Raw genomic sequence first — 230,686 nt, 5'->3', positions numbered from 1 at the left:
AAGTAGCTCTACTAGTAGAATTTGTTGTACTTTCAGGCATATATAAGGGAGAATCATATTGTAATTGTCCATATCCTATTATATTATCATCCAGTAAAGTTTCGGCTTTAAACCCAAAATTAGCACGACTTTTGTCTAATCCTGTGTTATTTTCTCGCGGAACATTAAAAATAAAATAGTTTTGACGGTAATCAAAAGGAATATTTTTATTTAAAGAAGCATTCGGATATAAATAATGAAAACCATCTATTTCACCGTATATATCTAATTTAGTGTTGTTTTTATTATAAACCTCTACTGCATTGGTTACATTACTAATTAAAACAGTCAGCATAGTTACAGCTGCCATAAAAATTTTTTTTTGACGAACCATTATTTATTAACCTCATTAAGGGTCATTCAGCATAACTATTATATGATTTTTTATTAATATTAATGATCAAATAAAAATTAATAATTGTAAAAAAATCATTTAATTGTAATCAAGCACTAATTGTTTAAAGAAATTAAAATGCTATTTAAAATAAGAAAAAATAAATCAAATTCGTTTTTTCTTATTTATGTGCTTTTAAAAATTCACATTACGTGGTGTACGTGGAAATGGTACTACATCTCTAATATTCTGTACTCCAGTAATAAAAGAAATCAACCGTTCAAATCCTAATCCAAAACCAGAATGAGGAACAGTTCCATAACGCCGAAGATCGCAATACCACCAATAATCTTCAATATTTAATCCTGACTCCTTGAGACGCATGTTTAATATATCAATTCGTTCTTCTCTTTGTGATCCACCAATTAACTCACCAATCCCCGGTACTAAAATATCCATTGAAGCAACTGTTTTATCATCATCATTTAAACGCATATAAAATGCCTTTATTTCTTTAGGATAATTTTTAATTATTACTGGTATTTTAAAATATTCTTCTACCAAGAATCTTTCATGTTCAGATGATAGATCAATTCCCCAGTAAACACTATTTTCAAATGACTTTTTAGAATTTATTAAAATATCAATAGAATCATCGTAATTTATATGAACAAAATTAATAGATAGTAAGTGTTCTAAACGTTTTATTATATTTTGATCAATACGTTTAGCAAAAAACTCCATATCATCTTTACGTTTTTCAATAACCAAATTAAATACATATTTAAGCATTAGTTCAGCTAATTTAGCAATATCCTCCAAAGATGCAAATGCATATTCTGGTTCTAACATCCAAAATTCAGCTAAATGGCGAGCAGTATTTGAATTTTCAGCACGAAATGTAGGGCCAAAAGTATATACTTTTGATAAAGCACTAGCATATGTTTCAGCATTTAATTGGCCTGAAACAGTTAAAAAAGCTTCTTTCCCAAAAAAGTCTTTATTAAAATCGATTTTTCCTTGATCATTATAAGGTAATTCATCTAAATCTAAAGTAGAGACGCGGAACATCTTACCTGCACCTTCAGCATCAGATGATGTGATAATTGGAGTTGGTATCCAAAAAAAACCGTGATTATCAAGAAAAAGGTGTAAAGCTTGAGCTATTGTATGACGTATACGAGTTATAGCACCTATTATATTTGTCCTAGGACGCAAATGTGCCATTTCTCGTAGATGCTCCATACTATGGCTTTTTGCTGCCATAGGATAGCAATTAGAATTTGTTACCCAACCAACCACCTCTAATTTAGTTACTTGAATTTCAAGATCTTGGCAATATCCAGGAGAAGAAATAATCATCCCTGTCACTATAACTGAACAACCTGTAGTTAGATGAGTTATTGTATCTTTGTAATTTTCTAAAGAATTATTAACAACAGCTTGTACACTGTGAAAACAGGAACCATCATAAATTGAAATAAAGGAGCACCCAATTTTTGAATCTCTTCTAGTGCGTACCCAACCACGAACAGTAATCATATCATTCACTACAACATGATTGTATAATATATCTGATACAGATACTAATCTCATAAAAATATCTCTTTAACAAAAATATCTCTTTAACATAAATAAATGCGTTTACTTGATTTTGTATATTTATATATAACATTATATTTTCATAATATACAATAATTACAAACAATTTAAATATAAATATTACGTTTAACGTAACGATTTATTATCTTATAATGATTTATTATCTTATAAACATACGAGTATATCACATAACTTAACCACTAAGATGTTTAACTTAACCATAAGATGTTTACGAAACACATAGATATTAACCAGCATTATAAGTAAATCGAATTAAACTAATAATTAAATTTAGCAACATCTAACACTCAATAACCACATTTTATATGTAATATAAAAACTAGATAATTCATAATTATACACTATATATTTGAAATAAATTTCAATGCAAATACAACTTATCCTAATATATTATAGTTGATCTTAATAAAGATATTGAAATAATTTTTATTAAAATTATCCTTATAAATTATTATATATAATAAATATTGGAGACAATATGATTTATCATATCATTAAATCTATATTGTTTAAATTTGATCCTGAATTAACACAAAAAATTGTAATTAAACAATTAAGTATAATTAGTGGGACATCACTACAAAAAATTTTCAAGTTTAAACTAGTATCTCGTCCAGTAAAGTGTATGGGAATTACTTTTAAAAATTCATTAGGTCTTGCAGCTGGACTAGATAAAAATGCAGAATGCATTGACTTATTTGGGGCTATGGGTTTTGGATTTATTGAGGTAGGGACTGTAACACCAGTAGCTCAAATTGGGAATATACAACCAAGATTATTTCGTTTAGTCGAATCAGAAGGTATTATCAATAGGATGGGATTAAATAATCTAGGTGTAGATAATTTGGTTAATAATGTAAAAAAATCTAATTTTAAAGGTATAATTGGTATCAATATTGGCAAAAACGCAACTACTCCAATTGAAAAAAGCAAAGATGATTATCTCATTTGTATGGAAAAAGTTTATTCTTATGCTGATTATATTGCTATTAATATTTCATCCCCAAATACACCGTTTTTAAGAATGTTACAATATGGCGAAGCACTTGATGATCTTCTTGCTTCTATTAAAATAAAACAAAAAGAACTAGAAAAATTTACATTAAAATATGTTCCAATAGCTATAAAAATTTCTCCAGATCTTTCAGAAACAGAAATAATTAAAATTGCAGATAGCTTAATTAGATATCGTATTGATGGTGTTATTGCCACTAATACTACTACTACACGTTCTTTAGTTAGGAGATTAAAGCATTGTGAAGAAATTGGCGGATTAAGCGGACGTCCCTTGCAGTCAATAAGTACTTTAGTGATTAAATCTTTAGCAAAAGAACTAAAAGGCCGTATTCCAATTATTGGAGTAGGTGGGATTGATTCGTTAATTGCTGCCAGAGAAAAAATTGCTATTGGTACATCATTGATCCAAATTTATTCTGGTCTTATCTATAAAGGTCCACAATTAATAAAAGATATTGTTAATTATATTTAAATTTTTAGACTTAATTATTACCTTTTAATTAAAGATTATATATTAATATATTACTATTATCATGGATAATGGATTGTTTTTATAAACTTTTAATACGACGATCTTTAACTTTAATATGAATCAATAAAAATTATACAGTAATATATATTATATAAGTTAGATAATTTATTTTATAAATTAATTAAAGCAATGGCAATTCTGATTAATTGTATTATAAATATATTGATGAATTAAGATTTAATCATGTTATCTGGATTTATATATTTGACTATAATATTAAAGTATTAGTGCTTTTATTACACATGCAAATTACAATAATTAATTGTTTATGATTGATAATCAAAACAAAAATTTTAAGGTAACATAGATATGTTAGCAAGAAAAAATGTTGATTATATACTATGTCCCAAATGTGATTTACTAATGGAATTGTCTTGTTTACTTGCTGGTAAACAAGCATCTTGTCCTCGTTGTTGTTCCATATTAGTATCAAATTGGTGTGAACCATATAAAAGACATAATATCTATGCTTTATCTACACTTTTTCTGTTAATTTTATCTAATATTTTTCCTTTTATAAACATCAATTTTGCTGGTATAAATAATCAACTTATATTAAATCAAATTCCTAATGCCATCATTAGTGATGGTTATAATATATTAGCTGCATTTTTCATACTAGTTGTTCAGTTTATTCCTATATGTTGCATATTAATCATTTTTTTATTAGTTAATCCTATTAAAATACCCATAAATGTAAAGTTAATATTAGGTAGAACTTTATTTCAAATTAATCAGTGGATGATGGTCGAAATTTTTATGGGAGCTATGTTAATAAGCTTAATAAAACTAACCAATTACGGTGTTATAGATTTACAACCTAGCTTTTGGCCTTGGTGTTTATTCTGTTTTTTACAAATAAGATTTTTTCAATGTATTGACCGTCAATGGTTATGGCAATGTATAAAACCTAAGCCTGATTTACCCCAAAAACCTATAATTGGTAAAAGTGGCTTAAGTCAAGGTTTACGCTCTTGTCCATGTTGTAATGCTATTTTACCATTAATTAAACACAAATGCACACGTTGTAAAATTGTAGCTGAAGCACGTTATAAATATAGTCTGCAATGCACATATGCTTTATTGCTTACTTCATTTATATTTTATATTCCTGCTAATATTATGCCTGTGATGATTACAGAAATATTTGGTTTAGAATATCCATCCAGTATTCTAGAAGGAATAATTTTATTATGGAATGAAAGTTATTATTTAATTGCTATATTAATATTTATCTTTAGCATCATTGTACCAATATTAAAAATATTATCGATTGGATGGTTATGTTGGAGTTCAAGCAAAAAAACAAAAAATGTTCAAGCAATGTATATCGTTTATAAAATTATTAAATTTGTAGGCCGGTGGTCAATGATTGATGTATTCGTAATATTAATACTTTCTTCATTATTAAGGATTAAAAAATTAATACAAATTTATCCTACATCTGGTTTATTGTTCTTTGCTTTAGTTGTAATTTTTACTATGATGGCCGAAATGAATTTCGATCCAAGATTAATATGGGATCGAACTAATAAAACACAAAGGAATCAGTAATTAATGGAAAAAAACTATAAATATGCCAAGTTAAGTCAAATAAAAAACTGGTCTCCAATATGGATTTTCCCATTTGTTACTTTATTTATTGCTACATGGATCATGGTATATCAATTAATTCACTTAGGACCTGAAGTAATATTAGTTGCAAATGATGCTCAAGGAATTGAAGAAGAAAGGACTGTTATTAAAAGTAATCACGTTACTGTTGGGCTAGTAAAAAAAATATCGATATCAAAAGATCTAAATAATATACAAATAAAAGTCAGATTAAAATCAGATATGAAATATCTCTTGCATGAAGATACTATGTTTTGGATAGTAAAACCACATTTTAAAAAAGAAGGCATTAATGGATTAAGTAATTTATTATCAGGAACTTATATCGAATTATATCCTGGCAACAAGAATAATGCTGCTAAAAATTATAAACTTATAAGTGATGCACCTGCTGTTTTACCTAATGCTAAAGGCACTCGTGTTCTTTTAGAAAGTAAAAAATTTGAAACATTGTTTAAAGGTGATCCTGTTTTTTTTCGTGGTTATCGTGTTGGAACAGTGGAAAACAGTATGTTCAATGCAGATAGTCATAAAATGATATATCAGTTATTTATTAAAGAACCTTATATTAGTTTAATAAATGATAAAATTTGTTTTTGGAAAAACAGTAGTATTAGTGCAAATTTATCTACTTCTAGCATGAGCATCGAAATCGGATCATTGAATACCATATTTAATAGTAGCGTAAATTTTGATACTACGGTTGGTTGTTTTTCAGGTAAATATATTGAAAACAAAAAACTATATTATTTATTTGATGACAAAGATAGAATGCAAGAAATTCTGTTTAATAACATTACAAATTATGTTTTGCTTTTTTCAAGTTCTATTCGTGGTTTAAGAATTGGTGCTCCTGTAGAATTTCGGGGTATTCGTATTGGCTCAGTATCACAAGTACCCTTCCTAAAAGCTATCAGAAAACAGAAATTAAATTACAATTATACTATACCGGTATTGATTCAACTTGAACCAAAACGTTTCTTAAAATTTTTAGGTAACAATTTTAACATAGACAAGTATTTATATAATAATAATAAAAACAATAAGATCTATGCAATGTTAAAAACTAACAATGTTTTATCAGGTTCGACTTATATTGATCTAGATTTTTATAATAATATAAATAAAAATTCAGCTAAAACAGTTTTAGGTTATAAAACAATTCCTACTATTAATCTTAATTTAAACAATATACAAGAAAAATTATTATTAGCAATTGATAAAATTAGCAAAATGCCAATTAATGACACAATTAAAGAATCCAATATTACTTTAAAAAAAGGAGCAGAAACAATAAAAGAATTTAAAATATTGGTTCAAACAGCCAATGATATTTTAAAAAATCCAATAATAAATAATTTGCCAAAGGATATACACAGAGCCATAGATAATATTAATATTATTATTCAAGATCTGCATCCTGGTTCAAGTACTTATAATAGATTAAGAAGTAACATGCAAATGTTAAATCAAGTTTTAAATGAACTGAATTTGATACTTAAAAACATTAACATTAATAGTAATGCACTTATATATAAATCTTCACCAGAACAAGATCCTCAACCAAAAAGGGTACAAAGGTGAAAAAAGAAGCGATAATATTAGTTATAGCACTTCTTACTGCTTGCAGTGGTTCAAGCAAAAAAACTTATTATCATTTACCATTAGAAACTAATCATATACACACTATATCAAACAAATACCATAATAATCAACCTGTTCTTTGGATACAACAAATTTTATTACCAGATCATTTAGCAGGTAATGGATTAGTATATCAAACTAATGATGTAGAATATGTTATTACCAATCATAATTTATGGATAAATCCTCTTGTTCAACAATTAAAACAAACTATGATTAGTAATTTAAGCGATAATCTTCCTGAATGGTTCATATCTGCTGATATACCAATGATAAAAGATAAAATAAGTAAACTAAATATCATAATGAAGAAATTTCAAGGCAGATATGATGGAAAAGTAATTATTAGTGGTGAATGGCTATTAGAACATGGAAAATATTTTATTAAACGTGATTTCAGTTTCATTATACCACAAAAAAAAGATGGTTATGATGAACTTGTTTATACTTTATCATTAGGATGGCATAAGGTATCGGATCAAATCTCTAAAGAGATAATCAATCTTAATCCAATGAAGCAATAATGTAAGATAACCAAACCATTATATGATTCTATAAATAGAATATAAATAAAATTATTTAAACCATTTAAACCACCTAAATATGCTTGAGTTTGATTGTGTGCTTTGTTGATCTATTCTTTTTTGAATACTATAATAAAGACAATTGTCTTTATCTTCTTTGTTTTTCCAAAATTTTCCAGTTAATAAATAAACAGCCTCATTAACGTTTTGTACTGTCCATATATGAAATTCATTATCTTGCACAGCTTTTATTAACTTTGCATTAAGACCCAAATTTCTTTCATTTTGATATGGAATAATTACACCTTGTTTTCCAGTCAATCCACGTCTATAGCAAATTTCAAAAAAAGATTCAATTTTTTCATTTAATGCGCCGACAGGTTGTATTTTACCCAATTGATCTATAGAACCAGTTACTGCTATTTGTTGATTAATAGGATATTTTGATAATGAACTAATTAATGCACAGAGTATCGCTAGTGAAGCACTATCGCCATTAATTTCATCGTAAGATTGCTCAAATACCAATGAAGCAACAAACGGCACTTGTATATCAAATTCAGACATTAGATAAGATTGTATAATCATCATGCTCTTTATGTATATACTACTACCTAATTTAGCATTACCTTCTACATCAATGAATTCATTATGTCCAGGATAGACTACACATGTTATCCTACAAGGATAACCTATAATACGAGGATGAGTAGGATCATCAATAACTGACAATCCGTTAATTTGACCCACTACCTCACCTTGAGTTTCAAGTATATTTTGTTTTAAATAAAAATCATCAATTACGGTTTCCTGAAAGTGATTTTCCCGCCATAAACGTACCTGTAAAGCATTATATAGTGCTTCATCATTTAATGATTTATCCATGATTAACACTGACTCTCGAATTTGACGAACTAACCATACTGGGCATAAAGGTAATTTTTCTTTATCCTGACTAATACGAATACCTTCTTTTATTAATACTGGCCAAAAATTTTCCTTTGGTATAGGTAAAAATTTTTGTTCCGCTAAATAAACGACCCATCTACACCATGACAACATATCATCTTCACTAAATATTTTAATATATTTTTCAAATTCGGTATAAATTGCTATATCATATAATTCTGAATCAATTTTTTGAAGATCATATAATGCTTCTATATCACCACATAGAACTAAATTTAATTTTAAAGGCATTACAGGAATTGATATTGGCAAAGGACGTCGTTTATCTTGAGAAAATAATTCGCTATATCCCTGTTTGATAAATTTCTTTAAATATAACCAAATTTCTGGTTGAAGCAAAATAGATTTCAGAGAAAGTATTAAAGTACCACCATTAGCTTTATGTATGAGACCAGGTTCAAGATGAATGCGATTTTTATATACACATGCATATCCAAACAATAAATGTTTTTCTATCCAGTCAGCAAAACAAACTTCTCCTACACTAGTAAATGGATGTTGTACATCTGAAGCAGGTTTTAATATAATTGTATCATTAATAACTTGATAATCTCCTCCAAATAGTTCTTCAGATGCAGGAAGAATAAAGTTTTTAGATATTTGAGAAATAATCTTGAGATAATCTATATCTTCTTTACCACAAATCAATAATACAGGAAAACCTTGTTTTTGATGATGAATATGTGCTAATCCATTTATTAGCCTGGGCTGTATTTTTTCTATTGGATTTACAGAATTTTCTCTGATTTTAGAGAAAACAGATCTATATCGTAAGATATCTGGTTGAAGATCTTTCCATGTTAGTTTTTTATAGTTCAAAGTATTATGCACTTTTAAGTTCAAAATTAATTTTTATATACGTCTATTTTATTTACAATAATAAATTTTGGTTTTTAATACATAATAAAAAAATATCGTTTTATTAATAGCACTAAAAATAATTACCCCCTTACTTTCAAGGAAGGGGGGTTCTATTGTTTTTAATACTATTATGATTCTATTTGATTATTAATAATATTTTTTGTTGATGTAATCTTAATTTCTACTCTGCGATCGGGAGCTAAACAATTTATTAAAACTTTACGATCTTTAATATTATTGCAACTATTTTCAGTAATATGATTGGATTTACCCTTGCCATCTATAACAATGTTGCTCGATGGGATACCCTTCATAACTAAGTAATTTAAAACAGATTGAGCTCTTTTTGTAGAAAGTTTTTGATTATAACTGTTAGAACCTATTTTATCTGTGAAACCTATAACAATAATTTCATGTTTTTGATCAGGACATTTTAACTTATCGTATAATAAATCTAGAGTATTTTTACCTTCTTTTTTCAATGTAAATTTATCAAAATCAAACAAAACATCAGCCTTTAGATTAAAAATGTCAACACTATCATCATCTGATGGATGTTTGTTTATATGTACTTTTTCAACATATGGTGCTTGACCAAATTTATATGATAAACCAACAGTCAAAAAACTGTTTGCAGGCTGCGTACCAACAGTGTTCTTATCACCCACTGTATTAATAAACTGATAATCTACTCTTATTCCCATATTGTCATTTGCAGTATATTCAACACCTGCTGCTATAAATGCAGCAATACCTGCATCATAATCATACATACGATTAAAATTTTCTACTGTAAATTGCTTTACTCGAGAATACCAAATCAATCCACCTAGTCTTGTATATAAATCTAATTTGTCAGTTAATGGATAACTAAGTTTAGCTCCTAACTGTAGATCATATGCTCTATATTTACCATAAATCTTGTCACCATTATATTTTATTTTACCTAATACATCAAAACCGAGTTCAGTAGCTAATTTCGAATTTATTTGGTAACCTACAAACATATCCTTACCAAATGAATTTGTACGAGTAGGACCATCATTGCTGGCATAGGTATAATCATGATCATTAGCTCTGTAATACTTGGACCATCCGATTTTTCCACCAACATACCAAGTGTTTTTCTGAGAGGCTGCTTGTACTATACTTGAAAAGCCAGCGAGAAATACTGCAAAAATAGTAACTATCTTTTTCATTTTATACCTCGTTACCTCGTTGTTATTCAAAACAAGAAATAATGAAGAAGTCAACATATGATTTCAATTTAAATATTAAAATTAACATATTCTGAGGTACTATTAGTAAAAAGTGTATAAATCAAATAATTTAATCTAGCATTTCTAAATGATTATCTCAAAGCATTTCTAAATGATTATCTCAATAAGATCAAACATGATCTTGCTATAAATATATTATGATAACTTAAAATAATAAAACTTTAATCCACATTGAATATTATAATAAAATCCTAAATCCCTTTAGATACTACCGAAATTATTTTAATAAATATAAATTGAACTCTAGCACATTTTGTTATTATAGATAAATGTCTTAAAACATTATAAATGTGCAAACTAAATTCTTGTTAAGAATATTGTAAGATTTGTATCTGTTTTATAATTTTATTTGATTATTTTAATAGTAATCAATAAATTTCATATACTTCTTAATTAATAGACACCAATGATATAATATGATATTATATTTATCTTCAATAATCAAAAATTATTTATTAAAAAATAAGTATATCTCAGGATAGAAAAATTTTTCTATTATATTAATGTTTTTATCCTAAATTTAGTTGTTTTAAATAGGTACTTTATTATTTTTTAATTATAAATAACTAGAATAAAAACATTAGATATTTAATCAAAAAACAATTTCTTAAAGGCATTGGCTGGGTTTTGGTATTCCTGCTATTCTAGTAGCTTGTTTCAAAACGCCTTGTGGAAATAATCTAAACAAATAACTACTATTTGATTTTGATTTTTGATCTTGGCTATTAATATAAGCAATTAACATACGCATTGTAGGTGAAATATTGTACTTTAAATAAAAAGAACGAACTAAATATATTATATTCCAATGTTCGATAGTCATAATAATATTTTCACATTCTGCGATTTTTATTGCAATATTTTCATTCCATTCATCAATATTTTCTAAATATCCATCATTATCTAATGCAATAATTTTATCATCTATAATCACATTTAATTCCTTTATCTAAAATTTTATATTGAGTATTAATACAAAATATAATATATTCGCTCACTATTTAATACTATCCAAAATAGGATGACAATGTATTGTCAAATAAAAATCACCCTTTAAATTATTTTAATATCACTAATAATTATATAAATATCAATATATAATTAATATATTTGCTTTACATTTTTCATAAAAATAACATATAATATCTTTTGTTTGACAAATGATATTTTGGAGGAGTGGCCGAGTGGTTTAAGGCAACGGTCTTGAAAACCGTCGATGGGCAACTATCCGTGAGTTCGAATCTCTCCTCCTCCGTGAATAATTTATCATTAACATTGATAATAGATATATAATTTTAAATATATGGATTTTAATATACCTAATATTTTGACATTATTACGATTTTTTCTTATACCATGTTTTTTAATATCATTTTACCTGCCTTTTATTTATTCACCAGTTATAACTGTATTAATATTCTCTATAGCTGCTATCACTGATTGGCTCGATGGATTTTTAGCCCGACGATGGAATCAAACATCAAATTTCGGTGGTTTTTTAGATCCAATAGCAGATAAAGTAATGGTATCAACAGCTTTAATTTTGATATGTGAATACTTTCACGTTTATTGGATTACTATACCTACAATAATAATCATTTCTAGAGAAATTATTATTTCTGCTTTACGTCAATGGATTTATAATACCTATAATACTGTTATTCCTGTATTATGGATAGGTAAATTGAAAACCACTATACAAATGTTTTCTTTATTTTTACTTATATGGCATCCTAATATTTTATTAATAAAAATTGGAATAGTAATACTATATATAGCATTAATTTTGACATTATGGGCAATGTTTTTATACATTAGGATATGTCAACATTATTTATTAAAAAAAAATAATTATTTTAATTACTAAACTGAAGCATACAATTTATTAATTGCTCTATTGACTACTTCTATTAAAGTAGTATTATGATATGCAATTACTATTGAATAAACCTAAATAATTATTTACAATTATATTAAATTAAGATATACACATATAAAGTATGTGGCGCGTTAGCAGAATGGTCATGCAGCGGATTGCAAATCCGCCTATCCCGGTTCGATTCCGAGACGCGCCTTAATAGCCCAGGTGGTGAAATCGGTATACACAAGGGACTTAAAATCCCTCGGCTTAATTGCTATGCGGGTTCAAGTCCCGCTCTGGGCACCAAAGTAATTTTATATAGAAAGCACATTATATGAATTATTAAAGAAATTAGTTTGTCTATAAGTATTAATTATTGGAAATGATTATTTATGCTAATTTATTATTAACTAATAATATGCAAGCAGTTAAATTGATTAATCATTAATTATGTTCAAAAATATTTTGTATATCTAACTAAAATTGAATTTTAAGATTTAGGAAATTTAATTTTACCTTTTCGGTTATCGAAGCAGAAACTTACTATATTTATCTAGTATAGACTACTTATTAACGATTTTCGCAGTAATTTAACTAGCAGCAAGAAGTAATATACTTTAAGTAGTTGTAAAATAACTGACGATTTTATCGTCTCTCTACTATTAAATTTATAACAAAAAATAATTTTTATTATACTGATTATTATTATTAATAAACAGCTAATAAACAAAACTATATGGATTATTTATGATAATTAGAATAATAAATATGTATCTGTAATAATTTTAAGAAAGATTTTTTATATGTATAATTAACATGATTAAACAAGATATTTTTGATTTCATATAGGATTATCAATACTATGGTAGTACTTTATAATCGTATTTCAAATAAAGAACTAAAAGCTCGTTTGATTTTAGAAGATATCCCTCGCACAACAGTTTCTTTTTATAAGTACTTTAAAATTGATAACCCAAAATTTTTTCGCGATAAATTATATTATTATCTTAATAAGTTGAAAGTGTTTGGTCGTGTTTATGTTGCTGATGAAGGTATAAATGCTCAAATTAGCGTGCCTGATTTTTTGTACGCAGACATGAAAAGTTTTATTTATAATTTAGATGCTGCCTTGAACAATTTACATATAAACATAGCTCTAGATAATAAAGGTAAATCATTTTGGGTTCTTTCCATAAAGGTTAGAAATCGTATTATATCTGATGGTATAAGAGAAAATATTCTTAATATTAGTACAACAGGAAAATATATAGAAGCAACAGAAGTTAACAATATGATAAATGATCCTGAAACTATATTTGTAGATATGCGTAACAGTTATGAATATAAGATTGGACATTTTGAAAGAGCTGTAGAAATACCCGCTAATACTTTCCGTGAACAATTACCTAAAGTTATAGATATATTAAAAAATTATAAAAATAAAAAAATTATTTTATACTGTACTGGAGGTATTAGATGTGAAAAAGCCAGTGCATGGATGATTTATAACGGATTTAAAAAAGTTTATCAAATTAAAGGAGGAATTATTGAATACGTTAATTATGCTCGTAAGAAAGGTTTACCAATTATGTTTAAAGGGAAAAATTTTGTTTTTGATAGACGTATGAGTGAAATAATTTCTAAAGATATTTTATCATTTTGTCATCAATGTGGTGAATCTTGTGATTCTTACGTAAACTGTGCGAATAGTAATTGTCATTTATTATTTGTACAATGCATAAATTGTATAAAAAAATTTAATAACTGTTGTAGCTTAGCTTGCAAAGATCATATATTACATGGAGTTTTTTAAATTAAAAATCAGAGTATACTAACTCATTATTATGTTATGGAAGTAATCTTTTTTAAAGATGATTATAAAATAATAAAAATAAGATAATTTAGCAAGATAACTCATTGTTAATTAAATAAATAATTTTTTATTATATGGACTAGTTTTCAACGAACCAATTTAATGTATTTCCTACAAGGAAGGTGACCAAAGAATATGGAGATAAATTGACTGTGTTTTTTATTTTCCATGGTTTGCGTATTAAAGTAATTGTGTCTTGATTTAGAGGTAAATTGTAGAAACGAGGACCATTTTCTGAACAGAAAGATTCAAAATATCGTAAAGCATTTAATTCTTCAAATACTGTTGCGTACACTGATAAAGCCGTTGGCGCATTAAATATGCCTGCTTGTACTTGACTGTTTTCTTTGTGATTAATAATATGTGGTGCACTATCTGTGCCTAAGAAAAATTTTGAATTACCATTAGATATTGCTTTACGCAAAGCTTCTTGATGTACCTTGCTTTTAAGAATTGGAAAACAATAAAAATGAGGATTAATCCTATGAACTAGCAAATCGTTTCGATTTAAAATCAAATGATGAGGTGTAATGGTAGCTCCAACTTTATTATCAGAAGATTCTACATATTCTACTGCTTCCTTGGTTGATATATGTTCCATAACTATTTTTAATTCAGGGAATTGTTTACGTAATGGGTGCATTATATCATCTATAAAACGTGCTTCCCTATCGAAAATATCAATATTAAAATCTGTTACTTCACAATGAACCAACAAAGGCATTTGTATCTTCTGAAGACGTTCTAGTATCTTAGTGATATTGTTGATTTTATTAACACCATAAGAAGAATTTGTAGTAGAATATAAAGGATACATTTTAACCGCTGTAAATATCCCTGAAAAAAAAGCTTGTTCTAACTCATCAGGATCTAATACTTCAGTTAGGTAGCAGGTCATTAAAGGCGAAAAAATATGACCATTTGGTACATTTGATAAAATCAATTTTCGATAATCTATTCCAGACTTAATATCTACTATGGGTGATATTAAATTTGGCATTATTATAGCTCTACTGTATGTTGAACTGCTATAAGGTAAAACTAACTTAAGTAAATCACCATCACGTAAATGTAAATGCCAATCGTCTGGACGTCTTATAACTATCTTGTTTGATTGTAAAATCATTTAATTTTATATATATCCTAATATTGAAACAATTATAATTAATTAAAAATTAAACATATTAAGCAATTATATTTAAGTAAATAATTCAGCTAAATCATTTATTATTTGTATTAATTATTTTCTTTCATAAAAATTTATTGTGATTAACATATTGCTTAATTACTATTTAAATTAATTTTTATATTATTAAGTGATAATATATGTCTTCATATTAAATATTATAATCAATTAAAATATTAATTATAAATTAATAACTCATTATATAATGATTCGTTTATATAAACAATTATAATTACTTTCAATAAAATTAATATAATCACTTTCAATACAATTAATTCTATTGTTAGATGTTATATATGCATATTTATATTTTATTTATAAAACATAAAAACCTTTTAATAAAATACTTTTTAAGTATATCAATCTTTGGATACTTGATATAAGTATATTCCTTTCAGGATTCATTGTCTAATTATGAATTTATTAAAATCTCTATCAACAGTTAGTATCTTAACATTAATTTCTCGAATATTAGGTTTTATAAGAGATGTTCTTATTGCACAATATTTTGGTGCAGGAATGTTCACAGATGCTTTTTTTATGGCTTTTAAATTACCTAATCTTTTAAGACGTATCTTCGCTGAAGGTGCTTTTTCTCAAGCTTTTATTCCTGTATTTATAGAACAAATATCACAATCAAAAAAAGAAAACAAAAACAATGAAAGTGTAAGACAATTTGTGTCTTGTGTATCTGGACTATTAATAACATCAATAACCTGTATTATAGTTTTTTGTATGATATTAGCTCCTAAATTAACTTTCATTGCAGCACCAGGATTTACAAGAGACAGTTATCTATTCAATATTGCAACGAAATTATTACGTATTATGCTTCCTTATATTTTATTAATTTCACTTGCATCTTTAGTAGGTATTATACTAAACACTTATAATTATTTTTTGGTACCTGCATGTACCCCTATTTTATTTAATATTAGTATTATAATATCTATATTATTTTTTCATGGTTATTTTTATCCACCTATAATAGTATTAGGTTGGGGAGTGTTTTTTGGTGGAATAATACAACTGTTTTTTCAGTTATACTATGTACGAAAAATTAATTTGCTAGTTATACCTAAATTTGTGTTCAATCATCCTTCTGTTTTGTTAGTAATGAGAAGAATGGGCCCTGCCATTATTGGTATGTCAGTTAGTCAAATTGCTTCCATTATTAATAATATTTTTTCTTCTTTTTTAGCTTTTGGATCTTTATCTTGGTTATATTATTCTAATAGATTAGTAGAATTTCCTATAGGGGTGCTAAGTGTAGCATTGGGTACAATTATTTTACCTTCACTATCGAAAAGTTTAACTAACAATGATTATGATGAATATTCACGTTTGATAAATTGGGGTTTAAAAATTTGCTTATTATTATCTATTCCTAGTACTGCAGGTTTAATAATTTTATCTAAACCTATAATAATTACATTATTTCAGTACGGCAAATTTAATATCAGTGATGCTATTATGACACAATATGCCCTTATTGCATATTCGATTGGTTTAGTTGGCTTAATGAGTGCTAAAATTTTAGTTCTTGCTTTCTATTCTAGTAATGATATTAAAACTCCAGTTAGAATTGCTATTATCACTTTAATTGTAACACAACTAACTAATTTACTATTTTTTCATTCATTAAAACATGTCTGTTTATCATTATCTATAAGTATATCAGGCATTTTGAATGCATATTTGCTTTTCCATGAATTAATTAAAAAACAAATTTTTAGGTTAGAACATGGATTGATGAAGTTTTTATTTCAAATTATTATATCAACGTTAGTAATGGCAATAGTATTATTAATGATTTTAAAATATGTTAATAAATGGGAAGATGCATTAATACTAGATCGTATATTAAGACTTTCAATTATTTGTACCATAGGTATAGCCGTATACTTATTTATGCTCAAGGTTTTTGGTTTTAAAGTAAAAAATTTTTCTTATCAATATAAATAAAATCTTTTGATAAAGGAAAAAACAAACCATCGTTATGTTTGCTAAATATTATGACAACAGCAAAAATTGTTTAAACACAAACTGATAAATATCATAGCTTGTGTCTAAAAGTTATTAATTAAATTAATCATTAATCTATAAAGGTTTGGTAGCAGGTGCTGCAACGTGATGAGTTGCACTATGGCCACCTGCTGAACCTTTTCCATTAAAATTAAATTTAGGTCTTACCCAATCACTAAATCTAATTGGATCTGGTTTCCAAACTGGTATTGGTACCTTTGTCATTGGTGCGGAAGCAAAATATTTCCAACGTGTTCTGTTTTTTGAAATTGATTTAAATGCAATATTAATATTGTTAGAAGATAAAATCTTATTATCTACATAATAATTTGATATTAATATATTATTTTTTTTATTATTATGCGACCTATCTTGATTTTTATTTAATAATAAAGGTTCTAAAGAAGATCTGTTTACTATAAAATGGTTTATATGCTTAGTGTTTTTATCGTTAACTTTAATTTTATCATTATTTAATTTAATATTTTTATGGTTTATTTTTTTTAATATATTGTAATTACTACGTATTATTTTATAATCTGATAATATAACAATAGATTTATTAGGTTTATAATTTAAATTTTTTTTTGATATATTTTGTATTGTTTTTATCTGTTTTAACTGATAATTATTTTTAGTAGAATGAGAAAAATAAAATTTACTAGATGTTAATTCTATTTTTTTAGAAAAAATAATAGGAATTATATTGTTATAACAATCAGTGAAATTATGATATCTAATAACCAACTGACTTTTTATAAGGCTTGGATGTTTTATTAAATTAATATTTTTATTTTTTTCTTTGTTTTTTCTATTATGTATATTAAATATATTATTAATACCTGGTTGTTTTGTTTTTTGACTATTATGTTTCTGTTGTCTAATTGAAGTTATTATTTTTAATTTTGTATCTAAGGTCATATTTAGTATTATATTTTCAATTATAGAAATATGATTAACTTCTTGTTTATCATACTTTACGGGCATTGATCTATTATTACTATAAATTATTTCAGGATTTTTGTGTTTTATAATATTAGTAATTATATTATCTCTAAAATATTGGACATTATATTCATTAATTTGGATATCAATATATTGTTTTATAAATATATTATTTTTTGATGCAATTGAATATGGTATTCCATTAACAAATAATTGTTTTAAATTCAATACAACTCGACTAAAAAAACTATAGTTATTTATGTTTAGTTCTATATCATCTATTAATGGTTTGGCTTTGAATTTGGTTATTGATTTATTTGCTATTATTTCTCTAGATGAGAATTCATTATTAGAAATAAAAACATGTTCTAAGCTAGATTGTTTTATTCTAGGATGATTAATAACATTTTCTTTATTTGATGTAAATATTGTTGTTTCTTGTAATTTAGATAAGTTATAGCCCAATATTTTAGTTTCTTCACCTTTACCAACACGCAGAACAGAATAGTTTGGATTTTCTAATCTAATACTAGGAACTATAGCTGTTCTAACACCATTTTGACGTTTTTCAATGGCATTAATAGCATCTCTCTGTTCATTAAGTAAATATGAAGCAACTTGTACTGGGACTATAGCATGTACTTCTTTCGTGTTAGATTTTATAGCTTCTTCTTCTATTATTCGTAATATAGAAAGTGAAAGTGATTTATTATCACGAATTGTGCCTGTACCATTACAGCGAGAGCATTCATGCTGATACGATTCACATAATGATAAGTTTAATCTTTGTCTAGACATTTCTAATAAACCAAAACAAGAAATATTACCGATCTGTAAACGTGCTCTATCTATATCTACTTCTTCTCGAAAACGATCCTCTACTATTCGCTGATTTCCTCTGGCAATCATATCAATAAAATCAATTACAATTAAACCACTTAAATCACGCAAACGAATCTGTCTAGCAATTTCTCCTGCCGCTTCAAGATTAGTAGAAAGAGCTGTAGTTTCAATATCTTTCCCTTTAGTAGAACGAGCAGAGTTGATATCAATAGCAGTCAAAGCTTCAGTAGTATCTATAACTATAGAACCACCAGAAGGTAGAGATACTGCACGTTGAAAAGCTGATTCTATTTGTGATTCAATCTGATAATGACTAAATAATGGAATATTACTATCATAAGATTTAATTTTATCAAAAAAATCATATCTACCAATTTCATTGATTTGCTTACGTGCGAATGCCAAAACTTTTGGATTATCAATTAATACTTCGCTAATATCATGACGCAAGTAATCTCGCAGAGCTCTTATTATGATATTACTTTCCTGATAAATTAAGAATGGTGCTGATTTACTATTTGATATTTTTTTAATTTTTATCCAACGTTTGAAACGTAAATTTAAATCCCATTGTAATAATTCTATTGATTTTCCTAAACCAGCTGTGCGAATAATTATACCCATATTTTCAGGAATTTTTAATAATGATAGTATTTCTTTTATCTTAATGCGCTTCTCTCCTACAATACGACGAGAAATACCAATAACTGGATTATTAGGCATTAAAATTAAGTAACATCCTGTCAATGATACAAAAGTTGTCAAAGCAGCTCCTTTATTACCTCGCTCTTCTTTTTCAACTTGAACTATTAATTCTTGACCTTCTTTAAATATGTCTTTAATATTGTAGTTATTTTTACAGTAATTTTCTGAAAAGTATTCTTGAGAAATTTCTTTAATAGGAAGAAAACCGTGGCGTTTGGGACCATAATCAACAAATACAGCTTCTAAGCTAGGTTCAATACGTATAATTTTCCCTTTATAAATGTTAGATTTTGTTTGTTCATGACTAGATTTTTTAATATCAAGATCATAAAGATGCTGACCATTAACTAAAGCAATACGTAACTCTTCCTCTTGAGTTGCATTGATTAACATTCTTTTCATTATTAAATTGCTCGTTATTTTATAAATAATTGTATCTAAAACATAGTTATACTTAGTAATATATTTGATAATAACTTATGTCATTTAAGATTGGTTTTAGATTTAAAATATTATGATGAATATTATAATTTTTAAATTAAGTGATAAATTATAGGTTTTTTATCTTAGTCTTATATTGTGTTATATATGTATTAAACAATGCGAAAATAATAAATTTTAAATTTTTTCTTGTATTGGGTAATATTTAATGTTTTATAGTAAAAATAATCTTCAATAATATAAAAAATATTACAAATTGATTTGTTAAAATAAAATACTGTTAATAATTACAATAATTATTCCAATTAATGTATTATTATCTAAATAAAATAAATTATATAAACTAATATTAATATATTTTATTGTGTAAAAAAGTAATTAATATGATAATGAAGTATTCAAATCTACATAATATCATTGTAAGTAATGAAAATATAAATCAAAGAATTGATAATTTTTTACACTCAAAATTTAAAAACATTCCAAAAAGTTTTATATATAAAAATCTAAGAAAAGGTAATATTAAAGTAAATAAAAAAAGTATTAAACCTTTATATAAATTGAAATTATGTGATGAAATAAGCATTCCACATAATTATTTATACAATGAACATAAAGAAAAACTTACTACAAAAATAGAGAATGTATCTTTTTTAAATAATATTATTTTACATGAAGATGATTCTATAATAGTACTTAATAAGCCTTCAGGAATAGCAGTTCACGGGGGAAGTGGATTGAGATTTGGTATAATAGAAGGGTTAAGAATATTACGTTCCAATTACTCATTTCTTGAATTAGTACATAGACTAGACAGAAGTACATCTGGATTATTATTGATTGCTAAAAAACGTTCTGCATTAAGGTGTTTGCATGAACAATTACGTAATAAACTAATAAAAAAAGATTATTTAGCATTAGTATACGGTATATGGCCAGAAAATTTACGGATCATTAATGCCCCTCTGAAAAAAAAAATCGCATTGTATGGTGGTACATCTATGGTATGCGTTGATAGGAGTGGAAAACCTTCTGAAACACGCTTCCAAGTAAAGGAGTATTTTAGATATACTTCTTTAATTAAAGCTTATCCAATAACAGGTCATACCCATCAAATTCGTGTGCATACACTACATGCCGGTCATCCTATTTTATTTGATAAACGTTATGGAAATCATAAATTTGATAATCGAATTATTAATACAGGATTAAACAGATTATTTTTGCATGCACATGCATTAACGTTCCTTCATCCTAAAACTGGAAAAACAATTTATTTAGAAGCACCGATAGATAAAATTTTAATAGATTGTTTAAGTAAATTGCGTGTTCAATAAAAAATTGATCACATAAAATTAATAATTATCAAACACTAAATTGCATGAATGATCTACACAATATAAAAACACAATAAAATTCGTTTTGATTTATATAAATTTATTATTTAATAATTGTTATTATATAATTATTTAGTGTTAATATAGTCTTTCTAATTTTTTTACTATTTGTTAAAATTGCATTTTTATATAAATGATATCATAATGTGAAAACATTTATTGAATCTACTTATATAATTGAATTTTAATTAATTTTTATATACTTTGATTACAGTAGTTGCAGGAGTATTATTCTATGGCAGTTCAAAAAAACAAACCATCTCGTTCTAAAAGAGGCATGCGTCGTTCACATGATTTTCTTAAGACTAAAACCATATCAATAGACAACAATTCAGGTGAAACTCATTTGCGTCATCATGTTACTAGTGATGGATACTATAGAGGATTTAAGCGTATCTCAAAATAAATAATACTTATAGATTTCTTATTTTATTTGATATATTACAGTCTATGGTGTGCTAAAATTATGTAGTTACTAGTTAAATGAAAATAATTAACAATAAAATATATTACTATACTTTAGTATAGATGGGATATTTTTTATTTATTTAAATAAGTTAAATTAAAATTATTTAATTAAATATTATATATAAACAACTAGCAAATTGATCAATCATTTAATTTTTTTGAGGTAATTGATATAGATAATATAAAAACAATCAGAATAAATTTTCTAAGTAAACAATTATTTATGATATTCTGATATGTTTAATTAGGAGTGATGAACTTTCGATGTTCACCAGGATTATTGGCACGGGTAGTTATTTACCTTTACAAATTCGTACAAATGTTGATTTGGAGCGGATGTTAAACACGTCAGATGAATGGATTATTTCCAGAACTGGCATAAAGAAGCGTCATATTGCTGAATCAGATGAAACAGTGGCAAGTATGGGGTTTAATGCTGCAAAAAACGCTTTGAAAATGGCAAATATAAAGTATAGTCAAATTGAACTAATTATTCTAGCAACTACATCTTCTAGTCATGCATTTCCGAGTTCTGCATGTATGATTCAAAAAATGTTAGGAATAAGGGATTGTATTGCTTTTGATGTGGCAGCAGCATGTACTGGTTTTGTTTACGCTTTGAGTATAGCCGACCAATTTATAAAAAATGAAAAGATAAAATATGCTTTAATCATCGGTTCTGATGTTTTATCTCGAACAGTGGATCCTAGTGATCGTAATAGTCTTATTTTATTTGGTGATGGTGCTGGTGCAGTTGTTTTATCAAAAAGTAATAAACCTGGAATTATATCTACCCATTTACATTCTAATGCTACTTACGCACATCTATTAACTTTACCTTATCAATATAGTAATGTGAATAATAAACAGCCAGTTTATATTCAGATGTCAGGAAATGAAGTTTTTAAAATAGCAATAGAAGAGCTAACTCATATAGTTCATGAAACCTTGGAAGCTAATCATTTTAATATAGATATGATAGACTGGTTCATTCCACATCAAGCGAATTTAAGAATCATTCTTGCTATTGTAAAAAAACTTGGAATAAACCTTGATAAGGTAGCTATCACAATTGATCGTCATGGTAATACATCTGCAGCTTCAGTACCAAGCGCATTAGATGAAATAGTTCGTAATGGTTGTGTTAAGTTGGGACAAATCATTTTACTAAAAGCTTTTGGTAGTGGGTTTACTTGGGGTTCAGCTCTGATACGTTTTTAAAAACTATAGGAGTTTAAAATGACTCAACTAGCATTTGTTTTCCCTGGGCAAGGATCACAATATGTTGGAATGTTAAATGATTTTCTAGAAAAATATTCTATAGCTAGACAAACGTTTCAAGAAGCATCTCATATCTTAGGCTACGACTTATTAAGATTAGTGAACCAAGGACCGTGCAAACATTTACATTATACCTGGAAAACACAACCAGCTATTTTAACATCTTCGATAGCAATATATCGTATATGGCAACATGAAGGTGGTAGAGCTCCAATATTAATGGCAGGACATAGTTTAGGAGAATATTCTGCATTAGTTTGTGCTGGAGCAATAGAATTTACTGATGCTATTAAATTAGTCGAATTTCGTGGTAGAATAATGCAAGAGTTAACCAAAACAAGAATAGGAGCAATGCATGCTATCATAGGTTTAGATAGAACAACAATTGAAAAAATTTGTAAAAAAACTAAAGAGAATCAGATTGTCTCTATAGCAAATTTCAACTCACAGGATCAATTTGTAATTGCAGGTGATAAGGAGGCAGTATATCGTGCTAGTAATGCTTGTAAATCATTGGGTGCTTATGTTAAGCACTTAATGGTAGGAGTACCTTCTCATTGCATGTTAATGAAATCCGCAGCAAAACAATTAGAAAACAGATTACAAAAAATAAAATTTATGAAACCATCTATATCAATAATTAATAATGTAGATGTTAAAATAGAAGATGATGAATATGCAATTCGTAGAGCTTTGACTCGTCAAATGTATAGTTCAGTACGCTGGCTAGAAATAATTGAATATATTTCTAAACAGGGTATAACAATATTATTAGAAATTGGTCCAGGTAAAATATTAAGTCGTTTAAATAAACGTATTTCAAAAAATCTAACATCTATATCTATAAATGATACTAATTCATTAATGATGGCATTAGATAAACATAAATGATAGGAATCATATGGATTTAAAAAATAAAGTTGCATTAGTAACTGGAGCAAGCAGAGGTATTGGTCTTGCAATTGCAGAAAAGTTATTATTTAGTGGAGCTATTGTCATTGGAACTTCAACAAATCAATCTGGAGTTTCAATTATTGATTATCATTTAAGAAATAAGGGTAAAGGTATAATACTAAATGTTAATGATTCGAAATGCGTTTCTAGTGTTGTCAAAGAAATTAAATCTGAATTTGGTTACATTGATATTTTGATCAATAATGCAGGTATAATTCGTGATAATTTATTGATAAGAATGAGTGAAAATGATTGGGAAGAAGTCATCGATACAAATCTCACTTCTGTATTTAAAATCTCTAAAGCATTTTTACCTTTCATGATAAAGAGACGTAAGGGGAGAATTATCACTATTAGTTCTATTGTTGGAATTTGTGGCAATATTGGTCAAACAAATTATTCATCATCTAAAGCAGGTTTGATTGGATTTAGTAAATCTTTAGCACTTGAAATTGCTTCACGTGGAATCACTGTTAATGTAGTATCACCTGGATTTATTGAAACAGATATGACAAGAGCATTACATCAAGATCAAAAGGCTAGCATAATAGCCAAAGTTCCTATGAAACGTTTAGGTAAAGCTCAAGAAGTAGCTAATGTGGTTGCATTTTTAGCTTCTGAAGAAGCATCATATATAACTGGTGAGATAATTAATGTTAATGGTGGTATGTATATGATTTAATTTATTAAATACATTGAAATTATTTTCTACTAAAACCACAGCATTGTAATTTAATTAGTCTATGTTTTGTTGCATCTTTTTCAATATTTTATAAACTATGAAAATTATCGCATAAGCGAGTTTTGACAGGAAATCAAATAGTATGAGTGATATTGAACAACGAGTTAAGAAAATCATCAGTGAACAACTAGGTGTAAAAGAAGATGAAGTCACTAATTCTGCATCTTTTGTAGATGACCTAGGAGCTGATTCTCTTGATACCGTTGAGCTGGTAATGGCTTTGGAAGAAGAATTTGATACCGAAATTCCAGATGAAGAAGCTGAAAAAATCACTACCGTTCAGGCAGCGATAGATTATATTAATGAACATAAAAGCTAAGTAAGATAATTAATGCATCCAGATAGTATTATTGTGCTATCTGGATTTTTAAGCAATAACAACCAATATCATTTCCATTATCATTTTAATTGATAAGCAATTTTGCTTAAAAAATTATTGGATATTATCTCTTTGTTTTATTAATCATGATATAACAATTTAAATATTAACTTTGTTATCAGTGATTTATTACGAAATTATTTATTAATAATTGGGTATATAAAATGTTTTAATAAGATATTTTATAATTTTAATTTATAAAACAACAAAATGAAAAATAAATTTATTACTATTGAAGGATTAGAAAGTTCTGGAAAAACTACAGCATGTGATATTATTGTAAAAACATTAAATGAATATGGCATTCATAATGAAAATATTATTATTACTAGAGAACCTGGTGGTACTCCTGTAGGAGAAAGCTTACGTAATATAATAAAGGATAGAAATAATGAGCATATATCATACAAGACAGAACTGTTAATTATGTATGCCGCTAGAGTTGAGTTAATAGAAAATGTCATAAAACCAGCATTAAATATAGGACAATGGGTAATTAGTGATCGTCATGATCTTTCTTCGCAAGCTTATCAGGGAGGTGGTAGATGTTTAGGACTCAAAATGATAAATAAACTGCGCGGTATGATACTAGGTAGTTTTTATCCAGATCTAACATTTTATTTAGATATAACTGCTGATATTTGTTTAAAAAGATTACAAATCAAGGGTAAGTTAGATCGTATCGAACAAGAATCACTACATTTTTTTGAACGCACTCGTAATTATTATTTAAAAATAATAAAACAAGATAATAGTATTGTTTTGATTGATGCAACTCAATCTTTAGATAAAGTCCGTGAAAATTTAAAAAACTTTTTATTTGATTGGTTAAAAAAACAATAATATGGAATGGTATTCTTGGCTTGATCAACCTTATTTAAAAATTGTAAATCAATATAGGCAAGGTTTCAGACATCCTGTAATGTTAATTCAAGGAATTCATGGTATTGCTGAAGATATTCTTATATGGAAGTTAAGTTATTGGCTTTTATGTCATAAACCTATCGATTCAAATTTTTGTGGTATATGTAATAGCTGTCGTTTAATGAAAATTAATAGTCATCCGGATTATTACATTTTTGAAGCAAGACCAAAAGTAAATACTGTAGGTATAGAAATAGTTAAAAAGATAATATCTAATTTATATAATTACGCACATACAGGAAACAAAAAGATCGTCAGTATACTTAATATTGAGTATCTAACTCAATATGCAAGTAATGCTCTACTTAAAATAATAGAAGAACCTCCATCTGATAGTTGGTTTTTTTTCAGTACACAAAATTTTTCAAAAGTACCATCAACAATACGTAGTCGTTGCATAATGTTTCGCCTATGTCCTCCTAGTGAAGCAGAAGCTATGCTGTGGGTAAAAACAAGATCTGAGCATAATGAGTTAGTTGTTTTATCTGCTTTGCGATTAAGCGATGGGATACCAATTAAAGCTCTAGATCTTATTACAATGCATTGGAATCTTAGAAAAAAATTATACGATGCTTTATTTGTTTCACTTAAACATGATATCTTACAATTGTTGCCTATTATGCGTGAAAATGACATCATGTGCATTCATTGGTTAATATGTTTGATACTAGATGCCATGAAATTACAAAACAATATACAAGAGTCATTAATCAATATAGATCGCAAAGATGTTGTTATATTATTATCCAATTATTTTTCTTTTAGTTCTTTAACTAATAGTATATATAATTGGAATAAATGTAGAAATACATTAATAAATACAATAGGAGTTAATCGAGAATTATTATTAACTAATTCATTAATTACTTGGGTAGAAGTTAGTATATTTAATTAAATATTATTTAGTCAATTGTAAATTTGAGAAATAGAACATGTTTATTATTGATTCACACTGTCATCTTAATTTGCTAAATTATAAAAAAAATCACCGCAATATTGATGATGTCATAAAAAAAGCATTTGAACGTGATATAAAATTTATGTTAGCAGTGTCCACTGATTTATCAGATTTTTATAACTTAAAAAAGTTGGTGGGCCAACGCAAAAATATTTCATTATCCTGTGGAGTACATCCACTTAATAAACCAGAATTGTATAAAGTAGATGATATATCTTCCGCGGCTTCAGATCCTAAAGTAATTGCATTAGGAGAAACTGGTTTAGATTATCATTATAAAAAATACAATAAAATACATCAACAAACTTCTTTTCGTAATCATATCAGAATAGGAATATCTTTAAATAAACCACTCATAGTGCATATGAGAGATGCTGTTGTAGATACATTAAGTATTTTAAAAGAAGAAAAAAGTGAAATTTGTGGTGGTGTATTACATTGCTTTAGTGAAAATGAAATAACAGCAAGTAAGTTATTAGATTTAGGATTTTATATTTCTTTTTCAGGTATAGTAACATTTAACAAGATAAAAAATTTAGATAATGTCATACGTTATGTTCCAATTGATAGAATTTTAGTTGAAACTGATTCACCTTATCTTTCTCCGGTACCATATCGCGGTCAAGAAAATCAACCTGCTTATACTAGAGTTATTGCTGAATATATTGCTATGCTGAAAAACATAGATGTAGGAATCCTTTCAGAAGAAACTACAAATAACTTTTCAAAATTATTTCGCATTCCTATTAGTTATTTAAGTAATTTATCCTAATTAATAATAGGAGTTATACACTATGTTAAAAAATGTTTTTGCTAACTTACAAAAAGTTGGCAAATCACTTATGTTACCTATATCTGTATTACCAATTGCAGGAATTTTATTAGGTTTAGGATCAGCTGACTTTAGCTTAGTACCCGATACAGTATCACATGTAATGGCAGAGGCAGGGGAATCCGTATTTTCTAATATGCCGTTAATTTTTGCAATAGGTATAGCGCTAGGTTTTACTAATAATGACGGTGTATCAGCTTTAGCAGCAGTTTTATCCTACAGTGTAATGGTTAAAACAATGTTAACAATATCATCATTAATGTTATGTGATAATATTAAACACGTTGAAATAAAACATATTGCTGATACTGGAGTTTTAGGAGGAATTATTATAGGTTTTTTAGTATCATATATGTTTAATACATTTTATCGTATTAAGCTACCAGAATATTTAGGTTTTTTTGCTGGCAAAAGATTTGTACCAATTATATCTGGCATGGCAGCAATTATTATAGGTATATGTTTTTCTGTTATTTGGCCTCCTATAGGATTTATAATTGAAAATTTTTCAGAATGGGCAGCTTACCAGAATCCTATGATAGCTTTTAGTATTTATGGGTTAATTGAACGTATTTTAATGCCATTAGGTTTACATCATATCTGGAATGTTCCTTTTCAAATGCAAGTTGGTGAATTTATTGCTAATTCTGGTCAGATATTTCATGGTGATATTCCTAGATATATGGCTGGAGATCCAACTGCAGGTAAACTTGCAGGAGGATTTCTCTTTAAAATGTATGGGTTACCTGCAGCAGCACTTGCGATTTGGCATACAGCAAATCGTAAAAATCGTCTTAAAATAGGTGGTATTATGGCTACTGCAATGTTAACTTCATTTTTAACGGGTATTACTGAGCCAATTGAATTTTCTTTTATGTTTGTTAGTCCTTTTCTATATATTATACATTCGATATTAGCTGGTTTAGCTTTTCCTGTTTGTATTCTGCTTGATATGAAAAATGGAATTAGTTTTTCACACGGTTTAATTGATTTTATTATTTTGAGTGGTCATGGTAATAAAGTTTGGTTGTTTCCAATAATTGGAATTTTATATTTTTTAATTTATTATGTGTTATTTCGTTTTTTAATTGTAAAATTTGACTTAAAAACACCTGGACGTGAAGAGTCAATCAAAAATCAATTATCTTTAACTACTCAAGAAATAGCTCAAAAGTTAATAATAGCTTTTGGAGGTAAAAAAAATATCATAAATATTGATGCTTGTATTACTCGTCTGAGAGTAACAGTTACTGATATAAAAAAAGTTAATAGAGAAGAATTAGAACATCTTGGTGCAAGAGGTGTCATTATATCTGGATCTGGTGTACAAGTTGTTTTTGGCACACTGTCTGGTAATCTTAAAACTGATATGGATGATTATATTAAGCTATATTATAATGAGATATAATTTAGTTAAAAATAAAATTTATTTTTAACTAAATTAATTAAAATAAAATTGATTAATCTGTATTATATAGATAGAAGGAAAGATGTATGGTTAAAGAAACTATTTTTAGTAGTATTATTAAACATGTAATTCCAGCAGATATTTTATACCAAGATGAATTAGTAACAGCTTTTCGTGATATTTTACCTAAAGCACCTATTCATATATTAATTGTACCTAATATATTAATTCCAAATGTAAATGAAATTAAATATAAACATGAAAAAACATTTGGCAGAATGTTTACTGTAGCAGCTAAAATTGCAAAACAGGAAAACATCCATGAACAAGGTTATCGTCTTATTATCAATTGTAATAAACATGGAGGGCAAGAAATTCCTCATGTTCATATGCATTTATTAGGTGGTATACAATTAGGTCCTATATTATAGGTTACTAGATACTGAATAAAATTTAAATTAAATTTTAATATGTTAGACAATTATATTGTGTTTTTGGTTAAACTATTAAGAAAAATTTTTACCCATTTTATGCGCAAATTATGTTCTTGTATTGTATCATTACAATACAATCGCAATAGTTTATGTTCTGCTAATTTCCATTTATTAGGTTCTTTTTGGATTAGATTAACTAGTTTTAAAGAATCAATATTATTTTTTTGAGAAAAGTCAAAATATCCTCCTTTATCGCTGATTTTTATTTTACATACGCCTAATTTATGAGCTTGTAGACGTAATAATGCTATATCAAATAAATTATTAGTTTGATTAGGGAGAGAACCAAAATTATTAATCATTTCTCTTTTTAATTTTTGTAAATAACATTCTTCTTTGGCACTGGCAATTTTCTTGTACAATGATAAACGTAAATTAACATTTTCTATGAAATCATTTGGAATGAGAGATGGGATTTGCAGTTCTATTTCAATATTGTTATGTAGTAAATCTTCCAAAGAGTGAGATTGTTCAACATTTTTAAGATCTTTAACAGCATTTTCTAATAATTCCATATACAGTGAAAAACCTAGCGATTCTATTTGACCACTTTGTTTTTCACCAAGCAACTCACCTGCACCTCTAATTTCTAAATCATTAATAGCTAATGTAAAACCAGCACCTAGTTCTTTAAATGAAGAAATAACTTCAAATCGTTTAACTGCTTCACTATTTATAACATTTTGGTTAGGAGTTAATAACCAAGCATATGCTTGATAATGTGAACGTCCTACTCTTCCACGTAATTGATGTAATTCTGCTAAACCAAAATTATCAGCACGTTCTATAATAATCGTATTTACATTAGGAATGTCAATACCAGTTTCAATTATAGTAGTACATACTAATACGTTAAATTGTTGATGATAAAAATTATTCATTACTCTTTCTAAATCTCGTTCATTCATCTGTCCATGAGCAACAGTGATACAAGCTTCTGGGACTAATTTACGTATATAATTGGCAGTTTGTTCAATATCGCTAACTTTATTATGTAAATAATATACTTGGCCACCTCTTAAAACTTCACGCAAAATTACTTCCCTTATTATTGAACAGCTAAATTCGCTTATAAAAGTTTTAATAGGTAAACGGTGTTCAGGAGGAGTATTAATAATAGAAACATCTCGTATTCCAGTCATTGCCATATGTAATGTACGTGGAATTGGTGTTGCTGTTAACGTCAATATATCAATATTATGTGTGTTAGCTCTAATAATCTCTTTTTGATGAACTCCAAAACGATGTTCTTCATCAATAATTAGCAAACCTAAATCTTTCCATTTAATATTTTTATTCAATAATTTATGAGTACCTATGACGATATTAACTTTCCCTTCTTGTGTTTTTTTTAATACACATTTTTGTTCTTTAATATTTCTAAAATTAGATAACAAATCAATATTTACAGACCAATTCCTAAATCTATTTTTAAAATTTTCATAATGTTGTTGAGCTAAAAGATTTGTGGGTACGAGAATGGCAACTTGTTTATTATTTTCAATTGCAATAAATGCCGCATGCATTGCTACTTCAGTTTTCCCAAAACCCACATCACCACATACTAATCGATCCATTGCAATGGGTTGAGACATATCATTTAATATTTCATTGATGGCTTTTTGTTGATCTAATGTAATATTATACTGAAAGTGACTACAGAACGATTTATATCTATTTTTATTATATTTAAAAGAATAACCGATTTTTAATTTACGTTGACAATAAACATCTAAAAGTTCAGCTGCAACATCACGAATTTTGTCCACAGATTTTTGACGTGATCTTAGCCAAACATCACTGCCTAGTTTATGAATTGGTACTTTATCATTAGAATGACTAATGTAATAACTAATCAAGTGCAATGATGATACAGGTACATAAAGTTTAGTATCATCAGCATAAGATAGTATTAGATATTCTGAATTAATACCATTTGTTTCAATAGTTATCAACCCCATATAACGACCAATACCATGTTCTAAATGAACTACTGGTTGACCATAACTTATTTCGTCAATATTAAAAATAAGTTTGTTGAAATTATTCCATCTTGTTGTATTTTGATAATAATCATTAATATTATCTTGAATAATATCATTATCACAAATTAAAGCTCTGTTATTCTTTGTATCTATAAATCCATTGTTAATATTAATAATCATTAAATTTAATTTTTTGTCATTCGATTCATTGAAATTATTAATTAAAGTTGGATTGACATGAAATCTTTCAAGGAATTTTTGAAATTTTTTTTGTTGTGTCTTGTTTTTAACACAAAATATTATATTACCACTAAACTGATTAATAAATTGTTCTAATTTTTTCAGAGAAAATTTCTTATCTTCTTGTGAGTGTAAGATAGGAAGTGATATGTAACCTAAATTCACATTATTGGAATGTTTCATTACTTGTTTATCGGTTACTTTTATTTGAGGCCAATTATTCAATTGATTTATAACATCATCTGGTGTAATCCATAAACATTCAGGTCTTAATAATCTACTATTATTACTATTGATATTTTTATAACATCTGTTTATAGTACTCCAAAAATCTATTGTAACACCTTCTATATCAGAATGATTAATAATTGTGGTGTTTAATGGAAGATAACTAAATATAGTGGATAATGGTTTGTTAAAAAAAAATGGGTACCAATTTTCAATGCCAGCAGGTATAATACCTACATTCATATTTTGATAAATATAATTTTTTTCATTAGCATTGTTAAAAAAATTTTTCCATCGCCTACAAAACAGCTTCGCTGAAGCTTTATCAGTAGGAAATTCACGTGTAGGTAATAAGTTAATATTTGTAGTTTTATTAATAACTTTTTGTGCTTCTAAATTTATTTCAATGAGATTATTGACAACATCTTCAAATAGATTTATTCGATAGATTTGATTATATCCTACAGGAAATAAATCAAAAAAAACATTTTTTTTTATATTATATTCGCCTTGTTCTAATATCTGATGAACACATCTATAACCAATTTTTTCTATTTTATCTTGAAAACAATTAACAGATAACTTCTGTCCTTGGTTTACTAATAAAGTATTACTGCATATATAAATTTGCGGACAAATACGTTGCATTAATGTTTTTACAGATAATATCAATATTCCGTGGTTTATATTTAATAATCGATAAAGGATAGAAATCCTATCTGATATCGTTTTTTGATTAGGAGATGCTTTGGTATAAGGAGCAATTCCCCAATCAGGAAAATAATAGACCGGTCCCTTAGTAAATTCATTGATTTCATTAAAAAGCTGAATGGCATTTTGTGTATTTGATGTAATTATTAATATAAAACCAACATGCTTTTCAAGTATGTTAGCATACTCTATTGCATGTGAAGCACCAACTAATTCACCAAAATTATAAATATCTCCTGCTTTTTTGGTTTTAAAAAAGTTCTTTTTTATATACATACAAATTCAAAATCTTCCGTGTTTAATACATATCTAATAATGATTTTTATTCAATAAGTTAATATAAACATTAAGAATGTTATTCAATTAATAACAACTTCTTAAATGATATTTAATAGATGATCTATTGTGCTTTAGAATATAAATACCTTTATTAGTTAATATTTTATAATGGTCAATGTATATTTATTATTAATAACTGTAAGAAACAACTTCAACAACGCAAATAAATTATTATTTAATAAGCAATTAGTTATTTCAAAATTTTAATGATTAGCTTTAAGTTTCTGAAACAATGTTTCGTATTCTTTACTAGCATTTCCTATATCATTTTGCCATTCACCTTTTTTTAAAAGTTGATCTGAAGGATACAATAATTGATCATTAATCATTTGTTTTGGCAAAAATTTTTTTGCTTCCCTGTTTGCTGTTGGATATCCAATTGTTGTGGCAACTTTTGCGGCTATTTCTGGACGCAGTAAAAAATTTATAAGTTTTAAAGCACCTTTTTTATTTTTTGCGTTAGTTGGAATTGCAAGATTATCCATCCAAAATATCCCCCCTTCCTTAGGCCAAACTGTTTGCAATGGAGCACCAGATTTACGAGCAACATAAGCAGAACCATTCCAAACCATTCCTAAAACTACATCACCTTCCATATAAGGATTACCCGGATTATCAGAATTAAATGCTACTACATTAGGCATTAATTTTTTTAATTCATTATATGCAGCTTGAATTTCTTTTGAATTTCTAGTATTACCAGACATTCCAAGCTTACGTAATGCTATCTGGAATACTTCACGAGCATCATCAATTAATAATAAACTTTTCTTGAATTGAGGTTTCCATAAATCCGCCCAACTAGTTATGGTTTTAGGATCAATTTCAGCAGAATTAACACCGATAATAGTTGCTCCCCAAATATATGGAATAGAGTAATCATTATTAGGATCAAAAGGTTTATTTAATAATTTAACATCTAAATTTTTAAAATTAGTTAATGCTGCTTTATCAATTTTTTGCAACATTTTTTCTTTACGCATTTTATCTACAAAATAACTTGATGGAACTATTAAATCATAAGATCCGCTTTTCAAAGTTTTTAATTTAGAATACATTACTTCATTAGATTCATAGGTAGATAAAACAACCTTAATACCTGTTTCTTTAGTAAATTGCTCTAATAATCCTGTTGGAACGTATTCAGTCCAATTATAAAAATATAAGGTATTATTATTGTTAATACGACTCTTTGCATTTGCAACATTTAAAACTAAAATTAATAAACCAATAAATAGTTTCTTACATAAATTTACCAATTACTCCTCCTTTATTTTTTCTTGTTAAGAAGTAACAACTGACTACTAGATACTAACAATAAAGATATTAATATTAAAATTACTGTAATTGCATTTACTTCAGGTGAAACTCCTACCTTAACCATCGAATATATTTTTAATGGTAAAATTTCGAAGTTAGGACTTGCAACGAAAGATGATACTATAACGTCATCTATAGATAAAGTAAAACTAAGCAACCACCCTGCTGTTAGCGCTGGAATTGCTAAGGGTAAAATTATTTTTCTTAAAACAGTAATTTCATTTGCGCCTAAATCTTTTGCAGCTTCAAACATACGCATATCAAAATCTTTTAACCATGAATATATAGTAACTACTACAAACGGAAGGCAAAAAGTAATATGAGCAATTAGTAAAGACCAAAATCCAAGTGGTATGCCTAATAAAATAAATAATACTAATAATGAAATTGCCATAACAATATCAGGTGACATAATTACTGTAAATAACATACTATTGATAAATTGCTTACCATGAAAATTATATCGATATAATGATATAGCTGTTAAAGAACCTATAATAGTAGCTATAGTAGCAGAACATACTCCTATAATTAATGAGTTTTGAGAAGCTTCAATTAAACTATCGTTATTTATTAATGTTTTATACCAATACAAACTAAATCCTTGCCAATGTATACCGAATTTAGATATATTAAATGAATTGATAATTAAAATTAAAATAGGAACATACAGCCAACTATAAATAATAGTCATAAAACCACTACGTAAACAAGGCTTCACCATCGTAAATATTCACCTTAACCTTTTAATAAACGCATAGTACGCCAATAAATAAATAACATTATCCACATTAAAAATGTTATTACAATACTTATAGAAGCACCGAATGGCCAATCTCTAATATTTAAAAATTGATTTCTGATTATATTGCCGATGAGTAGATTTTTTGCTCCTCCCATAAGATCGGATACATAGAACATACCCGTTGCAGGAATCATCACTAATAAACATCCAGCAATAATGCCAGGCATACTAAGCGGTAAAATAACATAAAAAAATGTTTGAATTTTATTTGCACCTAAATCGTAAGCTGCTTCTAAGAAAGTTTTATCTAATTTTTCTAAATTAGAATAAATTGGTAAAACCATAAATGGTAATAGAATATATATTAATCCAAATACCACTGCCTGTGGTTTATATATAATATGGAAAGGTTTATGAATTAAGCCAGTCCATATTAAAAAATTGTTCAACCATCCTCTAGTACTTAATAATATTTTTAAACAATAAATTCTAACTAAAGAATTAGTCCAAAATGGTACTATTAGTAAAAACAACATGATTGTTTTTATGTTTTTAGGTAATGTTGTTAAACACCAAGCAAATGGATATCCTAGTAACAAACACAATAAAGTGGCTAAAATTGATATATTCAAAGAATGTAATAAAACATTTGCGTATAAAGGATCAAGTAATCTTATATAATTATTCAATGTAAATGTTAACTTAATTAAATTAGCATCATCCTGTGTTAAAAAACTAGTTATAAAAACAAGCAAATTTGGTAAAAATACAAATAAAATCAACCAAGTAACTATTAATAAAATGACTATTTTTTGAAATTTATTATTCATTAACTTCATATGGTAAAACTACCTCCCAGCTCTTTACCCAATTCACAGCCATTTTTTGATTTAAAACATGATCAACATCTGGATCATCTTCATTGAAAAATTCACTTACAGTAACTAATTTACCGTTTTCTAGTTCTATAGTAGATTCCAATGTCATACCTTTATAATTTAATTCACGAACATAACCAATCAAACCATCTATATTATTATCATATGCTTCTTTAACACGTAAATCTTCTGGACGCAACATTACGTATAATCTGTCCCCTGATGTTACAGGAAATGGACAATAAATATCACATTCATAACCTTCAACCAATGCACGAACATATGAATTTTGTAAACTATTTATTACTTTTGTTTCTAAAATATTAATTTCTCCAATAAATCTTGCTACAAATAAATTTTTAGGCTTTTCATATATTTCGCGTGGTGTACCATCTTGTTCTATTTTTCCATTGCGCATTACGACAATTCTATCTGACATTACAAGAGCTTCTTCTTGATCATGAGTAACAAAAATGAAAGTAATCCCAAGTTTACGTTGTAAAGCTTTTAGTTCATTTTGCATTTGTTTTCGTAATTTGTAATCTAATGCAGATAAGGGTTCATCTAATAACAATACTTTTGGACGATTTATTACAGCTCTAGCAATAGCTACACGTTGTTGCTGTCCGCCTGAGAGCTGCTGAGGATGACGTTGACTGAAATTTTTCAATTGAACCATAGTTAGTGCATCTTTTACACGGTTATTAATTTCATTAATTGGCCTTTTCTGCATACGCAAACCAAAAGCAACATTTTCAAATACAGACATATGTGGAAAAAGAGCATAGCTTTGAAATACTGTGTTGACATGTCGTTTTTCGGCTGATGTATGGGTAATATCATTGTCATTAAGTAAAATACAACCTTTATCAGCTTTTTCTAATCCAGCAATTAGACGTAAAATAGTGGTTTTACCACAACCCGAAGGACCGAGGATAGTAAGAAATTCACCATCGTAAATAGTCAAATTAAAATTATCAATGATCACTTTATTATCATAAGATTTACTAATATTAGATAGTTTAACTAACGACTTTTTTATGTTTTCACCTGTCATTTTAGTCTCATTCTATTAAAAATTAATAAATTAAACATCTGAAATATATAATTTAAATCAATAATGTTATTTTTATTTATAATACATTTTACATTTATTAATCTTTATTATGTTATTATTGATATTAGTTTTAATAATCAAATTTTCTTAATTTATTAATCACTTAGAAAGTTTTAACAAACTTAATAGTAAAAATTATTGATATTTTATTAATTCTACACGACAATAATATTAAATAAATATGGAGCTTTATATTTATAATAATAATCATATAAACATACTTTTATTCATAAATGATGAATAAACCGTCACAATAATTTTATAAATATGATATTGTATTACAATAATGTTAATTGTATTTATTTAATTTATATCTTATTTATTTCTAATAAAAGTAGAAAATTATATAGTAAGTATTGATATATCTAACAAAACGATGCTTAATTTTTAATTAAGCAAATTGTAACTAATATTTACTAATAATTAAGATTATACTAATATAATAAATAGGTCACTTAAGAAATCAAAATAAAATATATTATATTAATCTACTAAATCATTAACTAATTTAATAGCATATCCAATGTAATTGCAAGGTGTTAGGTTCTTTAAGCGTGTTTTTTCTTGTTCTGGTATATCTAGTGTATTTATAAAATTATATATATTTGATGCATTAACATAATTACCACGTGTTAAATTTCTTAATTTTTCATAAGGTTTATCTATGCCGTATCTACGCATTATAGTTTGAATTGGTTCAGCTAACACAGCCCAATTATTATTTAACTCACTAATTATAAAATCTTTATTTATTTCTAATTTAGAAATTCCCTTCAATGCTGATTTATAAGCTAAAATTGAATAACTAATACTACTACCTATATTACGTAATACAGTAGAATCTGTAAGATCTCTTTGCCAACGAGATATAGGTAATTTATTGGATAAATGTTGCATCATAGCATTAGATATTCCCAGATTACCCTCAGAATTTTCTAGGTCAATTGGATTTATCTTATGAGGCATAGTAGAAGAACCAATTTCTCTGTTTGTAATTTTTTGTTTAAAATAACTTAATGATATATAACTCCAAAGATCTCGATTGAAATCAATTAATATATTATTGAAACGTTTGATACAATCAAATAATTCTGATATATAATCATGTGGTTCAATTTGTGTAGTATAATGATTACATGTTATACCAAAAGCAGTTACAAATTCTTCAGCTAATTTTATCCAGTTAATTTCTGGATAAGCAAAACAATGAGCATTATAATTTCCTACAGCTCCATTCATTTTACCTAAAATTTCAATATCATTTAATTGATTTAATTGACGTTGCATACGAACGATAGTATTCGCCATTTCTTTGCCAATTGTAGAAGGAGTAGCAGGTTGCCCATGTGTTCTAGATAGAACAGGAATATCTTTATATTTTTTTGCTAATATTTTTATTTCTTTAATCAATTTATTCCAATAAGGTACAATTATGTCATGTCGAGCTTTTTTTAAAATTATTGCATAGGATAAATTATTTATATCTTCAGATGTACAAGCAAAATGAACAAATTCAGATATATTATATAGTTCTGGAATGTTTTTTATTTTTTCCTTTATAAAATATTCTACCGCTTTAACATCATGATTTATATTTCTTTCAATAGACTTTATATGATTAGCGTCATTCTCATCAAAATTATTAATGATATTATTAAGGAAATCTTTTGTTTCTTTACAGAATACTGGAACTTCTTTGATTTCTAAAGTATCAGAAAGTTTCTGTAACCAATTAATTTCAATTTGTACACGGTATTTTAATAAGCCAAATTCACTAAATATATCACGTAATTCATTTAATTTATCTCTATAACGACCGTCTATAGGTGATATATTTGTTAAAATAGATAGTGGCATTTTTAAATTCCTAAATTAATTTGCGATTATTTTTTGAATTTAGTTAAATATTTATTAATATTATTTAATAATCAATGTTATCTTAGATTATACATTAAGTCATGTACTACAACAGGGGCAATCTTTCCTGGATTATACCACCACCTAGACAAAACTGATTCAAATAAAATACAGCTGATTGACCTGGCGTAATAGCAAAAACAGGTTTAGCAAATATTACTTTCAAGGAATTATTAAAACAAGGAATAATTTTACAATTAATATCTGGTTGTTGGTATCTGGTTTTTACAGTACATTGTGAAATATTTTTAATTAAATTACTATCTACCCAATGTAAATTAGAAGCGATTAAACCAATAGAAAACAGGCATGGATGATATCTTCCTTGAGCAACTACTAATCGATTACGTAAAACTTCTTTTTCAATCACGTACCATGGATTATTATCACATTTTTTTAATCCACCAATACCTAAACCTTTACGTTGTCCTAAGGTATAGTATATTACTCCTTGATGTTGGCCTATTTTTTGACCATTAATGCTAATGATATCACCTGGTTGACAAGGTAAATAAGTCTTTAAAAAATTACAAAAATTTCGTTTTCCTATAAAACAAATTCCAGTGGAATCTTTTTTTGATGCATTAATAAAATTAAGTTTTTTTGCAATATTACGTACTTGTGTTTTTTTTATTGTACCCAATGGAAAAATAGTTTTTTTAATTTGTTTTTGATTAAGTATATAAAGAAAATAACTCTGGTCTTTTGTAAGATCTATTCCACGTAATAAATAACTTTTACCAAAAATATACTTACTACGAACATAATGGCCTGTAGAAATAAAGTCAGCTTCTAATTCTTTTATTGCAAATTCAAGAAATAGTTTAAATTTTATTTCTTTATTACAAATAATATCAGGATTAGGAGTATATCCCATTTTATATCCTTCAAGAAATGGTTTAAAAACATCATCCCAATATTCTGCAGCAAAACTAATTTTATGTAAATAGATCCCAAGTTTATCACAAACTGACTGGGCGTCTGATAAATCATTTATGGCATTACATCCTTTTCCATCATCTTCTTCCCAATTTTTCATAAATAAACCTTCAACATGGTAGTTTTGCTTTTTTAACAACCAAGCCGATACAGAAGAATCAACACCTCCAGACATACCAATAATTACTTTTTTCTTTTTGTTTATAAACATATTATATTCAATCAATCAATATATTAAAGGTTAATTACTTAATGACTAATAATTATTTTGAAAGCAAATGTTAATAGATGTTTTTTATTATAATAAATATATTTTAAACTATTATAATAATGCAAACATTTTTATTTTTAAAGATCTTAATATTCTAAAAGTATTTTTATAAATATATATTGCTAAATTAAGCAAATATTAATTGAGATAATGTAGTTTAATTACTATGTAAAAACATTGTTTTCTAAACAATATATATTATAATATTTATAATATATATTTAATGTTAAAATGAAAATTTATAGTTTGGATATGTTTGATTATAAATATAAAATTAAAAATAACAGGTATTGAGTAGTAAATTATTTACTCAATACCTGTTATGATATATTAAAGTAATAAGCAACATATTATTTTAATATAAGTTCACTATCTAATAAATTGGAAAATCAAATAAAATGATATCTAGAGTAGTAATTCCTATAGAAGGTACAAAAATAACTTTAAAAAACAGAAAATTTATTATTCCTAATAATCCAATTATTCCTTTCATAGAAGGCGATGGGATTGGTGTTGACATAACACCAGTAATGATAAAAGTAGTTAATGCAGCAGTAAAAAAATCATATGGAGATAAAAGAGAAATTCATTGGATAGAAGTTTATTGTGGTGAAAAAGCAACAAAATTTTATGGTAAAAATATATTTTTACCTATAGAAACATTAGATATTATTAAAAACTATCATATTGCCATTAAGGGGCCCCTTACAACTCCAATAGGAAAAGGTATTAGATCATTAAATGTCGCTTTACGTCAACAACTAGATCTATATGCTTGCTTAAGGCCTATACGTTATTTTAAAAATACTCCTAGTCCTGTCAAACATCCGGAAAATGTTGATATGGTAATTTTTAGAGAAAATTCTGAAGATATATATACTGGTATTGAATGGAAAAGCAACTCAGATGAGGCCAACAAAGTAATAGAATTCTTAATAACAGAAATGAATATGGCAAAAAAAATTCGTTTCCCTCAAAATTGTGGAATAGGTATTAAAATATGCTCTCAAGAAGGTACTAAGCGTCTAATACGTGCTGCCATTAAATATACAATTGATAATGATCGTAATTCTCTTACATTAGTTCATAAAGGTAATATTATGAAATTTACTGAAGGAGCTTTTAAGAATTGGGGATATGATCTTTTAAAAACAGAATTTGGCGCTGAATTTTTAGACAATGGTACATGGATGAAATTAAAAAATCCTAAGACAAATAAAATTATAAAGATAAAAGATATACTAGCAGATGCTTTCTTGCAACAAGTTTTATTGAAACCTATTGATTTTGATGTAATAGCATGTATGAACTTAAATGGTGATTATATTTCTGATGCTCTTGCAGCACAAATAGGAGGAATTGGTATTTCCCCTGGAGCAAACATTGGAGATCATTCTATAATATTCGAACCAACTCACGGTACAGCGCCTAAATACGCAGGTTATGATAAAGTTAACCCAAGTTCTTTAATTTTATCTGGCGAAATGATGCTACGTCATTTAGGATGGATAGAAGCAGCAGATCTTATTATCAAAGGTATAAGTTGTACCATTAATCAAAAAACTGTTACTTACGATCTTTATAAATTATCACATGATACTAAATTACTAAAATGTTCTGAATTTGGTGATGCTATAATTGAAAACATGTGATTGATTACCATTGAATAATATTATTAATATTTTATTATTCAGTGATTTTAATTATTAATATAATAATACCTTCAAACAAATATTTATTATTATCGATTTATAGAATAATTACTTGGAAACAAAAAAAAGAAAAATATCATCTATATTTTGTTTTAAAATTTCGAATTAAATATAATAATTATATAACAATATATTCTCATTGTATTAATAGCTGTTTTGTTGTTTTATGTCATATATGTAACAGTATATTTTTAATAATATAAATTATAATTTATCTCAAACATTAAATAAAAATTTAATGATATCTCCATCTTTTACTACATAATTTTTGCCTTCTGAACGTACTTTACCAGCATATTTTGCACCTTTTTCTCCTTTGTATAAAATATAATCCTCAAAAGAAATAGTTTGTGCGCAAATAAAACCTTTCTTAAAATCACTATGAATTTTACTAGCAGCTTGTGGCGCAGTAGTTCCAATAGGAATAGTCCAAGCATGAACTTCCTTAGTACTAGCAGTAAAATAAGTATGTAAATCAAGCAATGAATAGCCAGCACGAATCACACGATTTAAACAATGTTGTTCATCAAACATAAATGTTTCAATATTTTGAGTATTTGTTTTGATGGTATCATATTCACTTATTGCACATAAAGGAATTACTACAACATTTTCTTTCTGAGCAATTTTATATAATTCACATAGGACATAGTTATTTTGTAAATCACCTTTTTTTACATTCGCAATATACATAGTTGGTTTTATAGATAAAAAATTTAAGTAATCAATTAAATTTTTTTCTTTGCTAGTTAAACATAACGTACGTAATAATCCTGAATTTAGAAGATGAAACAGGCACTTTTCTAGTACATTAATTTCATTATTAATATTTTGGTTATTCACATCTGTTTTTTTCTTCAATTTTGCAATAGTATTTTCGCATACAATTAAATCAGCTAAAATTAATTCGTTATTTATAATATCGATATCTTTTATTGGATCAATTTTACCTGATACGTGAATGATTTTTTCATCATCAAAACAACGAACTACATGACATATAGCTTCAGCTGTTTTAATATTGCTTAAGAATAAATTTCCTAATCCTTCACCTTCAGAAGCACCTTTTACTAATCCTGCAATGTCAACAAATTCCATAGTTGCAGATACTAAATTTTTTGGATGTAGAAGTTTTGCTAACTGATAAAGTCTTAAGTCTGGTACAGAAACTATTCCAATATTAGGTTTAATTGTACAAAATGGAAAATTTGCTACTTTTATGTTCTGACCTGCAAGTGCATTAAAAATAGTAGACTTACCAACGTTAGGTAATCCTATTATGCCACATTTAAATCCCAAAATTTAATATTCCTCATAATATTTATTTAAATAATATAAATATACAAGAGATATTATTAAAAATAAATGTTTATTTGATTTTAAATGAGTTAAGTCTATTAATTGCCTTAACATATCCACTTGTAAATAACAAATCAGTACAAATCACAGCTTCATTAATAGCATGATTAATCAATTCTTTTTCATAACTAGAAGGATGACTAAGCACAAATTGATTTACTTTTTCACGATTACCAGGATGACCAATACCAATTCTTAACCTATAAAAATTTTTATTATTGCTAAAATTACTTATAATATCTTTTAAACCATTATGACCACCATGATTACCACCGAACTTAAATCTTATTATTCCAGGAGGTAAATCAAGTTCATCATGTGCTACTAATATTTCTTCAGGTAATATATTGTAGAATTTTGATATAGTTTTTACTGCTATGCCACTTAAATTTATGAAAGTATTAGGCAATAATAAATGAAATTTATTGTTATTAATGCATAAATTGGATGTAAATCCAAAAAATTTAAGGTTTTTTTTGATATTAAGGTTGTATTTTTTAATCAATAAATTTATATACCACGCACCTGCATTATGTCTAGTAAAAGAATATTTTTCTCCAGGATTTAAAAGACCCACTATCAACTTAATTCTATTCATAATTAATGTTATACCAATAAGTATTTTTAATACTACACTGTTTATTATATGATTTGTATCAATGATATAAATTAATATTAATTGTTAATTTTATAAAATTACTCAAATGTACTAATTGCAAAATTGTTTCAAAATTAATGTTCAAACATAGCAGATATAGATTCATTATTATTAATACGTCTTATAGCTTCTGCTAACATCCCAGATAAAGTTAAAAGTCTAACTTTTTTTAAAGATTTTATTTCTTGAGCTAGAGGGATTGTATCACAAACTATTACTTTATCTATATCAGAGTATTGCAAATTTCTAGATGCAGTTCCTGAAAAAACAGGATGAGTAGCATAAGCAAATACACGCTTAGCTCCGCGATCTTTTAGGGCTTTTGCTGCTTGACATAATGTACTTCCTGTATCAATCATATCATCAATCAATACACAATCTCTATTAGAAACATCACCTATGACATGCATAACTTGAGCAATATTATAGTTAGGTCTTCGCTTATCAATAATTGCCATATCAGTATCTTTTAATAATTTTGCTATAGCACGGGCACGTACTACACCACCAATATCAGGAGAAACTACTATAGGATTTATTAACTCTATACTTAACATGTCTTCTAATAAAATTGGACTACCAAATACATTATCAACGGGAATATCAAAAAAACCCTGTATTTGTTCAGCGTGTAGATCAACAGTTAAGATACGATCAACTCCAACATTAGAAAGAAAATCTGCTATTAATTTAGCAGTGATAGGTACTCTAGCAGAACGCACACGTCTATCTTGCCGAGCATAACCAAAATATGGGATAACAGCTGTAATTCTACGTGCGGAAGCTCTTCTAAGTGCGTCTACCATTACAAACAATTCCATTAAATTATCATTAGTTGGATAACAAGTAGATTGAATGATAAAAATATCACCACCTCGCACATTTTCATTTATTTGTACGCTTATTTCCCCATCACTAAATCGGCTAACCGCAATACTTCCTAAATTGGTACACAAATGATTAGCAATAAGTTGTGCTAATTCAGGAGTAGCATTTCCAGAGAACAACTTCATTTCTGACATAATTGAGATCCTTATGATATTTCTGAAATAATGTTTTCAATATAAAATATTTTGTGATACACAATTATCAATTAATTAACAATTTATTCATTATAAGTAATTGATGTAAAGAAGATATATTAGTGCCTTTAGCTATAAATCCATTAGCGTATTTAGGAATAAAATTCATCACTTCGTAAGCACTTTTTTTGTTATCAAATTCAGAAAAAACACAAGATCCAGTACCAGTTAATCTAGTTGGTGCATATTTTGAAAGTAAACATATAATTTCATTAATTTTGATAAACTTAGTTCTAACTAAATTCTCACAATTATTAGTGAAGGGCGAACTTAATAATTCTTGTAAATGTCGATATTTTGTATTTCTTACTAATTTAGGGTCGTTAAAAATATCTGCTGTACTTATATTTATATTAGGATATGTGACAAGATACCATTTTTCTTTTATATAAACAGGTTGAATTTTTTCACCAATCCCTTCAGCAAAAGCTGAAAATCCATAAATAAAAACAGGAACGTCAGCTCCTAATTGCAAACCAAGTTTTGCTAACTCTTCTGTTGTAAATTCAGTATGCCATAGATAATTAAGTGCTATTAAAACTGTAGCAGCATTTGATGATCCACTACCTAATCCAGCACCTATGGGTAATTTTTTTTTATGTTAATCACTGCTCCTGCATTAAGGATAATATTCTTTTTTGCTGCTTTTTTTAATGTTTTAGCAGCTCTGATAATTAAATTTTTTTCTTTGGGTATATCATGAAAATTTGTGAGCAAATCAATCAAACCACTATTATTTATTTTTATTTCTAACAAATCACTATAATTGATAAATTGAAAGATAGTCTGCAAATTATGGTAACCATCTGATCGACAATTATTTATATAAAGAAAAAGATTTAACTTTGCTGGGGATGGCCAAATATTTATCATTTTGTTTTTATATTATGAGTCCTGTACTTTAAATAATATGTATTATTATAATACATCTCACTTAAACTAAAAATCAAAAATTAAAAATAATTACATGCAATTATAGTTGTTTATATACCTACTTAATTAATTAAAAAATTAAAACTAATGATTTAAATAAAATATTATGTAAGCATTATTATTCATTTAATAAAATATCTGATATCATTTCTTTCTCTTATATTTAATTAGGTTAGTTTAATTATTTTAATCATTAAACTATAATATACTTAAAATTATCAATAAAATTGCATTGGATTGTTTATCATCATGAAAATGTTAATTAATATATTAATATTTGTGTTAAAATCATTATTGATGAATTTATTTCAAAAAATAACTTACAGATTAGTAAGTTATATATTTTAACTAAATTTTATTTAATGTATCTTTTCTTGTTTTTATAATATATTGTACAATAACCTCTTCTTATGTAATAATTTTTAAATTAAAATTATCCTAACTTGATTATTGAATCTTTAAATTACTTATGACATTACTTGTTCTAGGAGTAAATCATAAAACTGCTCCTCTTAGTCTGCGTGAACGTTTATCATTTGGGCCAGAAATAATATCAAAGGCTCTAAATAACCTATTATTATCTCAATCTATTATACAAAGTGCTATATTGCTATCAACTTGTAATAGGGTAGAAATATATATTAGTGTAGATCAAGAAATTAATTCGAAAGAATATCTAATAAGCTGGTTATGTCAATATCATAAATTAAACAAATCAGAAGTACATAACAGTATATATTGTTATAAAGATAAAGAAGCAGTAAGTCATTTAATTCGTGTAACTAGCGGGTTAGATTCAATGATATTGGGCGAATCGCAAATATTTGGTCAGGTTAAAGAAGCATTTGCTATATCACAAAAAAACAATTCAGTAAATAGCGAAATAAATCAAATGTTTCAAAAAACCTTTCATGCTGTAAAACGAATTAGATCTGAAACTGATATTGGATCAAATGCTATTTCTATAGCATATGCTACTTGCACTCTAAGTCGTAAAATTTTTAAATGTTTGTCTAAAATCACAGTTTTATTAATAGGAGCAGGCAAAACTATTAACTTAGTAGCGTATTATTTACGTAAATACAAAATAAAAAAAATCATTATTTCTAATCGTACTAGATCGCATGCTGAAGTATTGGCTTCACAAGTAAATGCAGAAGTAGTTGATCAGCTTAATTTGAGTAATTATTTACATAAAGCTGATCTCATTATATCTTCTACATCTAGCCGATTTCCTATAATAACAAAGGTTATGCTAGAACAATCAATAAAATCAAGATATAATAAAGAACTGTTTTTAATTGACATAGCAGTACCTGCAGATATTGAATTAGAAGTAAATAAATTACCTAATACTTATCTTTATCGCGTAGACGATTTAAAAGACATCATAGATACTAATCTAGTAAGTAGAAAGCTTACAATAACAAAAGCTGAAAATATAATAATGCAAGAAAGTAATAAATTTATGTTATGGTTAAAATCACAAAAAGAATCTCATAGCGTTCGAAAATATCGTGAACAAGTAGAAGATATTCGTGTTGAAATGGAAAAAAAAGCATTACATGCACTGCAAAAAGGTGATGATCCTCAAAAAGTTATGCAAGAACTAATATATAAATTAACAAATCGTTTAATTCATGCACCTACAAAATCTCTTCAGCAGGCTGCTCGTAATGGAGATAAAAAGCGTTTAAAAATTTTATGTGATAGTTTAGGTTTAAGTTAGCTAACTTTATAACAAATGCAACAGAAATGGTATAATAAATGAAAAATTCTATTATCACTAAGCTAAAAGAACTTCAAGATCGTCGAGAAGAGCTAGAAGTCTTACTAAGTGATCCAAATACATTTGTAAATCAAAAACTTTTAGGAAACCTATCACGTGAATACTCTAAAATTGAAACTATTACTGAATGTTTTAGAGAATGGCAAACAATTTATAATAATATTGAAAATTTAAAGGACTTATCTAATGATCTTGAATTACAAGATATAGTGCAAAAAGAATTACATGAATCATATAAAAAAATTGAATCAGTAGAAAAAAAATTGCAATTATTATTAATACCTCAAGATCCTGATGATGAACGCAATTGTTTTATAGAAATACGAGCTGGAACAGGAGGAGATGAAGCTGCTATTTTTGCTGGAGATTTATCTCGTATGTATATTCGTTATGCTGAAATCTGTAATTGGAATGCAGAGATTATTAGTGCTAATGATAGTGAATATGGTGGATATAAAGAAATAATTATCCGCATAAACAGTATTAATGCTTATGGAAGATTAAAATTTGAATCTGGCGGCCATAGAGTACAACGTATTCCGGATACTGAATCACAAGGAAGAGTTCATACGTCAACTTGTACTGTAGCTGTAATCCCTGAAACTACAGAGGAATCGATATTGCACATTAATAATTGCGATTTAAAAATTGATACTTTTCGTTCATCTGGGGCAGGAGGGCAACATGTTAATACTACTGATTCAGCAATACGCATTACTCATTTGCCTACAGGAATTTCAGTGGAATGTCAACACGAACGTTCACAACATAAAAATAAAGCTAGAGCTTTATCTATTTTATCATCACGTGTTCAAGCTAGAGAAAAAGCAGAACGTCATGCTATAGAGGCTAATATGCGGCGTAATCTTCTGGGAACAGGGTACCGTTCAGATCGTATTAGAACATATAACTTTCCACAGGGTAGAGTTACTGATCACAGGATTAATTTGACAATTTATCGCTTAGATGAAATATTAAACGGCAAATTAGAACCATTGATTAATCCAATTATCCAAGAATATAAAGCTGAACAATTAATAGCAATTTCAGAAAGCATTCAATGAATACTCATAATTGGTTAAAAAAAGCTAAAAATGCTTTATATAATAGTGATACTCCAGAACTTGATGCTCAGATAATATTGAGTTTTGTTACTGGCAAATCTCGCTCTTGGTTATTTGCTTTTAATGAGCTTATGATTACTGATACACAATTAATATCTTTAGAAAAAATATTAATGAGACGTGTTAAGGGAGAACCTTTAGCATACTTATTAGGAGAATGTGAATTTTGGTCTCTTACTTTGAAAGTTACTAATGATACAATAATTCCTAGACCTGACACAGAAATTATAGTTATAGAGTCATTAAATCACCTTTCAAATTCATCATTAAAGGTACTTGATCTAGGAACAGGAACAGGAGCAATTGCATTAGCAATTGCCAGCGAACTGCCAAAATGTAAAGTTTTCGGTGTGGATTTTATTGATAGCGTAGTTAAAACTGCACAATACAATGCTGAAAAACTAAAAATTATTAATGCCACATTTTTTTTAAGTGATTGGTTTCATAATGTGCCACCTAATAAATTTGATTTAATTGTAAGTAATCCTCCATATATTGAAGCTGACAGCTTATATCTTAAATCAGGAGATATATGTTTTGAACCTAGAACAGCATTAGTATCTGATGAAAATGGTTTATCTAACTTAAAAATTATAATTAAAAATTCATTGGATTGGCTTAAAAAAAAATGTTGGCTTTTGGTAGAACATGGTTGGCAACAAGATAAATCAGTTAGATATATAATGAAAAAGTATGGTTATCTAAATATAAATACAATTAAGGATTATGGAGGAAATCCACGTGTTACATTAGGAATGTCACCAAAATAAAATGTATTAGATAATACTTAATATCTTTGCAATATACTTAATATATTGAAATCAAACATATTGTAATAATTTTTTGAGATATTCAAGTCGATACGTATACTAGTATATTTTAACATATACATTAATAATGTTATTAATAAAATATTAAAAAACTTATAATTGGGAATATTAAACTTTGGTTAGAAAATTAGACTTTAGTCAAATGATGTTATGCGAAGCTGTTATTGACGCTATGGTTGATATTCGTTCGGATTTTCCATTATCTTTTGTGCAAAACCAATTATTATTATTAGTTGATAATGCAAAAGACCATATAGGAACAGAAAAGAATTTAAAAATAAAACTCAAAAAATTATTTGAACTTTTTTATCACAAATGGGGTTTTGGAGGAGCCAAAGGTACTTATAATTTATCTGATGTGTTGTGGTTAGATAAAGTATTAAAAACTAGACAAGGTACTGCAATTTCTTTAAGCATAATACTGATTCATATAGCTAGTGCATTAAAATTAACTTTGATGCCAATTATTTTCCCTACTCAATTAATTTTACGTGTTGACTGGGGTGATAATTGTGATTGGTTAATTGATCCATTTACTGGTGAAACACTCAATATATCTATTTTAGAATCTTGGCTAAAAGGAAGTATTGATACATGCGCTAAATTGCATGAAGATGATCTTGATGAAGCAACAACTATTAGTGTGATATATAAAATGCTAACAGCATTAAAAGTTGCCTTAATGGAAGAAAAAAAAATGGAATTAGCTCTGAATGTTAATAAGATATTATTACTCATCAATCCCAATGATCCTTATGAAATTAGAGATCGCGGTTTGATTTATACTCAATTAGACTGCGAACATATTGCAATTAATGATTTAATTTATTTTGTTGAACATTGTCCTGAAGACTTGATTAGTGAAATGATAAAGTTTCAAATAAATATAATAAAACAAAAAAAAATAACTTTACATTAAAATTTTATATATAAATATATGAAAATATTCCATAACACAATAATCATCTTTTGATCAATAATAATATTTGTGATTTATTGTGTTAAACAAAAATTGTTATAAATATATTTCTGTATTTTGGTGTAATGATGATCTTTTTAATATTTAAAGTAATCTATTTGATAGATATTATTTGATTATTGTGATAATAAAATAGACTGGTTATTACTTCATTGTATTAATTTTCATTAGATATTATTACAAAATAATTGGAATAATCAATAACATATCAAAACAGACTGTAGTCATTATAATAATCTTATATATATTTAATTATAATATAACAAATATTTAATCTTTATTTTTAATTAGAAATATAAATTTTGATAAATTAGTTTTATTGAAATATTACAGATAAATTACAAATCAAAAATAATTTATTTTAAATTATTATAAATATGTTAAATTCTAATTTAAATAAACATTACAAATTTTTATTTTAATAAAATATCTTAATTAAAATATTTTTTGTTAATTGTATTCTCTTAACTGAATCGCAGGAAAATTAATTATGTCTATAAAATTTTTTCGTGAAGATTTTGATAAATGGATGATTCCAGTTTATAATCCTGCTAAATTCATACCTGTACGCGCTAAAGGTTCAATTGTTTGGGATCAAAATGGTAAAGATTATATAGATTTTACAGGTGGAATTGCTGTTAATGTACTTGGTCACTGCCATCCATTGCTAAAAAAAACGTTACAAAAACAAGCAGATAATTTATGGCATATTGGTAACAGTTATACTAATGAACCCATTTTGGGATTAGCAAAAAAACTAGTTGATTTAACTTTTGCTGACAAAGTTTTCTTTTGTAATTCCGGAGCAGAAGCAAATGAAACCGCATTAAAATTAGCTCGTAAAGTAGCTAGAGATAAATTTGGGAAATATAAAAATAACATATTAGCATTTAAAAATAGTTTCCATGGACGTACTTTTTTTACAGTTGCTACAGGAGGTAAATCTTGTTACTCAAAATATTTTGAACCTCTACCTAAAGAAATTCAACATGCATCATTCAATGATATTAGTTCTGTTACTAAATTAATTAATGAAAATACTTGTGCAGTTATTATAGAACCTATACAAGGAGAAGGAGGAGTCAATCCAGCGGATTTTTGTTTTTTAAAACAATTAAGAGCATTATGTGATAAATATCATGTTTTGTTGATTTTTGATGAAGTGCAGACTGGAATAGGTCGAACTGGTGAACTGTACGCATATATGTATTACAAAGTGATTCCAGATATTTTAACAAGTGCTAAAGGTTTAGGTGGTGGTTTTCCTATAGGTGCTATATTAACTACAAAACACCTTGCATTAACAATGACAGTTGGTACTCATGGTAGTACATATGGAGGAAATCCCTTGGCAGGTGCCTTAGCAAGTAAAGTACTGGAGCTAATAAAAAAAGATAAAATTATGGATGGTGTGGCAGAACGTCATATGTGGATTGTTTCATATTTAAAAAAAATAAATCAGAATTTAAATATATTTAAGGAAATAAGAGGCATAGGATTACTCATAGGAGCGGTTTTAAATAAAAAATTAGCTTATCAAGCAAGTAAAATAAGTATCAAGGCTTCTGAATGTGGCGTAATGGTTTTGGTAGCCGGTTCTAATGTTATTCGTTTTACTCCAGCATTAAATATTAGCAAACGAGAAATTAATATCGGTATGAAAAGGTTTAGTAAAGCATGTAATCTTATATTAGGAAATAATTAAATAATACTATATATGATACTTACTAGGAAATATATTACTACTATAATCAGATATTAATAATTTAAATGTTTAAGCAATTTGATTATAATTGATATTAAATGAATAATCAACTAAACAGATCATTTATTTCCAAAAATTATCGAAAACAGTAATAGGCAAATGACGTTTATGCTGAGTTTTCAAGTAGAGCATTTCTATAATGCTAGTATGTTCGATATTCAAATTTTTACCTTCTAAATAATCATCTATAAGATCATAACTGATACCTAGAACTTCTTCGTCTTCTTTAGATGGATAATTATCTTCTAAATCAGCTGTAGGTTTTTTCAGATATAAATGTTGCGGACAACACATAGTTTGTAATATTTGTCTAATCTGACGTTTATTTAATCTAAACAATGGATTGATATCTGTAGCAGCATCACCATATTTAGTAAAAAATCCTGTAACAGCTTCTGCTGCATGATCGGTGCCAATTACAATTCCATTATTCAATCCAGCTATACTATATTGAACTTTCATACGTTCTCTTGCTTTTTCATTACCTCTTAAGAAATCAGATAAAAAAACACCAGAATCTCTCAGAGATTGTTGGCTAGCTAAAACTGCATTTTTAATATTTACTTTTATGCACCGATCTGGTTGTATAAAAGATAAAGCGTCTTGACAATCTTTTTCATCAATTTGATCACCATATGGCAATCTTAAAGCAATAAAAGTGTAGTCATTGTTTCCTGTGAGAGATCTTAATTCAGAAATAGCTAATTGACATAATTTTCCTGCAAGAGTTGAATCTTGACCTCCACTAATTCCAAGAATTAATGATTTGATTTTTTTGTGACATATAAGATATTTTTTTAAAAAATCAATACTCTTACGAATTTCTTTTTTTGTATTAATTATTGATTGAACGCCAAGAGTTTTTATTATTTTCTTTTGTAACGACATTAAATTATTTCCTTAAAATAATTATTAAAATCGTTTTTATGAATCATAATATCATGCTATTATAATTAAAAAATAAATATATTATTAGATTATAATAGTAGTTGAGTACTATTTATGAGTTATTGGTTACAAACAATTATTTATTAGAATGATGTAATATTAAAATTAAATTTGTTATACCGTTGGATTTTATTATATTAAAAAAGCTTAATAGCTAGTGGTATAATAAATTTAACTAATAATGGCTCAAATATTGGAAATAATATTGTAAAACCGATCAAACAACAACATATTTTCTGTTCAATGTTTTTATTTTTTTTATTATTAATAACAGGAATACCGAAACGTTTACGATATGGCCAAAATAAAGGCACTCCTGCAGGAGTAAGTGCATCTGCAATAATATGGCTACAGTATCCAATTATCATACCTTGAAATATATCATCTGGAATTGATATATTATCTAAACAAATAATTTTGAAGCTTGACAAGAAAATTAAAGCTAAAAAACTATGTGTAAATCCTCTGTGTCCAAAAATTAACGATATGGGTAGCGAAATCCAACGCAATCTTTGTCCAATTAATGAATAAGGATGATCAATATCAGGAATTAAACACGTAATCAAAACAGCAGGAATCAAATGCCACCAATCTGCTTGTATAATTACTTTAGTAAGTTCAAAGTGTTTAGCACAAATAGCACATGCTAAAGCAAAAAAAATATGTCCATTAGCTGTCATTATTAATGATTAAAAATATTTTAAATATATTGATATATATTATTACAACAATAAATATCAATACAAAGCAAGGTGAGATTAATTAACAATTAAAACTATTAAGATATATAAATACAAGAACTAATGAATTTAGAAAATTAATATGTCTCATATTATATTTTTGATTAAATATCATTTTGTAATGATTGTATCTGTTAATATAAATTAATGAATACTATTTTAATCTTTATACAATATAATTATTATTTTTACTTTAAATTCCTAAATGAGAAATTGTTAACTGTGTCAGATTTCTGAGTTTTTTATTTGCCAAACACCATCTCGGATCATTTTGATATTCTATTGCAGGAATCACAATTGAATTCATAAGAGCTGCTTTTGTAGCAATCATTCCGTTAATAGAATCTTCTATAGCGATACATTGTTGAGGAATAATGTTAAGTTGAGCTGCTGCATCTATATAAATTTGCGGATGAGGTTTGCTATAAGGTAAACACTCAGCAGATATAACCAAATCGAAATAATGACTTAAACCGAATGTATTTAATACTCTTTTTAACATAAATAGAGGTGAAGCAGAAGCAAGACCTATTTTTAAATTACATGTTTTACATAATATCAGAGCAGATTCTACTCCTGGTAATAAAGGTTTCCTTTCTTCAATTAATAACATCGCACGAGTGATAATATCATCTATAATTTCTTTTTGACTTGGTCTATTAGAATCTTTAGGTAGAAGTTTATACCATATAAGTACTGACTGGTCAATTCTTAGACCAATTGAATCTGGTGTTTTAGAAGTGTTAGGAATTTTAATGTCTAGCTTAGAAAGAACCTCATTTTGAGCCTGGTTCCATAATGGTTCAGAATCTATGATAATTCCGTCCATATCAAAAAAAATTGCTGAAATATCTCTATTATAATACATGAAATCTTCCGTTGTAATGTTTACAATTACTACACCAAATGAAATTTTATGTGTTTATAGAACATTAAAAATTATATCGTACCTATATCTAAACGCTAAAATTTATTGTATATATAATAAATTACTTGAATGTATATATAATAAATTACTTGAATTGATAAAATTATTCATTTTAATAATATTTAATTGGAACTGTTTATCATATAATATAATTTCAGTATATTGCAAAATATCTTTTTTAAATTAGTTGTACTAAAAAGAATTTTTTAATATTGATTAGCTATTTAATCAAAAACAAAAATAATTGTACATGACAAATGTTTGGATTATTAGTATCAATTATGTTGATAAAAATTTTACTCAAATACAATATAAATATATTAAACTTATACTATCTTATCTAAGCAATAAGTAAAAAAATTACTTATTAATATTATTGAAAAAATGTTTTACTATAATTAAATGGTTTTTTTGTAATATTTTAAGTAGCATTGATGTACATTTTACTTTATTATTATTGAATTTTCTTTCTATATACTGGATATATTTGTTTAACATTAATAATATCAAGGATATTTGTTATATGCCATTAATTACTTTTTCTGATGGTAACACACGTTATTACACTAATGCTGTTAGTATTATGGATATTGCTTTAAACATCAGCAAAACTTTAGCAAAGTCCTGTATAGCTGGTAAAGTAAACTGTAAATTAGTTGATTGTTTTTATGTCATAGATAATGATGCAACAATTGACTTTATTACTATAAAAGATACCGAAGGTTTAGAAATTATTCGAAGATCATGTGTTCAGTTGTTAGGTTATGCAATAAAAACTTTATGGCCTGAATCTAAAATAGCAACTAATCGAATAATTAATGATGATTTTTATTGCGATTTTGATATCAAGCATAATTTAAACCATAGCGATATAGATCTTTTAGAAAAATGTATGCATAAACTAGCGAATACTAAATATGATATAGTAAAAAAAGTAATTAAATATAAAGAAGCACATAATCTATTCTTAAGTAAAGGTGAAACATATAAACTACAAATTCTTGATGAATATGTAAACCAAGAAGACAATATTAGTACATATATTCATGAAAAATATCTAGATATATGCGAAGGTCCACAAGTACCTAATATTAGTTTTTGTCGTTATTTTAAATTACAAAAAGTTTCCGGAATTTATTGGAAAGGAGACAAAAATAATAAGATGTTACAAAGGATCTACGGAACTGCTTGGGCAGATAAACAACAATTATCCGATTATATACATAGACTAGAAGAAACTTCCAAACGTGATCATCGTCGAATAGGTAAACAACTTGACTTGTATCATATTGAAAAAGAATCTCCTGGTATGATTTTTTGGCATCATAATGGATGGATTATTTTTGACGAGCTGCAAAAATTTATTTCTGATAAATTACGTGAGTATCATTATAAAGAAGTCAAAAGTCCATTACTTATGGACCGTAAAATATGGGAACAAACAGGACATTGGCAAAATTATCAAGAGTTAATGTTTAAGGTCAATATTGAACATCATGAATATTGTATAAAGCCAATGAATTGTCCTGGACACTTGCAAATTTTTAATCAAGGAGTAAAATCTTATCGAGATTTACCGATACGTATGGCAGAATTTGGTAGTTGCCATAGGAATGAACCATCAGGTGCATTACATGGATTAATGCGTGTTTGCAACTTTACTCAGGATGATGCTCATATTTTTTGTACGGAAGAACAATTAAAGGAAGAAATTAATAAATGCATCAATATGATTTATGAAATATATCATATTTTTGGTTTTAAAAAAATAGTGGTTCATCTTGCTACTCGACCTAAACAACGTATAGGTACAGATAAAATATGGGATCATGCTGAAAAAAATTTAGAATGTGTTTTAAAAGCAAATAATATTGATTTTTTATTACAACATGGAGAAGGTGCTTTTTATGGTCCTAAGATCGAATTTACACTATTTGACTGTCTTAATAGGGCTTGGCAATGTGGGACAATTCAATTAGATTTTTCTTTACCAAAATGTCTTAATGCTACTTACATAGATCAAAATAATCATCGTCGTTTTCCAGTAATGATTCACAGGGCTATTTTAGGATCGATAGAGCGTTTTATAGGGATCTTAATTGAGGAATATTCAGGTTTATTTCCTACTTGGTTGTCACCTATACAAATTGTGATAACAAGTGTTACTGATAAATACATAAAATATGTCGAAAATTTAACATCTCAATTATATAATGAAGGATTTAGGGCCATATCTGATCTAAGAAGCAAAAAGTTAGGATTTAAAATTCGTGAACATACAATAAATCGCATTCCTTATATATTAATATATGGAGAAGAAGAAATAAAAAAAAACAAGATATCTGTACGAACTTGTTGTGGAAAAGATCTAGGATTAATGGATGTTAACATTTTTATTCAAAAATTAAAGAAAGAAATTTATACTAGAAAAGTTCAACAAATGGAGGAATAAAGTATTAAAGGCATAAAAAGAACACAATTGATTCGCTCAGATCGTATTAATAATGAAATTAATGCAACTGAAGTGCGTTTAACAGGATTTAATGGTGAACAGATTGGTGTTATTAGTTTACAAGAAGCACTAAGGAAAGCTGAAGAAGTTGGTGCTGATCTAGTTGAGATCAGTCCTAATGCTGAACCGCCAGTTTGTCGTATTATGAATTATGGAAAGTTTATTTATGAAAAAAGTAAATCCTGTAAAGAGCAACGAAAAAAACAAAAAATTATTCATATTAAAGAAGTGAAATTTCGTCCTGGAACAGATGAAAGCGATTATAAGATAAAATTAAGAAATTTAATTCGCTTTTTAGAGGAAGGTAATAAAATAAAAGTTACTCTTCGTTTTCGTGGTCGGGAAATGGCTCACCAACAAATTGGTATGGAAATCTTAAATCGCATAAGAAAAGATCTATGCGAGGATTCAGATATAGCTATAATTGAATCTTTTCCTATGAGAATTGAAGGCCGTCAAATCATTATGGTACTTGCTCCTAAAAAGAAATAATGTTATAAAAATATTCTATAAGTAAGCATATTATATTTTTTTAAAAACAATTAAATAAAAACAAATTAGGCATTATTAAAATGTTAAAAATAAAAACAATAAGAAGCGTATCTAAAAGATTCAAAAAAACTGCATCTGGAGAATTTAAACATAAACATGCTAATTTAAGACATATTTTAACTAAGAAATCAACTAAACGAAAACGTCACCTTCGTCCTAAAGGTATGGTTTCTCAAAGAGATTTTAATTTAATTTCCACATGTTTACCATATGCATAACATTTTTTATTTAATATAGGATATACAACAGGAGAGCATTAGATGGCTCGAGTTAAACATGGTGTAACTGCTCATTCACGTCATAAAAAAATTTTAAAAAAAGCCAAAGGTTTTTACGGTGCACGATCACGAACATACCGTGCTGCTTTTCAAGCTGTTATAAGAGCTGGTCAATATGCATATCGTGATCGCAAACAACGAAAACGTCAGTTTCGTAAATTATGGATTGCACGTATCAATGCTGCTGCAAGACAGTACGGTATTTCTTATAGTAATTTAATGAATATGCTTAAAAAAACTGCTATCCAAATTGATCGTAAAATTTTAGCAGATATAGCTATACAAGATCAAATAGCTTTTTCTAAGTTAATAGAAAGAGTCAGTATATAAATAATTTAATCAAAAACAAACAACCTTAAATTAGATAAGACAATAAACAACTAATAAGAATCTCTGTATAAGATCATTGGAAAAAAATTTTATGTCCATCATTAAATGTATTTTAATAAATATTATTTAATAAATTTGAAACTAAAGAGAAAAAAATGTCTAAACTATCAGATCTGATAGAAGAAGCTATCATGACTATAGAAAATTCTAAAGATATTAGTTCACTAGAACTGGCACGCATCAAATACCTTGGGAAAAAGGGACACATAAAAAAACTGATAGATTCATTGAATGATACTCCTAGTAGTAAGCGAGCTATAGAAGGAGAAATACTTAATAAAGCTAAAAATAGAATAATTTCTCATATAAATGATCATAAAAAAAAGTTGGAATCTATTTCATTAAATTTACGTTTATCACAAGATCAAATAGATGTATCTTTGCCTGGTAGGAGAATAGGGAATGGAGGACTGCATCCTATCACTATTACCATGAATCATATTGAAAAATTTTTTACATCATTAGGTTTTGCTACTATTAGTGGTTTTGAAATAGAAGATCAATATCATAACTTTGATGCACTTAATATTCCTGATTACCATCCAGCACGTACTGATCATGACACTTTTTGGCTCAATGAATTTGCTTTATTACGCACTCAAACCTCAGGTGTACAAATTCGTATAATGAAAAATCAAAAACCACCAATTCGTATCATATCATCAGGCCGTGTATATCGTAATGATTACGATCAATCTCATACTCCAATGTTTCATCAAGTGGAAGGCTTAATCATCGATGATGATATAAGTTTTGCTAATTTAAAACAAACTATTTATGATTTTTTATATAATTTTTTTGGAGAATGTACAAAAATTCGTTTTCGTCCTTCTTATTTTCCATTTACAGAACCATCAGCAGAATTTGATGTAATGAATAATAATAACAAGTGGTTAGAAGTATTAGGATGCGGACTTATACATCCAAAAATATTGGATAATATGAGTATTAATTCAGAGATATACTCTGGATTTGCTTTTGGGATAGGAGTAGAACGTCTAGCTATGTTGCGGTATGATATAAAAGATCTTCGCTCATTTTTTGAAAACGATTTACGTTTCCTTAAACAATTTAGATCATTGTAGGATAATGAATGAAATTTAGTGAATTATGGTTACGTGAATGGGTTAATCCCAATATAGATACTAACAAATTATGCGAACAACTTACTATGCTAGGTTTAGAAGTAGAAAATGTTTCTTCTGTTTCAAGTTTTTTCCATGGAGTAGTAAGCGGTGAAATTGTTGAATGTAAAGAAAAATTAGACTGTCATAAAATAAAATTTACTAAAGTGAACATAGGCAATGGCAAAATACTAAATATCATGTGTAATGCAGACAACTGCCGTTTAGGTTTAAAAGTTGTTGTAGCTCCTATAAAAACAATATTACCAAAACAAAAAGAAGTGCAACAAATAAATTTTTATGAATATGTATCCGAAGGAATTATTTGTTCTCTATCAACATTAGGACTTTCAGATAAAGAAGATCAATTTATTATAGAATTACCACATGATGTTTCTATAGGAAAAGATATTTATAATTACTTGAAATTAAATGATAATATTATTGAAGTTAATATTACTCCAAATCGAGCTGATTGTTTAAGTATTATGGGGATAGCACGTGATCTTGCTGCACTAAATTGTTTACCATTTGAAAACCTAATAAACAATCCTATTTCACCAAAAATAAATGATGATTTACTAATTTATATACATGAGCCAAAGGCATGTCCGCAATATCTATCTAGAATAATAAAGGATATTAATGTAAATATTTCTACTCCTTTCTGGATCAAAGAAAGATTGAGACGTTGCGGTATTGCTTCTGTAAACGTAGTGATAGATATTAATAATTATGTTTTAATAGAGATAGGCCAACCAATATTTGCTTTTGATCTTGATTGTATTGATAGCTATTTAGCAGTTCGCATGGCAAAAGATAATGAAATTTTAATATTAAATAATGGTAAAAAAATTCATTTGAATAATACAGTGTTAGTGATTTCTGATAAAAATAAAGTTCTATCAATAGCAGGTGTTTGTAATGATTTACGTTCTACTATACATGATAGTACTAGAGATATATTATTAGAATGCGCTTATTTTAATCCATTATCAGTTATTAATAATATACGTTATTGTAATTTACATACTGATACATCACATAGATATGAGAGAGGTATTGATTATAAATTACAGTATAAAGCGATTGAATATGTAACCAAATTATTAATGGAAATATGTAAAGGAAAAGCCGGACCGATTATAGATAAAACATATGATAGATTGTTTCATAAATCAAAGTTAGTAATTGATTTACACCGTAAAAAATTAAACCGTTTGATAGGTTATAAAATTTCTGATAGTCAAGTGAATGATACATTAACTAGACTTGGTTTTAATATACACAAAGAAATTGACAAATGGAAGGTAATAGTACCTAGCTGGCGAGTTGATATTCTTATAGAAGAAGATTTACTTGAAGAAATAATACGTATTTTTGGTTATTATAACATTCCCAATGTACCTATTAAAACTAATTTGAAGATTATAGCTCCTTCGAAAGGGATGGTATTATTAAAACGCATAAAAAATTTTTTAGTTAATATGGGATACCATGAAGTAATCACTTATAGTTTTGTGAATCCGAAAATACAGAAGATACTGCATCCCAATAAACATGCTGTTCCTATTATGAATCCTATATCTAAAGATATGTCAGTTATGCGTCTATCATTACGTACAGGATTATTAAATATACTACATTATAATCAAAACTATCAACAAAATAGATTACGATTATTTGAAAATGGATATTGTTTTATACCAGATAAAACAGCTGAATTCGGAATACGTCAAGAATTAATGTTATCAGGTATATTAAATGGCAATATTTCTAAAGATCATTGGGATAAAACAAATAAATTAGCTGATTTTTACGATTTAAAAGGTGATTTAGAATCTTTATTTGAGTTATCAAATCATATAGAAGATATAAATTTTTTTTCTAGGTCAATATCTGCTCTGCATCCAGGAAAAAGTGCAGTAATTTATCTCAATGACAAAGAAATTGGATACATTGGTGAAATACATCCCGATCTTCAAAAAAGATTAAAAATTAAAAACGAGATTGTAATCTTCGAGTTAATGTGCAATGAACTTATAAATTCTAAACATATACGAATACAAGAAATATCACGTTTTCCTGCGAATCGTAGAGATATTTCAATTATAGTAAATGAACAAATTCCTGCAGCAAATGTAATCACTTTATGTAAAAAAATTGGCATAAATCAGTTAGTTGGGATAAACTTACTAGATGTGTACCGTGGAAAAGATATTGCTAAAGGTTATAAAAGTCTAACAATTAGCTTGATTTTACAGGATACTAAACGGACACTAAAAGAAGAAGAAATTGCTATAATAGTAAATCGATATATTATGGCATTAAAAGAGCGATTCCAGGTAACCTTGAGGAATTAGACTTATGGCGCTTACAAAAGCTGAAATGTCAGAGTACCTATTTGAAAAACTTGGTTTAAGCAAACGTGATTCAAAAGAACTAGTAGAAATATTTTTCGAAGAAATTCGTTGTACTTTAGAAAATGGAGAACAGGTAAAACTTTCAGGATTTGGTAATTTTGATTTACGCAATAAAAAACAACGTCCAGGTAGAAACCCCAAGACCGGTGAAGATGTTTCTATTACCGCTCGTCGTGTAGTTACGTTTCGCCCAGGACAAAAATTAAAAAATAGAGTCGGGAACGTGATTTTAAAATAAAATATATAATATTTGTTTATAAATACAGCAGAAAATCCAAAAATCAAGCTTTTCTGCTGTAGTCATATAAATAAATTATATTTTAAATATATATTATAATTGATTCATTCAAAATCCATTAATTACAAAATAAATTCAAGATTTTAGTTTAAAAATAAATATTAAAAAGACAAATGTAGGTTTTTATCTGTTTCTTTAATTAATAATTTTAAATATGATGTATAAATGTGATGTATGCAAGATATCAAAATAATTTTACTTTACATAATTTCAATTATTTCAAGAACTAAATATAATTATTTCAAGAACTAAATATAATTAATTAGATATAATCTTATATTAACAAAAAAATTAATAAAATCATTTTTGTTAATTGATTAATTTATAATTCTTCACTTATATCTTTCTTAAAACTTGTGATATATGGTGTTATTATATTCTATTTAAAGTAAAATAAAAATATTTACAACACCTAAAATAATAGTAATATTAATTTATTAAACTATATTAAAGAGGATTTTTTAAACGATTCATTTTATATGTGATATCAATTTGTCATAAAAAAAAGGATAAGTTAAATGCTTAGTAAAACAGGTAAACCACTAATACTTTGGTATCATCAAATAAATATTAAAGATATTAAGATAGTGGGAGGTAAAAATGCTTCAATAGGTGAAATGATAAATAAATTATCATCACTAGGCATTAATGTTCCCAATGGATATGTAACTACATCTTATGCATTTAATCAATTTCTTAATCAAGATGGAATGAATCATAAAATTTATGAACTTTTAAACAATAGTGATCTTAATGATATTGATACTTTAAATAAAGTAAGCAAAGAAATTCGTCAATGGATTTTGAATAAACCACTGCCTACACAACTAAAAACAGAAATATGTACAGCTTATAATCAGATAATCAGTGATGACAATAATGCTTCTTTTGCTATAAGATCTTCTGCAACAGCTGAAGATCTTGCAGATGCATCATTTGCAGGACAACAAGAAACATATTTAAATATAAAAAATATTGATTCGATATTAATTGCAGTTAAAAAAGTATATGCATCGTTGTTCAATGCTCGTGCTATTTCATATCGTATTCATAAAGGATATAACCATAACGACATATATTTATCAGTTGGGATACAACAAATGGTTCGTTCTGATTTAGCCTGTTCTGGAGTAATATTTACTATTGATACTGAATCTGGTTTCGATAAAGTAGTATTTATTACAGCGTCATTAGGATTAGGAGAAATGATAGTACAAGGAGCAGTCAATCCAGATGAGTTTTACATTTATAAACCAGCATTAACATCTAATAAACAATCAATAATAAGAAGAAACATGGGTTCTAAAAAAGTTAGAATGGTGTATTCTGCTGATAGCACTATAAATAATCACCCAGTATGCATTGAATCAGTTCCTCAATCTGAACGCAATCAATTTTGTTTAAATGATAAAGATATTCAATTATTAGCTCGACAAGCAGTATTAATTGAGCAACATTATAATAATCCTATGGATATTGAATGGGCAAAAGATGGAAAAACAGGTAAACTTTTTATCTTACAAGCACGGCCAGAAACAGTATATTCAAATAATAATAATAATATTATTGAACATTATGTTCTAAAAGAAAAAAGCGAGATTTTAATTCAAGGTCGAGCTATAGGTAATAAAATTGGATGTGGTAAAGTAAAAATTATTTTAAATGTTAACAATATAAATCTCATTGAAAATGGTGATGTTTTAGTCACTGATCTGACAGGACCCGATTGGGAGCCTATTATGAAAAAAGTTTCAGCAATTGTTACTAATAGGGGAGGTCGTACTTGTCATGCTGCAATTATTGCACGTGAGTTAGGTATTCCAGCAGTTGTTGGGTGTGGAAATGCAACTGATCGTCTTAAAGATATATCTAAAATTACGGTATCCTGTGCTGAAGGTGATAGTGGTTATGTGTATAATAATTTACTTAAATTTACTATTAATAGTTCAAAAATTGATAATATGCCTAAATTGCCATTGGATATTATGATGAATATAGGTAATCCCGATCTAGCCTTTAATTTTGCATCATTACCAAATAAAGGTATTGGTCTTGCTCGTATAGAGTTTATTATAAGTAGCATGATAAAAGTACATCCAAAGGCTCTTTTAGAGTTTGATGGACAAACAGAAGATAAGAAAAAACAAATCCTTAAAATTATTAATGGATATCAAGATCCTGTAGAATTTTATGTTGCACGTTTAACTGAAGGTATCTCGACATTAGCTTCAGCTTTTTTTCCCAAAAAAGTTATATTACGTTTTTCTGATTTTAAAACTAATGAATATTCTAATTTAATAGGTGGTAAAGAATATGAAATTAAAGAAGAAAACCCTATGATAGGTTTTCGTGGAGCAGTACGTTATACAGATGACAGTTTTCGCGATTGTTTTGCTCTTGAATGTGAAGCTATTAAAAGAGCACGTAATGAAATAGGATTAACTAATATAGAAATAATGGTTCCTTTTGTAAGAACTATAGAACAAGCACAAGGTATTATTAAAGAACTAAGTGATCTAGGGTTACATCGAGGTAATAATGGTTTAAAAATACATATGATGTGTGAAATACCATCTAACGCTTTATTAGCTGAGCAGTTTTTACAATATTTTGATGGATTTTCAATTGGTTCTAATGATATGACACAATTAACATTAGGTGTAGATCGTGATTCTGATTTACTAGCTCCTTTATTCAATGAATTTGATGAGTCATTAAAAATTTTATTTTCTTTAGCCATTAATGCAGCAAAAAAACACAATAAGTATATTGGTATATGTGGTCAAGGAATTTCTGATAATCCTGATTTTGCTGTTTGGCTAATACAACAAGGAATAGATAGTTTGTCCCTAAATCCTGATAATATTGTTGAGTCTTGGTTAAAAATTGCAAAACTAGTGAATAGATTTTAATATCGTATTGTCATAATAAGATCTCCTTCGTTTACAACTAAACTATTATCAATGCAATTTAGATAATAATTAACTCAGTAGTATTGATAATAAACAATCATACTTATGCTATTAGAAATTAACATTACAATTAATTATATCTAATAACATGCATCATAATTTTATATGAAACTTTATATATTATATATCATTGTAAACAAAAATTTTACTTTATGTAAATATAACTTATCTGTTTATCGATCTCTAAACATTGCATTAATTATCATGATATACTTACATAGTAATATTTTATAATTATTAAAAATTAGTTGTGTTATCCTTACATAGTTTAAATTTATTTAATAAATAACATTATAACAATATATCAATTGTATAAATAAATCATTAAAATTTAATTTATATTAATTATAATAAATTAAATTTAACATTATATATTTATAAAATTAAATAATAAAACATTCAATAAAAACATAAACTAGAGGAAATCATGTGAATACCGCAGGTATAAATTATATTTCACATAATAATTTTATGTGGAAAGGATTCAAATTAACAAAAACTGCAGAAAAACAAATGATTATTTTAATCAATAAAAATCCTGAAGTAAAGGGATTATGTTTGAGTATAAAAAAATCTGGTTGTGCAGGTTTTAAATATATTATGAATTTAACAAAAAATCCATCATCAGAAGATCTTAAATTTTCATTTAAAAATGTTACTTTATTTGTACCTGTTCAAGCAATGCCATTTATTGATGGCACTGAAATAGATTACATTTATGACGGATTAAATCAAAATTTTAAATTTCAAAACCCTAAAGCTCAGCACTCTTGTGGATGTGGTGAAAGTTTTAGCATAGAGTAATGAAAAATGTCACAAAATATTAAATCATCTGAAAATATTGCGTTTTGGGAAAACAATATAAATTATAAAGAAGGTTTCTTTACTGAACTAAAGACAGAAGCAATTGCTCGAGGTATTAATGAAAATACAGTACGCGAAATTTCTAAAAAAAGAGATGAACCTAAGTGGATGCTGAATTTTCGCCTTGAAGCATTTAATCTTTGGTTAAAAATGGAAGAACCACACTGGTTGAAAGGACATTATAATAAGCTTAACTACCAAGATTATACCTATTATTCTACGCCTTTATGTAATAATTGTGATAGTAAGCATAACTATTCTAAATTTAAATCTTTAGAAACGAACATTAACACAAATTATTTAACTAAGGAAGTAGAAAATACCTTTGATAAATTAGGCGTACCTGTTCGCGAAGGAAATCAAATTGCTATAGATGCTATTTTTGATTCTGTATCTGTTGCAACAACTTATAGAAATGAATTATATGATAAATATGGCATTATATTTTGCTCATTTACTGAGGCTATTCATAATCATCCAGATTTAGTTAAAAAATATCTCGGAAGTGTAGTACCAACAAATGACAATTTTTATGCATCTTTAAATTCAGCTGTAGCATCAGATGGTACTTTTGTTTATATTCCAAAAGGTGTTCGATGCCCCATGGAACTTTCTACATATTTTCGCATTAATGCTGCAAATACAGGACAGTTTGAAAGGACTATTCTGATCGCAGAAGCCGATAGTTATGTAAGTTATATAGAAGGATGTTCAGCGCCTATACATAAATATAATCAATTACATGCAGCAGTAGTAGAAGTAGTTGTTCATGAAAACGCTGAAGTAAAATACTCTACTGTACAAAATTGGTTCCCAGGTCATAAAGGTAAAGGAGGTATTCTAAATTTTGTTACTAAGCGTGCATTATGTGAAGGAAATAATAGTAAGATGTCTTGGACACAATCGGAAACAGGTTCTTCTATAACCTGGAAGTATCCGAGTTGTATTTTAAAAGGAGATAATTCAATAGGCAAATTTTATTCTGTTGCGTTGACTACAGGACATCAACAGGCTGATAGTGGTACTAAAATGATTCATATCGGTAAAAATACAAAATCTACAATTATATCAAAAGGAATATCTGCTGGTACAAGTAAAAATACTTATAGAGGATTAGTAAAAATACTACCGAATGCAAAAAATGCAAGAAATTTTACACAATGTGATTCTATGTTAATAGGCTGTAATTGTAGTTCGCATACTTTTCCATATATAGAAAATTTTACTAATACAGCACATTTAGAACATGAAGCTACAACATCACGTATAGGTGAAGATCAAATGTTTTATTTCTTACAGCGAGGAATAAGTGAGGAAGATGCTATATTAATGATAGTTAATGGTTTTTGTAAAGATGTTTTTTCTAAATTACCTTTAGAATTTGCTGTAGAAGCTCAAAAATTACTATCTATCAGTCTTGAACATAGTGTGGGTTAATATTAATTAATATAATAAGGAATTCACAATATTATGTTGAAAATAAAAAAATTAAATGTAAGTATTGAAAATAAAATTATTCTAAATAATCTAGACCTAGAAATAAAACCAGGAGAAACTCATGCTATTATGGGTCCTAATGGCTCAGGAAAAAGTACTCTTTCTGCAACTATAGCTGGTAGAGAAGAATATAAAGTTACTAAAGGTTCAATAATTTTTAAGAATAAAAATTTATTAGAATTAGAACCTGAAGAAAGGGCTCGTGAAGGAATATTTATGGCATTTCAGTATCCAGTTGAAATTCCTGGTGTTAGCAATCAATTTTTTTTGCAAAAATCAGTTAATGAGATACGTAAATATAGAAAACAAAAAGAACTAGATCGTTTTGAATTCCAAGATCTTATTACAGAAAAAATTAACTTTCTGGATATGTCTTTAGATTTACTTAAACGTTACGTAAATGTAGGTTTTTCTGGAGGAGAAAAAAAACGTAACGATATTTTACAAATGGCATTATTAGAACCAGATTTATGTATTTTGGATGAATCGGATTCTGGACTAGATATCGATGCTTTAAAAATAATATCTCATGGTGTAAATAGTTTACGAAATAAATTTCGTTCTTTTATTATTATTACACATTATCAACGTATTCTTAATTATATCAAACCAGATGTGGTTCATGTTTTATACAAGGGTAATATAGTAAAATCTGGTAACTTTTCATTGGTTAGACAGTTAGAGGAATATGGTTATGGCTGGCTTACCTAAAAAAAATGATGGTGCTCTACATCAATGGCATAATTTATTTTATATAAATAGCATCAAGCGTTCAGAAAAAGCACAAAAAAACTGGGATCAGTTGATAACAATTGGCATACCAGATGTTAAACATGAAGATTGGAAATATACTCCATTAGATAAATTATTATCACAACGTTTCGTTTTACCAACAATGAAAATATTGGATATAAATGAAATCAATAAAATATCAATAAATCTAAACTCTTTCCGATTGGTTTTTGTAAATGGATATTTTATGCCTACATTAAGTTTTTATGATAACAGAATATTTGAAGTGAAAAATACAATTGCATATAAAAATATAAATTTACCGGAACCAATTAAACCAGAGTTTTTTTTACATTTAAATGAAAGTTTAACAGAAGAAATTACTGTTATTCGTCTTTCAAAAAATAAAAATACACCAATTCCTCTATATTTATTACATATAACTGATGGTTATCAAAACGACCTTAATACTGTCAATTATCGCCACCATTTAATTTTAGAAGATAATACTAAAGCTGAAATAATAGAACATTTTACAACTTTAAATACACATTCACATTTTACTGGTTCACGTTTGACATTTAATATAGCTAATAATGTAAATTTAAAACATACTAAATTAGTATTTGAAAATACTAATAGTTATCATTTTTCTCATAACGACATAATTGTTGGATATAATTCAGAAATTACTAGTAATACATTTGTAACAGAATCAAACATATGTCGCCATAATACTAGCATAAAATTAGATGGAAAACATTCTGATGTAAAAGTTAACAGTTTATCATTGCCAAAAAATCAAGAAACAACTGATATCCGCACTTATTTAGAACATAACAATAGTAACTGTAAAAGTCGACAAATACATAAAACAATCGTGCTAGAGAAAAGTAGAATAGTATTTAATGGTCATATAAAAGTTTCTTCTAATGCACTTAAAACAGATGGAACCATGATTAATAATAATTTATTACTATGCAATCAAGCTGAAGTTGATAGCAAACCTCAATTAGAAATTTATGCAGATGATGTAAAATGCAGTCATGGAGTAACTATGGGTTGTATTGATGATGAACAAATCTATTATTTGCGAACACGAGGCATTAAAGAAATTGATGCCCAAAAAATGTTAGTAAATGCATTTGCTTTAGAATTAATAGAATTATTAGAGAACGATGTAGTTATTAAAGCAATTTTAAATCGTATAGACAAATTAATATTTAGAGAAAACATGTGACAAATTTTAATCTTGAACTTATTAGAAATGATTTTCCTATTTTCAAAAGAAAAATCAATGGTCATTACTTAGCTTATTTTGATAATGCTGCTAGTTCTCAAAGACCATCAGCTGTCATTGATGCTGAAAAATTGTTTAATCAAAATAATTATGCAAATGTTCATAGAGGAGTCCATACATTAAGTGCACAAGCAACTATTCTTATGGAAAATGTACGAAATCAAGTAGCACGTTTTATAAATGCTTCTTCAAAAGATGAAATTATTTTCGTTAAAGGTACTACAGAAGGAATTAATTTAATAGCTAATAGCTGGGGTAGTAAAATTACTCATAAGGATAATATAATTATCACTGAAATGGAACATCATTCTAATATAGTACCATGGCAGCTTCTAGCTAAACGTGTCAAAGCAGAAATACGTATATTACCTTTAAAAGGAGGGATATTATGTTTAGAAACACTTTCTAGATTAATTGATAGCAACACACGTTTATTAGCATTAACTCATGTCTCCAATGTTATAGGTGTAACAAATCCAATAAAGAAAATCATAGATCTAATTAAATCTTGCGGGATAATAACAGTTATAGATGGTGCTCAAGCTGTCATGCATCATGGAGTTGATGTTCAAGATCTTGGATGTGATTTCTATGTTTTTTCGGGACATAAAATATACGGGCCAACTGGAATTGGCATATTGTATGGTCGAAAAAACATATTAAATGATATGCCTCCTTGGGAAGGTGGAGGTGCAATGATTAACAATGTAAAATTGCCTTATGGTACTACTTGGAATGATATCCCATGGCGTTTTGAAGCAGGTACCCCTAATATCAGCGGAATCGTTGGTTTGGGTGCTGCATTGAATTATATAAAAAATTTAGGATTAGATGTCATTAATAAACGTGAAACTTCTTTATGTCAATATGCACAAAAAAAGTTATCTTTAATACCAAATATTACACTATATAGCCATCTTAACAGTGTTGGTATTATTTCATTTAATCTTGGAAAACATCATGCTTTTGATGTTGGAAGTTTCTTAGATCAATATGGCATTGCTATTCGCACAGGTCATCATTGTGCTATGCCATTAATGCGTTATTATAAAGTGACTGCAATGTGTAGAGCATCATTGGCTTTTTATAATAGTGAACAAGAAATAGATCGTTTAGTATCATCTTTGATAAGGATAAATCACTTATTAAATAATTAAGTATATTGTTGTATTATCATTTTTAAATAAATTTTATTTGGAGTAATCAACAGTGACTTTGCCAGTAAAAGATAAGTTAATCATTAACTTTAATCGCTGTGCTAATTGGGAAGAGAAATATCTTTATATTATTGAACTTGGACAGAAAATTTCAATCAAGTCTAAAAATTTATATCTTCCTGAAAATCTAATAAATGGATGTCAAAGTCAAGTATGGATTAAAGTAAATATTCAACCTGATAACACTATTTTATTTGAAGGAGACAGCGACTCAGTTATAGTTAAAGGACTGATTGCTATAGTATTTATTCTGTTTCAAAATTTATCTGTTTCAGATATAATGGTATTAGATGTAAAATATTGGTTTCATAAATTATCATTAATGCGACATATTACACCAACTCGTTCTCGAGGAATAGAAGCAGTAGTTAAATCTATTCGTTACAAGATAAACATTTTATCTAAAAATTAAAAAATTACAAATAATAAAAAGAAATCTTACATAAAACAATAGTGGTGCGTTCTAATGGATTTGAACCATTGACCCCCACTCTGTCAAAGTGGTACTCTACCAACTGAGCTAAGAACGCAATATTCTAACCAAATAAATTATATATAATTTAAAACAACTTGATCAATATTTTATTTATAATAATTGTTAATAAATAACAACACTCAATTTGATATTAAATTATTATATATTAAAACTGTTTAAATAAGGTAAAATAATATGTTTACTGGTATTGTACAAGGAATTGCAGAAATAGTATATCTAGAAAAAAAAAAATTACCTTATTATTATACAATCAAATTTCCAAAAGAATTAACATTTAATCTAGCGTTAGGATCATCTATAATGGTTAACGGTTGCTGTTTGACTGTGGCTAATATTGATGAGGTTTTTATAAGTTTTTCTTTAATAAGAGAAACATTAAGAGTCAGTAACTTAAATAGCTTATGTGAGGGAGATTTAGTAAATATTGAACGAGCAGCAAAGATAAATCATGAAATAGGAGGACATTTGATGTCTGGTCATGTTATGACAACTGCTGAAATTTATGAAATAGATAAATCGGACAACAATTATACTATATGGTTGAAAATTAAAGATATTAATATAATGAAATATATTTTGTATAAAGGATTTATAGGAATAGATGGAATTAGTTTAACTGTTGGTGAGATCATAGAAAAAAATTTTTGTGTATTTCTTGTTCCTGAAACACTAAAACGTACTAATATAGGAAAAAAAGGATTAGGATATCATGCAAATATTGAGATAGATCTAAACACTCAGGGAATAGTTCATACTATTGAACGATTGATATCATTAAATAAGAGATATTCATAATTATTATGTTGTAAATTTATTTGAGTTAAAACTTGATTAGATTATTTGATTAAAATAATCAACAAAAACAAAAAAATTTGTTTATTGGCAGTGGTCATAATGCCAATAATATACTAAACATGAAATATTTGTGTATATGATGATTATAATGACTATTATTAGATTAAATATATTGATAGAACATATAATATGGTATTACAATTTAATCGTCAATAATTTCATATTGTTTATATTTTTGCTTAAAACATATGATTTATTTAATATAATTTATTAAAATATATTACATGTTCAGTAAGGAATATTGTTATGGTTATTAGTACATCAGAAAAAATTCAGAAACAAATATCAGAAAATCCCATTTTACTATATATGAAAGGTACACCTGAACAACCGAGTTGTGGTTTTTCTGCTCAAGCAGTAAAATTTTTATCAGCTTGTGGTGAGCGTTTTGCTTATGTGGACATATTGAAAAATCCTGATATTCGTGAAGAACTTCCTAAATATTCTAATTGGCCTACTTTTCCGCAGTTATGGATTGATGGTGAACTAATAGGTGGTTGTGATATTATTATAGAGATGTTTCAGTGTAACGAGTTACAGTCTATTATTAAACAAGTAAAAAACAAATATACAATAAATAAATAGAAGGGTAAAGCCGACGTTTGTTGGCTTTAATTAGAAATATTTTCTATGTTATTTATAGATTTTGGAGGCCAACCTCCTAATCTCTTCCACCTATTTACCAATTCACAAAATAATACAGCGGTCTGCTCTGTATCGTACAAAGCAGAGTGAGCTTGGATGTTATCAAAAGTTATTCCAGCTACCTTGCATGCTTTAGCTAATACTGTTTGGCCTAGAATTAGTCCACTTAAAGTAGCAGTATCAAAGGTAGCAAAAGGATGAAAAGGACTATGTTTTAGACTCGTACGTTCAATAGCTGCCATCATAAATTTAAAATCAAAAGTTGCATTATGAGCTACCATAATTGCACAATTACAGCCTGTATCCTTTATTCCTTTGCGAACCATATCAAAAATAGAATTTAATGCCTCATATTCACTAACAGCACTACGTAAAGGATTTGTTGGATCAATTCCAGTAAATGCAAGTGAATCTGGATTTAATATAGCCCCTTTAAAAGGTTTAATATTAAAATGTTTTGTTTCGTTAAGATGAATCCATCCATCTTCATCCATTTTAAGAGTAACCGCAGCAATCTCCAATAGAGCATCAGTGTGCTCATTGAATCCAGCAGTTTCTATATCAATTACAACAGGATAAAAACCACGAAACCTCTTATTAATAGAATTTAAACAATTTAGCTCAGACATAACATCTCATTATAATAACATGAACTATATAATAAAAATAAATTTAATTAATTTTTGCTCAGTTAAATTTACAATTAATATTTTGATTAATCTTATCATTGCAAAATGATTAATTAAGTAAAGTTGCTAATAAAACTATAATTTTTTAATTAACTTATTAATACAAGATAAGCATTAGCTATATGATATATAGAATATTTATTCTGCTAAATTATTAAATTTATTTTATTTCCAAACAACTAGTTATGTTAATGACATTATATAATTTATAATAATTACTGATATACTTTGTTGAGTATATGTGAAATTATCAATATAATAATTGTTTAAGAATAAAGTTAAAAAGATTATTTTTGTATATTTAATATTAATTGATAAATCATAGATTTTAGTTGAACAATTAGATTAATGATAATTATAATAACATATTATCGTGTGATATTATTAACTAATAAATAATATTTTTTAATAACAAATATAGTATGAAAAAATCATTATTGATTGTTAATCAATAATGATTGAACTTGAACGCATAAACGGCAATGATATTAAATAATTATATTTTTATTAGAGCACATATTGTTCGAAGTATAATTTATTACGAAATATTAATGTTATAATATTTTCAATATATTGCATTGTTCTTTAATATTATAACAAAATTTCTATCAATTTGAGTAATAATAAATATGAATGTTTTTAGTCAATTACCTAATATATCCAACTTAAGGCGAGAATATACAAAAGGAAAATTAAATCGAAAAGATTTACCAGACAATCCTTTAATATTATTTGACTATTGGCTAATAGAAGCTTGTAAAGCTTATTTGCCAGATCCAACAGCCATGATATTAGCTACGGTAGATAGCAATGGTCAACCTTATCAACGAACCGTGTTATTGAAACAATATGATGTAAAAGGTTTAGTATTTTTCACTAATTTTGGTAGTAGAAAAGTTTTTCATTTCAATAAAAATCCAAATATTTCTTTACATTTTTTATGGCATTTGTTTGATCGTCAGTTAATGATTTTAGGTAGAATAGAAAAGTTATCAATTGAAGAAACACTAAAATATTTTCGTGAACGTCCTAGAGAAAGCCAAATAAGTGCTTGGGTATCCAAACAATCTTCTTATATAAAATCACGTGAAATACTCGAAAAAACATTTATAAAGATGGATGATAAATTTAAAAACCGTGAAATTCCATTACCTAATTTTTGGGGAGGATTTAGAGTTAAAGTGAATACCATGGAATTTTGGCAAGGTGGAAAACATCGTCTACATGATAGATTTTTATATAAGTTAGAAGACAATGTTTGGGAAATAAATCGTCTTGCACCATGAACAACTTTTATATTATTATATCCAAATTAATTGGTCTTAATTAATTTGGGATATATGAATGATAAAAAATAATATCTTAGAATATCTATATAGTAGGAATTTAATATTCCAATTAACAAATAGAGAATTATTAGAAAAAAAATTAAAAAAAGGTCCAATATCAGTATATTGTGGTTTTGACCCTACTGCTGAAAGTTTACATCTAGGTCATTTAATACCTATAATATGTTTAAAATATTTTCAAGATCGAGGCCACAAACCTATTGTATTATTAGGAGGTGCTACAGGTTTAATTGGAGATCCTAGTTTTAAAGCAAAAGAACGAAAATTACAAGATAATAAAACTGTAATAAAATGTGTAGAAAAAATAAAAACACAAATCACAAAGTTATTGAATTTCGATTGTGGTTGTAATAGTGCTGTTATTGTAGACAATAATGATTGGTTTAGTGAAATTAGCTTGCTAAGTTTTTTAAGGGATATAGGAAAACACTTTTCTGTAAACCAAATGATCAATAAAGAAGCTATTAAACAACGTTTGAATCGCAGTGATCAGGGTATATCTTATACTGAATTTTCTTATAATTTATTACAAAGTTATGATTTTGCTTATTTAAATAGAGTATATGATGTTTCTTTACAAATTGGAGGTTCTGATCAATGGGGTAATATTACATCAGGTATCAATTTAACACATCGACTTAATAACTGTCAAGTGTTTGGTATAACTGTTCCTTTGATAACAAAATCTGACGGAACTAAATTTGGTAAAACTGAGAATGAAACTATATGGTTGGATTCTTTAAAAACTAGTCCTTATAAGTTTTATCAGTTTTGGATCAATACTTCTGACAATGATGTTTATCGTTTTCTACGATATTTTACTTCTTTACATAATAGTGAAATAGACAGTTTAGAACATGAAGATAAAAACACCAATAAAACACCAAGAGCGCAATATATATTAGCAGAACAAATAACCCGTTTAGTTCATGGAGAAAATGGTTTAATTTCTGCAAAGCGCATTACTGATAATCTATTTTCTAGCAATATAGTTGATATGACTGAATCAGATTTCAAACAACTAGCTTTTGATGGTATTACAACTATTGTTGTAGACAAATGTGAAGATTTACAAAAAGCTTTAGTACAAGCAAAGCTAGTATCATCACTTAGTCAAGCTCGCACTATGATTAATAATAGTGCTATTTACGTAAATGGTACAAAGCAATCTAATGTCAATTACAAATTTAATAAACATGATAAATTATTTAATAAATATACTCTAGTACGTAGAGGTAAAAAAAATTATTGTTTAATTAACTGGATATAAAATGTTGTTTTACTGATAAACATTTCAATTATTGATATTATGTATTGATTATTTTATAGTAATTACATAAATCTTTGATAATACATTCATTACATTTTGGATTACGAGATTTACAGATATAACGTCCATGTAGAACTATCCATAAATGGCAATGTTTTTTAAAAAAAACAGGAACAACCTTAAATAACTTATCTTCTACTTGTTTGACATTCTTACCTAATGCAAAGTTAGTACGATTACAAAAACGAAAAACATGAGTATCTACAGCAATTACTGGCTCATTAAAAATAGTATTAAGTATAACACCAGCTATTTTAGGTCCAATACCTGGTAATTTTTCTAAATCCATTCTATTATTTGGGATTTTACCATTATGTTTTTCTATTAAGATATGGCAAATCTTAATTATATTCAGTGCTTTAATGTTATATAATCCAATAGGTTTAATATATTTTTTTATGTTGTTTAAACCTAATTTTAAAACACTTATAGGAGTATTTGCTTTTAAATACAGTTTTTTAGTAACTTTATTAACCATTATATCTGTGGATTGAGAAGACAATAATGTTGATATTAAAAGTTCAAATGGTGAACAAAAATTAAGTTCTATAATAGGTCTAGGATTCACTTGTGAAAAACGGCTAAGTATTTCTATGCGTGTTTTTTGTTTCATTTAGTGTAATCTATTATTTCTTATATAATACATCTAATTTAACAGTTAAATTTTCCGAATCCCATTCTAAATGGCTTATAAAAATTTTTATGGGGATTATTTTTATGCAATCAACGGGACATGATTCTATACATAAATTACAATTATTACAATAATTACTTATTACTGTGTGGGTAGTGCGCATAATTCCTACAATCGCTTTTGCGGGACATATTCGAGCACATTTACTACAACCTATGCAGTCTTTTTCCTCGATCCATGCTGTTTTTTTTTCAACCATTTTTATTTCGTCATCATTATTAGTACTTTTTAATTCAATTCCAAGTATTTTTTCTATTTCGATCATATATTTTTACCAAATTGAGTTCATTAATAGATCATTATAATATAATGATCTAATTGATGACGAAACAAAGTAATTATCAAAAATTATTATTATAATACAAATAAACTGTTATTTTAAGTTGTATTATTTTTAATAATTGATTAAAAATTAAATGAACATTAAAACATAATTTTTACTAAATTAGAAGATATTAATAATATAGAATAATTATTATGTTAATATATTTTATTATTAAATACTCGTGCTAAGTAACCATTACCTTGAATAATTATAGGCATTTCTTCAGTAGAAACAAAAAAGATTCTCATAAGATATAATTGTTATTTTTAACGATCTTAAATTCACCTTTAATACAAAATAATATGGCTATATTATTTTGATATATAGTCTGTGATTCATTTTATAACATATGTATAAAATCTTTAACTGTAAACAAGAATTGTATTTCAATTTTTTAATTTTTTAGGATTTATCAATATTTTGTTTTGATCAATTAGTTGTAGTTTTATGTTTTTCAAAAAATCAGATATATCTGTACATTTTTATGTTAAACCAGCACGTATAACATGATCAGAATTAGCAGAAATTTCTATTGCCACACCTTTTAAACAAGTATATGAAATTCCTGATGATATAAATATTATTTCACCAGAATTGAGGGAAAAAATATTAAAAAATATAAACAAAAATAGTTTATTATCTTGGGAATAATTTATCATTATATTTTTATATTGTTTTCTAAGGTTTTTCTAGATATTTAATATCTATATATTTATAATATTGAAGGTCATTAGTTTTTTATAGTCTTTTAAACATAAAAAATATTTTAGTAATTTTAATAAATTGCAATTATTTGGTTGATTTTGAAATTTAGAAATTAATGGATTAATACCAATAATTGTATTTAATAATAAAATTATTTTAGAAAAATCCCTAAAACCAATTAATGCATAAAAAACAGTAACTACGTAAATTAGTTCAGGTTTATAATTATTATCTTTATAATTACGTTGATAACTATCTATTATGATCAATAGGATGTTTTCTTTTACGAAGCCTTTTTGAGCCAATATTTGAATGAATAACGGATGTTCAATACATAAGATTTTAAATAAAAAAGGCAGTTCACCAGAGTATGTGATATATTGCCCAATAACTTATAAGGATTTATAATCTATAATTTCACTAGGTAAACACAAAGTAAATACATTTTATTATTATAAGATACTTTTGAAGGATTTTGATGATGTGTACCTATCTATAGTTCTGTAATAGGTAATCTTTTATTATATAGTGCTTCAATGAAGCATATAATTTTAATATCATATACAAATAAAATATTCTCAAATAAACTATTTTAGCATATGTAGTAAATAAAACTTATTTATAATTGTAAAAACTAATTTAGTATTCATTATTTATATAATATATTTTAAAAGGAGATATATCAGTGATACCTGGTAGAGTTGAAAAAGATTCAATGGGATCTGTAAATGTTCCTAATGATAGATTATGGGGAGCTCAAACACAACGTTCATTAGAACATTTTCATATTTCCACGGAAAAACCACCTGTTGTTTTTATCTATGCGCTAGCATTAATAAAATTAGCTGCAGCAAAAGTAAATTGTGATTTAGGAATATTAAAAAAAAATATTGCTGATGCAATTATTAAAGCCGCTGAAGAAATTATGGATGGCAAGCACAATGATGAATTTCCACTAGTTATATGGCAAACTGGCTCGGGAACTCAAACTAACATGAATATGAACGAGGTCATAGCTAATAGAGCAAGTGAAATTATGGGAGGTAAAAGAGGTGTATCAAGACTAGTACATCCTAACGATGATGTAAATAAAGGACAAAGTTCTAATGATGTCTTTCCAAGTGCAATGCATATAGCATCTGTTATTACTATAACTGAACACATGATACCTAATATTGTTAAATTAATTAATACACTAAGTGAAAAATCTGAATCATTTAAAAAAATAGTTAAGATAGGTAGAACCCATTTACAAGATGCTATACCTTTAACTTTAGGACAAGAAATTTCTGGTTGGGTAATGATGCTAAGAAATAACCTCAAAAATATAAAACAAAGTATACCTGGTTTATGCGAACTTGCTTTAGGGGGAACTGCAGTTGGCACTGGTCTAAATACTCATCCTGAATATGCAGTTAATATTGCTAAAGTAATTGCTGATTTAACTCAACAACCTTTTATTACTGCTTATAATAAATTTGAATCCTTGAGCAGTACAAATGCAATAGTTAATGCACATGGTACATTGAAAAATGTAGCTGTGTCGCTAATGAAGATTGCAAATGATATTAGATGGTTGTCTTCTGGTCCACGATGTGGTTTAGGAGAGATTACTATTCCCGAAAATGAACCAGGAAGTTCAATAATGCCAGGCAAAGTAAATCCGACTCAATGCGAAGCAATAACTATGATTTCTTGTCAAGTAATGGGCAATGATGTTGCTATTAATATAGGTGGTTCATTAGGAAACTTCGAATTAAATGTATTTCGTCCAATGATAATATATAATTTTCTTCAATCAATTCGTCTAATTTCAGATGGAATAGATAGTTTTAACCGTTATTGTGCATCAGGTATTGAACCAGTATATGAACGTATTAATCAACTCTTAAATGAATCATTAATGCTAGTTACAGTACTTAATAATCATATTGGATATGATAAAGCAGCAAAAATTGCTAAAAAAGCATACCAAGAAGGTGTAACATTAAAAATTGCTGCGTCAAAATTAGGATATCTAACAGAAAAAGAATTTAATGATTTAGTAAAACCAGAACAAATGATTGGTAATATTAGCTGTTATTCAAATAGTACATAATTACTTAAATTTAAAGTAATGCACTTAAATCAATTTTATTATGGAATCTATAGCTTTTTTTGCGTCACCAAATAGCATATATGTATTTTGTTTACAAAATAACGGATTATTGATACCAGAATAACCAAAACTCATAGATCTTTTAAATACTACAACATTTTTAGCTTTCCATACTTCTAGTACTGGCATACCTGATATTGGACTGTTAGGATCTTCTAGTGCTGCTGGATTTACAGTATCATTAGCTCCAATTACTAACACCGTATCAGTTTTGCTCAAATCATCATTAATCTCTTCCATTTCTAATACTATATCGTAGGGAACTCGGGCTTCTGCAAGTAAAACATTCATATGGCCAGGCAAACGACCAGCAATTGGATGAATTCCAAAAACAACTTTAACGCCATATTGCTGAAGTTGTAAAGATATTTTTGCTAATGAGTGTTGAGCTTGTGCAACAGCCATACCATAACCAGGTGTGATAACAACAGATGAAGAACTTTTTAAAATTTCTACGATTTTATCTATCGAAATTTCATTATACTCACATGCTAAATCTTCTTTTTTAACTGTAATTTTATTATTAGTTCCTCCATATATTACATTAATAAATGAACGATTCATTGCTTTACACATAATATAAGAAAGAATAGCTCCAGATGAACCTACTAAAGAACCAGTAATAATTAGCAAATCATTTTTCAATATAAATCCTGCTGCTGCTGCTGCCCAACCAGAATAGGAATTTAACATAGAAATTACAATTGGCATATCAGCACCACTAATGGATAATACTAGATGTGCTCCAAATAAAAATGCTATTAATATCGTTATTATTAATAAAACAATTTTGGTTACAATATCATTAGTAGTAACAAAGGAGAACAATATTGTACAACAAATTCCAAGTATTAATATATTTAATGCATGATTATGTAGTAAAATTAATGGTTGTGATCTAATTTTACCAGAAAGTTTGCAAAATGCTATTAAAGACCCAGTAAAAGTCATAGCACCAATAAATATACCAATAAAAATTTCAATCAAATACATATTAGTTTTCATAAATATTGTAGGAGTGATAATATTATTCAGGAAACTATTAACGCCTACTAATACTGCTGCTAAACCAACAAAACTATGTAAAATTGCAATTAATTCTGGCATTTTAGTCATTTCAATTTGTTTTGATAATAAAATGCCAATTAATCCACCTACAAATATTGCTATGAAAATTAATGTAATGCTATAAAGCATGTGTTGAAATAAAATAGTAGCAATTAATGCAATCATCATTCCCATTATACCAAAAATATTTCCTCGTTTAGCAGAATCATGTTTTGAAAGACCGTTTAGACTGAAAATAAAAAGTACAGCAGAAATGATATATGCTGAAATCACTAATTTAATAGACATACTTCATCACCCCCTACGAAACATTTTTAGCATACGGTGCGTAACATAAAAGCCGCCGAATATATTAATACTACATAGTAATATAGTGATAAAGGCAATAATATCTATCAAATAGTTAATACCTGTCTGTAGTATAGATCCAATTATAAAAATACCAGAAATAGCATTGGTAACGGATATTAATGGAGTATGTAGTGCATGATTAACATTCCACACTATACAGTAACCCACTATACAGGAAAGCATAAATATGGTGATATGAGATAAAAATTCGCGTGAAAAATTATCAGATAATACAATAAATAATAATGATAATAATGTGATAAATATATATTTGTAAATATCACAACTTTTATTTTCTATCTTGTTGTATTTTTTATAGTTAACATTTTTAACTTGCGATTTTTCAGAAACTGGAACAGGAGGAGCAGGCCAAATGATTTTACCATTATCAATAACTGTAATACTGCGAATCACTACATCATTAAAATTTAGTTTTACTAAACCATCATTACCTTTACATATTAGTTTTATCAAATTAAATACATTAGTAGCATATAATTGAGAAGATTGATTGGCTAAACGACTAGCAAAATCAGTGTAACCAATAATTTTTATACCGTTATTTGTAGTTATAATCTGGTCTATAATAGTTAATGAACAGTTTCCTCCTGATTGTATAGCTAAATCCACAATTACACTGCCTTTTTTCATATTTAATACCATTTCTTCTGTAATAAGTATTGGAGCTTTTCTACCTGGAATTAAAGCAGTGGTAATTATTATATCGGATTCTTTTGATTGATAAGAAAACAACTTTATTTCGGCTTCTATAAAATCTTTAGATATTATTGAAGTATATCTACTATCTTCAGAATTGATTTTTCCTGGAAAATCTAATTCAAGAAATTCTGCGCCTAAACTTTGTATTTGTTCTTTCACTTCAATACGATTATCAAATGCTTTTACTATAGCTCCCATATTTTTTGCAGCACTTATAGCTGCCAGACCTGCTACTCCTGCACCAATAACTAATACTTTAGCTGGAAATACCTTGCCTGCTGCAGTAATTTGTCCACCAAAAAATCTATCAAATTCATAAGCTGCTTCAACTATAGCACGATAACCAGCAATATTAGACATTGAACTTAATGCATCCAAAGATTGTGCGCGAGAAATTCGTGGTACTGCATCCATCGCAATAACTGTTATTTCTTGTGCTGCTAGTTTTGTAATTAACGATTTATTTTGCGAAGGCCAAATAAAACTTATTAATATACTTCCTTTTTTTATTAATAGTATTTCTTGATCTTCAGGTGGATTAATCTTTAAAATTATGTCAACTTGCCAAATTACTTGACTATTAGTGATATTTGCTCCAGAGTTAATATAATCCTGATCGTTAAAATTGGCTTTTTTGCCTGCATGACTCTCAACATAGACACTAAAACCTAAATTAATTAGTTTTTTTACAGTCATAGGTGTGGCAGCTACACGGGATTCATTTGATGATTTTTCTTTAGGTATCCCTATTAACATACAAATTCCTTTCCAAAAGATATACATTTATTCAAATAATAAAGAAATAGTATTTGATAAAATAGAGAACAATAAATTATGCTTAAAAAATAATTTATAAAAAACACACTGAAAGCTAACAACTGTTTCATTATTAATTAGTTGTTATATTTGATTTTATTAACAAAAAAGATTAGTGATTTAATTACATATATCATCGTTATTATAATAATAATCAGCTAATTACTAAACTTAAATATTTATAATTTATTTTTATTAAGATATTTCTTCTTTTTAACTTTTAGTTAAAATTATTACATTAATATTATATTTAATATCAATATTTTATATTTTGTATTGTTTGTTACTTAGCATTAATATATTAATAATAAACATATGTTCTATTGTTATAGATGTCGATTTTGGCATATATAAGTAAACATGTAAGTGCTTAATGCACTAAAATATCCAAGGATTAAATGATGGGTTTTCTTAGTGGTAAACGTATTTTGATCAGTGGCATTATTAGTAAATTATCTATAGCTTATGGTATTGCTGAAGCTATGTACAAACAAAAAGCGGAACTAGCATTCACTTATCAGCATATTAAATCAAGAAATCGAATTGAAAATTTTGCGAAAAATTTCAATTCTAAAATAATTTTGCCATGTGATGTATCTCAGGATCAAGACATTAAATTTCTATTTTTTGAATTATCTAAATATTGGCCTAAATTTGATGGTTTAGTTCATTCAATTGGATTTGCTCCTAATAACCAGTTATCAGGTGATTATGTTAATACTGTTAGCTATGAAGGTTTTGAAATTACTCATAAAATCAGTAGCTATAGTTTTGTATCTATGGCTAAAGAATGTAGATTGATGTTAAATAAAAATTCAGCTTTACTAACCTTATCTTATTTAGGTTCTAAAAGAGCAATTGCTAATTATAATGTAATGGGTCCTGCAAAAGCTTCTTTAGAAGCTAATGTTCGTTATATCGCAAATTCAATGGGACCTGAAGGGATACGTGTTAATGCGATTTCTGCCGGACCTGTACGAACTTTAGCTGCATCAGGTATTAAAAATTTTCGCAAAATATTAGAATATTATAAAAAAGTTACTCCAATACGTCGCACAATAACAATTGAAGAAATAGGAAATGCAGCAGCGTTTTTATGTTCAGATTTAGCGAGTGGTATTACAGGACAAGTCGTTTACGTTGATGGTGGTTTCAATATTGCCAATATGAATGAATTATAATTTTATTTTAATAACATAAAAATATTAATTTCCTTTTATGTTTTTATGTTAACTTTAATAAATTAATTCTAATTTATTAAAATTTCTTTAATAATATATAAATTATTTTCTATATGAAATTTAAAAAAAAGATCAAACCTTATAATTTAGCAGCTGGTGGATGGGATTCTATAGAATCTACAGCTCGTTTTATTTTTGATAGTCAAGCTAGCCTAAAGAGCATACGCAATTTGCTAAATATAAATAAAAATGATGGATTCGATTGCCCAGGATGTGCTTGGGGTAATGATAATAAAAGCATTTTTGATTTTTGTGAAAACGGAGCAAAAGCAGTAGCTTGGGAATCTACAAATCGCACCATTGATAGAAATTTTTTTTCTAAAAATAACATTGATTTTTTATATAAAAAAGATGATTATTTCTTGGAATATCAAGGTCGCTTAATAGAGCCATTATATCATAATGGTAAGAATAATTATTATGAACCAATTAGCTGGAATAATGCTTTTAAACTAATTGCTAAACACATTAACAAGATGGATCATCCTAATCAAATAGAACTATACACATCAGGACGAGCTAGTAACGAAGCAGCTTGGATCTATCAATTGTTTGGTCGTTTGATAGGTACAAATAATTTTCCAGATTGTTCTAATATGTGTCATGAAGCTAGCGGTATAGGACTCAAACATAGTATAGGGGTAGTTAAAGGTACTGTTCATTTGGAAGATTTTGATTACGCTGATGCTATTTTTGTATTTGGACAAAATCCTGGTACTAACCATCCTAGAATGTTACATAGCTTACGTCGAGCATTAAATAGAGGAGCTAAAATAATTGTTTTTAATACATTAAGAGAACGTGGTTTAGAGAGATTTACTAATCCTAAAAAACCTATTGAAATTATTACTCCAATGGAAAAGACTGTAAATTCTGCATATTATCAACCAAATTTAGGAGGTGATATGGCAGTAGTACGAGGTATTGTGAAATATTTATTCGAACAACATCTCATACATAAATCATCGGGAAAAAATGATATTTTCGACTGTAAATTTATCATAAATAAAACACATGGGATAGTAGAATATTTTCAAGAAGTAGCAAACACTAGTTGGGACCAAATTATAAAACAATCAGGCTTAACGAAAAAACAAATTTGTGAAGCTGCATCTTTTTATCAAACTGCAAAAAGAGTAATTTGTACTTGGGGAATGGGAATAACACAACACAAACATTCTGTTAATACTGTGAGAGAAATAGTTAATTTACAACTATTATTTGGTAATATAGGAAAAAGAGGAGCAGGGTTATGTCCAGTACGCGGTCATAGTAACGTTCAAGGTAATCGCACTATGGGCATTAACGAACAACCTGATAGTGTATTTCTAGATAAATTAAAACAATATTTTAAATTTGAACCTTCAAGATTAAAAGGTCATAATACTATTCAAGCTTTAAATGCAATGATAAACGGTCATATTAGAGTGTTTATTTCATTAGGAGGTAATTTAGTTGCAGCAGCTCCAGATTATGTACGTACTAAAAAAGCTCTTTCAAGATGTGATCTAACAGTTTATATTAGTACTAAATTAAATCGTAGTCATTTAGTAACTGGACATGAATCCTTAATATTACCAACGATTGGACGCACAGAAATAGATCAAACTATTAATGGCAATCAATATATTACTGTAGAAGATACATTTGGTATGGTACATGCCTCACAGGGAAAATCTAAACCTCTATCTAAAAAACAGCGTTCAGAAATTGCAATTATAACTGGTATAGCTTATAAAACATTAGGTGATAAAAAAATAAAATGGAATGATCTTGCAACTGATTATAATTTAATTCGCAAACAAATTGCTGATGTTATTCCAGGTTTTAAAAAATTAACTAAAAAATGTAATACTTTAAAAGGTTTTCATTTGATTAATTCAGCATCAAAAAATATTTTTGATACTGAATCAAAAAAGGCACAATTTAGTAGGTCACCTTTGCCTAATTCAATGTTTGCTAATCTAAAAAGTGATGTTGAATATTTTACTTTGCAAACATTACGTGCTCACGATCAATATAATACTACAATTTATGGTTTGGATGACCGTTATCGAGGTGTATATGGACAAAGAAATGTGCTATTCATTAATCATAATGATATTAATGAATTAGAATTTAAAGATGGTCAATATGTGGATATAGAAACTATATGGGATGATGGTATAATTCGTTCCATTAAGAATTTTAAATTAGTTCCTTATAATATTCCTAGTAAAAATTTAGCAGCTTATTATCCAGAAACTAATGTATTAATACCTATAAATAGTTTCGGTGATTATAGTTATACTCCAACTTATAAATCTATTCCAGTTAGATTAAAATTATCTAAATAAAATTACACATATAACAATATGATTATTAATATCTTTGTAAAAGAAATAAAATATAAATTTGTTTTTTACAATAGTTAAAATTATGTTTCAGAAAAATCCAATACTTATACAACTTAAGAAAAAATTAAAATTGCAAAATAGTTTTGTTGAAGGCATTGTAAAGCGCAAAGAAAAAGGTTTTGGTTATTTAGAGGTTAACTCAAACAAAAGCTATTTTATTCATCCAAATCAAATGAAAAAAGTCATGCATGGTGACAGAATAATTGCAATTGTTAGTAATAAAGATAAAGAAACTGTAACTCCTAAAAAGTTAATTGAACCATTTTTAAATCGCTTTGTAGGACGTATATATAAAAAAAACAATTGTGTTTCAATAATTCCAGATAACCATTTTTTAAATAAAACAATTCCTTGTAATAACATAAAAAATTTAAATTATGAATTTCAAAATGGTGATTGGGCTATAGCTAAAATGTGTAAACATCCATTAAAAGATCATTGCGGTTTTCACGCTGAAATTGTTGATTTTATAGTAAAATCTAAAGACAAACATGCTCCATGGTGGGTTACTTTATCTCGTTATAATTTAGAACGTGAAGCGCCAAATATTAATTTGGTGGGTATCACCATGTTAGATGAACAATTAGATCGTAAAGATTTAGCTGAGTTAGATTTTATTACAATTGACAGCATCAGTACTGAAGATATGGATGATGCATTATATGTAAAAGAACTGCCTAATGGTAATTTATATATGATTATTGCTATTGCTGATCCTACTTCTTATATTCAAGAAGGTAGTAAACTGGATATTATGGCGTCTGAACGAGGGTTTACTAATTATTTACCGGGATTTAATGTGCCCATGTTACCCCGTAAATTATCTGATGATCTTTGCTCTTTGCGTCCAAATAGTCGTCGTCCTGTGCTAGCTTGTAGTGTTACAGTTACTAATGAAGGTCATTTGATAAATGTTGATTTTTTTGCTGCCTGGATAAAATCTAAAGCTAAATTAGTTTACAATGATGTTTCCGATTGGTTAGAAAACATTGGGGCATGGAAACCTACAGATATCAAAATTGAAAAACAACTTAGATTGTTATATCGTTTATATTTGATACGTAATAGATGGAGAAAAACTTATGCTTTATTATTCAAAGACCGACCAGATTATCGGTTTTTAATTGGAGATAAAGGAGACGTATTGAAAATTATTGCTGAAACACGTCGTATTGCAAATCATATTGTTGAGGAATCTATGATTCTAGCTAATGTCTGTGCTGGTAAAATTTTGCGTGAAAAACTAGGTTTTGGTATTTATAATATCCATTTGGGTTTTGATTCTAAAAGTATTGAACAAGTTATTGCAGTTTTAGCTAATCATGGTATTATAGTGGATGCTAAAAGTATTTCAACTTTAGATGGTTTTAAGTTATTGCGTCGTCAATTAGATTCTCAGCCCACTCAATTTCTAAATAATAGATTAAGACGTTTCCAATCTTTTGCTTCAATAAGCAATAAACCCGGTCCTCATTTTGGTTTGGGTCTTGAAAATTATGCTACTTGGACTTCACCTATTCGTAAATTTAGCGATATGATAAATCATAGATTACTAAAAGCTATAATTCTTGGTAATAAAATTTCATGTCCTGATAATGCATTAATAATTAAGATTAGTGAAAGAAAAAGATTAAATCGCATAGCAGAAAAAGATATTGAAGATTGGTTATATGCTTGTTATCTTTCAAAATTTATCGATGCTGAACATATATTTACTACTGAAGTAATTTATATTTCTAAGAACGGGATGAGAGTTAGACTTTTAGATAATGGAGCCATAGCATTTATTCCTTCAATTTTTATCCATGTACTACGTAATGAATTAATTTGCAATCAAGATAACGGAACATTAACAGCAAGAGGTAAAATTTTATATCGTATTACTGATATTATTGATGTTTTTATAACTAAAGTTTGTCTGGAAAAACGCATTATAGTTGCTCGTCCAGTTAATTGAAAATTTTATAATAATTAAAATTATACATTATTTAAAATATCTAAAACTTTTTGTAAAGTATTGATTGGTGTTTCAGATTGGGTAATTGGTCTTCCTATTACTACATAATTAACTCCAGCTATTTTTGCTTGTTGTAGGGTCATTGTGCGACGTTGATCATCAACACTGCTACCTATTGCACGAATACCAGGTGTTACTAATATAAAGTTTTTATTAGTAATTTGCCTAAAACGTGTTGCTTCATGCACAGAACATACTACTCCGTCCATTCCACATTCCTGTGATATCTTTAATAAACGTTCAGCTTGTTCAGCAGGAGAAGAAAAAATACCTAAACTTTCTAAATCCTCTTTATCCATGCTTGTTAGAATAGTAACAGCAACTAAAAATGGAGCATCCTTTCCTAAAGGTAATAGTGCTTTTTTTGCAGCTAACATCATACGTATTCCACCGCTAGCATGAACATTAAGCATCCAAACGCCAAGATCTGCTGCAGCAGATATAGCATAAGCGGTGGTATTGGGAATATCATGAAATTTGAGATCTAAAAAAACAGAAAAATGTCTTTTATGAAGTTCTTTTATCAAATAGGGACCAAATAATGTAAACATTTCCTTCCCTATTTTTAGGTAACAACTACTAGGGTTTATTTGATCAATTAATTTGAATGTTTTTTTTAGGCTATTAAAATTAAGAGCCAAAATTAATTTTTGTGATAAATGTTTAGATATAATCATATTGTAGTAATTATATTGTATTTTGTGATTGTTAGTTAAATGATCGTTTTTAATAACATATCATGATTTATTGTTTAATTTTTGATATTAAATTGAAATTTTATTTGATTATAGAAATTAAATCTATCAACATAGTGCAAATTAAAAAATTGATAGCATATTATAACATTTCTTGTTTATCATCTATTTATTTTTACTAATGAAAAATAATCTATCAAAATAATAGCTATAGTTACTAAAATCCAAGATAATATAATAGAAGCTATTATATCTTGGATCCAATGCATGCCAAACAATAATCTGCTTAATGTAATTATATAACTCCAAACGGATACAATTATAATTGTTTTATAGTAACGATAAGGCCATAATAAATAAATTATTAAAAACATCCAACTATTGGTAAATATCGTATGCCCTGATGGAAAAGCAAAACTTGTTTCTTTAATCCAATGCTGTTTAAGCCATGAAGGTACATTTTGATCATGATCAATCAAATTTGCTATTGTTATTTTACGTTCTTTATTTGTTAATTGATAATATTTATTAATATTCAACCCATATTTATGTTTCAACCATATTATATAAGGACGAGGTTCTTGAGTTTTGTTTTTTATGAAATATTTAATAGGTTGACCTGTAATAATTACAATATTTAATATTAAAAACAACTGTACTGTAATTTTTGTCTTATTAAAGTATAAACATCCAAATATGCAACAATTTAACATTATGTGAGTAAGTATTACCCAAGGGTTAGTAGCAGTCTGCATTAAGATAAATATTAATTTTAATTTAAGATCTGTTGTTGTATAAGGATCCCAATAGCATCCTAATAACCAAAATATTAGTGGTATCGTTAATACCAGGGAAATTGCTATAGCAGTATGGCGTATAATTTTAAACACCTTTTTACCTACAAACTGGATAATTAAATTAATTGCAAAAGAACAAAAAAACAATTATTTATTAAAGATTATATTATTTTAATAAATACTAATATAATTTTTCCTTATCATTAGTATAATTTATCTGTATTAGTACATTATATATAGTAAGATATCACATAAATTATTATATTAGTATGATATTTTCTAAGGTTTTGGAGAGCCATATGCAACTTAAAAGAGTAGCAGAAGCCAAGCTACCAACAATATGGGGAAATTTTCTTATAGTAGGTTTTGAAGAATTATTAACAGGCAATAATCATATTGCATTAGTATTTGGTACGATTAATAATAAAAATCCAGTACTTGCTAGAGTACATTCAGAATGTTTAACTGGAGATGCACTCTTTAGTCTTCGTTGTGATTGTGGTTTTCAATTGGAAGCAGCATTAAATGCAATCGCTGTAGAAAATACAGGTGTTTTATTATATCATCGTCAAGAAGGTCGTAATATTGGTCTATTAAATAAAATTCTTGCATATGCATTACAAGATCAAGGATATGACACTGTAGAAGCTAATTATCATCTTGGTTTTAACGCTGATGAAAGAGATTTTACAGTTTGTGCGGATATGCTTAAATTATTAGGTGTACATGAAATAAGATTACTAACCAACAACCCTAGTAAAGTAGAAATTTTGACAAAATTAGGAATAAAAATTGTTGAAAGAATACCTTTAGTTGTTGGTAGAAATCCCCAAAACGCTTGTTACCTCGATACAAAAGCAAAAAAAATGGGACATTTATTTCCCAAATAAATATAAATTTATATATTTTCTAATCAACTAATCATGTTCCTTATTGTATATTTTAAAATTCCCCCATGATTATAATAATTAAGTTCATTGTTAGTATAAATACAACAATATGCGTTAAATATTTCTTTTTTTTCATTATTTCTTTTTATTATTACTTTTACTGTACATTTAGGTTTTAATTGGGATAAATTTTTAATATCAATTAATTCTGCACCAGTTATTCGTAATTTTTTTCTATTTAAATTTTCTGTAAATATTAGAGGTAAAATTCCCATCCCAATTAAATTAGAACGGTGAATTCTTTCAAAAGATTCTGCAATGACTACTCTTATACCTTGTAAATAAGGTCCTTTCGCCGCCCAATCTCTACTTGATCCTGATCCATATTCTTTTCCTGCAATTAATACTAAAGGAATATCATATTGTTTATACTTCATAGCAGCATCATAAATAGTCATTAGTTCTCTCTTAGGAAAATATTTAGTATAACCTCCTTCCTTATCAGGTAGTATTTCATTCTTAATTCTTATATTGGAAAAAGTTCCTCTTACCATAACTTCATGATTACCACGGCGTGAACCGTAAGAATTAAAATTTTTAATTTCTACAGCATTAGAAGTAAGATAAAAACCTGCAGGGCTATTAGGATCAATTTTACCAGCAGGTGAAATATGATCAGTAGTAATTGAATCTCCAAATATCGCTAATATTTTTGCATTTATAATATCATCTATCTGATTTGGTTTTATTTTCATGTTTTCAAAAAATGGAGATGGTTGAATATAAGTAGATAAACTATTCCATTCGTAAGTAACACTATTATTTACTTTAATATTTTTCCATTCTTGGCTGCCTAAAAATATTTTTTTGTATGCCTGATAAAATAATTTGCTTTTTATTTTCTGTACAACAGAAGCTATTTCTTCATTAGATGGCCAAATATCTTTTAAAAAAATATTATTTCCATGATAATCTTTACCAATAGCATCTATTTTTAAATTAATTTTCATAGTTCCAGCGATTGCATAAGCTATAACTAAAGGAGGAGAAGCCAACCAATTTTCTTTTACTAATGGATGAATTCTGCCCTCAAAATTTCTATTACCTGATAAGACTGCATTTACAGTTAAATTATTTTTTATAATTGCTAATTCAATATCTTTATTTAATGGCCCTGAATTACCAATACACGTCATGCATCCATAACCCACTATGTTAAAACCTAATTGTTCAAAATAGGTTAAAAGATTTAATTGATTAAGATAAACAGATACTACTTTTGATCCAGGAGCTAATGAAGTTTTAACCCAAGGTTTTTGTTTTAATCCCAATTTGATTGCTTTTTTCGCTAATAATGCTGCTGCTATTAGAACATTTGGATTAGAGGTGTTTGTACAAGATGTAATAGCACTAATAACTACTGCACCATCTTGTAAAACATAATTTAATCCAGTATCATTATCTAGATAATTTATATAGTTAACAGATTTATCTTTGGCTTGATTTGCTGATGAATTAATATGTTTGATTAAAATACAATCTTGAGGACGTTTTGGACCAGCTATACTTGACCTGATTTCACTCATGTCTAATGTTAATGTGTTAGTGAAAATGGGTTCATCTCCACTATAACGCCACATGCCTTGTTTTTTTGTATATTTTTCTACTAATAAAATATGTTTTGTATCTCGTCCAGTTAGTTTCATATAGTCAAGAGTAATTTGATCGACTGGAAAAAAACCACATGTAGCTCCATATTCAGGAGCCATATTAGCTATAGTTCCACGATCAGCTAAGGATAGATTTTCCAACCCATCGCCATAAAATTCAACAAATTTATTTACTACTCCATGTTTTCTAAGGATTTGTGTTATGGTTAACACCAGATCAGTTGCATTAACTCCAGAACAAAGCTTTCCAGTAAGTTTAAATCCTACTACATCTGGAATAAGCATTGATATTGGTTGACCTAACATTGCGGCTTCAGCTTCAATGCCACCCATTCCCCAACCTAATATACCTAGAGCATTAATCATAGTAGTATGTGAATCTGTCCCTATTACTGTATCTGGCCATGCAAAATGTTTTTCACTTGTTATATCATCCCAAATTATTTTCCCTAAATATTCAAGATTCACTTGATGACAAATTCCTGTTCCTGGTGGTACTACACGAAAATTATTAAAAGTTTTTTGACCCCAACGTAAAAATTTATAACGCTCATAATTACGATCCATTTCTAATTGAGTATTTTTTTTAAGAGCATCTTTAGTACCAAAATAATCCACTGTAATAGAGTGATCAATTATTAAATCAACAGGTATTGATGGATTGATTGTATTTGCATTACCACCTAGTTTTTGTACTATTTCACGCATAGTAGCTAAATCTATAATAGCTGGAACTCCAGTAAAATCTTGCATTAAAATCCTCACTGGATAGTAATCAATTTCATATTCAATATGACCATTATTTTGCCAATCAATTAATGCCTGTATATCTTCTAATTTAGCTGTATTATCTTTTCTACGTAATACGTTTTCTAAAATTATTTTCAATGATTTTGGTAATTTTTCAATGTTTCCAAAATATTTTGAAATGAATGATAAACTAAAAACATGGTATTTTTTTTTACCTACAAACAATATTTCCTGACTATCTTCTCTTATGTTTAATGACATAGATTACTCCTTAGAACTTATAATAATTAATTTTTAAATATTACAAGATGTATATTAAAATAACCTATAATTAATAATTATTTATTTCTTTATTTAAAGACAATAACTGTAATTATTGATAAATATAACTAGCTTTTTATACAAAAAGCTAGTTATAAATATTGATTCAATTAATATTACAAACTAATTTAGTTTTAGCAATATTAATACAAGCTAATAGAACTTTGTATTATTTAAAAGGCAAGATTTTATTGTTTAACATAACTTCAATATCCTCATTAGAACGTAAAGACACTGCTGTGTCTACTACATCTCTAGTTAAATGAGGAGCAAAACGTTGAATAAAATCATACATATAACTTCGTAAAAAAGTACTACGACGGAAACCTATCTTTGTAGTGCTATTCGTAAAAATTTTAGAAGCTTCTATTCTTATTAAATCTGAATCTGATATTGGATCTACAGCCATACTCGCAATAACACCTACTCCTAATCCCAATCTCACATATGTTTTAATAACATCAGCATCGGTAGCAGTAAAAACAATACGTGGAACTAACCCTATGCGTTTAAATGCAATATCTAATTCCGAACGACCAGTAAAACCAAATGTATATGTTACTAATGGAAATTCAGCTAATTCACCAACAGTTATTTCTTTTTTTGCCGCTAAAGGATGCTTTGCGGTGACTATAATAGCTCTATTCCAGTGATAACATGGTAACATCACTAGATCTTCATATAGATGCAATGCTTCAGTAGCAATAGCAAAATCAGCAGTTCCTTTTGATACTGCTTCTACAATCTGTGTTGGTGAACCTTGGTGCATATGTAATGAGACAAACGGATAACGTTCTATAAAGCCTTTTATTACCATGGGTAAAGCATAACGTGCTTGTGTGTGGGTAGTGGCTATATATAAAGATCCCTTATCAGGCCAAGTATATTCACCTGCAACCGATTTGATTGCATCAACTTTCGATAATATCTCACGAGCTATACGTATTATTTCTTCTCCGGCAAAAGTAACTTTAGTTAAATGTTTACCACTACGTGCAAAAATTTGCACTCCTAATTCATCTTCCAACATACGTACTTGTTTACTAATACCAGGTTGAGATGTATAGAGTCCTTCTGCAGTCGAAGAAACATTAAGGTTGTGATTAACTACCTCGACGATATATCGGAGCTGCTGTAATTTCATAATTAGTTTATCCCAGTAATCTATAGAATAGAGTGATATTCATTATTGATATATTATTACCTGATATAAATTAAAAAAATAATATTTGTTAGAAATAATATAAAAATTAATATATTATTTTAGATGTAGACACTTAACATATTTATATGTTTGACAATATAAAATTTATATTGGTGTTTATTTTGGTATTGAAGTAATTAATTTTTGGTTTCTTGCCATTTGCCATTTGTATAAAAAGCAATCCAGTTAGTTTTTTTACCTTTTTTTATAGAAACTATGTATTGTTGTTTCTTATTCCTACTATATTTTATTATGGTCTTGTTTCCTTCTGGATCAGTAGATGGAGCTTCAGTAAGATATAATAAATTGTTAGGCAAACGATCTCTAAAACGTTTCAGTTCTTCTACTAAAGGTGATCTAGTTTCACGCAATTTAGGGAAGGTACTTGCTGAAAAAAATATACCTGCAGAACTATTACGTAACACAAAATAATCATGTGATTTTTCACAGAGCAATTCAGGAAAAGGTACGGGATTTTCAGTAGGTGCTGCAACATTTCCATCTTTTAAAATTTTCCGAGCATTGTTGCAATTTATACATCTCAAATATTTACCAAAACGTCCTATTTTAAACTCCATTTTTATGTGACATTTATCACAATTAACATTTGAATAGTTGTTTTCTTGAATATAAAATTGACCTTTTTCGATTTCATATCCATCGCATCTTGGGTTATTTCCGCAAATATAAAATTTGTATTTACTATCAATAGTTATATAATTATCCATAATTGTATTACACTTTTGACAATGTTTATTTGTAATAATATAATTGATATTATTATTATATTGATTATTTAAAAAAACATTATTTATTTCATTTTCCATAATTAAATTAATGGTTTTCTTGCAGCGATCTTTTGCTTTTAAAGCATAACCTGAACATCCTAAAAAAACTCCCGTACTACCATTACGAATACCCATTCTACGATTACAAATTGAACAATTAAGTGAAACTAATACCATTTTATTCAATTGCATACCACCTTCTTTGGGTTGTTTTTCAGCTTCAATTAGCTGTTTAATAAAATTATCAAAAAAAATATTGAGAACTTGTTTCCATTCAGCTTGGTTATTAGCAATCTTATCAAGGTTGTTTTCCATATGAGCTGTAAAATTATAACTCATTAATTCACTAAAATTGCTCTTTAAACAATCAGTAACAATTTCTCCTATTTTTTCGATATAAAATCGATGATTTTCAATACGTATATATCCTCGTTCTTGAATAGTAGAAATAATTGAAGAATAGGTAGAAGGACGACCTATTCCCATTTTCTCAAGTTCTTTTACTAATAAAGCTTCAGTGAAACGAGATAATGGTTTAGTAAAATGTTGACTAGGATTTAAATTTTTTAGGTAAATATTATCTCCAATATTGACATCAAATAATCTATGATTCTTATATCTTTTATTTGGTAGTATTTTATGCCAACCATCAAATTTTAGAATTTTTCCTGACGATTTTAATTGATATTCACCAGCTTTAGCTGTTAGGATAGTTAATTCATATTTTGCTTCTGGCATTTGACAAGCTAAAAATTGGGACCAAATTAACTCATATAATTTTCTAGCATCTAATTCCATCGCTCCTTTTAAACTTTCTGATGATAATATGACATTAGATGGTCTGATTGCTTCGTGAGCTTCTTGAGAATTTTGTTTGTTATAAATTATAGGAAATTTGGGAATATATTGATTTCCAAATTTTTTTATAATGTAATTCCTGACATTTTTTAAAGCTTCTTGACTTATATTAGTTGAATCTGTACGCATATAAGTAATATAACCTGCTTCATATAAGCGTTGCGCAATCATCATGGTTTTTTTCACACTAAAACCTAGAGCTATATTAGCTGCTTGTTGAAGAGTTGATGTAATATAAGGAGCTGGTGGTTTTATATTAATTATTTTTGTTTCACTATTTGTGATTTTATAAGTTAATTGTTTTAATAATTTAATATGCTGTAGTACATCATTTTCATTGGAAAAATTCAAAATTTCTTTATTAAAATGAGTGATTTCCATTTGAAATTCTTCATTTTTAGCAGTATTAAAGTTGGCTTGTAATTTCCAATATTCCTTTGGAATAAAAGCTTTTATTTTTTGTTCTCTTTCTGCTATTAATCTAACAGCTACAGATTGTACTCTTCCAGCAGATAATCCCCTTGCAATCTTTTTCCATAATAATGGAGAGACCATATATCCTACAATTCGATCCATAAAACGACGTGTTTGTTGGGCATTAACTTTATTAATATTTAATTTAACAGGATGTTTAAATGCTTTTAAGATTTTTTTTTCTGTAATTTCATTAAATATGATACGGCTAAAACGATCATTGTTTCCACCAATGATTTTTTGAAGATGCCAAGCAATAGCTTCACCTTCACGATCAAGATCAGTTGCAAGATAAATGTGATCAACTTGTTTAGCTAATATTTTTAATTCTGCAACAATTTTTTCTTTTCCAGGAATAACTTGATAATTTGCTTTCCAATTATTATAAGGATCAATACCCATACGTTTTATAAGAGATAATTTTTTATCCTTCTTGTGTATATGGTTTGTTTTTTCATCATTCGAAATTATTTTATGTTTCTTTGAAATAGAATGATTACTTTTTGGTAAATCTCTAATATGACCAACACTAGATTTTACTATGTAATTCTTATCAAGATATTGATTAATTGTTTTAGCTTTAGCTGGTGATTCAACAATAACAAGTATCTTACTCATATTGACTAACACCTAAAATTTTATTTTCTAACTTGAATACATATTATAATTATTTTATATTTATGTTAAGGCAAAAGATAAAAAGACTACGAAGTAAGGTTTTAAACTTATAAATTAAGATAAAATTAAGATAGTATATAACTTATTGTTGTTTAAGATAATAAACATAATTTCAGTTAATCTGTATAGTTGATATATATTATATTAATTAAAAAACAATATAATTATTAAATAATATACTGATTAGTTAACTCATTAAGTTATAATATAACGAATATTTAAGATAGTTATTATTAAGATTTTTTTTTAAAATTAATCCAAAGATCCAATAAATAAGAATATAGTATTTTGTTTGTACTATCTGCTAAGTAATCAAATATTTTTCCACGTTTTTTGATATAACTTATACTTATTATATTAAATTTGTTCATATATTTAATAATAAAATCGTCACTGGTACCTAATTCATCAATTAATCCTAATTGTAATGCATTATCACCATACCAATACTCTCCTGTGGATATACTATCAATATTTACATTTGGGCGCATTTTATGTACAAAGTTCTTAAATAGTAGATGTGTTTGATTTAGTTCTTCTTTAAATTTTTCACGACCTTCTTCTGTATTTTCTCCGAGTAAAGTTAGGGTTCTTTTATACTTTCCTGCTGTATGCATTTCTACATCAATATTATTGTTTTTCAATAAACGATTGAAATTAGGTATTTGTGCTATAACCCCTATTGAACCAACAATAGAAAATGGAGCAGCCACGATATGATTAGCCACACAAGCCATCATATAGCCTCCACTAGCAGCTACTTTATCTACAGCCACAGTAATATGTAATCCGCGATCTCTCATACGTTTTATTTGAGAAGCCGCTAAACCATAACCATTAACCACCCCTCCACAGCTTTCTAAACGAATTAAAATTTCATCATTAGCTTGGTTGACGGATAATATTGCAGATACTTCTCTTCTTAATGAATCTACTTCTTTAGCATCAATACTACCTTTGAAATCAATCACATACAAAGTTGGTTTTGTGCTTTTAACTTCACCTTTTTTCATTAATAACTTTTCTGTTTTTAATTTTTTCTTTTTCTCTTTTTTGTCATTTTTTAGCCATGTTTTTTTTTCTTGTAGGGGAATTTTGGCTAATTGTAGATCTTTTTTTATTTGGTCATAATCTTCACTTAAATTTGTTATTTGAAGTTTCCCAAGATTTTTTTTCTTTAAATTTCCACTGATAAAAACTAATATAACTGTGGAAATCACCATTATTATTGTTATAAATTTTATTAAGAAAAGCCCATAATTTAATAAAAAATTCATTTTTATAACCCATTGAATATAAATTTTAAGAAAAATTAAAAGTAGTCATGTTAGTTCTATCTGCAAACTATAAATAATTAAAATATTACTGCATTATACAATAATTAATATTCTTTTTAATTATAAAAATTATTAATAAACAATTATATATCAAATAGTTATAATGAATTATGCATATAACAATATTGTTTATCAAAATCAACTTAATTATATATACAATAAATGTTGTGTTAATGTCTAATTAATATATAGATTTATACATTGTATGAATTCTACATTTTTTTGTATAAGTTATCTAGTGGATTATACAATATGATTACAATTTTAATTTCATTAAATAAAATTTTGATTATGAAATAATTTACTAAATTATATAATTTGTATAATTAATTATTATATATAGCAATATAATAACTGAACTATCACTTAATATTAAGTAAAACATGTTATTTAATATGTTATTCATTAGCTAATATTGATATTTTAGTTTAAAATTAAGCATTAATTACTCTTCAATATCACATGATTTATTTAAGTAAGTATATAAAAAATATTATTACTATACATATAATTATATATATTAAATTGCAAAAAATTATAATTCTATTTGATTATATTAATAATTTATCTTAAATATACGATATGTGTGTTTTTTATGTAATAACAAAAAACAATCTATTTATTAAAACCATTTAAATATAATAATATTTTTTTCTAAACTCCCTATATTATAAGTAAGTTATTTAAATATAATTAAGAGAAAATTATTATGTCAAATGATAAACTTGAAGTAAAAACGATAAACATTAATGTACCATATCATGATAATCCAGGAATGTTGTTTCATCAACTTTGCGGATCAAGACCGTCAACTTTATTACTTGAATCTGCAAACATAGATAACAAACAAAATCTAAAGAGCTTGTTAATTGTAGATAGTGCATTACGTATTATAGCAATAGACAACTATGTTTATCTACAAGCTTTATCAAATAATGGTCTTACTTTACTATCATTACTAGATAATATATTACCTAATATAAAAAACGGTGTTAAGATCAATGAACGTATTTTAATATTTTCAGTCAATGACAAGATACAAGATGAAGATAGTCGTTTAAAAAACTCATCAATATTTGATCCACTTAGAACAATTTTACAATTAATAAAATTTTCTTCAGACAAAAAAGAAGCATTTTTACTTGGAGGTTTATTTGCTTATGATGTAGTTTCAAATTTTGAAAAATTACCTAAAATTAACAATGAACATAATTGTCCAGATTATTGTTTTTATTTATCTGAAGTACTATTAATATTAGATCATCAGAAAAAAACTGCTTGTTTACGAGGAAGTATCTTTTGTAATTCTAAAGATGAATTTCAAAAATTAAAATTTCGTATACATAAATTGCAAAAAAAAATGTTAGGAAAATTTCCAAAATTACCTGCAAAAAAAATCAGGGATATGCAACTTACTATGAACCATGATGACAAATCCTATTGTAGGATCATTAGAAAAATGCAAAAATCAATACGCTTGGGAGAAATATTTCAAGTGGTACCATCAAGGCGTTTTTATTTACCATGTCCTTCTCCATTAAATGCATATAATACTCTTAAAAAGAACAATTTAAGTCCTTATATGTTTTTTATGCAAGATAAAGATTTTTCATTATTTGGTGCTTCGCCTGAAAGTTCACTTAAATATGATGCTACTTCGCGTCAAATTGAAATATATCCGATAGCAGGAACACGTCCTAGGGGTCGTTTTGCCGATGGATCTTTAGATATGGATCTCGATAATAGGATTGAACTTGAAATGCGAACAAATCACAAAGAACTATCAGAACATCTTATGTTAGTTGATTTAGCACGCAGTGATTTAGCTAGAATATGTACACCCGGTACCAGACATGTAGCTAATTTGATTAAAGTTGATCGTTATGCTTATGTAATGCATTTAGTTTCTCGAGTGATTGGTGTGCTTCGATCAGATCTAGATGCATTACATGCATATCGAGCTTGTCTTAATATGGGTACTCTCAGCGGGGCACCCAAAGTACGTGCTATGCAAATAATAGCATCTGTAGAGGGAGAAAGAAGAGGTAGCTATGGTGGTTCCGTAGGATATTTGACACCACAAGGAGATCTAGATACATGTATAGTGATTCGTTCTGCTTATGTTAAAAATGGAATTGCTACAGTTCAAGCTGGAGCGGGTATAGTATTAGATTCCAACCCACAAGAAGAAGCAGATGAAAGTCGTAATAAAGCTAGAGCAGTATTAAATGCCATTGCAACTGCACATAGCTGTAAGGAAGTTTTCTAATGGCTAATATTATGCTTATTGATAATATTGATTCCTTTACGTATAACTTTGTTGAGCAATTAAGAATCTTTAATCATGATGTATGTGTTTATAGGAATAATATTCCTGTTGATTTCTTAATCAAGAAGATTAAAAACACAAAAAGTCAAATCATTGTTTTATCAGCTGGTCCTGGATCTCCTAGAGATTCTGGATGCATGTTAGAAATAATCAGAATATTTTCTGAACATATACCAATTATAGGTATTTGTCTAGGTCATCAAGCTATCATAGAATTTTATGGTGGTAATGTTTGTCAATCTGGGGAAATTTTACATGGAAAAACTTCTTTAATAGATCATGATAGTAAAGCTATGTTTAGAAATATTAGCACTCCAATGTTAGTAGCGCGTTATCATTCTCTTATAGGGAATAATATCCCAGTATGTCTTAATATAAATGCTAAATATGGAAATATTGTGATGGCAGTAAGACATAATACAAACAAAGTATGTGGGTTTCAATTTCATCCTGAGTCTATATTAACTGTACAAGGATCACTATTAATTAAACAAACAATAAATTGGGCGTTAGATAAATAGACATGAATGTTATTTTAGAAAAATTATATCAATCAAAAATTCTTACTAAATTAGAAAGTTATCAGTTGTTTGAAAATATTATTAATGGTCAGCTTAGTTCAATCCAACTAACAGCGGCTTTAATAGCAATGAAAACAAGAGGAGAAAGTCAAGAAGAAATTCTTGGAGCAGTAAAAGCTTTATTAGATAATGCTAAACCATTCCCTCGCCCAAAATATATTTTTGCAGATATAGTAGGAACAGGTGGAGATCTAAGCCGAAGTTTAAATATTTCTACAGCTAGTGCTTTAGTAGCTGCTTCTTGTGGTTTAAAAATAGTAAAACATGGCAGTAAAGGTAATGCAAATAACTTTGGATCATCTGAAACATTAACATCCTTAGGAATTAATTTAAATATTACACCAGATAATGCACGTAAAATCCTGGATGAATTAAATATATGTTTTATATTTGCACCAATATATCATACTGGCTTTTACCATGCAATTGAAGTACGTCAACAGCTAAAAACCCGTACCATATTTAATATATTAGGACCATTAGTTAATCCTGCTAGACCACCTTTATCTGTTGTCGGTGTATATAGCCCAAAACTTTTATTACCAGTGATTAATATATTGAAAGTTCTGGAATATAAACGCGCAATAGTAGTTCATGGAGGAGGAATGGATGAGGTAATATTACATGATATAAATCATGTTGCTGAATTGCAAAATGGTAAAATCACATTATATCATTTAACCGCCAAAGATTTTGGATTTAAGTATCATTCAAATATAAAAGCATTAACTGTAAATTCAATAGAAGAAAGCTGCAATAGTTTTATAAAATTAATCAAAGGTTATGGTAATACGTTACATGAAGAAACTATAGCAGCTAATGTAGCTCTGCTACTTAAAATTTTTGGATATGAAAATTTACGTGATAATGCACAACATGCACTCAATATAATCCATAGTGGTCAAGTATATAAACTTTTATTAGCTTTAGCATCAAGAGGATAACTATGCAAGGTACTGTGTTAAATAAAATTATTCAAGACAAAATTGTTTGGATTGAAACTCGTAAAAAAAAACAACCAATTAGCAGTTTCCAAAAAAAAATTAAATCTTCGATTCGTAATTTTTATGATGCACTAAAAGGTACAAACACCAAATTTATTCTTGAGTGTAAAAAAGCATCTCCATCTAAAGGATTAATTAGGAAAGGTTTTAATCCTTTAAAAATAGCCAGAATTTATAGACATTATGCATCAGTAGTTTCTGTTTTAACTGATGAAAAATATTTTCAAGGAGATTTTTCTTTCCTTTCAGTAGTTAGTTCTGTAATTAAACAACCAGTTCTTTGTAAAGATTTTATTATTGATCCTTATCAAATTTATTTAGCACGTAATTATTATGCAGATGCTGTTTTGCTAATGTTATCAATTTTAGATGATGAAAAATATTGTCAATTTGCAGCCATTGCTAATGAATTAAATATGGGAATCTTAACAGAAGTAAGCAATCAGAAAGAAATTGAACGTGCTATTGCTCTAAAAGCTAAAGTAATAGGTATTAATAATCGCAGTTTCCAAGATTTATCAGTTGATTTAGAACGCACACGTGAATTAGTTGCATCCATATCAAATAGCGAGATAATAGTCATTAGTGAATCTGGTATAGATAGCTATTCTAATATTAGAAAATTCAGCCATTTAGTTAATGGATTTTTAATTGGTTCTAAGCTGATGGAAGAAGATAACTTAGAACTAGCAGTACGTCGGATGTTATTAGGTAACAATAAGATTTGTGGGCTTTCTCGTTCTGAAGACGCATATGCAGCATATAATGCTGGTGCTATTTTTGGCGGATTAATTTTCGTTGATGGTTCTCCCCGTAAGATTAACTCTATACAAGCAAAAAGAATTATTACTCATACCCCACCTCTTCAATATGTAGGAGTATATAAGAATGCTAAAATTAATGAAATCGTAGAAGATACTAATAAATTAGGTCTAGCAGCTATTCAGTTAAATGGAGACGAAAATCAAGATTTCATTGTTAAATTACGTCATTATTTGCCTTCTGATACACAAATATGGAAAGCACTAAGTATATCGGATAAAATTCCTAAACGTGATTTATCAGGGGTTGATTTATACTTGTTTGATAATGAACATGGTGGTTCAGGAAAAAAATTTAATTGGAATTTATTAAAAGATCAAGAACTTAACAATGTAATGTTAGCCGGAGGACTAAATATTAGTAATTGTATGGTAGCATCTAAAATAGGTTGTTCAGGGCTTGATTTTAATTCAGGTGTTGAAAGTGCACCTGGTATCAAAGATGTAAATAAAATTCAATCCATATTTAAAATACTTCGTGATTATTAGTTTTAATATTACATTGATTTCAAAGGATATATAACAATGACTTTATTGAATCCTTATTTTGGTGAATTTGGAGGTATGTATATACCCCAAATATTAATGTCAGCGCTTTTACAACTCGAGAAAGCATTTATTGATGCAGACCATGATGATAATTTTAAATTTGAGTTTGATGAGTTGCTAAAAAGTTATGCTGGTCGTCCTACTCCATTAACATTATGTAAAAATTTAACAAAAGGCACAAAAACGTGTCTATATTTAAAACGTGAGGATTTGTTACATGGAGGAGCTCACAAAACCAATCAAGTTTTGGGTCAAGGTTTATTAGCTAAACGTATGGGTAAAACTAGAATTATTGCAGAAACTGGTGCTGGACAACATGGTGTATCAGTAGCATTAACATGTGCATTACTAGATATGCAGTGTTGTATTTATATGGGTTCTAAGGATATAGAACGTCAACAACCTAATGTAACGCGAATGCATCTTATGGGAGCCAAGGTCATTCCAGTTCACAATGGTTCTGCAACCCTAAAGGATGCCTGTAATGAGGTATTACGTGAATGGACTGATAGTTACCATGACACACACTATATAATTGGTACGGCTGCAGGTCCCCATCCGTTCCCAACCATAGTTCGCGAATTTCAGAGTATAATTGGTAAAGAAGCCAAAGAACAAATTTTGAAGAAAAAGAATCGATTGCCAGATAAAATTATTGCATGTGTAGGTGGTGGATCAAATGCAATAGGTATTTTTTCAGATTTTATTAAAGATAAACATGTAGAATTAATTGGTGTTGAACCCGCTGGTCAAGGTATTAAATCGGGTAAACATGGTGCAGCATTAAAACATGGGAGAACAGGCATATACTTCGGTATGAAATCACCTATAATGCAGACTGATGAAGGACAAATAAAACAATCTTATTCTATTTCTGCAGGTTTAGATTTTCCAGCGGTGGGTCCTGAACTTGCATATTTAAATAGCATAGGACGTGCCAATTATGTATCTATTACGGATCAGGAAGCATTAGTAGCGTTTAAAAAATTATGTACCTTAGAAGGAATTATTCCTGCTCTAGAATCATCACATGCTTTAGCATATGCATTGAAACTTATTACTTTAAACCCGCAAAAAGAACAACTTTTAGTAGTAAATCTTTCTGGTAGAGGTGATAAGGATATTTCTGTTGTCAAAAATCGATCTAGTACAATTCCATAAGGATATATAATGAAACGTTATAAACAACTTTTTAACAAACTAAAAAATAATAAGCAAGGAGCATTCTTGCCTTTTATCGTGTTAGGAGATCCAACTCCAGAAATATCATTAAAAATTATAGATACATTGATTTTAGCTGGAGCAGATGCTTTAGAATTAGGAATACCTTTTTCAGATCCGCTAGCTGATGGTCCTATTATTCAAAATTCTAATTTTCGAGCATTAAACGCAGGTAATACTGTTATACAATGCTTTGAAATGATTTCCAAAATACGGCATAAATATTTCCAATTACCTATAGGTTTATTAATATATGCTAATCTTGTTTTCTCTAGAGGAATCGAAAATTTTTATATTAATTGCTCTAAATTGGGTGTGGATTCCATATTAATTGCTGATTTACCTATAGAAGAATCTAAACCCTTTAGAGAAACAGCATTATATCATGGTATAGATCAAATATTTATTTGTCCGCCAAATCCTAGTGATGACCTGTTATATAAGATTGCAACACAAAGTTATGGATATATTTATTTATTATCACGTACAGGAGTAACTGGTATTGAAAAACCAGCTAATTTAACCCCTAAAATAGTGATAGATAAATTACATTCATATAAATCTTCCCCATTGATACAGGGATTTGGTATCTATGATGATAATCAAGTAAAACAAATTATTGCTTCAGGAATTGATGGTATAATTGTTGGTTCCGCATTAATAAAAATTATCGAAGATTATTTTAATACAATTGATATAATGCTCAGAGAGATAAAAATTATGGCAACTAAATTTAAATCTGCTAGCATTAAATTTTGTTAATACTTGCATGATCTTTATAAAAGAAATTGCCAACAAACATGATCAAAGATTAGTATCTAAAATAATAAGGGATTTTTATGCATATCACGGCAAAATCATTATACTGTGAAAGCAAGTGTTTTTTTCGAAATCAATTATTTAATTTAATATTTATTGCTATATTAGCTACATCAACTACTACTATTATGGTACATTTTTTTGCTCATTTTGGTAAAAAACAATTAACGTTTTCTGAGCATGATAATATAAGTAAATCTTCATCTTTAAATAATATAAATAGTCAATCAACTGAACAAAAATATAAACTAATAGCTACTTTTATATTCATTAGTATTGCTGTATTAACAGGTAATTCTATATTATTAGGGAGTATATTATATCTAATTGCTGCTGTATCTGAAAAAAAAACAACTACTTTGTTGGCAGCTATTCATAAAATTATTATAATATTACCAAAATTGACAATATTAGTATTAATATTAAATTTAATCATTCAAATTGGTTTTTTAATTTTAGTTTTTCCAGGAATTTTACTAACTGCTTTATTATCAATTGCTCCTATAATATTGGTTCATGATAGAGTAGATATTTATACATCTATAAAACATAGCATATGTATAGTATTAAAAAATATAAACATAATTGCTCCTGCAATTACTTTTTGGTTTTTAACTAAAATTATTCTTGTTATGTTTTTCTCTCCTATGACAGTTTTTTCAAAAAATATTATCCCATTTTTATTTCTTTTTTGTAATAATCTTGTTTTAGCATTTTTGATTATTTATTTTTATAGATTTTACATTTTGTTAAATCATATTGAATAAATAGATTCTATACCTATTTAATTAATAGATTTATAGTAGAGTAATACCACCGATTAGTGATATATTATATTTTGTAATAAATCAATTAATAATGAATTACTTTATTAAAACAATATTTGTGCGGAAAATATTGCACAATATATGTATTATAATTACTTTCTGTGTTTCTGATTATTTTAATGATTTTATTTAATTTTGATTTTAATAAAACATAAGAATAATAATTGTTATATTATATGAAATTTATTATTATTACAGCTTTAATCAATATTGACTAATAAATAATATTTATGTTTTTATATTTGTAATCTAAAAATTTATTCAAATCGCAAATTTCAGTATTAAAACTAATTATAGATTGATGATAATTAGTTTTGTACTCTGAAGTATACTGTTGCTAATAAATATTTATAAATTATATCTTATAAATTACAGTATTAATAGGATATTAAATTAATGATTAGTTTCTATAATATTATAGATTTTTTTTTCTGTGTATTTACTGGTTATTAGTAGCTAATATTACATTCCGTATATTAATGAGACGCCAAGAAGTTAACTTATCAATGGCTTGGTTGCTAGCTATTTATGTTCTTCCTGTATTAGGTATAATCACCTATTTGTCGTTTGGTGAATTGTATCTGGAAAGAATCAGAATTAAAAGAACACGTTCTACGTGGATTCATACAAATGATTTTCTTAAAAAACTAAAAAAACATGGAGAAATTTTCACTACAGCACATAGCAATGCAGCACATTCTTTATTTCAATTATGTAGCGAAAGACAAGGTATCCCTGGTATTAAAGGTAACAATATACAATTAATATCTGATGCTAATGATGCTATAAAATCATTAATTAACGATATTAAAATTGCACGTCATAATATAAAGATGATATTTTATATATGGCATCCAGGTGGATTAGCTGATGAAGTAGCTGAATCATTAATTAAAGCATCTTATCGAGGGGTAAAATGTCGACTTATATTAGATTCAGCAGGAAGTATATCATTTTTTCATAGTCACTGGGCAAAAAAAATGCGTAATGCAGGTATTGAGGTAATAGAAGCTTTAAAAATAAATATATTACAGTGTTTTTTACGTAGAATGGATCTTCGTCAACATCGCAAATTGGTATTAATAGACAATTATACTGCTTATACTGGTAGTATGAATTTAGTTGATCCTTGTTTCTTTAAACAGCATATCGGTGTTGGAAAGTGGATTGATTTAATGGTGCGTATAGAAGGTCCTGTTTCTGCATTAATCAGTATTATATTCAACAGTGATTGGGAAATAGAAACCGGAAATCGTATTTCATCATTTTACAAAACAAATAAAAAAACAACATTAAATGAAAAAAATTCTTGTATTGCACATGTAGTTGCTTCTGGTCCTGTTTTTCCTAAAGATATGATGCATCAATTGCTTTTAACAGCTGTCTATTCTGCTCGAGAACATTTGATTATGACTACACCCTATTTTATTCCTAGCGAAGATTTATTGCGTGCGATTTGTACAGCAGCATTAAGAGGTGTCAATGTTGCTATTGTACTTCCTCTTTACAATGATTCTATATTAGTTAGCTGGGCTAGTCGCGCTTTTTTCAGTGAATTATTAGAAGCAGGTGTAAATATTTATCAATTCGAAGGAGGATTGCTACATACTAAAAGTGTATTAGTAGACAAACAATTAACGCTTTTAGGAACGTTTAATTTAGATATGAGAAGTATATGGCTTAATTTTGAAATAACTTTAATTGTAGATGATTATAGTTTTAGTAAAAATGTATCTTGCTTACAAGATAAGTATATTGCTAATTCTCGTTTGATAGACAAGCAAATTTGGTCAAAACGTGCATTTTGGAAAAAGTTTTTAGAAATGATGTTTTATTTGTTTAGCCCCTTGTTATAAATAACATATTATTGATTTAATAATAACGAACATGTTCTTATAATAACTCTAATTATTATTATCAGATAGTATTAAAGTAATTATACAATAATTATCAAGATAATTATTATTACAAATAAATTTAAAATAATAATTAATTTCATCAATCAATAATATTTATTTAAATTGTTTTAAGATAATTTGACTTAAATACTACACATTATTACTAATTTGAGTTTGGATATATTTTAACAAGTATTTATTATATTTAATAATACATGATTGAGCAATCAAGCAAATTTATAATAAATCTGCTTGATAATAAATAATTATCTTAATTATATTTGCTACATATTAGTTACTATAAAATAAACAATTATAAGTAATTACTTATTCTTTATGATATATTATGGTTTATTATTAAATATAACAAATGTATTTTTTATTTATGGAAACGTTAATATGTTAAATTATTCATAATAAAATATGATGAAATTAACGATAATATTTTTATATCAATTATGTAATAACATTTATTATACATATAACTGATAAACTTAAATTAATTATTAAACAAGAGATATTATGAAGATTGTTTCTTTTAATATCAATGGATTAAGGGCTAGAATACATCAGCTTAAAGAGATAATAAAATTTCACACACCTGATATAATAGGATTACAGGAAACAAAAGTAGATGATACTATGTTTCCAATTAGAGATTTAATGAATTTAGGTTATGAATTTTTTTACTATGGTCAAAAAAAACACTACGGTGTTGCAATATTTACTAAAATAATGCCAGTTACAATATTAAAAGGATTTCCAACTGATAATATATATTCTGAACGCAGACTAATAATAGTAGAGATACCTAGCCCTATTGGTAATATTGTTGTGATCAATGGATACTTTCCTCAGGGTGAAAACCGCAATCATCCTACAAAATTTTCAGCTAAAAAGAAATTTTTTTGCGATTTAAGAAATTATTTATTAGAAATACTAATAATGAATAAATTTGTTTTGATTATGGGAGATATTAATATTACTGGCACCGATCTTGATATTGGAATTGGTGAGCAAAATAGAAAAAGATGGTTGCAAATGGGTAAATGTGGTTTCCTTCCTGAAGAAAGAGAATGGATCAGTAGCTTATTTAAGGTTGGTATGATTGATATTTGGAGACAACAACATCCAAAAATTAATAATTGTTTTTCTTGGTTTGATTATCGTTCTAAAGGATTTTATGAAAATCGCGGACTTCGTATTGACTTATTACTTGTAACTAAAGAATTAGCATCTTATTGTATTGCAACTGGTATCGATTATGCTATAAGAAGCATGGATAAATCGTCCGATCATGCTCCTGTTTGGTTGAAATTTCAATTTTAGTTATTTTAGTGTTAGATATTAATTATAATATTACATGATATTTAATATGAAATTATTTATTAATATAAAAATTTTCAATAAATTATTTAATTCAATAATTCTTGGATAATTTATTAATATTTGATTGTTTTATAATGGAGACCTTTATGAAAGGACTATTGCGAACAACAGCTGATATATTTAGATATATATGGTATATGTTGAATTTCATTAGAGCATTTATACTTAATTTTGCTTTATTAGTTGTATTTATATTTGTTGGAAAATTTATATCTCATATGAATAGGCATAATGTTATTAATGTTATACCAGTTACAAAAGGAGCGTTAAAGTTAGATCTTAGAGGTGTCATTGTAGATAAACTATCTGGTAATAGTTATATAAGTAAAATTGAAAATCAGATATTAAGTAAAATTAATAAAAAATATGATATACATCAAAATTTATTATTCGATTTAGTTCGAGCAATTCGTCAAGCAAAAGATGATGACAATATTACTGGTATTGTACTAGATTTACAAAGTTTTTTAGGAGCTGATCAGGTTTCATTGCAATATCTTGGAAAGACATTGACTGAATTTCGTTCAGCTGGTAAACCTGTTTATGCAACAGGTAACAATTATAATCAATCACAATATTACCTTGCTAGTTTTGCTAATAAAATTTATTTGTCTCCTCTAGGTGCAGTAGATTTAAGGGGTTTTGCAACCAATACTTTATACTATCATTCTCTGTTAAAGAGATTAAAAATTACGCCACATGTATTTAGAGTAGGTACTTACAAATCGGCTGTTGAACCATTTTTATCAGATAAGATGTCAGATAAAGTGCGTCAAGCTGATAACCAATGGATTAATACAATATGGAAAAATTATTTATCTGAAGTTGCTTATAATCGGAATGTTGACGTAAAACAAGTTTTTCCAAGTGCTCAAAAAATAATTTCAAAATTAAAAAAATTTAATGGTGATACAGCAAAATATGCTTTGGATAGAAATTTAGTTGATTATATTGCATCCCAAGAATCTATAGAAAAAGTACTAGAAAAAAAATTTGGTTATAACTCTAGAACTAATCAATATTATAATACCAGTATTTACTCTTACAGAACTAAGGTAAATAATCAAAAACCAAACATAGCAGTTATCATGATTAATGGTCCTATTGTAAATAATGTTTCAAACCCAAATAGTTTTATTAGTAATAATATTATTGATCATATAAAAAATGTACGATTAAATCCAAATATTAAATCTGTTATTTTATATGTTAATAGTCCTGGAGGTAGTGTATTAGCTTCAGAGGTAATTCGTCAAGAATTGTTAGCTTTACATAGAGTAAAGCCTATAGTTGTCTCTATGGGTAATATAGCAGCATCCGGAGGTTATTGGATTTCTACTCCAGCTGATTATATAATAGCCAACCCAAATACTTTAACTGGTTCTATTGGTATTTTTGGTTTAATTAATACAGTAGAAAAAAGCTTGGATATTATTGGAATACACGCAGACGGTGTTAGCACTTCTCCTTTTGCAAAAACATTTATAACTCAACCTCTTCCTAAAGAAGTTCATGAGCTAATGCAGCTTAGCATACAAAAAGGATATGATAGATTTGTTAATCTGGTGGCACATTCTCGCAAAAAAACTTTCAAACAAATCGATGCGTTAGCACAAGGAAGAATATGGGTAGGCACAGATGCTAAACAAAATGGTTTAGTAGATGCGTTAGGTGATTTTGATGATGCAGTAAAAAAAGCACAAGAATTAGGTAATGTTACTAATCCTAAATTGATTTGGTACCAAGATAATTCTACCATAATTGATTTAATGTCCAATAATGCTTCTATTAGTAATATATTATTTAATTTATTAAAGGATAGATTTAATACTCCTATAATTAATAATATAGCTAAGCAGTATAATTTTTTAGATAATTTAGATGATCCACAAAACCAATATGCTTTTTGTTTAAATTGTAATATAGTAAATCAATAGATTATTTTAACTAAAAATTTACTTTGTAATTTATTATAACTGAACTATTGTTTTTATTATTAATTGATAATTTATTATATCAATTATTTTTTTAAATATAGTTCAGTTTATTTATTTAAATTATATATAATATTTGATTATTATAATAAGTATTACATTTACCATCATTACAATTATCAACCTATCTTTAATAGATTAAATTATTACAATTAATTCATTTATTTTCTTGACGATATAATCTATTTCTGTAAATTTATATAAATAGACCCATTGATTAAATAGAATTATTAAAATATGACTATTAAAGTGAGCATTAACGGTTTTGGCAGAATAGGACGTATGATTTTACGTGCTGCTCAGCATCGTTCTGATATTAAAATTGTTGCTATTAACGACTTAATAGAAGCTGATTATATGGCTTATATGTTAAAATATGATTCTACACATGGAAAATTTAATGGTACAGTAGAATTAGATACTACAAAAAATTCTCTGATAGTGAACAAACAGAAAATATTTGTTTGTTCAGAAAATAACCCTATAAATTTAAAATGGAGAAAAATAGGAGTTGATGTTGTAGCAGAAGCTACTGGTTTATTTTTAACAAAAGAAACAGCACAAAAACATATCACAGCAGGTGCAAAAAAAGTTGTGTTAACTGGACCATCCAAAGATGATATTCCAATGTTTGTTAGTGGTGTTAATTTTGAAAAATATCAAGGAGATAATATAGTTTCTAATGCTTCTTGTACAACTAATTGTTTAGCACCATTGGCAAAAATAATTAATGATGGATTCGGCATTGTCGAAGGTTTAATGACTACTATTCATGCAACTACCGCAACTCAAAAAACTGTTGATAGCCCATCTCAAAAAGATTGGCGTGGTGGTAGAGGTGTATTTCAAAATATTATACCTTCTTCTACTGGTGCTGCAAAAGCTGTTGGTAAAGTATTACCAGAATTGGAGGGTAAATTAACTGGCATGGCTTTTCGTATACCTAGTTCAAATGTTTCTGTTATTGATTTAACTGTTAGATTAAGAAAAAACACTTCTTATTATGATATATGTAATGAAGTTAAATGTGCTTCTGAAGGTAAAATGAAGGGTATAATGGGTTATACTGAGGATGATGTAGTATCTAGTGATTTTAACGGTAATACTTTAACTTCTATATTTGATGCAAAAGCTGGTATAGCATTAAATAAAAATTTTGTAAAGCTAGTATGCTGGTACGATAACGAAGTTGGTTATTCACATAAAGTGCTGGATTTGATATCATTAATTTATAATAATAAAACCAATTAAAAATATTTAAACCAATTAATAAAAACGCAAATCATAACCAACTTAAAACAAATTAATTGATTTGCGTTTTTGTTCATGATCGGTAAATTATTAACAAATAATTTTAATAGGAACACGAGGTGCAAGAGAGCACATTAGGTGATATCCTAATGTCCCTGCAGCTTTAGCTACTTGATCAATTTTTATTATATTACCCCATAATTCTACATTCGAACCTATAGAGGCTCGTGGACAGTTTGTTAAATCTATAGTAATCATATCCATAGATACAGTACCAACTAAATGTGTCATGTTGCCATCTACTAATACAGGAGTACCAGTAGGCGCATGACGTGGATAACCGTCAGCATAACCACAAGCTACAATTCCTATACGCTGAGGTTTTTTTACAGTATAACTATCACCATATCCTATAGTGTCACCTGTCTTTAATGTTTGAATACCTATGATTTTACTAGATAACGTCATAGCTGGCTCTAAATTAATATTAGATATATCAAACCAATTACCACTTGGTGATGCACCATACAACAATATTCCTACACGAACCCAACAATCATAACTAACAGTTTGATGCCACAATAAACAAGCTGAATTGGATATAGAGCATAAACAATTTCTTCCCTTTATTAAATTCTGAATATTTTTAAAATATTTATTAACTTTGCTAATATTATTCGTGTTACTGCAATGCATCATTAATGTTATATCACGAATATTTTTTAAATAAATCAATTTATTCCAAATTGTATTAAATAATTTTTGGTGGAAACCTAGTCTATTCATTCCACTATTGATCTTTAGGTAAATACTTATAGGATTAAGTAATCTGATATTTTCTAATGCTTTAATTTGCCATTGACTATGTATAGTAGTTGTTAATTGATAACGATCAATAATGTATAAATCTTTAGGATGAAAAAATCCTTCTAGTAATAAAATAGGTTTTTCCCATCCATGTTCACGTAACATTACTGCTTCTTCTATATTTAATAATGCAAACCCATCTGTATCTGATAAACTCCATACATTATTAATACCATGACCATAGGCATTAGCTTTTATTACTGCCCAAATTTTTAATTTTGGCGTTAAACTACGAACAATTGATAAATTGTGTTTTAGTGCTTTTTGATTAATAGTAGCTATAATTGGACGTGACATAATATAATTTATTTTTATCAAAAATTAGTTAAATTTAATTACATGATTAATATATATAATATAACATATATGTCTTATATTATTTACTATGATAATTTACCATTAAAAAATAATAAAATTATGTTACTCATAAATATTGAGTATTTATTATCATCTAATTATTTCAGATAAAAACCTTTATTAGTAATATAATATTATAAATATTATTAAAATTAAATTAACACTTATTGGATTATGTTTTTATTAATTATAGAGCAATACAATGCGTTAAATTATTTAAATAAAAGGATTATATTAATAGATTAATTTTAATTATGTTACTTAATTGATCATGAGGTGTTTTCAAGTTATGGATGTAACCTACTTAGATATTGTTAGACAAAAATTTTTAGGTAAATCACCAAATTGGTATAAATTGTTAATATTAATCTTTTTAATTATAAATCCTGTATTTTACTTATATATAAGTTCGTATGTTGCTGCTTGGTTTTTAGTAATCGAGTTTATTTTTACTTTAAGCATGTCTTTGAAATGCTATCCTTTATTACCCGGTGGATTATTATCTTTAGAAGCTATTATGATTGGCATGTCTAGTTCAGCGAGAGTTAAAATAGAATTATATAATAATATTGAAGTACTTTTATTGTTGATTTTCATGGTATCTGCAATTTTCTTTATAAAAAAATTATTATTATTTTGTTTTACAAAATTAATATTGCGCATTGATTCAAAAACAAAATTAGCTGTAGTTTTTTGTTTGATCTCTAGCTTACTATCAGCTTTCATTGATGCGCTGACAGTTTTAGCAGTAATAATCACAGTATTTGTTACATTATATAAACAATGTAAACAAATAATGATTGATGATCATCAATCATTATTGACGACAAAAAAAGCAGCTTTAAAGCAATTTCGTTCTTTCTTGCGTAGTTTAGTGATGCATGCAGGAATTGGTACTGCTTTAGGTGGAATAATGACCATGATTGGAGAACCGCAAAATTTAATTATTGCTCATTCTGCTGAATGGAATTTTGTTGAATTCATTTTACGTATGTTGCCAATTTCTATTTCGGTATTTATAGCTGGCATATGTACTGTTTTTATACTAGAGCATTTTAAGTTGTTTGGATACGGTGCAACAATCCCTACTGAAATTAACAAGTTATTAAAAAACATTTATAAAAATAGTGAGATGGGAATTCAGGATAAAATTGAATTAATTATTCAGGGATTAATTATTATTTGGTTATTAATTTCATTAATATTTCAGTTTAGTGAAGCAGGACTTATAGGATTATCAATTATTATAATATCTACATCCTTTTTGGGTATTACAGATGAGCAAGATATTAGTAGAGCCTTTACAGAAGCATTGCCTTTTGCATCTTTATTAATAGTATTTTGTGCTATAACTGCAGTTATTTTTGATCAAAAAATATTTGTACCTATAATTAATTTCATTTTACATTTTGATTCTGATAATCAACTAAAATGGCTGTTTATATTTAATGGATTTCTTTCTTCTATTGCAGATAATGTTTTTATCGGTACCGTGTATATTAGTGAACTTAAGCATGCCTTTGAAAAAGAACTTATTAATCATCACCAATTCGAACTATTAGCAATAGTGGTTAATGTTGGAACTAATATTCCTTCAATTGCTACACCTAATGGACAAGCATCTTTTCTGTTTTTATTAACATCAAATTTATCATCACTAATCAATTTATCATATAAACGCATGGTCATGATGGCATTGCCTTTTTCTTTGATTTTATCAGCAGTAGCATATTGCTGTATTAAGTTTTTTTTAAGTAGTTATACCAATTTTTTAATTAATAGCGGTTTAATCATATCTCATAACTATTAATAATATATAATTAAACATAAAAGTTATAAACTAATATTATTTTTTGCAATATCTGATATAACACAATATATGTGTCTTAAATAAGTTATATTGCAGAAGTATTATATTTAAACTAATATATATATTATAAACTAATATATATATTATAGTAAGATAATAATTTTGTTTGATATGATATAAAATATATAGAATAAATAATTATATAATTTTAGTATTGATATAAATACTATTCGGGTTTTTATTAAGTATATTATAAGTATATAGTTTTTAATTTTAATTAGCTTGACAATTTATAAAAATATAATTAAATAGAGAGTCAGGATAGATGTCACAACCAATAAAGTTTAAAGGTAGTAATTTTAGGTTTTCAGTTATATACCTTTATAATCATGAACCTGATGTAATATGTAAAGCTATTAAAAATAAACTTAAACAACTTCCTGTTTTTACAAGACACTTGCCTATAGTATTAAATATTGAAGGTTTAAATCATGAAGTTGATTGGGAACATATGAAACAGGCTTTATTAGCTACAGGTCTATGTATTATAGGTATAAGTGGATGTAAAGAAATTTCATTAATCAAAAAAATAGATAACATTGGTTTGCCTATCCTTACGGAAATGAGAAAATCATATGCGAGATATGATAATAATGAACATTCAATAAGTAAGTTAGGATCTGTTTGCATCGATGAATTAGTTTATAATAAGACTCGCGTGATTAACCTGCCTGTTAGATCTGGTCAACAGATTTATGCACGTAATGCAGATTTAGTAATAGTTGGAAATGTTAGCACTGGAGCTGAATTAATATCAGATGGTAACATTCATATTTATGGCATTATGAGAGGTCGAGCATTAGCAGGAGCTAATGGTGATCATAATTGTTATATTTTCTGTAGTAATTTAGATGCAGAACTTGTTTCAATTGCTGGTAAGTATTGGGTAATGGATCAAATACCAAAAATTTTTTCTTATAAATCAACTCGCATTTGCCTTAAAAAGGGAATGCTTAATATTCAAGAACTTAATTAGGTATTTTTTATTTATGGCGCGTATTATTGTAGTTACATCAGGCAAGGGAGGGGTTGGTAAAACAACTACAAGTGCGGCAATTGCTACTGGATTAGCTAGAAGTGGTAAAAAAACAGTAGTTGTGGATTTCGATATAGGGTTGCGTAATCTTGATTTAGCTATGGGTTGCGAGAGACGTGTTGTTTATGATTTTATTAATGTGATTCAAGATGATGTTAATTTAAATCAAGCTTTAATTAGAGATAAACATACAGATCTATTATATATTTTACCTGCTTCTCAAACGCGCGATAAAGAATCACTAACTCTTAAAGGAGTAGAAAAAATACTAGACGAACTAAATGATATGTCATTTGACTTCATTATATGTGATTCACCAGCTGGTATTGAAACCGGAGCTCTCATGTCTATCTATTTTGCGGATGAGGCAGTTATCACTACTAATCCAGAGATATCATCAGTAAGGGATTCAGATAGAATTCTAGGAATAATTGCTTCAAAATCGAAAAGAGCTATAAATAACCAAGAACCAGTTAAAGAACATTTGCTATTAACACGTTATAATCCTACTCGTGTAAATAAGGGAGATATGCTCAGTATGCAAGATGTATTAGATATTTTACATATTCCTTTGATAGGCATCATACCAGAAGATCAGTCTGTTCTTCGTGCTTCTAATAAAGGAGAACCAATTATATTAGACGTTAAATCTAATGCAGGAAAAGCATATGCAGATACAGTTAATAGATTGCTTGGCAAATCGATACCTCTTCGCTTTATTGAAGAAGATAAAAAAGGATTTTTTAGACGTTTATTTAGAGGTTAGATGAATAAAATATGTCTCTAATTAATTTCTTTATGCCTAAAAAAAAGCACACTGCTAATCTTGCAAAAGAAAGACTAAAAGTTATATTAACACAACAAAAACAACATAATAGTAAAAAATTGTCTTTGCAAGAACTTAAAGAAGATATTTTAAAAACGATTATTAGATATATAAATATTGATCCTAAGAAGGTTATTATTAGTCTAGATAACCAAGATAACAAAGATTTTATTTTGAAATTAAATGTAATTGTATCTAAGGATATGTAAGTTGTAAGTAAAGTAATTTAATATAAGATCTGAATATATTTTTATTAAACAATGTACTATTTCTGTATTATATGATTTCTTAAATATACAGCTTGAATATTTTCTGGTTTTACAAAATTATCCTTATATAATAAGTTTTTTGCAAGTGGTAACATATCTTCTGCAAGGGGTGTTGTAATAACATAAGGATCAAGACACAATCCATGTCCATGATATAGAAAAGGATAAATCTTCCAACTGTTTCCGGCTGTTATCCAATTTCCATTTAATAATTTCATACGTTTTATGGCATTATTAAGAGAAAAAACGTTTTCTGTTTCATTTGTTAAACACCATGAGTTGTTAACATCTAGTTGGTATTCACCCCAATAAACTTCATCTTTACGTGCATTAATAGAAGCAAGTACACGTCGAGCTTTTTTATCATGTCTCAATACACCTTGAGCTAATATTTGTAACGTAGAAATACAAATTATTTTTGTACTCTTACCTAAAGCTAAACCTTGTGCTACACTAATTCCTATACGAATGCCAGTGAAATTTCCTGGTCCAATGCTAATTGCAATTACATCAATATCAATTAATTTACAATTGGTAATTTGCAATAATTCATTTATTAAAGTCAGAATACAATTATAGCTTTGTTGTTGTGCGATCACACAACGAGTATAAATTTCCCCATTATTTAATAATGCTACTGAGCAAGTATCTATAGAAGTAATAAATGCTAAAATTCTAACAGACATTAAAAAACACCTTAATTTTTATTATTGATGATATATCATATGTTATTGTTTGTTTTACAGTATAAATTAATAATTTTTGTTCTTAATCAAGATATAGAGAAATATCAGTCATATAAATACAAAAAATCTTATCTCTCAGATGATATAATATTTACTTGTATTTAAAAGATACTTTATTATGGTTTTTGATAAATTTTATTGAATTATTTCATTCAAAGAATGACATTAAGTATAATTGTTATAATTTCATGTTATTGCTAAATATTTAGTATGTAATTTTAATTAATTATCAATGATTATTGAAAATTTTGTTTGCATATCAAAGAAATTTTAAAAAACCATTATAGAATATAAATAACTTTTCGGAACAGAAAAGTTAAAGCTTTCGGCTATTAAAGACAATCCAATTATTAATAAGAAACTCAAACATATTATAGCTATATTAGGATATAAATTGAGATAGCTAACTAGTGGCTTTGATGCGAAAAACATAATAATATTTGAAATTATTACAGCTATGATGATCAAAAATAAATTATTAATAATACCTACAGCAGTAATTATAGCATCCAGAGAAAATACTATATCTAAAAATACAATTTGAGTAATAATTACCCAAAAATTACTATATGTTTTACTACTTGAAATTGTTTTCCCCCTATCTTTTGCTCTTCTATAAAGTTCTATTATCGCTTTAAATGTTAAAAAAACACCTCCGATCAATAGAATCACATTACGTATAGAAAAATCAAAATTTTCTGATTTCCATAAATAATTATTTAAAGTCATAAGCCAATAAATAAAAAAAATTAAGAATATACGTATTATTAATGCTAATGACAAACCAATTAATCTAGCTTTATCACGTTGTTTAATAGGTAAATTTTCAGTTAGTATTGCAATAAAAACTAAATTATCAATGCCCAATACAATTTCTAATACCACAAGAGCTAATAGACCTATCCAGATAGATGGATTTAACATGATCTCCATAATCAACTCTTACATGTAAAATACAAAGATAATAAAATAAAAATATAAATTTGATAAAAATTCAACAACATCTATTATCAATGTATTAATAATGAATATTATTAAAAAAAACAAAAAATATTATTAATTAAAAGTTTTTAAATTAAATCGTTTTATTATGTTTAGATATCATCTAATTTCATAATTATAAATACAATATTAAAAATCTAAACAAACATGACTTACGTTTGTCAGACAGCAAAACAATTTAATATTTTTATTATTTATATATTACTTATTAATATTGCTATTTTATAATTTTTTATAATGATGAAGTATAGCTATAATTTTAATAATTAACTATATTATATAACCAAATATATTAATTCATTATGAGGCAAAAAGTGACCGTTGCAATTCTAGTAGGCATGCATGGTTGTGCAGCAGAACAACTAATTAAAACAGCAGAAATGATATTAGGGAATCAAGATAATATTGAATTTGTTGAATTTATAGTTGGAGAAAACACAGAAATACTTGTTGAAAAATACAAAGATAAAATTAAAAAAATGTGTACTTCAAAAGGTATGCTTTTCTTAATTGATACTTGGGGTGGTAGCCCTTTTAATGCTGCAAGTAGATTAGTTTTTGAAAAAGAAAATCATGATATAATAGTTGGAGTTAATATTCCAATATTAATAGAAATTTTAATGAAAAGGGAAGAAAATATTAGCTTTAATGAATTAGTATCAATAGCAGTAAAAACTGGACGAGAGAGTATTAAATCATTTCAAAATCAAACACAAAATATTCAAAATACTACCAGTAGTCATACAATGCATAATATTACACAAAAAAAACTAAATAAAAATATGCAGATATCTTTAGTACGTATTGACGATCGTCTTATTCACGGTCAAATAACGACCAGATGGACAAAAGAAACTAAAGTACAAAGAATAATTGTAGTAAACGATGAAATATCACAAGATGATATACGAACTACTCTATTAAAGCAGTCCTCACCACCAGGGATTACTGCACATGTTATAAATGTTGACAAAATGATACGTGTATGGAATAACCCAAAATATAGTCAAGATCGCGTAATGCTTTTATTTACCAATCCAATTGATGTACTTAGAGTTGTTGAAAAAGGTGTAAATATTAAAGCTGTTAATATTGGAGGCATGGCATTTAAAGAAGGGAAACTTCAAGTGAGTAAAGCTGTATCATTAGATGAAAAAGATATTACAGCATTTAATAAACTTAATGAACTTAATATTGAATTAGAAGTTAGAAAGGTTTCCAATGATCCTAAAGTTAATATTATGGACTTGATTCATAATACAAATAATATTGAACTGAAATGTTGATTTATATATTTATTAAATAATGATTATTATCATGAGAGTAATAATATGATAGATATAAGTTTTCTGCAGATTTCATTAATATTTATAATTTCCTGTATCGCTGGTATTGGATCAGTATTGGATGAATTTCAATTTCACAGACCTATCATCGCATGCACTTTAATTGGTGCTGTATTAGGTGATATGAAAACAGGTATCATGATAGGCGGTACTTTAGAGATGATTGCCTTGGGTTGGATGAATATTGGCGCTGCTATTGCACCTGATGCTGCTCTTGCTTCAATTATTTCAACTATTCTAGTTATTTCAGGTGGTCAAAGTAAAGGTGCTGGAATAGCACTAGCTATTCCATTAGCTGCAGCAGGACAAGTTCTGACTATTATAGTACGTACTATTACAGTTGCATTACAACATGCAGCTGATAAAGCAGCAAATAAAGGTAATATAAATGCTGTTTCGTGGATTCATATTTTCGCTATATTCTTACAAGCAATACGAGTTGCAATTCCATCTGTAATTATAGCAGTTTCGGTGAATATTGGTGTTGTTCGTAACATATTTAATTCAATACCAGAAGTCGTCACTCATGGTTTAAATATTGCTGGAGGAATGATAGTAGTAGTAGGTTATGCTATGGTGATTAATATGATGCGCACTGGTTATTTAATGCCTTTCTTTTATCTTGGTTTTGTTATAGCTGCTTTTGCAAATTTTAATTTGATAGCATTAGGTATAATAGGGATCATAATGGCTGTAATATATATACAACTTAGCCCTAAATATAATAAAACAGCTGTTTTACCTATAAATAATAATTTAGCAAATAATTGTGATAATGAACTTGATTAAAAATATATGAGAGCTAGTTATATGACAGATACTAATGTAAAAAAAGAAAAAAAATTAACTATTAGTGACTTACGTGCTGTATTTATAAGATCAAATTTCCTTCAGGGTTCTTGGAACTTTGAGAGGATGCAAGCTCTTGGTTTTTGCTTTGCTATGTTGCCTATAATAAGTCGTTTATATCCGAAAAATGATGATGATCGTAAACAAGCAATAAAAAGACAATTGGAATTTTTTAATACACACCCTTACATGGCTGCTCCTATTTTAGGAATCACAGCGGCAATGGAAGAAGAACGAGCAAACGGTGCAAAAATTGATGACGGTGCAATTAATGGAATAAAAATAGGTTTAATGGGACCATTAGCTGGCATAGGAGATCCAATTTTTTGGGGTACTGTTCGTCCTATATCTGCAGCTGTAGGTGCTGGCATAGCAATGAGTGGAAGCTTATTAGGTCCATTGTTATTTTTTATGTTGTTTAATATAACACGCTTAGCAGTACGTTACTATGGCGTGGTTTATGGTTATAAAAAAGGCATAAACATTATTAAAGACGTAGGTAGTAATTTTTTGCAGAAACTAACTGAAGGAGCTTCCATTCTTGGTCTATTTGTTATGGGTGCATTAGTTAATAAATGGACCCATGTTAATATCCCAATTGTATTATCACGTGTTGATAATTCATCAACAGGCACAGTTAAAGTAACCACAGTGCAATCAATTTTAGATCAATTAATGCCTGGTATAGTACCGCTTTTACTTACTTTTTTATGTATGTGGTTATTAAATCGTAGAGTGAATCCTTTATGGATTATTCTAGGTTTTTTTATAATAGGTATTGTTGGTTATGAAACACACTTATTAGAACCATAATTACAAAAACAGTTTTGGGAGCTAAAAGATACAGCTCCCTTAATTTTATTCTATAGAGATAAATTCAAAAAACAACTAAATTTATAACTTGGTACTGCATGTAATATTTAATAAATATATTTTCCACGTAAAGCGTCAATTCTTTTTTCTATTGATGGATGTGACATAAATAATTCACATAACGCATTATTTTTTCCGTTAATACAAAGTGTTATAATGTTTTTTGGTTCTTGAGGTTCATAGCTTGTTTTTAATCTTTCTAAAGCAGCAATCATTTTGTTTATTCCAACTATTCTGGCTGCACCTGCATCAGCATAGAACTCTCTTTTTCTTGAAAACCACATGGTAATCATACTGGCACATGCACCAAGCATGGTGCTTAATGCTGTAGAAATAGTAGTATGTATTGTTGCGCTAGTACGTATATGCTTAGGATTTTTAGAATCTTCATTTGGAATAAGCATATTTGATAATATTTTGGTTATAACTATAGCTAGCGCATTGGAAATGAATATTACAAATGTATTTAAAACTCCTTGTATTAAAGTCATGGTTACCATGTCACCATTATAAATATGTGCTAATTCATGAGCTAAAACTGCTTCTACTTCATCATGAGTCATGTATTGTAATAAACCACTTGAAACAGCTATCAAGGATTCATTTTTTTTTGCTCCAGTAGCAAATGCATTGATGTTATATGCAGGATAAATAGCAACTTTTGGCATTACAATACCAATTTGATCAACTTGATTTTTAATAGTATTTATCAACCAAGATTCAGTTGCGTTATTTGGTACTTCAATGATTCTACCATTTACAGAACGTAAAGCAATCCATTGTGAAAATATAAGAGAAAAAAATGAGCCGCCGAAACCAATAAGACATGCGCTAATCATCATTCCCATAACGTGATGTGGATATACTCCGGAGATACTAAGAAATAATCCTATGAACAACATGACTGCAAAATTGGTAAATACAAAAATAATAATACGCATCATAATCTTACTTTTCCCTTACTTGTTAAGTTTATCTCAAATAAATAGAAATATCGTGAATATTATAATATATTCAAAATTTGTTAGCTGTTACCTGAAGGTTATTGTTTTTAAATATAGGATATATATAATTGTAAAAATGTGTACTTATTTAAGTAATAATATCAAATATAGTTTCTATTAATCTATTACTTCTGGAAATAAAATATTATTGTAATAATATAAATAAAATTCAGAAAATTTTAATAAAAATATATTCTATATAAATAATTAAAAAACTTATTTATACATTCATAAAAAACGATATGCAATTTTATTCAAAAACAAAAATTATTTAAATAATAACATTGATATTTTTTGTAATTACAACAGATATTAGTTTTATATTAATTATACAAATTTATAATTCATGCCTAAAAATATTAACTTACTGAAAAATAAAGTCATTTTTTAAATAAAATGTTATAAAATTTATTATGTTAATTTAATATAATAAATAAAAAAAATTATTTGTTATATGAATAAACTATTATTAACAATTTTTAATTAAATAAAAATATAAAATTATGTCAAAAAGTTTTTTGATAGCGCAATTATAAAAGTAAACTACAATGATAGCATTTAATATTTTTCATATCTTCGTGATTTTACTAAATGCCCTGATTCCATATCTGTATATAGCAACAATAATTTTTTTTAGTCTTTAATTCTCTTAATTTTGCTATCCATTTGGCTGGTTCCCAATATTGTACTTGAGAATCATAAAAACCAGAGGTTATAAAAATATGAGGATAAATTTGGCTTCAACATTATCATAAGAGCTATATTTTTTCATATAATTATAAAAATTAATTTGCTCAGTATTATCACACTCATTATATTAATAATTAGTAATAGGCATTGATTTACCTGACATAGTTGTTATCAATCAACGATATGGTACTTGAGCTATAACCCCATAAAAATTTTAGGTGCCAAATTAATAACGACCCACTATTAATAATCCTCCTACACTTCTTCCCTTTGCATATAATTTTTTAGGATTCCCAATTACAGAGTTTACTGAACTATGCCATTTTTCCCCTAATTCTTTGTCCCCTCAAACATGGATTGATAAACAAACCCTCTGTCTAGAAGACTTAAACGACCAATACAAAAATTAGCCTCTATACTATTTCCATATGCACTATAACCATAAATTAGCGCCGGATTTTGGTCTAAATTATAGTAATTACGATTATATACTAAAGACACTGGAATCTTAGTCCCATCATTGACAGGTATTAAATGATATTCAATCCTATAGTTATACGAATTAAAGTTGTTTTCAATAGTTTGTTTTAATATAAATTTCTCACCGTTATTTAGGTTAATTTCAAATATAGTATCAAGATCTGTCATTGAAGCGTATACATAACTTATGATTATTATGCAATGGAGTACAATTATCTTCTAACCAAATTTTGTGTATAGGATCATTTAAATTTATTGTAATATTTTTGTGTTTCCAATAAATTCGTCTTAAACTAGTTAATTCATTTTCTTTTTTCTATGACAATCCAATCATGAAATCATTGAAAATTCGCCAAAGTTGTTTCGTTATCTATACTTTATAAGTTCTTGCCAATTACATTCTTACATATCTTACTGTATAGTAAATCATACTGTATAGTAAATCATATAATTTTCTATATCACGATTGGAACAAACAACAAATGTATTATTATAATAATCTATGCTGTACTTGTGATCACCTCTTCTAGATAACTTGAGGATGTTTGTTGTTTGAATTATTATCAATTAATCTAATTTCAGTAGTAATATTGCTATAGATATATATTATCATAACTTTTCTGATGTTGTTTAGCTTATACTTAAACAATATGAATCATCTTTTTTCATATATTAATATATCTTATAACTGTAATGCACCTATTTTATAGCACCATATTTGATAAGATCTTAAAGTCTGCAAATAATTTTTTATGTCAAACTATTTCTGGAATATGAAGCATATAATATTTCTGTATGCCAATAATTATTATTAATATTGAAGAACAAAATATTATATTGAAATCCAGAAATCAAATCTTCAGATATCGCAATCAATTGATTATCTAGACTAATATTTAATATTCCTTATGCTGGATGTTTTTTACCATTTTCATATATAAGGTACGGAGTAATCAACGATAGGTATCCGATCAGTAATTTCTTATAGAATTGTATTTTTTAAACCTTTCTGTGATTTTAAAATATGTTTTGTATAATTATTTTTACATGATCTAAAAGTTTGATAACATATAATGTTATGATGTTTATCATCACGTAACATTGATAATTATCAATAAATTTTTATTTTATTTGATTAATCATAAAAAAAACAAAAATTATTTTTTTATGATATACAGGTACTAATAATGTAATTTTAGATTATAAAAATTGATATAAATATACAAAAACATATATAATTCTAAATATTGTTTATGTTTATATTGGATATATAGATATCGCAATATTTAATTACATTTATATTACATATATAGAAATGAAATTTATATTATAAAAAATGTTATCAAATATGATAAAGCAAAAATAAGAAAAAAACAAATTAAAATATTTAATATGGCTTAGGAAATTAATGTATGTTACAAAGATTGAGAAGAACCAAAATCGTAACTACTCTAGGTCCAGCTACTGATCAAGAAAACATTATAGAAAAAATTATTATAGCAGGAGCTAATGTCATGAGATTGAATTTTTCTCATGGTACTGCAAGCGATCATCAATTACGAGCGGAACGAGTACGTAAGATTGCAAATAGATTAGGTCACAATATTGCCATTTTAGGTGATTTGCAAGGACCTAAAATTAGAATATCTAAATTTAAAGATAGTAAAATACTGCTTAAAATTGGAGATAAGTTTGCATTAGATGCTAATTTAAATGAAAATGAAGGTACTAAAGATAAAGTTGGTATTGATTATAAAAATCTACCAAATGATGTAGTATCTGGAGATATTCTTTTACTAGATGACGGAAGAATTCAATTAAAGGTAATCAAAGTTGATAATACAATAATATTTACTAGAGTATTAGCTGGAGGTTTTCTATCTAATAATAAAGGTATTAATAAATTACATGGTGGTTTATCAGCAGAAATTTTAACAAAAAAAGATAAATTAGATATTATCATGGCTTCTAAAATTAATGTTGATTACTTAGCAATATCATTTCCTCGTTGTGGAAAAGATATAAATTATGCTCGTTATCTATCTAATAAAGCAGGTTGTAATGCTAAATTGGTAGCTAAAATTGAACGTGCGGAAACAGTTACTACGCAAAGTAATATAGATGATATAATATTAGCATCAGATGCAATAATGATTGCACGAGGTGATTTAGGAGTAGAAATTGGCGATCCAGAACTAGTTGGAATTCAAAAAAATTTAATAAGACGTGCTCGTCAATTGAACCGAATAATTATTACTGCAACTCAGATGATGGAATCAATGATAAACAATCCTATGCCTACTAGAGCAGAAGTTATGGATGTCGCCAATGCAGTTCTTGATGGAACAGATGCTGTAATGCTCTCGGCTGAGACAGCAGTTGGTAATTATCCAGAAGAAACTGTTTCCATAATGGCAAAAGTATGTTTAGGAGCCGAAAAGGTTCCTAGCGTTAATGTTTCAAAACATAGGTTAGATACAAAGTTTAAAAGTATAGAAGAAGCTATTGCTATGTCAGCTATGTATACAGCAAATCATCTGCTTGGTGTAACAGCAATTATAACTATGACAGAATCTGGTAGAACTCCATTAATAACTTCACGTATTACATCTGGATTACCAATTTTTGCTATGTCACGTCATATAAGAACTTTGAATTTAACTTCTATGTACAGAGGTGTTACACCAGTATTGTTTATAAGTAATAATGAGGGGGTTGCAGCTGCTTACGATGCTATAAATTTATTACTAGAAAAAAAATATCTTGTTTACGGAGATCTAGTAATTGTAACACAAGGAGATGTAATGGGTGCACCCGGTACTACAAACACAAATCGAGTTTTACGTGTTATTTAAAATATTAAATATCAACAAAAACTTTAATAAATTAATTGATTATTCATGTAATATGTGTTAACTTAATTATTTCTTATTTTATTATTATTGATTTAATTGGTAAATGTACTTTCAATGGATCAATCGCTTTATTGTTAATCCAGAGTTCAAAATGTAAATGAGGACCTGTAGAATACCCTGTATTACCGGATAATCCTATAGTATCTCCATATTTTATTTTTTGTCCTTTTCTGACAAATATCTTGTTCATATGCATGTAACGAGTAATATAACCATTCTTATGAAAAATAGCGACATAGTTTCCAGCAGAAGAAATATTACCTGTTTTAACTATTATGACCTCACCTTTATTAATTGCAAAGATTGGTGTATCTGTTGGTAAAGCAATATCTATACCTCTATGTGGTCTAATATGGCCTGTAATTGGATTTAAGCGATGCATACTAAAATTAGAAGAAACTCTTAGTCGTTTTTTTGTTGTTAAAAAACAAATTAAACTATTTAATGAAATGGTATCATATAATTTATACGATATATTGTTTTTTATTATAATATTTTGATGATTTGTATTTTTAATATAATTATTAACAAACAACAAATTATCATGTTTATTTATTGGTACATGTCTATAATATTTCAATAATTTAACATATTTATGAAAATTTGATTCTGCATTTTGTATGCTATTAGTAATTTTAATTTTATTATACCATGTTACATATAATAGGTTATTGTTTCTTTGTTTGATAATTTTTTTTTGATTTTTTTTTGATATTATAAAATTATTAATAGCGAATGTTTTATATTTATAAGCATTATATTCATTTATTTTCGAGAGACAAATGTGTACAACAACTATTATCAAATAACTTGAAAACAACAAATAATTAGATTTACATATGATATATTTTTTAATTGTATTCTTGTGCATTTTTTAATTTATTCCCTATATTTTATCTTTTAAACAAGTATTATATTGACTAGATAATTGTAAAAGAAACTTTAAATAGCTGTCTTTAGATAATTTAATATTACAGCCCAATGGATCTAAAACTCCTTTATTTATTTTGATTCCCCTAGTAACGGTATCAATAATAGCTGGTTTAAATTGAGGTTCAGCAAAAACACAAGTAACTTGTTTTTCCTTTATTTGTTTTCTTATATTATATAAACTTTTTACTCCTGGTTGAATTTCAGGATTTATAGTAAAATGTCCCAATGAAGATAATCCATAATGTTTTTCAAAATATATATATGCATCGTGGAAAACAAAATATTTCTTGTTTTTTATAGGTGCAAGTTGCATCATAATTTGTTTGTCTATATTATTTAATGATATTTCAAATTGTTTTAAGTTTTGATTGAGTTTTTCTTTATATTGAGGCATGATTTCTGATAATTTTTTGTAAATTTCAATTGCGATAATCTTTGCTATATCGGGAGAAGTCCAAAAATGCATATTGTATTTTTTACTATTTAGAGGCAATTTAGGATCTTGAATGCATTGTTTTTTGAGTTGATGTATACAGTTATCTTCCTTGATTTTAATTAATAATTTTTTCACTGCTGGTATTTCTGTAACAACAAGAATTTTATTTATTGGAACATGTAATACTGATTTAGACATAAAAGCCTCTATTTCAGATCCGCTCCAAATTAAGAAATCAGTGTTTTTTATTTTCTTTTCATCTGATGGACGTAAAACATAGTCATGTCCAGATGATCCATCGGGAACTATAACATCAACGGGCAATATATTGTCAATAATTGCTGATGTGATAAATCCTATAGGCTTAATTGATACTACTACATTTGCATTTACGAAAAATACAATCAGATTAGATAAAACTAAATTAATTAGTATATAAAAAATTTTTTTATTATAAATCATAATAAGTCAGTTCATATTATATAGTACAATAATATGATTGTACTATATTTATATATTTTTAGTTAATGTATAATAAAATGAAAACACTAGTAAAACTTGAAAATGTATCTGTTATATATAATAATAGATCTGTATTATCTAATATTAATATCTCATTAAAATCAGATCACATTTTAACCTTAATTGGACCTAATGGAGCAGGAAAATCTACTTTAGTAAGGGTAATATTGGGATTGTTATCTCCTTCAGGAGGGAAGGTTGATAGAATTAAAGGACTGAAAATTGGTTATGTTCCACAGAATATCTATATTGACCAAACGTTACCTATTACAGTTAAAGGATTTATGAATCTAATTAATATCAATAAATATGAAGATATTTTATTAGCTCTTCAAAGAGTTAATGCCTGTCATTTAATTAATTTGCCATTGCAAACACTATCAGGAGGAGAAATTCAACGTATTTTAATATCTAGATCAATTTTAAATAAACCACAATTATTAGTTCTAGACGAACCTACACAATGTATGGATACACAAGGTCAAATTGCGATTTACGATTTAATTGATGATTTACGTCGAGAATTTAGTTGTGGGGTTTTAATAGTTTCTCATGATTTGCATTTAGTAATGGCAAAAACTAATGAAGTAATTTGCCTTAATAACCATATATGTTGCTCTGGTAGTGCAAAATCAGTATCACAACATCCAGAATTTATATCTATGTTTGGTTTACAAGATATTCAACAATTAGCAATCTATCGTCATCATCATAGTAATTACTGTGAAATTCATAAAGATAATCATAGCAAAAAAAATAAGGAATATAATGATTGATATTTTATTTCCAGCCTGGTTAGGAGCAGTAATATTAGTACTAGCAGCAGGTCCTTTGGGCTGTTTTATTATTTGGCATAAATTATCTTGTTTTGGTGATACATTAGCTCATTCTTCAATACTAGGTATTGCATTTGGCTTATTATTAAATATCAATCCATATTATACTTTGATTATTCTTGTGATAATGATAACTTTCAGTTTGATAACGATTGAAAATCGCCCTCAATTAACTATGGACACTTTTTTAGGAATTGTAGCATATAGTACATTATCTCTGGGTTTAGTAATTATTAGTTTAATACCAAATATTAGAGTAGATTTGATTGTTTATTTATTTGGAGATTTATTAGCAATTAATTACAACGATATATGGATAATCCTTATTGTTACAACTTTAGTATTAGTAATATTAACCTGGAAATGGCGTCCTTTGTTATTAATTACAATAAACAAAGAAATGGCAACAGTGGATGGTATAAATGTTAAATATAATCGTTTGATTTTAATGTTTTTAACAGCAATGTTAATCAGTGTTGCAATAAAATTTGTGGGAGCATTAATTGTTACTGCATTGCTTATTATTCCAGCTGCTACTGCTCGATACTTTGCTAAATCTCCAGAACAAATGGCTATTATAGCAGTGTTAATAGGAATTACTTCTGTTACATTTGGTTTGATTATATCGGCATACTATGATACACCAGCTGCTCCTTCTGTAGTATTATGTTCTACCTGTCTTTTCATTTTTAGTTTGTTATATGGTAAAAGTTAACATTTTTATCTGTCATATGAAACACCAAAATGGTTGAAAGCCTGACGTGTTGCTATTCGACCTCTAGGAGTACGTTTAATAAAACCTTTGTAAATTAAAAATGGTTCAATTACTTCTTCTACCATTTCTCGTTCTTCACCAATAGCTGATGCAATGTTATCTAATCCCACAGGCCCTCCCCTAAACTTATCTATAATTACTAACATAAATTTACGATCCATGTAATCAAAACCTTCTTTATCAATATCTAACATCTCAAGAGCACTAATTGATACAGACTTACTTATATTTCCATTGGCATAAACATCAGCAAAATCTCTGATACGACGTAATAAACGATTTGCAATACGAGGAGTACCACGTGAACGATATGCTATTTCTAATGCACCTTCTTCGCTTAATGAAAAACCTAAGCAATTAGCACTCCTAATTACAAGATTTTTTAGGTCTTGTATATAATAAAACTCTAAACGTTGAATAATACCAAATCTATCATGTAGCGGTGATGTTAAAGATCCTGCACGAGTAGTCGCTCCAATAAGAGTAAAAGGTGGTAATTCAAGTTTAATTGAACGTGCTGATGGACCTTCACCAAGTATAATATCTAGTCTATAATCTTCCATAGCAGGATAAAGCATCTCTTCTAGAGTAGGAGATAGACGATGAATTTCATCAATAAAAAGAACACCATTTGGTTCTAGATTAGTTAATATTGCGGCAAGATCTCCTGCTTTTTCTAATACTGGTCCTGAAGTAATGCATAATTTAGTATTCATTTCATTAGCAACAACATTAGCTAATGTTGTTTTTCCTAATCCAGGAGGGCCAAAAATTAACAAATGATCTAGAGCTTGACCACGTAATTTCGCTGCTCGTATAAATATCTCCATTTGGTTACATACTTGTTTTTGACCTATATATTCTTTAAGAAGTTTAGGACGAACATTACATTCAATATTTTCCTCTTCTTTATCGATAACAGAATGATTAATTAAATTGTCATGTTTTAGCATAATATGCTGCCTTAAAGAATATTACGTAGAGCAGATTTGATTAATGTTTCACAGCTTGTTTCATTTGACTTGTCTAATTTAATAATCATATTTTTAGCGTCTTGAGATTTATATCCTAAAGCTATCAGTGCTGTAATTGCTTCAGCTTCTACATGACTAATATGGGATAAAATAGTTGAATCAATTTTATTAAATTTCATATTATCTTTAAATAAATCATTTTGTATTTTTTGTAAAATATCTTTCATTTCAATGATTAAATGTTTGGCAGTTTTTTTACCAATGCCGGGCAGTTTAATTAAAGTATTTATTTCTTCTTTTTCTATTGCCAAGATAAATTCTTTTGAAGACATACTAGAAAGTATAGATAAAGCTAATTTAGGACCAACACCATTGAGTTTTATTAATTCTCGAAATAATGCACGTTCTTTTTTACTAGTAAATCCAAATAATAACTGCATATCTTTTTGTACTATAAAATGAGTAAAAATTATTACTTCATTATTAAGTGCAGGTAGTTTATAAAAACAAGTTATGGGCATGTTTATTTCATAACCTATACCATAAACTTCAATTAAAACTATTGGAGGATGCTTGTCTAGAATATTACCTTTTAATTGACCTATCACCAAATTAATTTCCTTAAGAATAAATTTATTTAAAATATTATATATTATTTGTTAATGCAGATAATTAATTTAACTTGTAATTTTTAAAATTATTTATCAATATTAAAATATTTTACATTTTCAGAAATGTAATGATGTGTAATAGCAACTGCTAATGCATCAGCAGCATCAACTGAAAGATGATTAGATAATTTTAATAACATTCTAACCATGTATTGCACTTGATTTTTTTTTGCATGTCCAATTCCTACTATAGTTTTTTTTACCTGATTAGCGGTATATTCAAACATTGGTAGATTAAATTTTATAGCAGCAACTATTGCTGCACCTCTAGCTTGTCCTAGTTTCAATGCTGAATATGCATTTTTAGACATAAAAATTTGTTCGATAGCAAAACAATCTGGTGAAAATTCTGTAATAATTTCATTCAAACCAGTATAAATTAATTTTAAACTGACAGATAGTTCTGTGGTATTTGTAAAAATACAACCACTACTAACATAGCTAACCTTACGATTATGTTGACAGATAATCCCATATCCAGTAAAACGACAACCAGGATCAATACCTAAAATGATAGACATAAAATCTCTAAACCTAAATTGATATATTTTACACATAAAGTTTTTATTTATTTTATAATCATTAAATATTTTACATTATAAGGACATTTATATATAAATAAATTTCGAATAAAATATATTTATAATTAAAGAGTTAATATTACAGTAATGCAATTAATAAATTGCAAAATAAATTCTATAAAATATAGTATTAATTATAGGAATGGCAACATTTTTAATTTATGTTTTTACAGGTTTTATACTCATAAACAAATTACTATATCTAAATATATATCTAATCTTTATTTTTTTATGATTTTAATACCTAATTCCAATAAAGAATCTGCATCTATCTCTGCAGGAGTGTTTGTCATTAAACAAGTAGCAGCTGTAGTTTTAGGAAATGCAATAACATCACGTATGTTATTTGTATTTGTTAATAACATTATTAAACGATCTAAACCTAAGGCAATACCTGCATGAGGTGGAGTACCAAATTTCAGTGCCTCGAGAAAAAATCCAAATTTAATGTTCTGTTCATGTTCTGGAATACCCAAAATATCAAATACAGCTTTCTGTGTTTTAAAATTATCAATTCTAACTGATCCGCTACCAATTTCATATCCATTAATTACTAAATCATAAGAATTAGATATAACAGAAATTGGATCACTAGATAATGTATTTAAACAATCAGCTTTTGGCGCAGTAAATGGATGATGTGTTGAACATATACATCTATTAATATCTTTAGTAAACATTGGAAAATCAATTACCCAAACAGGAGCAAAAATATTATTAGATATTTTTAAATATTCACTTAATTTAATACGCATTGCACTTAATATATTTGTTATTATTTTAATAGTATTAGCGATAATGACTATTATATCCCCATCATTTGCTTTAGTTCTTATAAGAATATTTTCAACAATTTCTTGATTAAAAAATTTTATGATCGATCCCTGAATACCTTTTAAACCATCTACACGTTTATTTACTTTAATATAAATTAATCTTTTTTCTCCATGTTTTTTAACTAAATCTTCATATTCATTAATTTGTTTTCTACTCAGTTGATTTCCATTAGGTATACAGATAGCAGCAATACGATTTTTTGCGTCATTGATTTGTAATTTAAATAATTCAAAATAATTATTTTTTAAAATATCACTAATATCTACCATCTGTATAGGATTACGCAAATCTGGTTTATCTGATCCATAACGACATATTGCTTCTTGAAAAGTTATTTCTGGAAATTTACCTAAATCTATTCCTTTGACATGTTTCCAAATATTTCTGATTAATCTTTCAGTAATTTCGCGTATTTGATGTGATTCAAGAAATGAAGCTTCTATATCAATTTGAGTAAATTCTTGTTGACGATCTGATCTTAAATCTTCATCACGAAAGCATTTAACAATTTGGTAGTACCGATCAAGTCCTCCGATCATAAGTAATTGTTTAAACAACTGAGGAGATTGCGGTAAAGAATAGAATTTACCTTTATATATACGGCTTGGAACTAAATAATCACGTGCACCTTCAGGAGTTGTTTTAGTTAAAATTGGAGTTTCAATATCTAAAAAACCTTCATTATGCATAAAACAACGAATGAAATGAGAAATTTTAGAACGAGACATTAATCGTTTAGTAAATTCTAGACGGCGTAAATCCAAATATCTATATTTAAGATAAGTTTCTTCTTTACTATGTTGATGGAAATCTAAAGGTAAAGGCTTAGATTTATTTATTATTTTTAAATAGTCAGCAACAATTTCTATTGTTCCTGTAGACAGCTTTAAATTTATGTTCTTTTCTTCTCTAGCACGTACTATACCAGCAATTTGAACACAAAACTCGTTTCTTACCTGAGAAGCTAATTTAAAAACATTTTTAAAAGTATTGCAATCAAAAAATACTTGAACTAAACCTTCACGATCCCTAATTTCTATAAACATTATATTACCAAAATTGCGAAAACTATTTACCCATCCACAAATAGTTACTTGTTTTCCTATATGAATAGTATTTATTTGTCCACAGTATATAGTACGCATAAAAAATGGTCATCCTTTAATTTGTTTCTACAAATAATAAATACAATTTTATGTATATTGTACATTGAAATCAATAATCTTAGTAAGATTTTTTAGTTAAATATTATTAGTTGGTATTGTATTTTTATATAATCAAATAAAATATATGATATTTTCTTGTTAATCGATTTGTTATATCCTTATATTATTAAATCAATAAAAGAAATAGAAATTAATATTATTTTTTGGTTTTCAGTGATTTTTAAAATGAAAGAATAGACACATTATATTCGACACCCCTTTCAAAAATAGGTAATTAGATATTTGACAAAAAAATAGCTTAATGATACAAAGTTCAGCACTGGATATTCAAATATCATTTTTATAGATTGGTATATTAGCAATAGATTTTGTTAAATCTAAAACAATATATCTGATTTGAGTTGTTTCTTAGAATCATCAGCATTATCTAATTTCTTATAATACCAATTTAATTGCACTATTACTTATCTTGCTATTGATAACTATGCAGATATGATTAAAGAATGTCGTCGTTATATAGAATCTGATATTTTAGATTTCAAAATTGAAAATGCTTCTATGGTTAATCCTGAATTTTACTTTACAATTTTTAAAACCTTCAAAGCGTTTAAAATTAATAAAGAATATTGAGGAGGATTAAACCCAAGATAGTATACTAATACTATCAGAAAAATCAAATTTTGAGGATAATAAAATTAACAAATTAATATCCAGTATTAATTATAATTTTAAAATTGCCAATGATTATAGTGTTTTGCAAATTGAGCAAAAAAATCAATTGCTTTAGCACAAGCTGGTTTTTTACATGTAGATGTTTGGTTTTAATTGTTTAATTTTGGTTCGTTAATAGCATTAAAATGATTAATTTTAGAGAATTTTATATACAGTTAGAATCTACTCCTTTGTCACATTGGTTGACATCATTAAAATTGCAAATCAATAATTGGAATAAAAAAACTATAAGGCAATTTTTTTGAATGGTTAAAATCAGTAGAATATCTTCCTTTATTAGAAACATAATACTCAGACCTATTATCTCGTATTAAAGCAAATAATAGTATTGTGAGTATTACTCAAGATAAGGAATAAAGAAATTATTGTATAATCTTATACCATGGAGAAAAGGACCTTTGGTATAAAAATTGACAGTGAATGGCGTTCAGATTGGAAATGGGAGAACTTCTACCACATATTTCTTCGTTAACAATTTTAGATTATAGGTTGCGGGAATGGATATTATAGGTAGAGAATGATAGCATATGATACTCGCCTGGTAATTGGAATAGATCTTTCACCAATTATTTCTGCTACAATTTGAATCAATACGCAAATTGCTCAATAATTGCAAATTATATTTATTACCCTTAAGACTTGATAAATAAACTAGAATTAAAAGCATTTGATACATTATTTTTCAATAGGAGTTTTGTATCATAGAATATTTCCTATTGAACATGTTATAAAACTAAAAAATCAATTAAAAAAGTAGGATAACTTGTTTTAGAAACACTTGTTATCAAAGATAGTTCTAATAAGATATTCCCGGAAAAAAGATATGCACAAATGCATAATATATATTTTATTCTTATAACTGATTTGCTAAAGGAACTACTAGAAAAAATTAATTTTATAAATGTAAAAATAGTTAACTGTACAACTACTACTTGTGAAGAACAACGTACAACATCACGGATGACTATTAGATCTTTAAATTCATTTCTAAATCCGAATAATTTTTCTCAGACTATTGAATAGTATCCATCACCTTTTTATTCCATGATAATAGCTACAAAATCTTAATAATTAAATAATTATGTAATTTTAAAAATCATCTTAAATGTATATATTAAATATTAAAACATTTTTTAATGTTTAATTAAAAATTATGTATTGTCAATAAATAAATTATTTGTTGATACGTTCTGCTATTGAAATAATTAACAATTTATTTTGTATAAAAAATTACGAATTATATAGGAAATAAAAATGATATCTAATTTTGATCAACAAATAGAACGTCGTTTTAGTGACAGTGCGAAATGGAATAAATATAAAGGTAAAGATATTATACCACTGTGGGTTGCTGATACAGATTTTAAATCACCTAAATGTATTATAGATGCAATTAATAATAGAGTATCACATGGTATTTTTGGATATGGAAAAAAACCAACTTTATTGATTGATATTTTTATTAATTATATTAGTAAAAAATTTAATTGGAGTTTAGATCCTGAATGGATTGTAGTATTACCAGGTATAGTAAGTGGATTACATTTATCTGTACGCACTTTTACTTGTGATCACGAAAGAATTATTACTCCTATTCCAATTTATCCTCCATTTCGTAATGCTGCTAAACTAGCTAATAGAGACCAATTAAATATACCTTTAGTATTAAAAAACAGACGTTGGGTATTAGACTTAAATATTACTGAATCTAAGATAAACCATAAAGAAAAATTACTTATGTTATGTAACCCACAAAATCCAGGAGGTACTGTTTATACACGTAAAGAACTAATGGATCAGTTAAATTTTGCACAGCAAAATAATTTAATAGTTTGTTCAGATGAAATTCATTGCGATTTAATACTAGAACCAAAGATAAAACACATACCTTTTGGCTCTTTAAGTTCTGATGCTGCACAGCGTAGTATTACATTAATGTCTCCTTCAAAATCTTTTAATATTGCTGGATTAGGAGCTTCTATAGCAATTATTCCAAATAGGTCTTTAAGAAATAGATTTGTACAAGCAAGACAAGGCATCATACCAGAAGTTAATATTCTTGCTATTGTAGCTGCTGAAGCAGCATGGCTTAATGGTCACACATGGTTAAAATATTTGATCGATTATTTACGTAATAACAGGGATTTCTTAGTATCTCAATTAAATTTAATGCCCGAATTATCAATGGTATCACCAGAAGCAACATACTTAGGTTGGATAGATGTAAGTAATTTAAATATTAATAATCCACAAATGTATTTTGAAAATCATGGATTAGGTTTCTCATCTGGAATGGAATTTGGTAATAATAATTTTATACGTTTTAATTTTGGTTGTACTCGTATTACGTTAAAAAAAGCAATAAGGCGACTTAAACGAGCTTTAGAACAATATAACATATCTAAGTTTTAATTTATATCATGTTAAAATATGAACATTATTTCCTTATTATATTCAGCATAATATTATCTAATTCTGCACGATTTAATTTTAAATGATAATTCTATATACTAGATGGCAATATTTATATTATAATTAGCTTTTTACAATCATTTAATAAGTATATTGAATTATTAAAAAGTTTTATTGAAAACTTAAAATATAAGGTTCTATTATTTGAATATTAAAGATTTAATTTCAGAAAGAGTTGTTCAGGCAATGACTTTATCTGGTATACCTGAAATCAATTGCAAGCCACAGGTTCGTCAGACATCAACAATAAAATTTGGTCATTATCAAGTAGATGGGATTATATATTTGGCGAAAAAAATGGGTATGCCATCTATATTGTTGGCCAATAACATTATGTTTCACCTTGATTTAAAAGATATATCCACAAAAATAGAAGTTGCTGGCATAGGTTTTATTAATATTTTTCTTGATATTAAATGGATGGAAAAACAAGCAAAAAACATGTTGATTTCACCAAAATTGGATGTAAAAAACATTAAACCGCAAACAGTAGTATTAGACTATTCTTCTCCAAATGTAGCTAAAGAAATGCATGTTGGCCATTTAAGATCAACAATTATCGGTGATGCTATGGCTCGTACATTGGAGTTTTTAGGTCATAAAGTTATTAGAGCTAATCACATTGGAGATTGGGGAACACAATTCGGTATGTTAATTGCTTTTCTTAAAGACAAGCATAAAAACAATTTTACGGAGCTGCTATTAAAAGATCTTGAAGAATGTTATCGCAAAGCAAAATACTATTATGAACGAGATCCATTATTTGCAGACATGTCTAGAAAATATGTGTTAAAGTTACAAAAAGGTGATAAAGAATGTCTTGTTATATGGAAAAAAATAGTAAATATAAGTATTGAACAAAATCAAAAAATATATGACCGTTTGCATGTAACGCTAAGTTACAAAGATATTAAAGGGGAAAGCACATATAATCATATGTTGCCAGGAATTGTTAATGATTTAAAATTACGTGGTTTAGCAATAAATAATAATGGTGCTGTTGTTGTAATTCTAAATGAATTTAAAAATAAGCAAGGCAAATCTATGGGAGTAATTATTCAAAAAAAAGATGGAGCATTCCTGTATGCTACTGTTGATGTTGCTTGTGCTAAATACAGATATGAACAATTAAAAGCAGATCGTATTATATATTATACAGATTCACGACAACATCAACATTTACTACAAGTTTGGTCTATTGTAAGAAAAGCAAAATATGTGCCTGATTCTGTTGTTTTTGAGCATCATATGTTTGGTATGATTTTAGATAACAACAACAATCCATTTAAAACTAGATCTGGTGAGACAATTAAATTATCTGAGTTACTAGATGAAGCATTTCGAAGAGCTTATATATTAGTAAAAAACAAAAATCCTGATATTAATCATGATCAAGCAAAGTATTTAGCAGAAGCTATAGGAAGCAGTGCAATTAAATATTCGGAATTATCTAAAAACAGAACAACTGATTATGTTTTTAACTGGGATCAAATGTTAACATTTGAAGGCAATACTGCTCCATATATGCAATATGCTTATACACGTTTAATGTCTATATTCCATAAATCAGGAATACAAGTTGATTTATTAGATGAAAAAATAATAATTACAAATAATCAAGAAAAAATATTGGTTATGTGTATATTGCAATTTGAAGAAGCAATCATGCATGTTGCAAAGAAAGGAACACCTCATGTAATTTGTAACTATCTTTATAATTTAACCAATAAATTTTCTAGTTTTTATGAAAGTTGTCCCATTTTAAAAGCTGAAGATGAGTCAATTAGATATAGTAGATTGCAATTATCTTTTTTAACTTCAAAAGTGTTAAATCAATGTCTTAATATACTAGGTATTAAAATTTTAAGTTATATGTAAAAATGTACTAAATGTTTTTATTAAAATTGAAAACATTATAAATAATAGGTGAGATGTCCGAGTGGCTTAAGGAACGCGTCTGGAAAATGTGTATACTAATTAAACGTATCGAGGGTTCGAATCCCTCTCTCACCGCCAAAAACAAGCAAACGAATACTAAAAATATTTATATTAATAATCATTCATAAAACAAAATATATATTATTGATTATAAGTATTTTATATAGTCTGCCTTTGTTTTAAAAGCAGACCTATAATATTATGTTCATTCTGAATGAATTTTTACTGCATTATCAAAACGTTTAATGATTTTACTAGATGGTTTATCTCCTACAAAACTAAATATTATAATAGCTATGCTAGAAAATATAAATCCAGGAACTATTTCATATAATTGAGTCCAACCGTAATTTTTCCATAACAATACAGTAAGAGCACCTACTATCATACCTGCTAACGCACCGTTGCGATTCATGTGTCTCCAGCATACGCTAAAAAGTACTACAGGACCAAAAGCAGCACCAAATCCAGCCCACGCATAACTTACTAAACTTAATATGAGGTTGTTAGGATCCAAAGCTAAAATTATTGCAATAATTGCTATTAATAAAACCATAAAACGCCCAACCCATACTAGTTCTTTCTGACTGGCATTTGTGCGTAAAAAACTTTTATAAAGATCTTCAGTTAGGGCGCTTGAACATACTAATAATTGACAACTTAAAGTTGACATTATAGCGGCAAGAATTGCAGAAAGTAAAATACCGGAAATCCAGGGATTAAATAATATGCGAGCTATTTCAATAAATACACGTTCACTATTTTCAATAACTGAAGTTGATTGTTCAGGATTATTTTCAAAGTATGCAATACTAAAAAAACCAACAGATATTGCGCCTATCAAACATAGTATCATCCATGTCATACTAATTCTACGAGCCATTAATATTGAGCGATGAGATTTAGCTGCCATAAAACGTGCTAAAATATGAGGTTGACCAAAGTAACCTAACCCCCATCCCAATAGAGAAATTATTTGTACAATGCTTAGATCTTTAAGCATATCAATATTTGACATACCCTTGGCTTCAATTATAGAAAATGCATTAGTTAATCCACCTGATGAAATAATTACTGTAATAGGAGTAAGTATTAATGCAAAAATCATCAAACTAGCTTGTACAGTATCGGTCCAACTAACCGCTAGAAATCCACCAATAAGAGTATAAATAATAGTAGTAATTGCACCAGCTATCAAAGCATATTTGTAACTGACATGAAAAGTCGTCTCAAATAATCTCGCTCCAGCTACAATACCAGAAGAGCAGTAAATCGTAAAAAACACCAAAATAATAATAGCAGATATAACTCTTAAGATTTTACTGTGATCTTCAAAACGATTGGCAAAAAAATCTGGTAATGTTAATGCATTATTATGATGTTCAGTTTGTAAACGTAATCTACTAGCTACTATTTTCCAATTAAGCCAGGCTCCAATTATTAGACCAATGGCTATCCAGCTTTCAGAAATTCCTGAAATAAAAATAGCTCCAGGTAATCCCATTAATAACCATCCACTCATATCTGATGCACCAGCTGACAGTGCTGTTACTACACTCCCTAACCTTCTTCCTCCTAAAATATAATCATTAAAATTTTTTGTTGAATAATAACCTATAAAACCTATGATTATCATTGCAAAAATATAAATGACAAAAGTCACTACCATTGGCACCATTAAAGTCATAATATGATCTCCAATGTATCTGAATTTTTTTTAATAAATTACTTGCTAATTTAATTTGAATTATTAGCAATAATAGCTCATAAATGATATTTAATTACAAAAAGTTAAAAATTTATACTGTAAAAATATTTTTAACAATTAAATAGGTTTTATTGCTATATTATAAATAGTTAAAAATATTATTTCTTAAATATAAGAATAAAAATGTAATATAATAGCATAAAAATTCATTTTTACAGGATATTTACTAATATAGAAAATAAAATTTTATAAATTAAGGAGTATTAATAAAATACTCTTAGGAGTCTTAGAATCATGGCAACAAGTACCATGGGTATAAAATTAGATAATAATATTAATAATCGTATTAAAATTGCAGCTCGAAATATAAATAAAACAACATATTGGTTAATAAAACAGGCTATTCTTAATTATTTAATTAAAATTGAGGAAGGCATTGTTTTACCAGAAATTTCATATTCTTGTACTGATATTAAAAATAATAATGAAATAATATTAGATCAAATATATCAACCTTTTTCAGAGTTTGCTGAGCAAATTTTAGTACAAACACCAACTAGATCAATAGTAACAGAAAAATGGTGTATTGCCGAAACAGAGCTAGTACCTATATTATTGGAGCAAGCTCGTATTGATAAGGATCTGAATCAAGAAATTCACAATTTGGCTTTAAAATTATCCAATAAATTAAGAAATGATATTAAGAGTAAAAAGAAAATTTCTACAATAGCACAAAGTTTACTCAAAGAATTTCCATTGTCATCTTCAGAAGGTATTGCTTTGATGTGTTTAGCTGAATCATTATTACGTATACCTGACAATCAAACAAGAGATTTATTAATTCATGATAAAATCAAAAAAGGTGAATGGCATTTACATGCAGGTAAAAATGATTCTTTATTAGTTAACATTGTAACTCGAGGTTTGATGTTTATAAAAAAATGTATTAATAACACAGATACATTAACAATGCCTGTTTATAAAAAAATCGTATACGTAATATATAAAAATAGCAATCCATTAATTCGTATAGCAGTGAACGCAACAATACGTCTTATGGGCAAACAGTTCGTGATAGGTGAAAATATAAATTCTGCACTTAAAAATGCTCGTAATTTAGAAAAAATAGGTTTTAGTTTTTCTTATGATATGTTAGGTGAAGCAGCTTTAACTTCTCGTGATGCTGATAATTATTTAACATCTTATATGCAAGCCATCCATGCTATAGGAAAATCTTCGAAAGGTCTTGATATTTATAATAGTCCAGGAATTTCAATAAAATTATCTGCTCTTCATCCGCGTTATAACCGCGCACAGTATTCACGGATTATAGAGGAACTTTATCCCAAATTAAAATCACTAATATTGATGGCACGTTTTTATAACATAGGAATAAATATCGATGCAGAAGAATCTGATCGCCTTGAATTATCTTTAGATTTACTAGAAAAACTATGTTTTGAATCAGAATTAGCTAGCTGGAATGGTATTGGATTTGTTATTCAAGCCTATATGAAAAGATGTCCTTTTGTAATAGATGAATTGATTAGTCTAGCACAACGTAGTAAACATCGTATTATGGTACGTCTTGTAAAAGGAGCTTATTGGGATACTGAAATTAAACGTGCTCAAATAGAAGGTTTAGAGGATTATCCAGTTTATACTAGAAAAACATATACTGATATTTCATATATAGCTTGTGCTCGTAAATTATTATCTGTACCTAAATTAATATATCCACAATTTGCTACTCATAATGCACATACTTTAGCAACAATTTATCATGTAGCTGGAAATGATTTCTATCCAGGACAATATGAATTTCAGTGTTTATATGGTATGGGTGAACCTATGTATCAAGAAATAGTTAAAAATTCAAATAATATCAATCGCCCCTGTCGTATATATGCTCCGGTTGGCACGCATGAAAAATTATTGGCTTATTTAGTACGTCGTTTATTAGAAAATGGAGCTAATAATTCGTTTGTTAATAAAATAGTAGATAAATCAATTCCTATTGAGCAACTAATTGCTGATCCAGTCTCTATAGCAGAAAAAATGGGGAGTAGTGAAGGGATCATAGGTCTCTCTCATCCCAAAATTTCTTTGCCTGTTAATTTATATGGTGTAAATAGAACAAATTCTAAAGGGATTAATATAAGTAATGAACACACATTAAATACAGTAGCTAAAGATCTATTAAAAAGTACCGAAAATTTCTATATAGCAGAGCCTATAGTTAATTTTAAGTGTATTGATTTAATGAATACTAAGAATCGTTTTATAATCAATCCTGCTATTCCAGTTGACATAGTAGGACAAGTTCGTGAATCTAATACTGAAGAAGTATCTAAAGCAATAGAAGAATCAGTAAACACAGGACCCATTTGGTTTGCAAAACCACCTCGAGAAAGAGCTATAATTTTAGAAAATGCTGCTAAAATTATGCAAAGCAAAATAAACATGCTAGTAGGAATTTTAATACGAGAATCAGGTAAGACTTACAGTAATGCTATAGCTGAAGTTCGCGAAGCGATTGATTTCATTTTTTATTATGCTAGCATAATAAAAAATAACTTTAAGAATGAAACACACTTACCTTTAGGACCAGTGGTATGTATTAGTCCTTGGAATTTTCCTTTGGCTATTTTTACAGGACAAATCACTGCTGCATTAGCTACAGGTAATACCGTTTTAGCTAAACCAGCAGAACAAACACCATTGATTGCTGCACAAGTTGTTGATATTTTTTTGAGTGCTGGTATATCTAAAGGTTCCCTACAACTAATAACTGGATCTGGCAAAACAGTAGGGAAAATATTAGTAAGCAATGAAAAACTCAAAGGAGTTTTATTTACTGGTTCAAATTCAGTAGCAAAAAACATACAAAAGAATATAGCTGGTCGTTTGGATAAACAAGGGCATCATATACCATTAATTGCAGAAACTGGCGGAATCAACGCTATGATTGTTGATTCATCAGCTCTCACTGAACAGGTCGTTATAGATGTTATATCATCAGCATTTGATAGTGCAGGTCAAAGATGTTCAGCTTTACGTATATTATGTATACAAGAAGAAGTTGCTGATCGAACTATAGAAATGTTATTAGGTGCAATAGCAGAATACACAATAGGCAATCCTGATAAATTATGTACTGATATTGGTCCTATAATAAATTCAAAATCTACAAATCATATAAAAGATTACATAGCATATATGCGCAACAAGGGGTTTAAAATATATCAAGCAGCGCTAAATAATAAGTATCACAATAGACCAAAATTAAGCAATAATTTCATAAAACCTACTATAATTGAAATAGATAAAGTAAGTGATTTAAAAGAAGAAGTATTTGGTCCAGTATTGCATATAGTAAGATTCAACAAGGATCGTTTATTAAAATTAATTGAAGAAATTAACATATTAGGATATGGATTAACATTAGGTTTACATACTAGAGTAGATGATACTATTAATCAAGTAATTTCAAAAGCGAAAGTTGGCAATTTGTATATTAATCGTAATATGATTGGTGCAGTAGTTGGAGTACAGCCATTCGGTGGAGAAGGATTATCAGGAACAGGTCCAAAAGCAGGAGGTCCATTATATCTTTATCGCTTATTATCAGATTATCCAAATGATACAATATGTTCAATATTTAATAAATACAATAGTAATAATTCCTATATAGAAAATAAATCAAATCAAAATATCAGTGAACTATATTCTATTTTTAGTAAATGGGCTGATGAAAATGAACCACTAATTTCACCTTTATGTCTAGCATATTCTAACCTATCTCGTTCAAGATTATCGTTTAAATTAATAGGACCTACGGGAGAAGAAAATACTATTACATTATTGCCCAGAGAAAGAGTTTTTTGTATTGCTGATAATAAAAAAGATATATTAATTCAACTGGCAGCTATTCTCAGTATCGGCAGCAAAATTCTTTGGCAAGATAACAAATTAAATCGGGATATATTTAATAATTTACCAGATAAAGTTAAAAACAGTATTTCTCTTGATTTAGATCCTTTTTCTTCTTGTTTTGATGCTGTCATTTTTCATGGTAATAGTGATGATTTAACACGCATTTCTAAGACAATAGCAGAAAAAATCAATTCAATAATCTCAATTATAGGGTTTCATTCTGGAGAAACCAATATATTGCTTGAAAGATTTTTAGTGGAACGTTGTGTCAGTATTAATACTACAGCTTCTGGTGGTAATACAACACTTATGAGTCTCAATTAAATTAACAGCCATGGCATAAATTTAATTGTTATTCCATGGCGTACTTTAATCTTTTTTGAGTTAAAGATGCAGAGATATATTAGTATTTATAAAGTAATTGTTTATATATATAAGATATAATGTTTTAAATATAGTTTATAGATGATCTTTTACATTAATACACTATTTTTTTATAATATTACCCTCGTTAAAAAACCAGACTCCTATAGGATAATCTTCTAATATTATCAAATACATTGGTTTTTTGTTAAATGTTTCAATTGCTATAATCCTTCCTGTGTCGTTGTAATTACATTCACATTTTATAGTGACATAGTCACCAATTTTCATTATTTATTTACCTGTTGAAATTAATTTTTAATTTAATTATATAATTAATATTTATATTCATTCATAATCATCATGATAGGTGATTTTATATATTTTAAAATATTAAATTTTAATTATATATTTTTATTTACTTATTTTTTAATATAATGAAAACTAGTATATAAAATATATGTTTATTTTTTTTAAAAATTGCATTATAATAAATTTTTAGGTTAAAAATGAGTATTTTTTAATTATATTCTATATGATAATAGAAATATTTTAAATACTGATATCTAAAATTTTTATTTTAAAAATTATTCCTCTGTAGTTCAGTTGGTAGAACGACGGACTGTTAATCCGTATGTCACTGGTTCGAGTCCAGTCGGAGGAGCCACAGTGATTTAATTTTATTTGATGTAAGTTTATTTAGGATTACTAACAATAAATATATAAATTTAATTATCTATTGATAGATAATTAAATTATTATTAGTTGGCGTTTCTTTTTATAAAAAAATAAAAAATTTATTTGGAATATCATCTTACCTTTAGAGTATTCGTTTATCATTTTATAGTTGATATTATGATTGTATATAATAATATACAATAGTAATTAAAAATTATTATTAATAATAATGCAATTTTATTAAATAAAAATGTTTGTAATTTATTTAAAATTAAATCAAAAATATTTATTTAATAATAAATTATTTTATTTTTAATGTATTATTAATGTGGTAATAGATTATGAGTTTTTCTAAAATTAATTTTTTTTTTATGATTACGAAACTTTTGGTACTAATCCTGCTATTGATCGTCCTGCCCAATTCGCTGGTATCTATACTGATAGTGAATTTAATCCCATAAAAAAACCAGAGATATTTTATTGTCGTATACCAAATGATTATTTACCGGAACCAAAAGCCGTTTTAATAAATGGAATCACGCCTCAATTTGTAATAAAAAAAGGTTTTAATGAAGCAGAATTTGCTAAGCGTATTTATAATATATTAACAATTAAAAGAATTTGTATAGTAGGTTATAACAATATACAATTTGATGATGAGGTAACACGTAATATTTTTTATCGTAATTTTTACGATCCATATAGTTGGAGTTGGAAGAACAGTAATTCTCGATGGGATATATTAAATGTAGTTCGTGCTTGTTATGCATTACGTCCTGATGGTATAAATTGGCCAAAGAATAAAGATGGCTATGCTAGCTTTAAGTTAAAGCATCTTACTCATGCCAATAGTATAATTCATTCAAATATTCATAACGCAATCTCTGATGTATATGCTACTATAGGAGTAGCTAAGCTAGTAAAAAACAAACAACCTAAACTTTTTGAGTTTTTATTTAGTAATCGTATTAAAGAAAAAATAATATCAATGATTGATATTATTGGAATGAAACCATTAGTATATGTATCGAATATTTTTGGTTCATCAAGAAGTAATATTAGTTTAATATTACCTTTAGCTTGGCATCCTAATAATAATAACAATCTGATAGTAGTAGATTTATCCAAGAATTTATATCCTTTAATACAATCAGATATTTTCACCCTGCAAAATAGCATTTTAGAAGAAATTCCTCTAAAATTAATTCATCTTAATAAATGTCCTGTTTTAGTTTCTATAAATACCTTGCGTCATCAAGATATAATAAGGTTAAAACTTAACATTAAACTTTGCTTTGATAATTTAGAATTATTGCGTCATAATCCAGAAATAAGAAAAAAAGCCCTAATACTTTTTAATAAAAGTAAAAGTAAATTAGCTGATTTTCCTAATGATAATGTAGATACTAAATTATATGATGGTTTTTTTAGTATTTCAGATAGATTTAAAATGAAAATAATTCAACAAACAAACCCCTGTTTATTAGAAAGGCTAAATTTAAAATTTGAGAATATCAGATTAAAGGAACTTTTATTTCGTTATCGTGCTAGAAATTTTCCTGATACTTTAAATCTAGTTGAAAAAAAATATTGGGAAATACACCGTAAAAATATTTTCAATGAAAAAAAAATATCAAGCTTTTTATTGGAAATAAAATTATTAAAACAACTATATAATAATAATCCAGTTAAAATCAAGATATTAAAATCTTTATATCTTTATGCGAAACAATTACTACGTGTCAATAAATAAAACAACTTATCTGAGTTACACAATCGATTAACAAATAAATATTTATTGAATATATATACACCGTATTCATATGTTGCTAATTATATCATTAAAAAATATTAATATATTATATTATTACCGATATATCATAGTAACTAAAATACCTAATAGTTAAAACATTATATAATTACCAATGCAATTTAATTGACTTGCCGCCATCATAATAAATATATTTAAAGTTTATTAGATTTATGTTCTGTAGTACAACTGGAATCAAAACTACAATTTATATTTTGACAAATATATAATTTATCTTAATTATCATGATAAAAATTTATGAATTAACACATTTCTCGATCTTTTTTACACAAAGATAAAATTTATTAAAACTCTAGTAACTTTAATATATGTTCTCTCTGCTAGTAATTAAATAGGGAAATATATAATAACTGTAATAGTTATAATTAAATAAGAAGATAGGAAATATGTTAAACAACATGCGGATACGCATAGCAATACAAAAATCTGGCCGTTTAAGCGATGATTCAAAAAAACTTTTAATACGATGTGGAATAAAAATCAACCTTGAACAACAAGGATTAATTGCACTAGCAGAAAACATGCCAATTGATATTTTACGCGTACGAGATGACGACATTCCAGGTCTGGTAATGGATGGAGCAGTAGATTTAGGTATTGTAGGAGAAAATGTTTTAGAAGAAGAACTATTGACAAGATTAGCACAAGGTGATAACCCAGGATATGTAGTATTGCGTCGTCTTGATTTTGGTACTTGTCGTCTATCAATAGCAATGCCAGTTAATGCTAAATATATTGGATTAAAATGTTTAAATAATGCTCGTATTGCTACTTCTTATCCTTATCTTTTAAAAAAATACCTTGATCAAAAGGGTATTACTTTTAGAACTTGTATGTTAAATGGTTCAGTTGAAGTTGCTCCACGTGCCAGCTTAGCTGATGCGATTTGTGATCTTATATCAACAGGTACTACTTTAGAAGCTAATGGGTTAAAAGAAGTAGAGGTTATTTATCGATCTAAAGCTATAATTATTCAACGTCACGGAGAAATGATCGATTTTAAACAAGATTTAATAAAAAAAATCATGATACGTATACAAGGAGTAACTAAAGCACGTGAATCTAAATATATTATGCTTCATATACCAACTGAGCGGTTAGAAGATGTTATAAATTTACTTCCAGGAGCAGAATGTCCTACTGTGTTGCCTTTAGCTGGTAATATTGACCGAGTAGCAATGCATATGGTTAGTAGTGAAACTTTATTTTGGGAAACAATGGAAAAATTAAAAAAATTAGGAGCTAGCTCTATTTTAGTATTACCAATCGAAAAAATCATGGAGTAAAATCATGGGATACTTGACTCCAATTGAATGGAGCAATTGTACTGCATTAGAGAAAAAATCATTACTAACACGTCCGCGCATTATATCTTCTGGTAACATCAAAAAAACAGTAAGTAATATATTAAATCAAGTTAAAATAAAAGGTGATAAAGCTATACATGAGTTTACAATAAAATTTGATAACATATCATTGAAAAATTTTCGAGTAACATCACAGCAAATACAAGAAGCTAATAGACGTATCAATAATAAATTAAAACAAGCTATAGATATTGCAGCTAATAATATACGTACTTTTCATACAGCACAAATCCCTAATATTGTTGATATAGAAACTCAACCAGGCGTAAGATGTCAACAAATAAACCGCCCTATAAAATCAATAGGTCTATATATTCCAGCAGGTTCTGCTCCTCTATTTTCTACTGTCTTAATGTTAGCAATTCCTGCCCGCATTGCAGGTTGTTCAGAGATAGTATTATGTTCTCCTCCTCCGATTGCAGATGAAATTTTATATACAGCTGATTTATTCAAAATAACAGAAATATTTCAATTAGGAGGTTCTCAAGCAATAGGTGCGCTTGCTTTTGGTACTGCAACAATACCACCGGTTGATAAAATTTTTGGTCCAGGAAATATTTATGTAACAGAAGCTAAAAAACAAGTAAATCAGAGACAAAATGGTGTAGCAATTGACATGCCAGCGGGTCCTTCTGAACTGTTAATAATTGCTGATGAAAAAGCAATTCCAGAATTTATTGCTTCTGATTTATTGTCTCAAGCAGAACATGGGCTAAATTCTCAAGTAATTCTTTTAACAACATCTTTAAAATTAGCACAAAAAGTTTCTGCAAATATCAAGAAACAACTAACTACTCTTGAAAGACAAAATATTATAATTACTGCATTAAATAACAGCTTGATTATTGTATTACCTGATATTAATCAATGTATTAAAGTATCAAATATATATGGACCAGAACATTTGATGATACAAACCTCTAAACCAAAAGATATATTACAGTTCATTACTAATGCGGGATCAATTTTTCTTGGACCATGGTCTCCAGAATCTGCTGGAGACTATGCTTCAGGAACAAACCATGTATTGCCAACATATGGTTATACAAAAACTTTTTCTGGTATTAGCGTAATAGATTTTCAAAAACGTATTACAGTACAAGAATTAACTCCTAAGGGTTTACTTAATTTGTCTTCAACAATTGAAATTCTATCTGAAGCTGAAAAATTAGAGGCTCATAAGAGAGCTGTTGCAATACGTGTTGCTCTACTAAAGGAAGCTATATGAATAATATTGAAAAATTAGTACGTAAAAATGTGCAAACACTAGTGCCATATCAATCAGCAAGAAGATTAGGAGGAACTGGCAATACATGGCTTAATGCTAATGAATTTCCTGTTCCTGTGCTTTTTAATTTATTGCATCAACAAATGAATAGATATCCAGAATGTCAACCAAGATTAATGATCGAACGCTATGCTAAATATGCTCATCTAGATTCTAATCAAATTTTAGCTACTAGAGGAGCAGATGAAGCAATAGAATTAATAATGAAAACATTTTGTGACCCAGGAAAAGATTTGATTCTATTCTGCCCTCCTACATATGGTATGTATAAAGTTAGTGCAGAGACTATTGGTATTAATTATATAACTGTACCTACAGTTGATAATTGGAAGCTAAATTTAACAGCAATTGCTAAAAATTTAGATAATGTAAAAGTAATCTATATTTGTAATCCAAACAATCCTACAGGTAATATTGTTGATTTACAAGATATTTATTATCTTTTAGATATTACTTATGGTAGAGCAATTATAGTAGTAGATGAAGCTTATATTGAATTTTGCATCAAAGCTAATTTGGTAAAATTATTAAAGAATTACAAACATTTAATTATTTTACGTACTTTATCAAAAGCTTTTGCTTTAGCAGGATTAAGGTGTGGTTTTATACTTGCTGATAATAAAATTATTAATCTCTTATTAAAGGTGATAACACCTTATCCTATAGCAATACCTGTATCAGATATAGCAACTCAGGCATTGAGTCAGAAGAATATTATTTTAATGCATAATAATGTAAAACAATTAAATAAAAACAAGGAATGGTTCACACAACAATTAAGAAAATGTCATTGTGTTGAAAAAGTATTTTTAAGTGAATCTAACTATGTTTTAGTTAGATTTAAAAATTCATCAAAAGTATTTGAAAATTTATGTGATCAAGGAATCATATTACGTGATCAAAATAATAATCTAGGATTATCACAATGTTTACGTATATCTATTGGAACACTTAAAGAATGTGAATATGTCATTTCTGCACTAAAAGATTTATCTCAGGAATCAATATGAATCAAAAAATAATTTTCGTTGATCGAGATGGTACTATTATAAAAGAACCCGCTGGAAATTTTCAAATAGATAGAATAGATAAATTATTTTTCGAACCAAATGTTATTCCAGCTTTACTAGAATTAAAAAATAATGGTTATCGTTTAGTTATGATTACTAATCAAGATGGTCTTGGAAGTGATAAATTTCCAAAAATAAATTTTGATGTACCACATAATTTGATGTTGCAAATATTAGAATCACAGGGCATTATTTTTGACGATATATTAATTTGTCCTCATACAACTGAAGATAATTGTTCTTGTCGTAAACCTAAAACAAAAATGGTAGAAAAATGGTTAATAGAAGGTGTACTTGATAAAGAAAATAGTTATGTAATTGGTGATCGTCTAAGCGATATGCAATTAGCATATAATATGAACATAAAATCAATCAAGTATGGAATAAAAGGAAAAAACTGGAATGAAATTCAAATAGAACTAACAAAAACAGAACGCCATGCATTGGTACATAGACATACAAAAGAAACAAAAGTTTTTATTGAAATTTGGCTAGATGTTGAAAGTAAAAGTAATATAAATACTGGTATAGGTTTTTTCGATCATATGTTGGAACAAATTGCAATACATGGAGGTTTTTGTATGAATATTACAGTGACTGGAGATCTTTATATTGATGATCACCATACGGTAGAAGATACTGGAATTGTTTTAGGACAAGCTCTGTTAAAAGCACTAGGTAATAAAATAGGTATAAATCGTTATGGTTTTATTTTACCAATGGATGAATGCTTAGCTAGATGTGCATTAGATATTTCAGGTCGTCCCTATATAGACTTTAAAGCTAAATTCAATCATCAACATGTTGGTGACTTAAGCACAGAAATGATAGAGCATTTTTTTAAATCTCTTGCTTACGGTATGATGAGTACTATTCACTTAAAAACTAAAGGAAAAAATGATCATCATATAACAGAAAGTTTATTCAAAGCTTTTGGACGTACTTTAAGACAAGCTATTCGTTCAGAAGGAAATGCTATTCCTAGTTCTAAAGGATATATATAATGAAAGTGGTCATTATTGATACTGGTTGTTCTAATATATTATCAATAAAATGGGCGTTCAAGCGAATTGGTTATAATACTTATGTTAGCTGTGATCCAGATATTGTGTTATCTGCTGATAAACTTATTTTACCTGGAATTGGTACTGTAAAAACAGTTATGAAACATCTTAATAAAAAAAAATTAATCAATTTAATCAAATCATATAAAAAACCAGTTTTAGGTATATGTCTTGGGATGCAAATACTAGGATCAAATAGTGAAGAAAATGAGGGTATTAAAACATTAGGAATAATCAATGAACCAGTTTTATTAATGAATTATCAAAATTTGATTTTGCCACATACTGGATGGAATAAAATCAAATTTCTATCTAATAATGATTTATTTAAAAACATTCAAGATAACAGCTATTTTTATTTTATGCATAGTTATGCTATGCCACTAAGCACAAATACCATAGGTCAATTTTATCATGGAAAAACCTTTACTGCTGTTATGCAAAAAGATAATTTTTTTGGGGTACAATTCCATCCTGAACGATCTAGCAAAGCAGGATTACAGCTACTAAAAAACTTCTTGGAGATATAATGATTATTCCAGCATTAGATTTAATTAAAGGAAATGTGGTTAGATTATATCAAGGAAATTATCATAAAAAAATTAACTATAAAATTAATCCATTAATATATATAAAAAAGTATATCGAACAAGATGCAGAAATAATAAACCTGATTGACCTAGATGGAACACAAGATCCTAATAAACGTCAAATTAATCTATTAAAAAATCTATTAGGTAGTATTAATATAGTTACACAAATTGGAGGTGGTATTCGTACTAGCCATGACATCGAAATATTACTTAATGCAGGGGCTACTAGAGTCATTATAGGATCTATGGCTGTACAAAATTTTGAAGAAGTAAAAACATGGTTTATTAATTTTGGTTCTGAACATATCGTACTAGCAGTTGATATAAAAATTGATGCTAATAATTTTAAAAGAGTGGCTACTAATGGTTGGCAACGTATATCCAAAATTAATCTAGAATATATAATAGAAAAATTTAAATCAGTTGGATTACAACATGTACTATGTACAGATATTGATCGAGATGGCACTCTAATTGGTCCTAATATTAAATTATATCAAGAAATTACAACAAAATTTCCAGATATTACATTTCAAGCTTCAGGAGGTATTAGTTCATTAAATGATGTTGCTTTGCTTCGTAATAGTGGTGTGAAATCTGTAGTAATTGGACGTGCATTACTTGAAGATAAATTTACATTTTCGGAGGCAAAAAGATGCTGGCAAAAAGAATAATTCCTTGTCTTGATGTTTATAATAATCAAGTGGTTAAGGGTGTACAGTTTCGTAATCATCAAATTGTAGGGGATATTATATCACTAGCAAAATATTATTCTACAGAAGGGGCTGATGAGTTGGTGTTTTATGATATTAATGCATCTATTGAATCTAGAATTCCAGATAAAAACTGGATTTCTGATATTGCAAAAGTAATTGATATACCTTTTTGTGTAGCAGGAGGCATTAATAGTTTGGAAATTGCTGCTAATATTCTTCAATATGGCGCTGATAAAATTTCTATCAATTCTCCTGCTTTATTGAATCCATCTTTAATAACAAATTTAGCAGATCGTTTTGGAGTACAGTGTATAGTTGTAGGTATAGATACATGGTTCGATAAAAATACAAATAAATATTTAGTTTATCAGTATACAGGTGATGTATCTCATATGGTTTTAACTCAGTGGGAAACCATTGATTGGATTAAAAAAGTACAAATATTAGGAGCTGGTGAAATAGTATTAAATATGATGAATCAAGATGGAATGCTTAATGGATATGATTTGGTTCTGTTGAAAAAAGTAAGAAATGTATGCAAAGTGCCATTAATTGCATCAGGAGGTGCTGGAAAATTAACTCATTTTATGGATGCTTTTAATCTTAATGTAGATGGAGCTCTAGCTGCATCAGTTTTTCATAAAAATATTATTAATATAGGTGAATTAAAAAAATTTTTAATAGACAACGGAGTGGAGATTCGTAAGTGTTAAATATAAATGAACTTTCCTTCTTAGACTGGAAAAAAACACAAGGCATGATACCAACAATTATTCAACATTATGTTTCTGGACAAGTTTTAATGCATGGTTATATGAATAAACAGGCATTAGAATATAGTTTAACAAAAGGTAATATAACTTTTTTTTCACGTACTAAAAGACGTTTATGGACTAAAGGAGAAAAATCAGGAAATGTATTAAAATTAATTGATATTAAAATGGATTGTGATCATGATTCTATATTAATTTTAGTTAATCCAACAGGTCCAACTTGTCATTTAGGAAATACTAGTTGTTTCTCTAATATAGAAACTAATTTGCTATTTCTATACAAATTAGAAAAATTGTTATTTGAAAGAAAAAATGATAATCCTGAAATTTCTTATACAGCTAGGCTGTATGCAAGAGGAACTAAACGTATTGCTCAGAAAATAGGAGAAGAAGGAATTGAATGTGCATTGGCAGCAATATCAAGATCAAATAATAATCAAGAACTAATCAATGAAACATCTGATTTAATTTATCATTTACTAGTGTTGTTAAATGATCAAAATTTAGATCTAAGTGTTATAATTAAAAACCTGAAAAAACGGCATATAAATAATAATTTTGATAATTTTATTTAAATTTTAAACTTATAAAAAAGTAAAATTAATTAATCATTTTATTATTATTTTTAATAAAAACAAGTGATATAACATGACAACAAATAATAGTAATTAAAAATAATAACAATTTATGATTTTGTCTAATCTCAATAAAATTAATCTTTATCTATTCTGCTTTTAACAACTCCTTGCTGTCGGTAGTATTTTGAATTTTTTCGGTTATTATAAGGTCTTAATGCCGTATTTGAAAGCAGTTCAAAACTAAGAGCACAAATTATCATACCTGGACATAGTGCTAATGGCAACTTACCAAAGTTATAAAATTCTAAGACAATGCATCCTTCCCATCCAGGATCAATACGATGAGCAGTAGCATGAACCATAAGACCAAGCCTAGCTAATGAAGAACGTCCATCTAACCAACCTACTAAGTCATCTGGCATTATTATTGATTCTGATGTAATAGCTAATACTAAATTTCCTGGGTGCAGGAAAAATAGTTCGTTTTCAATTAAATCAATTTCATTGCTCATTACTTGGTTGATCGAATTACTTATCTTATGCTCCGATGCACTTAAATCTATGTAAGCATTAGTATGATCGTTAAAAACACGGAATTTATTTCCTAATCTTAAATCAACTGTCGCACCATTTATCCTATCATTGGGAGGTCTGGGTATTATAGCTAATTTACCACTGTCTAGCATTGATTCAATATCTTTGTCACATAATCTCATTTACATTATCTCTTTAAATTTTAATTTATAAAAATATATTGTTATAATAACATAATAACATATAAGTACTCGCTATTTAATAATTGAGTACTTATATTGATATATTAAATATGAAACAATACTGAGGTATAAATTATATTTTACCCACTAAATTTATAGATAAAGTTAAGGCTGCATCACCTGATTGCCATCTTGCAGGGCAAACTTTTCCTGGGTTATTATAAATGTATTGTGCTGCTTGAATTTTACGTAGTAACTCATAAGAATTACGACCAATACCATCAGAATTTATTTCAATAGACTGAATAATACTTTCTGGATCTATAATAAATGTACCTCGATTAGCTAAACCTTTATTTTCTTGCATCATATCAAAGTTACGAGTTAGCCTACCTGTAGGGTCACCTATCATCGCATACTTAATATTAGTTATGGTATCAGATAAATCGTGCCAAGCCTTATGAGAAAAATGGGTATCTGTAGAAACTGAGTACACTTCTACTCCTAATCTTTGTAATTCAATATATTGTTGAGCTATATCATTTAATTCAGTTGGACAAACAAATGTAAAATCAGCTGGATAAAAAATAAATATATTCCATTTACCTTCTAGATCTTTTTCGGTTACTTCAATAAATTTATTGTTTTTAAATGCAGTATTTTTAAATGGTTTAACTTTGGTATTAATTAAAGACATATATTTTTTCCCATAATAATTTGATTTAAATATAAAATTATGACAGAATTAAAAGTCATCTTTTTATTGATTGGTATGCAAATCAATTCAAAACTATATATCTATTATTCAATAATATAATAGTACTAAAATTAAAAATTTATATTATATATCTACGTATGATAACATATTATATGTTGAAGTAATTATCTAACTAATATAAAGTGTATTCAATACATTTTAAACAAAAAACTCAAATATATTAAAACATGATTAAATCAGATGAAAAAATTTTAGTTACATGTGCCTTTCCTTACGCTAATGGAGAAATACATTTAGGACATTTGCTTGAACATATACAAGCAGATATTTGGGTAAGATATCAAAAAATTATCGGAAAACAGGTATATTTTATTTGTGCTGACGATACCCATGGCACGCCGATTATGCTGAAATCTCAACAAATCGGTATTTCACCAGAAGAAATGATTGCTGATATCAAGATCAAACATGAACAGGATCTAGCAGAATTTAATATCAGTTATGATCATTATGATTCAACTCACAGTGATGAAAATAGAAGACTTGTATCTTTAATATATAAGCGACTCAAAAAAAATAATTTCATTAAAAGTCAAATTATTACTCAATTTTTTGATTGCGAAAAAAATATGTTTTTACCAGATCGTTTCATTAAAGGAAAGTGTCCAAAATGTAAATCACCAGATCAATATGGGGATAATTGTGAAATTTGTAGTGCTGTTTATGCTAGTACAAGTTTAATAGATCCAATATCAATATTATCAAATACAAAACCATCACTGAAAAAATCGGAACACTTTTTTTTCGACTTACCATCATTCAGTGATATGTTAAATATATGGATACAATCAGGAGTTTTACAAAAATCAATAGCTAAAAAAGTCCAAGAATGGTTTAATATAGGTTTAAAGCGATGGGATATATCTCGAGATGCGCCATATTTTGGATTTAAGATCCCAAATTATCCTGATAAGTATTTTTATGTCTGGTTAGATGCTCCAATCGGTTATATGAGCACATTTAAAAATCTATGTAAAAAAAATACTGAAATAATTTTTGAAGAATTTTGGAAACAAAATTCAAAAACACAACTTTTTCACTTTATTGGTAAAGATATAGTTTATTTTCATAGTTTATTTTGGCCAGCCATCCTTGAAGGAAGTAATTTTCGCAAACCAAGCAAAATATTTGTTCACGGTTATGTTATGATTAATGGGGATAAGATTTCTAAATCTAAAGGTACATTAATTACTGCAAAGATGTGGCTAAAATATTTGGATGCAGATAGTTTACGTTATTATTACGCAACAAAAATATCATCAAATGTTGAAGATATTAATCTGAATTTATATGATTTTGTTAATCGAGTAAACAATGATATAGTTAATAAAATAGTTAATATAGCTGCTAGAAGTTCAAGTTTTATTAATAAGTACTTTGATAGTATTCTTGCTGGTGAGTTAGAAAATCCTGATTTATATCAAAATTTTCTTGATATATCTAGAGAAATTGGTGATGATTTATTAAATTGCAACTTTAATTGTGCAATAAAAAAAATCATATGTATTGCTGATATTACTAATTCTTATATAGACAAAAAAGCTCCTTGGATTATAGCAAAAGATAAAAAATATCACAATGATTTACATCTGGTTTGCTCGATGGCTATAAATTTGTTCCGTATATTGATTTTTTGTTTGACACCTATTATGCCTTCACTAAGTAATCGTGTTGAAGTTTTTTTACATAGTAAATTAAACTTAAATAGCATACAAAAACCATTACTGAATCATAAGATTGATAAATATAAAAAATTATATCATAGAATTGAAAAATTACAGATAGAAAATTTAATCAAATATTCACAAAATAAAATTAATTAACAATAAGTTTAGATTATATGTTTATAACATTTTTATGTTTTATAAAATATGTTATAGTATGAAGTAAACTAGTATTATAGATATTTACTCGTTATAGTATGTATTTGTCTTATTGTTGTTAGTTAACTACAATAACTTAGAAATTATCATATATAGTATAAAATATATATTATATAGGAGAGAAAATGTTAATTATAAATGCAATAGAAAGAAAGGAAAAAGGAAAATCAGCTAGTAGAAGATTAAGAAATAAAAACTATTTACCAGCCATTATTTATGGTAATGATATAAATAATATTTCTGTGTCTTTAGACCTTAATATCATAATGAATTTACAATCTAATGTAGATTTTTATGAACAAATTATAACATTAATATTAAATGGAATAGAGAGAAAAGTTAAGGTTAAGGAAATTCAGAGACACCCTTTTAAAACTAAGATAACTCATATAGATTTTGTTATGGTTTAATTAATTAAATATTTTTAATAATTTAAACTCAATTTTTCTTCTACATATTGAATTTATTTTACTACATTTATGTTAAAATTATATGTTATAAATATATAATGTGATTTGTATAATTGTTAGTTAACACCATTATGCGGCACGTAGCGCAGATTGGTAGCGCACTGGCATGGGGTGCCAGTGGTCAGAGGTTCAAATCCTCTCGTGCCGAATATAAATATAAAATATTTTTATATAATTTAATAGATTAGGATTAATTTTTATATGAGATATTAAAAATAATGATTTCTATATTTTATATAATACTAAAATATAAAATAGTATTTTAAATTACATATAATTAGGGTAAATATCAGTAGATTTATTACATAATTGTTATTTTAATTCATGTAAATTACTATTTTAATATTTTACTCATTCTATCAATATAAGCCATGCCGAATGCTGAAAGAACGAATACTAAATGAATTATAACGCCCCACATAATTTTATTATCAGTTACTTGTTCTGTTTCCATAAATAATCTCAAAAGATGGACAGAAGAGATAGCAACAATAGAAGATCCTACTTTATTTTTAATAGAATTAACATCCATCTTTCCCATCCAGCTCAATTTTTGATGTTGGTCATCAACAGTCATTTTTTCAATAAAATTATCATATCCTGAAAACATTACCATGACTAGTAAGCCTCCTACCAATGCAATATCAATTAGAGATAATACAATTAATATTAAACCTGATTCCGATATAGTAAATAGTACAGGAATTACATAAATAATGCGTTGAAAAAATTTTAATGTAAGCAATATAAATCCAAAAGATAATCCCATATATACAGGAAACAATAACCATCGTGATGCATATATGATTCTTTCAATAGATAACCATTCCATTTTTATTTTTTCCTTATTTTGATATTTAGAATAGCTTTATTACACATAAAATTCATGTTTTTAAAGCAATTTTATTATCATCTATTACATATAATATTATTAATGTTTTTATTCATTATGATGTAAATATTTGTATGGTTTTTATTTACAAGTATCGCTGGATATTTTAAATAGCCTTACAATAATAAATTTTTATCTTCATTATTCGTAATAATTATCTCTGTATAACGTACTACATAATATATATTTTAAATAAATTTTTCAAAAAACCTGAAAATATCATTTAGTATATTATTAACCAATAATATCTAAGTTATATAAACTATGATTATCTATACTATATGTTAATTAATATTATTTATTTTATCGTGATCATTCTTAATATAAATCAAAAAAAATATTTTTTTGATGACAAGATATTTCATCAATGTTAGTTTATTCATTATTTTTGTTGAATACCTTTTTTAGAAGGAACAATAGAGGTAATTGCTTTTTTTTAGATTGTGAATATGATTGGCATAAGATTTAATTCTATCAAAATCTATTCATACGATAATTTGATTAGATCAAAAGAATTTTTTTGAAAAAATCTCATCACTGTGTAACAGTTTTCAACTGTAATTAAAAATTCAATTGTACGTGCTAGTAGATAAAAAATATTATTTTCTTCTAAAATAATATAGATTCACTTATTAATTTATTTTGATTTGTTAAGTATCTTTAACAAGACTAATGTCATCTACTACTTGTTCAGCAATTCTCTGAAGCCCAACAACCTTCTCGTTTTCTGCAGTACGAAGTAAAATTACCCCTTGTGTATTTCTACTGATAATATTAACTTCAGATACTCTTGTTCTTACTAATGTTCCTGCATCAGTTATAATCATAATTTGATCATTATCAACTACTTGAATAGCACCTACTACTGGTCCATTGCGATTAGTTACTTTTATAGATATTACTCCTTTGGTGGCACGTGATTTTATTGGATATTGATCATTTTTAGTTCTTTTGCCATAGCCATTTTGTGTTACAGTAAGAATAGCACCTTCTTTTCGAGGAATTATTAATGAAACAACAAGATCACCTTCTATCATTTTAATACCACGAACTCCTGAAGCAGCTCTTCCCATAGTTCGTACTGCAACTTCTGAAAATCGAACTACTTTACCTAAAGCAGAAAATAACATAACCTCATCGTATCCACTAGTCAGAGCAACACCAATTAGTTCATCCTCTTTTTGTAAATTAATTGCAATAATACCCGTTTCACGTGGTCTACTAAATTTTTTTAAAGGAGTCTTTTTAACTATTCCACTAGCTGTTGCCATAAATATGTTAAATCCTTCTGTATATTCTCTGACAGGAAGAATGGCAGTTATTCTTTCATTAGTTTCTAATGGTATTAAGTTTACTATTGGTCTTCCTTTAGATATACGACTTGCTTCAGGTAATTGATATACTTTCATCCAATATAATCTTCCTTTACTGGAAAAACACAAAATAATATCATGAGTATTTGCCACCAATAAACAAGAGATAAAATCCTCTTCTTTAATACGAGCAGCTGATTTTCCTTTCCCTCCTCGTCGTTGAGCTTCATAGTCCCTTATAGGCTGATATTTAACATAGCCGTAATGAGATAAAGTAACAACAACGTCTTCTTCGTTAATAAGATCTTCTGTATTAATGTTAACACTATTAGTCATAATTTCTGTACGACGTGCATCACCAAATTGATCCCGAATATTTTCTAATTCTTCACTAAGAACATTAATTAAAATTTCAGAGGTATTTAAAATATTATTTAACCTAGATACTTGATTAATTAAATCTTTATACTCATGTATTAATTTACTAGATTCAAGATTAGTGAGTTTTTGGAGACGTAAATCTAAAATAGATTGAACCTGCTTTAACGTAAGATTATATCCTGCATTTTTATCAAATGTATTTTTAAATACATGGTTTATAAAATCATCACCTACCTTTTTCAAAAGAAATTTAACGCTGCTAAAATGCCACATTTTTGAAATCAAATTTGATTTGGCTTCTACAGGTGTATTTGCTGAACGAATCAAAGAAATTGCTACATCTAAATTAGCTAATGCAGTTAATAATCCTTCAAGAATATGTATTCGCTCTCTAGCTTTATTTAGCTCAAATATAGTTCTACGCGTAATGATTGCTTTACGATGACATATAAAAGCCCCTAGAATTTCTTTTAAAGACATAATTTTTGGTTGATTATTATGTAATGCTACCATATTAATACTGAAAGAGGTTTGCAATTGTGTCAACGAATACAGATTGTTCAATACAATTTCAGCTACTGCATTTCTTTTTATTTCCAGTACTATACGTAAGCCATCTTTATCGGATTCATCACGTAATACAACTATACCTTCTATACGTTTTTCTTTAATCAATTCGGCTATTTTTTCAACCAAATGTGCTTTATTTATCTGATAAGGAAGTTCATGAATGATGATTATTTCTCTACCTGTTTTTATATCTAATTCGATTTTGCTACGCGCTCTGATATAAATTTTCCCACGTCCAGTTCTATAAGCTTGTTCTATTCCTTGCTGCCCATTAATAATCGCTGCAGTTGGAAAATCCGGTCCTGGAATATATTTCATAAGTTGTTTTACAGAAATATTTTCATTTTTTATGTATCCTAAACAACCATTTATAACTTCTCGAATATTATGAGGAGGGATATTGGTTGCCATACCGACAGCAATGCCAGATGAACCATTGATTAACAAATTAGGAATTTTATTTGGTAAGACTTTTGGAATAGTATTAGTGCCGTCGTAATTTGGGCTAAAATCAACTGTAGATTTTTCTAAATCTGCTAACATTTCATGAGCAATTTTCGACATTCTTACTTCAGTATAACGCATTGCAGCTGCAGAATCGCCATCTATAGAACCAAAATTACCTTGTCCGTCTATTAGCATGTACCTCAAAGAAAAAGATTGGGCCATTCTTACTATAGCATCATAAACAGCAGAGTCACCATGTGGATGATATTTTCCTATAACATCACCAACTACTCTAGCAGATTTTTTATACGATTTATTCCATTCGTTGCCTAATTCTTTCATGGCATAAAGTATACGCCGATGTACCGGTTTCAAACCATCACGTACATCAGGCAAAGCTCTACCAATGATAACAGACATTGCGTAATCTAAATAAGAATTTTTAAGTTCTTCTTCAAGACTAACCGGTATGATTTCTTTTGCAGAACTACTCATTGACCTAAAATTCCTTTCGATTTAAGCCGGTTTTAAGATGCATAATATGAACCAAATAAATTAGTATTTAATTGAATTATTTAGTTTGATTAATTTTGATTATAATATTTAATATATTTTTTTACGTGTATTTTATTGATATATTGCTATTAGCAATATTCAATACCAGAACATGATACCAAATAATGATAAAAATTGCTATTTTTACTTGTTATTATTGCACCTCTATTATGTGTGTTAATTATAGTAAATATAATGATTGATTTCAGTATTATATTTTAATATCGTTCTTTTAATAACACATAACGAGATATAATATGTGAATCAATATTATCATTAAAGCAAAATAAAACGGTGAGTATAAACCCACCGTCTATAACATTATAACACGAACAGAATAAATTATCGGTGTGTTAATAATAGACCTGCCAATAATCCTACAACAGCTCCAATACTTACACCATGCCATGGTTTTTCACGTAAATAGTCATCTACACAATAAGCAGTCTTTTTTATACGCGAATAGTAATCTTTTGATAGCTTATTAGTACGAGATGTTACATCATGCAAAATTTTTTCTGCTTTCTTTTTTAAATCAATATAACCTTGATCGGATAAATCACCCGATGATCTTAAGATTTCTTCTAATGTATCAGTCATTAGTTCTAAATCATTAATTATGCTGCTACCCTCAGAAGATACAGATCGTTTTAACATTATTCTCTCCTTGGTAAAAACTGCAAGCACTTTTAAATATATATGAAAATTATATTAAGGTTCCAATAAGTACTTTTAATAAACAATTCAAATATAATTGGTAGTTAATCATATAAAACAATGGTTTAATTTTTTCAGCTAAATGATATATAATTTTCATACATTAACAATGTGCTATTGCATGAACAAATTGCATTAAATTTATCAAAGGTTGAGGATAAATACCTAATAAAAAGTTTAGAATAGCAATAATTAATAATATAATACCTAAAGGAGTAAAAATCCAATTATTTGATATAATGTAATTATTTATTTTAGATGGATATTGATAAAAACTTAATGTTATCCTTAAGTAATAATAAACACCTATGATGCTACTGATTATAATTGCCACAGTTAACCACCACAAATGTGTTATCATACTTAGTGAAAGTATATAAAATTTTCCAATAAAACCTAATGTTAATGGAATGCCAGCCATTGATAGCATCATTATAGTCATTATTGTAGATAAAATAGGATTTTGCCAAAATAAACCACGGTAATAGCAGAGTGAATCAGCATCTTTAGTGGGACAAACATTGCGAGATATTAAAACTATTATTCCAAATACTCCTAAAATACTTATCAAATAACTAATAATATAAATCCCAGAAGACTCTAAAGATAAACATTTGTATTTTAATGCGATTAAAGATACTAATAAGTACCCAAAATGGGAAATAGATGAATAACCTAATAGTCTTTTTATATTTTGCTGAAACATCGCCATGATGTTACCTAATAAAATTGACATAAAAGCTATCATGACTAAACTATTAGTAATAGCCATGCTATTTGTAATAGGTATATAAATAAATAGACGTGTAATTGCACTAAATATAGAAATTTTACTTACTGTAGATAGAAAAGCAGAAACTGATGCAGGGGCACCTTGATAAACATCTGGAGTCCAAATATGAAATGGCACTAAAGATAGTTTAAATCCAATACTTGTAATTACCATACCAAAACCAATTAAAAACAACGGTTCCTTTATTAAATCGTTACTGATAAATTTTGCTCCTATTAATAAAAAATTTAAATCACCACAATTAAAATAAATAAAAGCAATTCCAAAAAGCAAGAAAGACGAAGCCATTGCTGATAAAATAGTATACTTTATAGATGCTTCTAGAGATGTTTTTTTATGAAAAGTATACCCTATCAAACCAAACAAAGGTAAAGATAAGAGTTCTATTCCTAAAAATAAAGTAACGAAGTTGTTTGTACTAACTAATATAATACTACCTAAAGTTGAAATAAGTAATAATATATAAAACTCTTCTTGATGATCTAAAAAATTACTTAACCAAACATACCCAAAAAGACTAGTAGTTAAAGTTGATATAATTATTAATATAGTATAAAAAATAGAATAGCTATCCACATATAATAAAGACATTATATCTATGGAAGAAACATTATTCACAAAATAAAGAGATGAACAAGATAATACTAAGCAAATACATGTTAATAAGGCAGTGCATAGATGATTACGACGCCAGGAAATAAAAACCAATAAAATCAATATTGTGCATCCAATAACTATTAACGGCAAAGATGCTATTAATTGATTAGGAACTGTTATCATGATAAATTATAGCCTTAAACAGAAATATCCAACCATTTCTGAATATTATTTATCGGAATAAACGCAGTATCAAAAATAGGCTGCGGATACATACCTAATAATATCAACAAAATAGCTAATATTACAATAGTTACAAATTCTTTCAATGATATTTTTGGCAAAGTATCATTGAACACTGATGTTCCATAATAAATTCGATATATCATAACTAATGAGTAAATTGAAGAGAACACCAAACCAAATGTTGCAATAGTAACAACTATTGGCGCTGTTTTAAAACTACCTATTAGAATTAAACACTCACCTACAAAGTTACCTGTTCCTGGTAAACCTAAATTAGCCGCTATAAAAAATAATGATATTCCTGGAATCCAATTAATTTTAGACCATAATCCTCCCATATTACTTAAATCTCGCGTATTTGTCCGCATACACAGTTGACCACATAAAACAACAAGTGCAGCTGTTGAAAGACTATTAGATATCATTTGGACAACCATACCTTGCATTGATAATTCGCTATGATCAGCGATAGCAATAAGTATAAAACCCATATGAGAAATTGATGAATAAGCAATCAAACGTTTTATATCAGTTTGTGAAAAAGCTATCCAAGCTCCATAAAAAATACTAATAATACCTAAACACATCATAATAGAAGAAAATTCTGACAATACATGTGGAAATAATGGGATAGTAAACCTCAGCATACCATAAACAGCAGTCTTTATTAAGATTCCTACTAAATCTACAGAACCAGAGTTGGATGTTTGACTTTGAGTATCTGGTAACCAACCATGAAATGGTACTATAGGCATTTTTATAGCAAATGCAATAAAAAAACCCAACATTAACATATATTCTGTATTATGGGACATTGGAGTTTTTAATAACTTTTCATAATTAAATGTCCATATACTATTTGATTTATAATACATACAAGCTAAGCCAATGATCGCTGCTAACATAAGTAAACCAGAAATTTGGGTATATATAAAGAATTTAGTAGTTGCATTAATTCTAATTTTTATAGTAGATTTGTTATAACCCCAGAATGAAATAAGAAAACACATTGGAATTAATATTGTTTCCCAAAAAAAGAAAAATAAAAACATATCAATAGAAAGTAAAACACCAATTACACCACCTATAATCCACATTAAATTTAAATAAAACAAACCTTGATATTTTTTAATTTCATTCCATGAACACAGCACTGCTGTAATACCTAAAAAACCGGTTAAAATTAACATAAGCAAAGAGAGACCATCTAATGCTAAGTTAAAATCAATTCCAAATCTCGGGATCCATGGTATACAGAAACTTAATTGCCATTGAGGAATACCAGATGCTTTAACAACAGAATAATTACCATTTTTCCAAAGTTGTAATGAAACTAATAGAATTAATCCTGTAGATAACATAGCAATAAAACGAGGAATTTTACTATTTAAAAACGAAAAAAACTGAGATAAACCACATAATAATCCCCCGATAAAAGGAATTATAATGAGATATAATAGTAACACGTGGTATATTCCTTTATAAATGATTTGTATTTTGTTTTCATATTAATGCTTCTTTCTATTCTATATTGTGATAGATACATTTAATATCAGTGATAGATACATTTAATATCAGTGATAGATACATTTAATATCAGATTAGCTAGTTAAAATAAAAATGAGCATTGCTAATGCTCCTATACTCATAGATAAAATATACCATCGTAAATAGCCGTTCTCAATGATTAATAATCTGTTGTTAATAAAACATAAAAATGATCCTAAATAATCAAATAAAGTATTTAAAGGATCTGATCTAAGAAGAAATGCAACTAATAAATATGTTTTAACAAATAATTTATCATAAATCCAATCAAATCCCCAGGATTTATACCATAAAATGCAAAAAAAATTACTTAAATAACTATTTATGATTTTATTTATTACATTATATTTCTTTGAAAATAACACAGCAGCTATTGCAATCCCAGTAAAAATTAATATACTAGAAATTATTTCTAATATCCAAGCGCCAGTTTCATTAAAATTATTTTTAGGAAAGACTGCTCCTAAAGGTGGTCTAAATAACCCTCCTATACATGTCGATAATAATAATAGAGCAAACAAAGGTATATAGTAATTAATACCATGATCACATGGTTTTAAGATTATTTTTTTTCTGCCATGAAATATAGTAAAAATCATACGAAACGTATATATAGCAGTTAACAATGAACCAAATAAACAAATTGACATTAAAGAAATATTATTATTGGTTAGTGTACTAAATATAATATTTTTCTTACTATAAAAACCTGCAGTAATCAATGGAACAGAAGATAACGAAGAGCCACCTACCAAAAAACACATATATAAGAAAGGCAAACTTTTTTTTAAACCTCCCATTTTATAAATATTTTGTTCATGATTACAATACGTGATTAAAGAACCTGCTGATAAAAAGAGTAGAGCTTTGAAAAAAGCATGAGTTATTAAATGGAAAACAGCAGAATTCCATGCTCTTAAACCTAATGACAAAAACATATATCCAATTTGGCTCATAGTAGAATATGCAAGGATTCGCTTAATATCAGCTTGCACTAAAGCAGAAAAACTTGCTATCATTAGAGTGAAAGCGCCAATTATACCAACTAAATTTAAAATTTCTGGTGTTAGCAAGAATAAAGAATGGGTACGGACAATTAAATATACTCCTGCTGTAACCATGGTTGCTGCATGAATTAATGCTGAAACCGGTGTAGGACCAACCATAGCATCAGGTAACCATGTTTGTAGAGGTAATTGAGCTGATTTGCCTACTGCACCTAATAGCAAAAGCATTGTAATTATATGTATCTTATAATCGTTAATGGAAAAGTTGGATATTGCTAGCTTAGATATATCAAGGAAATTAATTGTACCCATTGTATTGTATATCATTATGATTGCAATTATTAGGAAAACATCTCCAATTCTAGTAGTAACAAATGCTTTTATAGCGGCTTTACAATTATTTAAATTACTGTAATAAAAACCTATAAGTAAGTAAGAACAAAAACCTACACATTCCCAACCAAGAAACATAAGAAGCAAATTATCAGCTAGTATTAGTATAATCATACTGGCAACAAATAAATTAGTGTATGCAAAAAAACGTGAGTATCCTTCTTTACCTTGCATATACCAAGATGAAAACAAATGAATTAAAAATCCCACTCCAGTTACTACAGAAAGCATTGCTAAAGATAAACCATCTAATATTAATTTAATACTTACATTAAAATTACCAATATGCATCCAATTCCATAAAATTTGCGAATATATAACTTGATTGTTAAGAAAGAAACTATATCCTACAAGTATCGTTATTATTCCTGATAATCCTATTGAACTTACTCCTATTAATGAGGATATTCTTTCAGAATAATAACCATTAGAAAAAGATAATAATAAAAAACCTAACAATGGGAATATTATCGTTAAATATATAAGATTCATCCTCGCATCTCACTCATAGCATCAACATTCAAAGGTCCATAGCGATGTAATTGAATTAAAAGTGCTAAACCAATGCTAGCTTCAGAAGCAGCAACACTAATTGCCATTATATACATTATTTGGCCATCCACTTGTCCCCAATAACTACCTGCAAGTACTAATGCTAATGCTGAAGCATTAATCATTATTTCCAAACCAACTAAAATAAATATTAGATTTCGGCGTATCATCAAGGTAGTTAGTCCGATTATGAATAATATAGCTGCAAGGATTAATCCATGTTGTAAGTTGATCATGAAGCCCCCTTGTTAATTGTTATATTATACAATTTATTGTTTACCAAATAATTTTTCTAAATTATTTTTTCGGCCAATATGTAATGCAACTATTAAGCTTGCTAAAAGTAGAATTGATATTAATTCTACCAAGATCATGTAGTGTCCAAATAAACTAATACCAATTTCTTTCACATTAAAAATTTTATTGCTGATTTTTTGAGTTTTATTATTAATAATAGAACTTATAATTACAGCTAGTAATAACATAGATACAAAAGTTGGAATAATCCATCTAGAAGATTTCAACCATTGGTATTCTAATTGTTTAGTAACTTTACCTAGATTCAACATCATTACTACAAAAACAAATAAAACCATAATTGCACCAGTATATATAATAACTTCTAATGCACCAATAAAATAAGCACCTATTAAGAAATAAATACAGGCAACTGATAGTAGAGAAACGATTAAATATAATAACATATATATTGGATTAGTATGAATAACCGCACATAAAGTAGTTATAATTGCCAATAAGCTAAAAAAATAAAAAATAAATTCTTTCATTTATTACTCCTTAAGGTAATAAATTTTTAACATCAATTGGGATTTCTTCATTTTCAGCCTCACCTTTGTTTTTTCCTTTAATAGACATTCCTGCCATACGATAAAAATTATAATTCGGATATTTTCCAGGTCCAGAAATCAGCAGATCATCTTTTTCATATACCAAGTCTTGGCGTTTAAATTCACTAAACTCAAAATCTGGAATTAGCTGAATAGCAGTAGTTGGACATGCCTCTTCACATAAACCACAAAATATGCATCTTGAAAAATTAATTCTAAAGAATTCTGGATACCATCTCCCATCTTCAGTTTCGTTCTTTTTTAAAGCAATGCATCCAACAGGACAGGCAACTGAACATAAATTACATGCAACACAACGTTCTTGTCCATCCGGATCGCGTGTTAGCACGATTCTACCTCTATAACGTGGTGATAAATATACTTTTTCTTCGGGATATAGATGAGTTTCCCTTTTTGCAAAAGCATTCATACTTGTTAAAAATATACTGCGTATTATCGTTACTGTAGCAACGATAATATCTTTTAAATTCATTTAATTATCCTTTGCTACATGGTATACAAAACCAATGCAGCAGTTATTAATAAATTAATCAAAGTTAAAGGTAAGCATAATTTCCATCCAAATGATAACACTTGATCATATCTTGGACGTGGCAATGAAGCTCGAACTAAAATAAACATACTTATACAAAACATTGTTTTAATAAAAAACCAAAAACACGGAAATAAAAATGGTCCTTGCCACCCACCTAAAAACAAAGTGACTATCATTGCAGAAATAGTAGTTAATGCTATATATTCACCAATAAAAAACATCCCAAATTTCATCCCTGAATATTCAATATGATAACCGTCAGCTAATTCTTGCTCAGATTCTGGTTGATCAAAAGGATGGCGATGACAAACTGCAGTACCTGCAATACAGAAAGTTAAAAAACCAAAAAACTGAGGAATGATATTCCATATATGTTCCTGATTTTTTATAATATCACAAGTACTAAAAGAAGAAGACTGAATAACTACACCCATAATTGACAAACCTAGGAACACTTCATAACTCAAAGTTTGGGCCGCAGCTCTTACAGCCCCAAGCAAAGAATATTTATTGTTACTTGACCAACCAGCAAATAATATTCCATAAACTGATAAACCTGCCATCATCAAAAAGAACAACACCCCAATATTTAAATCAATAACTAACCAATCTGGCGAAATTGGAATGATAACAAACACTAGCAAAATAGAAACAAAAGAAATAATTGGAGCTATTATAAAAAATATATTATCAGAAAATGTCGGCAGCCAATCTTCCTTAAAAAAAATTTTGATCATATCAGCTAATAACTGTAATGAACCTCCCCATCCAACGCGATTAGGACCATAACGATTTTGAAATAAACTTAATAAACGACGCTCATAAAAGATCATAAAAGCGCCGCAAGATAGTAACATCAAAAAAATCACAATAGGTTTAAGTATATTTGACATTGTATTTATACACATTCATAGAAATATCTCTCATCAATCTACTATCATCCGCAAGCCACAAATTTGTTTGTTTATCAAGAAAAGTGGTATTCCAGGCATGCCTATAGGAATTCCTACTAAACCAGCTTGGATAGTAGATGACAGTTTTATAGGAAAACGCCATGTTTCATTTATACAATTAAATTCTACTATGGTATCTTCTTTAAAACCCAATCTAATTGCATCTTTATTGTTAAGGACTAATACGGGTTTAAATGTAAGCTGTGTTAATGTTAAAGAATATTGAAACATTTCTTTACTTGATAGAAAATGATAAATCGGTACTAAACGCATCATATCATGATCAATCAACGAAGTAGATTTAAATTTAAACCAAGGAAGGGATTTTTTATCATCATTATTATGAAAAATATGTGTTCCAGGATCACCATTATATAAATGTCCTCCTATTTGGTTTTGAAATTTATTCCATGCTTGATTAGAATTCCAACCAGGTGCCCAAGCAAAAGGAATCTGTGAGCAAGGTCGTTTTGATTCATTATTTCCTTCCATAGAAAAAGCAAACATGGTATTGATATCCTGTGGTTGACGGGGTTCATGTACATTTATGTTAGCACGTACAGCTGTACGACCACTAGCACGAAATGGAACGCGGGCTAGTTTTTGACCATGAACTCGAAAATTGGAATCAGGAGCTGCATCTTTAATACCTTTAAGATGTGGTAATTCTTTAATTATACAATCGATTACATCATCTAAATTTTTCCAAAGTGATTGTGTGTTTTTAATTTTACTATCTATGGAATGTAACCAATACCAACTTGTAGGCATTATAACTTTATTATCATAGTATGAAGGATCATATACCTGAAAAAAACGTTGAGCTCTGCCTTCATAATTAATTACAGTACCACTACTTTCGGCATAGCTGGTAGTTGATAGTATTAACCCAGCTTTTTGTGCTGTAAAAGTATTTTGATGGTCTATTACAATAACATTATTAGGATTTGATAGTATCGTATCTAATAAAGATTTAGGTGCCTGACGATAGAGATCATTTTCCATTATCATCAACAAATCAGCTTCACCTTTATTAAATTGTTCTAAAGAAGTTTCTAAATCATTACCACCTATTAAATTGAGACCAATACTATTTACATTGCTAACTAATAGCGTAATGCCAACTTTGATTCCCCTGTATTTCAAAGCTTTAGCTATATTAGCTGATGCTTCTATAATTGCAACAGAACCTGAATGAGTTCCAGATATAATTAATGGTTTTTTAGCATTTATTAAAGCTTGTGCTACTTGATGCACTTGATTTTTTAAGTCACTTTTTATTCCATCGACTACAGGTGCTTGTGAATATAATTCATGTGCCAAAGCAAAACCAAAACGCGCTTGATCTTCAATAGACGCATAATAACTCCAGGTAGCTAAATCATCAAGTTTGGTTTTTTTAACACCAGTTAAGAACAAAGGATATTTGTTATACTGACCACTATTAAACACAGCTGTTGCATTCCAGTAAGGTATTTTGTTTTGTTCTGCTATCTTACTTCTTTTACTTTTAATTGCTTGTCTTACAGAAAGAGCAATGCGTGTACCTACTTGACTAATATCTTCACCTAATATTAATATAGCATCATAGTTTTCTATTTCGCTTGATGAAGGAGTATATAAACCGCCATCATTAAGGATTTTTATTACCATTTCAATACATTCTTGTTCAATTTTTAAATCACCAGTGGAAAAATTTTTAGCACCTACTAATTTTTTAAGAGCAAAATTACTTTCAATGCTAGCACGAGATGACCCGATTCCAATGATTCTTTTCGATTGCTTTATAATATCTGCAGCTAAATCAACTGCCTGTTCTAAATTAATTGTATTCCAGTTACAACCCTGTAAATACATAGGTTGATTTAGCCGAGTTTTATTATTTATATAGTCATAACTAAAACGTCCCATATCACAAAGAAAATAATGATTTATAGAACCGTTATAACGATTATCAATTTTACATATTTCACCATAACGTTCACCAACACTAATATTACAACCAATACTACAATGTTGACATATACTAGGTGAAAATTGTATATCCCATTTTCGGTTGTATTTTTTTAAACTGGTTTTATCAGTAAATACACCTGTTGGACATATTTCAATTAAATTTCCAGAAAATTCATTTTCAAGTATTTCACCTTCCCCACAACCAAAATAAATATTGTTATTTGCTCCATAAACTCCTAAATTTTTACCATCAGCGTAGTCATTATAGTAACGTATACAACGATAACAAGTGATACAACGATTCATTTCATGAGATATAAACGGGCTTAAATCTTGGTTCTGATAAGTTCGTTTTGTAAAACGGTATCGACGAATTTTATGTCCAGTCATAACTGTCATATCTTGTAAATGACAATTACCACCTTCTTCGCAAACAGGGCAATCATGAGGATGGTTTATCATTAATAATTCTATAATATTTTTACGAAATTGTTTTGCTTCTTTATCATTGATTGAAATAATGCTTCCATTACAAGCAGGAGTCATACAAGACATTACAATACGACCAATATTATCCTCAGAATTTTGGAATTGTTTAATAGCACATTGTCTACAAGCTCCAATACTTCCTAGAGCAGGATGCCAACAAAAATAAGGAATATCAAGACCAACAGATAAACAAGCCTGTAATAAATTATCTGTTTCTTTTACTATATATTTTTTACCGTCTACATGGATTATAGACATATTGACTTTCTTCCATAAATATTATTAGATTAGTATTTATAATGTTTTTATATTATAAAACTGTATTCATATTTAGGGTATTAGGTTGAATACCATCTATAGATTTGAAATTATTAAAAGATCGCAAAGAAATTCCTGCTTCAAATTCTTCACGGAAATATTTGATTGCACTTTGCAAAGGTTCTATAGCACCTGGCGCATGAGCGCAAAAAGTTTTCCCAGAACTTAACTGATTACAGATTTGTTGCAACATTTCTATATCTCCTGGTTGACCCTGTTTATTATCTATTGCACGTAAAATTTTTACAGTCCACGGTAAACCTTCACGACAAGGTGTACACCAACCACACGATTCTCTAGCAAAAAATTCTTCAATATTAACCAACAAAGAAACCATACTAATTTTGTCATCTACAGCCATAGCCATTGCAGTTCCTAAACGACTACCTGCTTTGCTAATGCTAGAAAATTCCATGGGTATGTGTAAATGATTGCTAGTCAAAAAATCCGTGCTTGCACCTCCTGGTTGCCAAGCTTTTAATTGTAAACCATCTAACATACCTCCAGCATAATCTTCAAGTATCTCTTGCGCTGTAATTCCAAATGGTAACTCCCAAAGACCAGGATTTTTTACTTTACCTGAAAAACCCATTATTTTAGTACCTGCATCTTCGCTATTAGAGATGTTGTGATACCAATTAACACCATTTAATAAAATAGCTGGCGTATTCGATATTGTTTCAACATTATTAATACAAGTTGGCTTACCCCATACACCTATATTTGCCGGAAAAGGAGGTTTAGATCTAGGATTAGCGCGCCTGCCTTCCAATGAATTAATTAAAGCCGTTTCTTCTCCGCATATGTAACGACCTGCACCTGTATGGATAATTAACTCAAAACTAAAATCAGTACCAAAGATATTTTTACCTAAAAAATTTGCTTGATTTGCTTCAATAATTGCACGATGTAAATTAGTTGCCGCTTCAATATATTCACATCTCAAAAAAATATAACCACGAAAAGATTTTAATGCAAAAGCAGCAATTAACATACCTTCAATTAATTGATGAGGCATTTGTTCCATCAGTAGTCGGTCTTTATAAGTACCTGGTTCCATCTCGTCAGCGTTACATATTATATAACGTACTTTTAGAGATTCTTCTTTTGGCATTAAACTCCATTTAACACCAGTAGGAAATCCTGCTCCACCGCGGCCTTTTAAACCGGATTCTTTAATTAAAGAGATGATTTCATCAGGTGTCATAGATTTTAAAGCTTTTTCAGCACCTTTATAACCATTTTTTTTGCAATAATCATTAATCCATACTGGTGTTTTATCTTTATGCAGTCGCCAAGTTAAAGGATGTGTTTCAGCATTATAAGTAACTGTCTTTATCGTCATTGATATTGTTCCAACATAAAATCTATATCTTCTATTTTTAACCTAATATAGGTTTCTTCGTTTATCATAATAGTTGGTCCCTTATCACAGTTTCCCAAACAACAAACTGGTAATAAAGTAAATCTATTATCTAAAGTAGTTTTACCTGGTTTAATATTTAGTTTTTGCTCTAATTTTAATTGAATATCTTTATACCCATTAATATAGCAAACTACACTATCGCAGTAACGAATTATATTACGACCAACTGGTTTTCTAAATATCTGACTATAAAAAGTAGCTACACCTTCTACTTCGCTATAAGAAAGATTTAGAATCTCAGCAATAGCTTTAATTGCATTGTCACATACCCAACCTCTTTTTTTTTGTACTATTTTTAAAGCTTCTATACATACAGAACGACTATGTTCGTAATATTTTTTTTCTTCTTCTATAGAAAGATATTCTTCGTTACTTAAAACAAACAATTCGTCTTGATGAATCGTTTTAACAGGTATTATTTTTTTATACATAACTATCTATCCACATCTGACATAACGAAATCTATACTACCTAAATAAACAATTAAATCGGATATAATACTTCCACGAATAACTGAAGGTATTTGTTGTAGATGAGGAAAACTAGGGGTTCTTATACGAGTGCGGTAACTCATAGAACCTCCATCACTTATTAAATAATAACTATTTATTCCTTTAGTAGCTTCAATCATTTGAAATGATTCATTATCCGGCATAATAGGTCCCCAAGAAACATGCAAAAAATGCGTAATCAGGGTTTCTATATGTTGTAATGTTCTTTCTTTAGGTGGAGGAGTAGTAAGTGGATGATCTGCTTTAAATGGTCCTTGCGGCATATTTTTCAAACATTGTTCTAATATGGATAATGATTGCCATATTTCTTCTATTTTCAATTGTACTCTAGTATAAGCATCGCTAATACCAGAACCAATAGGAATTTCGAAATCAAAATATTGATAACCTGAATAAGGTCGCCATTTGCGCACATCAAAATCTAGACCAGTTGCCCTTAAACCTGTACCAGTTGTTCCCCATGATAAGGCTTCTTCTTTATTGTAAGTAGCAACTCCTTGAGACCTGTTCATAAATATTTTATTATCGAATGCAACTGAACTATAATTTTTTATTCTTTTGGGCATCCAATCAAGAAATTGTTTTAAAAGATGCTCCCATCCTTTGGGAAGATCATTGGCTAATCCTCCTATGCGGAACCATGCAGGATGCATGCGAGAACCGGTAATAGCCTCAATAATATCATAAATTTTTTGACGATCTGTAAATGCTAAAAATACAGGAGTCATAGCACCTACATCTTGAATAAATGTGGAAATACACAATAAGTGACTGTTGATCCGAAATAATTCAGATAGCATTATACGAATTACATTTACTCTATCAGGAACAGTAATTCCAGCTAGCTTTTCTACTGCTAATATATAAGGCATTTCATTAACGCATCCGCCTAAATATTCAACACGGTCTGTATAAGGAATATAACTGTGCCAAGATTGACGTTCTCCCATTTTTTCAGCACCTCGATGGTGATAACCTATATCAGGAACACAGTCAACAATCTCTTCACCATCTAACTGAAGGAAAATACGAAATGCACCATGAACTGAAGGATGATTAGGACCCATGTTTAAAAACATAAATTCTTCATTGTTAGTTCGACGTTTCATTCCCCAATCTTCCGGTTTTATGGTAAGTGCTTCCATTTCTACATCTTCTTTTTGTTTTGTAAGAGTAAAAGGATCGAATTCAGTAGCACGCGCTGAATAGTCTTTACGTAAAGGATATCCTTGCCAGGTTTGTGGCATAAGAATTCTGATGAGATGCGGGTGACCGTCAAATATAATGCCAAACATCTCCCATGTTTCACGTTCATACCAATTAGCATTAACAAAAACATTGGTAATGGTAGGCAAATGTAAATCATATTCAAAAAGAGCTACCTTAATGATTATATCCCTGTTTCGCTCAATGGATAATAGATGATAAAAAACACAAAAATCAGCTTTGGGTAAATTATTTCTTTTCGTTCTTAATCTTTCATCTATACCATGCAAATCATATAGCATTATATATTGGCCAGCCATATTTCTTAAATATTTAATTATATTCAATAATATATCTCTTTTAATCCATAATACTAGAGATCCAATACTGGTTGATTGAACAGAGAAACAATCAGATCCGAATTTATCATATAAATCATTAACTACAGGATCATCTAAATGATCATGATTTTGCCATAATGGCGGGACCAGGTTACTTTTGGAGTATTTTATCATAAACTACCATTTTTCCCCATAAGCAAGAATATTAAATATGATTAATTAGAAAAAACAACCGATAAATTTACTAATTTATTCCTAAACTGTATTAGGAGGTCTTAAATTCACTACTGAAATATTTTCTAGTTTTTTTCTTTGTTTTTCTGATTGCATATTAGCACGATATATACCCTGATCGTCCATTTTCCATGATAATGGTCGACGTTCTTTTTCAATGGATTTTTGAAGTAACATTAATGCTTGCATATAAGCTTCAGGGCGAGGTGGACATCCCGGTATATAAATATCTACTGGTAAAAATTTATCAACACCTTGAACTACAGAATATATATCATACATACCTCCTGAATTAGCACATGATCCCATTGAAATAACCCATTTCGGTTCTAACATTTGATCATATAGACGTTGAATTACTGGAACCATCTTTATAAAAGGCGTGCCAGCAATGACCATGAAGTCAGCTTGACGTGGTGATGAACGTAATACTTCAGAACCAAATCTTGCTACATCGTGAACAGCAGTAAAAGATGTGGTCATTTCTACGTAACAACAAGAAAGCCCGAAATTATAAGGCCAAAGTGAATTTTTTCTACCCCAATTTACTATATTATTTAAAGCATGTTTAAGTTTTCCCATATAAACGTTTCGATTAATATTTTTTTGTAAAGGATCACTAACTGTTTGTTTTTTTATCAGAGGATAATGATCATCTTCGCAAGTATTATTGTTTACCTTAGTTAATGTATAATCCATAATTCACTTTACCTGATATTTAATACTTAATATATTTTTATATAAATAAAATTGAATCTAACGATGTTTAGGAACTATATTTAATACCCCGAATCTTACAATATAAATTAAACTTAACAAAATTGTTGTAATAAATATTGCAGCTTCTGTAAAACCAAACCAACTATTTTCTCTTACTGAAACAGCCCATACATATAAAAATAAAGCTTCAACATCAAAAATTACAAATAACATAGCAACTAAATAAAATTTTATTGATAATTTAATATGAGTGTCACCTACAGATTTGATGCCTGATTCAAATGGTATATTTTTATAACGTCCATGAGATCTACCACCTAAAAACCAACCTCCAAATAACATCAAAATACAAAAACAAAATGTAGTAATAATAAAGCTAGCAAAAGCCCAGATTTGACCCATCATTGCATTATTTGTTGACATGTTTTTGTTAACATAACTCCTTTTAACATAACTCCTTAATGATAACATAAATATTCTACAGATAATTTTTAAATTAAAATCATATGTTAAAAATATTCTATAATGTCTAAATAGTAGAAAATCAATTTTATATAATATATTTTAAATTACTTTTTGAAATTTAAACATATTTAATAAGCAATTTTTATAAAAAGATCTTCATCAATTAGTAATTGTTTTTAAATAAAAATGTAGTATTTCATTGAACATACGATTTTTCTGTTTAATGTATTATAATACCAACATTATTTAACGAAATATAATACTTATCTGTTATTTCTATACAACAATTTTGTAAATTAATTTTAATGATCAAATACATTTGTTTTTAAATATCATTGTTAATTACATTAAATAGTTAAATGTAAGATAAGCTATATCAAGGCAACATATTGATAACACTATTAAACATAAGTAATAGGAAACCATAAATTTATTATCAATTTTACATTGATAAATAAATATCTTGTCTAAAACGTTCTTTTTTTTAATAAAATAAATAAATTTTGTTGCTGAATTTTTTCTTTAACAACCAAATATCCAATATTTATTAACAACTAAATCGAGTTAAATAATAACGTTTGTAATAATTATTCCTAATAAAAAACAACCAAAGATAGTAAATTAAAAAAGTATATAAAATAAATTATTATTATCCTAGTATAAATAATTGACTATTGTATATGCTATCAAATACATTAATTATTGATATCAATCAATAATTAATTCAATAGATTATTAACATACTTTGATTCTAGATAATTTAAATTAGCAAATAGATAAATCAACCTGATATTAATTCTTTATTATTGACGATAGTAGTTGCTGTATTTATAAATACAAGTAATAACATATTACTGTAAATCATCAATAATTCCTTTAATATATTTTGTAATAATTACTCTTAATGCTCAATTTTCGCGATGAAAATACGGTCGAAATTATCTTCTTACATTAAGTAAGGATTGCTTTTAGCAACAGAATGGAGTAAATCTTACATATAATTTTTTTGATGAAATGTATAATAATATTATTTATAATAAATAAAATATTGCTCAATAGTTTTTTACTGCCGATATTTTATTGTTATTTTTTAATATCTTAAGAATAGTCACAATATAGATTGAAACTTTAAATTTCATAGACAATAGATTACTTTCCTTCTCAAGATGTAATTAAAGTTATACTACAAGATGTAATTAAAGTTATACTAACAGAAGTTTTTTTTATTATAATATCTATTGTTAATTTAAATAAAATTAATCGATAAAATTAATAATTCATTAACTAAAAATTTGTATTTTGTTAATATTTTTATGGGCATATATTTTAATACATTATATAGGATCAAATGTATAATTTATCTTCTTTTATATATAACTAAATAATAAATATTAATAATTATCGATAATTTAAATATTAACAAATTAAGGTAATAAATTATAAATCTTTTGAATAAAATTTGATTTTTATATAAAGGCAAGTATATGTCAGACAAATTAATATTAGTTCTGAATTGTGGTAGTTCTTCAATTAAATTTACTATAATGGATTCTACTAAAGGTAATAAGTATATTTCTGGTTTGGCTGAATTTTGTTATCTTTCAAAAATAACATGGATATCTAATTATCAAAAAAAAGAAGCAATATTAAAAAAAGGAATTAAATATCAAGAAATACTTAAATTTATTATTGAAAATATTCTAAAAGAAGAGACCAAAATATTAAACAAAGTTGCAGCAATAGGGCATCGTATAGTACATGGTGGAAAAGATATAACCAGTTCTGTAATAATAAATCAAGAAATCATTAAAAACATTGAAAATGCTATTTCATTTGCGCCATTACATATTCCAGCACATCTAGTTGGTATTAATGAAACAATGAAAAATTTTCCTCAACTAAATGACAAAAATGTTGCAGTATTTGATACTACTTTTCATAGAACAATTCCAGAGTCTTCTTATTTGTATGCTTTACCATATAAATTGTACACAGATCATGGTATACGTCGCTATGGAGCACATGGTATAAGCCATTTATATGTAATGCAGCAAGCAGCAAAAATATTAAAAAAAACACAAAAAACACTTAATATAATAAGTTGCCATTTAGGAAATGGCAGTTCAATATCTGCTATTCGTAATGGTATCTGTGTAGATACTTCAATGGGATTAACACCGTTAGAAGGACTTGTAATGGGGACTAGAAGTGGTGATATAGATCCAGCAATAATATTTTTTTTATATAACTCATTGGGTATGAGTATAAAGGAAATAGATATATTATTAACACAAAAATCTGGTTTATTGGGACTAACTGAAATTACAAGTGATTGTCGTTATATTGAAGATAATTATACAACTAAGGAAGAGGCAAAACGTGCAATGGATGTGTTTTGTCATCGTATAGCAAAATACATTGGCAGTTATACTACTGTAATGCAAGGCAGGCTTGATGCATTGGTATTTACTGGAGGTATTGGTGAAAATTCTGCTATGGTGCGCGATTTTGTATTAAAAAAATTACAAATATTAAATTTTAAAATTGATTATAAACTTAACCTGATTAATAGGTTTGGTAAGTGTGGATATATAAATAAAAAAAATTACCGTAAAATATTAGTTATTCCAACTAATGAAGAACTGATAATTGCTAAAGAAACATCAAATTTAATAAAGTAATTATTTATAAATAAATTAAATAAATAATGTTGATTATTTTTAAGATAAAATTTAAGGATTGAATATTGCCACGTGCTATTATACTCGTTCCGATTTATGAAAATGTAGGCTTTCAAAGCGTAATATTGGGATTAATTCATGCTATAGAACGTAAAGACATTAGCGTTAAAATTTTTAGACCAATTATACAAAATGATAAATACGATCAGTTTAATGATATATTTAGTAAACACAATTTAATTGCCGCTAACAAATCATTAAAAATGAAAGTTGTTAAGTCAATACTAAGTGTTAATAGACAAGATATTTTAATAGAAGAAATTATATCTAAATATTATTTTTGTTCAAAGAATATAGAAGTAGTTTTAATTGAAGGTTTACCGATAAAATACCAATTTTCCAACTCATTAAATTATGAAATAGCTAAAGCATTAAATGCAGAAATTATTTTTATATTGTCGATAGATAGTGGTGACTTATTACATATTAAAGAACATATTAAATTAACTTCCAACAGTTTTGGTGGAATAAAAAACAAGAATATAGTTGGTGTTATAATTAATAAATTAAACGCTCCTATGAATCAACATAACCATATTTACCATGATATTTCGGAAATAACTAATGATAGTGATATAGATATAAATTTTCACCGGAATGAATATATTAATAAAATAAGTGAAAATATTCCTGTGCCTATTCTTGGGTGTATACCATGGAATCATGATCTTATGTCAATTAGAGCGATAGATATATATAATCACCTTAAAGCACATATTATTAATAGAGGTGATATTATAACTCGTAGAATAAAATCTATAACTTTCTGTAATTATAGCCTATCAAATATAGTAAAATATTTAAAACCTGGATCAATGTTAATAACTTCTGCGGATAGACCGGAAGTAATAATTGCAATATGTTTAGCAATTATGAATGGAGTAAAAATTGCGGCAATTTTACTAACTGGTAATTATAAAATTAACAATTGTATCACTAAATTATGTGAATGTTCTTTTCAGACGGGCGTACCAGTGTTTATGGTTAGTTCTAATACTTGGCAAACATCTATTAATTTGCAAAATTTAAACATAAATATACCTGCTGATGATATTTATCGTATTGAAAAAACACAAAAATATATAGCCGGTTTCATTAGTACTAATTGGATTAATTCACTAAAATTCTCTTCTAATAGTATTTATCGCTTATTTTCACCACCAGCTTTTCGGTATCATCTAACTGAATTAGCACGAAAATCAAATAAATGTATTATTTTGCCAGAAGGTAATGAACCTCGTACTATAAAAGCAGCAACTATTTGTACTGAAAGAAAAATAGCAAGCTGTATTCTATTAGGATGTGCAGATGAAATAAGAGATATAGCTTTATCGGAACATATTGATTTAAAAAGCGATATCATAATTATTAATCCCAATAAAATAAAACATAATTATATACCAAGACTGGTTGAATTACGTAAAAATAAAGGAATGACAGAATCAATAGCACAAGAACAACTAGAAGATAATGTAGTATTAGCAACTATGATGTTGGAAAACAACGAAGTAGATGGATTAGTTTCTGGTGCTGTTCATACAACAGCGCACACAATTAAGCCATCATTGCAAATAATAAAAACCGCACCTAATAATTCATTAATTTCATCAATTTTTTTTATGTTATTACCTGAAAAAGTTCTTGTGTATGGTGATTGTGCGATAAATCCAGATCCTAATCCTATGCAACTGGCAGAAATAGCAATTCAATCTGCTGATTCTGCCAAGTTTTTTGGTATTCAGCCAATTGTTGCAATGATATCTTATTCAACTGGAAATTCTGGATTTGGTAACCATGTTGAAAAAGTCCGTCAAGCAACTATTATAGCTCAAAGAAAAAGACCAGATTTAATAATTGATGGTCCTTTACAATATGATGCAGCAATTGTTGAAGATGTAGCTAAATTTAAAGCACCGAACTCTAAAGTAGCTGGTAAAGCTACAGTATTTATATTTCCAGACCTCAATACAGGAAATACTACATATAAAGCAGTACAACGTTCAGCCAATTTGATTTCTATTGGACCAATGTTGCAAGGAATTCGTAAACCAGTAAACGATCTATCCCGGGGAGCTTCTGTAGATGATATAGTGTATACTATTGCTTTAACTGCAATTCAATCTCTGCAGCAAATAAAATGATTACTTTCTTCCTTAGTATTTTTACAGGTGTTCTATTAAATGAAAATTATTAATTATATACCGTTCCAACGTTTAAATAAATCTTCAGGTAATACAATATCGAATTGATCAATAATTCGATTAACTGTTTGGTTAATTATTTGGTCTATAGTTGTAGGATTATGGTAAAATGCTGGCACCATAGGCATAACGATAGCACCTAATCTAGAAGCCCTGATCATCATATGTAAATGACCAATATGTAATGGTGTCTCTCTCAGACATAATATTAATTTCCTGTTTTCTTTAAGCGCAACATCAGCAGCTCGGGTCAACAGTGAATCACTATAACAATTAACAATACTTGAAAGAGTTTTAATTGAGCAAGGTAAAATTACCATACCAATAGTTTTATAAGAACCTGATGAAATGCTAGCTGCTATATTTTTAACATTATGTACTACATTTGCTAAATTATGAACTTTACTTAAACTAAAATCACTTTCTATCTTTAACGTTTCATAAGAAGAATGACTCATTATGAGATGTGTTTCAATATCCTCTAAATCTTTTAAAACTTGTAGCATTCGTAAACTATATATAATACCACTAGCTCCTGAAATTCCAACAATAAGTCGTTTCATAAATCGACCTTAATATTTAATATAAAACTAATCAATTAATTTATTGGTTTTAGAGTATTTAATTTTCTTCATTATATATTTCAAGATTTTCTACTTCACGGCATAAAGTCACTTTACTTTTTTTATCATATACACAATTAAAATTGTTCAAATAATTTTCATCAATATCTCTAGTTATATAAACACCATTAAAAACCGAACATTCAAATTGAGTAATATTTAGATTTTCTTCTCGTACTGCTTCAATAAGATCATTAAGATCTTGAAAAATTAGTGCATCTGATTTAATTAAGGCACAAATCTCTTCTGTTTTACGTCCATGTGCTATTAATTCTGTTGAATTAGGCATATTAATACCGTAAAAATTTGGAAATCTAATTTCCGGCGCAGCTGAAGCTAAATAAACATTTTTTGCTCCAGCTTCTCTTGCCATTTCTATGATTTGTTTTGAAGTAGTACCTCTTACAATTGAATCATCGACTAGTAATACGTTTTTATTAATGAATTCAGCTCGATTAGTATTAAGCTTACGCTTGATTGCTATCTTTCTTACATTATTTCCTGGCATTATAAAAGTACGACCTACATATCTATTTTTTACAAATCCCTGTCGATATGGTTTATTAATAATATGTGCGATTTCTAATGCTATATCAGTAGAAGTTTCAGGAATTGGAATAACAACATCTATATTTAAGTGTTTCCATTCTCGAGAAATTTTTTTTCCAAGTTTAGTGCCCATTCTTACTCTAGCACTATAAACAGATATTTTATCTAAACAAGAATCTGGTCTTGCAAAGTAAACATATTCAAATAAACATGGATTGTTTTGGGGATTTTCAGCGCATTGACAAGAAAACAACTTACCTTGCTGAGTAATATAAATTGCTTCTCCGGGCGCAACATCTCGAAGGACTGTAAATCCAGTTATATCTAAGGCTACACTTTCAGATGCTACCATATATTCAGCACGATTTGCGGTAATACGTTTTCCTAATATAAGAGGACGAATTCCATGGGGATCTCTAAAAGCTACTATTCCATGTCCAATGATCATTGATATTACTGCATAAGCACCTCTTATTTTTTTATGAACTCCAGTAACTGCTTTAAATATATCTTGATATTTCAGACAAGAATTATGTTGAAAATCGCTTAATTCTTGAGCGAAAACATTAAGCAAAACTTCAGAATCTGAATGAGTATTTACATGACGTCTACTATTTTTAAATAAATATTTACGCAATTCATCAACATTAGTTAAATTGCCATTGTGTGCTAAAGTAATACCGTAAGGTGAATTAACATAAAATGGTTGTGCTTCTGAAGCACAGGAACTTCCTGAAGTAGGGTATCTTACATGACCAATACCTATATCTCCTTGTAAATATTTCATATGTTTTTTATTAAAAACGTCTCTTACCAAACCATTTGCTTTCCTTAAACGAAAACAATTTGATTTGTCAATAGTACAAATACCAGCAGAATCCTGTCCTCTATGTTGCAGCACTGTCAATGAATCATATATATACTGATTTATTGATATAAAGCTAACAATGCCAACAATACCACACATTATAATATTTCCTTAGAAGAAGTATGTTTTTAACATGTTTTATGCTCATCGAAATTCAAAATACGATATGTCTTACAATAATCAAAAAAATTTTTTATTAAGTGATTAACATGAGGAATTAATTGTGATTTTTTCCAATCTGTACTTTTAGCAATATCAGTAAAAATATTTAAGGAAAAAATAATTAAAGATACAATTAAAACTCCACGTATTGCTCCAAAACATATTCCAAGTATTCTATCTGTACCAGATAAACCATTTTTTACTACTAGGATTCTAATTAAATTATTTAATAATGCACCTATAATCATAGTAATAAAAAATGGCAAGGTTATAGCAATGATTTTCCTAATTAAATAATTGCCAAAAAATAATGGCAACCATGTCATGATATATTCATGAGATACATTGGATAAGAAAAATGCGCATACCCAAGTAAACAAAGACAAAGCTTCGTATATAAACCCACGAAATAGACTAATAAAAACTGAAAAAGCAATCATGCTAAGTATTATGTAATCAATCCAAATCATATTGTTTAACCTCGAGTTAAAATATTACAAATTGTTAGAAAACATAAGATAAAGTTTTATAAATATTTTATGTAAAAACACTAAAACAAGTAAAATTATAAGTTTATATATTCTAATCATTTTTTCAATTAACTTAATATTATGTTAAATATTAAAACAAATTTAATTTATATAAATATATTTGATTAATTACAAACATATTTTAATTATTAAAATTTTACTTAATTCAATTAATAATATATCTACATTATACTAACATTAATGTATTTCAAGTTAAATATCACTTTTTAATGTATTAAATTATTCAATAATATAATTAAAATTAATATAAAAAATATTTTATTCATTTTAACTAATATATTTTTTTATTTATTCAAACAATATTTATTGATAATAATCTATTAGCTACATTTAGATGAATTATTTAAATTAAAGAACATATTATGTATTAACATAAAATACAATAAAATATAAATTTAATTACTAATAAACATATTGTTTATTAGTAATTAAATTCATAATTTGAGATACTGTAACAAATGAGCCACACACTAATATAGTATCTTGAAATTGTGCGTTTTTGATAATTACTTCCCAAGCACATTTAATATCCGCAAAAACATATGCATTTGTTAAATGTGATTTAATCTGATCAGCTTTGGCTCCTCTCGGACAATTTAGCGTTACACAATACCAATAATCAACTTGCTTTTTTAAAGCAGTTACAGTTCCTTTGATATCTTTATCTTGAAACATACCTATTAATGCATGTACCTTACCTTTTTGTGGTAAAATCTCCAGACAAGAAGATAAATAATTTGCTGCGTGTGGGTTATGAGCAACATCAAAAATAATATATGGATATTTACGTATTATTTGAAATCTACCAGGTAAATTTATTTTTATTAATTGTTTATAAATTTGTTCCGTAGATATTTGAAATCTAGAAGCACGCAAAGCTACTAAGGCAGTAGCAACATTAGGTAAAGGAACTTGTGTAAAAGGTAAATTACTTAAAGAACCATAACTATCATATAAACACCATTGTTTATCTTGTTTGTGATAAAACCAATTTTTATTAATTTGCAATAGATTTATTTTTTTTTCTTTAACAATTTTCAAAACACTAGAGGGTATATCAGATTCACCTACTATTGCTAATTTACTTGGACGAAATATACCAGCTTTTTCCATACCAATCTGTTCTCTATCTACTCCTAATAGATTTGTATGATCAATAGCTATATTAGTAATGATAGCAGCATCCGCATCAATAATATTTGTAGCATCTAGCCTACCACCAACTCCTACTTCTAAAATTATTACATCAAGATTTGATTGTTTAAATAAATATAATGCTGAAAGAGTACTGAATTCGAAATAAGTCAATAAAATATTATTGCGATTTTTTTCAATTTCTTTAAAGGAATTAATGTGTTCTTTTTCAGTTAATACCTTTCCGTGAATACGCACTCTTTCAATGTAGCTTAAAAAGTGTGGTGAACTGTAGACACCAACACGATATCCGGATGTTAGAAGAAGTACTTCCATTGTACGACATGTAGTACCTTTTCCGTTTGTTCCTGAAACAATAAACACAAATTCTTTTGGTGTTAATAAATTCAAATTTTTTGCTACTGATTTTATTTTATTTATATCTAAATATACGTTATTACTAATACGTTCTAAATAATCAAGCCATGATTGTAATGAATTTGATTTATTGTAAAATTGACAATTGTTTTTTTTTATCATCTTCATATATACTTGTAAAAACAGTTATATATCTATTTATTATAATTGTTATTTGATTGATTACTAAAATTAAACTTTTCGCCATCATCTATCGATGGAGCAGGAATATTCATCATTTTGGATATTATATTTGCTAACTTATAGCGCATTTGAGGTCTTCTAATTATCATATCAACAACACCTTTTTCAATAAGAAATTCACTACGTTGAAAACCTAGAGGAAGTTTTTCTCTTATTGTTTGTTCTATAATACGAGGTCCAGCAAATCCTATTAAAGCTTTGGGTTCTGCCAAGTTAAGATCACCTAACATTGCAAGACTTGCAGAAACACCTCCTAAAGTAGGATTAGTAAGCACTGATATGTAAGGCAAACCTAAATCCCCCATTTTTGCTAATGCAGCACTGGTTTTAGCCATTTGCATCAAAGATATCAATGCTTCTTGCATCCGTGCGCCACCACTAGCAGAAAAACAAATTAGAGGACAAAGATCCTTCATAACTTGTTCTACTGCAAGAACAAAACGAGAACCAACCACAGATCCCATTGACCCAGCCATAAAATCAAATTCAAATGCTACAGCTACAACAGGAATTTCATATAATTTTCCTTTCATTGCAACTAAGGCATCTTTTTCTCCAGTTTTTTTTTGAGCAGATAACAAACGATCTTTGTATTTTTTAGAATCGCGAAATTTAAGTATATCTTTAGGTTCTAATTTATCACCTAACTCCATTGTACTATCTAAATCTAATAAATGATTTAAGCGATCTCGAGCTTTTATTATCATATGATGATCACATTTTGGGCATACTCTTAAATTCCGTTCTAATTCGATTCGATATAATATTTGATTACAGTTATCGCATCTAGTCCATATTCCATCTGGTATATTAGTACGACGTAAAAGAGGAGCAATCTTGCTTTTATTAAAAATACGTTCAATCCAGCTCATTTATGCTATACCTATTTCATAATTCATCAATGGTCATATTCACTTTACTAAAACAACAAAGTTGGTATTATTTATGATAGCTATCTTCTTCTGTTATAGGAAATATATTGATCAAAAATAAATTAATTGTATAATATGATATTTATGTATGGATATATTAATACATTTTTTTTATATTCTGTAAAAATAACGGTCCTATAGATACTCTAGGTAAACAAAAATACGCAGGATATTCTACTTCAACTAAATATAGTCCTTTAGCTTTAGCTGTTGAACATCCAAAAGTACGATTTTTTGATAATAATAATATTCTCATCCATGATGATGGTTTTTTTCCTATACCAATATCAATTAAATTTCCTACAATATTACGTACCATATGATATAAAAAAGCATTTGCTTTAATATCTATAATTACATAATATCCTAAACGTATAATATTAAGATGTATTATATTTCTTTTAAAATTTATAGACTGACAAGGAGAACCACAAAATGCTGAAAAATCGTGTTCTCCTAATAAACATCTACTAGAATATTGCATTGTCTGTATATTTAAGGGATAGTAACAGTGTGTTAAACCATTATTTAAAATAGCTGGACGCATAGAATAATTATAAATTATATAACGGTATCTTCTAGCAACTGCACTAAATCTAGCATGAAATTTATTGGATACGTTTTTGACCCACAGAACGGAGATACTATTGGGTAAATTAGAGTTAACACCTTTTGTCCAAGCACTTATATTACGATTGGCGTTTGTTTCAAAATGTATTATTTGTCCTGTACTATGAACTCCTGTATCTGTACGACCTGCGCAAAAAACATTAACTGAATGATTAGCTATTTTTGAAATAGCTTTTTCTATTGTTTCTTGTACGGTAGCTATTTTTTCTTGGCGTTGCCATCCATAATAGTTACTACCATCGTATTCAATACACATTGCTATTTTTTTTGTTTTTTCATAAAACATTAACGAACCTTACGTTAATTTATATTTAATTTCTGTTAATATCACAAAGAATCTTGCAAATACAATAATTATTAATATAATTAAAATAATTATTCAGTAAATATTTTGCTTATCTTAAATTAACTGTTATAAAAAAGATATGTATTTATTTCAATACCATTTAAATAAAAGATATCAATCTTAAGTTACTATATTAATTTAGGAAACTAATTCATATAACATAATCTCTATGAAAGAGATATTAAAAACACTGTTTTTAAACCTTTTGTTCAAAAAAAGCATTAAAACCAATATTTTTTAGAATATTAAATGTTTCATAATTATCACAATTAACTTTTAAGGAAAACCATTCTCTACGAATTCTGTGATGATTTTGCAAGTTATTGAATGAATAATAATTCATTATTGTTGTATTACGCAATAAACTGTCATCCACATAAATACTGAAAATTAAATTAGCTAATTTACTTAATTTTGACTGCGTAATTCTACCATGTAAAAAAATATTGCTAAATGTTGGCTCAATTAAAAATTTATTTATTTTTATTTTCTTAGGTTTGTTTATTAATTTGCACCATCTTTCGTATAACTTAATAATTGCATTTATCTTGGCTTCTATTGTATAACCTGCAATATGTGGTGTAGCAATAATTGTTTTACTCAATAAATCAATTGATAATCCATTTTCTTCTTCGTTCCACACGTCTATTACTAACTTTATATCTTTACGTATTTTTAATACATCAATAAGATCTTCATTATTAATAATTGCACCTCGAGAAGAGTTTATTAAAATAGCATTTTTTTTAAGAGATAGAAGTATTTTTTCATTTATAATATGAAAAGTTTTATATTTACCTTTATAAACTAATGGAATATGAAAAGTAATTATATCAGATTTATTAACTAATTCATTTAGTGAATAAAAATAATTTTGCTTTTTTTTATGAATTTTATCCGATAGTGGTGGATCGCAAAGTAATGTTACAACTCCCCAAGCACTTAAAATTTTATTTAAATAGGATCCAATATGCCCAACTCCAACTATACCTATAATGCAGTCTTTAATTTGAAAATTATTACGTTCAGCTAGAAATAATAAAGAAGTAAAAACATACTCAGCTACTGCAACAGCATTACAACCAGGTGCTGCTGAAAAAGCAACACCCAATTTTTTTAGCCAGTCTACATCAACATGATCAATCCCTGAAGTAGCAGAGCCTATGAATTTTATTGATTTGCGATCTACTAAAGATTGTTTATTAATTTTAGTAACTGAACGTATTATCAAACAATCTGCATCTAGTAGATCATTACCTAATAATTCTCTACTAGAAATTTTCACTACATTACCACTATTTTTAAAAATATCGCTTACATAAGGAATAGTTTCGTCAACTAATATTTTCACCAAATTTGCCTAAATACAATAAAATACATTAAGATAGTTATTCGAGTATATATTTTTATCATTCATGAATGTATTTATAATGAAGATTATATAAAATAATACAAATCTAAAACAGTTAAATCAATTAAAATAAGTTAATTTTATATCAATATAAACAATAATTGTTTCATCATGGTTAATATTTGCGCATTATTAAAGTTGCATTAGTTCCACCAAAACCAAAACTGTTACTCATAACAGTTTTAAGGTTCTTTTTCGTAGTTTTAGTGATTATATTGATTCCTTCAGCAAATGGATCTAAAGAGTCAATATTAATACTTGGAGCTATAAATCCATGTTTTAACATTAATAAACAATATATTGCCTCATGAACACCAGCTGCTCCTAAAGAATGTCCAGTTGTTGATTTAGTTGCAGAGATATTAGGTATAGTTCTACCAAATACTTTGCGTATTGCCTCTAACTCTACTTTATCTCCAATTATCGTTGAAGTACCATGACTATTAAGATAATCTATGGGATTTTTAATATACTGCATTGCCATTTTCATGCAACGAACGGCACCATCACCTGAAGGGTGAACCATGTCTAATCCATCTGAAGTTGCGCCATAACCGATAATTTCAGCATAGATAGGAGCATTTCTATCTAACGCATGTTTCAATTCTTCTACTACAATTATACCACCACCACCTGAAATAACAAAGCCATCACGTTTTTTATCATAAGTACGAGATGCTTTTTCGGGATTATTATTGTAATGTATAGATAAAGCACCCATAGCATCAAATTCACATGCCATTTCCCAACTGAGTTCTTCACCCCCTCCTGCAAAAACAATATCTTGTTTACCAAATTGAATTTGTTCAACTGCATTACCAATGCAATGTGCAGAAGTAGCACAAGCAGAACTAATTGAATAGTTTATTCCATAAATTTTAAAAGATGTTGCAAGACAACCAGAAATCCCTGAAGCCATAGCTTTAGTTACAATATAAGGACCTACTGCTTTTATTCCACGTGCACTTCGCATCGCATCGGCTCCAAATACCTGAAAATGAGGCGAACCTCCTCCTGAACCAACAATGACGCCAACTCGTGGATTTCTTTGATAAGTATAACTTTTTAATCTAGAATCTTTAATTGCTTCTTTCATTGACAAATAAGCATAAATTGATGCATCATTCATAAATCTTGAAATCTTGCGATCAATTAAACCACTAGTGTCTAATTTAATATCACCCCAAACTTGACTACGCATACCAGAATCTTTCATTTCTTTAGAAAATGTTATACCAGAACGACCTACAATAAGGGAATTCAATACTTCTTGCTGATTATTGCCAATACTAGAAATAATTCCTAAGCCAGTAATAACAGCAGATTTCATTAAAACTTCCTCTTTTTGCATAAAATAAAACTAAATTGTATCTTGTGATTCATAATATATTGATTTAAAATCAAAATGGAATTGTTAGATTTCACTGACATTGACATTTATCCCAATATAAATTGTTTGATTGCATTAAAAATTTACTGCTATTTTTATCAAATTTAATAACAAATACTAATTGTTATATTTAAAACAAAAAATAAACATATAACGATCTCTCTTTGAAATATAAAAAACACAAGATGTTTATTTTTAATGCATTGTATATTATATAAAATAAATTAAATAAAACTAAACAATTTTATTTAATTTATGTCTCATATTGTATTTATTTATCTAAATTTAATATTAAATATGAATTAATAATAAAAACAAGTAGAATTCACATCATAGCATTGAGCCCTATCTCTTAACAAATGATCCATTAATACTATCGCAATCATCGATTCAGCTATAGGAACAGCTCTAATTCCTACACAAGGATCATGCCTTCCTTTAGTAATTACTTGCATTTCTTCACCATTGTTATTGATAGTTTGTCCTGGTTTTGTTATACTAGAAGTTGGTTTCATTGCTATATTAATATTAATATCTTGACCATTACTAATACCACCTAAAATTCCTCCTGCATGATTACTTTGGAAACCATTTAGCTTAATTTCATCTCTATGTTGGCTACCGCGCTGATGTACTACTGCAAACCCATCACCAATTTCAACACCTTTCACTGCATTGATACTCATTAATGCATGAGCTAAATCCGCATCCAATCTATCAAAAACTGGTTCACCTAATCCTGCTGGTACATTTTCAGCTCTTATTGTTAATTTAGCTCCAATAGAATCACCCTCTTTTTTTAAATTTAGTATTAATCTATTTAATATCTCTAATTTATCAGGGTCAGGACAAAATATCGGATTTGATTCAACAATATCCCAACTTTTAAATTCGCAATGAACATTGCCAATTTGTGATATATAACCTCTAATTAATATATTGTGTTTCATTTTTAAGTACTGTTTTGCAATTGCTCCTGCTGCAACTCGCATAACAGTTTCTCGAGCAGAAGAACGTCCTCCTCCTCGATAATCACGTATTCCATATTTTTTTTCATAAGTGTAATCCGCATGTCCTGGACGAAATACACCTTTAATATTAGTGTAATCTTGAGGTCTACAATCAATGTTTTCAACAATTAAACCTATAGGCGTTCCTGTAGTAGTACCCTCAAATATACCAGAAAGTATTTTTATTTTATCTAATTCATTGCGTTTACTAGTATAACGAGAACTACCTGGTCGACGGCGATTGAGATCATGCTGAATGATTGACTCATTAACTGGTATGCCAGGTGGTACACCGTCAATTATACAACCCAACGCTTTTCCATGAGATTCACCAAATGTAGTTATTCGAAAAATTTGTCCAATACTATTACCAACCATACTATATTCCTATTAATTTAAACAAAATTTATTTGCTTTTTTAATCCATATAAATAGAAAAATGATGTTGAGCATTGATAAGCTGCTTACGTGTTATCATAAACACCCCCTCACCACCATTATCAAATTTTAACCAATTAAAAGGTATATCTGAATATTGTTCAATAATTTGAATCATATTATCACCTACTTCACAAATGATAATTCCATTATCATTAAGATAATTTGAAGCACCGGCTAAAATACGACGTATAATTTTTAATCCATCTATGCCGGCAGCTAATCCTATTTTTGGTTCATAATGATATTCGTTAGGCAAAGTATTGATTTCTTCAATACTAACATACGGTGGATTTGTAATAATCAAATCATATTTTATATTAGATAGTTTACTAAATAAATCAGATTGAATTAAGTTTACGTTATTAATGAAATGATGTTCTGTAATATTTTGTCTGGCAACATCTAATGCATCAGTTGAAATATCTACTGCATCTATCTTAGCTTGTGGAAAAACATATGCACAAGATATTGCAATACAACCACTGCCTGTACACATATCTAGAATATGGTCAGGCGTGTTTTTTATTAAACCTATAAAATTATTTTCTATTAATTCACTAATTGGTGAACGAGGAATAATTACTCGATTATCAACATAAAATTCATAACCACAAAACCACGCTTTATTAGTCAAGTAAGCGGTAGGAATACATTCATTAATACGGCGAGTAACCAATTTAATAATATGATTACGTTCACTACTAGTTAGACGAGAATGACAAATCTGTTCCTTAATATCTATTGGCAAAAAAAGAGAAGGAAGAATTAATTGAACAGCTTCATCCCAAGGATTATCTGCACCATGTCCATAAAAAATTTTAGTAGCTAAAAAACGACTTACTGTCCAACGAAGCATATCTTGAATAGTACGAAGCTCATTTAATGCTTCTTCCGCATGGATTTGATTCATTTAAGATCCTTTTCAAGGTTGTTTAACATAATAAATGATTTTCTATATAAAAACTCAAAATAAATAAAATTTATAATAATAATTAATTTTCTTGCATTACATATTCAATAAATAATGATTTTAAATCAAATACTTTACATTATAATTAGTTAATATCTTTGAACAAGAAATGAAAATTATTTAATTTGAATTAGTATTAGCTATTTTAAATAAGATATTATTATGTAGTAATATTTAATAACACTTATACAAGTTTTATTATACCATTACTACTAAACGACCATAATATTTCACTTTTTTTTGTAAACAAAAAAGTTTTTACGCAAATAATAGAGGCAGGTGTAAATGTAGATAACGTTTTTTTTGGAAAAATAACATTAATTAGATTACATATAAAAGGCAAATGAGATATTAATAATACCGACTCTATTCCATCATTAAACATTTTTTTTAAATATTGAAAAACAATTAAAGGATTTCCATTAGGTTTTAACTCCGGTAAAATAATTTGATGATTAAAAATTAGAATGTTACTTATATTTGAAAGAGTTTGTATTGCTCTTTTATAAGGACTGCTTAAAGCATATTCAATATACACATTATTTTTTTTAAGCCAATGTGCTATTTGTTGTGATTCTCTAATGCCGCACTGTGTTAAAGATCTAGTTTGATCATTGTCTAGATCTTTAACAGAGTCACCATGACGCATTATAATAATTTTCATAATACTATCCAATTTTAATAATGTTTATGCATTTAATCAAATTATAATTGGTAACTTAATATTTTGTATAAATTTAATTACTGATAGCATTTATTCTATTCAAATAATAAATATATTACTTACTTATAATATTTATAGTAAAGATTATAAATAAGTAATATCATAAGTGTTCATATTATGATATTAAAGAAGACAATAATATTATTAGATATTGTTAACAAATAAACATATTAATTGATTGGAAATAATAATTTGCTGTTTTAGATAATTGAACGTCCCCTTAGTTAAACGGATATAACAAACCCCTCCTAAGGGTTAATTACAGGTTCAATTCCTGTAGGGGACATATTCAAAAAATATACCTCAATACATCATATTTTAGTTGCTTGAGTCAATTCTTCCTAAGATCATTAATAATTATTTGCTCAAAGTGAAGCAATACCAACCCTTATTTCTTCTATGATTAAATAAACATTCAATAAAAAAACAATTAAAGTAATAAATTTGGCTACATTTTGTAATAATGATGAATTAACCATTTCATTACCCATTATTTCATTATTTCCTGTAAACGTAATTAGAGGAACTAAAGCTAATGCTATTCCAAAACTCAATACTACTTGACTTAATACTAAAATATGGGCTATATCACATCCTATCCAAATAACAATAAAAGATGGAAGCATGGTTACAAATCTTCTGACCCATAAAGGTATGCTAAAATGAACAAAACCTTGCATTACAACTTGACCTGCCATTGTACCAACTACTGTAGAAGATAAACCCGCTGCTACTAAACTTAAACTGAAAATCGTTGCAGCTGCTTGTCCTAAAATTGGTTTCAAAGTTAAATAAGCTTGATCTAATTGAGAAATTCCAGAATATCCACCAAAATGAAATACTGCTGCTGCAGTTGCCATCATAGATAAATTTACAAAACCAGCAATAGTCATAGCAACAACAACATCTACTTTTGCAGTTGCATAACGTTCGTGCATGTTATTATTACCATCATTAAATTGAGTTAAAGCTGAATGTAAATATATTACATGAGGCATAATAGTGGCGCCTAATATAGCAGCTGATAAAAAAACTGTCTCAAGATTTGGCAACATAGGTATAGCTAACCCAGAAATTAGCTCATTAACTTGTGGTTTTGAAAAAAACAATTCTATCGCATAGGCACCAGCTACAAAAATCAACAAAGAACCAACTATTATTTCAATGGATCTCTGACCATAATTTTGAAGAAGTAAAATTAAAAAAGTAGCTACTCCTGTCAATATTGCTCCATTAAATAGAGAAATATCTAATAATAACTTAAATCCAAGTGATGCTCCAAGAAACTCTGCTAAATCTGTTGCTATAGCAATTATTTCAGCTTGAATCCAATAAAACCATACTACAGGACGTGGAAACCTATCTCTAATATGTTCTGCTAGATTTTTACCTGTGACAATACCTAATTTGGCAGACATTAGCTGAATTATCATTGCCATAATGTTTGCCCATACTATGACCCATAACAATTTATAACCATAAGAAGTTCCTGCTTGAATATTAGTTACAAAATTACCAGGGTCTATATAACCTATTGCAGCAATAAAAGCTGGTCCTAGTAAGGCGAATTTGACTTTTCTTGCCCCTTTCATCAGTTTTTCAATAATGCTCATTTCAAACATATTCAGTATCCTATCTGAACATTCATTAAAAATTTATTAAAATTTATTCAATGTAGCAATTGTTTAATTTTAATACTACAATACACAACACAAAGGTTATCAATTGCTAAAAATTTTAATGTAAGTAATAGAAATCATTTGAATCAAAAATGAACATAATCACATCTTGTATAGAAGTTAATTAATTATATCATATGCTTATGTATTAAATCCAAATATTGTTATAATGTTTAGTTAATTCATAATATACTAAAGAAAACAAAACAACGTAGTAATTATAGTATATAATATTAAATATAATAATTGAAATTTAAAATTTATGGAGCTAGGCGGAATTGAACCGCCGACCTCTTACATGCCATGTAAGTACTCTTCCATCTGAGTTATAGCCCCGCAAAGATAATAGTAAATTATCTTAAAACATCATTAAATATTATAGTATAATACATTGACATATATATTAAAATTTATTTTGATAATTTGCTTGTTTTAATAAACATCAAAGCTTTTTCAATACGAGATATGGTTTTATTTAAACCAATTAGTTCGATTATCTTATTAATAGCCGGAGAGCAATTACAGCCAGTAATAGCTACGCGTAAAGACATATATACATTATTTATATTTACTTTAAGTTCTTTAGATGTATTTAAAATTATTTTGTTAATATTTTCAGCATTCCAATCGCATATTGAAAGCAATTTATTGCGGATATACTCTAATAATTTATAATTTGAAAAATTCAAATATTTAATAGCATAATCAGTATTGAATTCCTGAATATCTTCATAACAATAACGACAAGAATTAGCCATTTCTTGCAGAGTTTTACAACCCTTGCTGAATATTTCAACAATTTTTTCTATTTGCAGTTCAGAATTAACATTAATGTGTTTAGATAAGTGGTTTGCTATATATTTTGTCGGTAACACATTAATATAATGATGATTAATCCATTTAAGTTTATTAATATTAAATATACTAGGAGATTTACTTGCTTTATTTAATGTAAATAAATTTATCATTTCAGAAATAGTAAAAATTTCTTTATCATTATGAGACCAACCAAGTCTGAGTAAATAGTTAAGTATAGCTTCTGGTAAATATCCTTCATGTTTATATTGCAATATACTCAGTGCGCCATGACGTTTAGAAATTTTCTTGCCATCTGGACCAAATATCATAGAAACGTGCGCATAATTAGGTATATTTGCGCCTATAGCTTTTAATATATTTATTTGTCTTGGTGTATTATTAATATGATCCTCGCCACGAATTACATGAGTTATACCCATATTCCAATCATCTATTGCTACACAAAAATTGTAAGTAGGATAGCCATCAGTACGCCTGATAATTAAATCGTCTAATTCTTCGTTATCAAATGTAATTTTCCCTCTAATTTGATCATCAAATGTTACATGTCCTTTTTGAGGGTTACAAAACCTAATTACATGAGGTATATTATGTGGTAAATTAAATTTTGTTCTACAATATCCATCATATCGAGGTTTTTCTCCTTTTATTATTTGTAATTTTCTCAAAGATTCTAATCGTTCTCTAGAACAAATGCATTTATATGCACTACCAATTTTTAGCATACTATCAATTACATCATTATAAAGATTCAATCTTTTAGTTTGATAATATGGTCCTTCATCCCAATCTATATTCAACCAATTTAAACTATCTATAATGGTTTTAACAGATTCTGTTTGAGAGCGTTCTGTATCTGTATCTTCTATTCTTAGTGTAAAAGTACCTTTATTATGGCGTGCAAAAAGCCAAGAATAAAGAGCAGTACGAATGCTTCCAATATGTAAATAACCTGTAGGACTCGGTGCAAAACGGGTTTTGATATTCATTAATTAAAGTTCCGGATTAATACTATTAGAGTAATGCTTATTAACTTAATAAAATATTACGTTATACTGTAATTATTAAATAATATAAAATAAATTTTAATATAATAACTTGTATTTCTAAAAGAACCATTATATCATATATACGAGTTATGAGTTTAATAAAAATTAACATGATACTCAAATTTAATTGCTGTTAAATAATACAAATATTATCGGGTGATTAGCTCAGTTGGTAGAGCACCTCCCTTACAAGGAGGGGGCCGGCGGTTCGAGTCCGTCATTACCCACCATTACATAATTAAAAATTGAATATAATTTAAATTTATAAAACATTTTGTAATTACGGAAATTTAAGATTATTTTTTATATTATAGAAATTGGGTCGTTAGCTCAGTTGGTAGAGCAGTTGACTTTTAATCAATTGGTCGCAGGTTCAAATCCTGCACGACCCAAAAAAATACGATAAGACGTATTTGCTTTTATGCTACTCGATATAATTATCAATTTATCTTACTGTTTTATATAAAACTGAATTATTAAATAATAATAATTTAATGATTTTAGGAAAAGATTATAAATCTATATCAAATACTTCTAAATTCAGAATAATATGTATACCTTATATTAATCAATTCTATTATTATCTATTTTAGATAATTTTTTGTCTATTATAAAATTGCAAACAAATAATAACTATGAAATTTTTAAAAATCGATTTAATGATTATTAAAATCATATCTTCTGTTTTACTTGCTTGTGTTTTTCCATTAAAAGGTAATTTTATAAATTTATTTAAATATTTGACTATTGCAGCTATATTTATTCTTTTTTTTATGCATGGTGCTAAGTTATCCAGAAAAAAAATTATTATGGGAAGCAGTAACTGGCAGCTACATTTATGGATATTATTCAGTACATTTATAATGTTTCCACTATTAGGAATGGTTTTAATATGGTGTCATTTAATAAATATCAACCCAGAAATTGATAATGGTTTTTTATATTTATGTAGTATGCCAGCTACTGTACAATCTGCTATAGCGCTTACATCAATAGCTGGAGGTAATGTTGCAGCATCTGTATGTAGTGCATCAGCTTCAAGTATATTAGGTATATTTATTTCTCCTTTGATTGTCAAATTAGTATTAGGAATGCACAGTACTGGATTAAGTATAAACAATGAAATAGAACAAATATATAAAATAATATTACAATTATTAATACCTTTTTTAGCAGGGCATATATCACGTAGATGGATTTATAAATGGGTAGATAAAAACAATGATCTAATTAATCAAGTAGATCAAATATCAATTTTATTAGTGGTTTATTCTGCTTTTAGTGAGGCAGTGATTAATGGTATATGGTATATTGTCGGAATACATACACTATTATGGGTTTTGATAGAGTGTCTAATACTGCTTTTTCTTGTATTGATTATCAATTATTTGGTAGCTTGTTTATTCAACTTTAAACGTTGTGATGCAATAGTATTATTATTTTGCGGATCTAAAAAAAGTCTAGCTAACGGTATTCCTATGGCTAATATTTTGTTTCCAGTCAGTTCAGTAGGAATAATCATACTACCATTGATGATATTTCACCAAGTGCAATTAATGGCATGTTCATATATTGCTCAACTTTATAAAGAACAAAACAAGACAGCTAATTATTGATAATTAGCTACAAAATATTTTTTATAAATTATAAGTAAATATATATTTATTGTTTTTTTAACATGTCTGCTATCTCATTCTCATTTATTATTTTAACATTTAGCTTCAGTGCTTTGATATATTTACTGTTATTTGATTTATTAGAAATTAAAAAATCTGTTTCTTTTGATATGTAATTTTTAATTATAACTCCCATTTCTTCTAATTGTGACTTGATTAAACTACGTTTTAAATGTACAAAAGAACCTGAAATGACAACTATTTTGCCGTAAAAATATTTATTTTTTTTGCAGTAGTTTTTTAATATGATACCATTTAAACAAATTCCTATTTCATCAATTAGTCTATATACTGTTTTTTGATTGTTCTCTTCTTGTATAAAATTAAATATATATTTAGCTGTTTTATGACCTACGTTACTTACTTTAATTAATTCATTAAAATCTGCTTTCATAAAATTTTCTATATTAACAAAATAATTGGCTAAATTAAGAGCAGTTAATTCACCTACTTCTCTTATACCAAGAGCAAAAATTAATCTTTGCAGATTAGTATGTTTAGATTTTTCTAAAGCAAATAATATATTGCGCGCTGATCTTAATCCTAAACCGTCAATATCCAATAATTGTTTCTCGCTAAGTAAAAATAAATCTACTACCGTATTAACATACCCTTTTTTTATTAATTTATCTATTAAATTATCTCCTATTCCTCTTATATTCATAGCTTTACTGGAAATGAAATGTTTTATAGTATTATGTTTTTGAGCATTACATGTTAAACCACCTGTACAACGTGAAATACCATTTTCTTTTATCCTCTCTATATGAGAACTACAGATTGGACAATAGCAGGGAAATATTATTTTTTTTGAATTTTTAGATCTTTTTGATGTTATTACATTCATTACTTGTGGTATAACATCTCCGGCTCTACGAATTATTACTAAATCATTTATATGCAATCCAAGACGCTGTATTTCTTTGCCATTATGTAAAGTAGCACTTTTGATGTTTACTCCCCCTATTTTAATTGGATTAAGAATTGCAACAGGTGTAACTACACCTGTTCTTCCAACCTGAAATTTTACGTCTTTAATGTAAGTACTTTTTTCTTGTGCAGGGAATTTCCAGGCTACTGCCCAGTGTGGAGATTTAGTGCTGCATCCTAAATACTGTCTCATTTCTTCTGAATCTACTTTGATAACTATACCATCTATATCAAATTCGAGAGTATTGCGAATTTTTTTAATTTCCTCATAAAACATCAAAATATCATTAATATCTTGAGCAATCTTAATATAATTACTAACAGGTAATCCCCATTCTTTTAATTGTTGTAATTTTTTTACATGACTTGATGATAAATTACCTTTATTTATAATTCCTAAACCGTAGCAAAAAAAACTTAAAGAACGGCTAGCAGTAATATTAGGATCTAAATGTCTTATAGATCCTGCAGCGGCATTACGAGGATTAGCAAATGTTTTTCTAAAGTTTATTCTAGATTCTTCATTAAGTTTTTCAAAATCCATTTGAGCCATAAATGCTTCTCCTCTTATTTCCAAAAGTACTGGAATATTATTATCAATTAGCTTATATGGAATAGATTTAATTGTTAGTATATTATCAGTAATATCCTCACCAGTATAACCATCTCCTCTGGTGGCGGCTTTGGTAAGCAGGCCATTATCATATATTAAATTAACCGCAAGACCATCTATTTTTAATTCACAACAATATTGTACTTTATTGTTTTTTAATTTTTTCTTTACACGTCTATCAAATAATAATAAATCTTTTTTATTAAAAATATTTTCCAATGATAACATTGGAGTATGATGTTTTATCTTGTCAAAAATTTTCAACCTTTTCCCACCAACTAATTGAGTTGAAGAATAATTATGAGATAATTCTGGATATTTTTTTTCTAGTTTTTTTAATTGCAATATCATTTGATCGTATTCTGTATCAGGAATTTCAGGGGAATCATGTACATAATACAAACGCTCGTGATAAAGCAATTTTTTTCTAAGCTCAACTATTTTATCTAGTATTGATTTCATAATGTTTTGTTATGTTATGTATGATTGAAAATCTTTTAACCTTCAAACAATATAATTTTTATTATACCAAAAAAGTAATATATCTAATATGCTACGAAAATATATTTTTTAATATATAACAAGTTTATGATTCAAAAATCAAATATAAATAATTACAGAAAATTTATTTAATTTTTCTGTGAATATGAAAAGTATTAATATCTTGTATTAATTACAAATCAATTGAAGTTTGATTATACATCTTAATATATTTATTACCATGAAATATGTTAATAATATAATTATTATATTCATAAAAATATTTTATAATTTAACATTGGTTTTTTATTTTTTAATTTATGTCATAATATGACATTAAAGTAATACTCTTAAACTGAAAGATGGTTATTTCCTTTTTTATACTATAAATATTTTATAATATTATAAATAACAGTATACGTAATAATATTGTTGCATCTAAAATATTTATTATTATTTATCATATATATATTCATATTTTTTACTTTATCAAGATCATAGAAAAGGTATCTTTAAGTGTTTAATGTAATTATTATTTATTTCGGTTAAACAGTTAATATGAATAAAATTTACAAAGATAATTCTTTTACGATTGGTAACTCACCATTAGTTAGATTAAACCATATAGGAAATAATTTAATATTTGTAAAAATAGAATCTCGTAATCCCAGTTTTAGTGTGAAATGTCGAATAGGTGCTAACATGATATGGGATGCGGAAAAACGCGGAGTGCTAAAAGCTAATGTAGGATTAGTAGAACCAACAAGTGGAAATACAGGAATAGCATTAGCTTATGTATCTGCTGCTCGAGGATACAAATTAACTTTAACAATGCCTGAAACTATGTCTATAGAGCGTCGTAAATTGCTTAAAGCTTTAGGAGCTCATCTTGAATTAACAGAGGGCATAAAAGGAATGAAAGGTGCAATTAGAAAAGCTGAGGAAATTGTTACCAGTAATCCAGATAGGTACTTGTTATTACAACAATTTAACAACCCAGCTAATCCGGAAATTCATGAAAATACTACTGGTCCTGAAATTTGGAGAGATATTAATGGCAAAATAGATGTTTTTATTTCAGGAGTCGGTACAGGTGGTACTTTGACTGGTGTAAGTCGGTATATTAAAAATACAAAAGGTAAAAAAGATTTAATATCAGTTGCTGTAGAACCAATTAACTCCCCAGTAATAACACAATTTCTATCCGGCAAATCTATAGTACCTGGAACACATAAAATTCAAGGTATTGGTGCTGGTTTTATTCCAGGAAATCTTGATTTAACTCTAATTGATCGTGTCGTTACTGTTTCTGACGAAGAATCTATAATAGTAGCTCGAAAATTAATGGAACAAGAAGGTATACTTTGTGGAATTTCTTCAGGAGCAGCTGTATCTGCTGCATTGAAATTACAAGAAGAGAAGACATTTAATAATAAAAATATAGTTGTAGTACTTCCATCTTCTGGAGAGAGATATTTAAGTACTATTTTATTTGATGATGTTTTTACGGAAAAAGAAATAATGCAATAAAGATAAATTTATTAAAAAATTCATCTTATTTAATATTTATATATTAGATAGTATATTGATATTAAAACCCCATTGTATTATTACAATAAAATTAAGATTAACTTGAATAAAGTTAGGAAATGATAATGTTTCAAAAAGAAATTACTATTAATTTATTGAATGGTTTACATACTAGACCTGCAGCTCAATTTGTTAAACAAGCAAAAAATTTTCAATCTGACATAACAATTATTTCTCAAGGTAAATCAGCAAACGCAAAAAGCTTGTTTAAGCTACAAACTTTGGGTTTATCTTTTGGCTCTGTAATTATTTTAAAAGCAGAAGGTATAGATGAACAAATAGCAGTTGAACACCTAACTAATTTTATAAATGAACTAAAATAAATTTTCTATAATTTTTTAAGTAATTATTTTAGTTATTAAAATAATTAATATATTTAATAATAATTGTATTGTATTTACTTTAAGATATTATTACTATGTTCCATTAATTTAATTAGTAGAGTGAATCAGCCTCGTGATAGAAAGGAAATGTTATGATTTCAGGTATTGTAGTGTCACCGGGTATCGCTTTTGGTAAAGCTATATTGTTAAAAGAACATGATATAATAATCAATTACAAAAAAATTTCCAAAGATAAAATTCATCAAGAAGTTCAAAAATTTTTAAACAGCCGCAGTAAAACAGAAAAACAATTAGAAACAATCATGATTAATACTCATAAGTCCTTTGGAGAAGATAAATCAGCAATATTTGAAGGACATATAATGATGTTAAAAGATGAAGAACTAGAGTACGAAGTAATCAATTTTATTAAAAAAGATCGTTTAACTGCAGATGCTGCTACTAAATTAGTTATTGATACTCAAATAAATGAATTAGAAAAATTACAAGACAAGTATCTTAAAGAACGTATAGTAGATATACGAGATATAGGTAAGCGTTTAATAAAAAATATTTTAGGATTAAGTAATAATAATATAAATTTAATCATGGAAAGATCAATTTTGGTTGCAGAAGATTTAACTCCATCAGAAACAGCTCAATTAAACATAGATATGGTATTAGGATTTATAACTGATTTAGGAGGGATAACCTCACATACCTCAATAATAGCTCGTTCTCTTGAAATTCCAGCTATCGTTGGTACGAAAAATGCTACTTTGCATATAAAAAATGGAGATTCAATAATTCTTGATGGATTAAACAATTTCGTACATATTAATCCATCTCAATTAACTAATAAACAATTAAAAAAAAATCATAAACAGTATATTCATGAAAAAAGAACGCTAAACAAGATAAAAAATTTACCTGCTATGACAATAGATGGTCATACAGTTAAAGTATGCGCAAATATAAGTGCATTAAGAGATTTACAAAACGTTAAAATTAGTGGAGCAGCAGGTATAGGATTGTATCGAACTGAATTTTTGTTCATGGATCGCTGTTCATTACCTACAGAAGAAGAACAGTTTCAAGCTTATAAAATCGTTACAGAATCAATGGGATCAAGAGAAATCATAGTACGCACTATGGATATTGGAGGAGATAAAAATTTACCATATATGAAGTTGCCAAAAGAAGATAATCCTTTTCTCGGCTGGCGTGCAATTCGTATTGCAATGGATCGTAAAGAAATTTTACATACTCAGTTACGTGCTATTTTACGAGCGTCTGCTTTTGGTAAAATAAAAATAATGTTTCCTATGATTATATCAGTAGAAGAGGTACGTGTTTTAAAAATTGAACTTGAAAAATTGAAAATTCAATTATCTAATGAGGGGGAGGTTTTTGATGACTCAATTGAAATTGGCATAATGATCGAAACTCCTGCTTCTACAGTAATTGCAAATCACTTAGCAAAAGAAGTTGATTTTTTTAGTATTGGAACTAATGATCTTACACAATATACATTAGCAGTTGATCGTGGTAATAGTTTAATATCGCATTTATATAATCCAATGACACCATCTGTACTTAGTCTAATCAAGCAAGTTATTGATGCATCTCATGCTGAAGGTAAATGGACAGGAATGTGTGGAGAACTTGCTAGTGATGAACGTGCAACTTTACTACTGTTAGGCATGGGATTAGATGAATTTAGCATGAGTTCAGCTTGTATTCCAAAAATTAAAAAAATCATTCGTAGTGTTAGTTTCAAAGATGTTAAATTATTAGCAGAAACAGCTTTACTTCAACCTACATATGAAGATTTAATGAAGTTAATCGATCATTTTAATAAGGACACCACCATACCTTACTAAGGTATAAACGAAACGATACTAGACTTCCATCATTATATTAGGAGAACATTATGGGTTTATTATCTAAACTTTTTGGTGATTTGATAGATAAAAGAAAAATGATTAACATTATTGCTCCTTTATCAGGTCAAATTACTGATATTGAAGAAGTCCCAGATGTAGTGTTTGCAGAAAAAATAGTAGGAGATGGTATTGCAATCAAACCTAGTGGAAATAAGATGGTCGCTCCTGTTAAAGGTAAAATTGGAAAAATTTTTGAGACTAACCATGCTTTTTCGATTGTATCAGATTATGGTATTGAGTTATTTGTTCATTTTGGAATTGATACAGTTGAATTAAAAGGAGAAGGTTTTAAAAGAATAGGTAAAGAAGGTCAAGAAGTTGAAATAGGAGAGCCGATTATTAAATTTGATTTATTATTTTTAGAAAAAAAAGCAAAATCCACTATGACTCCAATAGTAATTTCTAATATGGATGAAATTAATAAATTAGTAAAGTTATCAGGAAGAGCAATTATAGGTGAAACAACCATCATGCGTGTCAACATAAAATAAAGTTAAAAGACGATAACTATATTTAATATTGAGTTATCGTCTTTTATATTTTATATTGTTATTATTTATATCGTGATATCTATCATAAATCTTAAAAAATTAAATTAATCAATTTGATTTTAATAACTATATTATTTAAATAATTATTTGTTTATTAAGGATATAATATCATTTAAATTTTATTTTAAAAATTAAAACAATATATTATTACACAAACAAATACCATTTTTTAAAAAAATTAAATATTATATTTAAACAAGTTAGATCTTAACAATAATTAACCATTATGTATAATATAAATTCTGTCGAAAAATTTTTACTTAACTTACAAGATAAAATTTGTAATGTTTTATCAAAAGAAGATTATAATAAAGTTTTTAAAAGAGACCAATGGAATTATAAAGGTTGTAAAGGTCAAAGTTGTATATTAAAAAATGGAAAAATATTTGAACAGGCAGGAGTAAATTATTCATACGTTGATAATGTCAGAATACCTTCGGTAGCAACAACATATCATAAAAAATTTTCTGATTATATTTTTAGAGCATTAGGTATATCAATAATAGTTCACCCACTTAATCCTTATGTACCAACTAGCCATGCTAATATTCGTTTTTTTCTGGGAGAAAAAACTGGTGCTAAATCAATTTGGTGGTTTGGAGGAGGTTTTGATATGACACCTTTTTATGCTTTTAAAGAAGATGTTGTACATTGGCATAAAACTGCTTTTGATATCTGTTTACCTTTTGGTCAATTTGTATACAATAAATACAAAAAATGGTGTGATCAATATTTTTATATAAAACATCGAAATGAGCAGCGTGGTATTGGAGGTTTATTTTTTGACGATCTTAATGAACCAGATTTTGATTATTGTTTTGAATTTGCACAAGCTATAGGAAATGGATATTTAATTGCTTACCAACCAATTGTAGCACGGCGTAAAAATCTATTATGGAGTGAAAAAGAACGTCAATTTCAATTGTATAGACGGGGAAGATATGTTGAATTCAATTTAATATATGATCGAGGCACTATATTTGGCTTAAGAACTAATGGTAGGATTGAATCTATTTTGATTTCGATGCCTCCTTTAGTGCGCTGGGAGTATAATTATCAATTTGATGAAGATTCGGCAGAAGCCTCTTTATATAGAGACTTTCTACCTATTAAAGATTGGTTGTCTTAACTTACCGTAAGTATAAGAAATATATTAATTACTAATTATTTAAACACTTATAAAGGTTTAGTTTGAGCTTCTACAACAGATAATGCCACCATATTGACAATTCTTCTTACTGAAGCAATACTGGTCAATATATGCACAGGTTTTTTCATGCCCATTAAAACTGGTCCTATCGTTATTCCTTCTGAGCATGATACACGTAATAAATTATAACTAATTCTTGCTGCTTCTACATTAGGCATAATAAGTAAATTAGCAGTGCCTTTTAGAGGGCTATCTGGCATTAATTCACGACGTATATTCTCCACTAAAGCAGCGTCTCCATGCATTTCTCCATCGATTTCTAATTGAGGAGCTAATTCTTTTATGATTTTTAAAGCTCGTCTCATTTTTTGTGCGCTAGGTGTATTAGAAGTACCAAAGCTAGAATGAGATAATAAAGCTACACGAGGTTTCATGCCAAAACGCTTTACTGTTTCTGATGCCATTAAGGTAATATCTGCTAATTGTTCTGATGTAGGATCTTCGTTAACGTAAGTATCTGCAATAAATGTGTTACCACTAGGCAATAATAATGCATTTATAGTACCCGCTACCTTAACATCATCTCGCAAACCTAATACACTTTCTATTATACTATAATGTTCACTATAATTGCCAACAGTTCCACATATTAATGAATCTATTTCACCTCGATGTAACATAATAGCTCCAATTAAAGTAGGACTATTAATTATTGCAAGTTGTGCTTGTTCTTTAGTAATACCTCTCCTTTTCATGATTTGGTAATATTCGTTCCAATATTCATTAAATTTAGGATCTGATTCATTATTTATCAGTTTAAAATCTTTTCCTATTTCAATTTTTAATCCCTGTTTCTGTATTATCATATTTACAATATTTGGTCTTCCAATTAGTATAGGTTTTGCTAGACCAAGTGTTACTATTTCTTGTGTAGCATGTAATACTCTTATATCCTCTCCTTCAGCTAATAAAACATATTTTGGTAATTTCTTTGCTTGAGAAAATATTGGTTTCATAAATAAATTTGTTTTATAAACAAATTCGGTAAGTTTTTCGCGATAAGCTTCAAAATCTTTTATAGGACGCGTAGCAACACCAGATTGCATAGCTGCTTTAGCAACTGCAGGAGCTATTTGAATAATTAATCTTGGATCAAACGGTTTAGGAATCAAGTAGTCTGGACCAAAACTTAATTCTTGGTCTTCATATGCTGATGCAACAATATCACTGCGTTCAGCCTTAGCAATAGCTGCAATAGCATGTACAGCAGCAATTTTCATTTCTTCATTAATAGTTGTTGCACCAACATCTAGAGCTCCTCGGAAAATAAAAGGAAAACATAAAACATTGTTAACTTGATTAGGGAAATCAGACCTACCAGTACAAATAATAACATCTGGTCTTACTGATCTCGCTAATGGAGGCATAATTTCTGGTTCTGGATTTGCTAAAGCCAAAACAAGTGGATCTTTAGCCATTTTTTGAACCATTTGTACAGTTAATACTTTAGGACCAGAGCAGCCAAGAAATATATCTGCTCCATCAATTATTTCATCTAAAGTTCTTTTGCCATCATCTTTAACTGCATATTTAGCTTTATTTACTTCCATGTTTTCTTCCCGACCATGGAAAATGAGTCCTTTAGAATCACAAACTTTTATATTACACTTAGGTAACCCTAATTCTACTAATAGATTAATACACGCAATAGCTGATGCACCTGCTCCAGAAACTACTAATTTAACATCAGAAATATGTTTATTTACGATATATAATCCATTAATGACTGCTGCTGTACAAATAATTGCTGTGCCATGTTGATCATCATGAAATACAGGAATTTTCATACGATTACGTAGTTCTTTTTCTATGTAAAAACATTCTGGTGCTTTAATATCTTCTAAATTGATGCCACCAAAAGTTGGTTCTAATGAAGCTATTATTTGTATTATTTTATCTGGTTCTGTTTCATTTATTTCAATATCAAATACATCAATACCTGAAAATTTTTTAAATAAAACTCCTTTCCCTTCCATTACAGGTTTAGAAGCTAATGCCCCAATATTTCCTAAACCTAATACTGCAGAGCCATTAGATATTACACCTACTAAATTACCACGTGAAGTATATGTATATGATTTAAGTTCATCTGTAGCTATTTCTATACAAGGTGCAGCCACTCCAGGTGAATATGCTAGAGCTAAATCTCGTTGAGTTAATAAAGGTTTAGTAGGAGATACTTGAATTTTTCCAGATATAGGATATTGGTGAAAATCCAGAGCACTTTTTTTTAATTTATCATCCATTTGATATCCTTGGTTTATAAGCGATCATAAATTTTAAAAATCATAATCTAGTAAACATATTGATTATATTTAATATATAAAACTTAAATTATTTTTAAGAAACTACTCATTTTAGTATAAATAATATTAGTATTTTAATTTAAAATATTTATTTTCTTAAAAGGATTTAATATGAATCAATTAGAAGCTTTAAAACAATATACTACCGTAGTAGTAGATAGTAGTAATATAGAATCCATCATAAAATATTGCCCTCAAGATGCTACCACTAATCCTTCTATTATACTTGAATCTATTAATTTAGATATTTATAAAGATTTAATAGAGAATGCAATTAATTATGCTAGAAAACAAGGTGGTAGTAAAGAGATAAAGGTCATTAATGCTAGTGATAAAGTTGCTGTTGATATTGGAACAAAAATATTGAAATATATACCTGGTCGTATTTCTACAGAAATAGATGCTAGAATATCTTTTAATACATTAGCATGTATCAATAGAGCAAATAAATTAATTGGCATGTATGAAGATAATGGAATAGATCGATCACGTGTTTTAATTAAATTAGCGTCTACTTGGGAAGGAATTTGTGCTGCTAGAGAACTAGAAAAAGATAAAATCAAATGTAATTTGACATTAATATTTTCTATAATTCAAGCAATAGCTGCTGCAGAAGCAAAAGCATTTTTAATTTCTCCATTTGTTGGTCGAGTATATGATTGGTACAATAGTCGTAATTTATTAAATCCATATTCTGTAGAGCAAGATCCAGGTGTAAAATTAATTAAAGATATTTATAATTACTATAAAAACCACGATTATAATACCATTATCATGGGAGCCAGTTTCCGTAAAAAAGATCAAATTACTGCATTAGCGGGTTGTGATTATTTAACAATATCTCCAAATTTATTAAATGAACTGCGAAATACCCATGAACCTTTGGTAAAAAACTTAAATATTTTTACTAATAAAATATTTTATAAGTCTACTCCTATATTAGAATCTGAATTTCGTTGGGAACAAAACCAAAATCCCATGGCTGTAGAAAAACTATCTGAAGGTATCAGAAAATTTTCCTTAGATCAGCAACAACTAGAAATTGTGCTTTCAACTAAGATATAGGATTTGACGTAACAGTATTAAGGCGGATATTATTCCCGCCTTAATATTTGTTATATATATAAATTAATAAGATTATACATCTTAAAAAACATCTAACTAAAATATCTGTTATTTCAAATAACTATAAAATACGTTTAATATTATATCATTAGATAATTGTTGATTTTTAAATATCAAATTAATTATTTTAATAATTTTTAAATATTAATCATATGAATTTTAACACCATACAATTTATTATTAGTTAACAAACGTAATGGATTATATATTGTTAATACGATCATTTAAAATTCATTTAATTTTCAAAATTCATCTAATTTTCATAAAAACCAGTTTTTATATATTACTGACTGTAATATTTAACTAATAACAACATTTATTACTACAATAATACTATTTTGATATATTGCTTATTTTAAGTTTAAACTATCATCATTATGATAATATGCTTTTTCTTTTTTAGATATTTCTCTAACACGCTTACGTACTCTAAACCATCCTATTACTAAGATTAATGCAATTAAAGGAATAGAGGCTATAGTATAAGTTCCATTTGGATAGTCAAAAGCCATTAGTACTACAACACAAAACAAGAACAATAGAGTTAGCCATGAAGTAAAAGGTGCACCTGGTAATTTAAACTTTACTTCTTTTGCTTTACCTTCTTGAATAGCTTTACGTAAACGTAAATGACATATTATTATAAAAGTCCATGAAGAAATAATACCAAGAGAAGCATAATTTATCATAATCTCAAATACTTTCGTAGGCAAACTATAATTAAGAAATACACCAATTATATAAATCGCAACGGTAGACATAATTCCAGCATAGGGTACTTTCTGAGCGCTCATTTTTGACATAAACTTTGGAGCTGATCCGCCCATAGACATAGATCTTAGTATTCTTCCAGTAGAATACAGACCTGAATTGATACTAGAAAGTGCTGCACTTAAAACAACAAAGTTCATTACATGACAAACATATGGTATGCCTAATTTAGATAATACCGTAACGAAAGGACTTTCGTTTGCATGATAAGCATTCCATGGTAATAAAAGTACTAATAATAATATTGAACCAGTGTAGAAAACACCTATGCGCCATATTATACTATTAATTGCTCTTGGTAAAATATTTTCAGGATCTTTGCATTCACCTGCTGCAGTACCAACTAATTCAATTGAGGCAAAAGCAAATACTACCCCCTGTATTAATACCAAAGCAGATAATAATCCATGAGGGAAAAATCCTCCTTGATCAGTAATCAAATGAATACCTGTCATATTACCATCTACTGGATGGCCACTAATAAGAACTACTATACCAATAACTAAAAAAAAGATGAGCGCCAATACCTTGATCAGAGAACACCAAAATTCCATTTCAGCAAACCATCTTACTCCAACCATATTCATAACACTAACTACAATAAGAGCAACTAGTGCAAATACCCATTGAGGAATTGCACTAAATATTTTCCAGTATTTTATGTATAGGGCTACAGCGGTAATATCAACAATACCAGTCATAGCCCAATTAAGAAAATACATCCAACCTGCAATATATGAAGCTTTTTCACCAAAAAATTCTCTGGCATAAGATACAAAACTTCCACTAGAAGGACGATTTAAAATTAATTCACCTAAAGCACGTAAAATAAAGAAAGAAAAAATACCACAAATAATATAAATTAATACTAATGATGGTCCTGCTATTTGTAAACGACCACCTGTACCTAAAAATAAACCAGTTCCTATCGCTCCTCCAATTGCAATCATTTGAACATGTCGATTATCCATTGATTTTTGGTAACCAATATCATGAGAATTTAACCAACGTCTTTTTGCATCGCTAACTTCAGTTAATTCTTGTTTTTTATGCATCATAAATTTCCTATTTATCCTAATTAGGATTATTCAATTTTTTATTAAATTATTAGGAATATGGTGTTTTAATTTATTGTTTTATAAGTTATAATCAAGAAATATAAAATTTATTCTAATAAATTTTCTGATATTTATTCAATAATCTTATGAGTTAATTGATATTTGATTTTAAAATTAAGCTGTATTATAAAACCAGATAGAATTAACAATAAAAATTTAGCTTGTCATAAATAATTATTAATACTTTAATTTTTAGCAAAAAAAATATGAAATCAAAATTCAAAATAATGTTATAAACATGTTATAAAAATAATGTTATAAAATGTTATAATTTGATAGTATTATATAAATAAATTTTATAAAAACAGTAAACAAAATATCAATACTAAATATATACATATAATATAAATTAATAAGATTATATATCTTAAGAAACATCTAACTAAAATATCTGTTATTTCAAATAACTCTAAAATAGATTTAATTTTATAGCATTTAGATAATTATTGATTTTTTAAATTATTAAATAGAATATTGTTATATTCTGATGTGATTGTTTTTACTACTTCTATTATTTATATTTTCTTATAAAATAAGACGATTCATAATTTCATGTAACTGATTACGATTATGAAAAATCAATTAGCATCACATATGCCAAATTCAACTGATAAATTATTATAATTAAATCATTAAAGCAATTAACAATTCATAAATGTATAGTATTTAATATAAGTTATTTATTATTAAACATTTGGTTTTTAAACAACAAATAACCTCTCTAAGTAAAATATTTAGTATATCTTTTAATATAAAGATTGTACTACTAAATATATAAAAACACAAAATATTATTTTATTTTTTACTTTTTATATTATTTAATAGTTATTGTGTTTATAAAATTATTAAGGATAAATTAATTATGTTATGTCCAATAGTTGAACTTACAAAACAACTTATTAGATGTCCTTCCATAAGTCCTTATGATGCGGGATGTCAAGATTTATTGATTAATCGACTTGAAGCAATAGGATTTAATATAGAAACAATTAATATTAATGACACTAAAAATTTTTGGGCCACACGTCGTCGAGGAGAAACGCTAGCATTTGCCGGGCATACTGATGTAGTCCCACCTGGAGACATTAATAGCTGGAATCATTTTCCTTTTGAACCTTTTATGGACAAAGGTATGCTATTTGGCCGTGGTGCAGCAGATATGAAAGGTGCTTTAGCTGCTATGGTAGTAGCTGCTGAACGTTTTGTTAAAATACATCCAAATCATAAAGGTTGTTTAGCTTTTCTTATAACTTCAGACGAAGAAAATACAGCAAGAAATGGTACTTTAAAAGTAGTTGAGCGATTAATGTCACGAAATGATAGATTAGATTATTGTCTAATTGGTGAACCCACTAGTGAAATTAATTTGGGAGATATAATAAAAAACGGACGTCGTGGTTCAATAAATGCGAAATTAACGATTAAAGGCATACAAGGCCATGTTGCATATCCCGATTTAGCAGATAATCCTATACATGCAGGAATACAAATATTAAATGAACTAATACATGCTGTTTGGGATAAAGGAAATGATTTTTTTCCACCGACAATTATGCAAATTACTAATATACAAGCAGGAGATGGTGTTAATAATATTATACCAGGAAACTTATTAATTAAATTTAATATTCGGTTTAGTACAGAGTTAGATGATGAAATGATTCGTGAACGATTTGATATACTACTTGCAGCAAATAAACAATTAAATTATTCTATTGAGTGGGATCTTGCTGCTAAACCTTTTTTTACTTACCATAAAAAATTGACTGATATAGTTATAAAAACAGTGTTTCACTATAGCAAAGTTAAACCAAAAATTTTCAATAATGGTGGAACATCTGATGGACGATTCATTATTTGCACTGGCGCTCAAGTAGTTGAATTAGGTTTAGTTAACAAAACAATTCATAAAATTAATGAATATGTAAGAATATTTGACTTACAGATTTTGAGTAAGATATATCAACGTATAATGGAACAAATAATTGCTTGATTATTTTGATAAAAAACACAGTTTCTTTTTTTTATAAGAAATTAATTAATGGTTAAGTTAGATTATTATTTAATAAAATAATTACTTAATCTACTAGCCACCAATTCATATGCTTGAATCACTCCAGAAGAATTAGTGGGATTTTTTCGAAACAAATCTTTATCTAGTTTATCCATATTTTTTATATCCCATAAACGTGCAGTATCAGGAGAAAATTCATCACCTAATACTATTTCATTATTCAGCAAACCAAATTCTAATTTAAAATCAACCAGTATTATACTGATATCATTAAATAATTTATTCAAAATATCATTTATTTTATAAGTGATTGACTTCATAGTTATTAGGTGTTTCTTGCTTACCCAACCAAAAGTTTCACAGTAAGAATGATTGATCATTGGATCATTCTTCATATCATTTTTTAAAAATATTTCAAATATTGGAGGATTTAATACAATACCTTCTTTTATATCTATTCTCTTAATTAAAGACCCTGCTGCACGATTTCTCAAAACACACTCAATAGGTAGCATTATTAGCTTTTTCACTAATAATTCATTGTCTGATATTTTGTTTTCTAAATGACATTTTATTCCATTATCTTGTAATTTAGTCATAACAAAATGGTTGATTGCGTTATTTATTGATCCTTTGCCAGCAAAGTTCTGAAATTTAAGTCCATTATTTGCAGATATATCGTCACGAAAATGTATTATTAAAAAATCTTTTTCTTCTGTGCAATATACAGTTTTTGATTTTCCACGATATAGTTCAGATGTTTTTTTCATTGTAAAATCCTAAGAAAATAAATATAATCTTATCTATTTAATATGTTTTGTAGTACTTTCATTAAAGTATCATTTGTTTTTTTATCTAAAATATTACCCTTAGCGCTAATAAATCTTAGACTAACATATTTATTTAAATTACCAAGTTGAACAGTATAATCACCCTCTGGCAGATTAGGATTGTTTATGTTAATAGACTTCCAAAATAAATTGCCAGTTTTTTTATAAGTTACATTAAAGGTACCTTTTGTTTTATCACTATAATTTATGCGCATACCTATTAATTTCATTGCAAATTTTAAACGTTCCCAAGCTGTATCAAATGATGTGTAAAGCTTTAGCATTGGTAAATTGTTTTCTTTATCGATTATGCTTTTAACGTTGATTTTACTATCAGAAGTAATAGGATAAACTTTTTTATCATTTTGTATTTTAGATAAACCTAATATTATATTATTAAGCATTGTTATTGTATAATGTCTTATATGAAAAGGTGATTTAATGTTTTTTTCTCCTTGTTTTAAATCAATCAAATAAATGGTAAACAATAATTTAGATTGATGTTTTTGTAAACTTAAATGATATCTTCCAGTATATATTTTATTGTCATAGAATCGATTCAATTTAATCCAATCGGTTGTTAATTGATGTAATATTTCATTATTGGATAAAATTGGTAATTTATAAAATTTCGTTATATTGACTATTTGTGACCACAGAGTATCTATGTTATTTTGATTAACAAATAATAATCCTTTATTTTCTAAATAATTAATATTTATATCATCAGTTATGTATAAAGGTTGAATTGGTGGATATAAATTCAGTTTTTCTTTAACTATATTATTAGTTTTATTGTTTATAATTGGTATATCATAATTACCTCTTTGAATAGGAAAAATAATATCGTTAGGTGATTTCATTTCTTGCAATTTATTAGCTTTTAAGTAATAAAATTCATTAATGTTAAATTGACTATAAGAACATGATGAAAGTAAAAATATAACAAACAATCTTATTATTAACATATCACTTGAACGCTTTACTATGCAACTCATCCAAAATTCCTAATTATTGTAAACCTGATAGTATTAAAGCCTGCTCTACTTGTAATTGATTTATATTAGACAAGGTAGTCATAGGTAGACGCAGATTGTCGTGTTCGATCAAACCAATCTTTTTGGCTGCCCATTTTACTGGAATTGGATTTGATTCACAAAAAAGAACTTTATGCAAAAACATTAAATTTTGATTCAATTGATAAGCTTTATTAAATTTTTTTTGACTTGCTAATTTACAGATTGTTACCATTTCTCTTGCAGCAATATTTGCTGTTACTGAAATAATTCCATTACCTCCTAGTCTCATAAAATCTAATGCTGTAATATCATCCCCACTCATTAAAATAAAATCACTGTTTACTAAATTATTTATTTGATTAATGCGTGATAAATCGCCGGTTGCTTCTTTGATTCCAATGATATTTTTGATTTTTGATAAACGTGCTACAGTTTCAGGAAGTATATCACATCCTGTTCGAGATGGAACATTATATAATATTTGTGGCAAATTGGTACTATTAGCAATAGCTTTAAAATGTTGATATAAACCTTCTTGTGTAGGGCGATTATAATAAGGAGTTACAGATAAACATCCTTTAATTCCAGAGTACTCAAAACGTTTAGTAAGAGATATTGCTTCTGCAGTATCATTTGAACCTGTTCCAGCAATCACAGCAATCTTTTCATTTGCAATTTCTAAAGTTTGCATAACCACATTACCATGTTCTTCATGACTTAGTGTTGCAGATTCACCAGTAGTGCCTACTGAAACAATAGCTGATGTACCACTATTAATATGATAGTTAACCAATTTTTTTAAACTAGAAAGGCACAATTTGCCTTTAGGATCCATTGGGGTAATAAGAGCAACAATGCTTCCCGAAAATATCATATATTTTCCTTAAAATATTTTATTTGTCTTAATCTTAATAAAATTTAATTTAACTTTTATCAACATGTTAATAAATTTTATTAGTCAATATATTAGTAATATGATAACTTTAAATATTATTTAAATATTAGTAATAATTTATAGTATTAATTTAAATAAAAATGACCTAATGAATCGTGTAGAATAATTTTGTATGATAATAATTATCTAGTAAATGTTGACAAATGAAGCTAAAAACATTTTATATTAATCATTATATTTTATCTAGTTATTTATCTGTAGTTAATTTAGATAAATTTATAGACCAATTATTAAAATTAATAACATAAAGTAAAATTAATTTTTATCAATTTTAGATTTCTTTCAACATAAGAGAACCCATTTATGACACCTATGAATAAATTAAAACAATTTTTACTTGTTGTTTAGATATTAAATTGTTACATTTTATAATGTTATATTATAAATGTATACTTAAGAACAAATTAATCAACAATTTATTTTGGAGTTAATAACTATCATTAATATTATCAATAAATATTATTTATTATACTATATACTAATTGTCGTTATAGGATGCTTAAATATTTATCTATATTGCTAGAAATGAGAATAATATTGGTTTTTGTTTATTATATATTGGTTCAGAAGATCATTATATATCTTCATGTTTATATTTAATAAATTCGTTCAATTTAAAATTAAATGATTGCAATTAACGATTATCGTTAGTTTGAAATTTAATGTAACTGCATAATCAATTTATATCGGCTATTGATAAGTATTAATTCTAAAAAATTTTTATACTGGTATTATGTAATTACGTTAATATGTAATTTGTATCTACATAAAATGTGTGTTATCTTAACAGCTTGAATTAGTTTTTTAATTTTTAAAAAAGAAATACTTTATATTAAAATACGTAATAGTAATATTTTTTATTTTTCATTGATTTAAATAAAATTTTTGTAAAATCAATAATTATTTGGAATAAAATGATGTTTCAATATTACATGTATTAATTTAACAATAATTTCTTAATTACATAAGTAATTTAAATATTGAGGAACATACATTAGTGTTAGATAAAAAATCTATTATAAATTATAAAGATGCTGGTGTTAATATTGATACCAGTAATTTACTTGTTAAGTATATAAAAAACATATCAAAAAAAACTAATAGACCAGGAATTATAAGTAGTATAGGTGGTTTTAGTGCACTATGTCAATTACCAAACAAATATGTTGAGCCGGTAATAGTAACTACAACCGATGGAGTTGGTAGTAAATTACTTTTAGCGATGGATGAAAAGCACTATAATAGTATTGGTGTTGATTTGGTTGCTATGTGTGTCAATGATATAGTAGTTTGCGGAGCAGAACCTCTTTTCTTTTTAGATTATTACTCAACTAGTAAATTAGATGTGAATATTGCTCGTCCAGTAATGCAAGGTATTGTTGAGGGTTGTATAAATTCTGGTTGTTCTTTTATAGGAGGTGAAACTGCTGAAATTCCAGGGATGTATTTTAATCAAGGATTTGATTTAGCTGGTTTCTGCATAGGTGTAGTTGAAAAATCTAAAATCATTAACGGAAAAGAAATTAATGATGGTGATGCCTTAATTGCTTTGAGCTCTAGTGGGCTACATGCTAATGGTTATTCTTTAATAAATAAGATTATCAAGGTGAATCAGATTGATCCTGCTATAAAACAAATTAATAAAAAACCTTTAATTCATTATTTAATAAAACCAACACGCATATATGTAAAAAATATATTAAAATTAATAAAAATTTTTAACATAAAAGCAATGATACATATAACTGGTGGTGGTTTTATAGAAAACATCCCTAGAATATTACCTGATAACACTCAAGCAATAATTAATGAAAGCAGCTGGTCTTGGTCACCAATATTCAATTGGATACAAAGAAAAAGCAATATAAACACATTAGAAATGTATCGTACATTTAATTGTGGTGTCGGTATGTTATTAGTTGCTAATCCAATAGAGGTTGAAAAAATAATTTCTTTTATGAATCATATTGGTGAAAAGGCATGGAAAATTGGTATTATTGAAAATTCATATTCTAAGGAACGTGTAGTTTTTAAACAATGAAAAAAATAATTGTATTGATCTCGGGTCAAGGAAGCAATCTGCAATCTATTATTAATGCTTGTTATCATAAACAAATTAATGCAAAAGTTGTTGCTGTTTTTAGCGATCGCTCTTCTGCCTATGGTTTAACATATGCTAGAAAAGCACAAATACCAGCTAATATTATTATTCCAAATACATTTACTGATCGTCAACATTTTGATTTTGTTCTTTCTCAAGAAATTGATAGATATAAACCTGATTTAATTGTTTTAGCCGGTTACATGCGTATTTTAAGCAATTTTTTCGTAAACCATTTTAAAGGAATGATAATTAACATTCATCCTTCTTTATTACCTAAGTATCCAGGTTTAAACACTCATCGCAAAGTGTTAGAAAATGGTGATTTAGAACATGGATTATCAGTTCATTTCGTAACTAATAAATTAGATAGCGGACCAATTATTACACAAAAAAAAATTGCTATTGTTCCCACAGATAATGAAATGTCTATTATTAAACGTATTAAACACCAGGAACATATTATATATCCCATTGTAATTAAATGGTTTATAGAAGGGAGATTAATAATGAAAGAAGAACAAGCATGGTTAGATGGTAAAAAAATACCTATATAAATTTACACTAATAGATATAAATAAATTTTTACGTTAATTTTCTGATTAACATCTTGATATTGTATATATTGCATGTATGACTATCATAAATATTTCATGATTAATATCAATATAATACAATAATTACAGGGCTAGTGATGTTTTATATTGAAAAAGAAATCAGCTGGTTATCTTTTAATGAGCGTGTTTTGCAGGAAGCCAAAGACAAAAAAAATCCATTAATAGAAAGAATGCGTTTTTTGGGTATTTATTCAAATAATTTGGATGAATTTTATAAAGTTCGTTTTGCAGATTTAAAAAGAGATGTTTTAATAGGAGAGGAACAAAAATCATCAAAAACACCATATTATCTTTTTCAGAAAATAAAAAAACAAGTCATAAAATCTGACAAAAAATTCAATACTATATATAACAACCTAATAGTAGAAATGGAAAATAATAAGATATTTTTGATCAATGAACTACAATTATCTTCTAAACAACAAATTTGGTTACATCAATATTTTAAAAACAAATTAAGTCAACACATAACTCCGATCATTATTACAAATGAAACTGATTTAACAAAATTCCTTAAAGATAATTATACTTATTTGGCAGTTGAAATTGTTTATAAAAAAGATCATTGTTATGCTCTAATAGAGATCCCTTCAGATAAATTTCCTCGTTTTATTAAAATCCCTGATGAGTATTCACATAAATGTAAAAGCATTATTATATTAGATAATATTTTAAGGTGTTGTTTAGATGAAATTTTTAAAGGTTTGTACAGATATGATTTATTAAGAGCCTACTCAATAAAAATAACCCGTGATGCTAAATATGATTTAGCATCTGCAAGAGAATATAGTTTATTGGAGTTGATGTCATCTGGTTTAAAACAACGTTTAACAGCAGAACCTGTACGTTTAGTTTATCAGCAGGATATGCCTGTTAATATGTTAAAATTATTATGCCATAAACTTTCTATAACAAATTTAGATTCAGTAATACCAAGCGGACGGTATCATAACTTCAAAGACTTTATTAATTTTCCTAATATTGGACAAAATAATTTAGTTAATCATCATTTACCTCCCATTCGCCATATAAGTTGTAGAAACAAGCGTAATTATTTTGATGCAATTCGTAATACTGATATTCTACTTTACTATCCTTATCATACTTTTGAACATATATTGGAATTGTTACAACAAGCATCTTTTGATCCTGCTGTACTATCGATAAAAATAAATATTTATCGAGTTGCAAAGCACTCTAGAATTATAGATGCTATGATCCATGCTGCTTATAATGGAAAAAAAGTTACCGTGGTAGTTGAATTACAAGCACGTTTTGATGAAGAAGCAAATATTTATTGGTCTAAAAGATTAACTGCAGCCGGAGTTAATGTAATTTTTTCTGCACCAGGTTTAAAAATCCATGCGAAACTTTTTTTAATTTCACGTCTAGAAAACAATATAAGACTATTATATGGACATATAGGTACAGGAAATTTTAATGAAAAAACCGCACGTCTTTATACAGATTATTCTTTATTAACTTCCGATTATAGAATAACTAATGAAATACTCAGAGTATTTAGTTTTATTGAAAACCCATATCGACCAGTAACATTTCATTATCTAATGGTATCACCACAGAACTCTCGCAATATGCTGTACCAATTAGTTGATAATGAAATTTCTAATGCTAAACGCAAATTGCCAGCTGCTATTATTTTAAAATTAAATAATTTGGTTGATAAAGGTCTGATTAACAGATTATATATTGCATCAAAATCTGGTGTAAAAATCAATTTACTAGTAAGAAGTATGTGTTCACTGGTTCCCAATATACCTGGAATTAGTGATAATATTCGGATCATTAGTATTGTTGATAGGTATTTAGAACATGATCGAGTATATATTTTTGAAAATAGAGGTAATAAAAAAATTTTCATATCTTCTGCAGATTGGATGACACGTAATATTGATTATAGGATAGAAGTAGCTGTAGCTATTCTTGATCCAAATGTAAAAAAACGTATTTTAAACATACTCAATATTCAACTAAATGATACAGTAAAAGCAAGGATTATTGATAAAGAATCAAGTAATTCTTATGTTAGATCTACAATAAAAACAAGATCGCAATTAAGCGTTTATCAATATATTAAAAACTTAGAAAAAACCAAATAATATAATATCATAAATATTAACATTTGCTTATCTTTAATTATTCCCATTCAATAGTAGCAGGTGGCTTACTACTAATATCATAAACAACCCGGGAGATACCATGAACTTCATTAATGATACGATTAGATACAGCAGAAAGTAAATCATATGGTAGCTTAGCCCAATCTGCAGTCATAAAATCAATAGTCTCAACTGCACGTAATGAAATAACCCAATCATACTTACGAACATCACCCTTGACGCTAACTGAACGAATAGGCAAAAATACTGTGAATGCTTGACTTAACTTATTGTATAAGTTGTATTTTTGTAATTCTTCAAGAAAAATAGCATCAGTTTTTCGCAACAAATCGCAATATTCTTTTGTTGTTTCACCTAATATACGTATAGCTAATCCAGGACCAGGAAATGGATGACGAAACAATATCTCATAAGGAAGACCTAGTTCCAAACCAATTTTTCTAACTTCATCTTTGAATAGTTTTCTAATAGGTTCAATAAGATTTAAATTCATATTTTTCGGCAGTCCTCCTACATTATGATGTGATTTAATTACATTTTTTTTTCCTGATATTAAAGAAATTGCTGATTCAATTACATCTGAATAAATAGTTCCTTGCGCTAACCATCTTATATTATTTAATTTATTTGCTTCTTCATTGAAAACATCAATAAAAGTAGAACCAATAATTTTTCGCTTTTCTTCTGGATCATTAACCCCTTTTAATGCGGTAAAGAACCTTTTTTCAGCATGAACATATATAATATTTAAGTTAAAGAGGTTATTAAATATGCTCATTACTTCTTCTGCTTCTTTTAAACGTAAAAATCCATTGTCAATAAATATACAGGTCAATTGATTTCCAATAGCCAAATGTAAAAGCATGGCTGTAACAGAAGAATCAACACCTCCAGATAAACCTAATATTACTTTGCTTTTACCAATTTTGGTTTGTATTTTTTTTATCAAGTGTTGAACAATTTGATTTGGTATCCATGAAGATTTGCATAAACATATGTTAAAAATAAAATTTTTTAATATATCTAAACCGCAACTAGTATGAGTAACTTCTGGATGAAATTGTAAACCATAAAAATGTTTTTTTTCATTTGCTATTAAAGCAAAGGGACAGTCTTTAGTTCTTGCAACAACAATGAAATCATCAGGTATAGAGCTCACTTGATCTCCATGACTCATCCATACTCCTAGCTTTTGATTACTGAATGTATTGGAATGGTATTTTATGTTTTTTATTAAAGAAATTGAATGTATTATCTCTATCTGAGTATAACCAAATTCACGTTTTTTAACACTTATTACTTGACCTCCTAATTGGAGAACCATAATTTGCATACCATAACATATACCCATTACTGGGATACCTATATCAAAAATGCAATTCGGTGCCCGTGGACTATTTGGTATATTAGCACTTTCAGGACTACCAGATAATATAATACCATGAGGATTAAATTTATTAATATTATACTCATTAACGTTATACGGTAATACTTTACAGTAAATTCCCATTTCCCGTATACGTTTAGCTATCAACTGAGTATATTGAGAACCAAAATCAATAATTAAGATGCGATATTCGTATATGTTGTTGAGCATTAAAACTTATTCCAGATAATATTTTTAATTTTAAGATCAATTAGTACTAAATTATAGATAATAAAATTATTTATCTAGTACTATAATTGGGTGATTCTTTTGTAATAATCACATCATGTACATGACTTTCTTTCATTCCTGCATCGCTAATCTGCACAAAGTTTGCTTTAGTACGCAAATCATGAATTGTTAAGCAACCAATCAAACCCATACAGGAACGTAAACCACCCATTTGTTGATGAATAATTTCTTTTAAGTTGCCTTTATATGGGACACGTCCTTCAATACCTTCGGGAACTAATTTTCTATGAAATTGAAAATATCTATCAGATGATCCTTTTGCCATTGCACTTAATGAACCCATGCCTCTATATGATTTAAATGAACGACCTTGATATATTTCGATATCACCAGGAGATTCTTCAACACCAGCTAATAATGATCCAACCATTACACAGTAAGCACCAGCAGCAATTGCTTTTGCAATATCACCTGAAAATCTAATTCCTCCATCAGCTATAACAGGAATATCCAGATGATTTAAAGCACAAGCTACATCAAAAATAGCAGTAATTTGGGGTACTCCTACACCTGTAACGATGCGAGTTGTACAAATTGAGCCAGGTCCAATACCAACTTTAACGGCATTAACTCCTGAATTAACTAACGATAAAGCTCCAGAAGCTGTTACTACATTACCACCGATAATTTCTAAATCTGGATATTTTAAGCGTATTTCATCAATACACCTTAATACTGTTTGAGAATGGCCATGAGATGAATCTATCAATAAAGCATCTACACCTGAAGATACTAATGCATCTACACGCTCTTTACTATCGTTACCTATTCCAACTGCTGCCCCAACACGTAAACATCCTTGCTGATCTTTACAAGCGTTAGGTTTTCGTTCAGCTTTTTGAAAATCTTTTGCTGTAATCATGCCTAATAAGCAAAAGCTATCATCAACTACTAATACTTTCTCTACTCTTTTTTCATGCATTTTTTGTAAAACTATTTCTCTGGAAGCACCTTCTTTAACAGTAACTAATTTTTCTTTAGATGTCATTACCGAAGCAACTGTTTGTTCTAAATCAGTTACAAATCTTACATCGCGATTAGTTATAATCCCTACTAATTCATTTCGGCAGCTTACTACTGGATATCCTGCAAAACCATTTCTTTTCGTTATTGATTTAATTTCAGATAATTTAGTATTTGGT

175 protein-coding genes, 11 tRNA genes and 8 pseudogenes (2 of these 194 only partly in view) are annotated in these 230,686 nt (G+C 27.5%); 105 read left to right on the top strand and 89 right to left on the bottom strand.

Going from position 1 to position 230,686, the window contains the following annotated elements:
- Both CRV11_RS01305 and asnS read right to left on the bottom strand, forming a co-directional pair.
- Positions 1-373: the beginning of a porin gene (locus CRV11_RS01305; protein ID WP_136131529.1), read on the bottom strand. Its footprint begins 1,220 nt before the window's first position; the window shows 373 of its 1,593 coding nt (coding positions 1-373); it begins with the start codon at positions 371-373; its stop codon lies beyond the left edge, outside the window.
- Positions 374-568: 195 nt separating this feature from the next.
- Entirely contained in the window at positions 569-1,969 is a 1,401-nt protein-coding gene (asnS, locus tag CRV11_RS01300; protein ID WP_136131528.1) for an asparagine--tRNA ligase, read from the bottom strand.
- Positions 1,970-2,474: 505 nt separating this feature from the next.
- On the opposite strand from asnS, the gene pyrD reads away from it, so the two are divergent.
- The 4 genes from pyrD to pqiC all read left to right on the top strand — a co-directional run bounded on the left by pyrD (position 2,475) and on the right by pqiC (position 7,327).
- Complete coding sequence (pyrD, locus tag CRV11_RS01295) at positions 2,475-3,485, top strand: quinone-dependent dihydroorotate dehydrogenase (protein ID WP_136131527.1); 1,011 nt, start codon at positions 2,475-2,477, stop codon at positions 3,483-3,485.
- A 369-nt stretch (positions 3,486-3,854) separates the two neighbouring features.
- Entirely contained in the window at positions 3,855-5,099 is a 1,245-nt protein-coding gene (locus CRV11_RS01290; RefSeq protein ID WP_136131526.1) for a PqiA/YebS family transporter subunit, read from the top strand.
- A 3-nt stretch (positions 5,100-5,102) separates the two neighbouring features.
- Entirely contained in the window at positions 5,103-6,743 is a 1,641-nt protein-coding gene (pqiB, locus tag CRV11_RS01285; protein ID WP_136131525.1) for an intermembrane transport protein PqiB, read from the top strand.
- Positions 6,740-7,327 carry a membrane integrity-associated transporter subunit PqiC gene (gene pqiC, locus CRV11_RS01280; RefSeq protein ID WP_158674481.1) on the top strand — a complete coding sequence of 196 codons (588 nt, stop codon included), beginning with the start codon at positions 6,740-6,742 and terminating at the stop codon, positions 7,325-7,327. Before pqiB ends, pqiC begins: the two co-directional genes overlap by 4 nt.
- A 51-nt stretch (positions 7,328-7,378) precedes the next feature.
- On the opposite strand, the gene CRV11_RS01275 is transcribed toward pqiC, so the two are convergent.
- The 3 genes from CRV11_RS01275 to CRV11_RS01265 form a co-directional block, all read right to left on the bottom strand.
- A complete protein-coding gene (locus tag CRV11_RS01275; RefSeq protein ID WP_136131523.1) occupies positions 7,379-9,115 on the bottom strand; it encodes an AAA family ATPase in 1,737 nt (578 codons plus the stop codon).
- A 170-nt stretch (positions 9,116-9,285) separates the two neighbouring features.
- Complete coding sequence (ompA, locus tag CRV11_RS01270) at positions 9,286-10,356, bottom strand: porin OmpA (protein ID WP_158674480.1); 1,071 nt, start codon at positions 10,354-10,356, stop codon at positions 9,286-9,288.
- Positions 10,357-11,044: 688 nt separating this feature from the next.
- Positions 11,045-11,371 carry a TusE/DsrC/DsvC family sulfur relay protein gene (locus CRV11_RS01265; protein WP_136131521.1) on the bottom strand — a complete coding sequence of 109 codons (327 nt, stop codon included), beginning with the start codon at positions 11,369-11,371 and terminating at the stop codon, positions 11,045-11,047.
- 236 nt (positions 11,372-11,607) lie between these two features.
- Here CRV11_RS01265 and CRV11_RS01260 point away from each other — a divergent pair.
- From CRV11_RS01260 to trhO, 5 genes are all read left to right on the top strand, one after another.
- Positions 11,608-11,692, top strand: a tRNA-Ser gene (locus CRV11_RS01260).
- Positions 11,693-11,740: 48 nt separating this feature from the next.
- Complete coding sequence (gene pgsA / locus CRV11_RS01255) at positions 11,741-12,304, top strand: CDP-diacylglycerol--glycerol-3-phosphate 3-phosphatidyltransferase (protein WP_136131520.1); 564 nt, start codon at positions 11,741-11,743, stop codon at positions 12,302-12,304.
- 137 nt (positions 12,305-12,441) lie between these two features.
- Positions 12,442-12,512: transfer RNA gene (locus CRV11_RS01250), tRNA-Cys, on the top strand.
- A gap of 5 nt (positions 12,513-12,517) precedes the next feature.
- Positions 12,518-12,604 (top strand) — tRNA-Leu (locus CRV11_RS01245).
- 556 nt (positions 12,605-13,160) lie between these two features.
- Positions 13,161-14,111 (top strand): oxygen-dependent tRNA uridine(34) hydroxylase TrhO, encoded by a 951-nt coding sequence (trhO, locus tag CRV11_RS01240; protein WP_136131519.1) that lies wholly within the window; start codon positions 13,161-13,163, stop codon positions 14,109-14,111.
- Between the two features lie 139 nt (positions 14,112-14,250).
- Here trhO and pyrC read toward each other — a convergent pair whose 3' ends face one another.
- Positions 14,251-15,297, bottom strand: a complete 1,047-nt coding sequence (gene pyrC / locus CRV11_RS01235) for a dihydroorotase (RefSeq protein ID WP_136131518.1) — start codon at positions 15,295-15,297, stop codon at positions 14,251-14,253.
- 474 nt (positions 15,298-15,771) lie between these two features.
- Between pyrC and murJ the strand changes: the two genes are divergently transcribed.
- Entirely contained in the window at positions 15,772-17,322 is a 1,551-nt protein-coding gene (murJ, locus tag CRV11_RS01230) for a murein biosynthesis integral membrane protein MurJ (protein WP_136131517.1), read from the top strand.
- 135 nt (positions 17,323-17,457) lie between these two features.
- Here murJ and rne read toward each other — a convergent pair whose 3' ends face one another.
- On the bottom strand, positions 17,458-20,277 hold the full coding sequence (gene rne, locus CRV11_RS01225; RefSeq protein ID WP_136131516.1) for a ribonuclease E: 2,820 nt from the start codon (positions 20,275-20,277) through the stop codon (positions 17,458-17,460).
- A 428-nt stretch (positions 20,278-20,705) separates the two neighbouring features.
- On the opposite strand from rne, the gene rluC reads away from it, so the two are divergent.
- From rluC to CRV11_RS01170, 11 genes are all read left to right on the top strand, one after another.
- Entirely contained in the window at positions 20,706-21,653 is a 948-nt protein-coding gene (rluC, locus tag CRV11_RS01220; RefSeq protein ID WP_136131515.1) for a 23S rRNA pseudouridine(955/2504/2580) synthase RluC, read from the top strand.
- 295 nt (positions 21,654-21,948) lie between these two features.
- A complete protein-coding gene (rpmF, locus tag CRV11_RS01215; protein WP_136131514.1) occupies positions 21,949-22,119 on the top strand; it encodes a 50S ribosomal protein L32 in 171 nt (56 codons plus the stop codon).
- 326 nt (positions 22,120-22,445) lie between these two features.
- On the top strand, positions 22,446-23,402 hold the full coding sequence (locus CRV11_RS01210; RefSeq protein WP_136131513.1) for a beta-ketoacyl-ACP synthase III: 957 nt from the start codon (positions 22,446-22,448) through the stop codon (positions 23,400-23,402).
- Between the two features lie 18 nt (positions 23,403-23,420).
- Positions 23,421-24,353: an ACP S-malonyltransferase gene (fabD, locus tag CRV11_RS01205; protein WP_136131512.1), complete on the top strand. Its 933-nt coding sequence runs from the start codon at positions 23,421-23,423 to the stop codon at positions 24,351-24,353.
- A gap of 10 nt (positions 24,354-24,363) precedes the next feature.
- Positions 24,364-25,098: a 3-oxoacyl-ACP reductase FabG gene (gene fabG / locus CRV11_RS01200; RefSeq protein ID WP_136131511.1), complete on the top strand. Its 735-nt coding sequence runs from the start codon at positions 24,364-24,366 to the stop codon at positions 25,096-25,098.
- A 142-nt stretch (positions 25,099-25,240) separates the two neighbouring features.
- The gene (gene acpP / locus CRV11_RS01195) at positions 25,241-25,477 is read left to right on the top strand and encodes an acyl carrier protein (RefSeq protein ID WP_136131510.1); all 237 of its coding nucleotides are present in this window, start codon (positions 25,241-25,243) and stop codon (positions 25,475-25,477) included.
- Between the two features lie 270 nt (positions 25,478-25,747).
- A complete protein-coding gene (gene tmk / locus CRV11_RS01190; protein WP_136131509.1) occupies positions 25,748-26,380 on the top strand; it encodes a dTMP kinase in 633 nt (210 codons plus the stop codon).
- A gap of 1 nt (position 26,381) precedes the next feature.
- A complete protein-coding gene (locus CRV11_RS01185) occupies positions 26,382-27,356 on the top strand; it encodes a DNA polymerase III subunit delta' C-terminal domain-containing protein (RefSeq protein WP_136131508.1) in 975 nt (324 codons plus the stop codon).
- 37 nt (positions 27,357-27,393) lie between these two features.
- A complete protein-coding gene (locus CRV11_RS01180) occupies positions 27,394-28,191 on the top strand; it encodes a YchF/TatD family DNA exonuclease (protein ID WP_136131507.1) in 798 nt (265 codons plus the stop codon).
- A gap of 22 nt (positions 28,192-28,213) precedes the next feature.
- Positions 28,214-29,659, top strand: a complete 1,446-nt coding sequence (gene ptsG, locus CRV11_RS01175; RefSeq protein WP_136131506.1) for a PTS glucose transporter subunit IIBC — start codon at positions 28,214-28,216, stop codon at positions 29,657-29,659.
- Between the two features lie 86 nt (positions 29,660-29,745).
- Positions 29,746-30,090 carry an HIT domain-containing protein gene (locus CRV11_RS01170; protein WP_136131505.1) on the top strand — a complete coding sequence of 115 codons (345 nt, stop codon included), beginning with the start codon at positions 29,746-29,748 and terminating at the stop codon, positions 30,088-30,090.
- Positions 30,091-30,140: 50 nt separating this feature from the next.
- Here CRV11_RS01170 and mfd read toward each other — a convergent pair whose 3' ends face one another.
- The 7 genes from mfd to mnmA all read right to left on the bottom strand — a co-directional run bounded on the left by mfd (position 30,141) and on the right by mnmA (position 40,783).
- A complete protein-coding gene (gene mfd / locus CRV11_RS01165; protein ID WP_136131504.1) occupies positions 30,141-33,593 on the bottom strand; it encodes a transcription-repair coupling factor in 3,453 nt (1,150 codons plus the stop codon).
- 266 nt (positions 33,594-33,859) lie between these two features.
- On the bottom strand, positions 33,860-34,888 hold the full coding sequence (potD, locus tag CRV11_RS01160) for a spermidine/putrescine ABC transporter substrate-binding protein PotD (RefSeq protein ID WP_136131605.1): 1,029 nt from the start codon (positions 34,886-34,888) through the stop codon (positions 33,860-33,862).
- 38 nt (positions 34,889-34,926) lie between these two features.
- Entirely contained in the window at positions 34,927-35,700 is a 774-nt protein-coding gene (potC, locus tag CRV11_RS01155) for a spermidine/putrescine ABC transporter permease PotC (protein ID WP_136131503.1), read from the bottom strand.
- 14 nt (positions 35,701-35,714) lie between these two features.
- A complete protein-coding gene (gene potB, locus CRV11_RS01150; protein WP_136131502.1) occupies positions 35,715-36,560 on the bottom strand; it encodes a spermidine/putrescine ABC transporter permease PotB in 846 nt (281 codons plus the stop codon).
- Positions 36,544-37,656 carry a spermidine/putrescine ABC transporter ATP-binding protein PotA gene (gene potA, locus CRV11_RS01145; protein WP_136131501.1) on the bottom strand — a complete coding sequence of 371 codons (1,113 nt, stop codon included), beginning with the start codon at positions 37,654-37,656 and terminating at the stop codon, positions 36,544-36,546. The genes potB and potA overlap by 17 nt, the downstream gene beginning before the upstream one ends.
- A 543-nt stretch (positions 37,657-38,199) precedes the next feature.
- Positions 38,200-39,573 (bottom strand): adenylosuccinate lyase, encoded by a 1,374-nt coding sequence (gene purB, locus CRV11_RS01140; protein WP_136131500.1) that lies wholly within the window; start codon positions 39,571-39,573, stop codon positions 38,200-38,202.
- A gap of 106 nt (positions 39,574-39,679) precedes the next feature.
- Positions 39,680-40,783: a tRNA 2-thiouridine(34) synthase MnmA gene (gene mnmA, locus CRV11_RS01135; RefSeq protein WP_136131499.1), complete on the bottom strand. Its 1,104-nt coding sequence runs from the start codon at positions 40,781-40,783 to the stop codon at positions 39,680-39,682.
- 458 nt (positions 40,784-41,241) lie between these two features.
- On the opposite strand from mnmA, the gene icd reads away from it, so the two are divergent.
- On the top strand, positions 41,242-42,495 hold the full coding sequence (icd, locus tag CRV11_RS01130) for an NADP-dependent isocitrate dehydrogenase (protein ID WP_136131498.1): 1,254 nt from the start codon (positions 41,242-41,244) through the stop codon (positions 42,493-42,495).
- Positions 42,496-42,771: 276 nt separating this feature from the next.
- Here the strand turns inward: icd and ychF are convergent, their stop codons facing one another.
- From ychF to ispE, 4 genes and pseudogenes are all read right to left on the bottom strand, one after another.
- Positions 42,772-43,854, bottom strand: a complete 1,083-nt coding sequence (gene ychF / locus CRV11_RS01125; protein ID WP_136131497.1) for a redox-regulated ATPase YchF — start codon at positions 43,852-43,854, stop codon at positions 42,772-42,774.
- Positions 43,855-43,924: 70 nt separating this feature from the next.
- Positions 43,925-44,512 (bottom strand): aminoacyl-tRNA hydrolase, encoded by a 588-nt coding sequence (pth, locus tag CRV11_RS01120; protein WP_136131496.1) that lies wholly within the window; start codon positions 44,510-44,512, stop codon positions 43,925-43,927.
- Positions 44,513-44,646: 134 nt separating this feature from the next.
- Positions 44,647-45,594 carry a ribose-phosphate pyrophosphokinase gene (locus CRV11_RS01115; protein WP_136131495.1) on the bottom strand — a complete coding sequence of 316 codons (948 nt, stop codon included), beginning with the start codon at positions 45,592-45,594 and terminating at the stop codon, positions 44,647-44,649.
- A gap of 67 nt (positions 45,595-45,661) precedes the next feature.
- A pseudogene (gene ispE / locus CRV11_RS01110) lies at positions 45,662-46,527 on the bottom strand (4-(cytidine 5'-diphospho)-2-C-methyl-D-erythritol kinase).
- A 529-nt stretch (positions 46,528-47,056) separates the two neighbouring features.
- Between ispE and hemA the strand changes: the two are divergent.
- The 5 genes from hemA (at position 47,057) to CRV11_RS01085 (ending at position 53,014) form a co-directional block, all read left to right on the top strand.
- A complete protein-coding gene (gene hemA / locus CRV11_RS01105; RefSeq protein WP_136131494.1) occupies positions 47,057-48,316 on the top strand; it encodes a glutamyl-tRNA reductase in 1,260 nt (419 codons plus the stop codon).
- A 38-nt stretch (positions 48,317-48,354) separates the two neighbouring features.
- Positions 48,355-49,440, top strand: coding sequence for a peptide chain release factor 1 (gene prfA, locus CRV11_RS01100; RefSeq protein WP_136131493.1), 1,086 nt, complete (start codon positions 48,355-48,357; stop codon positions 49,438-49,440).
- Positions 49,437-50,270: a peptide chain release factor N(5)-glutamine methyltransferase gene (gene prmC, locus CRV11_RS01095; protein ID WP_136131492.1), complete on the top strand. Its 834-nt coding sequence runs from the start codon at positions 49,437-49,439 to the stop codon at positions 50,268-50,270. The genes prfA and prmC overlap by 4 nt, the downstream gene beginning before the upstream one ends.
- Before the next feature lie 202 nt (positions 50,271-50,472).
- Entirely contained in the window at positions 50,473-51,249 is a 777-nt protein-coding gene (locus CRV11_RS01090) for a transglutaminase family protein (RefSeq protein ID WP_136131604.1), read from the top strand.
- A gap of 550 nt (positions 51,250-51,799) precedes the next feature.
- The gene (locus CRV11_RS01085; protein WP_136131491.1) at positions 51,800-53,014 is read left to right on the top strand and encodes a bifunctional succinylornithine transaminase/acetylornithine transaminase; all 1,215 of its coding nucleotides are present in this window, start codon (positions 51,800-51,802) and stop codon (positions 53,012-53,014) included.
- Between the two features lie 123 nt (positions 53,015-53,137).
- Here the strand turns inward: CRV11_RS01085 and nadE are convergent, their stop codons facing one another.
- From nadE to hxpB, 3 genes are all read right to left on the bottom strand, one after another.
- Positions 53,138-53,962: an ammonia-dependent NAD(+) synthetase gene (nadE, locus tag CRV11_RS01080; RefSeq protein ID WP_136131490.1), complete on the bottom strand. Its 825-nt coding sequence runs from the start codon at positions 53,960-53,962 to the stop codon at positions 53,138-53,140.
- Positions 53,963-54,159: 197 nt separating this feature from the next.
- Complete coding sequence (locus CRV11_RS01075; RefSeq protein ID WP_136131489.1) at positions 54,160-54,702, bottom strand: metal-dependent hydrolase; 543 nt, start codon at positions 54,700-54,702, stop codon at positions 54,160-54,162.
- A 253-nt stretch (positions 54,703-54,955) separates the two neighbouring features.
- Positions 54,956-55,630, bottom strand: a complete 675-nt coding sequence (gene hxpB / locus CRV11_RS01070; protein WP_136131488.1) for a hexitol phosphatase HxpB — start codon at positions 55,628-55,630, stop codon at positions 54,956-54,958.
- 583 nt (positions 55,631-56,213) lie between these two features.
- On the opposite strand from hxpB, the gene thrS reads away from it, so the two are divergent.
- From thrS to sufE, 14 genes are all read left to right on the top strand, one after another.
- Positions 56,214-58,142, top strand: a complete 1,929-nt coding sequence (thrS, locus tag CRV11_RS01065; RefSeq protein WP_136131487.1) for a threonine--tRNA ligase — start codon at positions 56,214-56,216, stop codon at positions 58,140-58,142.
- A 3-nt stretch (positions 58,143-58,145) separates the two neighbouring features.
- On the top strand, positions 58,146-58,694 hold the full coding sequence (gene infC, locus CRV11_RS01060; protein WP_136131486.1) for a translation initiation factor IF-3: 549 nt from the start codon (positions 58,146-58,148) through the stop codon (positions 58,692-58,694).
- Positions 58,695-58,774: 80 nt separating this feature from the next.
- Positions 58,775-58,972 (top strand): 50S ribosomal protein L35, encoded by a 198-nt coding sequence (gene rpmI, locus CRV11_RS01055; protein ID WP_136131485.1) that lies wholly within the window; start codon positions 58,775-58,777, stop codon positions 58,970-58,972.
- 42 nt (positions 58,973-59,014) lie between these two features.
- Positions 59,015-59,362, top strand: a complete 348-nt coding sequence (gene rplT / locus CRV11_RS01050) for a 50S ribosomal protein L20 (protein ID WP_136131484.1) — start codon at positions 59,015-59,017, stop codon at positions 59,360-59,362.
- A gap of 155 nt (positions 59,363-59,517) precedes the next feature.
- The gene (gene pheS, locus CRV11_RS01045) at positions 59,518-60,507 is read left to right on the top strand and encodes a phenylalanine--tRNA ligase subunit alpha (RefSeq protein WP_136131483.1); all 990 of its coding nucleotides are present in this window, start codon (positions 59,518-59,520) and stop codon (positions 60,505-60,507) included.
- Between the two features lie 8 nt (positions 60,508-60,515).
- The gene (gene pheT / locus CRV11_RS01040; RefSeq protein WP_136131482.1) at positions 60,516-62,909 is read left to right on the top strand and encodes a phenylalanine--tRNA ligase subunit beta; all 2,394 of its coding nucleotides are present in this window, start codon (positions 60,516-60,518) and stop codon (positions 62,907-62,909) included.
- 4 nt (positions 62,910-62,913) lie between these two features.
- Positions 62,914-63,207 (top strand): integration host factor subunit alpha, encoded by a 294-nt coding sequence (ihfA, locus tag CRV11_RS01035; RefSeq protein ID WP_136131481.1) that lies wholly within the window; start codon positions 62,914-62,916, stop codon positions 63,205-63,207.
- 578 nt (positions 63,208-63,785) lie between these two features.
- Positions 63,786-66,179 (top strand): phosphoenolpyruvate synthase, encoded by a 2,394-nt coding sequence (gene ppsA / locus CRV11_RS01030; protein ID WP_136131480.1) that lies wholly within the window; start codon positions 63,786-63,788, stop codon positions 66,177-66,179.
- 531 nt (positions 66,180-66,710) lie between these two features.
- Entirely contained in the window at positions 66,711-67,043 is a 333-nt protein-coding gene (locus CRV11_RS01025; protein ID WP_136131603.1) for an iron-sulfur cluster assembly accessory protein, read from the top strand.
- Positions 67,044-67,049: 6 nt separating this feature from the next.
- On the top strand, positions 67,050-68,540 hold the full coding sequence (sufB, locus tag CRV11_RS01020) for a Fe-S cluster assembly protein SufB (RefSeq protein ID WP_136131479.1): 1,491 nt from the start codon (positions 67,050-67,052) through the stop codon (positions 68,538-68,540).
- 33 nt (positions 68,541-68,573) lie between these two features.
- Positions 68,574-69,311: a Fe-S cluster assembly ATPase SufC gene (sufC, locus tag CRV11_RS01015; RefSeq protein WP_136131478.1), complete on the top strand. Its 738-nt coding sequence runs from the start codon at positions 68,574-68,576 to the stop codon at positions 69,309-69,311.
- Positions 69,295-70,572, top strand: coding sequence for a Fe-S cluster assembly protein SufD (gene sufD / locus CRV11_RS01010; protein WP_136131477.1), 1,278 nt, complete (start codon positions 69,295-69,297; stop codon positions 70,570-70,572). The genes sufC and sufD overlap by 17 nt, the downstream gene beginning before the upstream one ends.
- A complete protein-coding gene (locus CRV11_RS01005) occupies positions 70,569-71,789 on the top strand; it encodes a SufS family cysteine desulfurase (protein ID WP_136131476.1) in 1,221 nt (406 codons plus the stop codon). Before sufD ends, CRV11_RS01005 begins: the two co-directional genes overlap by 4 nt.
- 52 nt (positions 71,790-71,841) lie before the next feature.
- Entirely contained in the window at positions 71,842-72,261 is a 420-nt protein-coding gene (sufE, locus tag CRV11_RS01000; RefSeq protein ID WP_136131475.1) for a cysteine desulfuration protein SufE, read from the top strand.
- A gap of 42 nt (positions 72,262-72,303) precedes the next feature.
- Here sufE and CRV11_RS00995 read toward each other — a convergent pair.
- Positions 72,304-72,379, bottom strand: a tRNA-Val gene (locus CRV11_RS00995).
- Between the two features lie 140 nt (positions 72,380-72,519).
- On the opposite strand from CRV11_RS00995, the gene CRV11_RS00990 reads away from it, so the two are divergent.
- Together CRV11_RS00990 and grxD are read left to right on the top strand one after the other, a co-directional pair.
- On the top strand, positions 72,520-73,140 hold the full coding sequence (locus CRV11_RS00990; RefSeq protein WP_136131474.1) for a riboflavin synthase subunit alpha: 621 nt from the start codon (positions 72,520-72,522) through the stop codon (positions 73,138-73,140).
- A 306-nt stretch (positions 73,141-73,446) separates the two neighbouring features.
- On the top strand, positions 73,447-73,785 hold the full coding sequence (gene grxD / locus CRV11_RS00985) for a Grx4 family monothiol glutaredoxin (protein ID WP_136131473.1): 339 nt from the start codon (positions 73,447-73,449) through the stop codon (positions 73,783-73,785).
- Positions 73,786-73,811: 26 nt separating this feature from the next.
- Here the strand turns inward: grxD and rnt are convergent, their stop codons facing one another.
- Entirely contained in the window at positions 73,812-74,474 is a 663-nt protein-coding gene (gene rnt, locus CRV11_RS00980; RefSeq protein ID WP_136131472.1) for a ribonuclease T, read from the bottom strand.
- Between the two features lie 689 nt (positions 74,475-75,163).
- On the opposite strand from rnt, the gene pdxH reads away from it, so the two are divergent.
- Together pdxH and tyrS are read left to right on the top strand one after the other, a co-directional pair.
- Positions 75,164-75,820, top strand: a complete 657-nt coding sequence (pdxH, locus tag CRV11_RS00975) for a pyridoxamine 5'-phosphate oxidase (protein WP_136131471.1) — start codon at positions 75,164-75,166, stop codon at positions 75,818-75,820.
- Between the two features lie 58 nt (positions 75,821-75,878).
- Positions 75,879-77,153: a tyrosine--tRNA ligase gene (tyrS, locus tag CRV11_RS00970; protein ID WP_136131470.1), complete on the top strand. Its 1,275-nt coding sequence runs from the start codon at positions 75,879-75,881 to the stop codon at positions 77,151-77,153.
- 37 nt (positions 77,154-77,190) lie between these two features.
- Here tyrS and nth read toward each other — a convergent pair whose 3' ends face one another.
- The 4 genes from nth to CRV11_RS03780 form a co-directional block, all read right to left on the bottom strand.
- A complete protein-coding gene (gene nth / locus CRV11_RS00965; protein WP_136131469.1) occupies positions 77,191-77,826 on the bottom strand; it encodes an endonuclease III in 636 nt (211 codons plus the stop codon).
- Between the two features lie 13 nt (positions 77,827-77,839).
- Positions 77,840-78,172: an RnfABCDGE type electron transport complex subunit B gene (locus tag CRV11_RS00960; protein ID WP_136131468.1), complete on the bottom strand. Its 333-nt coding sequence runs from the start codon at positions 78,170-78,172 to the stop codon at positions 77,840-77,842.
- A 542-nt stretch (positions 78,173-78,714) separates the two neighbouring features.
- A complete protein-coding gene (locus tag CRV11_RS00955) occupies positions 78,715-78,891 on the bottom strand; it encodes a hypothetical protein (protein WP_136131467.1) in 177 nt (58 codons plus the stop codon).
- A gap of 45 nt (positions 78,892-78,936) precedes the next feature.
- Positions 78,937-79,296 (bottom strand): type I phosphomannose isomerase catalytic subunit, encoded by a 360-nt coding sequence (locus CRV11_RS03780; protein WP_422386597.1) that lies wholly within the window; start codon positions 79,294-79,296, stop codon positions 78,937-78,939.
- Between the two features lie 356 nt (positions 79,297-79,652).
- On the opposite strand from CRV11_RS03780, the gene fumC reads away from it, so the two are divergent.
- Complete coding sequence (gene fumC, locus CRV11_RS00945; RefSeq protein ID WP_422386596.1) at positions 79,653-81,035, top strand: class II fumarate hydratase; 1,383 nt, start codon at positions 79,653-79,655, stop codon at positions 81,033-81,035.
- 24 nt (positions 81,036-81,059) lie between these two features.
- On the opposite strand, the gene pntB is transcribed toward fumC, so the two are convergent.
- The gene (gene pntB, locus CRV11_RS00940) at positions 81,060-82,451 is read right to left on the bottom strand and encodes a Re/Si-specific NAD(P)(+) transhydrogenase subunit beta (protein ID WP_136131465.1); all 1,392 of its coding nucleotides are present in this window, start codon (positions 82,449-82,451) and stop codon (positions 81,060-81,062) included.
- Between the two features lie 6 nt (positions 82,452-82,457).
- Positions 82,458-83,990, bottom strand: coding sequence for a Re/Si-specific NAD(P)(+) transhydrogenase subunit alpha (locus CRV11_RS00935; RefSeq protein WP_136131464.1), 1,533 nt, complete (start codon positions 83,988-83,990; stop codon positions 82,458-82,460).
- Between the two features lie 461 nt (positions 83,991-84,451).
- Here CRV11_RS00935 and CRV11_RS00930 point away from each other — a divergent pair, with 461 nt between their 5' ends.
- The 3 genes from CRV11_RS00930 (at position 84,452) to CRV11_RS00920 (ending at position 89,644) form a co-directional block, all read left to right on the top strand.
- Positions 84,452-85,231: an SDR family oxidoreductase gene (locus CRV11_RS00930; RefSeq protein WP_136131601.1), complete on the top strand. Its 780-nt coding sequence runs from the start codon at positions 84,452-84,454 to the stop codon at positions 85,229-85,231.
- 113 nt (positions 85,232-85,344) lie between these two features.
- Positions 85,345-87,627 (top strand): FdhF/YdeP family oxidoreductase, encoded by a 2,283-nt coding sequence (locus tag CRV11_RS00925; protein WP_136131463.1) that lies wholly within the window; start codon positions 85,345-85,347, stop codon positions 87,625-87,627.
- Between the two features lie 82 nt (positions 87,628-87,709).
- Positions 87,710-89,644: an exoribonuclease II gene (locus CRV11_RS00920; protein ID WP_136131462.1), complete on the top strand. Its 1,935-nt coding sequence runs from the start codon at positions 87,710-87,712 to the stop codon at positions 89,642-89,644.
- Between the two features lie 20 nt (positions 89,645-89,664).
- Here CRV11_RS00920 and pyrF read toward each other — a convergent pair whose 3' ends face one another.
- Both pyrF and CRV11_RS00910 read right to left on the bottom strand, forming a co-directional pair.
- On the bottom strand, positions 89,665-90,381 hold the full coding sequence (gene pyrF, locus CRV11_RS00915) for an orotidine-5'-phosphate decarboxylase (protein WP_136131461.1): 717 nt from the start codon (positions 90,379-90,381) through the stop codon (positions 89,665-89,667).
- A gap of 179 nt (positions 90,382-90,560) precedes the next feature.
- Positions 90,561-91,289 (bottom strand): phosphatase PAP2 family protein, encoded by a 729-nt coding sequence (locus CRV11_RS00910; protein WP_136131460.1) that lies wholly within the window; start codon positions 91,287-91,289, stop codon positions 90,561-90,563.
- A 206-nt stretch (positions 91,290-91,495) separates the two neighbouring features.
- Here CRV11_RS00910 and ribA point away from each other — a divergent pair, with 206 nt between their 5' ends.
- Positions 91,496-92,086, top strand: coding sequence for a GTP cyclohydrolase II (gene ribA / locus CRV11_RS00905; protein ID WP_136131459.1), 591 nt, complete (start codon positions 91,496-91,498; stop codon positions 92,084-92,086).
- A 23-nt stretch (positions 92,087-92,109) separates the two neighbouring features.
- On the opposite strand, the gene acnA is transcribed toward ribA, so the two are convergent.
- The 4 genes from acnA to sohB form a co-directional block, all read right to left on the bottom strand.
- A complete protein-coding gene (gene acnA / locus CRV11_RS00900; RefSeq protein WP_136131458.1) occupies positions 92,110-94,767 on the bottom strand; it encodes an aconitate hydratase AcnA in 2,658 nt (885 codons plus the stop codon).
- A gap of 229 nt (positions 94,768-94,996) precedes the next feature.
- The gene (gene cysB, locus CRV11_RS00895) at positions 94,997-95,971 is read right to left on the bottom strand and encodes an HTH-type transcriptional regulator CysB (protein ID WP_136131457.1); all 975 of its coding nucleotides are present in this window, start codon (positions 95,969-95,971) and stop codon (positions 94,997-94,999) included.
- Between the two features lie 197 nt (positions 95,972-96,168).
- Complete coding sequence (gene topA / locus CRV11_RS00890; protein ID WP_136131456.1) at positions 96,169-98,769, bottom strand: type I DNA topoisomerase; 2,601 nt, start codon at positions 98,767-98,769, stop codon at positions 96,169-96,171.
- A gap of 293 nt (positions 98,770-99,062) precedes the next feature.
- Positions 99,063-100,106 (bottom strand): protease SohB, encoded by a 1,044-nt coding sequence (gene sohB / locus CRV11_RS00885; RefSeq protein ID WP_136131455.1) that lies wholly within the window; start codon positions 100,104-100,106, stop codon positions 99,063-99,065.
- 769 nt (positions 100,107-100,875) lie between these two features.
- Here sohB and CRV11_RS00880 point away from each other — a divergent pair.
- From CRV11_RS00880 to gap, 11 genes and pseudogenes are all read left to right on the top strand, one after another.
- Positions 100,876-102,435 carry an anthranilate synthase component 1 gene (locus CRV11_RS00880; protein ID WP_136131454.1) on the top strand — a complete coding sequence of 520 codons (1,560 nt, stop codon included), beginning with the start codon at positions 100,876-100,878 and terminating at the stop codon, positions 102,433-102,435.
- Positions 102,435-103,016 (top strand): glutamine amidotransferase-related protein, encoded by a 582-nt coding sequence (locus CRV11_RS03750; protein ID WP_136131453.1) that lies wholly within the window; start codon positions 102,435-102,437, stop codon positions 103,014-103,016. The genes CRV11_RS00880 and CRV11_RS03750 overlap by 1 nt, the downstream gene beginning before the upstream one ends.
- 2 nt (positions 103,017-103,018) lie before the next feature.
- Positions 103,019-104,020 carry an anthranilate phosphoribosyltransferase gene (gene trpD, locus CRV11_RS03745; RefSeq protein WP_136131452.1) on the top strand — a complete coding sequence of 334 codons (1,002 nt, stop codon included), beginning with the start codon at positions 103,019-103,021 and terminating at the stop codon, positions 104,018-104,020.
- A gap of 2 nt (positions 104,021-104,022) precedes the next feature.
- Positions 104,023-105,390: a bifunctional indole-3-glycerol-phosphate synthase TrpC/phosphoribosylanthranilate isomerase TrpF gene (gene trpCF / locus CRV11_RS00865; RefSeq protein WP_136131451.1), complete on the top strand. Its 1,368-nt coding sequence runs from the start codon at positions 104,023-104,025 to the stop codon at positions 105,388-105,390.
- Between the two features lie 36 nt (positions 105,391-105,426).
- Entirely contained in the window at positions 105,427-106,611 is a 1,185-nt protein-coding gene (gene trpB, locus CRV11_RS00860; RefSeq protein WP_136131450.1) for a tryptophan synthase subunit beta, read from the top strand.
- Positions 106,612-106,620: 9 nt separating this feature from the next.
- The gene (gene trpA / locus CRV11_RS00855) at positions 106,621-107,433 is read left to right on the top strand and encodes a tryptophan synthase subunit alpha (protein ID WP_136131449.1); all 813 of its coding nucleotides are present in this window, start codon (positions 106,621-106,623) and stop codon (positions 107,431-107,433) included.
- Between the two features lie 77 nt (positions 107,434-107,510).
- Positions 107,511-108,257: a YciC family protein gene (locus CRV11_RS00850; RefSeq protein WP_136131448.1), complete on the top strand. Its 747-nt coding sequence runs from the start codon at positions 107,511-107,513 to the stop codon at positions 108,255-108,257.
- A gap of 456 nt (positions 108,258-108,713) precedes the next feature.
- Positions 108,714-110,173, top strand: a pseudogene (cls, locus tag CRV11_RS00845) (cardiolipin synthase).
- A gap of 564 nt (positions 110,174-110,737) precedes the next feature.
- Positions 110,738-111,544, top strand: coding sequence for an exodeoxyribonuclease III (xthA, locus tag CRV11_RS00840; protein WP_136131446.1), 807 nt, complete (start codon positions 110,738-110,740; stop codon positions 111,542-111,544).
- 146 nt (positions 111,545-111,690) lie between these two features.
- Positions 111,691-113,541: a signal peptide peptidase SppA gene (gene sppA / locus CRV11_RS00835; RefSeq protein ID WP_136131445.1), complete on the top strand. Its 1,851-nt coding sequence runs from the start codon at positions 111,691-111,693 to the stop codon at positions 113,539-113,541.
- Between the two features lie 294 nt (positions 113,542-113,835).
- Entirely contained in the window at positions 113,836-114,849 is a 1,014-nt protein-coding gene (gap, locus tag CRV11_RS00830; RefSeq protein WP_136131444.1) for a type I glyceraldehyde-3-phosphate dehydrogenase, read from the top strand.
- 90 nt (positions 114,850-114,939) lie between these two features.
- Here gap and alr read toward each other — a convergent pair whose 3' ends face one another.
- Positions 114,940-116,013 carry an alanine racemase gene (alr, locus tag CRV11_RS00825; RefSeq protein ID WP_136131443.1) on the bottom strand — a complete coding sequence of 358 codons (1,074 nt, stop codon included), beginning with the start codon at positions 116,011-116,013 and terminating at the stop codon, positions 114,940-114,942.
- Between the two features lie 349 nt (positions 116,014-116,362).
- On the opposite strand from alr, the gene nhaB reads away from it, so the two are divergent.
- The 4 genes from nhaB to minE all read left to right on the top strand — a co-directional run bounded on the left by nhaB (position 116,363) and on the right by minE (position 120,014).
- Positions 116,363-117,883 carry a sodium/proton antiporter NhaB gene (nhaB, locus tag CRV11_RS00820; RefSeq protein ID WP_136131442.1) on the top strand — a complete coding sequence of 507 codons (1,521 nt, stop codon included), beginning with the start codon at positions 116,363-116,365 and terminating at the stop codon, positions 117,881-117,883.
- Positions 117,884-118,208: 325 nt separating this feature from the next.
- Positions 118,209-118,919 (top strand): septum site-determining protein MinC, encoded by a 711-nt coding sequence (gene minC / locus CRV11_RS00815; RefSeq protein ID WP_136131441.1) that lies wholly within the window; start codon positions 118,209-118,211, stop codon positions 118,917-118,919.
- A 13-nt stretch (positions 118,920-118,932) separates the two neighbouring features.
- Positions 118,933-119,745 (top strand): septum site-determining protein MinD, encoded by an 813-nt coding sequence (minD, locus tag CRV11_RS00810; protein WP_136131440.1) that lies wholly within the window; start codon positions 118,933-118,935, stop codon positions 119,743-119,745.
- Between the two features lie 11 nt (positions 119,746-119,756).
- Entirely contained in the window at positions 119,757-120,014 is a 258-nt protein-coding gene (gene minE / locus CRV11_RS00805) for a cell division topological specificity factor MinE (RefSeq protein ID WP_136131439.1), read from the top strand.
- A 56-nt stretch (positions 120,015-120,070) separates the two neighbouring features.
- Here minE and tsaB read toward each other — a convergent pair whose 3' ends face one another.
- Both tsaB and CRV11_RS00795 read right to left on the bottom strand, forming a co-directional pair.
- Positions 120,071-120,760, bottom strand: a complete 690-nt coding sequence (tsaB, locus tag CRV11_RS00800) for a tRNA (adenosine(37)-N6)-threonylcarbamoyltransferase complex dimerization subunit type 1 TsaB (protein ID WP_136131438.1) — start codon at positions 120,758-120,760, stop codon at positions 120,071-120,073.
- A gap of 330 nt (positions 120,761-121,090) precedes the next feature.
- A complete protein-coding gene (locus CRV11_RS00795; protein ID WP_158674479.1) occupies positions 121,091-121,744 on the bottom strand; it encodes a TerC family protein in 654 nt (217 codons plus the stop codon).
- A 392-nt stretch (positions 121,745-122,136) separates the two neighbouring features.
- Here CRV11_RS00795 and manX point away from each other — a divergent pair, with 392 nt between their 5' ends.
- From manX to CRV11_RS00780, 3 genes are read left to right on the top strand one after another with little or no spacing between them, the layout of a single operon-like run.
- Positions 122,137-123,108 (top strand): PTS mannose transporter subunit IIAB, encoded by a 972-nt coding sequence (gene manX / locus CRV11_RS00790; RefSeq protein ID WP_136131600.1) that lies wholly within the window; start codon positions 122,137-122,139, stop codon positions 123,106-123,108.
- Positions 123,109-123,156: 48 nt separating this feature from the next.
- Positions 123,157-123,957 (top strand): PTS mannose/fructose/sorbose transporter subunit IIC, encoded by an 801-nt coding sequence (locus tag CRV11_RS00785; protein WP_136131599.1) that lies wholly within the window; start codon positions 123,157-123,159, stop codon positions 123,955-123,957.
- A gap of 21 nt (positions 123,958-123,978) precedes the next feature.
- The gene (locus CRV11_RS00780) at positions 123,979-124,830 is read left to right on the top strand and encodes a PTS mannose transporter subunit IID (protein WP_136131436.1); all 852 of its coding nucleotides are present in this window, start codon (positions 123,979-123,981) and stop codon (positions 124,828-124,830) included.
- Positions 124,831-124,937: 107 nt separating this feature from the next.
- Here the strand turns inward: CRV11_RS00780 and htpX are convergent, their stop codons facing one another.
- The 3 genes and pseudogenes from htpX to CRV11_RS00765 form a co-directional block, all read right to left on the bottom strand.
- Positions 124,938-125,834, bottom strand: a complete 897-nt coding sequence (gene htpX, locus CRV11_RS00775) for a protease HtpX (protein WP_136131435.1) — start codon at positions 125,832-125,834, stop codon at positions 124,938-124,940.
- Between the two features lie 618 nt (positions 125,835-126,452).
- Positions 126,453-126,678: pseudogene (locus CRV11_RS03805) on the bottom strand (prolyl oligopeptidase family serine peptidase); the annotation flags it as partial.
- A gap of 236 nt (positions 126,679-126,914) precedes the next feature.
- Positions 126,915-127,232 (bottom strand): hypothetical protein, encoded by a 318-nt coding sequence (locus CRV11_RS00765; protein ID WP_136131434.1) that lies wholly within the window; start codon positions 127,230-127,232, stop codon positions 126,915-126,917.
- 1,244 nt (positions 127,233-128,476) lie between these two features.
- Between CRV11_RS00765 and pyk the strand changes: the two genes are divergently transcribed.
- On the top strand, positions 128,477-129,919 hold the full coding sequence (pyk, locus tag CRV11_RS00760) for a pyruvate kinase (protein ID WP_136131433.1): 1,443 nt from the start codon (positions 128,477-128,479) through the stop codon (positions 129,917-129,919).
- Between the two features lie 97 nt (positions 129,920-130,016).
- Here the strand turns inward: pyk and CRV11_RS03705 are convergent.
- Both CRV11_RS03705 and znuA read right to left on the bottom strand, forming a co-directional pair.
- A pseudogene (locus tag CRV11_RS03705) lies at positions 130,017-130,397 on the bottom strand (peptidoglycan DD-metalloendopeptidase family protein); the annotation flags it as partial.
- A gap of 468 nt (positions 130,398-130,865) precedes the next feature.
- A complete protein-coding gene (gene znuA / locus CRV11_RS00750; RefSeq protein ID WP_136131431.1) occupies positions 130,866-131,810 on the bottom strand; it encodes a zinc ABC transporter substrate-binding protein ZnuA in 945 nt (314 codons plus the stop codon).
- 77 nt (positions 131,811-131,887) lie between these two features.
- On the opposite strand from znuA, the gene znuC reads away from it, so the two are divergent.
- Both znuC and znuB read left to right on the top strand, forming a co-directional pair.
- Positions 131,888-132,646: a zinc ABC transporter ATP-binding protein ZnuC gene (gene znuC, locus CRV11_RS00745; RefSeq protein ID WP_136131430.1), complete on the top strand. Its 759-nt coding sequence runs from the start codon at positions 131,888-131,890 to the stop codon at positions 132,644-132,646.
- Positions 132,639-133,421, top strand: coding sequence for a zinc ABC transporter permease subunit ZnuB (znuB, locus tag CRV11_RS00740; RefSeq protein WP_136131429.1), 783 nt, complete (start codon positions 132,639-132,641; stop codon positions 133,419-133,421). The genes znuC and znuB overlap by 8 nt, the downstream gene beginning before the upstream one ends.
- 5 nt (positions 133,422-133,426) lie before the next feature.
- On the opposite strand, the gene ruvB is transcribed toward znuB, so the two are convergent.
- From ruvB to aspS, 4 genes are all read right to left on the bottom strand, one after another.
- Positions 133,427-134,434 (bottom strand): Holliday junction branch migration DNA helicase RuvB, encoded by a 1,008-nt coding sequence (ruvB, locus tag CRV11_RS00735; RefSeq protein WP_136131428.1) that lies wholly within the window; start codon positions 134,432-134,434, stop codon positions 133,427-133,429.
- Between the two features lie 11 nt (positions 134,435-134,445).
- On the bottom strand, positions 134,446-135,063 hold the full coding sequence (gene ruvA, locus CRV11_RS00730) for a Holliday junction branch migration protein RuvA (protein ID WP_136131427.1): 618 nt from the start codon (positions 135,061-135,063) through the stop codon (positions 134,446-134,448).
- An 89-nt stretch (positions 135,064-135,152) separates the two neighbouring features.
- Positions 135,153-135,647, bottom strand: coding sequence for a crossover junction endodeoxyribonuclease RuvC (gene ruvC / locus CRV11_RS00725; protein WP_136131426.1), 495 nt, complete (start codon positions 135,645-135,647; stop codon positions 135,153-135,155).
- A 281-nt stretch (positions 135,648-135,928) separates the two neighbouring features.
- Entirely contained in the window at positions 135,929-137,689 is a 1,761-nt protein-coding gene (aspS, locus tag CRV11_RS00720) for an aspartate--tRNA ligase (protein ID WP_136131425.1), read from the bottom strand.
- A gap of 878 nt (positions 137,690-138,567) precedes the next feature.
- Between aspS and cmoB the strand changes: the two are divergent.
- From cmoB to CRV11_RS00700, 4 genes and pseudogenes are all read left to right on the top strand, one after another.
- Positions 138,568-139,465: pseudogene (gene cmoB, locus CRV11_RS03770) on the top strand (tRNA 5-methoxyuridine(34)/uridine 5-oxyacetic acid(34) synthase CmoB).
- Between the two features lie 231 nt (positions 139,466-139,696).
- Entirely contained in the window at positions 139,697-140,854 is a 1,158-nt protein-coding gene (locus tag CRV11_RS00710) for a MalY/PatB family protein (protein ID WP_136131424.1), read from the top strand.
- Between the two features lie 204 nt (positions 140,855-141,058).
- Complete coding sequence (gene argS, locus CRV11_RS00705) at positions 141,059-142,792, top strand: arginine--tRNA ligase (RefSeq protein ID WP_136131423.1); 1,734 nt, start codon at positions 141,059-141,061, stop codon at positions 142,790-142,792.
- Between the two features lie 47 nt (positions 142,793-142,839).
- Positions 142,840-142,930: transfer RNA gene (locus CRV11_RS00700), tRNA-Ser, on the top strand.
- Between the two features lie 127 nt (positions 142,931-143,057).
- Here the strand turns inward: CRV11_RS00700 and putP are convergent.
- Positions 143,058-144,539 carry a sodium/proline symporter PutP gene (gene putP, locus CRV11_RS00695; RefSeq protein WP_136131422.1) on the bottom strand — a complete coding sequence of 494 codons (1,482 nt, stop codon included), beginning with the start codon at positions 144,537-144,539 and terminating at the stop codon, positions 143,058-143,060.
- Positions 144,540-144,854: 315 nt separating this feature from the next.
- Between putP and putA the strand changes: the two genes are divergently transcribed.
- Positions 144,855-148,820: a trifunctional transcriptional regulator/proline dehydrogenase/L-glutamate gamma-semialdehyde dehydrogenase gene (gene putA / locus CRV11_RS00690; RefSeq protein WP_136131421.1), complete on the top strand. Its 3,966-nt coding sequence runs from the start codon at positions 144,855-144,857 to the stop codon at positions 148,818-148,820.
- Between the two features lie 162 nt (positions 148,821-148,982).
- On the opposite strand, the gene CRV11_RS00685 is transcribed toward putA, so the two are convergent.
- Entirely contained in the window at positions 148,983-149,150 is a 168-nt protein-coding gene (locus CRV11_RS00685) for a hypothetical protein (RefSeq protein WP_136131420.1), read from the bottom strand.
- 300 nt (positions 149,151-149,450) lie between these two features.
- Between CRV11_RS00685 and CRV11_RS00680 the strand changes: the two genes are divergently transcribed.
- From CRV11_RS00680 to hisIE, 10 genes and pseudogenes are all read left to right on the top strand, one after another.
- Positions 149,451-149,526 (top strand) — tRNA-Asn (locus CRV11_RS00680).
- 372 nt (positions 149,527-149,898) lie between these two features.
- Positions 149,899-151,290 (top strand): annotated as a pseudogene (sbcB, locus tag CRV11_RS00675) (exodeoxyribonuclease I); the annotation flags it as partial.
- 464 nt (positions 151,291-151,754) lie between these two features.
- Complete coding sequence (hisG, locus tag CRV11_RS00670) at positions 151,755-152,654, top strand: ATP phosphoribosyltransferase (protein WP_136131418.1); 900 nt, start codon at positions 151,755-151,757, stop codon at positions 152,652-152,654.
- A 4-nt stretch (positions 152,655-152,658) separates the two neighbouring features.
- A complete protein-coding gene (gene hisD, locus CRV11_RS00665; RefSeq protein WP_136131417.1) occupies positions 152,659-153,963 on the top strand; it encodes a histidinol dehydrogenase in 1,305 nt (434 codons plus the stop codon).
- The gene (gene hisC, locus CRV11_RS00660) at positions 153,960-155,033 is read left to right on the top strand and encodes a histidinol-phosphate transaminase (RefSeq protein WP_136131416.1); all 1,074 of its coding nucleotides are present in this window, start codon (positions 153,960-153,962) and stop codon (positions 155,031-155,033) included. The genes hisD and hisC overlap by 4 nt, the downstream gene beginning before the upstream one ends.
- Positions 155,030-156,097 carry a bifunctional histidinol-phosphatase/imidazoleglycerol-phosphate dehydratase HisB gene (gene hisB, locus CRV11_RS00655; protein WP_136131415.1) on the top strand — a complete coding sequence of 356 codons (1,068 nt, stop codon included), beginning with the start codon at positions 155,030-155,032 and terminating at the stop codon, positions 156,095-156,097. The genes hisC and hisB overlap by 4 nt, the downstream gene beginning before the upstream one ends.
- A complete protein-coding gene (hisH, locus tag CRV11_RS00650; RefSeq protein WP_136131414.1) occupies positions 156,097-156,687 on the top strand; it encodes an imidazole glycerol phosphate synthase subunit HisH in 591 nt (196 codons plus the stop codon). Before hisB ends, hisH begins: the two co-directional genes overlap by 1 nt.
- Positions 156,687-157,424, top strand: coding sequence for a 1-(5-phosphoribosyl)-5-[(5-phosphoribosylamino)methylideneamino]imidazole-4-carboxamide isomerase (gene hisA, locus CRV11_RS00645; RefSeq protein WP_136131413.1), 738 nt, complete (start codon positions 156,687-156,689; stop codon positions 157,422-157,424). The genes hisH and hisA overlap by 1 nt, the downstream gene beginning before the upstream one ends.
- Complete coding sequence (gene hisF, locus CRV11_RS00640; protein ID WP_136131412.1) at positions 157,406-158,179, top strand: imidazole glycerol phosphate synthase subunit HisF; 774 nt, start codon at positions 157,406-157,408, stop codon at positions 158,177-158,179. The genes hisA and hisF overlap by 19 nt, the downstream gene beginning before the upstream one ends.
- On the top strand, positions 158,173-158,814 hold the full coding sequence (hisIE, locus tag CRV11_RS00635) for a bifunctional phosphoribosyl-AMP cyclohydrolase/phosphoribosyl-ATP diphosphatase HisIE (protein ID WP_136131411.1): 642 nt from the start codon (positions 158,173-158,175) through the stop codon (positions 158,812-158,814). Before hisF ends, hisIE begins: the two co-directional genes overlap by 7 nt.
- Positions 158,815-158,951: 137 nt before the next feature.
- On the opposite strand, the gene dcd is transcribed toward hisIE, so the two are convergent.
- Both dcd and ahpC read right to left on the bottom strand, forming a co-directional pair.
- Positions 158,952-159,533: a dCTP deaminase gene (gene dcd / locus CRV11_RS00630; RefSeq protein WP_136131410.1), complete on the bottom strand. Its 582-nt coding sequence runs from the start codon at positions 159,531-159,533 to the stop codon at positions 158,952-158,954.
- 133 nt (positions 159,534-159,666) lie between these two features.
- On the bottom strand, positions 159,667-160,230 hold the full coding sequence (gene ahpC / locus CRV11_RS00625; RefSeq protein WP_136131409.1) for an alkyl hydroperoxide reductase subunit C: 564 nt from the start codon (positions 160,228-160,230) through the stop codon (positions 159,667-159,669).
- Between the two features lie 248 nt (positions 160,231-160,478).
- On the opposite strand from ahpC, the pseudogene metG reads away from it, so the two are divergent.
- The 3 genes and pseudogenes from metG to CRV11_RS00610 all read left to right on the top strand — a co-directional run.
- A pseudogene (gene metG / locus CRV11_RS00620) lies at positions 160,479-162,119 on the top strand (methionine--tRNA ligase); the annotation flags it as partial.
- Positions 162,120-162,319: 200 nt separating this feature from the next.
- On the top strand, positions 162,320-162,604 hold the full coding sequence (rplY, locus tag CRV11_RS00615; RefSeq protein ID WP_136131407.1) for a 50S ribosomal protein L25: 285 nt from the start codon (positions 162,320-162,322) through the stop codon (positions 162,602-162,604).
- Between the two features lie 134 nt (positions 162,605-162,738).
- Positions 162,739-162,812: transfer RNA gene (locus CRV11_RS00610), tRNA-Pro, on the top strand.
- 186 nt (positions 162,813-162,998) lie between these two features.
- Here CRV11_RS00610 and CRV11_RS00605 read toward each other — a convergent pair.
- From CRV11_RS00605 to ndhC, 16 genes and pseudogenes are all read right to left on the bottom strand, one after another.
- Positions 162,999-163,496, bottom strand: a complete 498-nt coding sequence (locus CRV11_RS00605) for a TIGR00645 family protein (RefSeq protein WP_136131406.1) — start codon at positions 163,494-163,496, stop codon at positions 162,999-163,001.
- Between the two features lie 734 nt (positions 163,497-164,230).
- Positions 164,231-166,762, bottom strand: a pseudogene (gene gyrA, locus CRV11_RS00600) (DNA topoisomerase (ATP-hydrolyzing) subunit A); the annotation flags it as partial.
- A gap of 402 nt (positions 166,763-167,164) precedes the next feature.
- Positions 167,165-167,479, bottom strand: coding sequence for a DUF883 family protein (locus CRV11_RS00595; protein WP_136131404.1), 315 nt, complete (start codon positions 167,477-167,479; stop codon positions 167,165-167,167).
- 163 nt (positions 167,480-167,642) lie between these two features.
- Positions 167,643-169,112, bottom strand: a complete 1,470-nt coding sequence (gene nuoN, locus CRV11_RS00590) for an NADH-quinone oxidoreductase subunit NuoN (protein WP_136131403.1) — start codon at positions 169,110-169,112, stop codon at positions 167,643-167,645.
- Between the two features lie 14 nt (positions 169,113-169,126).
- Complete coding sequence (gene nuoM, locus CRV11_RS00585; RefSeq protein WP_136131402.1) at positions 169,127-170,641, bottom strand: NADH-quinone oxidoreductase subunit M; 1,515 nt, start codon at positions 170,639-170,641, stop codon at positions 169,127-169,129.
- 135 nt (positions 170,642-170,776) lie between these two features.
- Positions 170,777-172,615, bottom strand: coding sequence for an NADH-quinone oxidoreductase subunit L (gene nuoL / locus CRV11_RS00580; RefSeq protein WP_136131401.1), 1,839 nt, complete (start codon positions 172,613-172,615; stop codon positions 170,777-170,779).
- Entirely contained in the window at positions 172,612-172,911 is a 300-nt protein-coding gene (nuoK, locus tag CRV11_RS00575) for an NADH-quinone oxidoreductase subunit NuoK (RefSeq protein ID WP_136131400.1), read from the bottom strand. The genes nuoL and nuoK overlap by 4 nt, the downstream gene beginning before the upstream one ends.
- A gap of 33 nt (positions 172,912-172,944) precedes the next feature.
- A complete protein-coding gene (nuoJ, locus tag CRV11_RS00570) occupies positions 172,945-173,463 on the bottom strand; it encodes an NADH-quinone oxidoreductase subunit J (protein ID WP_136131399.1) in 519 nt (172 codons plus the stop codon).
- 10 nt (positions 173,464-173,473) lie between these two features.
- Complete coding sequence (nuoI, locus tag CRV11_RS00565; RefSeq protein WP_136131398.1) at positions 173,474-174,016, bottom strand: NADH-quinone oxidoreductase subunit NuoI; 543 nt, start codon at positions 174,014-174,016, stop codon at positions 173,474-173,476.
- Between the two features lie 14 nt (positions 174,017-174,030).
- Positions 174,031-174,987: an NADH-quinone oxidoreductase subunit NuoH gene (gene nuoH, locus CRV11_RS00560; protein WP_136131397.1), complete on the bottom strand. Its 957-nt coding sequence runs from the start codon at positions 174,985-174,987 to the stop codon at positions 174,031-174,033.
- Positions 174,988-175,005: 18 nt separating this feature from the next.
- On the bottom strand, positions 175,006-177,735 hold the full coding sequence (nuoG, locus tag CRV11_RS00555; protein ID WP_136131396.1) for an NADH-quinone oxidoreductase subunit NuoG: 2,730 nt from the start codon (positions 177,733-177,735) through the stop codon (positions 175,006-175,008).
- A 52-nt stretch (positions 177,736-177,787) separates the two neighbouring features.
- Positions 177,788-179,134, bottom strand: coding sequence for an NADH-quinone oxidoreductase subunit NuoF (gene nuoF, locus CRV11_RS00550; RefSeq protein WP_199732488.1), 1,347 nt, complete (start codon positions 179,132-179,134; stop codon positions 177,788-177,790).
- A 2-nt stretch (positions 179,135-179,136) separates the two neighbouring features.
- Entirely contained in the window at positions 179,137-179,652 is a 516-nt protein-coding gene (nuoE, locus tag CRV11_RS00545) for an NADH-quinone oxidoreductase subunit NuoE (RefSeq protein ID WP_136131394.1), read from the bottom strand.
- Between the two features lie 2 nt (positions 179,653-179,654).
- Positions 179,655-181,454 carry an NADH-quinone oxidoreductase subunit C/D gene (nuoC, locus tag CRV11_RS00540; RefSeq protein WP_136131393.1) on the bottom strand — a complete coding sequence of 600 codons (1,800 nt, stop codon included), beginning with the start codon at positions 181,452-181,454 and terminating at the stop codon, positions 179,655-179,657.
- An 81-nt stretch (positions 181,455-181,535) separates the two neighbouring features.
- The gene (locus CRV11_RS00535) at positions 181,536-182,213 is read right to left on the bottom strand and encodes a NuoB/complex I 20 kDa subunit family protein (protein ID WP_136131392.1); all 678 of its coding nucleotides are present in this window, start codon (positions 182,211-182,213) and stop codon (positions 181,536-181,538) included.
- Between the two features lie 57 nt (positions 182,214-182,270).
- Positions 182,271-182,657 (bottom strand): NADH-quinone oxidoreductase subunit A, encoded by a 387-nt coding sequence (ndhC, locus tag CRV11_RS00530; protein WP_136131391.1) that lies wholly within the window; start codon positions 182,655-182,657, stop codon positions 182,271-182,273.
- 1,526 nt (positions 182,658-184,183) lie between these two features.
- Between ndhC and CRV11_RS00525 the strand changes: the two genes are divergently transcribed.
- Together CRV11_RS00525 and pta are read left to right on the top strand one after the other, a co-directional pair.
- Positions 184,184-185,380 carry an acetate kinase gene (locus tag CRV11_RS00525; RefSeq protein WP_136131390.1) on the top strand — a complete coding sequence of 399 codons (1,197 nt, stop codon included), beginning with the start codon at positions 184,184-184,186 and terminating at the stop codon, positions 185,378-185,380.
- A 65-nt stretch (positions 185,381-185,445) separates the two neighbouring features.
- Positions 185,446-187,581, top strand: a complete 2,136-nt coding sequence (gene pta, locus CRV11_RS00520; protein ID WP_136131389.1) for a phosphate acetyltransferase — start codon at positions 185,446-185,448, stop codon at positions 187,579-187,581.
- Between the two features lie 53 nt (positions 187,582-187,634).
- On the opposite strand, the gene CRV11_RS00515 is transcribed toward pta, so the two are convergent.
- The 11 genes from CRV11_RS00515 to sixA all read right to left on the bottom strand — a co-directional run bounded on the left by CRV11_RS00515 (position 187,635) and on the right by sixA (position 199,943).
- Positions 187,635-188,204, bottom strand: a complete 570-nt coding sequence (locus CRV11_RS00515; protein ID WP_136131388.1) for a UbiX family flavin prenyltransferase — start codon at positions 188,202-188,204, stop codon at positions 187,635-187,637.
- A 58-nt stretch (positions 188,205-188,262) separates the two neighbouring features.
- Positions 188,263-189,780: an amidophosphoribosyltransferase gene (gene purF / locus CRV11_RS00510; protein WP_136131387.1), complete on the bottom strand. Its 1,518-nt coding sequence runs from the start codon at positions 189,778-189,780 to the stop codon at positions 188,263-188,265.
- A 29-nt stretch (positions 189,781-189,809) separates the two neighbouring features.
- Positions 189,810-190,313 carry a CvpA family protein gene (locus tag CRV11_RS00505; RefSeq protein ID WP_136131386.1) on the bottom strand — a complete coding sequence of 168 codons (504 nt, stop codon included), beginning with the start codon at positions 190,311-190,313 and terminating at the stop codon, positions 189,810-189,812.
- Between the two features lie 483 nt (positions 190,314-190,796).
- Positions 190,797-192,068, bottom strand: coding sequence for a bifunctional tetrahydrofolate synthase/dihydrofolate synthase (gene folC / locus CRV11_RS00500; RefSeq protein WP_136131385.1), 1,272 nt, complete (start codon positions 192,066-192,068; stop codon positions 190,797-190,799).
- A 32-nt stretch (positions 192,069-192,100) separates the two neighbouring features.
- Positions 192,101-193,021: an acetyl-CoA carboxylase, carboxyltransferase subunit beta gene (accD, locus tag CRV11_RS00495; protein ID WP_136131384.1), complete on the bottom strand. Its 921-nt coding sequence runs from the start codon at positions 193,019-193,021 to the stop codon at positions 192,101-192,103.
- A gap of 157 nt (positions 193,022-193,178) precedes the next feature.
- Complete coding sequence (truA, locus tag CRV11_RS00490) at positions 193,179-193,997, bottom strand: tRNA pseudouridine(38-40) synthase TruA (protein WP_136131383.1); 819 nt, start codon at positions 193,995-193,997, stop codon at positions 193,179-193,181.
- A gap of 256 nt (positions 193,998-194,253) precedes the next feature.
- Complete coding sequence (locus CRV11_RS00485) at positions 194,254-195,408, bottom strand: 4-phosphoerythronate dehydrogenase (protein ID WP_158674478.1); 1,155 nt, start codon at positions 195,406-195,408, stop codon at positions 194,254-194,256.
- A gap of 175 nt (positions 195,409-195,583) precedes the next feature.
- Positions 195,584-196,798, bottom strand: a complete 1,215-nt coding sequence (gene fabB / locus CRV11_RS00480; protein ID WP_136131381.1) for a beta-ketoacyl-ACP synthase I — start codon at positions 196,796-196,798, stop codon at positions 195,584-195,586.
- Positions 196,799-197,160: 362 nt separating this feature from the next.
- On the bottom strand, positions 197,161-198,246 hold the full coding sequence (gene aroC / locus CRV11_RS00475) for a chorismate synthase (RefSeq protein ID WP_136131380.1): 1,086 nt from the start codon (positions 198,244-198,246) through the stop codon (positions 197,161-197,163).
- Between the two features lie 40 nt (positions 198,247-198,286).
- Positions 198,287-199,219, bottom strand: coding sequence for a 50S ribosomal protein L3 N(5)-glutamine methyltransferase (gene prmB / locus CRV11_RS00470; RefSeq protein ID WP_136131379.1), 933 nt, complete (start codon positions 199,217-199,219; stop codon positions 198,287-198,289).
- Between the two features lie 244 nt (positions 199,220-199,463).
- Positions 199,464-199,943: a phosphohistidine phosphatase SixA gene (gene sixA, locus CRV11_RS00465; RefSeq protein ID WP_136131378.1), complete on the bottom strand. Its 480-nt coding sequence runs from the start codon at positions 199,941-199,943 to the stop codon at positions 199,464-199,466.
- A gap of 274 nt (positions 199,944-200,217) precedes the next feature.
- Between sixA and CRV11_RS00460 the strand changes: the two genes are divergently transcribed.
- Positions 200,218-200,289: transfer RNA gene (locus CRV11_RS00460), tRNA-Arg, on the top strand.
- A 79-nt stretch (positions 200,290-200,368) separates the two neighbouring features.
- On the opposite strand, the gene CRV11_RS00455 is transcribed toward CRV11_RS00460, so the two are convergent.
- From CRV11_RS00455 to gltX, 3 genes are all read right to left on the bottom strand, one after another.
- On the bottom strand, positions 200,369-201,625 hold the full coding sequence (locus CRV11_RS00455) for an Nramp family divalent metal transporter (protein ID WP_136131377.1): 1,257 nt from the start codon (positions 201,623-201,625) through the stop codon (positions 200,369-200,371).
- A 320-nt stretch (positions 201,626-201,945) separates the two neighbouring features.
- A tRNA-Ala gene (locus CRV11_RS00450) sits at positions 201,946-202,018 on the bottom strand.
- Positions 202,019-202,092: 74 nt separating this feature from the next.
- Positions 202,093-203,490, bottom strand: a complete 1,398-nt coding sequence (gene gltX / locus CRV11_RS00445) for a glutamate--tRNA ligase (RefSeq protein ID WP_136131376.1) — start codon at positions 203,488-203,490, stop codon at positions 202,093-202,095.
- Positions 203,491-203,704: 214 nt separating this feature from the next.
- Here gltX and CRV11_RS00440 point away from each other — a divergent pair.
- The 3 genes from CRV11_RS00440 (at position 203,705) to CRV11_RS00430 (ending at position 205,166) form a co-directional block, all read left to right on the top strand.
- Positions 203,705-203,780, top strand: a tRNA-Val gene (locus CRV11_RS00440).
- An 89-nt stretch (positions 203,781-203,869) separates the two neighbouring features.
- A tRNA-Lys gene (locus CRV11_RS00435) sits at positions 203,870-203,942 on the top strand.
- A 243-nt stretch (positions 203,943-204,185) separates the two neighbouring features.
- Positions 204,186-205,166, top strand: coding sequence for a bile acid:sodium symporter family protein (locus CRV11_RS00430; RefSeq protein ID WP_136131375.1), 981 nt, complete (start codon positions 204,186-204,188; stop codon positions 205,164-205,166).
- Positions 205,167-205,212: 46 nt separating this feature from the next.
- Here the strand turns inward: CRV11_RS00430 and ligA are convergent, their stop codons facing one another.
- The gene (gene ligA, locus CRV11_RS00425; RefSeq protein WP_136131374.1) at positions 205,213-207,231 is read right to left on the bottom strand and encodes an NAD-dependent DNA ligase LigA; all 2,019 of its coding nucleotides are present in this window, start codon (positions 207,229-207,231) and stop codon (positions 205,213-205,215) included.
- A gap of 576 nt (positions 207,232-207,807) precedes the next feature.
- On the opposite strand from ligA, the gene cysK reads away from it, so the two are divergent.
- The 5 genes from cysK to hemF all read left to right on the top strand — a co-directional run bounded on the left by cysK (position 207,808) and on the right by hemF (position 212,788).
- Positions 207,808-208,779, top strand: coding sequence for a cysteine synthase A (cysK, locus tag CRV11_RS00420; RefSeq protein ID WP_136131373.1), 972 nt, complete (start codon positions 207,808-207,810; stop codon positions 208,777-208,779).
- 125 nt (positions 208,780-208,904) lie between these two features.
- Complete coding sequence (locus CRV11_RS00415) at positions 208,905-209,162, top strand: HPr family phosphocarrier protein (RefSeq protein ID WP_136131372.1); 258 nt, start codon at positions 208,905-208,907, stop codon at positions 209,160-209,162.
- Between the two features lie 152 nt (positions 209,163-209,314).
- Entirely contained in the window at positions 209,315-211,045 is a 1,731-nt protein-coding gene (ptsI, locus tag CRV11_RS00410; RefSeq protein WP_136131371.1) for a phosphoenolpyruvate-protein phosphotransferase PtsI, read from the top strand.
- 50 nt (positions 211,046-211,095) lie between these two features.
- Positions 211,096-211,599 carry a PTS glucose transporter subunit IIA gene (crr, locus tag CRV11_RS00405; RefSeq protein WP_136131370.1) on the top strand — a complete coding sequence of 168 codons (504 nt, stop codon included), beginning with the start codon at positions 211,096-211,098 and terminating at the stop codon, positions 211,597-211,599.
- Positions 211,600-211,885: 286 nt separating this feature from the next.
- The gene (gene hemF, locus CRV11_RS00400; RefSeq protein WP_136131369.1) at positions 211,886-212,788 is read left to right on the top strand and encodes an oxygen-dependent coproporphyrinogen oxidase; all 903 of its coding nucleotides are present in this window, start codon (positions 211,886-211,888) and stop codon (positions 212,786-212,788) included.
- A gap of 47 nt (positions 212,789-212,835) precedes the next feature.
- Here the strand turns inward: hemF and CRV11_RS00395 are convergent, their stop codons facing one another.
- A complete protein-coding gene (locus CRV11_RS00395) occupies positions 212,836-215,115 on the bottom strand; it encodes an NADP-dependent malic enzyme (RefSeq protein WP_136131368.1) in 2,280 nt (759 codons plus the stop codon).
- Positions 215,116-215,286: 171 nt separating this feature from the next.
- Between CRV11_RS00395 and tal the strand changes: the two genes are divergently transcribed.
- Complete coding sequence (gene tal / locus CRV11_RS00390) at positions 215,287-216,240, top strand: transaldolase (RefSeq protein WP_136131367.1); 954 nt, start codon at positions 215,287-215,289, stop codon at positions 216,238-216,240.
- Positions 216,241-216,650: 410 nt separating this feature from the next.
- On the opposite strand, the gene ansP is transcribed toward tal, so the two are convergent.
- Positions 216,651-218,129 carry an L-asparagine permease gene (ansP, locus tag CRV11_RS00385; protein ID WP_136131366.1) on the bottom strand — a complete coding sequence of 493 codons (1,479 nt, stop codon included), beginning with the start codon at positions 218,127-218,129 and terminating at the stop codon, positions 216,651-216,653.
- 922 nt (positions 218,130-219,051) lie between these two features.
- Here ansP and dapE point away from each other — a divergent pair.
- Entirely contained in the window at positions 219,052-220,182 is a 1,131-nt protein-coding gene (dapE, locus tag CRV11_RS00380; RefSeq protein ID WP_136131365.1) for a succinyl-diaminopimelate desuccinylase, read from the top strand.
- A gap of 65 nt (positions 220,183-220,247) precedes the next feature.
- On the opposite strand, the gene purC is transcribed toward dapE, so the two are convergent.
- The 3 genes from purC to dapA are packed head-to-tail and all read right to left on the bottom strand — an operon-like array spanning position 220,248 to position 222,923.
- Complete coding sequence (purC, locus tag CRV11_RS00375) at positions 220,248-220,973, bottom strand: phosphoribosylaminoimidazolesuccinocarboxamide synthase (RefSeq protein WP_136131364.1); 726 nt, start codon at positions 220,971-220,973, stop codon at positions 220,248-220,250.
- A 29-nt stretch (positions 220,974-221,002) separates the two neighbouring features.
- A complete protein-coding gene (gene bamC / locus CRV11_RS00370) occupies positions 221,003-222,031 on the bottom strand; it encodes an outer membrane protein assembly factor BamC (protein ID WP_136131363.1) in 1,029 nt (342 codons plus the stop codon).
- Positions 222,032-222,044: 13 nt separating this feature from the next.
- Positions 222,045-222,923 (bottom strand): 4-hydroxy-tetrahydrodipicolinate synthase, encoded by an 879-nt coding sequence (gene dapA, locus CRV11_RS00365; RefSeq protein ID WP_136131598.1) that lies wholly within the window; start codon positions 222,921-222,923, stop codon positions 222,045-222,047.
- A gap of 1,081 nt (positions 222,924-224,004) precedes the next feature.
- Between dapA and purM the strand changes: the two genes are divergently transcribed.
- The 3 genes from purM (at position 224,005) to ppk1 (ending at position 227,845) form a co-directional block, all read left to right on the top strand.
- Positions 224,005-225,048, top strand: coding sequence for a phosphoribosylformylglycinamidine cyclo-ligase (gene purM / locus CRV11_RS00360; protein WP_136131362.1), 1,044 nt, complete (start codon positions 224,005-224,007; stop codon positions 225,046-225,048).
- Positions 225,045-225,665, top strand: a complete 621-nt coding sequence (gene purN, locus CRV11_RS00355; RefSeq protein ID WP_136131361.1) for a phosphoribosylglycinamide formyltransferase — start codon at positions 225,045-225,047, stop codon at positions 225,663-225,665. The genes purM and purN overlap by 4 nt, the downstream gene beginning before the upstream one ends.
- Before the next feature lie 137 nt (positions 225,666-225,802).
- On the top strand, positions 225,803-227,845 hold the full coding sequence (gene ppk1, locus CRV11_RS00350; protein ID WP_136131360.1) for a polyphosphate kinase 1: 2,043 nt from the start codon (positions 225,803-225,805) through the stop codon (positions 227,843-227,845).
- 37 nt (positions 227,846-227,882) lie between these two features.
- Here ppk1 and guaA read toward each other — a convergent pair whose 3' ends face one another.
- Complete coding sequence (gene guaA / locus CRV11_RS00345) at positions 227,883-229,463, bottom strand: glutamine-hydrolyzing GMP synthase (protein WP_136131359.1); 1,581 nt, start codon at positions 229,461-229,463, stop codon at positions 227,883-227,885.
- A gap of 70 nt (positions 229,464-229,533) precedes the next feature.
- On the bottom strand, positions 229,534-230,686 hold the 3' portion of the coding sequence (gene guaB / locus CRV11_RS00340) for an IMP dehydrogenase (protein WP_136131358.1). 302 nt of this gene lie beyond the right edge of the window; 1,153 of the gene's 1,455 nt are visible here — the last part of the coding sequence; its start codon lies beyond the right edge, outside the window — the gene reads right to left on this strand; it ends in the stop codon at positions 229,534-229,536.

Source organism: Candidatus Pantoea edessiphila, from assembly GCF_002933335.1.
Classification (GTDB): Bacteria; Pseudomonadota; Gammaproteobacteria; order Enterobacterales; family Enterobacteriaceae; genus Pantoea_C.
Note: the sequence above shows the minus strand (reverse complement) of the source record. Positions and strands in the feature narration are given on the sequence as shown.

Coding starts and splice junctions, on each gene's coding strand:
- truA (WP_136131383.1), bottom strand. CDS start 193,997: ATGTTTTATGAAAAAACAAAAAAAATAGCAATGTGTATTGAATACGAT.
- CRV11_RS00455 (WP_136131377.1), bottom strand. CDS start 201,625: ATGTTTGAAATGAGCATTATTGAAAAACTGATGAAAGGGGCAAGAAAA.
- CRV11_RS00930 (WP_136131601.1), top strand. CDS start 84,452: ATGGGTTTTCTTAGTGGTAAACGTATTTTGATCAGTGGCATTATTAGT.
- pntB (WP_136131465.1), bottom strand. CDS start 82,451: ATGTCTATTAAATTAGTGATTTCAGCATATATCATTTCTGCTGTACTT.
- CRV11_RS00525 (WP_136131390.1), top strand. CDS start 184,184: ATGTCAGACAAATTAATATTAGTTCTGAATTGTGGTAGTTCTTCAATT.
- nuoE (WP_136131394.1), bottom strand. CDS start 179,652: ATGTATAAAAAAATAATACCTGTTAAAACGATTCATCAAGACGAATTG.
- ppk1 (WP_136131360.1), top strand. CDS start 225,803: ATGTTTTATATTGAAAAAGAAATCAGCTGGTTATCTTTTAATGAGCGT.
- ligA (WP_136131374.1), bottom strand. CDS start 207,231: ATGAAATCAATACTAGATAAAATAGTTGAGCTTAGAAAAAAATTGCTT.
- minE (WP_136131439.1), top strand. CDS start 119,757: ATGTCTCTAATTAATTTCTTTATGCCTAAAAAAAAGCACACTGCTAAT.
- CRV11_RS01290 (WP_136131526.1), top strand. CDS start 3,855: ATGTTAGCAAGAAAAAATGTTGATTATATACTATGTCCCAAATGTGAT.
- pyrF (WP_136131461.1), bottom strand. CDS start 90,381: ATGATTATATCTAAACATTTATCACAAAAATTAATTTTGGCTCTTAAT.
- thrS (WP_136131487.1), top strand. CDS start 56,214: ATGCCATTAATTACTTTTTCTGATGGTAACACACGTTATTACACTAAT.
- crr (WP_136131370.1), top strand. CDS start 211,096: ATGGGTTTATTATCTAAACTTTTTGGTGATTTGATAGATAAAAGAAAA.
- xthA (WP_136131446.1), top strand. CDS start 110,738: ATGAAGATTGTTTCTTTTAATATCAATGGATTAAGGGCTAGAATACAT.
- sohB (WP_136131455.1), bottom strand. CDS start 100,106: ATGAATTTTTTATTAAATTATGGGCTTTTCTTAATAAAATTTATAACA.
- ptsI (WP_136131371.1), top strand. CDS start 209,315: ATGATTTCAGGTATTGTAGTGTCACCGGGTATCGCTTTTGGTAAAGCT.
- CRV11_RS00935 (WP_136131464.1), bottom strand. CDS start 83,990: ATGTTAATAGGGATACCTAAAGAAAAATCATCAAATGAATCCCGTGTA.
- CRV11_RS00505 (WP_136131386.1), bottom strand. CDS start 190,313: ATGATTTGGATTGATTACATAATACTTAGCATGATTGCTTTTTCAGTT.
- cysB (WP_136131457.1), bottom strand. CDS start 95,971: ATGAAATTACAGCAGCTCCGATATATCGTCGAGGTAGTTAATCACAAC.
- fumC (WP_422386596.1), top strand. CDS start 79,653: ATGGGATCTGTAAATGTTCCTAATGATAGATTATGGGGAGCTCAAACA.
- hisA (WP_136131413.1), top strand. CDS start 156,687: ATGATTATTCCAGCATTAGATTTAATTAAAGGAAATGTGGTTAGATTA.
- CRV11_RS00990 (WP_136131474.1), top strand. CDS start 72,520: ATGTTTACTGGTATTGTACAAGGAATTGCAGAAATAGTATATCTAGAA.
- CRV11_RS00515 (WP_136131388.1), bottom strand. CDS start 188,204: ATGAAACGACTTATTGTTGGAATTTCAGGAGCTAGTGGTATTATATAT.
- CRV11_RS01090 (WP_136131604.1), top strand. CDS start 50,473: ATGATGTTATGCGAAGCTGTTATTGACGCTATGGTTGATATTCGTTCG.
- murJ (WP_136131517.1), top strand. CDS start 15,772: ATGAATTTATTAAAATCTCTATCAACAGTTAGTATCTTAACATTAATT.
- CRV11_RS00880 (WP_136131454.1), top strand. CDS start 100,876: ATGTCAAATGATAAACTTGAAGTAAAAACGATAAACATTAATGTACCA.
- CRV11_RS00415 (WP_136131372.1), top strand. CDS start 208,905: ATGTTTCAAAAAGAAATTACTATTAATTTATTGAATGGTTTACATACT.
- asnS (WP_136131528.1), bottom strand. CDS start 1,969: ATGAGATTAGTATCTGTATCAGATATATTATACAATCATGTTGTAGTG.
- topA (WP_136131456.1), bottom strand. CDS start 98,769: ATGAGTAAGATACTTGTTATTGTTGAATCACCAGCTAAAGCTAAAACA.
- rne (WP_136131516.1), bottom strand. CDS start 20,277: ATGAAAAGAATGTTAATCAATGCAACTCAAGAGGAAGAGTTACGTATT.
- ihfA (WP_136131481.1), top strand. CDS start 62,914: ATGGCGCTTACAAAAGCTGAAATGTCAGAGTACCTATTTGAAAAACTT.
- rpmF (WP_136131514.1), top strand. CDS start 21,949: ATGGCAGTTCAAAAAAACAAACCATCTCGTTCTAAAAGAGGCATGCGT.
- CRV11_RS01025 (WP_136131603.1), top strand. CDS start 66,711: ATGTGGAAAGGATTCAAATTAACAAAAACTGCAGAAAAACAAATGATT.
- nuoN (WP_136131403.1), bottom strand. CDS start 169,112: ATGATAACAGTTCCTAATCAATTAATAGCATCTTTGCCGTTAATAGTT.
- CRV11_RS00955 (WP_136131467.1), bottom strand. CDS start 78,891: ATGATAAATTATTCCCAAGATAATAAACTATTTTTGTTTATATTTTTT.
- CRV11_RS01210 (WP_136131513.1), top strand. CDS start 22,446: ATGTTCACCAGGATTATTGGCACGGGTAGTTATTTACCTTTACAAATT.
- fabG (WP_136131511.1), top strand. CDS start 24,364: ATGGATTTAAAAAATAAAGTTGCATTAGTAACTGGAGCAAGCAGAGGT.
- nuoL (WP_136131401.1), bottom strand. CDS start 172,615: ATGAATCTTATATATTTAACGATAATATTCCCATTGTTAGGTTTTTTA.
- purF (WP_136131387.1), bottom strand. CDS start 189,780: ATGTGTGGTATTGTTGGCATTGTTAGCTTTATATCAATAAATCAGTAT.
- ndhC (WP_136131391.1), bottom strand. CDS start 182,657: ATGTCAACAAATAATGCAATGATGGGTCAAATCTGGGCTTTTGCTAGC.
- guaA (WP_136131359.1), bottom strand. CDS start 229,463: ATGCTCAACAACATATACGAATATCGCATCTTAATTATTGATTTTGGT.
- CRV11_RS00685 (WP_136131420.1), bottom strand. CDS start 149,150: ATGAAAATTGGTGACTATGTCACTATAAAATGTGAATGTAATTACAAC.
- sixA (WP_136131378.1), bottom strand. CDS start 199,943: ATGAAAATTATTATAATGCGTCATGGTGACTCTGTTAAAGATCTAGAC.
- rplY (WP_136131407.1), top strand. CDS start 162,320: ATGTTAATTATAAATGCAATAGAAAGAAAGGAAAAAGGAAAATCAGCT.
- CRV11_RS00795 (WP_158674479.1), bottom strand. CDS start 121,744: ATGTTAAATCCATCTATCTGGATAGGTCTATTAGCTCTTGTGGTATTA.
- CRV11_RS00605 (WP_136131406.1), bottom strand. CDS start 163,496: ATGGAATGGTTATCTATTGAAAGAATCATATATGCATCACGATGGTTA.
- accD (WP_136131384.1), bottom strand. CDS start 193,021: ATGAGCTGGATTGAACGTATTTTTAATAAAAGCAAGATTGCTCCTCTT.
- CRV11_RS00780 (WP_136131436.1), top strand. CDS start 123,979: ATGACAGATACTAATGTAAAAAAAGAAAAAAAATTAACTATTAGTGAC.
- CRV11_RS00960 (WP_136131468.1), bottom strand. CDS start 78,172: ATGATCGAAATAGAAAAAATACTTGGAATTGAATTAAAAAGTACTAAT.
- acnA (WP_136131458.1), bottom strand. CDS start 94,767: ATGTCATTAAACATAAGAGAAGATAGTCAGGAAATATTGTTTGTAGGT.
- tal (WP_136131367.1), top strand. CDS start 215,287: ATGAATCAATTAGAAGCTTTAAAACAATATACTACCGTAGTAGTAGAT.
- pyk (WP_136131433.1), top strand. CDS start 128,477: ATGTTACAAAGATTGAGAAGAACCAAAATCGTAACTACTCTAGGTCCA.
- CRV11_RS01115 (WP_136131495.1), bottom strand. CDS start 45,594: ATGTCAGAAATGAAGTTGTTCTCTGGAAATGCTACTCCTGAATTAGCA.
- CRV11_RS00765 (WP_136131434.1), bottom strand. CDS start 127,232: ATGACAGATCTTGATACTATATTTGAAATTAACCTAAATAACGGTGAG.
- nth (WP_136131469.1), bottom strand. CDS start 77,826: ATGAAACAAAAAACACGCATAGAAATACTTAGCCGTTTTTCACAAGTG.
- grxD (WP_136131473.1), top strand. CDS start 73,447: ATGGTTATTAGTACATCAGAAAAAATTCAGAAACAAATATCAGAAAAT.
- ruvB (WP_136131428.1), bottom strand. CDS start 134,434: ATGCTAAAACATGACAATTTAATTAATCATTCTGTTATCGATAAAGAA.
- sufB (WP_136131479.1), top strand. CDS start 67,050: ATGTCACAAAATATTAAATCATCTGAAAATATTGCGTTTTGGGAAAAC.
- trpB (WP_136131450.1), top strand. CDS start 105,427: ATGACTTTATTGAATCCTTATTTTGGTGAATTTGGAGGTATGTATATA.
- prfA (WP_136131493.1), top strand. CDS start 48,355: ATGAAAAATTCTATTATCACTAAGCTAAAAGAACTTCAAGATCGTCGA.
- purN (WP_136131361.1), top strand. CDS start 225,045: ATGAAAAAAATAATTGTATTGATCTCGGGTCAAGGAAGCAATCTGCAA.
- CRV11_RS00920 (WP_136131462.1), top strand. CDS start 87,710: ATGTTTCAGAAAAATCCAATACTTATACAACTTAAGAAAAAATTAAAA.
- pheS (WP_136131483.1), top strand. CDS start 59,518: ATGTCTAAACTATCAGATCTGATAGAAGAAGCTATCATGACTATAGAA.
- CRV11_RS01170 (WP_136131505.1), top strand. CDS start 29,746: ATGGTTAAAGAAACTATTTTTAGTAGTATTATTAAACATGTAATTCCA.
- alr (WP_136131443.1), bottom strand. CDS start 116,013: ATGTCACGTCCAATTATAGCTACTATTAATCAAAAAGCACTAAAACAC.
- nuoH (WP_136131397.1), bottom strand. CDS start 174,987: ATGTGTATAAATACAATGTCAAATATACTTAAACCTATTGTGATTTTT.
- aspS (WP_136131425.1), bottom strand. CDS start 137,689: ATGCGTACTATATACTGTGGACAAATAAATACTATTCATATAGGAAAA.
- hemF (WP_136131369.1), top strand. CDS start 211,886: ATGTATAATATAAATTCTGTCGAAAAATTTTTACTTAACTTACAAGAT.
- putP (WP_136131422.1), bottom strand. CDS start 144,539: ATGACTTTAATGGTGCCAATGGTAGTGACTTTTGTCATTTATATTTTT.
- CRV11_RS03750 (WP_136131453.1), top strand. CDS start 102,435: ATGGCTAATATTATGCTTATTGATAATATTGATTCCTTTACGTATAAC.
- hxpB (WP_136131488.1), bottom strand. CDS start 55,630: ATGTATTATAATAGAGATATTTCAGCAATTTTTTTTGATATGGACGGA.
- rnt (WP_136131472.1), bottom strand. CDS start 74,474: ATGTCTGAGCTAAATTGTTTAAATTCTATTAATAAGAGGTTTCGTGGT.
- ppsA (WP_136131480.1), top strand. CDS start 63,786: ATGCTTAGTAAAACAGGTAAACCACTAATACTTTGGTATCATCAAATA.
- trpD (WP_136131452.1), top strand. CDS start 103,019: ATGAATGTTATTTTAGAAAAATTATATCAATCAAAAATTCTTACTAAA.
- cysK (WP_136131373.1), top strand. CDS start 207,808: ATGAATAAAATTTACAAAGATAATTCTTTTACGATTGGTAACTCACCA.
- dcd (WP_136131410.1), bottom strand. CDS start 159,533: ATGAGATTATGTGACAAAGATATTGAATCAATGCTAGACAGTGGTAAA.
- znuA (WP_136131431.1), bottom strand. CDS start 131,810: ATGATTTATAATAAAAAAATTTTTTATATACTAATTAATTTAGTTTTA.
- pth (WP_136131496.1), bottom strand. CDS start 44,512: ATGAATAGAATTAAGTTGATAGTGGGTCTTTTAAATCCTGGAGAAAAA.
- dapE (WP_136131365.1), top strand. CDS start 219,052: ATGTTATGTCCAATAGTTGAACTTACAAAACAACTTATTAGATGTCCT.
- CRV11_RS00430 (WP_136131375.1), top strand. CDS start 204,186: ATGAAATTTTTAAAAATCGATTTAATGATTATTAAAATCATATCTTCT.
- putA (WP_136131421.1), top strand. CDS start 144,855: ATGGCAACAAGTACCATGGGTATAAAATTAGATAATAATATTAATAAT.
- ribA (WP_136131459.1), top strand. CDS start 91,496: ATGCAACTTAAAAGAGTAGCAGAAGCCAAGCTACCAACAATATGGGGA.
- ruvC (WP_136131426.1), bottom strand. CDS start 135,647: ATGTCTATCATTTTAGGTATTGATCCTGGTTGTCGTTTTACTGGATAT.
- tmk (WP_136131509.1), top strand. CDS start 25,748: ATGAAAAATAAATTTATTACTATTGAAGGATTAGAAAGTTCTGGAAAA.
- CRV11_RS00710 (WP_136131424.1), top strand. CDS start 139,697: ATGATATCTAATTTTGATCAACAAATAGAACGTCGTTTTAGTGACAGT.
- sppA (WP_136131445.1), top strand. CDS start 111,691: ATGAAAGGACTATTGCGAACAACAGCTGATATATTTAGATATATATGG.
- hisD (WP_136131417.1), top strand. CDS start 152,659: ATGGGATACTTGACTCCAATTGAATGGAGCAATTGTACTGCATTAGAG.
- CRV11_RS00925 (WP_136131463.1), top strand. CDS start 85,345: ATGAAATTTAAAAAAAAGATCAAACCTTATAATTTAGCAGCTGGTGGA.
- sufC (WP_136131478.1), top strand. CDS start 68,574: ATGTTGAAAATAAAAAAATTAAATGTAAGTATTGAAAATAAAATTATT.
- prmB (WP_136131379.1), bottom strand. CDS start 199,219: ATGAATCAAATCCATGCGGAAGAAGCATTAAATGAGCTTCGTACTATT.
- CRV11_RS01075 (WP_136131489.1), bottom strand. CDS start 54,702: ATGACAGCTAATGGACATATTTTTTTTGCTTTAGCATGTGCTATTTGT.
- mnmA (WP_136131499.1), bottom strand. CDS start 40,783: ATGTTTATAAACAAAAAGAAAAAAGTAATTATTGGTATGTCTGGAGGT.
- trpA (WP_136131449.1), top strand. CDS start 106,621: ATGAAACGTTATAAACAACTTTTTAACAAACTAAAAAATAATAAGCAA.
- znuB (WP_136131429.1), top strand. CDS start 132,639: ATGATTGATATTTTATTTCCAGCCTGGTTAGGAGCAGTAATATTAGTA.
- prmC (WP_136131492.1), top strand. CDS start 49,437: ATGAATACTCATAATTGGTTAAAAAAAGCTAAAAATGCTTTATATAAT.
- gltX (WP_136131376.1), bottom strand. CDS start 203,490: ATGAATATCAAAACCCGTTTTGCACCGAGTCCTACAGGTTATTTACAT.
- bamC (WP_136131363.1), bottom strand. CDS start 222,031: ATGAGTTGCATAGTAAAGCGTTCAAGTGATATGTTAATAATAAGATTG.
- rpmI (WP_136131485.1), top strand. CDS start 58,775: ATGTTAAAAATAAAAACAATAAGAAGCGTATCTAAAAGATTCAAAAAA.
- htpX (WP_136131435.1), bottom strand. CDS start 125,834: ATGATGCGTATTATTATTTTTGTATTTACCAATTTTGCAGTCATGTTG.
- potC (WP_136131503.1), bottom strand. CDS start 35,700: ATGGTGAAGCCTTGTTTACGTAGTGGTTTTATGACTATTATTTATAGT.
- rluC (WP_136131515.1), top strand. CDS start 20,706: ATGAAGTATTCAAATCTACATAATATCATTGTAAGTAATGAAAATATA.
- nuoK (WP_136131400.1), bottom strand. CDS start 172,911: ATGATCAACTTACAACATGGATTAATCCTTGCAGCTATATTATTCATA.
- ptsG (WP_136131506.1), top strand. CDS start 28,214: ATGTTAAAAAATGTTTTTGCTAACTTACAAAAAGTTGGCAAATCACTT.
- hisC (WP_136131416.1), top strand. CDS start 153,960: ATGAATAATATTGAAAAATTAGTACGTAAAAATGTGCAAACACTAGTG.
- pqiB (WP_136131525.1), top strand. CDS start 5,103: ATGGAAAAAAACTATAAATATGCCAAGTTAAGTCAAATAAAAAACTGG.
- hisB (WP_136131415.1), top strand. CDS start 155,030: ATGAATCAAAAAATAATTTTCGTTGATCGAGATGGTACTATTATAAAA.
- nuoI (WP_136131398.1), bottom strand. CDS start 174,016: ATGAATTTAAAAGATATTATCGTTGCTACAGTAACGATAATACGCAGT.
- ansP (WP_136131366.1), bottom strand. CDS start 218,129: ATGATGCATAAAAAACAAGAATTAACTGAAGTTAGCGATGCAAAAAGA.
- potB (WP_136131502.1), bottom strand. CDS start 36,560: ATGAAGTTAATGAATAATAAATTTCAAAAAATAGTCATTTTATTAATA.
- aroC (WP_136131380.1), bottom strand. CDS start 198,246: ATGGTTGGTAATAGTATTGGACAAATTTTTCGAATAACTACATTTGGT.
- tsaB (WP_136131438.1), bottom strand. CDS start 120,760: ATGTCTGTTAGAATTTTAGCATTTATTACTTCTATAGATACTTGCTCA.
- hisF (WP_136131412.1), top strand. CDS start 157,406: ATGCTGGCAAAAAGAATAATTCCTTGTCTTGATGTTTATAATAATCAA.
- CRV11_RS01185 (WP_136131508.1), top strand. CDS start 26,382: ATGGAATGGTATTCTTGGCTTGATCAACCTTATTTAAAAATTGTAAAT.
- CRV11_RS00595 (WP_136131404.1), bottom strand. CDS start 167,479: ATGTTAAAACGATCTGTATCTTCTGAGGGTAGCAGCATAATTAATGAT.
- CRV11_RS01085 (WP_136131491.1), top strand. CDS start 51,800: ATGTCTATAAAATTTTTTCGTGAAGATTTTGATAAATGGATGATTCCA.
- purC (WP_136131364.1), bottom strand. CDS start 220,973: ATGAAAAAAACATCTGAACTATATCGTGGAAAATCAAAAACTGTATAT.
- folC (WP_136131385.1), bottom strand. CDS start 192,068: ATGATAAAAAAAAACAATTGTCAATTTTACAATAAATCAAATTCATTA.
- pyrD (WP_136131527.1), top strand. CDS start 2,475: ATGATTTATCATATCATTAAATCTATATTGTTTAAATTTGATCCTGAA.
- pheT (WP_136131482.1), top strand. CDS start 60,516: ATGAAATTTAGTGAATTATGGTTACGTGAATGGGTTAATCCCAATATA.
- fabD (WP_136131512.1), top strand. CDS start 23,421: ATGACTCAACTAGCATTTGTTTTCCCTGGGCAAGGATCACAATATGTT.
- ompA (WP_158674480.1), bottom strand. CDS start 10,356: ATGAAAAAGATAGTTACTATTTTTGCAGTATTTCTCGCTGGCTTTTCA.
- minC (WP_136131441.1), top strand. CDS start 118,209: ATGTCACAACCAATAAAGTTTAAAGGTAGTAATTTTAGGTTTTCAGTT.
- CRV11_RS00535 (WP_136131392.1), bottom strand. CDS start 182,213: ATGGATTATACATTAACTAAGGTAAACAATAATACTTGCGAAGATGAT.
- mfd (WP_136131504.1), bottom strand. CDS start 33,593: ATGTATATAAAAAAGAACTTTTTTAAAACCAAAAAAGCAGGAGATATT.
- hemA (WP_136131494.1), top strand. CDS start 47,057: ATGACATTACTTGTTCTAGGAGTAAATCATAAAACTGCTCCTCTTAGT.
- sufD (WP_136131477.1), top strand. CDS start 69,295: ATGGCTGGCTTACCTAAAAAAAATGATGGTGCTCTACATCAATGGCAT.
- pgsA (WP_136131520.1), top strand. CDS start 11,741: ATGGATTTTAATATACCTAATATTTTGACATTATTACGATTTTTTCTT.
- tyrS (WP_136131470.1), top strand. CDS start 75,879: ATGATAAAAAATAATATCTTAGAATATCTATATAGTAGGAATTTAATA.
- purB (WP_136131500.1), bottom strand. CDS start 39,573: ATGCCACTATCTATTTTAACAAATATATCACCTATAGACGGTCGTTAT.
- fabB (WP_136131381.1), bottom strand. CDS start 196,798: ATGAAATCTGCTGTTATTACTGGCTTAGGAATTATTTCTAGTATTGGC.
- nuoJ (WP_136131399.1), bottom strand. CDS start 173,463: ATGAAAGAATTTATTTTTTATTTTTTTAGCTTATTGGCAATTATAACT.
- nadE (WP_136131490.1), bottom strand. CDS start 53,962: ATGTCGTTACAAAAGAAAATAATAAAAACTCTTGGCGTTCAATCAATA.
- CRV11_RS01180 (WP_136131507.1), top strand. CDS start 27,394: ATGTTTATTATTGATTCACACTGTCATCTTAATTTGCTAAATTATAAA.
- potA (WP_136131501.1), bottom strand. CDS start 37,656: ATGACAGGTGAAAACATAAAAAAGTCGTTAGTTAAACTATCTAATATT.
- nuoG (WP_136131396.1), bottom strand. CDS start 177,735: ATGTCTATAATCCATGTAGACGGTAAAAAATATATAGTAAAAGAAACA.
- CRV11_RS00395 (WP_136131368.1), bottom strand. CDS start 215,115: ATGGATGATAAATTAAAAAAAAGTGCTCTGGATTTTCACCAATATCCT.
- ahpC (WP_136131409.1), bottom strand. CDS start 160,230: ATGTCTTTAATTAATACCAAAGTTAAACCATTTAAAAATACTGCATTT.
- gap (WP_136131444.1), top strand. CDS start 113,836: ATGACTATTAAAGTGAGCATTAACGGTTTTGGCAGAATAGGACGTATG.
- trpCF (WP_136131451.1), top strand. CDS start 104,023: ATGCAAGGTACTGTGTTAAATAAAATTATTCAAGACAAAATTGTTTGG.
- pdxH (WP_136131471.1), top strand. CDS start 75,164: ATGAATGTTTTTAGTCAATTACCTAATATATCCAACTTAAGGCGAGAA.
- nhaB (WP_136131442.1), top strand. CDS start 116,363: ATGGATGTAACCTACTTAGATATTGTTAGACAAAAATTTTTAGGTAAA.
- pyrC (WP_136131518.1), bottom strand. CDS start 15,297: ATGATTTTACAATCAAACAAGATAGTTATAAGACGTCCAGACGATTGG.
- rplT (WP_136131484.1), top strand. CDS start 59,015: ATGGCTCGAGTTAAACATGGTGTAACTGCTCATTCACGTCATAAAAAA.
- znuC (WP_136131430.1), top strand. CDS start 131,888: ATGAAAACACTAGTAAAACTTGAAAATGTATCTGTTATATATAATAAT.
- nuoC (WP_136131393.1), bottom strand. CDS start 181,454: ATGATAAAATACTCCAAAAGTAACCTGGTCCCGCCATTATGGCAAAAT.
- hisH (WP_136131414.1), top strand. CDS start 156,097: ATGAAAGTGGTCATTATTGATACTGGTTGTTCTAATATATTATCAATA.
- icd (WP_136131498.1), top strand. CDS start 41,242: ATGATATCTAGAGTAGTAATTCCTATAGAAGGTACAAAAATAACTTTA.
- trhO (WP_136131519.1), top strand. CDS start 13,161: ATGGTAGTACTTTATAATCGTATTTCAAATAAAGAACTAAAAGCTCGT.
- minD (WP_136131440.1), top strand. CDS start 118,933: ATGGCGCGTATTATTGTAGTTACATCAGGCAAGGGAGGGGTTGGTAAA.
- hisG (WP_136131418.1), top strand. CDS start 151,755: ATGTTAAACAACATGCGGATACGCATAGCAATACAAAAATCTGGCCGT.
- CRV11_RS00850 (WP_136131448.1), top strand. CDS start 107,511: ATGCATATCACGGCAAAATCATTATACTGTGAAAGCAAGTGTTTTTTT.
- acpP (WP_136131510.1), top strand. CDS start 25,241: ATGAGTGATATTGAACAACGAGTTAAGAAAATCATCAGTGAACAACTA.